Source organism: Paenibacillus jamilae, assembly GCF_050482105.1.
Classification (GTDB): Bacteria; Bacillota; Bacilli; order Paenibacillales; family Paenibacillaceae; genus Paenibacillus; species Paenibacillus jamilae_B.
The window spans coordinates 1-230686 of the sequence record NZ_JBCNHI010000011.1; the positions used below are offsets into that span (position 1 = coordinate 1).

Annotated in this window: 201 protein-coding genes, 1 pseudogene and 2 riboswitches (1 of these 204 cut by a window edge); of the genes and pseudogenes, 160 read left to right on the forward strand and 42 right to left on the reverse strand. The window is 46.4% G+C overall.

The features are described from left to right. Positions 1–231 precede the first annotated feature (231 nt). From ABEW32_RS07455 to ABEW32_RS07465, 3 genes are all read left to right on the forward strand, one after another. Positions 232–1224 (forward strand): ketoacyl-ACP synthase III, encoded by a 993-nt coding sequence (locus ABEW32_RS07455; RefSeq protein WP_430186196.1) that lies wholly within the window; start codon positions 232–234, stop codon positions 1222–1224. A 125-nt stretch (positions 1225–1349) separates the two neighbouring features. After that, positions 1350–3485 (forward strand): DNA topoisomerase III, encoded by a 2136-nt coding sequence (locus ABEW32_RS07460; RefSeq protein ID WP_430186198.1) that lies wholly within the window; start codon positions 1350–1352, stop codon positions 3483–3485. Between the two features lie 100 nt (positions 3486–3585). Further along, a complete protein-coding gene (locus ABEW32_RS07465) occupies positions 3586–3723 on the forward strand; it encodes a hypothetical protein (protein WP_016819760.1) in 138 nt (45 codons plus the stop codon). 183 nt (positions 3724–3906) lie between these two features. On the opposite strand, the gene ABEW32_RS07470 is transcribed toward ABEW32_RS07465, so the two are convergent. Further along, positions 3907–5055 carry a type II asparaginase gene (locus tag ABEW32_RS07470; protein WP_430186200.1) on the reverse strand — a complete coding sequence of 383 codons (1149 nt, stop codon included), beginning with the start codon at positions 5053–5055 and terminating at the stop codon, positions 3907–3909. A gap of 354 nt (positions 5056–5409) precedes the next feature. Continuing rightward, positions 5410–5538: a DUF4023 family protein gene (locus tag ABEW32_RS07475; protein ID WP_013308788.1), complete on the reverse strand. Its 129-nt coding sequence runs from the start codon at positions 5536–5538 to the stop codon at positions 5410–5412. Positions 5539–5732: 194 nt separating this feature from the next. Between ABEW32_RS07475 and ABEW32_RS07480 the strand changes: the two genes are divergently transcribed. The 21 genes from ABEW32_RS07480 to ABEW32_RS07580 all read left to right on the forward strand — a co-directional run bounded on the left by ABEW32_RS07480 (position 5733) and on the right by ABEW32_RS07580 (position 25437). Beyond that, positions 5733–5996, forward strand: coding sequence for a DUF1294 domain-containing protein (locus ABEW32_RS07480; protein WP_430186203.1), 264 nt, complete (start codon positions 5733–5735; stop codon positions 5994–5996). A gap of 155 nt (positions 5997–6151) precedes the next feature. Further along, positions 6152–6586, forward strand: coding sequence for a universal stress protein (locus tag ABEW32_RS07485; protein ID WP_013369465.1), 435 nt, complete (start codon positions 6152–6154; stop codon positions 6584–6586). A 349-nt stretch (positions 6587–6935) separates the two neighbouring features. Further along, positions 6936–7037: riboswitch (purine riboswitch) on the forward strand. A 148-nt stretch (positions 7038–7185) separates the two neighbouring features. Next, complete coding sequence (gene purE, locus ABEW32_RS07490; RefSeq protein WP_013369467.1) at positions 7186–7671, forward strand: 5-(carboxyamino)imidazole ribonucleotide mutase; 486 nt, start codon at positions 7186–7188, stop codon at positions 7669–7671. Continuing rightward, complete coding sequence (gene purK / locus ABEW32_RS07495; protein WP_430186206.1) at positions 7668–8843, forward strand: 5-(carboxyamino)imidazole ribonucleotide synthase; 1176 nt, start codon at positions 7668–7670, stop codon at positions 8841–8843. Before purE ends, purK begins: the two co-directional genes overlap by 4 nt. A 2-nt stretch (positions 8844–8845) precedes the next feature. Further along, positions 8846–10144 (forward strand): adenylosuccinate lyase, encoded by a 1299-nt coding sequence (gene purB, locus ABEW32_RS07500; protein WP_430186208.1) that lies wholly within the window; start codon positions 8846–8848, stop codon positions 10142–10144. 34 nt (positions 10145–10178) lie between these two features. Next, a complete protein-coding gene (locus tag ABEW32_RS07505; RefSeq protein ID WP_430186209.1) occupies positions 10179–10523 on the forward strand; it encodes a hypothetical protein in 345 nt (114 codons plus the stop codon). A gap of 220 nt (positions 10524–10743) precedes the next feature. Further along, on the forward strand, positions 10744–11625 hold the full coding sequence (locus tag ABEW32_RS07510) for a phosphoribosylaminoimidazolesuccinocarboxamide synthase (RefSeq protein WP_430186211.1): 882 nt from the start codon (positions 10744–10746) through the stop codon (positions 11623–11625). Positions 11626–11683: 58 nt separating this feature from the next. Further along, entirely contained in the window at positions 11684–11929 is a 246-nt protein-coding gene (gene purS / locus ABEW32_RS07515) for a phosphoribosylformylglycinamidine synthase subunit PurS (protein WP_013308797.1), read from the forward strand. 4 nt (positions 11930–11933) lie between these two features. Then, entirely contained in the window at positions 11934–12623 is a 690-nt protein-coding gene (gene purQ, locus ABEW32_RS07520; protein WP_430186213.1) for a phosphoribosylformylglycinamidine synthase subunit PurQ, read from the forward strand. After that, positions 12601–14844 (forward strand): phosphoribosylformylglycinamidine synthase subunit PurL, encoded by a 2244-nt coding sequence (purL, locus tag ABEW32_RS07525; RefSeq protein ID WP_430186215.1) that lies wholly within the window; start codon positions 12601–12603, stop codon positions 14842–14844. The genes purQ and purL overlap by 23 nt, the downstream gene beginning before the upstream one ends. Then, the gene (gene purF, locus ABEW32_RS07530; RefSeq protein WP_017426172.1) at positions 14829–16310 is read left to right on the forward strand and encodes an amidophosphoribosyltransferase; all 1482 of its coding nucleotides are present in this window, start codon (positions 14829–14831) and stop codon (positions 16308–16310) included. Before purL ends, purF begins: the two co-directional genes overlap by 16 nt. Positions 16311–16665: 355 nt before the next feature. Continuing rightward, positions 16666–16791, forward strand: a complete 126-nt coding sequence (locus ABEW32_RS07535) for a hypothetical protein (protein ID WP_430186217.1) — start codon at positions 16666–16668, stop codon at positions 16789–16791. Positions 16792–17045: 254 nt separating this feature from the next. Then, complete coding sequence (purM, locus tag ABEW32_RS07540; protein ID WP_090888531.1) at positions 17046–18086, forward strand: phosphoribosylformylglycinamidine cyclo-ligase; 1041 nt, start codon at positions 17046–17048, stop codon at positions 18084–18086. Then, a complete protein-coding gene (purN, locus tag ABEW32_RS07545; RefSeq protein WP_430186219.1) occupies positions 18086–18706 on the forward strand; it encodes a phosphoribosylglycinamide formyltransferase in 621 nt (206 codons plus the stop codon). The genes purM and purN overlap by 1 nt, the downstream gene beginning before the upstream one ends. Before the next feature lie 124 nt (positions 18707–18830). Then, positions 18831–20375, forward strand: a complete 1545-nt coding sequence (gene purH, locus ABEW32_RS07550) for a bifunctional phosphoribosylaminoimidazolecarboxamide formyltransferase/IMP cyclohydrolase (RefSeq protein WP_430186221.1) — start codon at positions 18831–18833, stop codon at positions 20373–20375. A gap of 64 nt (positions 20376–20439) precedes the next feature. After that, the gene (purD, locus tag ABEW32_RS07555) at positions 20440–21705 is read left to right on the forward strand and encodes a phosphoribosylamine--glycine ligase (protein ID WP_430186223.1); all 1266 of its coding nucleotides are present in this window, start codon (positions 20440–20442) and stop codon (positions 21703–21705) included. A gap of 125 nt (positions 21706–21830) precedes the next feature. Then, on the forward strand, positions 21831–22508 hold the full coding sequence (locus ABEW32_RS07560; RefSeq protein WP_430186225.1) for a TetR/AcrR family transcriptional regulator: 678 nt from the start codon (positions 21831–21833) through the stop codon (positions 22506–22508). A 99-nt stretch (positions 22509–22607) separates the two neighbouring features. After that, entirely contained in the window at positions 22608–23465 is an 858-nt protein-coding gene (locus ABEW32_RS07565) for a transporter substrate-binding domain-containing protein (RefSeq protein WP_430186227.1), read from the forward strand. Between the two features lie 85 nt (positions 23466–23550). Then, positions 23551–24198, forward strand: a complete 648-nt coding sequence (locus tag ABEW32_RS07570) for an amino acid ABC transporter permease (protein WP_430099292.1) — start codon at positions 23551–23553, stop codon at positions 24196–24198. Positions 24199–24212: 14 nt separating this feature from the next. Then, on the forward strand, positions 24213–24962 hold the full coding sequence (locus ABEW32_RS07575; RefSeq protein ID WP_430186229.1) for an amino acid ABC transporter ATP-binding protein: 750 nt from the start codon (positions 24213–24215) through the stop codon (positions 24960–24962). Between the two features lie 49 nt (positions 24963–25011). Beyond that, complete coding sequence (locus tag ABEW32_RS07580) at positions 25012–25437, forward strand: OsmC family protein (protein ID WP_013369486.1); 426 nt, start codon at positions 25012–25014, stop codon at positions 25435–25437. A gap of 233 nt (positions 25438–25670) precedes the next feature. Here the strand turns inward: ABEW32_RS07580 and ABEW32_RS07585 are convergent, their stop codons facing one another. From ABEW32_RS07585 to ABEW32_RS07605, 5 genes are all read right to left on the reverse strand, one after another. Continuing rightward, the gene (locus ABEW32_RS07585) at positions 25671–26648 is read right to left on the reverse strand and encodes a FecCD family ABC transporter permease (RefSeq protein WP_430186232.1); all 978 of its coding nucleotides are present in this window, start codon (positions 26646–26648) and stop codon (positions 25671–25673) included. Further along, positions 26645–27649 (reverse strand): FecCD family ABC transporter permease, encoded by a 1005-nt coding sequence (locus tag ABEW32_RS07590; protein WP_430186234.1) that lies wholly within the window; start codon positions 27647–27649, stop codon positions 26645–26647. The genes ABEW32_RS07585 and ABEW32_RS07590 overlap by 4 nt, the downstream gene beginning before the upstream one ends. Beyond that, on the reverse strand, positions 27646–28626 hold the full coding sequence (locus ABEW32_RS07595) for an ABC transporter substrate-binding protein (protein ID WP_430186236.1): 981 nt from the start codon (positions 28624–28626) through the stop codon (positions 27646–27648). Before ABEW32_RS07595 ends, ABEW32_RS07590 begins: the two co-directional genes overlap by 4 nt. A gap of 203 nt (positions 28627–28829) precedes the next feature. Then, positions 28830–29558, reverse strand: a complete 729-nt coding sequence (locus ABEW32_RS07600; protein ID WP_430186238.1) for a response regulator — start codon at positions 29556–29558, stop codon at positions 28830–28832. After that, positions 29551–31203, reverse strand: a complete 1653-nt coding sequence (locus ABEW32_RS07605; protein ID WP_430186240.1) for an ATP-binding protein — start codon at positions 31201–31203, stop codon at positions 29551–29553. Before ABEW32_RS07605 ends, ABEW32_RS07600 begins: the two co-directional genes overlap by 8 nt. 181 nt (positions 31204–31384) lie before the next feature. On the opposite strand from ABEW32_RS07605, the gene ABEW32_RS07610 reads away from it, so the two are divergent. Beyond that, a complete protein-coding gene (locus ABEW32_RS07610; RefSeq protein WP_058710748.1) occupies positions 31385–31678 on the forward strand; it encodes a putative quinol monooxygenase in 294 nt (97 codons plus the stop codon). A gap of 45 nt (positions 31679–31723) precedes the next feature. Next, complete coding sequence (locus ABEW32_RS07615) at positions 31724–32548, forward strand: aldo/keto reductase (protein WP_430186242.1); 825 nt, start codon at positions 31724–31726, stop codon at positions 32546–32548. A gap of 71 nt (positions 32549–32619) precedes the next feature. Here the strand turns inward: ABEW32_RS07615 and ABEW32_RS07620 are convergent, their stop codons facing one another. Then, on the reverse strand, positions 32620–33276 hold the full coding sequence (locus ABEW32_RS07620; RefSeq protein ID WP_430186244.1) for an SdpI family protein: 657 nt from the start codon (positions 33274–33276) through the stop codon (positions 32620–32622). Then, positions 33273–33584: an autorepressor SdpR family transcription factor gene (locus tag ABEW32_RS07625; protein WP_430186246.1), complete on the reverse strand. Its 312-nt coding sequence runs from the start codon at positions 33582–33584 to the stop codon at positions 33273–33275. The genes ABEW32_RS07620 and ABEW32_RS07625 overlap by 4 nt, the downstream gene beginning before the upstream one ends. 217 nt (positions 33585–33801) lie before the next feature. Here ABEW32_RS07625 and ABEW32_RS07630 point away from each other — a divergent pair, with 217 nt between their 5' ends. The 7 genes from ABEW32_RS07630 (at position 33802) to ABEW32_RS07660 (ending at position 41125) form a co-directional block, all read left to right on the forward strand. Beyond that, entirely contained in the window at positions 33802–34413 is a 612-nt protein-coding gene (locus ABEW32_RS07630) for an alpha/beta hydrolase (protein ID WP_430186248.1), read from the forward strand. A gap of 73 nt (positions 34414–34486) precedes the next feature. Then, positions 34487–34711 (forward strand): small acid-soluble spore protein Tlp, encoded by a 225-nt coding sequence (tlp, locus tag ABEW32_RS07635; protein WP_430186250.1) that lies wholly within the window; start codon positions 34487–34489, stop codon positions 34709–34711. A gap of 236 nt (positions 34712–34947) precedes the next feature. After that, entirely contained in the window at positions 34948–36240 is a 1293-nt protein-coding gene (locus ABEW32_RS07640; RefSeq protein WP_430186252.1) for an ABC transporter substrate-binding protein, read from the forward strand. 27 nt (positions 36241–36267) lie between these two features. Beyond that, positions 36268–37230, forward strand: a complete 963-nt coding sequence (locus ABEW32_RS07645; protein WP_430186254.1) for a carbohydrate ABC transporter permease — start codon at positions 36268–36270, stop codon at positions 37228–37230. 3 nt (positions 37231–37233) lie between these two features. Beyond that, entirely contained in the window at positions 37234–38073 is an 840-nt protein-coding gene (locus tag ABEW32_RS07650; protein ID WP_013369500.1) for a carbohydrate ABC transporter permease, read from the forward strand. Between the two features lie 209 nt (positions 38074–38282). Then, entirely contained in the window at positions 38283–39569 is a 1287-nt protein-coding gene (gene ilvA, locus ABEW32_RS07655; protein WP_430186256.1) for a threonine ammonia-lyase IlvA, read from the forward strand. A gap of 356 nt (positions 39570–39925) precedes the next feature. Further along, positions 39926–41125, forward strand: coding sequence for an MFS transporter (locus ABEW32_RS07660; protein WP_430186258.1), 1200 nt, complete (start codon positions 39926–39928; stop codon positions 41123–41125). An 85-nt stretch (positions 41126–41210) separates the two neighbouring features. On the opposite strand, the gene ABEW32_RS07665 is transcribed toward ABEW32_RS07660, so the two are convergent. After that, positions 41211–41654 (reverse strand): Lrp/AsnC family transcriptional regulator, encoded by a 444-nt coding sequence (locus ABEW32_RS07665; RefSeq protein WP_017426192.1) that lies wholly within the window; start codon positions 41652–41654, stop codon positions 41211–41213. A gap of 171 nt (positions 41655–41825) precedes the next feature. Here ABEW32_RS07665 and ABEW32_RS07670 point away from each other — a divergent pair, with 171 nt between their 5' ends. The 5 genes from ABEW32_RS07670 (at position 41826) to ABEW32_RS07690 (ending at position 47585) form a co-directional block, all read left to right on the forward strand. Next, positions 41826–42992 (forward strand): serine hydrolase domain-containing protein, encoded by a 1167-nt coding sequence (locus ABEW32_RS07670; protein ID WP_430186260.1) that lies wholly within the window; start codon positions 41826–41828, stop codon positions 42990–42992. A 233-nt stretch (positions 42993–43225) separates the two neighbouring features. Beyond that, the gene (gene abnA, locus ABEW32_RS07675; RefSeq protein WP_430186262.1) at positions 43226–44200 is read left to right on the forward strand and encodes an arabinan endo-1,5-alpha-L-arabinosidase AbnA; all 975 of its coding nucleotides are present in this window, start codon (positions 43226–43228) and stop codon (positions 44198–44200) included. A gap of 200 nt (positions 44201–44400) precedes the next feature. Then, positions 44401–45486 carry a FecCD family ABC transporter permease gene (locus ABEW32_RS07680; protein WP_430186264.1) on the forward strand — a complete coding sequence of 362 codons (1086 nt, stop codon included), beginning with the start codon at positions 44401–44403 and terminating at the stop codon, positions 45484–45486. Next, positions 45486–46511: a FecCD family ABC transporter permease gene (locus ABEW32_RS07685; protein WP_430186266.1), complete on the forward strand. Its 1026-nt coding sequence runs from the start codon at positions 45486–45488 to the stop codon at positions 46509–46511. Before ABEW32_RS07680 ends, ABEW32_RS07685 begins: the two co-directional genes overlap by 1 nt. A gap of 126 nt (positions 46512–46637) precedes the next feature. Then, positions 46638–47585: an ABC transporter substrate-binding protein gene (locus ABEW32_RS07690; protein WP_430186268.1), complete on the forward strand. Its 948-nt coding sequence runs from the start codon at positions 46638–46640 to the stop codon at positions 47583–47585. 169 nt (positions 47586–47754) lie between these two features. Here the strand turns inward: ABEW32_RS07690 and ABEW32_RS07695 are convergent, their stop codons facing one another. After that, the gene (locus ABEW32_RS07695; RefSeq protein WP_430186270.1) at positions 47755–48186 is read right to left on the reverse strand and encodes a hypothetical protein; all 432 of its coding nucleotides are present in this window, start codon (positions 48184–48186) and stop codon (positions 47755–47757) included. 196 nt (positions 48187–48382) lie between these two features. On the opposite strand from ABEW32_RS07695, the gene ABEW32_RS07700 reads away from it, so the two are divergent. From ABEW32_RS07700 to ABEW32_RS07710, 3 genes are all read left to right on the forward strand, one after another. Continuing rightward, positions 48383–48682: a hypothetical protein gene (locus ABEW32_RS07700; protein ID WP_430186272.1), complete on the forward strand. Its 300-nt coding sequence runs from the start codon at positions 48383–48385 to the stop codon at positions 48680–48682. A 275-nt stretch (positions 48683–48957) separates the two neighbouring features. Next, complete coding sequence (locus ABEW32_RS07705) at positions 48958–49782, forward strand: alpha/beta hydrolase (protein ID WP_430186274.1); 825 nt, start codon at positions 48958–48960, stop codon at positions 49780–49782. Positions 49783–49874: 92 nt separating this feature from the next. Continuing rightward, positions 49875–50666: a dioxygenase family protein gene (locus tag ABEW32_RS07710; protein ID WP_430186276.1), complete on the forward strand. Its 792-nt coding sequence runs from the start codon at positions 49875–49877 to the stop codon at positions 50664–50666. A gap of 72 nt (positions 50667–50738) precedes the next feature. On the opposite strand, the gene ABEW32_RS07715 is transcribed toward ABEW32_RS07710, so the two are convergent. Together ABEW32_RS07715 and ABEW32_RS07720 are read right to left on the reverse strand one after the other, a co-directional pair. Further along, positions 50739–51662, reverse strand: a complete 924-nt coding sequence (locus tag ABEW32_RS07715) for a hypothetical protein (RefSeq protein ID WP_430186278.1) — start codon at positions 51660–51662, stop codon at positions 50739–50741. Positions 51663–51953: 291 nt separating this feature from the next. Next, a complete protein-coding gene (locus ABEW32_RS07720; RefSeq protein ID WP_013369513.1) occupies positions 51954–52472 on the reverse strand; it encodes a DoxX family membrane protein in 519 nt (172 codons plus the stop codon). 250 nt (positions 52473–52722) lie between these two features. Here ABEW32_RS07720 and ABEW32_RS07725 point away from each other — a divergent pair, with 250 nt between their 5' ends. From ABEW32_RS07725 to corA, 6 genes are all read left to right on the forward strand, one after another. Then, a complete protein-coding gene (locus tag ABEW32_RS07725) occupies positions 52723–53817 on the forward strand; it encodes a DUF3048 domain-containing protein (RefSeq protein WP_430186280.1) in 1095 nt (364 codons plus the stop codon). Positions 53818–54005: 188 nt separating this feature from the next. After that, positions 54006–54620 (forward strand): DUF47 domain-containing protein, encoded by a 615-nt coding sequence (locus ABEW32_RS07730; protein WP_013369515.1) that lies wholly within the window; start codon positions 54006–54008, stop codon positions 54618–54620. Positions 54621–54634: 14 nt separating this feature from the next. Further along, positions 54635–55624 (forward strand): inorganic phosphate transporter, encoded by a 990-nt coding sequence (locus ABEW32_RS07735; protein ID WP_430186282.1) that lies wholly within the window; start codon positions 54635–54637, stop codon positions 55622–55624. Between the two features lie 271 nt (positions 55625–55895). Next, positions 55896–57314 carry an amino acid ABC transporter substrate-binding protein/permease gene (locus tag ABEW32_RS07740; RefSeq protein WP_430186994.1) on the forward strand — a complete coding sequence of 473 codons (1419 nt, stop codon included), beginning with the start codon at positions 55896–55898 and terminating at the stop codon, positions 57312–57314. Continuing rightward, positions 57307–58035 (forward strand): amino acid ABC transporter ATP-binding protein, encoded by a 729-nt coding sequence (locus tag ABEW32_RS07745; protein ID WP_430186284.1) that lies wholly within the window; start codon positions 57307–57309, stop codon positions 58033–58035. Before ABEW32_RS07740 ends, ABEW32_RS07745 begins: the two co-directional genes overlap by 8 nt. A gap of 535 nt (positions 58036–58570) precedes the next feature. Continuing rightward, on the forward strand, positions 58571–59530 hold the full coding sequence (corA, locus tag ABEW32_RS07750) for a magnesium/cobalt transporter CorA (RefSeq protein ID WP_430186286.1): 960 nt from the start codon (positions 58571–58573) through the stop codon (positions 59528–59530). A gap of 6 nt (positions 59531–59536) precedes the next feature. On the opposite strand, the gene ABEW32_RS07755 is transcribed toward corA, so the two are convergent. Beyond that, positions 59537–60052 carry a tyrosine protein kinase gene (locus ABEW32_RS07755; protein ID WP_430186288.1) on the reverse strand — a complete coding sequence of 172 codons (516 nt, stop codon included), beginning with the start codon at positions 60050–60052 and terminating at the stop codon, positions 59537–59539. 229 nt (positions 60053–60281) lie between these two features. Between ABEW32_RS07755 and ABEW32_RS07760 the strand changes: the two genes are divergently transcribed. The 9 genes and pseudogenes from ABEW32_RS07760 to ABEW32_RS07800 all read left to right on the forward strand — a co-directional run bounded on the left by ABEW32_RS07760 (position 60282) and on the right by ABEW32_RS07800 (position 68936). After that, positions 60282–60572, forward strand: coding sequence for a YerC/YecD family TrpR-related protein (locus tag ABEW32_RS07760; RefSeq protein ID WP_007428885.1), 291 nt, complete (start codon positions 60282–60284; stop codon positions 60570–60572). Then, positions 60572–61360, forward strand: a complete 789-nt coding sequence (locus ABEW32_RS07765; protein WP_430186290.1) for a sirohydrochlorin chelatase — start codon at positions 60572–60574, stop codon at positions 61358–61360. The genes ABEW32_RS07760 and ABEW32_RS07765 overlap by 1 nt, the downstream gene beginning before the upstream one ends. Before the next feature lie 177 nt (positions 61361–61537). Next, on the forward strand, positions 61538–62419 hold the full coding sequence (locus ABEW32_RS07770) for a diacylglycerol kinase (RefSeq protein WP_025677329.1): 882 nt from the start codon (positions 61538–61540) through the stop codon (positions 62417–62419). Positions 62420–62644: 225 nt separating this feature from the next. Next, on the forward strand, positions 62645–64402 hold the full coding sequence (rlmD, locus tag ABEW32_RS07775; protein WP_430186293.1) for a 23S rRNA (uracil(1939)-C(5))-methyltransferase RlmD: 1758 nt from the start codon (positions 62645–62647) through the stop codon (positions 64400–64402). Between the two features lie 19 nt (positions 64403–64421). Next, positions 64422–64535 (forward strand): annotated as a pseudogene (locus ABEW32_RS07780) (N-6 DNA methylase); the annotation flags it as partial. Between the two features lie 382 nt (positions 64536–64917). Next, positions 64918–65907 (forward strand): tRNA dihydrouridine synthase, encoded by a 990-nt coding sequence (locus tag ABEW32_RS07785; RefSeq protein WP_430186295.1) that lies wholly within the window; start codon positions 64918–64920, stop codon positions 65905–65907. Positions 65908–65960: 53 nt separating this feature from the next. Further along, on the forward strand, positions 65961–66530 hold the full coding sequence (locus ABEW32_RS07790) for an SF0329 family protein (RefSeq protein WP_430186297.1): 570 nt from the start codon (positions 65961–65963) through the stop codon (positions 66528–66530). Positions 66531–66849: 319 nt separating this feature from the next. Continuing rightward, positions 66850–67473, forward strand: coding sequence for a TetR/AcrR family transcriptional regulator (locus tag ABEW32_RS07795; protein ID WP_430186298.1), 624 nt, complete (start codon positions 66850–66852; stop codon positions 67471–67473). 134 nt (positions 67474–67607) lie between these two features. Further along, positions 67608–68936 (forward strand): metal-dependent hydrolase family protein, encoded by a 1329-nt coding sequence (locus ABEW32_RS07800; protein WP_430186300.1) that lies wholly within the window; start codon positions 67608–67610, stop codon positions 68934–68936. On the opposite strand, the gene ABEW32_RS07805 is transcribed toward ABEW32_RS07800, so the two are convergent. Continuing rightward, positions 68933–69874 carry a helix-turn-helix domain-containing protein gene (locus ABEW32_RS07805; protein ID WP_430186302.1) on the reverse strand — a complete coding sequence of 314 codons (942 nt, stop codon included), beginning with the start codon at positions 69872–69874 and terminating at the stop codon, positions 68933–68935. The genes ABEW32_RS07800 and ABEW32_RS07805 overlap by 4 nt on opposite strands. Positions 69875–70103: 229 nt before the next feature. On the opposite strand from ABEW32_RS07805, the gene ABEW32_RS07810 reads away from it, so the two are divergent. From ABEW32_RS07810 to ABEW32_RS07820, 3 genes are all read left to right on the forward strand, one after another. After that, complete coding sequence (locus ABEW32_RS07810; protein WP_430186304.1) at positions 70104–71123, forward strand: glycoside hydrolase family 88/105 protein; 1020 nt, start codon at positions 70104–70106, stop codon at positions 71121–71123. Between the two features lie 12 nt (positions 71124–71135). Then, entirely contained in the window at positions 71136–73310 is a 2175-nt protein-coding gene (gnpA, locus tag ABEW32_RS07815) for a 1,3-beta-galactosyl-N-acetylhexosamine phosphorylase (protein WP_430186306.1), read from the forward strand. 245 nt (positions 73311–73555) lie between these two features. Then, on the forward strand, positions 73556–73837 hold the full coding sequence (locus ABEW32_RS07820; protein ID WP_430186307.1) for a hypothetical protein: 282 nt from the start codon (positions 73556–73558) through the stop codon (positions 73835–73837). Between the two features lie 91 nt (positions 73838–73928). Here ABEW32_RS07820 and ABEW32_RS07825 read toward each other — a convergent pair whose 3' ends face one another. Beyond that, positions 73929–74867 carry a helix-turn-helix transcriptional regulator gene (locus ABEW32_RS07825; RefSeq protein ID WP_430186309.1) on the reverse strand — a complete coding sequence of 313 codons (939 nt, stop codon included), beginning with the start codon at positions 74865–74867 and terminating at the stop codon, positions 73929–73931. Positions 74868–74991: 124 nt separating this feature from the next. Between ABEW32_RS07825 and ABEW32_RS07830 the strand changes: the two genes are divergently transcribed. Further along, complete coding sequence (locus tag ABEW32_RS07830) at positions 74992–75441, forward strand: VOC family protein (protein ID WP_430186311.1); 450 nt, start codon at positions 74992–74994, stop codon at positions 75439–75441. A gap of 111 nt (positions 75442–75552) precedes the next feature. After that, entirely contained in the window at positions 75553–77031 is a 1479-nt protein-coding gene (locus tag ABEW32_RS07835; RefSeq protein ID WP_430186313.1) for a protein adenylyltransferase SelO, read from the forward strand. A gap of 109 nt (positions 77032–77140) precedes the next feature. Here ABEW32_RS07835 and ABEW32_RS07840 read toward each other — a convergent pair whose 3' ends face one another. Beyond that, positions 77141–77905: an SDR family oxidoreductase gene (locus ABEW32_RS07840; protein ID WP_430186315.1), complete on the reverse strand. Its 765-nt coding sequence runs from the start codon at positions 77903–77905 to the stop codon at positions 77141–77143. A gap of 487 nt (positions 77906–78392) precedes the next feature. Between ABEW32_RS07840 and ABEW32_RS07845 the strand changes: the two genes are divergently transcribed. Then, entirely contained in the window at positions 78393–79775 is a 1383-nt protein-coding gene (locus tag ABEW32_RS07845) for an amino acid permease (protein WP_430186317.1), read from the forward strand. Positions 79776–80343: 568 nt separating this feature from the next. Here the strand turns inward: ABEW32_RS07845 and ABEW32_RS07850 are convergent. Next, positions 80344–81384, reverse strand: coding sequence for an NAD(P)-dependent alcohol dehydrogenase (locus ABEW32_RS07850; RefSeq protein WP_430186319.1), 1041 nt, complete (start codon positions 81382–81384; stop codon positions 80344–80346). Positions 81385–81643: 259 nt separating this feature from the next. On the opposite strand from ABEW32_RS07850, the gene ABEW32_RS07855 reads away from it, so the two are divergent. From ABEW32_RS07855 to ABEW32_RS07865, 3 genes are all read left to right on the forward strand, one after another. After that, the gene (locus tag ABEW32_RS07855) at positions 81644–82060 is read left to right on the forward strand and encodes a MerR family transcriptional regulator (RefSeq protein ID WP_430186997.1); all 417 of its coding nucleotides are present in this window, start codon (positions 81644–81646) and stop codon (positions 82058–82060) included. A 116-nt stretch (positions 82061–82176) separates the two neighbouring features. After that, complete coding sequence (locus ABEW32_RS07860) at positions 82177–82884, forward strand: hypothetical protein (RefSeq protein WP_430186321.1); 708 nt, start codon at positions 82177–82179, stop codon at positions 82882–82884. Between the two features lie 419 nt (positions 82885–83303). Beyond that, positions 83304–86171, forward strand: a complete 2868-nt coding sequence (locus ABEW32_RS07865; RefSeq protein WP_430186323.1) for a DUF3863 domain-containing protein — start codon at positions 83304–83306, stop codon at positions 86169–86171. A gap of 112 nt (positions 86172–86283) precedes the next feature. On the opposite strand, the gene ABEW32_RS07870 is transcribed toward ABEW32_RS07865, so the two are convergent. Next, positions 86284–86958 (reverse strand): NAD(P)H-dependent oxidoreductase, encoded by a 675-nt coding sequence (locus tag ABEW32_RS07870; protein WP_102998743.1) that lies wholly within the window; start codon positions 86956–86958, stop codon positions 86284–86286. Between the two features lie 142 nt (positions 86959–87100). Between ABEW32_RS07870 and ABEW32_RS07875 the strand changes: the two genes are divergently transcribed. Further along, entirely contained in the window at positions 87101–87493 is a 393-nt protein-coding gene (locus tag ABEW32_RS07875; RefSeq protein ID WP_174820592.1) for a winged helix-turn-helix transcriptional regulator, read from the forward strand. 192 nt (positions 87494–87685) lie between these two features. Continuing rightward, the gene (locus ABEW32_RS07880; protein WP_430186325.1) at positions 87686–88678 is read left to right on the forward strand and encodes an ABC transporter substrate-binding protein; all 993 of its coding nucleotides are present in this window, start codon (positions 87686–87688) and stop codon (positions 88676–88678) included. A gap of 119 nt (positions 88679–88797) precedes the next feature. On the opposite strand, the gene ABEW32_RS07885 is transcribed toward ABEW32_RS07880, so the two are convergent. From ABEW32_RS07885 to ABEW32_RS07895, 3 genes are all read right to left on the reverse strand, one after another. Further along, on the reverse strand, positions 88798–90300 hold the full coding sequence (locus tag ABEW32_RS07885; RefSeq protein ID WP_430186327.1) for a stalk domain-containing protein: 1503 nt from the start codon (positions 90298–90300) through the stop codon (positions 88798–88800). 218 nt (positions 90301–90518) lie between these two features. Continuing rightward, complete coding sequence (locus tag ABEW32_RS07890) at positions 90519–91157, reverse strand: cyclodeaminase/cyclohydrolase family protein (protein ID WP_430186329.1); 639 nt, start codon at positions 91155–91157, stop codon at positions 90519–90521. Further along, positions 91154–92020: a bifunctional 5,10-methylenetetrahydrofolate dehydrogenase/5,10-methenyltetrahydrofolate cyclohydrolase gene (locus ABEW32_RS07895; RefSeq protein WP_430186330.1), complete on the reverse strand. Its 867-nt coding sequence runs from the start codon at positions 92018–92020 to the stop codon at positions 91154–91156. Before ABEW32_RS07895 ends, ABEW32_RS07890 begins: the two co-directional genes overlap by 4 nt. Positions 92021–92132: 112 nt before the next feature. Continuing rightward, positions 92133–92216, reverse strand: a riboswitch (ZMP/ZTP riboswitch). 211 nt (positions 92217–92427) lie between these two features. Here ABEW32_RS07895 and desA point away from each other — a divergent pair. The 8 genes from desA (at position 92428) to ABEW32_RS07935 (ending at position 101096) form a co-directional block, all read left to right on the forward strand. After that, positions 92428–93489, forward strand: coding sequence for a Delta(5) desaturase DesA (gene desA / locus ABEW32_RS07900; protein ID WP_430186332.1), 1062 nt, complete (start codon positions 92428–92430; stop codon positions 93487–93489). A gap of 60 nt (positions 93490–93549) precedes the next feature. Then, entirely contained in the window at positions 93550–94683 is a 1134-nt protein-coding gene (locus ABEW32_RS07905; RefSeq protein ID WP_430186334.1) for a sensor histidine kinase, read from the forward strand. After that, positions 94680–95279 (forward strand): response regulator transcription factor, encoded by a 600-nt coding sequence (locus ABEW32_RS07910; RefSeq protein ID WP_064795848.1) that lies wholly within the window; start codon positions 94680–94682, stop codon positions 95277–95279. The genes ABEW32_RS07905 and ABEW32_RS07910 overlap by 4 nt, the downstream gene beginning before the upstream one ends. Positions 95280–95448: 169 nt before the next feature. Further along, entirely contained in the window at positions 95449–96069 is a 621-nt protein-coding gene (locus ABEW32_RS07915) for a deoxynucleoside kinase (protein WP_430186336.1), read from the forward strand. After that, the gene (locus tag ABEW32_RS07920; RefSeq protein WP_430186338.1) at positions 96069–96710 is read left to right on the forward strand and encodes a deoxynucleoside kinase; all 642 of its coding nucleotides are present in this window, start codon (positions 96069–96071) and stop codon (positions 96708–96710) included. Before ABEW32_RS07915 ends, ABEW32_RS07920 begins: the two co-directional genes overlap by 1 nt. A 190-nt stretch (positions 96711–96900) precedes the next feature. Then, positions 96901–97902, forward strand: coding sequence for a Gfo/Idh/MocA family protein (locus ABEW32_RS07925; protein ID WP_430187000.1), 1002 nt, complete (start codon positions 96901–96903; stop codon positions 97900–97902). Between the two features lie 275 nt (positions 97903–98177). Further along, positions 98178–99614 carry a purple acid phosphatase family protein gene (locus ABEW32_RS07930; protein ID WP_430186340.1) on the forward strand — a complete coding sequence of 479 codons (1437 nt, stop codon included), beginning with the start codon at positions 98178–98180 and terminating at the stop codon, positions 99612–99614. Positions 99615–99869: 255 nt separating this feature from the next. Beyond that, positions 99870–101096 carry an RtcB family protein gene (locus ABEW32_RS07935; protein ID WP_430186342.1) on the forward strand — a complete coding sequence of 409 codons (1227 nt, stop codon included), beginning with the start codon at positions 99870–99872 and terminating at the stop codon, positions 101094–101096. A gap of 149 nt (positions 101097–101245) precedes the next feature. On the opposite strand, the gene ABEW32_RS07940 is transcribed toward ABEW32_RS07935, so the two are convergent. Beyond that, the gene (locus ABEW32_RS07940) at positions 101246–102136 is read right to left on the reverse strand and encodes a shikimate dehydrogenase (RefSeq protein WP_430186344.1); all 891 of its coding nucleotides are present in this window, start codon (positions 102134–102136) and stop codon (positions 101246–101248) included. 27 nt (positions 102137–102163) lie between these two features. Next, a complete protein-coding gene (locus ABEW32_RS07945; RefSeq protein WP_430186346.1) occupies positions 102164–103354 on the reverse strand; it encodes an MFS transporter in 1191 nt (396 codons plus the stop codon). Positions 103355–103569: 215 nt separating this feature from the next. Between ABEW32_RS07945 and ABEW32_RS07950 the strand changes: the two genes are divergently transcribed. The 3 genes from ABEW32_RS07950 (at position 103570) to aroD (ending at position 106740) form a co-directional block, all read left to right on the forward strand. Then, positions 103570–104481, forward strand: coding sequence for a LysR family transcriptional regulator (locus ABEW32_RS07950; protein ID WP_430187003.1), 912 nt, complete (start codon positions 103570–103572; stop codon positions 104479–104481). Between the two features lie 129 nt (positions 104482–104610). Further along, positions 104611–105873 carry an MFS transporter gene (locus ABEW32_RS07955; protein WP_430186348.1) on the forward strand — a complete coding sequence of 421 codons (1263 nt, stop codon included), beginning with the start codon at positions 104611–104613 and terminating at the stop codon, positions 105871–105873. A gap of 102 nt (positions 105874–105975) precedes the next feature. Beyond that, positions 105976–106740 carry a type I 3-dehydroquinate dehydratase gene (gene aroD / locus ABEW32_RS07960; RefSeq protein WP_430186350.1) on the forward strand — a complete coding sequence of 255 codons (765 nt, stop codon included), beginning with the start codon at positions 105976–105978 and terminating at the stop codon, positions 106738–106740. Positions 106741–106839: 99 nt separating this feature from the next. On the opposite strand, the gene ABEW32_RS07965 is transcribed toward aroD, so the two are convergent. Beyond that, positions 106840–107412, reverse strand: coding sequence for a shikimate kinase (locus tag ABEW32_RS07965; protein ID WP_430187006.1), 573 nt, complete (start codon positions 107410–107412; stop codon positions 106840–106842). 572 nt (positions 107413–107984) lie between these two features. Here ABEW32_RS07965 and ABEW32_RS07970 point away from each other — a divergent pair. The 3 genes from ABEW32_RS07970 (at position 107985) to ABEW32_RS07980 (ending at position 110908) form a co-directional block, all read left to right on the forward strand. Next, positions 107985–108677, forward strand: coding sequence for a pectate lyase (locus ABEW32_RS07970; RefSeq protein WP_430186352.1), 693 nt, complete (start codon positions 107985–107987; stop codon positions 108675–108677). 139 nt (positions 108678–108816) lie between these two features. Beyond that, on the forward strand, positions 108817–109854 hold the full coding sequence (locus tag ABEW32_RS07975; protein WP_430186353.1) for a phosphotransferase family protein: 1038 nt from the start codon (positions 108817–108819) through the stop codon (positions 109852–109854). Between the two features lie 55 nt (positions 109855–109909). Further along, positions 109910–110908 (forward strand): glycosyltransferase, encoded by a 999-nt coding sequence (locus ABEW32_RS07980; RefSeq protein WP_430186355.1) that lies wholly within the window; start codon positions 109910–109912, stop codon positions 110906–110908. A gap of 72 nt (positions 110909–110980) precedes the next feature. Here the strand turns inward: ABEW32_RS07980 and ABEW32_RS07985 are convergent, their stop codons facing one another. Beyond that, positions 110981–112189 carry an MFS transporter gene (locus ABEW32_RS07985; RefSeq protein ID WP_430186357.1) on the reverse strand — a complete coding sequence of 403 codons (1209 nt, stop codon included), beginning with the start codon at positions 112187–112189 and terminating at the stop codon, positions 110981–110983. Positions 112190–112405: 216 nt separating this feature from the next. On the opposite strand from ABEW32_RS07985, the gene cysK reads away from it, so the two are divergent. Together cysK and ABEW32_RS07995 are read left to right on the forward strand one after the other, a co-directional pair. Next, a complete protein-coding gene (gene cysK, locus ABEW32_RS07990; protein WP_430186359.1) occupies positions 112406–113329 on the forward strand; it encodes a cysteine synthase A in 924 nt (307 codons plus the stop codon). A 132-nt stretch (positions 113330–113461) separates the two neighbouring features. After that, the gene (locus ABEW32_RS07995; RefSeq protein ID WP_430186361.1) at positions 113462–114439 is read left to right on the forward strand and encodes an aldo/keto reductase; all 978 of its coding nucleotides are present in this window, start codon (positions 113462–113464) and stop codon (positions 114437–114439) included. Positions 114440–114600: 161 nt separating this feature from the next. Here the strand turns inward: ABEW32_RS07995 and ABEW32_RS08000 are convergent, their stop codons facing one another. Continuing rightward, positions 114601–115401 (reverse strand): WYL domain-containing protein, encoded by an 801-nt coding sequence (locus ABEW32_RS08000; RefSeq protein WP_430186363.1) that lies wholly within the window; start codon positions 115399–115401, stop codon positions 114601–114603. After that, on the reverse strand, positions 115376–116701 hold the full coding sequence (locus ABEW32_RS08005; protein ID WP_430186365.1) for a helix-turn-helix transcriptional regulator: 1326 nt from the start codon (positions 116699–116701) through the stop codon (positions 115376–115378). Before ABEW32_RS08005 ends, ABEW32_RS08000 begins: the two co-directional genes overlap by 26 nt. 222 nt (positions 116702–116923) lie before the next feature. On the opposite strand from ABEW32_RS08005, the gene ABEW32_RS08010 reads away from it, so the two are divergent. From ABEW32_RS08010 to ABEW32_RS08100, 19 genes are all read left to right on the forward strand, one after another. Further along, positions 116924–118474, forward strand: a complete 1551-nt coding sequence (locus tag ABEW32_RS08010) for a limonene hydroxylase (RefSeq protein WP_430186367.1) — start codon at positions 116924–116926, stop codon at positions 118472–118474. Positions 118475–118493: 19 nt separating this feature from the next. Further along, positions 118494–119312 (forward strand): nucleotidyltransferase domain-containing protein, encoded by an 819-nt coding sequence (locus ABEW32_RS08015; protein WP_430186369.1) that lies wholly within the window; start codon positions 118494–118496, stop codon positions 119310–119312. A 21-nt stretch (positions 119313–119333) separates the two neighbouring features. Continuing rightward, a complete protein-coding gene (locus ABEW32_RS08020) occupies positions 119334–120773 on the forward strand; it encodes a 3' terminal RNA ribose 2'-O-methyltransferase Hen1 (protein ID WP_430186371.1) in 1440 nt (479 codons plus the stop codon). After that, on the forward strand, positions 120770–123379 hold the full coding sequence (locus tag ABEW32_RS08025; RefSeq protein ID WP_430186373.1) for a polynucleotide kinase-phosphatase: 2610 nt from the start codon (positions 120770–120772) through the stop codon (positions 123377–123379). Before ABEW32_RS08020 ends, ABEW32_RS08025 begins: the two co-directional genes overlap by 4 nt. A gap of 20 nt (positions 123380–123399) precedes the next feature. Next, positions 123400–124197, forward strand: a complete 798-nt coding sequence (locus tag ABEW32_RS08030) for a TatD family hydrolase (protein ID WP_430186375.1) — start codon at positions 123400–123402, stop codon at positions 124195–124197. Positions 124198–124654: 457 nt separating this feature from the next. Then, positions 124655–125251: an ECF transporter S component gene (locus ABEW32_RS08035; protein WP_430186377.1), complete on the forward strand. Its 597-nt coding sequence runs from the start codon at positions 124655–124657 to the stop codon at positions 125249–125251. Next, positions 125251–126735: an ABC transporter ATP-binding protein gene (locus ABEW32_RS08040; RefSeq protein ID WP_430186379.1), complete on the forward strand. Its 1485-nt coding sequence runs from the start codon at positions 125251–125253 to the stop codon at positions 126733–126735. Before ABEW32_RS08035 ends, ABEW32_RS08040 begins: the two co-directional genes overlap by 1 nt. After that, entirely contained in the window at positions 126710–127501 is a 792-nt protein-coding gene (locus tag ABEW32_RS08045; RefSeq protein WP_430186381.1) for an energy-coupling factor transporter transmembrane component T family protein, read from the forward strand. Before ABEW32_RS08040 ends, ABEW32_RS08045 begins: the two co-directional genes overlap by 26 nt. Positions 127502–127639: 138 nt before the next feature. Beyond that, the gene (locus ABEW32_RS08050; protein WP_430186383.1) at positions 127640–128365 is read left to right on the forward strand and encodes a methionine ABC transporter ATP-binding protein; all 726 of its coding nucleotides are present in this window, start codon (positions 127640–127642) and stop codon (positions 128363–128365) included. Further along, positions 128358–129029 carry a methionine ABC transporter permease gene (locus tag ABEW32_RS08055; RefSeq protein ID WP_430186385.1) on the forward strand — a complete coding sequence of 224 codons (672 nt, stop codon included), beginning with the start codon at positions 128358–128360 and terminating at the stop codon, positions 129027–129029. Before ABEW32_RS08050 ends, ABEW32_RS08055 begins: the two co-directional genes overlap by 8 nt. Before the next feature lie 276 nt (positions 129030–129305). Beyond that, positions 129306–130163 (forward strand): MetQ/NlpA family ABC transporter substrate-binding protein, encoded by an 858-nt coding sequence (locus ABEW32_RS08060; protein WP_430186387.1) that lies wholly within the window; start codon positions 129306–129308, stop codon positions 130161–130163. A gap of 349 nt (positions 130164–130512) precedes the next feature. After that, positions 130513–130932: a hypothetical protein gene (locus tag ABEW32_RS08065; protein ID WP_430186389.1), complete on the forward strand. Its 420-nt coding sequence runs from the start codon at positions 130513–130515 to the stop codon at positions 130930–130932. Positions 130933–130947: 15 nt separating this feature from the next. Continuing rightward, positions 130948–135915, forward strand: a complete 4968-nt coding sequence (locus ABEW32_RS08070) for a DUF4132 domain-containing protein (RefSeq protein ID WP_430186391.1) — start codon at positions 130948–130950, stop codon at positions 135913–135915. Positions 135916–136145: 230 nt separating this feature from the next. Continuing rightward, the gene (locus tag ABEW32_RS08075; RefSeq protein WP_430186393.1) at positions 136146–136640 is read left to right on the forward strand and encodes a GNAT family N-acetyltransferase; all 495 of its coding nucleotides are present in this window, start codon (positions 136146–136148) and stop codon (positions 136638–136640) included. Positions 136641–136835: 195 nt separating this feature from the next. Then, on the forward strand, positions 136836–137819 hold the full coding sequence (locus ABEW32_RS08080) for a Gfo/Idh/MocA family protein (protein ID WP_430186395.1): 984 nt from the start codon (positions 136836–136838) through the stop codon (positions 137817–137819). Positions 137820–138315: 496 nt separating this feature from the next. Next, positions 138316–141045 carry a beta-glucosidase gene (locus ABEW32_RS08085; RefSeq protein WP_430186397.1) on the forward strand — a complete coding sequence of 910 codons (2730 nt, stop codon included), beginning with the start codon at positions 138316–138318 and terminating at the stop codon, positions 141043–141045. A 187-nt stretch (positions 141046–141232) separates the two neighbouring features. Then, positions 141233–142750, forward strand: coding sequence for a glycoside hydrolase family 30 protein (locus ABEW32_RS08090; RefSeq protein WP_430186399.1), 1518 nt, complete (start codon positions 141233–141235; stop codon positions 142748–142750). A 272-nt stretch (positions 142751–143022) separates the two neighbouring features. Next, a complete protein-coding gene (locus ABEW32_RS08095) occupies positions 143023–143814 on the forward strand; it encodes an S-layer homology domain-containing protein (RefSeq protein ID WP_430186401.1) in 792 nt (263 codons plus the stop codon). A 109-nt stretch (positions 143815–143923) separates the two neighbouring features. Next, positions 143924–144412, forward strand: coding sequence for an RTX toxin (locus ABEW32_RS08100; protein WP_430186403.1), 489 nt, complete (start codon positions 143924–143926; stop codon positions 144410–144412). Positions 144413–144820: 408 nt separating this feature from the next. Here the strand turns inward: ABEW32_RS08100 and thyA are convergent, their stop codons facing one another. After that, a complete protein-coding gene (gene thyA, locus ABEW32_RS08105; RefSeq protein WP_430186405.1) occupies positions 144821–145696 on the reverse strand; it encodes a thymidylate synthase in 876 nt (291 codons plus the stop codon). 479 nt (positions 145697–146175) lie between these two features. Between thyA and ABEW32_RS08110 the strand changes: the two genes are divergently transcribed. From ABEW32_RS08110 to ABEW32_RS08135, 6 genes are all read left to right on the forward strand, one after another. Next, positions 146176–146517: an iron-sulfur cluster biosynthesis family protein gene (locus ABEW32_RS08110; RefSeq protein ID WP_430186407.1), complete on the forward strand. Its 342-nt coding sequence runs from the start codon at positions 146176–146178 to the stop codon at positions 146515–146517. A gap of 144 nt (positions 146518–146661) precedes the next feature. Next, positions 146662–147219 (forward strand): SLOG family protein, encoded by a 558-nt coding sequence (locus ABEW32_RS08115; protein WP_430187009.1) that lies wholly within the window; start codon positions 146662–146664, stop codon positions 147217–147219. Positions 147220–147375: 156 nt separating this feature from the next. Continuing rightward, positions 147376–149241, forward strand: a complete 1866-nt coding sequence (locus tag ABEW32_RS08120; RefSeq protein ID WP_430186409.1) for a rhamnogalacturonan lyase — start codon at positions 147376–147378, stop codon at positions 149239–149241. Positions 149242–149415: 174 nt separating this feature from the next. Continuing rightward, positions 149416–149658 (forward strand): hypothetical protein, encoded by a 243-nt coding sequence (locus tag ABEW32_RS08125; protein ID WP_430186412.1) that lies wholly within the window; start codon positions 149416–149418, stop codon positions 149656–149658. A gap of 111 nt (positions 149659–149769) precedes the next feature. Then, positions 149770–150636: a DL-endopeptidase inhibitor IseA family protein gene (locus tag ABEW32_RS08130; RefSeq protein WP_430187012.1), complete on the forward strand. Its 867-nt coding sequence runs from the start codon at positions 149770–149772 to the stop codon at positions 150634–150636. 91 nt (positions 150637–150727) lie between these two features. After that, a complete protein-coding gene (locus ABEW32_RS08135; RefSeq protein WP_250272929.1) occupies positions 150728–150973 on the forward strand; it encodes an HPr family phosphocarrier protein in 246 nt (81 codons plus the stop codon). Positions 150974–151063: 90 nt separating this feature from the next. Here the strand turns inward: ABEW32_RS08135 and ABEW32_RS08140 are convergent, their stop codons facing one another. Together ABEW32_RS08140 and ABEW32_RS08145 are read right to left on the reverse strand one after the other, a co-directional pair. Continuing rightward, positions 151064–151852 (reverse strand): formate/nitrite transporter family protein, encoded by a 789-nt coding sequence (locus ABEW32_RS08140; RefSeq protein WP_430187015.1) that lies wholly within the window; start codon positions 151850–151852, stop codon positions 151064–151066. A gap of 89 nt (positions 151853–151941) precedes the next feature. Further along, the gene (locus ABEW32_RS08145) at positions 151942–152724 is read right to left on the reverse strand and encodes a Cof-type HAD-IIB family hydrolase (RefSeq protein ID WP_039276815.1); all 783 of its coding nucleotides are present in this window, start codon (positions 152722–152724) and stop codon (positions 151942–151944) included. A 198-nt stretch (positions 152725–152922) separates the two neighbouring features. Between ABEW32_RS08145 and ABEW32_RS08150 the strand changes: the two genes are divergently transcribed. The 16 genes from ABEW32_RS08150 (at position 152923) to ABEW32_RS08225 (ending at position 167895) form a co-directional block, all read left to right on the forward strand. Next, on the forward strand, positions 152923–153942 hold the full coding sequence (locus ABEW32_RS08150) for a WXG100 family type VII secretion target (protein ID WP_430186414.1): 1020 nt from the start codon (positions 152923–152925) through the stop codon (positions 153940–153942). 563 nt (positions 153943–154505) lie between these two features. Further along, a complete protein-coding gene (locus tag ABEW32_RS08155) occupies positions 154506–154952 on the forward strand; it encodes a tellurite resistance TerB family protein (protein WP_430186416.1) in 447 nt (148 codons plus the stop codon). 28 nt (positions 154953–154980) lie between these two features. Further along, a complete protein-coding gene (locus ABEW32_RS08160) occupies positions 154981–155574 on the forward strand; it encodes a TerD family protein (RefSeq protein ID WP_430186418.1) in 594 nt (197 codons plus the stop codon). A gap of 45 nt (positions 155575–155619) precedes the next feature. After that, entirely contained in the window at positions 155620–156195 is a 576-nt protein-coding gene (locus ABEW32_RS08165) for a TerD family protein (RefSeq protein WP_430186420.1), read from the forward strand. A gap of 31 nt (positions 156196–156226) precedes the next feature. Next, positions 156227–156808 (forward strand): TerD family protein, encoded by a 582-nt coding sequence (locus tag ABEW32_RS08170; protein WP_025717139.1) that lies wholly within the window; start codon positions 156227–156229, stop codon positions 156806–156808. 101 nt (positions 156809–156909) lie between these two features. Continuing rightward, a complete protein-coding gene (locus tag ABEW32_RS08175; RefSeq protein ID WP_430187018.1) occupies positions 156910–158175 on the forward strand; it encodes a TerD family protein in 1266 nt (421 codons plus the stop codon). A 26-nt stretch (positions 158176–158201) separates the two neighbouring features. Beyond that, positions 158202–158936, forward strand: coding sequence for a TerC family protein (locus ABEW32_RS08180; protein WP_430186422.1), 735 nt, complete (start codon positions 158202–158204; stop codon positions 158934–158936). Positions 158937–159103: 167 nt separating this feature from the next. Beyond that, the gene (locus tag ABEW32_RS08185) at positions 159104–160291 is read left to right on the forward strand and encodes an HpcH/HpaI aldolase/citrate lyase family protein (protein WP_430186424.1); all 1188 of its coding nucleotides are present in this window, start codon (positions 159104–159106) and stop codon (positions 160289–160291) included. A 52-nt stretch (positions 160292–160343) separates the two neighbouring features. Then, entirely contained in the window at positions 160344–161690 is a 1347-nt protein-coding gene (locus ABEW32_RS08190; RefSeq protein WP_430187021.1) for a phosphoribosyltransferase family protein, read from the forward strand. Continuing rightward, the gene (locus tag ABEW32_RS08195; RefSeq protein ID WP_430186426.1) at positions 161687–162838 is read left to right on the forward strand and encodes a cysteine protease StiP family protein; all 1152 of its coding nucleotides are present in this window, start codon (positions 161687–161689) and stop codon (positions 162836–162838) included. Before ABEW32_RS08190 ends, ABEW32_RS08195 begins: the two co-directional genes overlap by 4 nt. Next, complete coding sequence (locus ABEW32_RS08200; RefSeq protein WP_430186428.1) at positions 162835–163662, forward strand: HAD family hydrolase; 828 nt, start codon at positions 162835–162837, stop codon at positions 163660–163662. The genes ABEW32_RS08195 and ABEW32_RS08200 overlap by 4 nt, the downstream gene beginning before the upstream one ends. A gap of 25 nt (positions 163663–163687) precedes the next feature. Beyond that, entirely contained in the window at positions 163688–164719 is a 1032-nt protein-coding gene (locus ABEW32_RS08205) for an ATP-grasp domain-containing protein (RefSeq protein WP_430186430.1), read from the forward strand. A 58-nt stretch (positions 164720–164777) separates the two neighbouring features. After that, positions 164778–165458 (forward strand): hypothetical protein, encoded by a 681-nt coding sequence (locus ABEW32_RS08210; RefSeq protein ID WP_430186432.1) that lies wholly within the window; start codon positions 164778–164780, stop codon positions 165456–165458. 95 nt (positions 165459–165553) lie between these two features. Then, positions 165554–166654: a toxic anion resistance protein gene (locus ABEW32_RS08215; RefSeq protein WP_430186434.1), complete on the forward strand. Its 1101-nt coding sequence runs from the start codon at positions 165554–165556 to the stop codon at positions 166652–166654. Positions 166655–166989: 335 nt separating this feature from the next. Further along, positions 166990–167538, forward strand: a complete 549-nt coding sequence (locus tag ABEW32_RS08220; RefSeq protein WP_430186436.1) for a hypothetical protein — start codon at positions 166990–166992, stop codon at positions 167536–167538. A gap of 18 nt (positions 167539–167556) precedes the next feature. Beyond that, positions 167557–167895: a hypothetical protein gene (locus ABEW32_RS08225; protein WP_430186438.1), complete on the forward strand. Its 339-nt coding sequence runs from the start codon at positions 167557–167559 to the stop codon at positions 167893–167895. Positions 167896–167911: 16 nt separating this feature from the next. Here ABEW32_RS08225 and ABEW32_RS08230 read toward each other — a convergent pair whose 3' ends face one another. The 4 genes from ABEW32_RS08230 to ABEW32_RS08245 form a co-directional block, all read right to left on the reverse strand. After that, positions 167912–168292, reverse strand: a complete 381-nt coding sequence (locus ABEW32_RS08230; RefSeq protein WP_430186440.1) for a DUF3899 domain-containing protein — start codon at positions 168290–168292, stop codon at positions 167912–167914. Beyond that, positions 168292–169935, reverse strand: coding sequence for a peptide ABC transporter substrate-binding protein (locus ABEW32_RS08235; RefSeq protein ID WP_430187024.1), 1644 nt, complete (start codon positions 169933–169935; stop codon positions 168292–168294). Before ABEW32_RS08235 ends, ABEW32_RS08230 begins: the two co-directional genes overlap by 1 nt. 242 nt (positions 169936–170177) lie before the next feature. Beyond that, entirely contained in the window at positions 170178–171128 is a 951-nt protein-coding gene (locus tag ABEW32_RS08240) for an ABC transporter permease (RefSeq protein ID WP_430186443.1), read from the reverse strand. Between the two features lies 1 nt (position 171129). Further along, entirely contained in the window at positions 171130–172056 is a 927-nt protein-coding gene (locus ABEW32_RS08245; protein WP_113050959.1) for an ABC transporter permease, read from the reverse strand. Positions 172057–172375: 319 nt separating this feature from the next. Between ABEW32_RS08245 and ABEW32_RS08250 the strand changes: the two genes are divergently transcribed. The 3 genes from ABEW32_RS08250 to ABEW32_RS08260 are packed head-to-tail and all read left to right on the forward strand — an operon-like array spanning position 172376 to position 174610. Next, positions 172376–173143 (forward strand): amino acid ABC transporter substrate-binding protein, encoded by a 768-nt coding sequence (locus ABEW32_RS08250; RefSeq protein WP_430186445.1) that lies wholly within the window; start codon positions 172376–172378, stop codon positions 173141–173143. A 40-nt stretch (positions 173144–173183) separates the two neighbouring features. After that, a complete protein-coding gene (locus ABEW32_RS08255) occupies positions 173184–173843 on the forward strand; it encodes an amino acid ABC transporter permease (protein WP_430186447.1) in 660 nt (219 codons plus the stop codon). 14 nt (positions 173844–173857) lie between these two features. Further along, positions 173858–174610 carry an amino acid ABC transporter ATP-binding protein gene (locus ABEW32_RS08260; protein WP_430186449.1) on the forward strand — a complete coding sequence of 251 codons (753 nt, stop codon included), beginning with the start codon at positions 173858–173860 and terminating at the stop codon, positions 174608–174610. A gap of 286 nt (positions 174611–174896) precedes the next feature. Here ABEW32_RS08260 and ABEW32_RS08265 read toward each other — a convergent pair whose 3' ends face one another. Then, positions 174897–175790, reverse strand: a complete 894-nt coding sequence (locus ABEW32_RS08265) for an AraC family transcriptional regulator (RefSeq protein WP_430186451.1) — start codon at positions 175788–175790, stop codon at positions 174897–174899. A gap of 103 nt (positions 175791–175893) precedes the next feature. Then, a complete protein-coding gene (locus tag ABEW32_RS08270; RefSeq protein WP_430186453.1) occupies positions 175894–176097 on the reverse strand; it encodes a hypothetical protein in 204 nt (67 codons plus the stop codon). On the opposite strand from ABEW32_RS08270, the gene ABEW32_RS08275 reads away from it, so the two are divergent. The 3 genes from ABEW32_RS08275 (at position 176009) to ABEW32_RS08285 (ending at position 177821) form a co-directional block, all read left to right on the forward strand. Further along, positions 176009–176851, forward strand: coding sequence for a DMT family transporter (locus tag ABEW32_RS08275; RefSeq protein WP_430186455.1), 843 nt, complete (start codon positions 176009–176011; stop codon positions 176849–176851). The genes ABEW32_RS08270 and ABEW32_RS08275 overlap by 89 nt on opposite strands. Positions 176852–176904: 53 nt before the next feature. Then, positions 176905–177237 (forward strand): chaperone CsaA, encoded by a 333-nt coding sequence (gene csaA, locus ABEW32_RS08280; protein WP_044786365.1) that lies wholly within the window; start codon positions 176905–176907, stop codon positions 177235–177237. Positions 177238–177341: 104 nt separating this feature from the next. Beyond that, complete coding sequence (locus tag ABEW32_RS08285) at positions 177342–177821, forward strand: DinB family protein (protein WP_102998685.1); 480 nt, start codon at positions 177342–177344, stop codon at positions 177819–177821. Positions 177822–177956: 135 nt separating this feature from the next. Here ABEW32_RS08285 and ABEW32_RS08290 read toward each other — a convergent pair whose 3' ends face one another. Further along, complete coding sequence (locus ABEW32_RS08290; protein WP_290408827.1) at positions 177957–178895, reverse strand: EamA family transporter; 939 nt, start codon at positions 178893–178895, stop codon at positions 177957–177959. Between the two features lie 109 nt (positions 178896–179004). Here ABEW32_RS08290 and ABEW32_RS08295 point away from each other — a divergent pair, with 109 nt between their 5' ends. Beyond that, positions 179005–179892, forward strand: coding sequence for an AraC family transcriptional regulator (locus ABEW32_RS08295; RefSeq protein WP_430186458.1), 888 nt, complete (start codon positions 179005–179007; stop codon positions 179890–179892). A 102-nt stretch (positions 179893–179994) separates the two neighbouring features. Here the strand turns inward: ABEW32_RS08295 and ABEW32_RS08300 are convergent, their stop codons facing one another. After that, positions 179995–181347, reverse strand: a complete 1353-nt coding sequence (locus ABEW32_RS08300) for an MATE family efflux transporter (RefSeq protein WP_430186460.1) — start codon at positions 181345–181347, stop codon at positions 179995–179997. Between the two features lie 135 nt (positions 181348–181482). Here ABEW32_RS08300 and ABEW32_RS08305 point away from each other — a divergent pair, with 135 nt between their 5' ends. The 20 genes from ABEW32_RS08305 to ABEW32_RS08400 all read left to right on the forward strand — a co-directional run bounded on the left by ABEW32_RS08305 (position 181483) and on the right by ABEW32_RS08400 (position 211145). Further along, a complete protein-coding gene (locus tag ABEW32_RS08305; RefSeq protein ID WP_430186462.1) occupies positions 181483–182175 on the forward strand; it encodes a TetR/AcrR family transcriptional regulator in 693 nt (230 codons plus the stop codon). Between the two features lie 372 nt (positions 182176–182547). Beyond that, positions 182548–186573 (forward strand): DUF5695 domain-containing protein, encoded by a 4026-nt coding sequence (locus tag ABEW32_RS08310; RefSeq protein WP_430186464.1) that lies wholly within the window; start codon positions 182548–182550, stop codon positions 186571–186573. Positions 186574–186708: 135 nt separating this feature from the next. Further along, positions 186709–188007, forward strand: a complete 1299-nt coding sequence (melA, locus tag ABEW32_RS08315) for an alpha-glucosidase/alpha-galactosidase (RefSeq protein ID WP_430186466.1) — start codon at positions 186709–186711, stop codon at positions 188005–188007. Between the two features lie 13 nt (positions 188008–188020). After that, positions 188021–189847, forward strand: a complete 1827-nt coding sequence (locus tag ABEW32_RS08320) for a sensor histidine kinase (protein ID WP_430186468.1) — start codon at positions 188021–188023, stop codon at positions 189845–189847. Positions 189848–189862: 15 nt separating this feature from the next. Further along, positions 189863–191455: a helix-turn-helix domain-containing protein gene (locus ABEW32_RS08325; protein WP_430186470.1), complete on the forward strand. Its 1593-nt coding sequence runs from the start codon at positions 189863–189865 to the stop codon at positions 191453–191455. Positions 191456–191578: 123 nt separating this feature from the next. Further along, positions 191579–192934, forward strand: a complete 1356-nt coding sequence (locus ABEW32_RS08330) for an ABC transporter substrate-binding protein (protein ID WP_430186472.1) — start codon at positions 191579–191581, stop codon at positions 192932–192934. Between the two features lie 33 nt (positions 192935–192967). Then, positions 192968–193873, forward strand: coding sequence for a carbohydrate ABC transporter permease (locus tag ABEW32_RS08335; RefSeq protein WP_430186474.1), 906 nt, complete (start codon positions 192968–192970; stop codon positions 193871–193873). Next, positions 193870–194796: a carbohydrate ABC transporter permease gene (locus tag ABEW32_RS08340; RefSeq protein WP_430186476.1), complete on the forward strand. Its 927-nt coding sequence runs from the start codon at positions 193870–193872 to the stop codon at positions 194794–194796. The genes ABEW32_RS08335 and ABEW32_RS08340 overlap by 4 nt, the downstream gene beginning before the upstream one ends. An 18-nt stretch (positions 194797–194814) precedes the next feature. Further along, positions 194815–195921: a M24 family metallopeptidase gene (locus ABEW32_RS08345; protein ID WP_430186478.1), complete on the forward strand. Its 1107-nt coding sequence runs from the start codon at positions 194815–194817 to the stop codon at positions 195919–195921. A gap of 70 nt (positions 195922–195991) precedes the next feature. Continuing rightward, a complete protein-coding gene (locus ABEW32_RS08350) occupies positions 195992–197515 on the forward strand; it encodes an Ig domain-containing protein (protein ID WP_430186480.1) in 1524 nt (507 codons plus the stop codon). 151 nt (positions 197516–197666) lie between these two features. Further along, on the forward strand, positions 197667–198875 hold the full coding sequence (locus ABEW32_RS08355; protein ID WP_430186482.1) for an NAD(P)/FAD-dependent oxidoreductase: 1209 nt from the start codon (positions 197667–197669) through the stop codon (positions 198873–198875). Next, positions 198872–199873 (forward strand): proline racemase family protein, encoded by a 1002-nt coding sequence (locus ABEW32_RS08360; RefSeq protein ID WP_430186484.1) that lies wholly within the window; start codon positions 198872–198874, stop codon positions 199871–199873. The genes ABEW32_RS08355 and ABEW32_RS08360 overlap by 4 nt, the downstream gene beginning before the upstream one ends. 54 nt (positions 199874–199927) lie before the next feature. Then, positions 199928–200815, forward strand: a complete 888-nt coding sequence (locus tag ABEW32_RS08365; protein WP_430186486.1) for a dihydrodipicolinate synthase family protein — start codon at positions 199928–199930, stop codon at positions 200813–200815. Positions 200816–200830: 15 nt separating this feature from the next. Then, positions 200831–202267: an aldehyde dehydrogenase family protein gene (locus ABEW32_RS08370; protein WP_430186487.1), complete on the forward strand. Its 1437-nt coding sequence runs from the start codon at positions 200831–200833 to the stop codon at positions 202265–202267. Then, complete coding sequence (locus ABEW32_RS08375; RefSeq protein WP_430186489.1) at positions 202248–202652, forward strand: (2Fe-2S)-binding protein; 405 nt, start codon at positions 202248–202250, stop codon at positions 202650–202652. The genes ABEW32_RS08370 and ABEW32_RS08375 overlap by 20 nt, the downstream gene beginning before the upstream one ends. Continuing rightward, positions 202649–202984 carry a (2Fe-2S)-binding protein gene (locus tag ABEW32_RS08380; protein ID WP_430186491.1) on the forward strand — a complete coding sequence of 112 codons (336 nt, stop codon included), beginning with the start codon at positions 202649–202651 and terminating at the stop codon, positions 202982–202984. The genes ABEW32_RS08375 and ABEW32_RS08380 overlap by 4 nt, the downstream gene beginning before the upstream one ends. Further along, positions 202981–204207: an NAD(P)/FAD-dependent oxidoreductase gene (locus tag ABEW32_RS08385; protein ID WP_430186493.1), complete on the forward strand. Its 1227-nt coding sequence runs from the start codon at positions 202981–202983 to the stop codon at positions 204205–204207. The genes ABEW32_RS08380 and ABEW32_RS08385 overlap by 4 nt, the downstream gene beginning before the upstream one ends. Before the next feature lie 61 nt (positions 204208–204268). Beyond that, positions 204269–206593: a glycoside hydrolase family 127 protein gene (locus ABEW32_RS08390; protein WP_430186495.1), complete on the forward strand. Its 2325-nt coding sequence runs from the start codon at positions 204269–204271 to the stop codon at positions 206591–206593. 342 nt (positions 206594–206935) lie between these two features. Then, complete coding sequence (locus ABEW32_RS08395; protein ID WP_430186497.1) at positions 206936–207877, forward strand: copper amine oxidase N-terminal domain-containing protein; 942 nt, start codon at positions 206936–206938, stop codon at positions 207875–207877. A gap of 4 nt (positions 207878–207881) precedes the next feature. Further along, positions 207882–211145 (forward strand): DUF5704 domain-containing protein, encoded by a 3264-nt coding sequence (locus ABEW32_RS08400; protein ID WP_430186499.1) that lies wholly within the window; start codon positions 207882–207884, stop codon positions 211143–211145. A gap of 157 nt (positions 211146–211302) precedes the next feature. Here ABEW32_RS08400 and ABEW32_RS08405 read toward each other — a convergent pair whose 3' ends face one another. Further along, positions 211303–212505, reverse strand: coding sequence for a DUF4179 domain-containing protein (locus ABEW32_RS08405; RefSeq protein WP_430186501.1), 1203 nt, complete (start codon positions 212503–212505; stop codon positions 211303–211305). Next, positions 212477–213061 (reverse strand): RNA polymerase sigma factor, encoded by a 585-nt coding sequence (locus tag ABEW32_RS08410; RefSeq protein ID WP_430186503.1) that lies wholly within the window; start codon positions 213059–213061, stop codon positions 212477–212479. The genes ABEW32_RS08405 and ABEW32_RS08410 overlap by 29 nt, the downstream gene beginning before the upstream one ends. Positions 213062–213426: 365 nt before the next feature. Between ABEW32_RS08410 and ABEW32_RS08415 the strand changes: the two genes are divergently transcribed. Continuing rightward, positions 213427–215973, forward strand: coding sequence for a rhamnogalacturonan lyase (locus ABEW32_RS08415; RefSeq protein ID WP_430186505.1), 2547 nt, complete (start codon positions 213427–213429; stop codon positions 215971–215973). A gap of 257 nt (positions 215974–216230) precedes the next feature. Here the strand turns inward: ABEW32_RS08415 and ABEW32_RS08420 are convergent, their stop codons facing one another. Then, on the reverse strand, positions 216231–217271 hold the full coding sequence (locus ABEW32_RS08420) for a substrate-binding domain-containing protein (protein ID WP_430186507.1): 1041 nt from the start codon (positions 217269–217271) through the stop codon (positions 216231–216233). A gap of 525 nt (positions 217272–217796) precedes the next feature. Between ABEW32_RS08420 and ABEW32_RS08425 the strand changes: the two genes are divergently transcribed. The 8 genes from ABEW32_RS08425 to ABEW32_RS08460 all read left to right on the forward strand — a co-directional run. After that, a complete protein-coding gene (locus ABEW32_RS08425; RefSeq protein ID WP_016821412.1) occupies positions 217797–218759 on the forward strand; it encodes an ABC transporter permease in 963 nt (320 codons plus the stop codon). A gap of 15 nt (positions 218760–218774) precedes the next feature. Continuing rightward, the gene (locus tag ABEW32_RS08430) at positions 218775–219656 is read left to right on the forward strand and encodes a carbohydrate ABC transporter permease (protein WP_330720306.1); all 882 of its coding nucleotides are present in this window, start codon (positions 218775–218777) and stop codon (positions 219654–219656) included. A gap of 63 nt (positions 219657–219719) precedes the next feature. Continuing rightward, positions 219720–221309, forward strand: coding sequence for an ABC transporter substrate-binding protein (locus tag ABEW32_RS08435; RefSeq protein WP_430186510.1), 1590 nt, complete (start codon positions 219720–219722; stop codon positions 221307–221309). Between the two features lie 25 nt (positions 221310–221334). After that, positions 221335–222792: a glycoside hydrolase family 32 protein gene (locus ABEW32_RS08440; protein WP_430186511.1), complete on the forward strand. Its 1458-nt coding sequence runs from the start codon at positions 221335–221337 to the stop codon at positions 222790–222792. Between the two features lie 41 nt (positions 222793–222833). Then, positions 222834–226088 (forward strand): glycoside hydrolase family 32 protein, encoded by a 3255-nt coding sequence (locus tag ABEW32_RS08445; RefSeq protein ID WP_430186513.1) that lies wholly within the window; start codon positions 222834–222836, stop codon positions 226086–226088. A gap of 198 nt (positions 226089–226286) precedes the next feature. Continuing rightward, positions 226287–228023 carry an ABC transporter ATP-binding protein gene (locus ABEW32_RS08450; protein WP_430186515.1) on the forward strand — a complete coding sequence of 579 codons (1737 nt, stop codon included), beginning with the start codon at positions 226287–226289 and terminating at the stop codon, positions 228021–228023. After that, positions 228004–229842, forward strand: a complete 1839-nt coding sequence (locus ABEW32_RS08455; protein ID WP_430186517.1) for an ABC transporter ATP-binding protein — start codon at positions 228004–228006, stop codon at positions 229840–229842. The genes ABEW32_RS08450 and ABEW32_RS08455 overlap by 20 nt, the downstream gene beginning before the upstream one ends. 222 nt (positions 229843–230064) lie before the next feature. Further along, positions 230065–230686 carry the 5' portion of an MFS transporter gene (locus ABEW32_RS08460; protein WP_430186519.1) on the forward strand. Its footprint extends 578 nt past the window's final position, so the window shows 622 of its 1200 coding nt (coding positions 1–622); it begins with the start codon at positions 230065–230067; its stop codon lies off the right edge, out of view.

Here is a 230686-nt window from a genome sequence, read left to right on the forward strand (position 1 = left end):
GTAGGACGTTGCCAAGCAACAAGTAAAAAAGACCGTGATCTTATTAAGATTGCGGTCTTTTTTGTGTTAAATAAAAGTAGAATGTTTAATTAGAGTAAGTTGGTTATAAGTTCGACTGAATCTGTGGATATTAGCTAGTAAATAGATAGACATATTTTAAATAAAATTAGTACCAGGTATTAGTATCTGGTGTTATAATATGAATTAGGATGATAAAGGAGAGTGATCAGAATGTTGAATTCAAAAGCAAAGTTAACGGCCCTTGGCACCTATGTACCTGAACGGATTTTAACGAACGCTGACTTGGAGAAGCTTGTGGACACTAGTGACGAGTGGATTGTACAACGGACGGGTATGCGGGAACGACGTATCGCGGCTGACGATCAATATGTATCTGATTTATGTATACAAGCTATTAAACGTATGGTTAGCCTTTATAACGTAAATGTAAATGATGTTGACATGATCATTGTAGCGACGAGCACACCTGATTACTATTTTCCAAGTACGGCTTCCCGTATCCAGGCTTATTTTAATATTCCGAATACGGGGTCGATGGATGTTAGTGCTGCATGCGCAGGCTTTGCTTATGGACTTCATTTGGCAAATGGTCTTATTACGGGTGGTCTACATCGTAAGGTTCTAGTGATCGGTGCCGAAACATTATCCAAAATTACAGATTATACGGACCGGACGACATGTGTTCTTTTTGGAGATGGGGCAGGAGTCGCACTTGTTGAATATGACGAGGATGAAGGATCGTTTTTAACCTCAGATATAGGAACCTTTGGGCAAGGAGGAGCGCATCTTTACCGTGCAGGATTATCTAACTATTTGGATGGAGAGAAGCTGCAAGACAATGGGTTTATCGCTCAAAATGGACGTGAGGTTTATAAGTGGGCTGTACGCTCAGTTCCAGCGGGAATCGAACGATTAATGGATAAGGCAAATATGGAGAAGGAGGATCTTGACTGGTTTGTACCTCATAGTGCTAATCTGAGAATGATTGAGTCCATATGTGAAAGAAGTGCAGTACCTTTAGATAAGACGCTGACAAGTGTAGAGTTGTATGGAAATACCTCGGCGGCGTCGATTCCGTTGGCTTTACAGTGTGGATTGGATGATGGGCGTTTAAGATATGGACAACATGTGGTGTTATATGGATTTGGAGGAGGCCTCACGTATGCAGGTCTGCTATTAAAATGGAGTGTGCCTGATTTGTAAGCTGACCTAGTGAATGCACCAATGTAAAAGTAAGGAAAGATCATGCTAGTAAGAGCTGTAGGCAGTAGATTTATCGTAAGATGGCGGGATGGTATAATTAACATTATGAGAGAAAGGAGCGTAACATGAAGGTACTGGTATTGGCAGAAAAACCATCCGTGGCCAGAGAGATTGCACGAGTGATGGGCAGCCGAGAGAAGCATAAAAGTTATATAGAAGGTCCAAAGTATGTGGTGACATGGGCATTGGGGCATTTGGTCGGCTTGGCAGAGCCAGAGGATTACGATTCTAAGTATGCGAATTGGAACCTGGAGGACTTGCCCATTCTTCCGAGAAACTCCAAGTTAAAGGTATTACGAGAAAGCAATCATCAGTTCAAAGCTGTACAACAGCTCATGAAACGACAGGACATTGGGGAACTTATCGTGGCAACAGATGCTGCTCGTGAAGGAGAACTGTTGGCGCGTTGGATTATACAAATGGCAAACTGGAAAAAGCCTTTCCGACGTTTGTGGATTTCCTCGCAGACGGATAAGGCAATCAAGGCAGGTTTTGCGAAATTGTTGCCTGGACAGCAGTTTGATCGTCTATATGAATCGGCTCGCTGTAGGGCTGAAGCAGACTGGATGATTGGTCTCAATGTAACCCGTGCGTTAACGGTTCGTTATAATGCCCAGCTTTCGGCTGGGAGAGTACAGACACCCACACTGGGAATGATTATGGAACGTGAGAAAGAGATCACCCAGTTTCGTTCTCAGGAATATGATACTTTGACGGCGGATTTTGGTCATTTCCAGGCAACTTGGCGGGCAGAAAACGGCGATTCACGCCTGTTTGATCGTACTCAGGCTGAAACTTTGCGCCGTAGGCTCGAAGGGTCCAAAGGTACAGTTGTGAGTGTTAAAAAGAGTGAAAAAAACGAGCCTCATCCGCTGGCTTATGATTTAACTGAGCTGCAAAGAGATGCTAACCAGCGCTACGGATTCTCGGCCAAACAGACGTCCAATGTTCTTCAGCGTCTGTATGAGCAGCATAAGCTGGTGACCTATCCACGTACAGACAGCCGGTATCTTACATCCGATATGGTGGATTCCTTTAAAGAAAGGCTCAGTAGCGTAGCAGTAGGTCCGTATGCTGCTTTAGCACGTCCGCTATTGCGTAACCAATTGCCGATCACAAAACGGGTAGTGGATGATAGTAAAGTCACAGATCACCATGCGATTATTCCTACTGAGCAAACATTATTGCTTAATCAGTTAAGCCCAGAGGAACGTAAGCTGTATGATCTGATTGCACGCCGTTTTATCAGTCTGTTCTACCCACCTGCACGTTATGATGCTGTAGCTGTACCGGTCATGGTGGGGCAGGAAACATTTCATGTAAAAGGTACAACTATAAAAGATAGCGGTTGGCGTGCTGTATATGACGAAAGTCATTATGAATTGGACGAGGAAGAGACAGATGATCGTGAAAGTAATGGACGGGACGTTATTTTGCCTGAGCTGAAAAAAGGAGACTCCGTCCAATTGCAGCGTTGTATTGTACGAGCTGGAAGAACGATGCCGCCGAAGCGGTATACAGAAGCAGCTCTGCTGGCTCAAATGGAAAAGCACGGCCTGGGCACTCCAGCTACCCGTGCAGATCTGATTGAGAAACTCGTTAGCTCGGATACGATAGAACGCCAGGGAAACGTGATGCATCCAACTGGCAAAGGCAAGCAACTGATCGAGCTGGCGGCTCCACAGCTGAGAACGCCCGAGCTGACGGCACGGTGGGAAGCGGAGTTGGAAAGAATAGCCCGTGGTCAGGGACAGCCTGAGCCATTTTTGAATTCTATCCGTGCTATGGCAAAAGAATTAGTTTCTACGGTGAAAAATAGCAGCGCGGAGTACAAGCCCCATAACGTGACGAATAGCCATTGTCCGGATTGTGGTACAAAGTTGTTGGAGAAGAAGGGTAAGAAAGGCAAGTTCCTTGTATGCCCAAGTGCGGATTGTGGCTACCGTCGTTCCGGGGAAAAACGTTTGTCCAATCGACGTTGTCCGCAATGTCATAAGAAAATGGAAATGAAAGAGGGTAAGGCAGGTTTATATGTAAGATGCTTACCCTGCGGCATTACGGAGACGCTGGATAAAGACAAGCAACGGGTAAACAAGCGGGAGCAGCAAAAGCTGGTCAAACAATTCGAAAAGAAGGAGTCCTTTGGCTCCAGTCTGGGCGATTTGCTAAAAGCAGCAATGGAGCAAAAGCAGGGCGAATAAAAAAATAGCCCCGAGTACTTTAAGCTACACAATTAACGGGCATATGATGGGTATAAAAAGGCTTTCTCCTTGGCATGGTAAACCGAGGAGGTGAGTACTTATGCCCAAACATAAGCCGCTTAAAATCAATAATCAGCAAAATAAATCAAGTATACTGGAGGAAGAAATTGCTGCTCATCCAGAGAAGCAAGCTAAATATCCTCCAAGCTTGAATGGGATTCCCAAACAGCAGTCTTGATGCCTGCATATAAGGGAAACAATTGGCCGTATACGACCAAGACGTTTGGATACCAGATGTAATCGTTATGGGTGCTCAGACATTGTCTTGCATAAAAGAAGCAGCAGTACGGCGATCAACCGTATCTGCTGCTTCTTTTTCATAATAAGGATGTTGTATTTGTATGATTTGGGATGACTGCGCTTAGTATTCATTAAAGAAAGATTGAATTTGGTTCACATCGTGCGTCTGGGTCAAAGCGAGCATGAGCAAAATCCGTGCTTTTTGCGGATTGAGCGAATCGGTGGACACAAAGTTCGTTGCTGCGTCTTTTGTCGATGGGGACACAACTCCACTTCCTACGCGGGTGGAGCGGGCAATAATAACTCCTTTTTTACCTGCAGCCTCTGCGCCTTCGGTGGAGGTCTTGGACAAGGAACCATTACCGGAGCCAGCGACCACAATTCCTTTGGCACCAGCTGCTACGGCTGCATCATACAGGTAGCGACCGTTGTTTTGATACTCGTATAAAATATCTACTTGTGGCAGCTGGGTGAGATTAGAGATATCGAATACAGAAGAGGTCGTATGCTTATGAGTGGATTTGTTATAGTAGTAAACCTGATCGCCTACAACGGCTCCAAGGTATCCCTGCTCCACAGACTTGAACGTATCGACTGCTGTTGTGTTCGTTTTTGTGATGTATCGTGCTGCACCGATGCGATCGTTCAGCAATACGAGTACACCTTGGCCTTTGGAGGCTGAAGCACCAGCAACTTTTACAGCATTATAAAGGTTAAATGGACCATCTGCACTGATGGCAGTAGCTGGGCGCATAGACCCAACAACAACTACAGGCTTATCGCTCTTAACGACAAGGTTAAGGAAGTATGCCGTTTCTTCCAATGTATCTGTTCCATGGGTGATGACAATACCGTCTACATCGTCTCTAGCAAGCAGCTCGTTGGTGCGTTTGGCAAGTTTTAAGAGGATTTCATTATTAACATCGGGGCTACCGACGTTAACCACTTGCTCGCCACTGACATTTGCAATACTTTTCATCTCAGGAACGGCATTGATTAAGGTTTCAACACCTAATGCACCTGCTTTGTAGCCAGTTGTATCCGTGTTGACAGAGGATGACCCTGCAATGGTTCCTCCTGTGGCCAATATTTTAATATTGGGTAAATGATTGGTTTGTTTGTCCGAGGTCGTAGCGGCAGAAGTAGCTACCGTTGTGCTGGTTGTAGCTGCTGCCGCAGCGTTAGCAGTAAATCCACCACTCCATAAGGTACTTCCGAGAATAAAGCTGGCCAACAGGGGAATCATTGTCATTTTTTTCATGTTAGTCATATAAAGCTCCTCTCCAATCTTAAACCTTGAAATATTAATGATAGATTAACTGACAAATATTTTGTCGAATTACGTTAATATCACGAATTATAGGGTGTAAAATTGTTTTTAGTCAATATATATGTTAGGTAATATGACTTTAAAACTTATTTTTCTATATGTAATCGCTTTAACTACAACTGAGCAGAAAATATTTGAAATAAAACAACAAGCAGAAATCTCATAAGGAGTCTGCTTGTTGTTTTTGATAAAGGTGAACAACAGAGTGTACCTTTAATTTGTAATGAGAGTGACAAGATGAAGTTGATGTTTTACATATTTACATGGTTCTACCGTTGAATACAGATCCCATGATCAGGGGTTTTTGCTATGCTGTTTTGTTGGCAAGCTGGCGCTGGGAGTTCCTTTTCCTCGTTTACGGTTACGTTCAGCCTTTTTTGCGTTTTCTCGTAGTTTTTCAACGTATTCATGGGTGCTTTCCATCGCACTTCCTCCTTTAAGACAAAATAGATGCACTCGGGAATTACCCTCATACACCGTTACTATTTCCGCAAAAACGTTTTCCCACTCAGAGAAGGCGTTGTTTCTATAAAAGGGGTGGGGTTATAATGAAGGAGAGAGCCCTATATCCGTCCTAATACCTGAAACTGGTACGGTGTGCAAAAGGAGGAGAGACATTGCAGACAGGCTTGTTGATATGGCTGCTGTTCATCAATGCAGTAGGCTATCTGGTAATGTCGGAAGATAAAAAGAGAGCACGTAAACACCGTGATCGTGTACCTGAACGGACACTGTTTTTGTTGGCCCTGATTGGGGGCGCATTGGGTGTACTCATTGCGATGTACCGCAAACGCCATAAAACACGGCATATGAGCTTCAGATTAGGTATTCCTGCGTTGCTATTCATTAACGCATTGCTCTATGGGTATTTTTTACGGTAAGGCTGGAAGTTTAGGTTCTCATAGGGAAGTTTAATGATGATTGAGAAGACTATTCTATTCTCGGTCGTCACATGATGTAATGAAGTGAACAACCACAGGAATACATAATTTCAGGCTTTTGCTGTAACAAATCGAATTCGGAAGAGGTGCGTATTATGCTATTTTCAAAAGTATTGCTTGCTTATGACGGTTCGGATGCATCCAACAAAGCTTTGTTAAAGGCGGCTGAATTGGTGAAGGCATCGCCTTCCTCGAAGCTTGAGGTAGTAACGGCATTCGATTTCCCGCGGATTTTCATGGGCGAAGGTTTAGCTCCAATTCCAGCTTCGGTGAATAAAGAATATTATGATTTGGCTGAGCAAACTACGGATGAAGTTAAAAAGCGGCTTGCCGAACAAGGCGTAGATGCCAAGGTGGAGCTGATTCAAGGTTCGCCGGCCGAAGTCATTTTGGATTATGCCAATGAGAACGGCTTTGATGTGATTGTGATCGGTAGCCGCGGCTTGGGTGGTATTCGTGAATTTGTATTGGGTAGCGTAAGTCACAATGTGGTGCAACATGCGCGCATCCCTGTGCTGGTTGTAAAATAACAGAAAAAATAAGTGAAAAGCCGGATCACTACCTATACAGGAGGTGCCGGCTTTTTATTTTTGTGGGTAAGGTGTTTTGCAGGTCGTTATCAGTATAGGCAGAGAGAGAGCTAAATGTAATACAATAGTCCCGAGGTGTGCATATAAGGGGCTTGGTTTTTGTTAAACACGAACATTAAATTGTATCATTATGACAATGTTCGTTTTCAAGTTGACACAGGGTGTAGGGAATTGTTAAACTATGAAGTGTATTGTCGATAAAAAATGAACTTTAGGTAAAATTTAATTAGGTACACATTTGGAGCCGAAATCCATCACGATCATGCTGGGAAAGTATTTCGTTGGGTATGGAGTAAGCACAATCCTGACTCGTATAATGCCGGGGATATGGCCCGGAAGTTTCTACCTGGAAACCTTAAATTTCCGGACTACGGGAGACATACGGCTGAAGCCGCATTGGATGCGGTGAAACAGGCTTGCTTTTGGCATGCCTTTAAGAGGCTCTGTCGTTTGTTTTTTCGTAGTCCGGTGTCTTGAAAATAACGTTATTTTCGAGTGCCGGATTTTTGGCGCTTATTGATAAACAGGGAGTGAAGGACATGTCAGTGCAGGTCGCTGTCATTATGGGCAGCACATCAGACTGGGACACCATGCAACATGCATGTGCTGTGCTGGACGAGCTTGAAATCGGATATGAGAAAAAAGTAGTATCAGCCCATCGTACACCGGATTTAATGTTTCGTTTTGCAGAAGAGGCCGCCGGGCGCGGGCTAAAGGTCATTATTGCTGGAGCTGGTGGAGCTGCGCATCTGCCGGGGATGGTGGCTGCGAAGACCTCCTTGCCAGTGATTGGTGTGCCTGTCCAGTCGAAGGCTCTGAATGGTCTGGACTCCCTGCTCTCCATTGTGCAGATGCCAGGTGGTATTCCAGTTGCCACTGTGGCAATCGGTAAGGCAGGCTCTACTAATGCAGGGCTGTTGGCTGCACAAATCTTAGGTGCTTTTGACGAAAAGATAAGTCAGCGGGTTGTGGCAAGACGCGACCGTATCCGTGACGAGGTACTGGAAGGCAGTGACTCGCTATGAATGAAGCATGTAAATCCGCAGGTCGAATCCGTCCTCCTGGCACAGTGATTGGAATTTTGGGAGGCGGACAACTGGGAAGAATGCTTGTACTGGCTGGAACAAACCTAGGCTATCGCTTTGTGACGCTGGACCCTGCACCGGACAGTCCGTGTGGACAGGTATCCGAACAAATCCTTGCTGCCTATGATGATGAGCGTGCGGCCAGAGAATTGGCGGAGCGGTGTGATGTGATCACGTATGAGTTTGAAAATGTGGATGCGGGTGTAGCTGCGCTTTTGGAACAGGAATCCAGTGTACCGCAGGGCAGCAGTCTTTTGTACACGACACAGCATCGTCTGCGAGAAAAACGTTCTATAGAAGCAGCTGGTGTGCCTGTCGCTCCATATCGTGAAATTAGCAGTCCTGCCGATATGGTTCAAGCGGTATCCGAACTGGGTGTACCGAGTGTGCTCAAAACAGCAGTCGGTGGTTATGATGGCAAAGGTCAAGTGGTCATTCGCCAATCGGAGGAAGCCACGAATGCCTACGAGCAACTGGCTGGAAGCGGTGCGGAACTGGTGTTGGAACAGTTCATCCGTTTTCGCTGCGAAATCTCGGTGATTGTAGCTCGCAGCACAAACGGTGAAGCCAAAGCCTTTCCGCCTGCGGAAAACATTCACGTGAACAACATTTTGCACACGTCGATTGTACCCGCGCGCGTACCTGAACCTGTCCAGGAAGAAGCACGCAAATTGGCGCTGGCTGTGGCAGAGTCATTGGGTGCGGTGGGGCTGCTCGCTGTGGAGATGTTTGTCACCGAAGACGGACAATTATACGTTAATGAGTTGGCACCACGACCTCATAATTCCGGCCACTACACGATGGAGGGATGCGCCACATCGCAATTTGAGCAGCATATACGTGCGATTTGTGGTCTGCCACTGGGCAACACGAAGTTGCTGACTCCGGTTGTGATGGTCAATGTACTAGGTGAGCATTTGGAGGACGTGATTCAGCGGTTTGGACAATCAGATGCTGAAGCTGAAGGATTGGGTGTTGTTCCGAAGCTGCATTTGTATGGAAAAAGTGAAGCCAAGCCAGGCCGAAAGATGGGACATATTAATGTATTGTGCCAGGATACGGAACAAGCGCTGGAATGGATTGATCAAACCAATATTTGGGGGAATAAATAATCATGATCGAACGCTATAGCAGACCGGAAATGAGAGCGATTTGGACGGAAGAAAACAAATTTAAAGCTTGGCTGGAAGTAGAACTGTGCGCTTGTGAAGCATGGGCTGAGTTAGGGGTTATCCCAAAAGAAGATACCGTGGCTCTGCGCAAGAATGCAAGTTTCGACATTGATCGAATCTATGAAATTGAGCAGGAGACAAGACATGATGTCATTGCTTTTACCCGCACAGTATCCGAAAGTCTTGGCGACGAGCGCAAATGGGTACATTACGGTCTAACCTCCACAGACGTGGTCGATACAGCCTTGGGCTATCTGTTAAAGCAGGCGAATGAAATTCTGGAACGGGATATTCTGAATTTTATTGAAATTTTGAAGGAAAAAGCATTGGCTTACAAGCACACACCGATGATGGGACGTACACATGGAGTGCATGCTGAGCCAACCACATTCGGACTGAAAATGGCCCTGTGGTACGAGGAAATGAAGCGCAATCTGGAACGTTTCCGCTATGCTGCTGACCAGGTACAATACGGTAAAATGTCCGGTGCAGTCGGAACATACGCCAACATCGACCCGGCTGTGGAAGAATTCGTATGCCGCAAACTAGGCACCAAGCCTGCTCCGATTTCTACACAAACGCTCCAACGTGATCGTCATGCTGAATATATGGCCACGTTGGCGTTGATCGCCACATCGTTGGACAAGTTTGCTACAGAAGTCCGTGCATTGCAAAAGAGTGAATTCCGTGAGGTGGAAGAGGCTTTTGCCAAGGGCCAAAAGGGTTCTTCTGCGATGCCGCATAAGCGCAATCCGATCGGAAGTGAAAACATCTCCGGTCTGGCGCGTGTGATTCGGGGGCATATGATATCGGCGTATGAGAACGTAACGCTGTGGCATGAGCGCGACATTTCGCATTCTTCTGTAGAACGTATCATTCTGCCGGATGCAACGATGCTGTTGAACTACATGCTGAACCGTTTTGGCAATATCGTGAAAAATCTGACGGTCTTCCCTGAAAATATGAAGCGCAATATGGCGCGTACGTATGGTGTACCATTCTCTGGCCGCATTATGACGAAGCTGATCGACAAGGGCTTTAGCCGTGAAAAAGCTTACGATACCGTGCAGCCACGTGCTATGCAAGCATGGGAAGAGCAACGCCAGTTCCGCGAAATTGTCGAGGCGACTCCGGAAATTACTGCCGTGCTCAGTCCAGATGAAATCGAGGATGCGTTCAACCCGGCTTGGCATTTGAAGAACGTAGATACGATCTTTAAAAAGCTGGGATTAGGGGAGTAAGAGGGAAGGCTGGGGCTTGGAGCGGATCAGGAGCATGAAGAGGCCGCTGCGCGAACGGATCATTCTTCCGATTGCTGTTGCCCCTGGATTCCTGGACTTAAAAACATGCAAAGGTTGGAATCTAGGGGCAAAGGCAAACGCTAGCGCTTCTCCAGAACGATTCCGTCCGCTCCGCTGCATCCAGCACCAACCTTCGTGTGGGAGCAGAACTAGGGAAGGTACGGCACATAAGATGCCGCACCTTCCTAGAGCGATGGAAAAGCGTGTTCCACTGCTTTTCCATCGCAAGACAACGTTCCTGAAAGGACTGCCAAATTTGCGCAGCAAACAGCCCGCAGTCCTTTCAGGAACGCGCAAGGCTCAAGGAGCGAAGCCTTGAGCCAGCCGTTCGCGCCGACGTAAAAGCGTTGCTGGATGAAGCTTGTGCTAACAAGCCTCATCCAGCAAAACGCGCTCATCCCGCCATAGCTACAAAATAGACGCCCTTACCCTGCTCATTAGCCAACCCTTGCGGGAGTCCCGAGGGCAGCAGCCCTGGGGGTCCTCCCTGAGGGGAGGATTTAGGAGGGACCATACTCTTTTGAAAGAGGTGTAATGAAATGTCATTGTCTACCGCCGAGGGTCTGATTCACGCGCCGCTCTTGTACAAAGGCAAGGTACGTGAGTTGTATGATCTCGGAGAACATTTTCTGATTGTCGTAACGGATCGGATTTCGGCCTTTGATTATGTGCTGGAGCCGCCCGTGCCGGAAAAAGGAAATGTATTGAACAAGCTCAGTGCTTTCTGGTTTGAGCAGACGAAAGATCTGCTGGAAAACCATGTCGTGCATACCGATATAGACAAGCTCGGACATGTCATCGACGAACAGAATAAAGAGCTGCTAAAGGATCGGATCATGGTCACGCTGAAGGCTGAACGCATCGACATCGAGTGTGTGGTGCGCGGATATATTACTGGAGGCGGCTGGCGTCAGTATGAGCAGACCGGTGAGGTAAACGGTATTCCATTGCCCGAGGGGCTACGTAAGAATGAACGTTTTCCCAAGCCTTTATTTACACCGGCTGCGAAAAATGACGTCGGTCACGACGAGGACATTTCCCTTCACCAAATGAAAGAGCTGGTCGGGGCCCAGCTAACAGGTGAGCTTGAGGAAAAAAGCTTGGCATTGTATGAATTTGCGCGTGCTTTCTGCGAAAAGCGAGGAATCATTTTGGCGGATTGCAAGTTTGAGTTTGGTCTTGTTAACGGCAAGGTTATTTTAATTGACGAAATTTTCACTCCGGATTCATCCCGTTTCTGGGCTCAGGAGAAGTATGAGCTGGATGTGGAAATTGACAGCATGGACAAGGAGCCGGTGCGAAGCTATTTGGCAGCCTCCGGTTGGGACAAGAACAGCAAGCCCGATCCGTTGCCTGCTGAGGTCGTAGAAGAAACAACTGCAAGATATACGGATATTTGGCAGCGTCTGACGGCACAGTAAATAGTAATCATAATTCAATCAATAGGATTCACTCATTCGGAGGAGGAACTGAAGGAACATGATGAAAGCAACAGTCTATGTCACGATTAAGCAAAGCGTTTTGGACCCGCAGGGGGTTGCGGTGCAAGGTGCACTGCATTCTATGGGCTTCGGAGAAGTGGACAGCGTCAGAATTGGTAAGTATATGGAACTGAATCTGGATACAACAGACCGCGAGAGTGCAGAAAAACGCATCATCGAGATGTGTGAAAAGCTGTTGGCCAACACGGTCATTGAAGACTACCGCTACGAACTGGAGGGTTGATTCCATGAAATTTGCAGTTCTGGTTTTTCCGGGCTCCAACTGTGATATTGACTGCTATAAGGCGATAGAGGACACGGTCGGCGAACCTGTCGATTATGTTTGGCATACGGCAACGGATCTGTCACCTTACGATTGTATTCTTGTTCCGGGAGGCTTCTCCTACGGGGATTATCTGCGGTGTGGTGCGATTTCCCGGTTTGCTCCGGTGATGAAGGAAGTAGCCAAAGCGGCTGCCGAAGGCAAATATATTTTGGGGATTTGCAACGGTTTTCAAATTTTGACCGAAGCCGGGCTATTGCCAGGAGCTTTGCGCCGTAACCTGTCGATGAAATTCCTTTGCCATGATACGGTATTGCAGGTTGCGAATAACCAAACGCCTTTTACAAGAGATTATGCTGCTGGTGAAGAAATCATAATTCCAATCGCACATGGTGAAGGCAACTATTACTGTGATGATGAGACGCTGGCTCGTTTGCAGGCGAACAATCAGATCGTTTTTACGTATAAGGATAATCCTAACGGTTCCGTGACCGATATTGCGGGGATTTGTAATGAGCAAGGCAACGTGCTGGGCATGATGCCCCACCCGGAACGCGCGGTGGACGCATTGCTTGGCACGGATGATGGCAAACGTATGTTTACATCTATTTTGAATGCTTGGAGGGATCGTCATGGCGCAGCAAGTGTCCGCTAAGGAACCGACGGCAGAGCAGGTTGCCGAACATAAACTGTATCAGCAGATGGGCGTGTCGGACAGTGAATATGCGCTGATCTGTGAATTCATGGGACGTCAGCCGAATTATACGGAGATTGGCGTGTTCAGTGTTATGTGGTCAGAGCATTGTGCTTACAAAAACTCCAAGCCATTGCTGAGACGTTTTCCGACGAGTGGCCCACGAGTGCTGATGGGACCCGGTGAAGGAGCAGGGATTGTAGATATTGGAGACAACCAAGCGGTTGTATTTAAAATCGAAAGTCATAACCATCCATCCGCTGTAGAGCCTTTCCAGGGAGCAGCGACTGGGGTAGGTGGCATCATCCGTGATATTTTTTCCATGGGCGCAAGACCTATTGCGGTGTTGAACTCTTTGCGTTTTGGCAAGCTGGAGAGCGACCGTGTGAAATACTTGTTCGAGCATGTAGTATCTGGTATTGCAGGATACGGGAACTGTATCGGTATTCCGACCGTAGGTGGCGAGGTTGTATTTGATGAAAGCTACGAAGGCAATCCGCTCGTAAATGCCATGTGTGTCGGACTGATTGACCATGATAAAATTCAGCGCGGTGTGGCAAAAGGGGTCGGTAATCCTGTGTTTTATGTAGGACCGCCGACAGGTCGTGACGGGATTCACGGAGCAACCTTCGCATCTGTTGAGCTGACAGAGGAATCCGAAGCGAATCGGACTGCGGTTCAAGTAGGCGATCCATTCATGGAGAAGCTAGTTATGGAATCATGTCTGGAACTGATCGACAGCGGTATTGTACTGGGTATTCAGGATATGGGTGCGGCGGGACTTACCTGCTCCAGTGCCGAAATGGCCAGCAAGGCGGGCAACGGTCTTGAGCTGTATCTGGATCAGGTACCACAGCGTGAAGAAGGCATGACCCCTTATGAAATGATGCTGTCTGAATCTCAGGAACGTATGCTGTTCGTTGTTGAGCCAAAGGACGAAGCACAGGCGCTTGAAATTTTTGAGCGTTGGGGCGTCATTTGTGCCAAGGTCGGCAAGGTGACGGATGACGGTCGTTTGCGTTTGTTCCATCACGGTGAAGTGGTGGGTGATATGCCAGTGACTGCGCTGGTTGACGAGTGTCCGATCTATGACAAGCCTTCCGAAGTTCCTGCTTATTATGAGCAAAATGCTGCTGTTGACACGTTGCGTTACCCAGAAGTGACTGATTTGAATGGTGCGTTGAAAAAGGTGCTGTCTTCACCAAGTGTAGCCAGCAAGAAATGGGTATACGAGCAGTATGATTACATGGTTCGCACCAGCACGGCTGTTCGCCCGGGCTCGGATGCGGCTGTAGTGACCGTACGCGGCACCCGCAAGGGACTTGCGATGACTACGGATTGTAACGGACGTTATGTATATCTGGATCCAGAGGTAGGCGGACGAATTGCAGTCAGCGAAGCAGCTCGTAACATTGTATGCTCGGGCGGCGAGCCTTTGGCGATTACGGATAATCTGAACTTTGGCAACCCTGAAAAACCGGATATTTTCTGGCAAATGGAAAAAGCCGTTGATGGTATGGCAGAGGCTTGCCGTGTGCTGGATACTCCTGTCATCGGAGGAAATGTCAGCTTGTACAACGAAAATGCCAAAGGTGCAATTTATCCAACACCTGTAGTCGGTATGGTCGGTCTGGTACATGATACCGATCATATTACGACACAAGGCTTCAAAGCCGAAGGCGATGTCATTTTCCTAGTGGGAGAGACGAAAGCTGAGCTAGGAGGCAGTGAGTTCCAGGCTATCGTGCACGGTGTATCCGAAGGACGTCCGCCTGAGCTCGATTTGAATGTAGAGAAAAAACTGCTGACTGCGGTACTAGGAGCGATTCAGGCTGGATTGGTACAATCCGCACATGATCTGTCAGAGGGCGGTTTGGCTGTAGCGCTTGCCGAATCTGGCATTAGCGGCGGATTGGGAGCACAGGTTAACGTAGAAACGTCTTTGCGCCCTGACCATGCTTTATTCAGCGAAAGTCAATCCCGCATTTTGTTATCTGCATCACCGGATAAAGCGTCTGCGCTAGAAGCACATCTGCGTGGACTGGAAGTACCAGTTACCGTATTGGGAAAAGTTGAAGGATCACAATTGACAGTTGAGGTAAACGGACAACCCGCTTTGAACGAGGCAGTCGCCAGTTTGAAGCAAATCTGGGAGGATGTCATTCCATGTCTGATGAAATAACAGCACGGACGTTGTGGACTGGAGATTATTATAATGAAGGCTCGGGTAAAGAGGGGCTGTTTGATAAATTAAAAGAGGAATGCGGCGTATTCGGGGTGTACAGACACTCTGATGCCGCTTCCCTAGCCTATTACGGCTTGCACGCGCTTCAGCATCGTGGTGAAGAAAGTGCAGGGATCTGTGTGAGCAGTGGCGACGAATTCCATTATCATCGTGGAATGGGACTTGTCAAAGAAGTATTTAATAAAGACTTAATGGCTTCGTTGACGGGCGATATTGCCATAGGACATGTGCGCTATTCGACAAGTGGAGACAGTAAGCTGACGAATGCACAGCCTTTGGTGTTCAAGTATCGTGATGGTGATTTGGCGGTAGCGACGAACGGAAATATCGTAAATGCTTTGCAAATTCGGCATGAACTGGAGCAGGGTGGGTCTATTTTTCAAACAACCAGCGATACCGAAGTAGTAGCACATTTGATCGCTCGGTCGTCCAAGGATTTAGTGGAGGCTGCCAAGGATGCATTAAAGCGTATTGTCGGTGGGTTTGCTTTCCTTATTATGACCAATGACAAGCTGCTTGTGGCTTCTGATCCCAACGGCTTGCGTCCATTGACGATGGGCAGATTGGGCGATGCTTATTTGTTTGCATCCGAGTCTTGTGCCTTGGAAACCATTGGTGCAGAATTGTTGCGCGATATCGAGCCAGGTGAACTGCTAGTTCTGGATAAAAACGGACTGCACGAAGACCGTTATACGGAAGATAAGCAGCGTAAAGCGCTGTGTGCGATGGAGTATATTTATTTTGCTCGTCCTGACAGTGACTTGAATGGTTCTAATCTTCATGCAGCACGCAAACGAATGGGCAGCCAGATGGCGCTAGAGGCTTTTGTCGATGCAGATTTGGTTACCGGTGTACCGGATTCCAGCATATCGGCTGCAATTGGTTATGCAGAGCAAACAGGTATTCCCTATGAGCTGGGCATGATTAAAAATAAATACACTGGACGTACCTTTATTCAACCGAGTCAGGAGCTGCGCGAGCAGGGTGTGAAAATGAAGCTGAGCGCTGTACGCCGTGTTGTTGAAGGTAAACGGGTCATTATGATCGACGACTCTATCGTTCGGGGCACCACATCTCGTCGAATCGTAAATATGCTGCGGGATGCGGGCGCTTTGGAAGTACATGTACGAATTACCTCACCGCCTTTCAAAAACCCGTGCTTCTACGGGATCGACACACCGGACCGTCGGGAACTGATCGCTTCGTCCAAAACCGTTGAGGAAATTCGCCAAGAGATTAACGCTGACTCGCTCTACTTTATGAGTGCCGAGGGGTTGATTGCAGCGGTAGGCGGGCATAACGAACAGGATTACAAGGGCGGCTTGTGCCTGGCTTGTTTCGATAATGATTATCCGACTCAGGTAGATTTCAAAGGTGAAGAAAAGTTCGGGTGTAGTTGTTGAGAATAGGGAACAAAAGAGGTACAGAGGTGCATGGAGGCATGGGAATGGTGGTTCTGAGGAGGCCACTCCGCGGGTGGAAGGTTCTTACGATCGCTGTTGCCGCTGGATTCTTGGATTGGAATAACCCCTTACAGGGTTAGAATCCAGCAGCAAAGGCGAACGCTTTCGCTTCTCCAGAATCCTTTCACCCGCTGCGTTCCTCAGGTGTGCAGCATTTTGCAGCAGTGCCTGTACCTCTTCTGTTCCCACGGGGAAGAGGAGAGGTAAGGCAGTTAAAAACTCATGGCATAACTATTTCATGCCATGAGTTTTTAACGGAGCGGTGACTCGTAAAAAGTCATCCGCTGTTGTAAGGTTGAGCCAGCGAAGCGAAGCTCAAGCAGCAGGCAGGGCGAAGCTGCCTGCCTCAAGGGGCCAAGAAGTAAGCCGCCCGTTGGCGCCGCTCACTTCTTTGGCCGGGCACGTCCCCGCCTTTGCGTAGCAAACAGTCCAGGACGTGCCCCCGCCGCCGTCACTGCCAATGGCGGCCACGCATCAAAGCGTGTCCTTGTGAGTTGCGGGAAGACCCGCAACTCACAAAGGAAAACACGCGACTCACAACACGAACCACCACCAAGCAGCACCCAATCCTACGCATCTGACCGACTCTTGAGGGGTCCAGGGGGAGCAGCCCCATGGAATCCTCCCTGCTAGGGAGGACTTAGGAGGGTCAATCATTTGAAGGAGTGTTCATGAATGTCCGAAGCATACAAAAACGCAGGGGTAGATATCGCTGCTGGTAATGAAGCAGTAGAACGGATGAAAAAGCACGTAAAACGTACCTTCCGTCCGGAAGTGCTCACGGACTTGGGCGGATTCGGTGCGTTGTTCGGCCTGAATAAAGATAAGTACGAGGAGCCTGTACTCGTTTCCGGTACTGACGGTGTCGGCACGAAGCTGAAGCTTGCTTTTGCAATGGATCGTCATGACACCATTGGCATTGATGCAGTTGCGATGTGCGTAAACGATATCGTCGTCGGGGGCGCAGAGCCACTCTTTTTCCTAGATTACCTTGCTTGTGACAAGGTTGTGCCTGAGAAGATTGAAGCTATAGTTGCTGGAATCGCAGAGGGCTGTCACCAGTCAGGATGTGCATTGGTCGGCGGCGAAACCGCAGAAATGCCGGGGATGTACAGTGAGGGCGAATATGATATTGCTGGCTTCACCGTAGGGATTGTAGATAAAAGCAAAATCATTAACGGCAGTTCCATTGTTCCTGGAGATACCGTAATCGGACTGGCTTCCAGCGGTGTCCATAGTAACGGCTTTTCACTGGTTCGCAAGCTGTTATTGGAACAGCAAGGTTATGATTTGCATGATGAAATCGAAGGCTTGAACGGCAAACTGGGTGATGTATTGCTGGAGCCAACGAAAATTTATGTGAAATCTGTGTTGGCATTGCTGGACAAGGTAAAAGTAAAAGGCATGGCGCATATCACTGGTGGCGGGTTTATTGAAAATATCCCTAGAGTATTACCGGATCACGTCAATGTAGATATACAGTATGGCACATGGCCAATTCTGCCGATCTTCCAGCTCATGCAGGAAAAGGGCGAAATCTCTAACAAAGACATGTTCACGACCTTCAATATGGGGATTGGAATGGTGATCGTTGTTGATGCAGAGCACGCACAGACCGCATTGGAAGTTCTGAAGGAACAGGGTGAAGCTGCGTATGTGATCGGAAAAGTAACGGAAGGCAGCTCGATCGTGACCTTTACGGGAGCCGAGGTGTAATGAACAAGTACCGGATTGCTGTTTTTGCATCAGGTGAAGGGACGAACTTTCAGTCTTTGGTGGATGCGGCCGCGCGGGATGAACTGGGCGGTGCCTCGGTAGAACTGCTCATCTGTGACAAGCCCGCGGCTCCTGCTGTAGCTAGAGCACAGAAGGCCGGAATTGCCTGCCATACTTTTCGCCCTAAGGATTATCCAGCCCGAGAAGACTATGAGCGTGAATTGGTGGCTTTGCTGGAGCAGAAATCGATTGATCTCATCGTGTTGGCAGGCTATATGCGTTTACTATCCAGTGTCATGGTTGATGCGTACGCTGGGAAAATCATCAATATTCATCCGTCGCTGCTGCCGGCATTTCCAGGGAAGGATGCTGTTGGACAGGCATTGGCCTATGGGGTCAAGGTAAGCGGGGTCACCGTCCATTTTGTAGACGGGGGGATGGATACTGGTGCAATTATTGCCCAACGTGTCGTGGAGGTTCACGATCATGATACAGCGGAATCCTTATCCGCAGCTATTCAATCCGTGGAACGTCAGCTATATCCAGAGGTAGTTGGCAGACTGGCCCAAGGCAAAATCCAATTGAATGGCCGCAAGGTGAGCTCACTTCTCAAAAGATAATTGTAATTTGTCATATCATTGTCATAACAAGGATACTGTACAGGCATTTTCCGATATTTCTCGGGAAATAAATTGATAGAAGAGAAATTTGCAAAATTCTGAAAGAGCTAAAGGAGGAGACGGGATGAGTATTAAAAGAGCGCTTGTCAGCGTATCAGATAAACGGGGAATCGTGGATTTTTGCCGCGAGTTGTCCAAATTGGGTGTGGAGATCGTTTCGACAGGGGGAACGAGCAGCTTGTTGTCGAAGGAGGGTATTCCTGTCATCGGCATTTCAGAGGTAACGGGATTTCCGGAAATTATGGATGGACGTGTTAAAACACTCCACCCTGCGGTACACAGCGGTTTACTGGCTGTTCGGGATAATGAAGAGCATCAGCGCCAGATGAAGGAGCTTGGATTGGATTATATTGATCTGGTCGTTGTAAACCTGTATCCTTTTGCGGAAACGATCGCCAAACCCGGTGTAACCTATGAGGACGCGATTGAAAATATCGATATCGGCGGTCCAACAATGCTTCGTTCTGCGGCAAAAAACCATGCTTTTGTCAGTGTAGTGGTTGATGCGGATGACTATAGCACTGTACTGGAGGAAATACGTAAGGATGGCGACACGGAGCTGAATACCCGTAAGCGTTTGGCTGCAAAAGTGTTCCGTCATACAGCGTCATACGACGCTTTGATTTCCGATTATTTGTCGAATGTGACAGGCGATCCGCTGCCTGAGCGTTACACTGTAACCTATGAAAAAATTCAGGATTTGCGTTATGGTGAAAATCCTCATCAACAGGCAGCCTTTTACCGTGAGCCATTGGCGGCCAAGGGTACACTGACAACTGCGAAGCAACTTCACGGCAAAGAGCTGTCTTACAATAATATCAATGACGCTAATGCAGCCCTGCAAATCGTCAAAGAATTCAGCGAGCCGACAGTAGTAGCAGTTAAGCATATGAATCCTTGCGGTGTGGGAATTGGCAGCAGCATTTATGAAGCGTACAGCAAAGCTTACGCAGCAGATCCTACCTCGATTTTTGGCGGTATCGTCGCGGCTAACCGGATTATTGACGGCGATACAGCGAACAAGCTGAGTGAAATCTTTTTGGAAATTATACTGGCACCAGGCTTCACGAAAGAAGCATTGGAGATTTTAACGAAAAAGAAAAATATCCGTTTGCTTGATCTGGGTGAGCTTTCACCATCTGAGGCGAAGAGCCGTTTCGTCGTGACTTCCATTGAAGGTGGCATGGTTGTTCAGCAAAATGACGTTCACGCAGTAGAACCGGATGCACTTACGGTTGTAACAGAGCGTGCGCCATCCGAGGAGGAACTGAAGCAACTTTTGTTTAGCTGGAAAGTGGTTAAGCATGTGAAATCCAATGCCATCGTACTGGCAGCAGATAATATGACTATTGGCGTAGGCGCAGGACAAATGAACCGTGTCGGAGCGGCCAAGATTGCGATTGAGCAGGCCGGTGACAAAGCAAAAGGTGCCGTACTGGCATCGGATGCATTTTTCCCAATGGGCGATACGCTGGAGTTGGCAGCTAAAGCAGGCATTACAGCAGTCATTCAGCCGGGCGGTTCCATTAAAGATGAAGAATCCATCAAGGTTGCTAACGAATATGGCATTGCTATGGTCTTTACAGGCGTACGTCATTTCAAGCATTAAGTTGCGTGAGTTGTGGATGCAGCACACCTGAACGATCATAATGGGAGCGGGAGGAATCACCTGAATGGATATTTTGGTTATCGGAGGGGGCGGCCGCGAACATGCAATTGTGTGGGCGCTGAAGAAAAGCCCCAAGGCCGGACAAATCTATTGTGCGCCAGGTAATGCGGGTATCGGGCAATTAGCGGAGTGTGTGCCGATTCCGGTGGGTGACTTTGACGCACTGACAGAACTGGCGGAATCCAAAAAAGTCGGACTTGTCGTAGTGGGCCCCGATGATCCGCTGGCAGACGGCATTGTGGATGCCTTTGAAGCGAAGGGCATTCCAGTATTCGGTCCGCGTAAAAATGCGGCGGAAATTGAAGGTAGTAAAATCTTCATGAAGGATTTGCTGCACAAATATCAAATTCCGACAGCAACTTATCGCAAGTTTTATACCTATGAGGAAGCACATGCCTACTTGAAGGAACAGCCTATTCCAGTGGTCATTAAGGCCGATGGACTGGCAGCAGGCAAAGGAGTGACAGTCGCTTACTCCATGGAGGAAGCGGAGAAGGCGCTGTCCGATATTATGGTAGCGAAGGTTTTTGGGGAAGCGGGAGCACAGGTCGTGATCGAGGAGTTTCTCGCTGGTCAGGAAATGTCGATTCTCTCCTTTGTGGATGGTGAAACGGTTCGTCCAATGGCAGCAGCCCAAGATCATAAGCCGGTATTTGATGGTGACAAAGGACCGAACACAGGTGGCATGGGCACGTATTCCCCGTTGCCTCACGTAGCCAATTCTATTATTGAGGAAGCCATTGAGACGATTATTAAGCCGACGGCCAAGGCTATGGTTGCTGAAGGACGCCCGTTCCGTGGTGTTTTATTTGCTGGTCTGATGATTTCGCCGGACGGCAAGCCGAAGACCATTGAGTTTAATGCACGTTTTGGTGATCCAGAAACACAAGTCGTATTGCCTCGCCTAAAATCCGACTTGCTCGATATTTTTCTCGCTGCCGTGAACGGTACACTGGATCAGGTGGAGATCGAGTGGAAGGATGAGGCTGCGGTGTGTGTCGTGCTGGCATCTGGAGGTTATCCTGCAGCTTACGCCAAAGGGATACCTATTCACGGATTGGACCAGGCTGACGAAGCCATCGTGTTCCATGCCGGAACAGGCATCAACGAACAAGGGGAGTGGGTCACGAATGGCGGTCGCGTGTTAGGTGTGGTTGGCTTGGGACGTGACATTGCCGAGGCACGGGACAAAGCTTACGAACAGGCGGCTCGTATTACCTTTGAAGGCAAACAGAACCGTACAGATATTGCGGCAAAAGCGTTGCTATAACAGCAATATATAGGATCAAGAGGACCTCTGCGGAGGTTCTCTTTTTTCGTTTGACAAAAGTATACTTATCCTATAGGATTAAAAATACAAAACTGACTGACTGATCAATCGGGAGGAGGAAACCCATGCAGCCACGCAAGGCGAAGCAGCCCAAAACCCTTTCGAATGAGTCACCTGTTGAGCACGGGGGAGAAGAAACAGACCGCAGAACACAGCTTCTTCATATTGCGTTAAAGCGGTTCGCCGAGCAGGGTTACCACCAAACGAAGATTTCAGATATCGTGGTGGAGGCAGGAGTAGCTCAAGGCACATTTTATTGGCATTTTAAAAGTAAAGAAGCTCTGGCGCTGGAGATTATCGCTACAGGCCGTGGACAGCTTTTGTCAGCGATCGGGCAGGGGTATCGCCGTGATGCGGGAACGCTGGCTGATATGGTTAAGGCATCAGAAGCGCTGTTTGCTCGGCTATTCCATTTTGCATTGGAGAACCGTCATCTGATGGGTTTGCTGCTGATCGGCAGTGGTGTCGATGAACCCGTACGGCAAAGTATTCGTGAGACCAGAACTGCGATGGAGCTTGCATTCCGGCGCAATATCGAGAGAGCGATCGAGCTGAACATGCTGCCTGCCGAATTAGATGTCGAACTAAGGGCAGCCCTGCTCATGAGCATGATCGAAGGGATCATTATACGCTGGCTATTCGGTTCAGAGGGAACACATGACCACATCAAGCAGGTATCCGTTACAAGATTGGCAGAAGAGGCTGCTAATTTTGAATTTTACGGACTATTAGGTCAATGCTAGATGTTCAACATCGCATGAATGAGTAGTGGGCAACAAATAATATAACCCAATTACACATACAAACTTAAACATTTACATCTAGACAGGAGAGAACGATACATGAAAACACGTAAAAAAGGTTTCTTGGTGACCACACTCATGGCGCTGGCATTGTTCAGCCTTGTGCTGAGCGCTTGTGGTGCCAAACAGGAAGCTTCCAATACCAGCACTGGAACGGGCAACAGCAATGAGGCAGCTGCCAATCAGCTCGAAGCCATCAAGAATGCCGGTGTAATGAAGGTAGGGATGATGGGCACTTATCCGCCGTACAATTTCTTGAACGACAACAAGGAGTTGGACGGGTTTGACGTGGATATTGCCAAAGAATTGGCGAAACGGATTGGAGTAAAAGCGGAATTCACGGCCCAAGAATTTTCGGGATTGATTCCAAGTTTGCAAAAGAAAAAATTCGATGCAGTGGTTAGTCAGGTGGCGATTACAGAGGATCGTAAGAAAGCCATTGACTTCACAGATCCCTATATCACCAATAATGTGAATATTATCGTGAACAGCAAAACAAATGACATTACGAAGCTGGAAGATTTTAAAGGTAAAACGATTGGTGTCGGCTTGGGAACAAATGATGAGTCTTATCTGCGCAACGAAGTGCTGCCAAAGGTAGGCGATTTTGAGATCAAAACCTATGATGATGTCATTACTTCATTGAAGGATCTAAACTCGGGCCGTATTGATGCAACCATTAACAATCTGTATGCTCTCAAGCCCATTATTGACAAAAACGGGTTCCAAATTAAAGCCGTAGGTGAACCGATTAAATCGGATCAGGCGGCTGTAGCCATTAACCAGAAGACTCCTGAGCTCAAGGCCGCCTTGAACAAGGCTCTGAAGGAAATGAAGGAAGACGGCACTTACAAAACAATTTTCAAAAAATGGTTTGGCGAGGAGCCAAAAGAATAACGTAAGCCTGTTACAGGCGGCTGGCTCCAGTCATGGCTTTTATGCTGACATGGGGCCACTCGTCTGAAAGAAGGGAATATAATCGATGCTAGAATTAATGTGGGAGAACGTCCCTTTTTTATTGAAGGGTGCTTACTATACGCTGTATATAACGATTGTTTCTATGCTGTTTGGTCTAATTATTGGTTTGATTGTTGCAGTAGCGCGCTTGAAGGGGAATCGACCTATTCGTTGGTTGGCTCGCATGTATGTATCGATCATCCGGGGAACGCCGGTTTTGGTGCAGATTGCGGTCATTTATTATGGTTTGGATGATTACGGAATATCCTTCGGATCGCTCACGGCTGCTTGTCTTGCACTCAGTATTAATACAGGGGCGTACTTATCGGAGACGTTCCGTGGAGCTATTTTAGCCGTACCACAGGGACAGACTGAGGCCGCTTATGCGACGGGAATGTCGCCTGGTCAAACGATGTGGCGTATCATTCTTCCGCAGGCGTTGCGTATTGCAATTGCACCGATGGGGAACACGTTTGTGGGTATGCTTAAAGAAACGTCGCTTGTATCGGTTATCGGGGTTAGTGAATTGATGCGACAGGCGCAGCTTTTACAGGCGCAGTATTTGCGCTACATGCCGTTTCTGCTCGAAATTGCCCTGATGTACTGGATTATGAGCATTGGATTCTCCGCTATACTGGAGCGGGTGGAAAAGCGTCTGGCTCGAGCTTATTAAGGTGGAGATGATGGATGATGATAACAACAAACGGATTAGGGAAACGATTCGGACAGGTAGAGGTTCTGAAAAGCATAGATTTTCAGGTTGCCGCTCGTGAAATTGTCGTATTGCTCGGTCCCAGCGGCTCAGGTAAAAGTACTCTGTTGCGTTGCCTCAACGGTCTGGAAGAGCTGTCTTCTGGCAAGTTTGAGGTGAACGGGATCGAGGTTGATGCTACGGCTCCCCTGCGTGCCCGCCAAGCGGCTATTCGTGATATTCGCAAGCAGACGGGGATGGTGTTCCAGCAATTCAATCTGTATCCGCACAAAACAGCTATCGGCAATGTCATTGAAGGACTGCTGACAGTAAAGAAAATGCCGCGCGACAAGGCAATGTCTATCGGACAACAGCTACTGAAGCGGGTGGGCTTACTGGATAAGCAGGATGTGCATCCAACTCGTCTGTCTGGTGGACAGCAGCAACGGGTAGCTATTGCACGTGCACTGGCGATGGACCCGGCGATTATGCTGTTCGATGAGCCGACATCGGCGCTTGATCCCGAACTGGTGGGTGAAGTGCTGGGGGTTATGCGGGAGTTGGCCCAAGACGGAATGACGATGGTCGTCGTGACTCATGAGATGAAATTTGCCCGTGAGGTGGCCGACAAGGTTGTATTTATGGCGGACGGAATCATTGTGGAGGAAGCTGCGCCACAGGCATTTTTTGATGCTCCCCAGCAGGAGAGGACACAAAAGTTTTTGCGTCAAATTAGTGAATTTTAAGTTCGAAAATAAATCATAGATTACTAAAATGGAAAGAAGGCAAATGAACATGAAAGTATCTACAACTTGGCATGGCAAACGCGCGTTTACTTCGGAAGGACCGTCCGGTTATTCCGTAGGGATGGATGCTACGGCGGCTTATGGCGGTGATGGTAAAGGGATGACACCGATGGAACTGCTGCTTGCGGGGCTAGCGGGGTGTATCGGTATTGATATTACGATGATTTTGGATCGTTTTTTGTCAGACATTCAGCGAATTGATATTGATGCAGAAGGTACGCGCAAGGAGCAAATGCCAACAGGATTTACAGCGATTGATCTGACATTCCACGTAGATGGAGATATTCCAGATTACCGCGTATGGAAAGCGATTCAGATGGGTAAGGAAAAATATTGTGCGGTATCTGATTCCCTAAAAGCGGAAATTCGGATGCACCTCATTTTGAATGGAACAGAAGTACCCTATCCAGCGTAAGTGTTGAGGGGTGAGGAGAGTCAGCCTGTGTTATATACAGGAGGGCTCTCTTTTTTTATGTCTGACAATATGACGCATAATGAAATCTTGTGTGTGGAATGCATATCGAAGTTACTGTACGATGAATCGTTTAGAAAAGAAACCAATCAGCGGATCGGTGTACAGGTGGGGAGGTAATGCAGCTAAACGCTACGTTATCGTGCAGCGTTTAGCTGTAATGGAGAACTTGTCCTTTATCCGCTGCTTTTTTGTTTGCGTTCCCGTAGCAAGAGATTCAGGAAATAGGGCGCGCCAATTACGGCTGTCACGATGCCGGCGGGAATTTCGAGCGGCGGCTTCAGCCCCCGTCCGAGCGCATCGGCAAGGACGAGGATCAGGGCACCGATCATGGCTGCGCCAGGTAGTAAATAGCGGTGGCGATTGCCAAACAACCGCCGTGCCAGATGTGGTGCCAGCAGCCCGATAAAACCAATGGAGCCGATGGCAGCGACACAGGCAGCAGCTAAAGCCACGGATACGGCCAGCAGTCCTGTGCGCATACGCTTCACGCTAAGTCCCAAGCCAGCCGAGCTTTCCTCGTCCAGACTCATAATATCCAGTTTGCGTTGTAGCGTATAGGCGAGCGGCAGCAATACAATTAACCATGGCAAAAGTCCGTATACTTCATCCCAGCCTTTGCCCCACAGACTTCCAGCTAGCCAAGTCAGCGTATCGCTGGCTTCGAGTGGATATTTGACCAGTATATAATCGGTTGCAGCCTGAAAAATGGCACCTACCGCCAGCCCGGTTAAGGCTAGCATGTTAGGACGCATACCTCCCCTCATCGAAAGCTGTACGAGCAGTAGTGCAGCTAATCCGGCACCGACAAAGGCAGCTACAGGCAACAGCGCCACGGGGGATGAGGGGAGGAGCACGATAACGAGAACCGCCGCAAAGCCGGCTCCCTTGGACACACCCACTACATCCGGTGAAGCCAGTGGGTTGCGGATCATGCCTTGCAGCAGCACGCCAGCTACTGCGAGGCCAGCACCAGCCATGATGGCCAACAGGCCACGAGGCAGTCGATAATGGTGAACGATGAACCAGGAAGAGGCATTTGGGTCAGTCAGTGCCATGATCAGCTCAGCGGGTGTAATGTAGGTGCTGCCCACGCCAATAGCAATAAAAGAAATACCTAGCATGAGCACGAGTAAAATCCACAGCTTTTTCATCGTGAAGCCCTCCCGTTCTTGTGCGCCAGGTATAAAAAGAAGGGCGCGCCGACCAGCGCGGTTACGATACCAACGGGCGATTCATAAGGAAAGGCAATAAATCGTCCAAGCACGTCTGCATATGTCAGCAGCAGAGCTCCGCAGATTGCAGACAGGGGGATGACCCGTTTGTAATTGTCGCCTGTAAACACCTTGATGATATTCGGCACCATTAGGCCCACAAAACCGATGGACCCGGCTACCGCTACAGCAGAGCCTGCCAGCATAATAACTGAGACCGAGGCCAGTAAGCGGACAAGCCGTACGTTTTGTCCCAGTCCCTGTGCGACCTCTGTACCAAGGCTAAGCACAGATAGCGAGGGGGCCAGCGCCAGTGCAAGGATCATACCGACGGCGAACCATGGCAGCACCAGACGCGTGTCGGCCCAAGTAGACCCGTCGATGGCGCCAGCGAGCCAATACAGTACATCGGATATTTGCTCGTTGAACACGAGCAGTCCCTGAGTGACTGAGGCCAGCAGCAGATGTACAGCCATCCCGGCAAGGGCCAGCTTGACTGGCGTCATGCCCGCTGTCCCGGCCAACGCATATACGAAGGAACCGCCTGCGATCGCTCCGGCAAAAGCAAAATAAATGCTGCCGGATGACCCGATATTCGGCAGCAGCACGACCGACAGAACGACAGCCAGCGATGCGCCAGAGCTGACTCCAAAAACCTGCGGTGAAGCCAGCGGGTTGCGCGTGATGGCCTGCATCAGCGCTCCGGCTACGGCAAGCCCGGCGCCGACGATCAGGCCAATGACGGCACGTGGTAGGCGTATCGTCAAGATAATGAGCTGATCCTTGGACGGATGCTCGGTGAACAGCGCGGTCAGCATGGTGGGGATGTCCATCCTGACGGGGCCAATCGCCACGCTCAGTAGCAGTCCAGCCAGCAACGCGAATAGAAGTGCAAAGAAGACCGGCTTATTTAGCCGGTCGCGTAAGGCTTGTCCGATCAACGGGAGCCGTCTCCTTTATTTTGCGCGGGATACAGAAGCGAAATCGCTTGCTTCAGTATTTGCTCGGCAGAGCCGAGTCCACGGTACCGGGTCCACAGCGCCCGATCTACTTCGTAAATTTCCCCTTTTTTCACGGCCGTAATGTTTTGCCATAACGGATTTTGCTTCCATTCCGCAAGCAGCTTCTCATCGGCTTCAACCAAGAAGATCACATCTGGATCAGCTTGTGCAATCTGCTCCAGTGTCAGCTTGACTGTGGGCTCGCTTGTATTTTGAAGGGCATTGTGGATACCTGCCTGCTCCAGCAGTTGTCCATCAAAAGATGATGCACCGTGAGCTGACAGTGAATCCGAACGGAATACCCCAAGCAATACGCTGCGTGGCTCACCAGCTTGAATGCCTTCTTTCAGCTTTGCCATGGTAGCCTTATGTGCAGCAAGAATTTGCTCGCCTTTTTCCTTCTCACCCAACGCATCAGCGATCACGCTGAAGGATGCTAGGTTTTGCTCATAAGAGGAATTGCGGCTCTTTAGAACAATGGTTGGAGCAATTTCGCTTAGTTCTTTGTATATGCTCTTATGACGGTTCAGATCAGCAATAATCAAATCAGGCTTCAAAGAGCTGATCGTTTCCAGGTTTGGCTGTTTGCGTGTACCAACAGGTGTGAAGTCGATTTTTTTGCCAAGCAGTCCATCGATATCATCATCATTCTCCTGAGCTATGCCGACAGGCGTTATGCCCAGTTGAGTAGTAGCATCGACAAAGGAGAACTCCAGCGTTACGATTCTTTTGGGTTTACCTGTAACCTTGGTTTCTCCCATCTCATGTTTGATCGTTCGAGTGTCGCCTGTCGCTTGAGGTGCTGCTGCGTTATTATTTTGTGACTGGCCTCCACATCCCGCCATCATGACGGTTAGTAGTACCAGAATCGCAGCAAATAGCATGCCTGTGCGTAGTGGCTGTTTTGGTGTTGCCATATGTTGTCCCCCGTTCCAAATATGCTTACCAGAGAAACTGATAATCATTATCAATTAACTAACTGTTGACCATTCTAGCAACCGGGAAGAGGGACGTAAATAATGTGATCATTTAAACCATTTTGTCCTAATAAGTGAATTAAGTTCATAAAATCACAGGCAAGGAGAGAGGAAGGGACAGACTTGACGGTAGAATTGGAGGATCATGCATTTTCCTGCCGTCTGCGGTAGATACGTTCCGGTCTGCCGACCGTTCCGTACACCTGATCGTGGTGAGCATCGCCACTTTCCACTAAATACTCCAGATACCTTCTGGCTGTAGATCGGCTCATGCCTAGCTCAATGCCCACTGTCCCTGTAGTTACCTCCCCTCGTCGATGCAGAAGATCAAGCACTTTTTCGCAGGTTACTTTATCAATCCCTTTGGACCATAGTTCACCGACTCCGTTACCCGCCATCCGACCTGTGCCTGCGCTTTGAAGCAGACTATCAATTTCCGCTTGCTCCACCGTAGATTGTTCCTCTTGCCATGTTGTGACTTGGCGCCGAAAACGGGCATATTCCTCTAAAGTCGCACGCAGTCTCTCGAATACGAGCGGCTTCACAATAAAATCAAAAACGCCTGCACGAACCGCTTGTACCACAGTTTCAGCTTCCTTGGCGGCAGTCAGCATAATGACATCTGTATCCGGATAGTGTTGCTTGATGAACGATAGCAGGGTTAGGCCATTCGTATCGGGAAAGTAAACATCCAGCACCACTAAAGGCGGACGCAGAACATCGAGTTGAAGCTTTGCCTCAAATTCGTTCGTTGCTATTGCACATACAGAGAACCCGTCCACCTTTTCAATAAATCGTCGGTTAATCTCCGCAATTCGCGGATCATCTTCAATAATAAGAACCTCAATGTCCGATAAAACCCGCTCATTCATGGACGTAACCTCCTTTTGTATCTTGATTCGTGTCTGTCCTATTTAAAGGAATGTATACTTCAAAAATGCTACCTCCACCAGGTCGTTCATGTACTCCGATGGAGCCGCTCATTCGTTCTGTGTATTCCTTTACGAGAGCCAGGCCATATCCGTGTCCTGCCTCTGCTTTGGTTGATGCCCCCTTAATGAACAGTTTTTCCTGGATATCCTCCGAAATACCTGATCCATTATCCGCAACTTCGACAATGATGGCTCCCGTTATTTCTTCAAGCCGGAACCATACCTGTCCGTCAGAAATGGAGTCTATTGCAACGGCTTCCATGGCATTATCCAGCAGGTTTCCAGCAATGGCAGCAAGAAGCGGCCACTCCAACGTAGGGGACGGAGTTGCAAATACTCCTTTAATAAATGAATGGAGTACAATTCCTTGCTTCAACGCCTGTTTTTTCTTGCTGATCAGCAGGCTGGCGATGATTGAATCGGGTGAAAGAGAAGAGGAAACGGAACGATGTACACGATACTCCTCCGATTCCTGAGTAATAAAGTCCACTGCTTCGTCATAACACTCCAACTGAATCAGACCGGATATGAGATATAGCCGATTGGTATATTCATGTGTTTGTGATCGCAGCACATCCGCATAATCCTTGACCTCTGTCAACTGCCGCGTCATGCGAAGCAGCTCCGTTTTGTCGCGCAGACTGGCAACTGTACCCAGTATTCGCCCAAATCGATCCTTGATCGGCACACGGCTGACGACTACGACTCGTTGTTGGATCTCAATTTCCTCATTGAGTACGCTCTGTTCCTGATCAGGCTGCTTGCCTGGATTTTTCTCGATAAAATCTGTAGCAAGTACATCTGCCAGCTGATTTGCGGTCTCTGCCAAGTGACGCAGCTCGTATCCGTAGAGGCTAGTTTCCGGGGGCAGGCCCAGCAAACGGACGGCTTGTGGATTGGCAAGTGTGACTTGTCCACTGCTATTAACCGCGATAATCCCTTCGCCTATGGACTCGAGAATGGCTTGCTTTTCCTGATACAAACGGCCAATCTCCACGGGTTCCAGCCCATGCAGTTCGTGCCGTACCCGTCGTGCTATAACCAGACCTCCTAATATGCCGATCATCAACGCGCCTACCATGAACCACAGCCATGTGTATGTATATGTGCGAATATTTTGCGTGACATCTGTCATCAGGAAACCTACAGAAACGAGTCCGATGGCACGGCCATGTTCATCATAGACTGCGGTTTTAGCCCGTAGTGACGGCCCGAGAGAGCCGGTAGATTGCGTAATAGACGGCTGCCCTTGCAGCACCTTATGATTCAGCGGGTCCATCATAGGCTGTCCGATGCGTTCCGGGTTAACATGCCATTGACGAATGAGATGACGATCTGCAATCGTAATAAAATCAGCGCCGCTGCTAGCTTGGACGGGCTTTACTGCTTCGTTGATCCGCGCACGTAATAACGTTGTGTCGGTCTGTTCTAGAGCATCCCTGATCTGTGCATCTACCGCAAGCGTATTAGCCACGGTCAGTGCCCTTTTCCCAATCTCTTCGTACAAGGCGGAGGTAATCATGTAACGCAGGGATAATCCCAACAGCCCCGTAACGATCAGCACTAAAAGGGAGATGAATACCATTAATTTTGTCTGAAAACGCACATGCCTTCACCGCCATTAAACAAAATATAGGAGCATTTGATCAACGTCCAACTCCCCAATATAATTCATTTTACTGTATTACAGAAACGGTCGCACTTTTAATCTATCGAAAGAATGGTCTATAATAGAAATAGTTACATAATGTGAGGAGGAAAATATTATGATTATTATTCATGCCGATATGAAAGTTTTACCAGAAAAAAGAGAAACATTTCTGCAACAAACCCAAGGGTTGATCAGCGCTTCCCAAGCTGAAGAAGGCAATGTACGCTATACGTTAATGCAGGATCTGAATGATCCTAACGCATTTACGATGGTAGAAGAGTGGAAGGATGCTGCTGCCGTAGATTTCCATAACAATTCTGCCCATTTCCAGGCATTTGTTGCTGCAGCTAAAGAATTGTTGGCTGCTCCGCTTGAAGTGAATGCTTTTCAGGATGCGACTAAACTGTAATTATCCCGTTGGATAATTTATTACTAGGAATAGGAGGAGATAGACATGGGGAACATTGCGGATACAGCTTTACTAAATAACGGAGTTCAGATGCCTGGGCTTGGTTTTGGTACGTATAAGGCGGAAGGTAATGAGGTCTACGAAGCAGTCAAAACAGCTATTGAGGTCGGTTACCGCCACATTGATACCGCGGCGATCTACGGCAATGAGGAACTGGTCGGACAAGCCATTCGTGACAGTGGGGCGGCCAGAGAAAATCTGTTTGTGACCACCAAGCTATGGAATCAGGATCAGGGCTATGATTCAACACTGCGTGCCTTCGAGGAAAGCCGCAAACGGTTGGGTCTGGACATAATTGATCTGTATCTCATTCATTGGCCTGGCAAGGATAAGTACAAGGAAACTTGGAAGGCGTTCGAGCGGCTGTATGAAGAAGGAAGCGTACGTGCAATTGGAGTAAGTAATTTCCAAATCCACCATCTCGAAGACCTCCTGAAAGATAGCAACATTGTGCCTGTCATCAATCAGGTAGAGCTTCACCCGCGTCTGACACAGCAAGAGCTGCATCAATACTGCCGGGAGCATCAGATTCAGCTTGAATCGTGGAGTCCTCTGATGAAGGGGAAACTGACGGAGCAGGCTGATATCGTAGAGATTGCTGCCAAATACGGCAAAACAACTTCTCAGGTTATTTTGCGTTGGCATCTGGATCGGGGGATTGTGACGATTCCCAAATCGGTCACCGCTCATCGTATCCGCGAAAATGCCGATTTGTTTGATTTTGAACTAACGACTGAGGATATTGACCGAATTAATGGTCTTCATCTGGATGAACGTGTGGGTACTCATCCTGATAAGCTGTTGTTTTAAATGAATATGTAGATGTACAAAGAACTTCCCATTCTGCGTTTATCGCAGTTTGGGAGGTTCTTTGTTTATTCCTACTGATGGTTTATTTTGCGATGCAGAAGGAAGGAGTAAAGTACAGGGATGACAACGGATATACCCAGCCCAGTGAGAAAAATGACCGTCCCTGCCAATCCATTCACCCATGCCGCTACCAAGGCCGAAGCTCCACCGAGCATCATCATAGGTCCGCCCAAACGGTGCGTTTTGCGCCATACCTCCGGGTTGGACAGAGTCCACGGCGTGCGGATACCGAAGGTATAGTTTGGCTGTACCTGAGTCATATAATTACCCAGCACCAGCAGCATCAGGCCCAGCACTCCATAAAGGATTGTAAGCATCTGCAGCCGATAATTCAGGTTATACAGCAGCATTCCCCAACCGGCTATAGCGAGAATGAGCGAAGTGCCTACGCGCGTAACCTCATAGGCTTTGGTAAATTTCTTGAAATTCGCTTTGTTGGGGTCCATGTAGCGAGATAACCGAAGGAGCAAAGGTACCAGCCCCAACAGCACCAGCATGATAATTGCGCCACTTTTGCTCATGTACCCGTCTGCGGTATTATCAAAGCTAAAATGAGAGGCCAGCACATCGGGAAGCCGGTTATACAGTAGTAAAGCGCCTATAGCAGGTGATAAGGCAATCAAAGTTGTCAATACATCCGTCAAACTCCAATGTGGTCGCAATTTCATTCAGACCCCTCCGTATCCTTGATATCATTCGAATTTTGTTTTACAGGGGCATCGGATTGGACGATGCTGAACATCCAGCCGATGACATCAGCCATAACTGTTGTATGCAAGGTGTAAATAATGCTTTGTCCCTGTCGCTCATCGAGCACAAGCCCCGCCTGCTTTAGCAAATTCAGATGGTGGGATATGCTGGGCTTGCTGATTTGAAAATGCTCGGCCACGTCGCCTGCGCTCATGCTTTTGTCTTTCAAAAGCTGCAATATTTTGCGCCGGGTCGGATCAGCCAAGGCTTTGAAGGCATCATTCAAAGTTTGCTCACTCCTTTAGATATTTAGATAATTCCCTAAATATCTAATTCAATGCTAAAATAAATGCAGGTACGTGTCAACAAGCAAACACACGGATAAAACAATATTTGGTCTGGGAAGACATTTTTGTTTGTCAACGGAGGAAAAGCACGCTATAATCAATTTATACAAAAAATAAGATTCTTAATTTAAAAGTAAATAAAGGAGGAAATAGAGTATGAAACACGTATTCCGTAAAGGAAATCAGCCTCAAGCTCCGGTTATTTTGCTATTGCATGGTACTGGCGGAAATGAACGAGATTTGCTGCCGTTGGCTGATTTGGTTGCACCAGGCGCGTCTGTGTTAGGCGTGAGAGGTAATGTGCTGGAAAATGGGATGCCACGCTTCTTTCGCCGTTTGGCAGAGGGGGTGTTCGACATTGAGGATCTCGTATTTCGTACCAAAGAACTAAGCGAATTTGTAGATTCAGCTGCAGAGCAATATGATTTTGACCGTAATAACGTGGTGGCTTTAGGCTATTCCAATGGAGCCAACATAGCAGCCAGTATGCTCTTTCATGATGCAAAAGCGCTACGTGGGGCCATTCTCCATCATGCCATGGTGCCATTGCGAGGGCTGCAACTGCCGGACTTGAACGGTGTCCCTGTATTTCTGTCTTCTGGTGAAAATGACCCGATTGTTCCTGCTGCGGAATCTCAGGAGCTGCAAGCCCTGCTGGAAGGAGCCGGAGCACAGGTGGAAGCCCACTGGGAACGCAATGGTCACCAATTGACCCGTACTGAAGCCGAAGCGGCAAGTCAGTGGTTTGGGAAACATTTTAATGCATAAAATAACTCGATAACGATCAAGCTACGGTTTAGCGCTCTAGTGAGCGATTCTATGATTAGGAGGCGTCAAACCGATGGCAAAACCGGATAATCGAGCAGATAATGTGGAGCATTTGCAACAGAGTATTCAAAACACACAACAGAACCTGCATGAAGCTGAAGGATATCTGAACGAATTTTCCTCTGAGATCAGTAATGAGGAGCGTAAGCAGATCGAAGAAAAAAATAATCGCCGTAAACAAAGTATTAGATCATTTCGAGAAGAAGTGAAAGACGAAGCAGCACATTCGCAAGAGTAGTTAAAATTGCGCGACCCCACTCTAAGTTTCAATTGGAGTGGGGTCGTTTTTTTATGCAGAAATGATCATAATCGCATTCAATTCATTTTCCCCCTATAATGCAATAGGATCAGATTTACACAAAAACGGAGTTTTTTTAAATAATGTTGTTGTAAACTAATTTGTGTTGATGTTAAATATAAAAGAAAGCGCAATCATTTACGAATTAGGAATTCATCATGCGAAGGGGGAAGGATATGCTGCTGCGAAGAAAAAGCATGGCTTTAATGCTTATGGTGGTGGTTTTGATGGCTGGACTGCTGCAAGGCTGCTCTTTCAAGAGCGATGAAAAGGACGGGCCAGGAACAGAACTTGTATTGTGGACATTCAACGAACTGCATGAGAAGTTTTTTCTGCAAATGGCTGACCAATGGAACCAACAGCACCCTGATGAACTGATTAATTTGAAAGCGAATACATTCCCTTACGACAACCATCACAGCAAGCTGTCGATTGCGTTGCAGTCAGGAGTCGGAGCACCGGATATTGCGGATATTGAGGTGAACAAGATTGGTAATTTCCTCAAAGGAATACCGCAACTGGTCCCGCTCAATCCGGTGATAGATCCTGAGATCAAAAACATCGTGCCCTCCAGAGTACAGATTTACGGTAAAGACGGTAAGTATTACGGCATTGACTTTCACGTTGGGGCCGAAGTGATGTATTACAATAAAGAGATTATGGATCAGGCGGGGGTGAACCCGGATTCCATTGTTACCTGGGCAGATTATGCTGCTGCTGGCAAGCAAGTGCTGGCAAAAACGGGCAAACCAATGGCGACCTTGGAGACGAATGACCTATGGAGCTACTGGCCGATGATCTCCCAGCAAAATTCAGATTTTTTGAATGACAAGGGCGAATTGACGCTGGATAACGAAACCAATATTAAAACACTTGAGTTTCTCCAACAAATGATAAAAGACAAGATCGCTATTCCCGCACCGGGCGGCGGACATCATATGGAGGAATACTACGGGTTTATGAACAAAGGCGGAGCCGCTTCGGTGTGGATGCCGATGTGGTACATGGGACGGTTTACAGATTACATGCCTGACCTGAAAGGAAAAATCATCATTAAACCGATGCCAGCGTGGGAAAAAGGCGGTTATCGCTCAGCAGGTATGGGCGGAACGGGAACAGTAGTCACGAACCAATCCAAACACCAGGATTTGGCCATGCGTTTTCTAGCCTTTGCCAAGCTGTCCAAGCAAGGGAATGTGGAAATCTGGAAGCAGCTAGGGTTTGATCCGATCCGCAGTGAAGTGTGGACTATGCCAGAAGCCAAAGCCAAAAATAAATTTACGGATTATTTCGGAACGAATATTTTTGACACGCTGATCGAAGTAAAAGATGAGATCAATGCAGTGCATATCGGACCGAAAACGCCTGACATCGCCAGTGCTGTACGTAATAAAATCCTTTATCGGACACTACAGAGTGGCGAAGACCCAGCCACGGTGCTGCATGAGCTAGCAGATGAACTGAGATAGACCCCAACAGGAAAGGGAGTGAGATTCATGGCAACGCCCGTTCATACGAACGCTAATGTACCGGCAGGTCAGCCGCCACAACCACAGCGTCCGACCAGAAGCCAATGGAGCCGATTTATTCATTCCAGTCGTACGGCACCGTATGTATTTGTCCTTCCATTTTTACTGTCCTTTGCGCTGTTTTTTGCGTATCCGGTCATCTCGACGGTCATTATGAGCTTTCAGGAAGTCCTGCCAGGGATAACAACTTATGTTGGCCTGGAAAATTATAAGGATTTAATGAATCCTACGTTTGGAAAAGCAATATTGAATAGCGTCCTCTACACGCTGCTTACACTGGTCGTGCTGATTCCTCTGCCACTGGTGCTGGCGGTATTGCTGAATTCGCCTAAAATGCCGGGCAGAGGGCTGTTTCGCTCTGTGATGTTTATACCGGCACTAACCTCAGTGGTGGTAGCAGGAACAATCTTCCGACTCATGTTCGGGGAATTGGACGGCTCGCTGATGAATTCCCTGTTGGGGATATTCGGTCTTGAGCCTTACAAATGGCTGATGAATGCGAACACCGGATTTTTAGCGTTGATCGTGCTGGCCTTGTGGAGATGGCTGGGTGTGAATATGCTGTATTACATGTCAGGGCTACAGAATATTCCTCCCGAGTTGTATGAAGCGGCTCAGATTGATGGGGCCAGCCGCTTCCAGTCATTTTGGCGGATTACGATTCCTATGCTAAAACCCGTGACGATCTACGTATTTACGATCAGTATTTATGCCGGATTGTCTATGTTCACCGAGAGCTATATGCTGTGGAACGGAAATAACTCCCCGAATGATATTGGATTGACGATCGTTGGCTATCTCTATCGCCAAGGTCTGGAACAGAACAGTATGGGCTTTGGAGCAGCGGTGGGTATTGTATTGCTCGTATTCACATTAGTACTGAACCTGATCCAGCTCAAATTTTTTGGCATGTTTCGGAAGGAGGATTAAGCGATGGCTCAGAAACAAAAAGGCCCGTTATCTGCATTTCTCGTTGTCCTGTTCATTCTGTTTGCCGGGTTCGCCCTGTTTCCGCTATTTGCCGTGACGCTTGCCTCATTCAAGCCATCGACGGAACTGTTGCGCTACGGCTTGAATCTCAAGCTGGAGTGGGCCATCATGTCCTTGAAAAACTATGCGTTCATCTTTCAGGGGACGACGGATTATTTTCAATGGTACTGGAATAGTCTTGTCATTACCGTCTTGTTTACGGTGTTATGTCTGATACTATCCGCAATGGTGGGGTATGGTCTGGAGATGTATCGTTTCAGACTGAAAAATGTGATTTTTACACTGGTGCTGGTCGTGATGATGATCCCGGTAGAAATTATCATGCTGCCACTCTACAAACTCATGATCGGCATGAAGCTGATCAATACGGTATGGGGTGTGATTTTGCCGTTTGTTGTCGCACCGATTCCCATCTTTTTCTTCCGTCAATATTTGAGCGGGGTGCCCAAGGACTTTATGGATGCTGCACGGGTTGATGGTTGTTCAGAGTATGGCATTTTTGTGCGAATTATGATGCCTCTGATGGCACCGGCATTTGCGGCGATGGCTATTTTACAGGCTATGAACAGCTGGAATAACTTCCTGTGGCCGATGATCGTATTGCGTACCAATGACATGCTGACATTGCCAATCGGTCTGTCCAGTTTGCTGACACCGTACGGCAACAATTATGATGTGCTGATTGCCGGTTCAGTCTTGGCAATTTTACCGATTCTCGTCGTGTTTTTGTTCTTCCAGCGTTACTTTATTGAGGGGATGACAGCAGGCGGGGTAAAAGGATAACCATTACGGTGCTGAATGAGTCGATTGGATACAAGAAATGTATAGCGTTAGAAAAGGCGGGTCGGGCATTGTCCCGGCCTGTTTTTTATAGATTTAATGATTTTCATTCTCATTTTCATGACTATCAACTGCACAAGCTATAGGTAAACGTGGTATGATGTTTGAAAGATTTCAAATACAGAAATATTCAGGCGGAGCGTGGAGAACCTATGGAACCAACAGAAACCCAGAAAACTGAACCGGCCACAGCGTCAACCGTTGGCATGGAGGATATTGTACGGGCGCATCATATGCTGCGTGAGGTTATTGTCCGTACACCTTTACAAAGGGATGCCGTCCTATCGGCCAAATATAACTGTAATGTGTATCTGAAGCGAGAGGATCTTCAGGTTGTGCGGTCCTTTAAAATCCGTGGAGCGTACAATATGATCCGCAGCTTGACTCCTGAGCAGATGGAAAAAGGGATCGTGTGTGCGAGTGCGGGCAATCATGCTCAAGGCGTGGCTTTTTCATGTAACGCGCTTGGCATTCACGGTAAAATATTTATGCCGAGCACAACGCCTAATCAGAAGGTGAAGCAGGTCCGTCGCTTTGGCGGAGACAGTGTAGAGGTCATTTTGACCGGAGATACATTTGACGATGCTTATGATGAGGCTATGAAGGTGTGCAGCGAGCAGGAAATGACCTTCATCCATCCGTTTGACCAGCCGAAAATTATCGCGGGTAATGGTACGATTGCGATGGAAGTGATGGAGAGTCTGGATACACCTGCGGACTATATGTTCGTGACGATTGGTGGCGGCGGTTTGGCGGCAGGCATAGGTACATATGTTAAAACGGTGAGTCCGACCACCAAAGTAATCGGCGTAGAACCTCTGGGCGCAGCGTCGATGACGGAAGCGATGCGTTTGAACAAGGTCGTTACACTGGAGCAAATAGACAAGTTCGTTGACGGAGCTGCAGTAAAGCGTGTGGGTCAGCTAACGTATGACATTTGTAAACATACCTTGGATGATATTGTGAAGGTACCGGAAGGCAAGGCATGTACCGCGATTCTGGCGTTGTATAATGAAAACGCGATTGTTGTGGAGCCTGCGGGCTCGCTGCCTGTAGCAGCGCTTGATCTGTATCGTGAGCAGATTCAAGGCAAAACAGTAGTCTGTATCGTCAGTGGTGGCAATAACGACATTGATCGTATGCAGGAGATCAAGGAGCGCTCCCTGATTTATGAAGGACTAAAGCATTATTTCATGGTGAATTTCCCGCAAAGAGCAGGGGCGTTGCGTGAGTTTCTTCAGGAAGTGCTTGGACCAGACGACGACATCACAAGGTTTGAGTATACGAAAAAGAATGATAAGGAAAATGGTCCGGCCCTGGTCGGCATTGAGTTGTTCCACAAGGAAGACTATCTTCCTTTAATTGAACGAATGAATCGCAAGGGGATTCAATATACGGAATTGAACAAAAATGAGAATCTGTTTAATATGCTAATCTAACAAGGAGCCTACGGGCTCTTTTTTTGTATGTGCAATGTTATTGTAAAAAGAAAATAAACCATTAGACTGGGAACGAAATTAAGCTACCGGGCAGGATAGCTGGTTCGCGAAAAATAATAATGACTACTGTTAGGCGCAATAAGGTAGCGCCTATTTTTAATCTAAGGTAAGAAAACTACTGTATTACATTTTTGCTTTTAAAATCATGGAATTTTTATGAAAATAAAAGTATTTTCCTCTTAATTCACTTCATCCCCCTTTAATCATCCATGTAAAAAAGTGTTTTATTTATATAAGCTTATACGGAAGCGAAAGCTTTTTTAAGCGGCAAAAAATAAATAAAGGAGATTATTTTCGTGAACTCAAACACTGTTCTTATAAGAAAAGGCGATGCAAATGTGTCGTCTTCCAAACGTCTCCCGTGGGTCGGGTTGCTGGCTTTAGCCATGGCGGGATTCATCTGTATTCTTACGGAAAGCCTGCCTGCTGGATTATTGCCGCAAATTGCACAGGATCTAGGGGTCACAGAAGCTCTTGCCGGGCAATTGGTCACTCTCTATGCGGTTGGATCTCTTCTGGCCGCCATTCCTTTGACAACGGCTACCCGTGGGTGGAGGCGCCGACCGCTTCTGCTGGTGTGCATCATCGGCTTTCTTGTATTTAACACCATCACCGCGTTATCTTCCGTCTATGTGCTGACTCTTGTCGCGCGTTTCTTCGCAGGTGTCTCAGCAGGTGTTCTGTGGGGGATGACGGCCGGTTATGCGCGGCGCATGGTGCCTGATTCGCTGAAAGGAAGAGCGATGGCCGTAGCCATGGTCGGCACCCCGCTGGCATTGGCGCTGGGCGTTCCGCTTGGTACTTTTTTCGGAACATATACTGGGTGGCGTCTCATTTTCGGAGCTGTATCATTACTGGCTGCAGCCCTTATTGGCTGGGTGCTCTGGAAGGTGCCGGATTATGCAGGTGAGCCTGCCGGTGATCAACTCCCTTTTCACAAGGTTTTCCTGATTCCCGGTGTACGGACGATTCTGTTTGTCGTTTTGGCATGGGTACTAGCTCATAATATTTTGTACACTTATATTGCACCGTATCTTGCGGAAACCGTGTTTGCTCAGCGAGTGGATTTGGTTCTTCTTATTTTCGGAATTACCTCGGTAGTTGGCATTTGGGTGATAGGCATGCTGATTGACCGTTTTCTAAGAATGCTGGTTTTAATCAGCATCACAGGATTTGCTTTGGCTTCTGCGGCCTTGGGAATAGGAATAAATCAACCTGCAATCATCATTCTTGGTGTTACGGCGTGGGGGCTTACGTTTGGCGGGGCAGCCACTTTACTACAAACAGCAATAGCACAAGCTGGGGGAAAAAGCGCAGATATAGCCCAATCGATGCTGGTTACTGCATGGAATGTGGCCATCGGCGGAGGAGGCATTATCGGCGGGCTTCTTCTCGAACTGCTTGGAGCCGGATTTCTTCCGGGCTCATTAATCATCCTGCTGCTTCCCTCTTTGCTTGCAGTTTGGCTAGCTAAAAAGCATGGCTTTCCTTCCTAAAGGAATCCATGAATATGTGTAACATAAGCAAAAAATGAATCCGCTGCATGGCGGATTCATTTTTTTGGGATTAGAGAATTACATCTTATGCAAGCAAATTCGTTTCTCCAATGAAATTTTTATAAGCGATCGGTGAAGACATTACGATCAGAGTCGTATAGGTTCCGTATTGATCGCACCGGTTTTCAAACTCTTCCAGCTCCTGGGTTGTTTCCGTCAGGACCTTCAATAAATAATTATGCTCTCCGCTTATCCGGTAACATTCCGTTACTTCAGGTGATGAACGACAAAAATCAAGGAAAGGATAGCAATTCCGGGTCCGAACAAGCATATAGGCTGTGCATTGCTTACCCACTTTTTGTGAAGAAATGACGGTTCGGTACTCCTCGATAACCCCCTTTTCTTCCATGCGTTTTACACGTTCCGTTACGGCTGGCTGAGACAGTCCCACCAGCTTTCCTAAATCTGTCATTGATAATCTCGCCTGGTTCTGCAAATGGAGCAGGATGTTTTTATCGATTTCGTCCAAAAAAAATCGACCCCTTTGTTTTAAAAGTTATTTCTTTCAAATACCTTTAGAATCATCGAAAATTTCTTTATTTAACTTGTTTGTTTTATGCAAAACGGAAGAAATTATTTATATAATAAACACACTTGCTATAAATAATCAAGTGAATTACAGCAGGAGAGGATGAGAAGCATGAGAAATATAGATCTGGAATTGCTGCATAAAAGTGTCAATGAGGTAATTGACCACACACTTGAGGAAAAAAGGATTGTGGGTACCGTTGTCCAAATTGCATTAGGCGGAAACCTTGTTTACAACAGACCTGCTGGTTGGGCCGACTGTGAGCAGAAACGACCGATGCAGGAGAATGCTTTGTTTAGATATGCTTCGGTAACCAAGCCGATCGTGTCAACGGCAGCCTTAGTATTAATTTCGCAAGGGAGATTGCAGTTAAACGATCTGGTGGAAAAATGGTTGCCCGCCTTTCGTCCCAAACTGCCAAACGGAAAATATGCCTCCATGACCGTTCACCATCTGATGACCCATACCGCCGGCTTAACCTACCGTTTCTTCCAGGAGGAAAAGGGAACTTATGAGCTTGCCGGGATATCGGACGGCATGGATCTGGCAGGAATTACACTTGAAGAGAATCTGCAAAGACTCGCTTCTGTCCCGCTTCTATATGAGCCGGGGAAAATGTGGAGATATTCCATAGCAACAGACGTGCTCGGAGCGGTCATCGAAAAGGTTACAGGAATGCCGCTAAGTGAAGCTGTACGGTTGCTTGTAACTCATCCGCTTTCCATGAAGGACACGGATTTCAAGGCCGTGGACACGGACAGATTGACCGTGGCTTACGCAGACAGCGCAGGAGAGCCTCGGCGGTTGCAGGATTTTGATACCGTTCCTTTCGTGGAGGGGACGGCAGGATTCCTTCTTTCACCTAACAGATTTACCGATAAGACAGCTTATCCTTCCGGAGGAGCCGGCATGATTGGCAGCGCAGGAGACTTTCTTAAACTGCTGGAAGCTTTGCGGCAGGGAGGAAATCCGATTCTGCCTCAGGCTCTTGTCGCAGAAATGACAACCAATCAAATTGGTAACCTTGTGATGCCCTATTGGCCGGGGAGAGGTTTTGGACTTGGTTTCACGCTGCTTAAAGACCCAGCGGATGCCAATACACCGGAATCGCCGGGAACGTGGCGGATGGGCGGAACCTATGGCCACTCCTGGTTTGTTGATCCGAGAGAGGAGCTTAGTGTCGTAGCGTTCACCAATACGGCGCTTGAAGGAATGTCAGGCAGATTTACAACGGAGTTGTGCGAATCTGTCTACAAGGGTATTCGAGGAGTTAAGTAAAGAGTAAAAACGTTATCTTGAACAAATATTCGGAATCAACAATTCCAGTCTAGAACTATATTTTCTTCATACAGTTATGCGTAGTTTATGAATTTCTTTTTATTTGAAATAAAGCGTTTACAAAACTGGAGTTGATAGATTAATATATGGGTAACTTCATAAGTATAAACACTAACGTAATAGATGTATCAACCGATTTTCATTATAAGATACTAATTCGGAGGTGCGAAAGAATGTTGAAAGCATGGAAAAAATCAGTACAGGGCAAATTCGCCCGAACGGCATTTGCTGCCATAACTTCGGCTGCTTTGTTGCTGTCCGTGGTGCCGTCCACATCGGCCGAGCATTGGGCGTTAACAGGTGATGTGGCAGTACATGATCCGTCCATCACGAAGGAAGGCAATGCATGGTATATTTTCTCGACAGGGCAGGGGATACAGGTTCAAAGATCAGATGACGGCCGTAATTTTTACAGATTGCCGCAAATTTTCCTGTCGCCACTACCATGGTGGAAATCGTATGTTCCTAAACAAACCCCAAATGATGTATGGGCACCGGATGCTCAAAAGTACAATGGACGTGTGTGGGTGTACTATTCCATTTCTACTTTTGGGTCGCGTACTTCGGCCATTGGCTTGACTTCAGCAACGAGCATTGGCGCAGGAAGCTGGAGAGATGATGGACTGGTGCTGCGGACAACAGACTCTGACGATTATAATGCGATTGACCCGAATCTGGTCATTGACGCTTCCGGTAACCCGTGGCTTTCCTTCGGTTCATGGAATACGGGACTGAAAGTGACTCGACTGGATAAAAATACGATGAAGCCTACGGGCCAGATTTATTCTATTGCTAGACGTACGGCTGGCGGTTTGGAAGCACCGCATGTTACATACCGCAACGGCTATTATTATTTGTTTGCTTCCATTGATAACTGCTGCAAAGGCGTAAATAGTAATTACAAAATCGTTTATGGTCGCTCCACCAATATCACTGGGCCATATGTGGACAAGAGCGGAAAAAGCATGATGGACGGCGGTGGAACGATATTGGATGCGGGGAATGATCGCTGGAAGGGACCGGGTGGACAATCTGTCTATAACAACAGTGTGATTGCGCGTCATGCCTATGATGCCACCGATGGCGGAAATCCAAAGCTGCTGATTAGTGATCTGAAATGGGATTCGGCAGGCTGGCCTACCTACTAATAGAAGATTACTTGAAATCATCCGTGTAGTAATCTGACATAGATATACCTGAAAACTGTTCCTCCCAAGGGGGAACAGTTTTTGGCTTGCAATGTCATAGAAACGTGCTATTATGAATCAAGTTGATAATCATTATCATTGGCGTTTATTGTAATGAGAGTCATAATGGCTTTCAGGTATGGAGGGAGTGACCTCACGGAATGCAGTCTAAAGACAGCATGGACAAACATACTGCTTCATCAGAGAGGACCGCTCCTGAAGTAGCTTTTATAGCTCGCCCGGTGCTCCGGGCGGGGAGGATTCGGCAGGCATTGTTGTTCACAGCTTCTGCTGTATTGTTGGCCTTGGCCATGTTCGCCGCTATTTCACTTGGAGCCAAGGATCTGACCGTAAGCACTGTGTGGTCGGCAGTATTTCATTATGATCGTTCACTGACGACCCATCAGATCATTCATGAGCTGCGATTGCCACGTGTGCTCGGTGCAGCTATCATTGGGGCTGCGCTGGCGGTTGCGGGTTCTCTGATTCAAGGCATTACGCGCAACCCGCTGGGGGATACAGGTGTGCTGGGCATTAACGCAGGAGCGATGTTTGTAGTTGCAGTGAGTTTTGCTTTTTTCCCTGATCTACCTTATGGGATGTTAATTGTTTTGTCGTTCTTCGGGGCACTGATGAGTACCTTACTGGTATTCGGACTGGGGGCTTCCGCGCCAGGAGGACTGACACCCATGAGACTAACGGTGTCTGGAGCTGTGACAGCAGCCTTGTTAGGTTCCATGACTTCGGGAATTGCGATTTATTTTGATCTAAGTCAGGATCTAGCCTTCTGGTATGCCGGTGGTGTTGCCGGAATCAAATGGTCGCAGCTTAAGATTCTTGCGCCGATTTTGCTTACTGTGATCGCTTGGTCTATGGGGCTCGCACGCTCCATTTCATTGATTTCAATGGGCGATGAGGTCGCATTGAACCTGGGACTAAATCTCAGGCGTATCCGGCTGTTGGGGCTGCTAACTGTGGCGGTCCTGGCTGGGCTATCCGTATCGGCTGCCGGGGCCATCGGCTTTGTAGGCTTGGTCGTCCCACATATTGCTCGCAAGCTGATCGGTGTGGATTATCGCCAGATCGTACCATTGTCTGCATTATTGGGAGCCGTGCTGCTGGTGCTGGCTGATTTGGGAGCGAGAATGGCGAATCCGCCAGAGGAGCTAGCTATTGGAATTATGGTGTCTTTTATCGGAGTACCCTTTTTCCTCTTTCTCGCCCGTAAGGAAAGGAGGGAGTTATAGTGAGTCGCTCTCTAGGGACAGGGGATACAAGAACGACAAAGGCTTGGCTCGTTTGTTTAGTATTAGCTGGAATCAGCTTTGCTGTGCTTGTGCTGGGTTTGAATACCGGAACGATTCGTATTCCACCACTACGCGTGCTGGATACGTTGTTTGGCGGGGGGAGCGGACGTGATCACATGGTCCTGTTTGAATACCGTCTGCCGCGGATTGTTGTGACAGTGCTGGCTGGAGCGGGACTCGGGGCAGCCGGGGCGGTCATGCAGGGCTTATCACGAAACGCACTCGCAGATCCGGGGGTACTCGGACTTCATGCAGGGGCTGCGTTGGGACTGGTAATGTATGTCAGCTTTTTTCGCGATCTGGAAGGATCAGCAGCCTTGTTCATTCCTATGTTCACCTTTGCAGGAGGTGTCGTTGCGGCGGTGCTGATAGTTGTGCTGTCCTATAGTGGCAGCAGAGGGATCGTGCCTGTACGGCTGATCCTGTCCGGTATTGGTGTAGCCTCAGGACTCAGCGCCATAACGCTGTATTGGTCGTTGCAGCTGGATGAGGATACATACGCATTTACCGCACGTTGGCTGGCTGGCAGCGTATGGGGACGGGACTGGATACATGCAGTGGCGTTGCTGCCGTGGATTGTCATTATGCTGCCCTACGTTCTATCTCAGACACGCAGCCTGAATAATCTGTCGCTAGGTGATGAGACCGCAGCTGGAATTGGTACAAGTGTAAAGCGTCAGCGCTTAATACTGCTGGGCGCAGCAGTGGCTCTATCAAGTGCCAGCGTATCCATGGCTGGAGGTATCGGTTTTATTGGGCTGATTGCACCTCATCTGGCTCGCCGTCTGGTTGGACCGATGTATCAGCATTTGCTGCCAGTAGCCGCTTTGGTCGGGGTCGTTATTCTGGTCATTGCAGATACGATTGGTCGTTCGGTATTTCAGCCAAATGCGATCCCAGCAGGTGTAGTGGTTGCTGTGGTAGGAGCCCCGTATTTTTTATTCTTGTTGTCCCGAACCAAATGACAATCGGAATAGGTTACATATACAGTCCAATGCTGCACATGATGCGGTGTGCGGAACAACAACCAATTAGAAGCGCTGAAATTGAACATTAAAAATAAAGCTTCTATAGTATAGGAGAGAATATTCATGAGAAAAAATAGATTTGAGGGTTCAAGGTTTAAACGTTCATGGGTAGCCCTGTCGCTTGTTGCATGCATGATCATGCTGTCCGCTTGTGGACAAGCAGCAGACAAACAGGCTAGCGATACGAAAGCGGACGATAGTGCCCAAACCACCATTAGTGCAGATTCACGTATTGCTTCGATGTCTATTCATTTGACGAACAACCTGTTGGCACTAGGTATTACTCCGGCAGGCTCGGTGATTGGTGGAGATGTGAAGGATTTTCTACCCCATGTAAAAGATCGTCTTCAAAATACTCGTAAGCTGGGGGTTGTTACAGATCCTGATATGGAAGCGGTATTGGAGCTTCAACCGGATCATATTTTCCTCGACAAAAAATATTCGGGAACCGATGTGGCCAAGTTCGAAAAAATTGCACCAACCGAGGTTTTTGATCTAGATGAGGGTACATGGAAGGATCAATTGAAAAAAATAGCTGTTATGGTCAAACATGAAGCACAGGCAGATGCCTTTCTAAAAGATTATGATACCCAGAAGGAACGGGTCAAAAAGCTCATTCATTCCAAAATTGGAGACGGCACCGTCATGGCTGTACGTGTCACAGCGAAGGAAGTTCGTGTCATGGGCATGAAGCGTCCAGTGGGACCCCTGCTGTATCAGGATTTGGGCTTGAAGCCAGCCAAAGGTGTGGAAAAGATCAACAAGGCCTATCAGGTTGTATCCCAAGAGGTTTTGCCGGATTATGATGCCGATGCCATTCTGGTAATCATCAGTAAGGGTGCGGATGCGCAAAAGGTATACAAGCAGCTAGAGGGGAATACAGTATGGCAAGGACTTAAGGCTGTGAAGCAAGGTCATGTCTACATGCTGGACGGACAGCCTTGGCTGGACTACTCCGCAATGGGGCACAAAATTGCCCTGGATAATGCAGAGCAATTATTTTCCAAATAAGTGCTAAAGTAAATGAAGCCGTATTCCTCCATGCATTTTCTTGCAGGTAAGGGATACGGCTTTTCTAACGATATCCGAGCTTTAAGTCAGATGCTGATTGCAAATAAAAAGGAGCTGCTACGATTCCGTTCCGTAATGAGGCAGCTCCAGCACGGTGAGGATTATGAGATTATGAACGTTTTTTACGCAGAAAAATCGGTTTGAGTCCAATAAAGCCGATGGCTGCGAGCACTAAATTCATCCAAGGGGAGATTTTGAATACTGGCAACACACTGCGCAGCGCAAGTCCGGCGACAAGAATGACAACAACCAGTACTACATACATCAAGATGGATTTGAAATTCATTTGAGGCTTCACGGGAGCATGGTCTGGCTGTTGTGACTCCTCGCCTTCTTCTGGTCGATCCATGAAATTCATCAGTGCTTCAACTAGCAAAATGGCACCTGCGGCAATGATGATGAGGGTGGAAAGGCTAATTTTTTCAAAAGGTTGGATATCCCCGCCTGTAAAGGTGATAAACCAACCGATAATCGCCTGTGTCAAGAAAAACATGGACAAGGCAACCCATGCAATAAGCGTATAATTTTTTGCTTTATTCATTGCTTCCTCCTGCTTTATGATCGTATTCCAAGCTGATGGAACCGCCATTTTGTAACAAAGACAGTATACGTGAGGAAACGACGGATGGCAAAAGCCTTTCTCCATTATGTATATTACCGCTGCATTCTCCTCAAACTGGATACAGGGTGAGCACATAGAGCAGCCTGAATATAAAACGTTGAGAGGATGTAGCATCATGGAACTGGAGAACCAGGCAGATTATTCAGTCCAAAAACGACTGGCAGGTGCTCCGAACGGGAACAGCGGAAAAGCCTTGCTTGCAAACGTAAGTCACCGGAGCGTTCGAGGGACATCTCCAACGTACCGTATATTGGACGATGCTGAAATGGCTGAGGATACAGAATTTGCGGGTGAACTAGGTGAACAGAGCTTCCGTAGCCTGTGGCATGAGGATCAAAATAACGGCGCCTCTTGTAAACTGGAGTGGGAGGGACGAATCGAAACCCACCAAATGTTCAGGCACAGCTACGAGTAGCAATTCGTCTATTTTAATGTAGCAGATGCACTCTAATAAGCGGGTATATGGCGTTCTCCGGCATGACATCGGAGAGCGCCATTTGTTTACTTCTATATCGGTATGAACTGACAGGTTGACAAGGAAGCAGGGCGATGATAGACTGACTTTACTATAAAACTTATTAAACTTATCGGAATTAAAGTAAATGAATATCCTGGATGGATATTCGACGTTAACTATATGAGTTTAGTTGATTAAATGCTGTAGTAAAGCTTGAAACAGGGGGAATCAGGATGGAACGGCAAATTGGAATTCGTTTTAAAGATGAGGAACTGGCCGCTACAATTCATTATCCGAACCGTACGAATGAGGGAGAGCGTCAGAGACGTGTTCCACTCGTTGTCATTTGCCATGGTTTTGTGGGCAATCGTATCGGAGTAGATCGATTATTTGTCAAGACTGCGCGTGAGCTGGCAGAAGGGGGGTATTTTGTACTGCGCTTTGATTTTGCCGGTTGTGGAGAAAGCACTGGTGAATATGGTAAACAGGGGCTCGAATCCATGATCAATCAGACACGCACTGTGTTGGATTACGCCGTGAATTGCGCGGACATTGACCCGACCAAGGTGACGCTGATCGGTCACAGTTTGGGGGGCGCCGTTGCCCTGCTCACAGCCGTTCGGGACAAAAGAGTACAAAACCTGGTCCTTTGGTCAGCTGTCGGCTATCCGTTCAACGATATCGTTAAAATTACGGAGCGAAGCGTGTATGACGAGTCTGTTAAAGCCGGTCATGCAGACTATTTGGGATATAAGTTCACACCTGCTTATTTTGAGTCATTAGCTCAATTCCAACCGTTCCAAGAGGCCGTTAAATTTAACGGAGACGTGCTCGTTATTCATGGTACCTCGGATGATATCATTCCTGTGGATTATGCATTTCTGTTTCAAAAGGTATTTTGGATGCGTCCAGAGGGACGCTGTGATAAGGAGATTATTTTCCAGGGAGATCATACTTTCTCGTCAGGTAAAGAGCGGCAGCAGCTGATTGACCGCACACTGGAATGGCTGGATGAACAGGAAAATATTCAACGGGATTGGCAGCACTGGATGATCTGATTTCAGAGTGTAACGGATTGTATTGGAAATTGCGCCTCCGCCGGAGTAAAATAAAAGAGTAACACTATACTGGCGTGTGGAGGTTGGCAGCGATGACATTACCCTCAATTTTTGTTGCGCATGGTTCACCGACACTGGCTGTAGAAAATAACGCATATACCAGCTTTCTTGCAAAGCTGGGCGCGAGCCTGCCCCGACCCAAAGGAATTGTTATTTTTTCCGCGCATTGGGATAGCCCCGATCAATGTATCGGCGCGGATGATCAGCATGCAGCGTTGCACGATTTCTACGGCTTTCCCGAAGAAATGTACACACTTGATTACCCTGCACCAGGCGATCCAAAGCTGTATGAGGAGATAGGGCATCTGTTCAGTCAGCATAACCTGTTCCACCAGCCGGTTCGGAACCGGGGACTGGATCATGGAGCATGGGTGGTTTTGCGGCATATATATCCTGATGCGGACATTCCGGTCGTCCCCTTATCCATTGATTCACGGCGCGATCCTCAGGAGCAATACGAGATTGGACGAATGCTGGCGCCACTGCGTGAACAAGGGATTTTGATCCTCGGAAGTGGGGGATTGGTCCACAACTTGCGGACACTCAAGCAGACGAGTGAGCCAGCCGATTGGGCCGTTCAATATGATGACTGGATCGCACAGCAGCTTCAAGACTGGAATTTGCGCCATCTATTCCAATATGACAAGAAGGCTCCATATGCCAAGCAGGCGGTTCCTTCGTATGGAATAGAGCATTTTTCACCTCTGTTTTACGTGATGGGGGCTGCGGATCGTGATCGCTCCGCGCGTAAGCTATTTCAGTCGTATGTCCTTGGCTCATTAAGCCTCAATTGTTGGGCTTTTGGTCAAGGAATTAATCTGTAAATGTAAGAAAAAGAACTTCCGAAACCACATGGTGTGTGGGGTTGGAAGTTCTTTTGGTGTATGCTACTTTGATTAATTAGCAGGCACGTTCTTTTTTAGCCAGGTGGATACTTGCGTCGTACGCTTATCTTCGTTTTGATCCAATAGTGTCATAAATGCCTTCAGCTTTTGAATGTATACACTTTTCGAATCCCCATTGCGCTGAACGACGAGCTGGTATCCTTTTTTGGCATTAGGGCGAATCTTTCCATTGTCATCATCAAATAGCGGCGTATTGTTCGTACCATAAAAAGTATAAAAGAAATAGAGATCATGTAATGACTTCACTGCCTGTGTACGATTGGAATGTGGGTATTGGTTTATAAAGGACTCCAGCGCCAGCACTCGTCCTGCTAGCTGTTGATAACCGATGTGTAGTGCTGCATCCTTAGTAGCCGCCTGTCCGGATTCCAGTGCCATGATGTCAATATATCTGCGGATATCTGCGGTTATACCGTTTCCGAATACTTTATATTTCTCATAGTTGATGACTGGGTAAAACATGCCCTCTGCGGTTTCGAGCTTGTAGCCGGCATCTCTTGTTTGGGTGAGTAATTTTTTCAGTTTTGGATCACTTGTCCGGCTGATTACATTGGTGAACGAATCACCGGGTTTATAGACTTGACTTATTTTAGTTTGAACAGAGGTCGGATATAGGGTCTGTGCATATGAATCCAATTGCTGTTTCTGTGCATTTTCCAAGTGTAGCACTAGGATGGTAGCTTGAGAGGCAGGGATGGATTGGATATGCTTTTGTAAATAAGTGAATGCCTGAGGTAGCTTGCCTGGTTGGCGTAGTAGCTGCTCGAAGGTTTTGGAAATATGCTCTACACCTTCTGCTTGGGATATTGTAGTAGAAGTCGCTGCTTTGGCTGATGTCGTAGATCCCAATCCGATCGTCTGGACTGTGAAAGTTACTGCTGCGAGCATGAGGTAGGCTTTGGTGACTTTTTTCATGATATAACCCTCCATTGCGTTCTTTGTTGTAATTGTAGTGTATAGGGGAAATGTATCGTGAACATTCCGTGTTGTATCCAACTTGTAAACGTTTGGAGAGAAGCTGAATCCGAAAAAGGAGTCCCCAAGTCAGGATAAACTTGAGGACTCCTTTGTTCATTTAAATAGAGGAGGGTCAGCATGGCCACACATAAGAGAAGCAGCATAGCTCACAAAAACACCAAAGAGAAGCAGCAGAGCTGCACAAAAAAACAACCATTAGCCAGAGGATAACGGTTGTTTTTTGCGTAATTAAGCTATTTTTCGATTGGGGTCCGTTTGATAAGTATCTTTATTTTTACCAAACAGTCCACGCAGGAAGGGCAGTACCCAACGGTCAAAGCCGATTCTTCCGGCATTTGCACCAGCAACGATAAGGAAGATTTCAACCAGCAGGTAGATTGCATTGGTGCTTACTGTACCCGAGAACAGGAACGAGAAGTTCATAACCATAGCCATCAAAGTAGCCAGTGTAGTTAATGTACCAAGCAGCAGGCCAACCCCGACCAAGAACTCACCCAATGGGATCAGGACGTTGAACAAACCAACATTCGGCAGGGCAAAGGCTTCAAGGAACGATCCCCACCAGCCTTGTACAGCGGGGTGATCTCCACCTGTTTTGGCAATAGCCCCCGAGATAAATCCACCTGCATCAAATCCACCTGTCAGCTTCTCAAGTCCGTGGGTCATCCATTCATATCCTAGATATACCCGTACTACAGTCAGCAACCACATTGCTACTTTGTTCTCACGTAACCAGTTGTTAAACATTCAAACCACTCCTCTTTCGTAATCTATAATGATGGATTGTATTTCATTTTGTTGGGGATGATCATCTTTGCTACACCTTTATTGTATTAGGTTCAGTTACAGTTATTTGTGATAAAAATCACAAAGTCCAAATATTTTTTAAATTTTAATGTCTTCAGATAAGTATTCTATAGAGAGGGAATGCCTCAATCAAGACAAAAACAGGAAAAAGAGCTTATAATGAGAAAAATAACTATGTGGAGGGATGAACTTGTTCGGGCCTATTTCCCAACGAAATTATTGGTTGCGTGTAATGGCCTCAGCTCTGTTATGCATGACAATGATGTCTTGTTCTGCTATGTCCAACACGGGTGAATCTGAATCCGTTCCCCAACCGACCAAGCAAGAAACAGAGAACGAGGCGCTTGAACCGCCTAAGGAGCCATCTGTTCCAGCATTTACAGCTCCGCTTACCGGGCTTCCGGTGGAGCAGCCTGTTGTGGAGCGGCCGCTGGCTGTTATGATTAACAATGCCCCGGCTGCGCGTCCACAGGCAGGGCTTAGCCAAGCAGACATGATATATGAGGTACTTGCAGAAGGCGGCATTACCCGTTTGGTAGCTTTTTTCCAAAGTCATGGCGGAGATGTGAAGATTGGTCCGGTCCGCAGCATTCGGCCGTATTTAATTGAACTGGGCGAAACCTATGGCGCGTTGCCGATACATGCAGGGGGAAGTACAGATGCTTATGCGATTTTGCAGCAACAACGTAAAGAACATCTGGACGAGATTTCAAATGGAGGGGCTTACTTCTGGCGAAGCAAAGATCGTCGTCCTCCACATAATTTATACACCGATGTAAATAGGCTGCGTAAAGGAAGCGATAGCAAAGGGTATGCGAAGCAGACGGAGGTTCCAGTATATCGTTATCTTAAAACCGGCGAAACTCCAGTTATGGTGGACGAGAGTGCTACATCCGTGCACATCCGATTTTTGCTGAAAAGCTATCGCGTATCCTATACCTACGATCCAGCCGATCAACGATATAAGCGTTTTGTGAACGAAAAGTCACATCTGGATCAAAATAATAATCAACAGCTCTCAGCGGCCAATGTTATTGTGATGAGTACGAGGCATCGAACACTGGATGATGTAGGCAGATTAAGTGTTGAGCTGGACGGTAGCGGAGAGGCCATGGTGTTTCAACAAGGAAAGTTAATACGTGCTGAGTGGCAGCATACATCTGGAGATGCGATCCGGTTTATGAAAAATGGGGTTGAAATCCCGTTAACACCGGGTACATCCTATATACATGTGGTACCTGCAGATACTTCACTAGCGGAACGTGTAACAATAGAAGCAAATTAGAAAGCGTAATACACCTTTTTAGGAAAAAAATGTCGGATAATGACCTTCCATGTCGGGCATTGTATACGTATATCTAGAAATTTGCTTTTACAAACATTACAAAAACATTGATGAGTGTGATAAGATAGCAAAGGTTGTCTATTGCAGTCGAAACAGGTTGCGGATATTTTCGTAAAGGGGTAATCGTTATGAGATTGAAGAAAAAGGATATATTCTTCGAGACGTTGGAAAATATGGCAGATACGATCGTGCAAGCAGCCGATTATTTTGCCCAACATACTTCAAATTTCCAAGATGTGACTTTGTTTACCAATGAGATGAAGAAGTATGAAAATAAGTGTGATGATTACACACACACGATTATTACTGAGTTGAACAAGACCTTCATTACGCCGCTCGAACGCGACGACATCATGGAACTGACAACGACCATGGATGATGTGCTGGACGGTCTTGAAGCGACAGCCTCTCGTTTTTATATGTACAACATTACAGAGCCAGACGAGTATATTGTGCAGTTCGCTGATATTTTGCGTCAATCAGCTTACGAAATTCAGAAGGCGGTACATTTGCTTTCACAGAAAAAATTGCTGGCTATTCGTGAATACACCATTCGCCTGAATGATCTGGAAAATCAGGGGGATGAATTGCTGCGTATTTGCATCAAAAACCTGTTTGCAACTGTAACTGATCCTATTGAACTGATTAAACGTAAAGAATTGTACGAACGCCTTGAAACGACAACGGATTCATGCGAGGATGTTGCAAATATGCTGGAATCCATCATTATGCGTAACTCGTAAGGGAGTCCTTTTACATGGATACAAGTTTACTGGTGTTAGGTATTGTTATTTTTCTTGCTCTGGCATTTGATTTTATCAATGGGTTTCATGATACGGCGAACGCAATTGCTACTTCGGTCTCGACCCGAGCATTGACGCCGCGACGTGCGATTATTATGGCTGCGATAATGAACTTTCTCGGAGCAATCTTGTTTACCGGGGTTGCCAAGACCATCGGTGGTAGTGTCGCTGATCCAACCAAACTTACGAACGGAACGGATATCGTCATTGCAACGTTGATTGCCGCCATTATCTGGAATCTATTGACTTGGTGGTTTGGTATTCCTTCATCCTCTTCTCATGCATTGATTGGTGCATTGGCTGGAGCGGTGTATGTCGGTGCAGGGCAGGATAAATTAAATTGGAGCGGCTTCATTGGGATTGTTGAGGGGCTTATTTTCTCCCCGTTGATTGCTTTTGTTGTCGGTTACATCGTAATGATGATTTTGAAATACATCTTTGCTTATCGCAGTCCGCATACGGTGAACAAAGGGTTCCGCACCATGCAGGTAATTACGGCCGCTATTCAGTCGTTTACACATGGTACGAATGATGCTCAGAAGGCGATGGGAATTATCACTTTCGCACTCGTCTCCGCAGGGTATCAAGACCATTTGGAAGTACCCATGTGGGTGAAAATTTCAGCTGCAACAGCTATGGCACTGGGTACGTCCATTGGTGGCTGGAAGATCATCAAAACGATGGGAACCAAGATTTTTAAAATTGATCCCATCAATGGATTCGCAGCCGACGTTTCGGGAGCTTCTGTTATTTTTACAGCTACCATGCTGCATTTACCAGTAAGCACCACTCACGCTATTACTTCGGCAATTTTGGGTGTAGGATCTGCGAAACGTTTTAGCGCGGTTCGCTGGTCATTAGCTGGTCGTATTGTAATAACCTGGGTAATTACAATTCCTATTTCTGCGGTGTTGTCAGGTTTGATATTCAAAATTCTTTTCTAGTTTTCATCATGAATCCCTGAAAAAGAACATACAATATAGGATATACAATAAGCTTCCGTCCGCTTTTTGCGGCAGGGGCTTATTGGCATTCTGGGGCAAAAATACATCTCCAAAGTTCACATATCCAGATAGTTCCATGAGATGTTTTTTAAAAAATACCTGACATCAAAGTAGTCAATTTTTAATAACTCCTGTAGAATAAACAGAAAACTTTGAACCGTTCAACTGACTGGAGGATCTTATGCAAAGACCAAGAAAACTAATAGCACTCATGATTTGTTTGTTTTCTGTGGTTGCCCTGGCCGGTAATTTCGGTGTAGTGGCCCACGCAGAAAATAAAACAAAATATGATATCGGCACGGATACAACGTTCGCGCCTTTTGAGTTTGAAGATGTAAATGGTAAATTTGTCGGAATCGACATGGACTTGCTGGCGGCTATTGCCAAGGATCAGAATTTTGAGTATACCATCAAGCCACTTGGCTTTAACGCGGCAGTGCAGGCCCTTGAAACGAATCAAGTGGATGGGGTTATTGCCGGAATGAGTATTACCGATGAGCGCAAGCAGAAATTTGATTTTTCCGAGCCCTATTTTGACTCAGGTGTAGTCATGGCGGTCCGCAAGGATAATGATACGATTAAGCGCTATGAGGACTTGAAAGGACAGCGTGTCGCTGTCAAAACAGGAACACAAGGCTACACGTTCGCGGAATCCATTAAGGGTAAATATGGTTTTACTCTGGTTCCATTCGACGATTCTTCTCAAATGTATGATGAAGTTAAGACGGGGAATTCGGTTGCCTGCTTTGATGACTACCCGGTATTGGCCTACGGTGTGACTCAGAACAATGGTCTTAAGCTCGTGACCGATAAGGAAAAAGGCGGTTCTTACGGTTTCGCTGTCAACCAAGGCAAAAATGCGGAGCTGCTGGAGAAATTCAATGCAGGGCTTGTGAATCTTCGCAACAGCGGGGAATATGACAAAATTATGTCCAAATACCTTGGTGAGTCTGGTAAAGGCGTGGCCCCTGTGGAACGCAGCCGCTGGGAGCTTATTTCTGCTTCACTGCCTGCGTTGATTAAAGGGATGGGAAATACGCTGTTGTACACCCTGGTATCCTTGCTCATAGCCTTTTTACTGGGACTGGTATTTGGTTTTATGAAAGTAAGTCATAACAAGGTGTTTCGTGGTATTGCAACGGTTTTCGTTGATGTCTTCCGTGGTATTCCACTGATCGTGCTTGCATTCTTTATTTACTTCGGTATTCCGCAGGCACTTGACTTTAAAATGCCGCTTTTTGTCGCGGCGGTGTTGACGCTATCCCTAAACGCTGGTGCTTATGTGACTGAAATTATTCGTGGGGGTATTCAATCCATCGATCCGGGACAAATGGAAGCTGCTCGTTCGCTTGGTTTGCCATACCGGACAGCCATGCTGAAGATCATTTTGCCACAAGCTGTGAAAATCATGATCCCGTCGTTTATCAATCAGTTGGTTATTACGTTGAAGGATACGTCCATTCTGTCGGTTATCGGTCTGGTTGAATTGACTCAATCGGGTAAGATCATTATCGCACGGACGTTCCAATCCTTTGATATTTGGCTGGTCGTTGCGGTGATGTATCTTATCGTCATTACAGTCCTGACCAAAATTTCCAACCGTCTTGAAGGGAGAGTTCGCCGTGGGTAAAATTATCGTTAAAAACCTGAAAAAAAGCTATGGCAGTAACCAGGTGCTAAAAGGCATTGACATGCAAGTACGGGAAGGCGAAGTTGTATGCGTCATTGGCCCTTCTGGTTCGGGAAAAAGCACCTTTTTGCGTTGTATGAACATGCTGGAGGAAATTACTGCTGGTGAGGTCATCGTTGATGACTACAAATTGGGTGACAAAAACGTGGACATTAACAAGGTCCGTGAAAATATAGGTATGGTGTTTCAGCATTTCAATCTGTTCCCACATATGACGGTGCTCAAGAACATTATGTTCGCACCGACTGAACTGGGCAAACAGACGAAGACACAGGCCCGGGAGACGGCTATGAAGCTGCTGGACCGTGTAGGTTTGGCTGATAAGGCAGACGTGTTGCCAGGGAAGCTTTCCGGCGGTCAGAAGCAGCGTGTGGCGATTGCACGTGCGCTGGCAATGAATCCGGACATTATGCTGTTCGACGAGCCAACCTCGGCGCTTGACCCTGAAATGGTAGGCGAAGTGCTCGGCGTGATGAAGGATCTGGCTCGCGAAGGTATGACGATGATGATCGTAACGCACGAGATGGGCTTTGCACGGGAAGTAAGCGACCGTGTCGTGTTTATGGATGGTGGCTATATCGTGGAAGAAGGAACGCCACAAGAGGTATTTGGTAATCCGAAAAACGAGCGGACTATAAGCTTCTTGGAGAAAGTATTGTAAGTGGGCAGGGTTTACTTTGAGCGTAGATAGAGATGTGTGTGACGCTCCGCGTTCCATTTGATCTTCCGATCGCTGTTGCCCCTGAATTTTTTTGGATTGTATGACACATGAAAAGGCTAGAATTCAGGAGCAAAGGCGAGCGCTTCGCTTCTCCAGATTCAAATGGACCACTACGCTACTGCCCGCTGAATCTGCTCCTTTGTCGCAAAAGCCTGCGCCACTTTTAAATAGGTGGGGATAGGCAGAGGGAATTGGCGCAGCGCTTTGCTTGCTGCGCCAAGGGGATATAGCGAGTAAGCATCATTCGATTTGAATGGTGGAACCCGGGCATCCCACAGCTGTATAAGAAATGAAAAAAGATTTAAGTGATAACGAATGAATTATTTTAAGGATATGTTAGGGGGGATTGAACCTGACATATCCTTTTCTTGTGTTGTATATAGGAATATAGAACTTGAGATTTGTATAATGTGGAATGGCTTATATAAAATATAAATAACGTATAAGACCGCAGTATAAGCGAGGGGGACGTACGGTGATACGTACATTGACTATAGGTCGCGATCATCAAGTGACGGTGGGACAACCGTTAGAGCAGATTGTCATGGAAGATTACATATGGATTTGGGCCGACTTTAACGAGCCTACAGATCGCGAGTCGGAGATGCTGACGAGTTATTTTCATTTTCACCCGCTGGCTGTGGAGGATTGTATGCATGTTCTGCAACGTCCCAAACTGGATTATTACGAGGATGTACAGTTTCTGGTGGTACATGCGCTTGATGCAGATACATTAGAGGCAGAAGAAGTAGATATGTTTATTAACAGCCGTTTTTTGGTTACATATCACCATCATGAACTAGAGGAGCTGGATCAAGCCTGGGAGCGGATTGTCGAGCATGCGAATGAACGAAAAATATGGTCTCGCGGCCCGCTGGCTGCAGCTTATACGGTGATGGACAAGCTGGTAGACAACTATTTTCCAAGCCTCTTCATCATTGAGGATGAATTAGCCGAGCTGGAAGGAGTAGGCGGACACGAATCGGTAGAGGAATTAATGAAGCAGGTGTTTGACCTGCGTGGCAGGTTGCTCAAGCTGCGCCGTACGATTGTACCGATGCGTGATCTAATGTACCGAGTTTTAAACTCGCAGCATGTACAGGGCCAAGGGGATCATATGGCTTATTTTACGGATATCTATGATCATTTATTGAAGCTGACGGACATGCTGGAGGCCGACCGCGAGATGACAGCCGACCTGAGAGATAGTTACATATCGCTTAATTCCAATCGCATGAATTCAATTATGAAGACGCTGACCGTAATTACGACCATATTTATGCCTTTGACACTGATTGCAGGAATCTATGGTATGAATTTTTCGAATATGCCCGAGTTGGGCTGGAGATATGGATATTTTGGCGTACTGTTCTTTATGTTCTTATTGAGTGTAGCGATGGTGGTGTGGTTTATTCGCCGAGGCTGGTTTAAATAATATAGTCTACTTTCTTGTGCGCTTGCGCGGACGTCTGCGCGGTGTAGTGGTGCTTTTGCGCTGCGTTTTTTTTCGGCGTCGGCGTGGTGGCGTATATTCATCCAGTTCCTGAGCAACTTCTGTTGGAGAATTTTTGCTTGCGTTTTTGTTGAATGCTGGGAGCGAGCCCATAATCAGTTTAGCCATTGGAGCAAATTGCTGCACGCTAGACATGATCTTTTGTACCTTGCCAACGGTAGCAACAATCCCGTCAATACCGCCCATACGATCGATAAAGCCTTTAATATCGTTGAGATTACCAAGATTACCAAGGCCTCCAAGCAGTCCTCCTTTGGCTGGGGCGGGATCTGGCGTGACCACGGCAGAATCGGTTACATTCGCTGGTGCCTCATAAGGTACCACGGCTGAGGAATCGACTTGTGGAACCTCGCTGTAGGGATCGAGTCCAGGATAAGGAGTTGAACTATACGGATCGGAAATGGAGCGCGTTTGCGCCCTCCGATGATAGTAATGTCCAGGCATGAGATCACATTCCTTTGCAGATTGATACTCTACTGTATGTTACAAACGCACAGTGGGTTTAGGCACGTGTCCTTAAATTAGGTATAAAAGCGGATTTGGGCATTCGTACGGTATGCTTCTGTAGTCGTATAATGTTGTTCTGTAATGCGTGAAACCGTTAATGCTTGAAAAACTGACTATTTCTCAGGTACAATGGTGAGAGATTGTAACCTTTGGGAGATGATAATCTATGCAGCTTAAAAAGCTTAATGATAAAAGTATCGATCAATTGTTCGAAGCTATTTTAACTCTTAAAAATTTGGAAGAGTGCTATGTATTCTTTGATGATCTGTGCACGATTAATGAAATCCAATCCCTCTCCCAGCGTCTGGAGGTTGCCCGTATGCTTGGCAAAGGCAGCACATATAATCAGATTGAAGCTGAGACAGGGGCCAGTACAGCCACCATTTCACGTGTTAAACGTTGTCTGAACTATGGGAATGACGGATATAAAATGACTCTGGAACGTTTGGGTCGCTAATGCGGAGCCCTGGTATACTGGTTATCAGCCATGGCTCTAAAGAGCCATACTGGGTGGAACAGGTGGATCAGGCAGTTGCAAAGCTTCAATTGCCGGAACCAATGCCAGTAGAGGTTTCATTTTTGGAAACGGTTAAAGGAAGATTGATCCAAAATGGCATTGATCGTCTGGAAGCCTTGGGAGTAACAGATTTACTGGTTATTCCTTTATTTGTGTCCTCAGGCAGTACGCATGTAGATGAGATTAGCTATGCGCTGGGAGTCAAAGCTGCGCCTGACAAAGAAACAGATTTGGAGCCGTTTCGATTGAAGGCACGTGTGTATTTTGGCAACCCATTGGATGAGGGCGAGGATGTTGCCCGCATGGTGTGGGACAAGGTTCGCACGTTGTCGGTCGATCCTGCGAGAGAGGTTATTTTACTCGTAGGACACGGGAGCGCGCACCATGGCTTTCTTCAGCGCTGGGAGCGGGGGATTTTCTCGTTGGCCCGTACGGTGCAGAACGTGAGTGGCATCATCACGGATTACGCTTTGCTAAATCCCGAGCATGTGTATGACAAGGCAGCGTATTGGAATCAGGAGCGGGGTCATGATGTTATTGTGGCACCGCTGTTTTTGAGTTCGGGGTATTTCACAAGTCATATGATTCCCAAACGCTTACAGGGACTGGATTACCGTTATTCAGGAGATCCTTTGTTGCCGCACCCTTTGCTTACAAGCTGGATGGATAGACAAATTCGTGAACTGTTCCAGAATATGCAGGAGCAAGCAAGGACCGATAATAAATAAGATGATCTGAATTCGGCGACAGTATTTGTAACCTGAAATTTCCTTATTTGGATAGTGAATGGCTTCTTTTATTGTAAAAGAGGTCTTTTTCCAGTATGATGATATTTTGTACAGACTGAATGTGATGAACTGTGATGTGAACATAAATATCATTAAATATACGGGTGGCGTAACGGAATGAAAAGAGCTAGATTAATCTATAATCCGACCTCTGGGCGTGAGGAAATGAAGCGTCGCCTTGCGGATGTCTTGCAGCGCCTCGATGAAGGTGGTATTGAGGCCTCTTGCCATGCAACTACAGGGGAAGGGGACGCAACGCGTGCCGCAACAGAGGCCGTTGAGCGTGGCTATGATATGATTATTGCCGCTGGTGGCGATGGTACATTGTATGAGGTCATTAACGGGATGGCTGAAAGGGAAAATCGCCCACCGCTGGGTGTGTTTCCTCTGGGAACGACAAATGATTTTGCCAGAGCACTGGGCATTCCCAGGCATTGGGAGGATTATTGTGACCTCGTTATTCGTCAAAATCCGAAGCCGCTGGATATCGGAAAAGCCAATGACCGCTACTTTATCAACATCGCAGGCGGCGGAACTTTAACCGAGCTTACGTACGAAGTTCCAAGCAAGCTCAAAACGATGATTGGCCAATTGGCCTACTATTTCAAAGGTATGGAGAAGATGGTCAGCCTTGCACCACAGGAGCTAATCATCAAGGCATCGGGTCAGGAAGTAATCCACGACGAATTTATGCTTTTCCTGATCGCAAATACGAATTCAGTCGGCGGGTTTGAAAAGCTTGCTCCCGGGGCGACAATAGATGATGGACTGCTCGATGTCATCGCTGTGCGCAAATGCAATCTGGCAGAAATGATTCGCTTGGTTACACTGGCGCTACGCGGGGAGCACTTGCAGGACAAAAAAATCGTTTATTTCAGAACCGATTACATGGAAGTGACCTCACCTGGCTATGTCCAGCTTAATCTGGATGGCGAATTAGGAGGCACTCTGCCAGCGACCTTCCGAAATCTTCCGCATCATTTGAATGTGTTTCGATAAGGAAGAGGATCGGAAATGATTTTATTTCCGGTTGGTTGAGTAGCTCGATATACAGAACGCAGAGTAGGTAGTTGTTTTTTGTAGGGAACATATCGGTCCTTGCCGTTCTCCGTGGGGAGTAACGGCATTTTCGAGTTGATGTTTAAACATCGTCTAGATGACGATTTGAATGATACGGCTAAATGAAGATAAGCATGTAAAGAAGAACAGAAAGAAGTGACAACCATGACGAATAACCGTAGCGGACGTGGAAAAAGCCGCCGGAATACAGCAACAGCAACTCCAGTTCAAGGAAAGCAGCACCACAAGACCATACAGGCGAAAAAAGAGAGAGAACTGGAACAGTCACGAGTTGGAGCAGGGAATAGAATGCTTCGGACTGGAAACGAAAATAAAAATGGAAATATTGATAATTCGGATCGAAAAAAGCGGGGGGATGAACGGAAATCTCGTCATTTTTCCAAAGGTGAACGGAGTAACGATAGACGGAATCAGGAAGCTTCCAATCGTAAACGGTCTAGTGCAGAGCGTAGCGATCTGCCTGTGCAAAAGAACGATGAGGTCGTAATAGACATCATCGGCATGAACCACGATGGCGAGGGTGTGGGGCGTGTCGAGGGGTTTACGCTGTTCGTTCCAGGTGCGTTACCGGGTGAAAAGGTACAGGTCAAGGTGCTAAAAACGAAAAAACAGTATGGCTATGCCAAATTGCTGGATATTACGCACGCTAGCCCGGACCGGATTGCAGCTCCGTGCGCCATCTACGATCAATGTGGCGGTTGTCAGATCCAGCATATGAGCTATGAAGCGCAGCTCAGCTGGAAGCGACAGCATGTAGTGGATGTGCTGGAACGTATCGGAAAGCTGAGTGTGGCTACGGAGTCCAGTGAGCATACTGCAGAGGTTTTGGCTGACTCTGCGGATGGAAGTGCAGATCACGTGTCGCGTGTACAAGGTGTAGTCGTGCATCCTACGCTGGGTATGAGTGAGCCTTGGCGGTACCGAAACAAAGCCCAGGTGCCGATTGGTGTCACCGAAGGCGGGCTTGTCGGCGGCTTTTACGCACGTGGCAGCCATCGCATCGTGGATATGAATACCTGTCTCATTCAGGACGAGCGTAATGACGAAGTTGTCGCACGTGTCAAAGAGATTGGCCGAATGCTGGGCATCAGTGCATATAATGAAGAAACCGGACGTGGGCTATTGCGCCATGTCGTTGTAAAGACCGCTTTCCGCACAGGTGAAATGATGTTGGTGCTCGTCACGAATGGGCGAGATATTCCACACGCGGATGCGTGGATTGGTAGTATTCGTGAGCACATCCCACACGTGGCAAGTATATGTCAGAACGTGAACACGAAGCGAACGAACGTTATTTTTGGCGACGAGACTCGTGTACTGTGGGGACGTGACGTGATCTACGACTACATTGGAAACGTACAGTTTGCGATTTCCGCGCGATCCTTTTATCAGGTGAATCCCGTACAAACGGAAGTGCTGTATGGCAAAACCGTCGAATATGCTGGACTCACAGGCAAAGAAACGGTAATTGATGCCTATTGTGGCATTGGCACGATTTCTTTGTTCCTCGCTCAGCATGCGGACCAGGTGTATGGGGTGGAGATCGTCAAAGAAGCCATCGACGATGCACGAAGTAATGCGCTATTGAACGAAATGCGCAATGTGAAGTTCGAGGTAGGCGCCTCCGAGGATGTCATTCCTGCGTGGAAAGAGCAAGGCATCACCGCCGACGTTATCGTCGTCGATCCTCCTCGCAAGGGCTGCGATCCACGCCTGCTCGACACCATTCTGGAGATGAAGCCAGCGCGCGTGGTGTATGTATCCTGTAATCCAAGCACACTGGCGCGGGATTTAAGGATACTGGAGGATGGCGGGTATAGTACAGTGGAAGTACAGCCTGTAGATATGTTTCCGCATACGGTGCATGTGGAGAGTGTTGCGCTGTTGGTCAGAAAAGACTAATTGTTGAGGTGCATTGGCGTTTGAAAAAGGTGAAAATCAAAACAAACTTACTGATAAAAACATCAATAAGATTATCGAAACGTACCAAAATCGTGTAGATGTTGATACATATGCTCATGTGGCATCAGCTGAAAATTTTGGGTATTCATGTGTAGAAATTGACGAAAAGGGTCAAGGATGTTATTCCTCGGCTCTTTTTTTAAGCCATTCGCTTGGGAACAGCATAGGCTGGGGGAGGTTATGCCGTGCAGTATTTCTATGAACTGCGGCGCAGTACGTTATAGAAGATGGCAAGGAGGGGCGGCGCTCTTCCTTTTTTTGTGAGTCTTTTGGGGAGTATGCTCCTCTATTGAGTATGATATACTCATTTAGATGTCTATGCTTAACATATACTGCCGTTTGAACTACGTTGCTTAAACATGTGATATGTGAAGAAGAAGCAAGGATATGAGCAGGTGAGCTTTACCATTTTAGGACCAAAGATTTGTCCTGGTATTTATAGAGGAGTTTTTGATATGACGAATAATTTTTGGCGTGATTTGCCACGACCTTTTTTTATACTGGCACCGATGGAAGATGTGACGGATGTTGTGTTTCGCCATGTCGTAAGTGAAGCAGCCAGACCGGATGTGTTTTTTACGGAGTTTGCGAATACAGAGAGTTATTGTCACCCGGAGGGGAATAAAAGTGTACGCGGGCGTTTGACTTTTACAGAGGATGAACAGCCCATAGTGGCCCATATCTGGGGAGATAAGCCGGAATATTTCCGTGAAATGAGCATCGGTATGGCGAAAGAAGGCTTCAAAGGCATCGATATTAATATGGGTTGTCCTGTAGCGAATGTAGCCGAGAATGGGAAGGGAAGCGGTCTGATCTGCCGTCCCGAAATCGCAGCGGATATTATCCAAGCCGCCAAAGCCGGAGGATTGCCCGTGAGTGTAAAAACAAGGCTCGGTTTCACTGCCGTAGACGAATGGCGCGACTGGTTAACCCATATTTTGAAACAAGACATTGTGAATTTGTCCATTCATCTGCGGACAAGAGAGGAAATGAGCAAAGTAGAGGCCCACTGGGAACTGATTCCGGAGATTAAGAAACTTCGTGATGAGGTGGCACCAGATACACTGCTGACCATTAACGGGGATATCCCTGACCGTCAGACCGGCCTGAAGCTCGCTGAGCAATATGGAGTGGATGGCATTATGATTGGGCGTGGTATTTTCCAGAATCCATTTGCGTTTGAGAAGGAGCCGAAGGATCACAGCAGTGAGGAATTGCTTGAACTGCTGCGGCTTCATCTAGATCTCCATGATCATTATTCAGCGCAGGAGCCACGTTCGTTCAGTCCTCTCGCCCGCTTCTTCAAAATATATGTCCGTGGATTCCGGGGGGCAAGTGAACTCAGAAACAGCTTGATGAACGCCAAATCAACAAGTGAAGTGCGTACATTGCTTGATGAGTTTGGAAGCAAGGATCATGATGAGGTAGAGGAACGTAGAAATTAAATTGCCAAGTTGGGGATGGACTGTTAATAGGCATTGAAAACATAGGAGGATATATGTCCTGGAGTAAATTGAAGCAACAACTGGAGAGCTTCCGCTGTCCTGCGTTAGACGGAAGGGTCGAATACCGAGCTACCAGTTACCGTTATTTACCTGATAAATCTGGAATTTGTTATATTGCCGTAGACAAAAAGAACATACTCAATATGAGTGATGTAACTAACCCAATCAGATGGTATCAGACGGAGCAGGAAATCAAGAATGATCCCAATATCCAAGTTCCTATCAGCAATGAAGAAATTGAAACGGTCAGAAAAGACACTCATGGGAACGTTCCGGAGGATCGTCTACAAGTAATTGCAAGAGGTAGAAAAATATCAGAGCATGCAAAGGAGCTTTTGGCAGCACAGGCTTCATTAAGCAAGTCTAATTTTAATGTTGTAGCTAATAACTTTTTAACTACTTCTATAGAGGATAGCTTAGAGAGTAATGATATCTTATTGAATATTCTAGCTTTAGTGGACAGACGAGTTGGGAAAAAGCGAATTTTAAACATGTCTGAGAAGATGAAGTTAAAGCATCCGATTGTGCAGTATTTTTATGAGTTACGGCGTAGTACGTTATGAAAATAAATAACTTTTATTGATGGAGGCCCATCGTGTCAGGGTTGTTCTCACTGAAGATATGAATATAGGATTTGAAAGAAATCGGGGAAAAGTGGAGTGGAGAACGGGGCAAACCGGCTTCTATCATGTCTTTTCCCTGTTTTTATATTGCTATATTCTAGAAATCCCTGCTTGGTAGCATAAGTCTATCTATATAGGTGTAGCCATGCAATTGGAATTATTGTCTATCGTAACTATCAAAGTTTTTATTGTCTTGCTCGGGTTTGACAAACCCAAACCACTGAACTACACTAAAAATGAATGATTTATTCATTATTGAATGAAGGTGCTCATCATACAGGCCAAAAAAGATGAAGTAAAAAAAGAAATTGAGTCAGCCGCTTTAAAGGTGTTTTTTCGTAAAGGCTTTATAGATGCCAAAATGAGCGATATTGCGGATGAGATCCAAATTTCTGTCGGAAATATTTATACTTATTTTAAGAATAAAAAAGAGTTATTTTATACGGTTGTTCCGCCGTCTTTAGTGGATTATTTGAAGAATGTGTTAGTGGAAAGCATTCATATCGATAACCAGACCTTTTTTGGAGAAATCCATAACGAAAAAAAATCGGCCATTGTTCACGAACAAATCAACCTATTAACTCAATATAGCATGCAGATTGTCATTATTTTTGAAGAAAGCAAAGGGACGATCTACAGTAATGCCAAAAAAGAACTAATCGATCTGATGATTGAAACCAAGAAGCCCTATTTGAAAAATACTTATAAAAGATATGAAATCGAAACTGACGAAAATATGATTTTGCTCAGTATCATTGCCAATAGTGTTATTAATATGATTTTGGATTTATTGAAGAGGGATATGAGCGCTGATCGCCGGAAACGGATTTTTGAGACGCTTAACCTGTACAGGCTGCATGGACTAAAAGGCTTGAATGAATAATGTCGACACATAGGGAAATATTTGCGGGACGGTCTATCATTTTTTTAGCATTAAGACAGTCCCTATTTCTTTATTTCAAAAATGAATAGGTAATTCATTATTGAACACCATGAGCGCAACAGGAGGGAGACACGATGGGAACAGGTTATGCACTTAAGAACTGCAATGTGATTTATGGGGACGCGAAAAAAGACGTTGAAAAAATGATGACGATTTTAATTCACGAAGATGGGCTGATTCAGGAGATCGGGAAATCAAGTGATTTGGCTATCCCTAGCCATTATCAAACGATCGATTTATCAGGGAAATATGTGATGCCTGGTCTCATCAACGCGCACGTCCATCTCTTTGCAGATGGAAAGCCATTTACGCTGTCTGTAAGCGAAGGGCTGCTAAATTTTGCATTCCATCATATTTTGGATACGAGACTGGGCCGAAGTGTGTTAAAAAAACGGGTGAGGAAAAATGCTCTAACGGCACTACATTCCGGTGTAACCACGATGCGCAGCGTCGGTGAATTTTTTTACACTGATGCACAGCTTCGAAATGAAATCAATGCAAACCAGTTTGTGGGTCCCAACCTTTTGGTGTCCGGGTATTTCCTAAGCGTAACGGGCGGTCATGGGGCACCTTATTTGGCCTTGACTGGCGATTCGCCATGGGAAGCGAGAAAAAATGTAAGAATTAATGTGAAAAACGGAGTAGACCTAATCAAAATATGCGTGACCGGTGGGGTTACCGATGCGACCATGATCGGCGAAGCGGGCCGCTTGCAAATGACGGAGGAAGAGATTGCTGCCGTCTGCGAGGAAGCCCATAAGATAGGTATGCGCGTAGCAGCCCATGTGGAAAGTACCGAAGGCGTAAGAATCGCGCTAAAGGGCGGGGTGGATACCATCGAACATGGTGCGGAGATGGATGAGGAGATTATAAGTCTGTACAAAAACAATCCTCGGGCATTAAAGGGCTATACCGCCTTGATTCCTACTTTGCAGGCTGGGTATCCCGTTGCGAAACTGGACACAAGCCTGACGAAGGTGAATGAAATGGTTAAGGAAAATTCGCGGCTTGTGTACGACTCCATGCTGAAGGGGCTGCGTCAGGCTGTAGAACACGAGATCAAAATTGGGATTGGAACGGATGCCGCAATGTCTTACGTCACTCACTATGATATTTGGCGGGAACTGGACCACTATATGAGACAAACGAAACTGAATGCAGGTCAGGTCATCGAACGGGTCACCCAATCTAATGCGGAAATTTTAGGCATCGATCATCTTACGGGGAGCATTGATATCGGAAAGCAGGCAGATTTAATTGTGCTGGAGCACAACCCTTTGGATGATATAAAAGCTTTGTCGAATGTAGCTATGGTTATGGTGAGAGGTAATCTTATACCAACACCATCAGTGACCCGAATTCAGGAAGTGGACGAGCTGCTGGATTCAGTTTGGCAAAATTAAACCCATCCCGTAAACTCCAGTATTGACGCTTTGGCCGATTGTGCTTCGGATTGAGCCCCTTTACGCCATTCTTTGGGGGGCTCTCCCATAAGCCTGGAGAAGCATCGGTTGAAGCTGGAAATGGAACGATAGCCGACTTGCTCGGAGATCGAAAGAATGGAGTCTTCTGTGCTTTTTAACTGCTTGCAGGCCTCTTCGATTCGGGTGCTGTTTAGAAAATCAAGGGGCGACGTCCCCATAATTTCATGAAATTTTCTGCGGAAATGAGTTGTACTTAAATGACACAGGTCAGCCAAAAAATCAATGGTAACGGGTGTCATATAATTTTTCGTGATGTACTCCAAAGCCGGAGAAATGGCAAAATTGTTTTTCCGGCTATGCACTGTGTCTGCATCTGCCAATGATTCATTTCTGGAATGAATTCTGAGAAATTCTATATAAAGGGAGAGCAATAAGCCGTAGGCGCTTTCCTGACAGTAAGGATTCTGTTGTTGTAATTCCTCTACGATCGAAGTCGCAAGTGTATACACCTTGGGATGCTGCTCCTTGTTTAAGATACAGTTCGTTCCCTTCATCACCCACAAGTTTGGCTCGAAATTTATGTAAGCGCTTTTAAGAGAATGCTGAAAAAGATCCTCTGGCGAAAAAAAGATATAAGACCAAAGGCTGGCTGTATTTGGCGAACTGTACGTGGTGTGAGGAAGATACCTGGGAATGAAAGTTACATCCCCGGCTTTGAAGGGGACAGTTTCTCCTTTGATCTCCATGAAGCCGCCATCCGAATAGCAAATACCAATCTCCAAATGGTTATGAAAATGGAGGTGCTCACTTTTAATATCAGAAATCTTCCAGCGTTCACCGCTTAATAGCAAGACAGGAAAGTTGATGGGCAAACTGTAGTGTCGGTATTCTATAACAGGCTTCTTTTTTCTGGGCATATTCGATACTCCCACAACTTGGATTTAAGTGGATTATAGATCAACCTTACATCAGGTTTAGCCAGCAGATATACATATAAACGGTTGGAATTGCGCAGTTTTGTTGCGATTGTGCTTAGATTGAGACTATTTTACTGCGTACAATGGAATAAGTAAAGCGTTTCCAAAACAGTGACGAACCGCTCTCAAGCGCTTTTGGGGGCGTGTGCACTAGGAGAGGGGAATAATAATGCTTCAATTAACTTATGACAAGGAAGAGATATTAAGAGTTATCGATAAAGTCGTCAGAAAAACCATGGCGATGGATTTAACATGGGATTGGCCCTGCGGTGTGGCTTATTATGGTGTTTCCAGAGCCTATACGAAAACAGGGAATAAAGATTATTTGAATATGCTTGTCCAGTGGGCAGATGAATACATCGAGCTGGGTTTGCCGCACTGGACGGTTAACACATGTGCCATGGGCCATATGCTGATCACATTGTATGAAGAGACAGGGGACCCAAAATATTGGGATATTGTGATGAGTAAGGTGGATTACATCCAAAATAATGCTCTCCGGTTCGGAGACCGTGTTCTGCAGCATACGGTATCCACTGCTAATGATTTTCCAGAACAAGCATGGGCAGATACGTTGTTTATGGCGGCATTTTTCCTGCTGCGTGTAGGAACCAAATTAAAGGATGAGCAAATGATTCAGGATGCCTTAAATCAATATTATTGGCATATCAAATACCTGCAAGACCCTAGTAGCGGTCTCTGGTACCATGGCTACAACAATGTCAAACAGGATCATATGTCCGGATTTTTCTGGGGAAGAGCGAATGCTTGGGGAGCATATACCATGTCGCAAGTCAAAATTCATTTGAAAGACTGGTATTTGTATCCGCCGTGTATGGACGTGGAGTGTTCCCTTCGGGATCAACTGGCGGCACTTAAGGGTGTTCAAACAGAGAACGGCTTGTGGCGAACGGTGCTGGATGACGAGGAATCGTACGAAGAAGTATCTGCATCTTGCGGTATCGCAGCAGCCATGATTAATAACGGCAATCCGCTGCATACCAAATACGTGCAAAAGGCATTGGAGGGCATCTTAAACCATATTAGCGAAGACGGACGGGTACTGGGTGTATCGGGCGGCACAGCGGTTATGAAAGATCGGGAAGGGTATCGCAATATTCCAAAAGACTGGATTCAGGGCTGGGGACAAGGCTTGGCGTTGGCTTTTCTATCCGATATGTTGAATTAGGAGGGATTGAAGTTGTCTAAACAAGCAACGGGAGCCTTTACACTACCGGGGGAATCTGGTTATGAGGCGTTAACCCTGAAATTAGCTGAACGGTGGGGTGCTGATGTCATCCGTGACAGTGACGGCACGCAGTTGTCCGATGAGATCATAAACGCTGGGTACGGCATTTATTCAACAATCTGTATCATCAGAGAGCATAACGAGTGGGCTTCTCGCAATCTGGATAAGCTGCAGCAATGTTTTTTAATGACGAATCCGAAGGTAGCTGTACAAGACTATGTATCCATCTATCTGATGGAGGATTTTTTTGCAGAACAATTCAAAGTGAATGATTCCAAAGAGGCACTTAACTACTGGCAGGTTTTTGACAGAACGACCGGGGAAGAGGTTCCACGAGAACAGTGGAATTATGAAAGAGAATCCGGAAATGTGGTCATTACAGGAATTGCCCCTTGGCATAAATACACGGTAAGCTTCATGGTCTATCGAATCTGGGAAGAGATTTCCATGTACAATCACACCACGAATCATTGGGACAAAGAGCATTTAATGCAGATTGATCCCATGTACACAGAAACGCAAAAGTATCTGCTGGATTGGATGGAGGATTGGTGTCTCCAGCATAAGGAAACCACGGTTGTTCGGTTCACCTCCTTATTTTATAATTTCGCCTGGATCTGGGGCAGTAATGAGCGCAATCGCCATCTGTTCTCTGATTGGGGGTCATACGATTTTACGGTAAGCTCAAGAGCACTGGATTTGTTTGCGAAGAGATATGGGTATTCGATGACTGCCGAGGATTTTGTGAATGGCGGGAAATATCGTGTCACACATATCCCGGCTGAGCAGCGCAAGCTGGACTGGATGGCATTTATCAATGATTTTGTAATTGAATTTGGCAAGCAATTAATTGATATTGTGCATAAGCACGGCAAGCGGGCCTATGTGTTTTATGATGATAGTTGGGTTGGCATGGAGCCTTATAATGACCGTTTTCAAGAGTATGGGTTTGACGGGTTGATCAAATGTGTGTTCTCAGGTTATGAGGCGAGGCTGTGCTCAGGTGTAAAAGTGAATACGCATGAGATTCGGCTGCATCCATACTTATTTCCGGTTGGCTTAGGCGGGCTTCCTACCTTTATGGAGGGGGGCGACCCCACGCTGGATGCCAAAAAGTATTGGATTAATATCCGGCGCGCCCTGTTAAGAGAGCCTATTGACCGAATTGGACTGGGCGGGTATTTGCATCTTGTAGAGCCTTACCCGGATTTTTGCGATTACATCGAAAAGATTGCCAATGAGTTCAGAGAAATCAAAGAACTGCACCATGAAGGCAAACCCTATCATATGAAGACGAAGGTAGCTATTCTGCATAGCTGGGGAAAATTGAGATCGTGGACCTTGTCTGGTCATTTCCACGAAACGTATATGCATGATCTGATTCATATCAATGAGGCTTTATCCGGATTGCCGATTGAAGTGCAGTTCATTGATTTTGAAGATATCCGTCAGGGAATACTACAGAATTGTGACGTAGTGATTAATGCCGGCTCTGCCGGATCAGCATGGAGTGGCGGACAGTATTGGAATGACAACAAGTGTGTGGACTTACTGACCCAATGGGTTTATGAAGGTGGTGCTTTTATTGGCATTAACCAGCCTTCGGCGGTTGAAGGTCATGACAGCTTTTTCAGAATGGCACACGTTCTCGGTCTGGATGAGGATACAGGCTCCAGAGTAGCTCATGGAAGATGGACATATGAGGTTGGGGATGAGCATAGTTTGGTGCCAGAAGGGGCAAGTATAACGCCAAAGAATAATATTTATCTTACTGATGGGTCCGCAACGGTAGTAAGCGAAACGAGTGGTATGATAACACTATCCACTCATGCCTTCGGTAAAGGCAAGGGGATTTACCTTCCTTCTTTCGAATTCAGCTGGGAAAACACCAGATTACTGCTGAATATAATCCGCTTTGCGGGTGATGAGCTCAATGAAACAAAGTACATTACGGATAACTTATATACAGAATGTGCTTATTATCCAGAAAGTAAAATGTTGGTTGTTATTAACAATAGCGATCAACTACAAAGAACGACGATTGAAACGGACTATGGCAAACAAACCATGGAGTTAGAGCCGTACGACACCATGATCACCCATATCGGCTTAACCAAATCGGTATAGAAATAATGGTAAGTAGTGTTATCAAGCCCTCCTTTATTTTAAGGAAGGGCTTTTTTTATTTCAGCATCTTCAGAAAATTCAGCCAATTGACCAAGGATTTTGCCCATTCAAAAGTATCTAATCCTTCATTAACTATAAGTAAAACAATGAAGGAGATGATTTCTTTGCGAAAGGCAACTTTAGTGAAAATTAGAAAAGCGGAAGCAAAATTGGGGAAAAAACTGAAAAAAAGAAGCCATGTGGTTATGAATATTAGAAAAGCCATTCGTGTAACTCAACTTGGAGACGGGTTTGCACGCTTCACTTTCGCTCCGGTCACTATTCCTCCAAATAGCTTTAGAAGCACTACGATTAACGGTAACGACTACAATCTGATTAGCGGTTCATGGATTTTCTCTGGAAATGACCAAGGATTTCTGCTCGATAACTATTCAGCAGCTGAAGACAGATGGTTCTTTACTGCATGGAATCCAACTGGAACTACAAGAACGGTATCCTACGCTGTTATTGCCAAACGGAAGCCATAATTCCAGTGTCATCGTTAGCAAGGAAAAGGAGCTTGAGGCTTCTTTTCTATGCTAAAATGTAGAGAACATTTTGAACAAACTTCCAATGACCTCATAATTTTTGATAGTGGTCTAAGAGGTGTTCTACTTTATCTTTAATAATGTGCTTTAAAGATTCTGGCTTCACTGATCGTACATAATGACCATATCTCATAAAATATTGAGCAATAAACTCCTCTTCTCCAGGATTATAGAATCCTTTGATGACTGTTTTTTGGTCCTGCTCTATTTTCATAGAGGGATAATGTTCTTTATAAAAAATATCCTTGGCGTGTTCTGCAATTTCTACTTCAAAATCAATGCGCTTCTCAGTTTGATACATTTCTAATGAACGGCTAAGGAGTTCATCTATAGAAAAGTGAGAATCGATTTCCTCCTCTTCTACCAAGGTGATCCGATCACATCTAAAAACTCTATATTTGTTCGTATTGAACTCTATTCCCGTAGCATACCATTGGCCGAACTTAGCGGAAATTCTGAAAAATTGAACATGATAACTTTTGTTATGGTTATTTTTTGAATATTGAATCTTACAGTACCTCTCATTAAGAATACTGGTTAAAATTTTGTCTAAATAGCGACTAATATGATGATGTTGATAGATTTCAAATTGGAGAACCTTTTTCATTTTATGAATCTGGTTTATTTGTATTTCAGAAAGGCAGTGCTCAAACTTCTCATTGAGTTTATTCACACTCAAATGAAAGGGTGTGGATTGATAAGCTTCTAAGGTCAACATGGCAAAGTACAGAGCGTACACTTCATCCAGCGTAAAAATAATAGGCGATAGCAACCTTTTTTTTAAGATACCATATCGCCCATGGCGGCCATGCTCCGAATAAATAGGCATACCTAATTGTTCTAATGAACTAATATCACGTAAGGCTGTACTTTTTGAAATCTGGTATTTATCCATGAGATCATTTAAATTAAAGTACTCTCGACTGTTTAAGTATCTGATCATGTCATTTAATCTTTCGGATTTCTTCATGCCTAATCTCCTCATAAAAGGTGTCATATTTTGATACCTTTACATATGATAATAGGTTCAAGGGGATATATCAAATCTATAGGATATCTACCTCAAAGCATGATTAAAAAAGGAGATTGAACCCATGAGTACAACACTGGAAGTAGCTATTTTCTTGTCCATGAACGGAAAAGCAAAGGATGCTATAGCTTTTTACAAAAAACATTTTAACGCAGAGGAACGATTTGTCGTTACTTATCAAGACATGGCCAAGCGTGACAGCTCAATACAGCTTACTGCTGAAAATAAAGATTATATTTCTCATTCTGTTTTATCGATTGGAAGCACAAAGGTCATGATAGCAGAAGAACCCATGAATCCCAGTGAAGAATATACCGTAGGGAATAACACTTCATTATGTATTCAAAGTGCTGACATAGAAGAAATTGAGCATTTTTATCATAGTTTAATAACAGATGACCGAGTGAAAATTATTGTTCCTTTATCCAGTAATGTGTTTAGCCAAGCCTATGGTATTATTGAAGATCCATTCGGTATCCAAATACAATTGATGTTTGATCATCGGCTACAATAGAAAAAGTAGGCTAAAAAAGTGCAACAGCATGGTGAAAAGTGGATAATAAATGGATAGAAGTAAAAACTAAAATGGGCAAATCCAAGATACCACCGCAGAAAGGGAGACACGATGACGGAGAAAAAAGAAATAGCAGATAATATAGGGTGGAATTTCGACAACAGTTATTCTCGTCTGCCAGAATCCATGTTTACGAAGCTCAATCCAAATCCTGTCCGTTCACCAAAGCTGATTATTTTCAATCATCCGTTGGCAGTCTCACTGGGGTTGAACGAAACGGCGCTGCACAAAGAGGATGGTGTAGCGATGTTGGCTGGCAATCAGGTTCCCGAAGGTGCAACGCCTCTTGCTCAAGCTTATGCAGGACATCAATTCGGGCACTTTAATATGCTAGGAGACGGTCGCGCCCTACTGCTCGGTGAGCAGATCACCCCCTTGGGGAAACGGGTTGACATTCAGCTCAAGGGCTCGGGCAGAACGCCGTACTCTCGTCGTGGTGATGGCCGAGCAGCACTTGGGCCGATGCTCCGTGAATACATCATCAGCGAAGCGATGCATGCGCTAGGTATCGCTACCACCCGCAGCTTGGCGGTGGTAACCACAGGTGAAGAGATCATCCGGGAAACCGAGCAGCCCGGCGCCATTCTGACTCGTGTGGCTGCCAGTCATCTTCGCGTCGGCACCTTTCAATATGTCTCAGCATGGGGCACGTCCCAATATCTGCGGACTCTGGCTGATTACACATTGGAACGACACTATCCAGAAGTTAAAGCTGAGGAAAACCGCTATCTTCGCCTGCTTCAGGAAGTGATTAAGCGTCAGGCGAAGCTAATCGCCCAATGGCAGCTGGTGGGTTTTATTCACGGGGTGATGAACACCGACAATATGGCCCTTAGCGGAGAAACCATTGATTATGGTCCTTGCGCCTTTATGGATACCTATGATCCCCAGACGGTGTTCAGTTCCATCGACATACAGGGCCGCTATGCTTATGTCAATCAGCCGCATATCGCTGCGTGGAATCTCGCGAGATTTGCGGAGACTCTTTTGCCGCTGCTGCATGACGACAGAGAGCAGGCTGTCAAACTGGCTGAGGATGAAATTTCAGTTTTTGCAAACATGTTTCACCATCATTGGCTTGCGGGAATGCGGGCGAAATTGGGGATGTTTAATGAAGAGCCACAGGATGAATCCCTTATTGAGGATCTTCTTAACATCATGCAGCAGCATCGCGCGGACTACACCAATACCTTCCGTGCTCTAACTTTGAACAAGCTGGAGGGTGCGGCATTGTTCAGCACTGCGGAATTTGCCCAGTGGCACGAGCAGTGGCAAGCGAGGCTGGAGAGGCAGCAGGAATCCGAAGCCTCCTCGCATCAACTGATGCGCAGCAGCAATCCTGCAATCATCCCCCGCAACCATCGGGTAGAAGAGGCACTGGAAGCAGCGGTGGAACGAGAGGATTACCGTGTGATGGAGCAGCTTCTTGAAGTTCTTTCAAACCCATATGCTTATTCTATGGAACAGGAAATCTATTCTAATTTTCCTGAGAAATCCAACTGTCCTTACCGAACCTTTTGCGGTACCTGAACCGTAGTAGTCATGTTGAACAACTGGCTGACATCCTATTTCATGCGTTGGTGGAGAAGATCGCCTTTCTCGCACCAACGCGTTTTGTTTTTATTATGAACCTGTTCGTTTACAGATGGGACCCGCCACTTGCATCAATCAATTGACCCGTTATCCAGCGGCTATCCGATGAGGCAAGAAAGGCAGCTATATCTGCAACATCCTCAGGCTCACCCCAGCGTTTAAAGGTCGAAAGGCCAGCGGCAAACTTCTGCCCGTTAGGATCTTGTAAGGTCCCGCTATTCATCTCAGTGTTGATAATGCCAGGTTGGATGGCGTTGACTGTAATATGACGGCTCCCAAGTTGATGAGCCAAAACGTGCGTAAGTGTGTCGACGGCCCCCTTTGACATGCTATATGCAAAAACACTAGGGGAGGCCACGCGTGTAACAAACGATGAGAGATTGATAATGCGGCCACCATCGTTTAGACGCGGCAAAGCTTGTTGGGTAACAAAAAGAGGTGCTCGGACATTTATGTTCATGACTTCGTCAAAAGATTCTTCTGTTGTCTCTTCTAGGGGGACAATTTGCCCCATTCCAGCGTTATTGACGAGAATATCAAACCGATTATCACCTGTACGTTCCCGAAGCGCTTCATCCAATTTCGCATATAAATCATGGATGCCATTCAGGCCACTTAAGTTAGCACCGATCGTAAATGCAGCCCCTCCAATTTGCTCAATTTTATGAACGACCTCAGTTGCTTCGTTGTGTCTTTTTCCGTAGTGTACTGCGACAATGGCACCTTCCTTAGCCAGACGTAATGCAATGCCGCGACCGATTCCTCGACTTGCACCCGTTACTAAAGCGATTTTACCTTTTAACCTGCTCATATCTTCATCTCCTTGTTTGGAATTCATGTCTAGTTATAGCACAAGGGGATGTTTGAAATGTTGCTCTTTCATTCGGAGCTCATGTTTTACACTGTATGGATATAGACTTTAAATAGGCTTACTATCGTGATATTTATCATTGAAAAATCATATATCTTCATCGCTCTAATGCATTACATTAAATTGACCAATGTTCAGTAAAATGAATCTCCTTCCTTTCCATTTCATGTCTAAAAATGTCTGCTAATTAGCAGTTGTATTTAGACGTTTTTTGTCATACAATGCATCTAATGCTACGGACTCGGTCTTAGAAACAGTAAGGTTTGGACGGCAAATAGGACGTGGTTGACTTTGTATATTTATGAATCGTGGAGCTACTGTGTAGTCGTTCGATCAACCACGTCAGTCTGAAAATTAATAATGTTTGGGGGCAGTTTTCCGGATCATTAGCATTTGATGACGAACATATACGAAGGGGAGCGTTCTTTTGGAATCGAAACAATTAACGAGAGGGCTGAAGCCACGGCACGTTGAGTTGATTGCGCTTGGAGGCACGATTGGCGTCGGCTTGTTTATGGGATCGGCAAGTACGATAAAATGGGCAGGTCCTTCGGTACTGTTGGCTTATCTCTTGGCTGGAATTATTATGTTTTTTGTCATGCGGATCATGGGGGAAATGCTGATTCTTGAACCGGTGACAGGCTCATTTGCTACCTTTGCTCATAAATACATCAGCCCATTGGCCGGTTTCTTGACTGCTTGGAGCTATTGGTTCTTATGGGTTACTGTAGGAATGGCGGAGGTCACTGCGATTGGGGTATATGTGGGCTACTGGTTCCCAGATATCCCGCAATGGTTGCCAGCTTTGGCAGGTGTAATTATTATTGCGCTGGCCAATTTGGCGGCTGTGAAATTTTATGGAGAATTTGAGTTCTGGTTTGCAATGATTAAGATTATTGCTATTATCTTCATGCTAGTGGTGGGTACGGGGATGATCTTCTTTGGTCTTGGCAACGGCGGACAACCGATAGGTCTATCCAATCTAGTCAGCCATGGTGGTTTTTTTGCAGGGGGGCTAAAAGGATTTTTATTTGCACTATGCATTGTAACAGCGGCTTACCAGGGAATTGAGATGGTGGGTATTACAGCAGGTGAAGCAGAAAATCCAAAAATGACCTTGCGAAAAGCCATTAAAAACATCATCTGGCGTATTCTGATTTTTTACGTAGGGGCAATCTTTGTCATTGTTACGCTTTATCCTTGGAATCAAATTGGCGAGATCGGCAGCCCGTTTGTTCTGACTTTTGCCAAGGTAGGCATTGTTGCTGCTGCGGGTATCATTAACTTTGTTGTACTTACAGCTGCGATGTCAGGTTGCAATAGTGGTATTTATAGTGCGGGCAGAATGTTATATACATTGGCCAAGAACGGACAAGCTCCTAAGTTCTTCGGCAAAGTTTCTGCAAGCGGCGTCCCTAGAAATAGTATAATAACGACCATTTCCTTGCTGCTGGTAGGGGTGTTATTTAACTACTTGATGCCTGATTCCAAACTGTTCCTGTACATTTACAGCGCCAGCGTCCTCCCAGGTATGGTACCGTGGTTTGCATTAGCCATCAGCCAATTTAAATTCCGGAAAAAGTGGAAGAACGAAATGAAAGGCCATAACTTTAAGTCTCGTTTTTTCCCGATCAGTAATTACGTCACTATTATCTTTCTGTTGCTGGTGATCGTTGGAATGTGGTTTAACCCGGACACACGCTTGTCGTTGATTGTCGGGGCAACCTTCATGGCGATCGTCGTTGTTGGATACTTTGTCTTTGGCATAGGAAAGCGGCAGAGAATTGAAGAATTAGAGAAACACGAATAGGCTGCTCAAGATGCAGTGTTTGCCGAGCGTAATTCAGATGTCCTGAGTTGCGCTCGGCTTTCCTTTTATATGAAGAGGAATAGAGTCAGGAAGAGGCTGTGAGTGAGCTACAGAAGGGTGTGATTAACCTGTTCGCACTACAAGTGAAAATATAAATACAAAAAAAGTAAGAAGGGAAACGGAAAAGTTCATTATTGCCGTATTCTTACGATGAGCCTTAAATTCTGAGATGCCGGACAATAAAAATACAAGTCCTAGAAAAAATTGTGCGATGGTGTAAGCGTGCTTGTAAGTATCGGGATATGCGAGGGATAAAAGGGACAAGACCATAACAACTACAGCAAATATTAGAGTGAGGATTCGATAGATATCCATTTTCCTGAACATAGATAAGCACTTCCTTCCTTTATATACCTATTATTCTAAGTGGTGAATCTTTAGATTTCAAATAAAAGGAAATGGACGTTGACAGCTTTTTGTTTTGCAAAATAAAGCGAAGGTATCCCCAAGCTATACTTGGAGACACCTTCAAATTAAAATTGCTTTTGCAACTTATTGATTTACCTAGTTACATTGTGCTTGTATCGATCACGAATCTATACTTCACATCAGATGCTAATACTCGTTTGTAGGCTTCGTCAATCTGGTCAGCTGATACCACTTCAATTTTAGGAACAATATTATGTTTCGCACAGAAATCCAGCATTTCCTGTGTCTCGCGGATGCCTCCTATCATTGATCCTGCAAATGAACGGCGATGTCCGATTAGGGACATCACATTGAGTGACATCGGCTCCCCGGGGGCACCGACATTCACCAAAGTTCCGTCAAGAGTGAGTAGTGCAAAATAAGCGTTCAGATCGATGTTGGCACTTACCGTATTAATAATCAAATCAAAGCGTCCAGCCAGTTTTTCAAATGTTTCTGGTTCGCTTGTGGCATAATAGTGATCCGCGCCAAATTGCAAGCCATCTTCTTTTTTCTTTAATGTTTGTGATAGAACGGTTACCTCAGCACCCATAGCATGTGCGATCTTGATCGCCATATGACCAAGGCCTCCCATGCCCACAACTGCCACTTTCTTATCTGGACCAGCTCCCCAGTGGTTTAACGGCGAATAAGTCGTAATACCTGCGCAAAGTAATGGAGCAGCCACGTCAAGCTCAATATTGTCTGGAATTTTTACTACAAAATCCTCAGTTACGACAATGTGGGTAGAATACCCGCCTTGTGTAGGCTCGCCGTATTTGTCAACACCAGCGTAGGTAGGGACATTTCCTTTAAGGCAGTATTGTTCCTCTCCTTTACGACAGTTCTCACATTCGCCACAGGAATCAACCATACAGCCAACCCCTACCCGGTCACCAACTGTGTACTTTGTAACTTCAGCTCCTACATCCGTAACAATCCCCGCAATTTCATGTCCAGGTACAAGAGGGTAGTTCACGGGTCCCCATTCGCCGTGAGCAGTGTGGATGTCAGAATGGCATATGCCAGCATATTTAATTTCAATCAATACATCATGTGAATCAAGATCCCGTCGTTTAATTTCAGCCGCTCGAAACGGTTTGTCTGGGCCGTCGACAGCTCGTGCTTTAGCAGTTATCATAAATAGCCTCCTATTATTTATATTTTTCAAGAGAAAGTAATTGTATTGAATACAAAGTGAAAACCAGCTGAAGTCAGTTGAAGTTTTCTCTTGCAGATCAATGTTAATCCTTATAGTTAACTCTAAGTCAAGCGACTAGCCTATATTCCTTTTAAAAATTTATGCTGGGGGACTTTGACACTCAACCAATAGCTTGATAGAATCCCTTTATATCTAGAGTTAACTCGAAGTCTATATCATTAAGGATAGGAGATACATGATGAAGACATATTCGATCAGCGAAGTTGCTAAAGAATTGAATCTTACAGCATATGCCTTGCGTTACTATGACAAGGAGGGACTTATGCCTTTTGTTGAACGGACATCTAGCGGAACAAGATTATTTAAAGAATCTGATATTGACGCTTTAAAAATAATTGAATGTCTAAAATCCACCGGAATGCCGATCAAAGAAATTAAAAATTTCATTGATTGGTGTTCTGGCGGAGATTCCACACTACAACAAAGATATGACATGTTTATGGAACGAAAAGCGACTGTAGAAGCACAAATGGAGGAACTAAAAAAAACAATGGAGGTTATTGAACATAAATGCTTATATTACAAAACGGCATTGGATGCCGGCACGGAAAATATTCATAAAGACAATAATATAGGGAGTCACATGACTAACTAACAGAAAAGACATAATTTATCCACACTTCCTTCTAATATTTAACTGTTAGTAGAATTATTGAAAAGCTATAATTCTAATGATGATTTAAGTGTACTTGGAGAAAAGAGGTTGTGGGTATGATGTTGAAAAAATGGCCAGTAGTCTTCATGCTAGGGATTGTCATGCTGGTATCTGTAGGCTGGAACAGTGGAATATCTTATGCAAAGTATTATTACGAATACACTTGGGATCAGTACAAAGGGACTGAAATCAAGACCTACAGACTGACACCAGTAGCTGGAAGAGATGGATCTATGGATCAGGAAAAGGCCTTTGCTGCTATTGGCAAAACTCCGAATGTGTATGGAAAGTTCAGTGGCTATCAAACAGATAAAATAACTGAATTTGCAACCAAGAGTGTAACGGATGAGGTTTATCATTATGCGATTGTTGATTTTAATACCGACAAGGAGCCAGCAACTGTAGAATACGTTAATCCCAAAGACGGAATTCCTCATACATGGAACGGCACCGATGAGATTCGAATTTTTATGAGAGGATCTGAGGCTGCTTCTTTGGCTGAACAGTTTTATGAGGGAACTCCAATTGAAGGACGCTATCGGTTTAATGCTAACGATGTCTACTTAGTTACATTCTGGCCCAACGCAGCACAATCAATTACAAGAATGTCTGCTGAAGCACTAGTTGAGGAAGGACCCTCTACGCTTATAAATCAAAAGTGGGTAGGTCAAATAAAAGACAAAGATCCTGCTGCTTATCCGCAAAACGGAACTCTAAAGGGCTACTTTTATATGTATAAGGGTTCTGAGCTTAAAAAGGATTAAAAGAGAAGACAAAATATAGAAGGCGCATTTTACACAAAAAATGGGGATAACATGTTGTATTCAGGTGATTGCGAATACGGATGTCATCTCTTTTTTTGTCTGTGTACATAAGTAAAATGATAACCCCAAAAGTGATAAGTATTTAATTGCCAATGAAAACCATTGTTTGGTGATAGGGAATTACGGCTTAAAAAAGCATGAGGAATGAGCAGGACGGGAGATTGCTAAACTCACTTTTTTTGCTGGCTTTATTCAATCCCAGGGAGATTATTCCGATAATTCAAGTATATACAGTTTGGTGTTAACAGTAATGAAAAAACGTTTGAAAACGAAAGAAATAATTTTTCAAAGTTGATATGAAGGTACGGGTGAAAGTGGTCCAGTGCCATCTCGCAAAGGAGGTGTAATGATCTCAAATAATGAATTATGAAAAAAGGTTAAAACAAATTAGGCTTTACATGGCTGGCTTACTGGCTGTCTGGTTGTTCTGTATACATAGTGCGCCTGTTTTTGCGAACAGAGCCTTTAACGATATCGAACATTCCTATGCAGCTGATGCGATTGAGGCCATGGCTGCTCAAGGTTATGTTACCGGTTATCAGGATGGGAGCTTTAGACCTTTATATTTTATCTCGCGACAGGAATGGGCAAGTATCTTTGCTAAAACCTTAAAGCGAACATCAAATAACAGAGGCGTAACCTCTTTTCGTGATGTGTCACCATGGGCTTTATCTTATGTACAGACCTTGCAGGAAGATGGCATTACGAAAGGGATTAGTGACCAATTGTTCGGTGCCAAGCACAATATGACTCGCCAGGATATGGCTGTTTGGTATGCCCGGTATTTTGGTGTCACTGAAGATATCCGATCTGCCGGAATATCCAGCTTTGTGGATCAGTCTGATGTATCCGACTATGCACAAACGAGCGTATGGCTAATGGAACGGTTGGAACTGATCCAGGGGGATACGAATCATTATTTCCATCCTAAGGAGTCTGTGAGTCGGCAGGACGCCACGCTGGTTGCTTATCGGATATGGTTAGGCGGTGACGGTCTGAAAGAGCGTGCCAAGCGCTTGCTGGAGTCATTAGGAACTGGAGCTGCAACCATGCCTCAGACAATTAGCCAACAAGAATCGGAAAAGATTGCGGTCGATTTGGCACCGGAGATTAAGCAACCACCTGTGAATTCAGTAATTGAGGAGCCTAAAAGGCATCGTCCAAGGCCTGATTCACCAGTATCTCCGGTGACACCACCAGAACCGAAGCCGGAGCCAGAACCGCCAGTTACACCACCGGGACCTAACCCCAAACCACCAATAATTCCGGTTGACCCATCGGTGATTCCACCGGATCATTCTTCGGATTTTCTGGTCGATGAAGTCGTAATCAAGGCGCAGGAGCTGGTAAATCAGCCGGAAACGTACCCTTCGTATCAGCTATCCTTTCAGCTCTACAATGAAGGGCGGCCAGTCAGCATTCCTGCTGCCAGCGTCACAAGTGTTACGTATACCTTTAGTGATGGGTTAGGTGTGTTTGACATACAAGGGAGAATCGCACATCCCGAAAATATTCCGAGTGCGGATAGCTTCATTCCTGTAGAGATGAAGGTCACCATTGCCAAACCTTATCGGGTCCTTACAGCTCAGACCAAGCTGATCGTGAAAGGGAAGACTCCGTCAGCAGAACCACCGAACGTAATCAGATCCGTATACTTGGCTACGTATACTATTTCAGAGGCGGCTGCTTTAGATCCTGCTGCTTGGAAAATGTCCTACGTATTTCATAATGCCACAGGAGCGGTTATAGCTCCTGAAATGCTGCCATCAGACTTGATACTTCGGGTAGAGGATTCTAGAGGAATATTTGACGAGGATGGAAAGATTGCCAACCTGCATTTGATTCCGGTTGTAAACTCGGTTATTCCATTAAAGATCACAGTTGAGTCACCATCCCAAGGGATTGTCTTCACATCTGATGCGGAATTAACGGTAGAACCCGGGGAACACAAAAAGCAATACTTTGCTGTCTCCATCATGTTGCAGGGAAGCGTGACTACGGTAGATCAAATCAAGCAATCTCGTCAATTGCTAATGGATCGCTTTGGTCCCAACATCAAAGTGACATGGGCTATGAATAACGGATTTGTTTTTGTAGAAGCGAATCGACCTCAGCTTAAACAGGTTCTGGATTACGTCGATCAGTATGGAGATGAAGTCGGGATATTGGTCGGGTATCCGAACCAGGAGAAGTTTCCTGTTTGGGAAGTAAAGATGGATGAGTGGCTGTATATGTACCGTTACAATGCATTCAATGAGCTACACCAATCTGGTTCGATGGGATCACCATCCGTATTTGAAAGCATGGATACAGACCAATATCGGAAGTACCTCCCGAAATCATTGACCAGCTTTACGGTGAATCCTGAACAGACTCAATGGCTTAAAGATCACTATCGAATTACATCCGCGATGGGATGGTCGGCTACACAATATAATGTTAACGGCATGTATGGTGAGGGCTCACCTTTGATGCCTTACTGGTCTAATAAAGACAATCCGATTGTTCCCGCACAAGGAATTGCTGATAATAGCGGTACCGTATTCATGAACTCGGTTACGATTGATCCGATTGGATCACGCTATACGAAAGATTCCTCCCGCTGGACTCTTCATCCGGGTGACCCCTATGTGACGGAGACGGATGCAGCACCACAACTGTATATAGTACAGCAATATTTGGATAACCCTTATCAACGTATAAATACGGTAAACTACTTGTCCATTATTTTGGACATCAACGCACTTGCCAACACCCATAATATGGGTCCAATATGGGAGAACTTTGTGAATCATTTCCCGCTTGATCGCAAGGTCGAGATTGTGGGTGTGGATGGGCTGAAACAGGTTTATGAATCGGTAGCAGGGTCCAATAATGGTCATACGGAGTTTACGCTCATGTTTAGAGGCTCAGGGATTAAGACGGCTATGGATTCCAATAATTCACCAGCGAACCTGCGCTATTTGTGGACCGAAAATGCCTCACAACGGATTATTTTATCCAAAGAGGACGGAGATGCGGCATGGTCCATTATTGACTTTACCGATTATACCCGAATACCGGTTCAAAGGCTGGCCTACAACTTGGATGGTCATACGGACGTAAGCTATGTTACCGGAAGGAACTTCAAGCTATGTCCAACGGCTCCTTTAACAGCAGATGAAATTCAGCGTGTGAAAGACCGTTTGCAGGACATCTATTTCGTGGAAAAAGTGAACTATCAGTAGGCGTTATGAAGTGACAACACGTTTAGGAACTATAGTTTTATGTAAAGAGGGCGCCCCTAGCCATGGAAATGGCTTGGAGCGCCCTTTGCTTTTAAGATAGATATTCCGCGCTTTACACCCACTCCACAATCTGATCTACAGGTCGCCGAGTTTTGTCGCGCGGCTCGTTCAGACGGTATCCAAAAGCCACCATACAGGAAATACCAAAATGCTCGGCATCCATAATGCCTTCTTCGGAAAGGATGCGTTCAATATCTTGTTTACTAAAACCTTCGATCGGGCAGGAATCAATGCCGATTTGAGCTGCGGCAGTCATCATATTGCCCAGTGCGATATAGGTTTGTCGGCATGCCCACTCGAACATAGCTCTTTCATTTTCCTCAAGTGCAAAATCTGATTTCAGGAAGGCGTCATATACCTTCTCTTTGCCTTGCATCACTTCAGCAGGTAATTGCTGCACGTTCTCCATCATACTCTTGATATAATCGGATGAAGCTACCATATCTTTAGGCAATCTGGAGAGAATAAGCACGAAATGGCTTGCTGTTGGTAGCTGTTTGGTGGCCCCCCAAGAGTAGGGCAGCAGCTTCTCACGCATATCTTTACTTTGAACGACAACAAATTTCCAAGGTTCAAAGCCGAACGAGCTAGGGGATAAGCGACCCGTCTCAAGAATAAATTCAAAATCGGAATCGCTGATTTTCTTATGACTATCAAATTCTTTTGTAGCATGTCTGAACTTGTATGCAGCCAAGATTTGATCTTTAGTGGTTGTTAAGGTTTCCATCGTAATTCCACTCCTTATGGATGTGATTGAAATTGACGCTTACTAAGTGCATGACTAATATTAGAATATATATGATCTTATTTGAAGTACGCACATTAATGTGCTGTAGTATATAAAATGATACTAAGGAGGAGAAAGACCAATGCGCAATCGGAAAGGCGGCTTTGGCGAATGTCTCGCTGGGAATGATCAGGCGTGTCCTGTGGAGTACACGTTGGACGTAATTGGGGGCAAGTGGAAAGGAATTATTTTATACCATCTCATGTATGGGACTAAGCGATTCAGTGATTTTCGGCGGATCTGTCCGGGAATTACCCAGCGTATGCTGACACTTCAATTGCGTGAGCTGGAAGAGGATGGTGTCGTTCACCGTGAAGTCTACCAGCAGGTTCCGCCTAAGGTCGAATACTCTCTCACCGAATTTGGAGAAACACTGACCCCAATTATTAACTTGATGAAGGATTGGGGAGAAGCATATAAAACAAAACAGCGATCACCAGAAAGCAGCCTCCAGCAACCTAGTCCCAATGTGTAGGTTTTGAAAGACGGCTTCATGAAAAAGACCTGACCATCATTTTGGCAGGTCTTTTCATTTTATAAGTGAAATAATGAAAAGTTCGCTTTTCAGTTGACAGCAAGGATGGTGCTTGATATATTTCTTACGATATTGATAATCATTATCATATTAATATAAGGTTATTTCTATAATACATAGGGGGCTATTAGGTTGAGGAAAAAATCGATATTTATGCTGGCTACTTTGATGCTTGTATTGTCTGTATTTGTCAGCGCATGCGGCGGAAATAACACTGGAGGTAATACCGCTTCAACTTCAGGAGATAAGCAAGAATTGGCTTCTACTGGAGAGAAGAGAAGCTTTAAAACGGTAAAAGGGGACATTGAGATTCCCGCTAAGCCACAGCGTATTGTAACGGATTTTTACGGCGGTGAACTGCTGTCTGTAGGTGCTAACGTGGTGGGTGTGGAGCCGACTGCGTTTCAAAATCCTTTTCTGACTGATTTACTGAAGGAAAAAGGAACCAAGGAGGTAGGTGATCCAACCAATTTGGAGAAGACGCTGGAACTCAAACCTGATCTGATCGTGGTTATGAAGGATACGAATTATGAAGCTTTGTCTAAAATTGCACCTACCCTGTACATTCCGTACGGCACCACGACTAATATCTATGATACGGTCAAGCTGTTCGGCGATATCACTGGGGAAAAGGAGAAGGCGGAGCAATTTATTGCCGCCTTTGACAAAAAGGCTGCTGAAGGCCGCGCTCGTCTGAAAGGTGTGATTGACGAAAAGGCAACTTTCGGATTGTATGAGCTGACGGACAAAAACGCACTTTGGATCTTTGGCGACAATGCGGGTCGAGGTGGACAAGCTGTATACAATGCGCTCAAATTGAACATGCCGAAAAAGACAGCCCATTCCAAGGAACAAACGGTACAGCTTTCAATGGAGGTACTGCCACAGTACGACGCAGATTACATGTTCCTGACAACCTATGATCCAGACAAAAAGGGAACCGCGTTAAAGCAACTGAAATCGTCCGCTGTGTGGGGCAATCTTCCTGCGGTGAAGAATAATAGAGTGTTCTTCAATGATTTTGATACGTACTATCGCTACGATCCGATCGCTATTACCGGACAGATTGATATGATTGTGGATATGCTGGTTGAAAGAGAGAAAGAGAATAAAGCTAAAAAATAGGTGGATTCTGTGCTGTAACGAAATATCGAAGACATAGTAGGACATTGCATACTATACGCGGTATAAAGCATAAAAGACCAGTTCAACATGAATTCATGTTTAGACTGGTCTTTTATATATTATTTCGTTGTAATTACGATAGTATCTTCTTTTTGTATCCAATCTACCTTGGCTCCCAGTGTCTCGCTGACGAGCCTCAATGGAAGATAACCAATACCGTTCACCATGAAGGGCGGATTGGTGAGTTCTACAGATTTACCGTTCACTTTTGTTTGGCTGGTTTTAAAATTAATTTCTAGAGAGACAGGATGGTCTCCTGCCTTGGACTGATTCATTTTCGCTATTTTGCTGATGTAATCATATGTGACCTCGGCCCCTAGTTTGTCAAATACGGAGCGGAGGGGAATAAATGCCTGCCCATTGCGGGTAATCACGCCGTTGCTTAAAGGGACAGGTGTACTGTTGAGACGGACGAGAATCGGCTTTTGTACAGGAACTGGTGTACTATAAAGAAATTCATAATCGCCTATGCCGAGTTGCGCGTGTTTGTTAACACCCCAGCCCCACAAAGCGCCGTTTGCCTTTTGCATGATGACGTGCCGTGGTCCTGCCTTGATGCTTTGAATATTTTGAGTAAGTAATGTAAAAGGGACATGGGAGGATAACTTTTCGCCATCTAGAGATGCCACATATACATTACCAGCAGTGGTTAGAGCAAGAAGGGAGCGCTCAACGAAAAAGGCGTCTTTAACGTCCTTTACTCCTATTAGCAGTACAGGGGTATTAGTGTTGTGATAGGTCGTATTGTCTAAGGCACCTGTAACTGTAGCCCCCCAGAACAATAGCCGACCTTGCTGATCAATGGCGAGATTGGAATACCTATTGGCCTTGATTGTCTTGATGCCCGATAAGGCTTGAATTTGCGATACGGATAGCTTTTCGGACGGGGCTACATTTTTATTAAATTCTTTGGGCCACGTCCACACGGTACCATCTTTTTTTAAGGCTATGTTTTTAGCAATTGCCGTAATGTCTTTTAATGGTGAAATAGGTTCGAAACCCTGTAAGGCTGTTGTGTTTTTCCATACACTGCCGTCTTTCTTAAGAAATATCCAGCGTTCCTCATATTTTGGTCTTTCTTCATAGTAACTATCTATATGGACAACCTCGTCGATGCCAGACAGGGTATGAAAAGGACTAAAGGTATTTCTATCATCGAGTCGATCAGCTGAAAATACATTCCCTTCGTCGTTTAGAGCGAGCACGTGATCACTCAAACTACTTACAGCTGTGAGATTCTGTAGTCCTTCCAGGGGAACAAATTTTACGGATTCAGCAATATTGTTTCTAGGCACATACCAAGCAGAGTGATCTTGCAAGGTAAATACCAGATCGCCTTCGTTGATGATATTAGAAAATATTTTAACAACATTCGGCTTACCCTCTACACGAGTAGGTACAGATTGATTATAGCCCCACAGCCACAAGCTTCCATCGGGTTGGATCAGACTTCCAGAATCATAGGAGCGAATATGCGATGTAGAATCATTTTCGGCCGCCCACACCCTGGGACTGATCAGTAATAACGTAATTATACTGAGTAATAGAGCACGTCTTTTCATACGATTTTCCTCATTTCTTGATCAATGTGTATAAGAGAAAAAGTAATCTTAAAGAATATCCCTTATCCATAGACGAAAGAAGTATAGAAAAGTTTTCCAAATATAATGATTTGAAATAAAAAACCTCCAAACCCAGCGAATAGAGATGGATTTGGAGGTTATTTCTGTTAGCAAGTAGGTAGAATATATGGGTTAGCACAGCTAGAGCGCAGTATGAGCTAACTACTCGCGATTCGACTGCGCACAGTCCATAAGGTTTGCTCTTTTATTTGTCCGATTTCACGGAGGAGTGCGGCTGTTTTGGCTTCGTAAGATTGTTTGACATCCAAGTCTTTTAGCGAGGCAAGGTTAATATCAACGGTAAGCAGGGCGGATTGAGCGGCTGCTTCAAACAAAATCGCACCGATGCCCAGATCAGAGATCACATTTTTATTGGATATTTCCACAATGTTGCAGGCTTGTGATAGCCCGTCCCGGCATACTTCCAGCAGGCGCATAGGTACCTCAATGGCAGCAATCACCGCTGTTTGTAAGGAATGGGTACGATAGCGCTTTTCTTCGTCTGTTTCTTTGGGCAAACGCAGTGCAGTCATGTACTGTTCAAAGGATTGGATGTCTGCAGCCATCAGTTCCTCACAATGCGTGGACAATCTTTCCATGTTGCTAATGACTTGCGCGATTTGGTCACGGAAGTGTGCGTATTTTTCTCCTTGTGAAAGGTTGGCGGTCATGGAAGTCATTGCTGCGCCTAGTGCCGCAGCCAGCGCGGATACACTTCCTCCACCAGGGGTAGGCGCTGCACTTGCAGCTTCTTTCAGAAAATGTCCGATGGACTGGTTCCACGACAGTTCACTCATGAATAAACCACCTCTCTGGAGTAATGTTGCAGACGTATCGCTTTGAGCAGATTTTTGTACAAAATTGCAGTCGTTAGGGTGCCCACACCGCCGGGAACGGGAGAAATGGCATGTACCTTTTCTACGACGTCCTGAGCAGCGTCCCCCACAATTTTACCCTCCAGCGTCTCATTAATTCCCGCATCCACGAGAATTAGACCAGGATGCACCATATCCTGCGTAATCACATCAGGGCATCCGACCGCGACGAAGGCAATGTCTGCATGGCTCAGATGCTCTGCAATATCACGCGTACCTGCATGACAGGCGGTGACGGTGGCATTTTCTCTTTGCAGCATGTGGAAAAGGGGAAGTCCCACCGTCTGCCCGATGCCGACGAGTGTGACATTTTTGCCTGCCAAGGAGTGACCGTAATGCTTGAGCAGTTCAATACAGGCTTGAGGTGTAGCGGGGTATAGCCCTGCGTCACCCGTAACGGTAGCCAGTTTGTTATCAGGCGTAATTCCATCAATATCCTTGTAGGGGGCGATGGATTGTTTAATAACGGAGGCAGAAAGATGTTGCGGAAGCGGGAGTTCCAGCATTATGCCATGTACATGGGATGCATCATTTAGGGTGCCGATCAGATGCAGAAGCTCGGTTTCGCTGACATGACGATTAAAAGTATGGAGATGAAAGGAGATGCCCAGCTTCTCTGCTATTTTTTGCTTGGTCCGTGCATAGTATGCAGATGCTGGATCACCCTCTACCAACAGGGTTGCCAGATGGGGGCGGTGTCCTTGCTGTTTCATTTGCTCTACTTGGGAACGGATCGTTGCATACACTTGCTCAGCTGCTTCTTTGGATTTCATGATAATAGCCATAGTCCGAGCCTCCTCTAAATTTATCGCATAATGGAATCAACAGGGTGTCATGGTCTTAAAAACGAAAAAAAGTATTTGCACAAGGTCGTCAAGACAGACGAATCCTCTGCAAATACTTCTCCCAGGCGAACGGTACGCTTGATTGTATGCTCCCTCGTGGTTCATTCCACTGACTTCGCCAGTCACATACAGCGTTATATATCTTATATTTTAACAAAAAAACCGCAGAAAAGAAACCCGCGAACATTTGGCAAATAGGGTTGGTTATTTGCCTATATGACAAATGTCATATGCCCGAACTGACGTTTATGACTACAGCGAATACAGCGGTCTCCTTATACTGAGCTAAGATCAACATGTATGCCTGACAGATCAAGGTATGGGCTGCATTTTAAAGGAGGATCATAATGGGTATGACACAACTCCCGTTAGCTCAATTGAAAAAAAATATGGCTCCCTATGAAAAAATAAATACGAAATCCAGCGTTCTGCAACTTATCAATACCTTGGGACCACTGATTCTATTGTGGTATGCTGCTTATCTTAGCCTATCGATTTCTTACTGGCTGACGCTTCCTATTACCATTATTGCGGCCGGGTTTGTGGTACGGACGTTTATTATTTTTCACGATTGTGGTCATCAATCTTTTTTCAAAAGTCGCAAGCTGAACGATATGGTGGGAACGATTACAGGTATTATTACGCTCTGCCCTTATCATCAATGGAAAAATAGTCACGCGATCCACCATGCAACCAGCAGCAATCTGGATAAAAGAGGTACAGGTGATATGTGGGTGCTCACGGTAGAAGAGTACACAGCAGCTTCCACATGGACACGGCTGGCCTATCGTATATATCGAAATCCTTGGGTTATGTTCGGACTAGGTCCGATCTATACTTTTTTGATTTCCTATCGGTTTAATGTCAAGACAGCCAAACGTAAGGAGAAGATAAACACCTATGTGACGAATATATCCATTGTAGCATTGTACGCACTGTTATGCTGGGCTATTGGCTGGCAGGCGTTCCTTCTGGTACAGGTGCCTATCTTTTTTGTTTCCGGTATGTTGGGAATCTGGCTGTTTTATGTGCAACACCAGTTTGAGGATTCGTATTTTGAGCATGATGAAGAGTGGAGTTATATTAATGCGGCCGTCGAAGGCAGTTCTTACTACAAGCTTCCTAAAGTATTGCAATGGATTACAGGCAATATTGGTTTTCATCATGTTCACCACCTGAGCCCGAAAGTGCCAAATTATAATCTGGAAAAAGCACATGAAGCGACACCGTTGCTTCAAAAGGCGACTACGATCACGGTGAGCAGCAGTCTGCAATCTTTGAAGTTTCGACTATGGGATGAAAGTACAAAAACCTTTCTTACCTTTAAACAAGTGAAGCCGCTGCTTAGCAAACGGGTTGGCGCTTCAAGCCCCATCCCTACAGCTGCTGTAGGTACGGAAAGAAAATAACGTTGCACGGAAATTGGTATGATAAGATAAGGGATATCTGAAGTAGAAAAGGGTGGCAGGATGCAAAAGTGGTATCAGATTTTCCAAAGAAATACGGGACTTAGCCCTTATGTGTGGGTCGTCTTTTATATCCTGCCTTTTTACTATTTTAGCTCTTCGTCTACAAGTCATATTATTTTGGGTACCGCGATTATATTGGTGTTTTTTGCTTGTTATGTACTGGCTTTTGTCTCTCAAGGCTGGCTCATATACTTTTGGACCAGTGTGCAGATCGCCATATCGATTACGATGACACTGCTATTTAGCTATATGTATTTTTCTATATTTATCGCTTATCTGATCGGTAATATTAAAAGTAAGGCCGCATTTACGACACTGTATATTATTTTAATGGTGATTACGATTGGATTAATCAATTACGGCTTTGTTTCTCAGAATCCCGTTTTTATTAAGCAGATTCCTTTTATCCTGCTCAATCTGATCGGTGTAATTCTCCTGCCGATTACGAATTTTAATCGTAACAAAAGTGATCGGCTTCAGGTCCAATTAGAGGATGCCAATAAAAAAATATCGGAATTGATCAAGCTGGAGGAACGGCAAAGAATTGCGCGTGACCTGCATGATACCTTGGGGCAGAAGCTGTCACTCATTGGGCTGAAGAGCGATTTGGCGGGCAAGCTGCTGGACCAGTACCCGGAACGGGCTCATGTCGAAATTAACGATGTTCGTCTTACGGCGAGAAGTGCGTTAAAAGAAGTACGAGAAATGGTTACTCAAATGCGCGGCATGAGACTAGAGGATGAGCTGCTGCGTATTCGGCAAATTTTAAAGGCTGCTCACATTGAACTGACCTTGGCGGGCGACCCGAAGCTGGAGCATACTTCATTAATGAATGAAAATGTGCTGAGTATGTGCATGAAGGAAGCTGTAACCAATGTGGTGAAACATAGTGGAGCTACCGCTTGCTCCATTGTCATTGAGCCGTCTCGTAAGGAATTGACCCTGCGGATTCAGGATAATGGAGTTGGCATTACTGGAGAATATGGAGCTTTTCGGGGAAATGGTCTGCAAGGCATGAAGGAAAGGCTCGAATTCGTGAACGGATGTATGGAACTGCGTTCAGATCAGGGAACGACCCTGGTCATTAAAGTGCCCAACATTACTGAAAAGCCGAATGAGGAGGTGGAGTCATGATTCGAATCGTCATTGCAGAAGACCAGCGTATGCTGCTGGGTGCTCTAGCCTCCCTGCTGGATTTGGAAGAAGACATGAAGGTAGTTGGAAAAGCAAGCAACGGGGAAGAAGCTATAGAACTAGTGAAGCAGCATCAGCCAGACATATGCATTATGGACATCGAAATGCCGATCAAGAGCGGATTGGATGCGGCAGAGGAACTCAAAGGCTTAAATTGCAAGGTGCTTATTTTAACAACGTTTGCTCGCCCCGGATATTTTGAACGAGCGATCAAGGCAGGCACACACGGTTATTTACTCAAGGACAGTCCCAGCGAAGAACTGGCTTCCTCCATTCGCAGCATTATGGCAGGTCGTCGTATTTACGCTCCAGAACTGGTCGATGATGCTTATGCTGAAGTCAACCCGTTAACGGAGCGTGAAAAGACCGTGTTGGCCCTTATTGCTGATGGAAAGAACACCAAAGAAATTGCTGGCGAACTGTATTTAACAACAGGGACGGTGCGGAATTATATTTCAGTCATTCTCGATAAGCTGGGTGTCAGCAACCGGATTGAGGCGATTACACGTTTTAATGAAAAAGGCTGGTTTAAATGAGAGACAAGCAACCATATTAAAGCAGAACAGGGACGCTATGAAACCAAGCGTAGCTGCTCTGTTTTTTTGTTTTATCCATAGATTTGCTATGCCTCTAGCGTACTTCCTTGTGATACAATAGGGTAGTTGTCCACAGGATGGACTGAAGTACAAGGAGGAGCAGAACCGCATGAAACAAGCCCCATTTATAGCCGTTGAAGGGCCGATTGGAGCAGGCAAGACGACCTTGGCTTCGATGCTTTCAACCGAGCTACATTTGCCGATGATCAAAGAGATTGTCGAGGAAAACCCGTTTCTCGATAAATTCTATCAAAATATAGACGAGTGGAGCTTTCAGCTGGAAATGTTCTTTCTCTGCAATCGGTATAAGCAGCTAGAGGATACTGGCCTGCAATATATCGAGAAAGCTCAGCCTGTGATTTCAGATTACCATATCTATAAAAATCTGATTTTTGCTGAACGTACGCTTAAGGGTGTGAAGCTCGAAAAATATCGCCAAATTTATCATTTGCTGACCGATGATATGCCTAAGCCGGACATTATCATTTATATTAGAGCAGATTTGGATACTTTAATGGACAGAATCCGTAGGCGTGGACGCTCCTTTGAACAGGAGATGGACCCTGCCTATCTGGAGCAATTGATTGCGGATTATGATAAAGGCATTCAGTTTCTCGCCGAACAGTCACCTGCCCCTCGTATATTGACCGTGAACGGGAATGAAATTGATTTTGTAGAAAACCAGGCACAATTTGAACAAATTGTTTCCGATGTAAAGGAGCTTATATAGTGAATAATTACAACATTCCTGCAAATGCCCTGATTACGGTAGCGGGTACGGTGGGTGTAGGTAAGTCCACATTAACGGGCGCTTTGGCCAGTCGTCTCGGTTTTAAAACCTCGTTAGAGCAAGTTGATCATAACCCATATTTGGAGAAGTTTTATCACGACTTCGAACGATGGAGCTTTCATTTGCAAATCTATTTTCTCGCGGAACGCTTCAAGGAGCAAAAGAACATTTTCTTGTCTGGTGGAGGCTTTGTGCAGGATCGTTCCATTTATGAAGATACGGGTATTTTTGCGAAAATGCATGCTGACCAGGGAACGATGAGCTCTACCGATTATGAAACATATACGAGCTTATTTGAGGCGATGGTCATGACCCCGTTCTTTCCGCATCCCGATGTGCTGATCTATCTGGAAGGTAGCTTGCCCTCCATACTGAGTCGGATTGAAGAACGCGGCCGCGAAATGGAAATCCAGACCGACCGATCCTATTGGGAGCAAATGCATCGCAGATATTCCAATTGGATCAACGAATTTGATGCCTGTCCTGTACTGCGTCTAAACATTGATGAGTACGATGTACACGACCCTGCCTCCATGGATGCCATTTTGGCAGAAGTGGGCAAGGTAATCTCCACAAAGTAGAGATATAACCTCCAAAAGCATACAAGGACTGTGGTACAATCAGTATAAATTAAGCTGATAGGCCGCAGTCTTTTTTAATATGTGGAAGCATGAGGGATGACAGGCGGTAGAGTGGACAAGTCTTGGCTGGAATGCGAGAATAGGACATATATTAATTGTAATGACTCACGGGAAAGGATGGGATACTGTGATGCGTTTTGGTATCGTTGGAACGAACTGGATAACAGAAAGATTTATTCAAGCTGCGATAGAGACAGACGAATTTTCCCTGACCGCGGTGTACTCACGCACAGAAGAGAAAGGCCAAGCCTTTGCTGCCAAATATAACAGCCAGCCGGAGGTTTTTACAGATCTGGCCCAAATGGCTGCAAGTGACCAAGTGGACGCCGTATATATTGCCAGTCCCAATTCCTTACACGCGGAGCAAGCGATCTTATGCATGAATCATGGAAAGCATGTGCTGTGTGAGAAGCCTTTTGCTTCTAATGCAGCAGAGGTGCAGAGCATGATCGAAGCCGCGCACAACAACGATGTTCTGTTGATGGAGGCTGTTAAATCCACGCTTATGCCCAACTTTAAAATCATAAAGGATCATATGTATAAAATTGGCCGGGTTCGGCGTTATTTTGCAAGCTACTGTCAATACTCTTCACGCTTTGATGCTTTTAAGCAGGGTAAGGTGCTGAATGCCTTTAATCCGGCTTTTTCAAATGGTTCCTTGATGGATCTGGGAGTGTATTGTTTGTATCCAATGGTGGCATTGTTCGGCAAACCGGATGAGATCCGAGCGGTGGGCGTGCTGTTATCCTCTGGTGTCGACGGCGAGGGCAGCATCGTAATGAAGTATCCGGATATGGATGCGATCGTCATGCATTCCAAAATTACAGATTCCTATTTGCCTGCCGAAATTCAGGGTGAGTATGGAACGATGGTGATCGACAAAATCAGCCAGCCCTATGAGGTGAAAATTCATTATCGGGACGGCACGATTGAGGATTTGACCAAGGCTCAGACGCGTGAGCCCATGTATTATGAAATTCGGGAATTTATGGATTTGATCAAGAGTGGGGAACGCAACAGTTCTATTAACTCTTTGGAGTGTTCACTGGCAGTCGCTGAAGTGATGGAGGAGGCAAGACAACAATTTGGCCTTCGTTATGAAGCGGATTTGAAAAATACTTCTGCACATTAGTTGGCTAGTGATTTAACAAAACCCTTAATAGCTTTCCAAGACTCCGCGACTGCTTCTTATATGGGGGCAGTCTAGTTTTATGTGTCAAGAGTACCTAGAACATGAATAAGGCCTACCGGTATCGCAAATTTTGCAAACATCCGGGGCCTTTTTTGGTTTATATACCTAATCTCATTTTTACAAAGCACTGCATCTCAGTAAATAACGTATTAACAATTGATTGTTATGATCGTAATTATAACTTTTACATATTAACTGCACAGAGGAGTGTACACATGTTTAAGAAGTTTCAAAAGTGGTCAGCAACATCTATGTCTGTTGCTCTTGCACTAGGTTTGATTACGGGTATGTCAGCCTTGCCTGTCCATGCTGAGTCACCAGGGAATACAGACCAAGGTATTAGCAAAGTTACAGCTACATTTTATGGAGACACCAAGGGCTCCAAAGGATTTACCTGGTATACTTCAAAACTTATCACGAAAAGCACTGTTCAAGTAACCAAGAAAACAGGTTCTGAGGCTGATTTTACGAGTGCTCTTACATTTGAAGGCACTTCCTCTCTATCGACCAATTCTCCAGAAGAGCTTGTCCATAAAGCCGTAGCTACAGGTCTTCAAGCGGACACAGCTTATTATTATCGTGTGGGTGATGCAGCACGCGGGATATGGAGCGAAACAGGTACGTTCCAAACAGCTCCTAAGAGCGGTGAATTTACCTTCATTGATCTAGCTGATACACAAGCAAAAAGCGAAGATGAAGCTATATTGTCTTCACAGACGCTCGAAAAAGCTCTTCAAACCGTAGGTAATGCTCAGTTTGTAGTTCACAACGGGGATATCGTAGACACTGGTACCAAAGAAGAGCAGTGGAACTGGTTGTTGGGGCATTCACAAAAAAGTCTGTTGAATACAACCATTGTTCCTTCAGCAGGTAATCATGAGGATGAGAACTATGCTTTTTATGACCACTTTAATATTAATGAACCAGCTGGTTCTGCTACTAAAACAGGAGCGTACTATTCCTTTGATTACAGCAATGCTCACTTTATCGTACTAAATTCCAATGAGGACTCAAAAAAATATGCCGATTTCTCTGAAGAGCAAGTTGAATGGTTAAAGAAGGATGCTGCGGCAGCCAAAAAGGCAGGTGCAAAGTGGATCATTGTGAATATTCATAAAGGTCCTTACACTACCTCTAACCATGCAACAGATGCTGACATCATGGATAACAATGGAGTTCGTAACCAAATCGCTCCACTCATGGACAAGCTTGATATCGACTTTGTCGTGCAGGGGCACGATCATATTTATGCTCGGACGAAACCAATCAACCAAGAGGGTAAAGCAACAACGCCAACCAAATTAAAAGATAGATTAAATGAAAAGACGATTGAATATAGTGTGAATCCGGATGGAAGTATCTATGTCATCCCGGCAACTGCTGGCCCTAAAGTTTACTACAAAAACCCAAGTGAAAAACTTGGAGATAAGTACTATAATCTTTTTGAACTGGCTGAAGAGAATCATGCGGCAGTCTATGGCCCAGATCCGAGTGACAATCGCAGACCTGTACGAGGACAGGTACAAAATTTTGTGGGCATCACCGTAGACGAAAATAAGCTTACAGCCGTAACGTATGAAATTGATCAAAACAAAAATGATGCCAAGCCGTTTATTGTGGATCAATTCGGAATCATCAAAAAATATTATTAATATATTTTGATTTGCTGGTTTCTAAACCATCATAAAAAGGATATCCCACAGTCAGTTTGGCTGCAGGGATATCCTTTTCATTTTCTTATAGTGACTTTTTTTATAGAAACGTCTGATGTGTGCTTGTAATACTTACGCCCTGTTCGAAAGCGGGTACATCGTACATAATGCTATTAACAGACCCCAAGTTTAAAAGCAGAGAACTCAATTTTACATATATAAATTTTTTTGCAAAAAATAAGGGAGGATACAACGATGGCTTATCAAGAAATGAATGGAGTACGCGTATGGGGAGCACCTGATCCGGGGGCACTATCTCAAGCCCGTACATGTGCCGAAAATGGCAATGTGATTCAGGCGCTGCTGATGGCAGATCATCATAAAGGCTACAGTCAGCCGATTGGTGGTGTGGTGGTATATGACGGACAAATTTCACCTTCAGGTGTGGGGTATGATATCGGCTGTGGAAATAAGGCGGTAAGAACCAAGCTGTCTGCGGCAGACATTATGCCGCGTATTTCAGCCGTGATGGATGAGATTGCACGTCAGATTTCGTTTGGCGTAGGGCGTGTGAATGAGATTCAGGTAGACCATGAGCTGTTTGATGACCCGGATTGGGCGGTATATGCAGCGATTGGAAAACAAGAGCATAACAAACTGAAGACCTTGGCGAGAGAACAGCTGGGTACAGTAGGAAGTGGCAATCATTTTGTTGATGTATTTGTGGAGGAAGCGACAGGACAGGTCTGGATTGCCAATCATTTCGGTAGCCGGGGCTTTGGACACAAAACAGCAAGTGGGTTTCTAAATTTGGCCGCAGGACGGGAGTTTCTCGGAAAGGCACCGGGAGAACATATGGATCAGCCGCCTGTGCTGCTGGATATGAACAGTGAGCTGGGGGACATGTACTACCGTGCGATGCGCCTTGCCGGACGTTATGCTTATGCCGGACGTGACTATGTGATAGAACAAGTGCTTGGTATTATGGGGACTGAAGCGGACTTTACGGTGCATAACCACCATAATTACGCGTGGAAAGAACAGCATGATGGACGCGACACCATTGTGGTTCGCAAAGGCGCAACCCCCTCGGCCCCTGGCCAAATGGGCTTTATTGGAGGAAGCATGGGCGATATCTCGGTGATTGTACGTGGAAAGGATTCGGTAGAAAATCGGGATTCCTACTATAGTACAGTCCATGGCGCAGGGCGTATTATGAGTCGTACCCAGGCAGCCGGTAAAATGAATTGGAAAACCCGTACGCGTAGCGGTGGGCAGATTACGGACCTACAGATGAAGGAGGCCGTTCGAAACTACGGTGTCGAGCTGCGCGGAGCGGGTACTGATGAAAGCCCGTTCGTCTACCGTAAACTGCGTGAGGTGCTGGACGCTCATTCCGAGACCGTGGAAGTTATGCATGTGCTAAAGCCAATTGGGGTATGCATGGCTGGGGCCAATGAGTTTGACCCTTATAAGGATTAATGAAAAGAGAAGGAAGAATGGGGCTGTACCCATAAAAAAGACGATGTCCGGCAGAAGTGTTCATTCGCCGAGCATCGTTTTAAATTACATATATACGTATATAATAGAAGGAAGTCATGGCTTGATTTGCTTGTTAGTGCCTCTCAATCTTACAGTTGATCAGCAAAAAGTTGTTCTTTAATATAAGCGACAGGCATTTCTTGTCCTGTCCATAATTCGAAGGCAAGTGCGCCCTGCCACAGCATCATGCCCAGACCGTTAATAGCGGTTGCACCTACGGACTCAGCTTGTTCCATCAGCTTGGATTTAGCTGGGCTGTACACGACATCGGTCACAATTAGGTCGGAACGAAGCATGGACACATCCTCTATGACACTTTTACCTTCCAGCGGTTTCATACCCACACCTGTTCCGTTAGCGAAAATATGACTTGTAAGAATCTCTTCACGCAGCTTCTCTTGATTCTCTAATGCATAGATATTCGCCTTGACTTGGGCATGTTTCATCTCTTCATTAATAATACGAACATTCTCTTCCGCCCGGGCAAAGAATTGGTCATTACGAGCAAAAATCGAAATTTCAGCAAGACCAGCTCGAGCGGCTTCAATAGCAATTGGCGTTGCAGCACCACCTGAGCCGACGAGTGTCATTTTCTTACCTTTCAGATCAATGCCGTGCTCCTGCAAGTTACGAACATAACCAGATCCATCTGTACTGTAGCCCTTCAGCTTACCATCCGTATTCACGACGGTATTGACAGCACCTGTAAATTTAGCGCTGTCGTCCAGCTCGTCAAGGTACGGTAAGATCGCTGTTTTGTTAGGCATGGACACGTTGTAGCCGCGTATGTTTAGAGCGCGCATCCCACGTACTACTTCTTCGAGTTGTTCATTGCCTACTTCAAAGGCCATATAGGCGTTGTTCAGCCCCAGTTTTTCAAACGCAAGATTATGCATAGCCGGGGACAAAGAGTGTCCGATCGGTGTAGCAAGCAGTCCGATTAATTGTGTTCTTCCGTCAATACGTCCAGCGTTTTTCATAATAAGCCTCCAAGTGATCTGTGTAGTTTAATGAAACACTTTTTTATATCGATAAGCAACAAACACGGCCAGCAAAATACTGACTACGGCAATTGCGATATCCAGAATAAATACCGAGGTAATTCCCAGACTTTTGGACATGCCTCCGGTAGCCAAAGGCATCAGGATGAACGATAGACTGGCTGCTATGTTCACGAGAGAAGTCGTAGTTCCTTTGTTTTTGCGGAAAAATTCCGTCATAACCGTGAGGGCAATTTGGAATATACCTGCGGTGGACAAGCCGATTAAAAATGAACTGATCAAAGTAGCGACAGGATTGTGCCATACAATTAAAGCCAGCAAAGAAAGCAGGGCAATAAGCGGATACACAATCATGACGGTAATGGGCTTAATGAATCTACCAAGTACCACAGCCAACAAAATAACAGAAACCAATGAACCTATACTATAGTAGCTAAGCAGCTTAATGGCGCTGGCTTTGTCCATGCCCAGAGCCTCTTGTCCAAAGGTAGGAAGCCACAGCTGCACGATCATGAACAATACAGTTGAAGTAAAGCCGATAATAATGAGAGACAAACCTTCTTGCCAGAACTTAGGCTCGCTGTGGAACGAATCCGTTGATTGACCAGCGTCGGTAGGTGCCTTTTGTTCCTCTGCTTTGTGGTTGGGGAAAACGGTCATCGACAAGAAAATCCCGTTCAGCAGATAAATTCCTGCTGGAATAAAGAAGGAATATCCATAGAACATATCGTGATTAATAAAAAATGCAATCATGAACGGAATAACAATGGCACCGATCGAGATGGATGCTTTGACCAGCACCGTTGCTGATCCTGCTTTTTTTCCAAACCCTTCAATCAGCGCGGGATAAGTCCCCGCATCCATCATAGAGTTGCAGAGCCCTGCGATAATCGCAAACACAAATGCCAACGTGTAGTTAGGTGCAAGTGGAATGCCAATTAGGAAGATTAGATAAGCAAATGAGGCAATAACAATGAGTGGTTTCCTTCCGTATTTGTCTGACATTTTTCCGGCTACTCCGAGAGCGAGCAGCTTACCGATCCCAATTGCGGACACCAAATAGCCGATGGCTGCTTTATCTGTGTTCAATTGCACAGTCAGAAAGCTCATATTCGACGAGAGAATAACATTAATCATACCCAGAAGAAAATAGTTGATATAAAGCCCTGTTGCCATTCTGATATAAGGATTTTTCATAAGTGTAACTCCCAACTTAAATTTTAGATCAATGGCCTAGGTAGGCATCGTCCAGGTGTATAAAAGTACGCCCACAAACAAGTGAAAATATTCACATAATGTCTATGTTTTAATTATATAAGGGGTGTTATTATAAATCCAATGCATATTTTTATCGTTTTTTATAGTTTGAATCTATAATTTAAAATATGAACTAAAGAAGGGCGGACATCATGATGAACCTGAAGCACTTACAATATTTTCGTGTGCTTGCAGAGATGGAGCATTTTACCCAGGCAGCTATGCGGCTATGTATTACTCAACCCAGTTTAAGTCATGCGATTTCAGAGTTAGAAAAGGATTTGGGCGTTCATCTGTTTGAGAAGCAGGGGAGAAATATCCGGCTAAACAAATACGGACGTTTTTTTCTGAAGTATGTGGAGCATGCGATGGATGAATTGGAAAAGGGGGAGCATAACTTACGGGAATTAGTAAGCCCAAGTCATGGGAATATAGATTTGGCGTTCATTTACACACTAGGTTCACACTTCATTCCAGCAATAATCCAGGCCTTTTCAGCTCAAGATGCCCGTAAAGACATTTCCTTTTCGTTTCACCAAGGGAATACGAACGATATTGTTCAAGGCCTGAAGCAGGAACACTATGACGTGGCGTTCTGCTCTCACGTGGAAAATGAACCAGATGTGGAGTTTATTCCGCTGGCTCAGCAGGAATTGGTGGTCATTGTTTCTCCTGATCATCCGCTGGCTTCTCTCGACCAAATTGATCTCAAGGATACAGCGGATTACCCGGTGATCTTCTTTAACAAAAAGAGTGGGGTTCGGCCCATTATTGAAAATTTGTTTGCCAAGGCAGGCGTTACGCCACAGATTATTTGCGAGATCGAAGAAGATACGGCGATGGCTGGGCTGGTGTCTATTAATTACGGGATCGGAGTTATGCCCCGCATTTCATCGTTAGATTATTTTAACGTCAAAACATTGCCTATTGTAAATCCAGAATACGAGCGGTTTATCTACCTAGCCAGCATTAAAAATAGATATTTATCCCCGGCAGTTGTGGAGTTTCGGAACTTTGCCCTAAGTTATGGCAAGGAGTTTTATCTGAAAACGCATCAGCGTGTCTAAGCTGGAGTCTCGCAATATTTAAACTTGATAAATTTTAAATTGTGTTCTATACTTCATCATCGACACAAGCAATGTGAAATGATTCACGTTTTGACACTACAAGACTTACTTACAAAAGCAGGTGAATTTATGATGAAACGTTCTTCTACTCCAGTGGCGACAGGTCTGTATGTGAACTATCTTTTGTTCGGCATGTTTAATATTATGCTGGCGTCGCACATGTCCTTTTTAACAGAGCATCTGCATACAGATCAGGCGGGCATTAGCCTTTTGGTTTCCGCGATGGGATTTGGCAGACTGTTTACGCTGTACATATCCGGCGTGCTCTCCGACCGTTATGGTCGCAAACCGTTCATTGTGGCCGCAGGGCTGCTGATGGCCGTATTTTTGGTCGGTATACCGCTGAGTCCCACCTTTGAGATGGCGATGGTACTGGCTGTGCTGGCAGGTGTAGCGAATTCTTTTCTTGATTCAGGTACTTATCCGGCTCTGATCGAGGCTTTTCCCCAATCCTCTGGTTCGGCTACAGTGTTGGTGAGAGGTTTTATATCCATTGGGGCGGCATTTTTACCGTTAATGATCATCTTTTTTATGAATCACGATATTTTTTACGGGTTCTCTTTCTTTATACCAGCACTGATATTTGCATTGAATGCGATCTACTTGTTCAGAATGAAGTTCCCAGACATGCGCGTACAACCCACCAAGGAGCAAAGTGGCGGTACTACTGTATCTAGCACCGAGCAGACGGGGAATATAAAAGCAAATGATGCGAGTAAACCGCGGTTTTGGCAGGAAGGTGTATGTCTTATTTTGCTTGGATTTACGGGACCTACTTTGCTGTATATTGTGCAGTTATGGCTGCCTACGTTTGGACAACAGTTTATCGGCATGACGGAATCAGAGTCTCTCAGACTCTTAGTTTATTACAATATGGGCTCGCTGATTTCCGTGTTTGTATTGGTCATTGTGTTGAGAAAATGGGTTAAACCTGTTCATATCATCCTTATTTATCCTTGTATTTCCTTGTTGGCTTTTGGAGCGCTTCTTCTTTTCAAATCAGGGGCTGCCGCCATTATCTGTGCGAGTGTCATCGGGTTTTCCATATCGGGTGTACTTCAGCTGACGCTAACCGTAATGAGTGAATTTTTTAGTCAACGAAAAGGACAGATTACCGGATTTATTTATACCGCAACTTCGCTGTCCTATACGCTTATTCCCGTGTTTACAGGTTTTCTGTTGAAGCATTCTCAAATTTCCAGTGTGTTTATGCTGGCCATTATCGTAAATGTGCTCGGGATTGCACTGGCGGTGTTTGTTAACTTTCGCTACAGTGTCGTTTTTCCTACCAAACGAGAATTGTCTCCTCAAATTGTATTGGATACGAAATAACTAGGACTGAACCTAATCATCTGCATGCTTATTCAGAATGCGTTATACTATGAATTATTGTGAATGTTCGACTTGAAACTGTAATTGGGGAGTGAGATAGATATGGCAAAAATCGTAAAGGTAAAGGATGTACGGATCGGCGAAGGAGCGCCTAAAATATGTGTTCCTATGGTGGGAGAAACGTTGGAGCAGTTGAAAGAAGAGGCTGCCCATTTACGTACACTCGATCTGGATATCGTAGAGTGGAGAGTCGATTTTTTCGAGTATGTGGAGGATTTGGCCAAGGTAAAGGCTGCCTTACATGAAATTCGGTCTATTTTAGCCAATATACCACTCGTATTTACGTTCCGCAGCGCCCGAGAAGGTGGAGAAAAGGAAATCAGTACGGCAAGCTATGTGGAATTGAATCGTACAATAGCCGAAACGGGACAAGCAGATATGATTGATGTAGAGCTTTTTAATGAGGAAGCTGATGTGAAGATGCTGATAGAAGCGGCACATAAGCATAACGTGTATGTGATTATTTCTAACCACGATTTTCAAAAGACGCCGCCGAAGGAGGAAATTGTGTCCCGGTTGTGTAAGGCACAGGAATTGGGCGCCGATTTGCCTAAAATAGCGGTGATGCCAACCAATACAGCCGACGTATTGACCTTGTTGGACGCCACACGCACCATGGCAGAAGAGTATGCGGATCGGCCGATTATCACGATGTCCATGGCGGGAAAAGGTGTCGTGAGCCGTCTGACCGGAGAGCTATTTGGCTCAGCGTTGACTTTTGGCGCTGCCAAGAAGGCTTCTGCGCCGGGACAGATTCCTGTCACTGAACTGAGAGAAATATTGCAGGTGCTGCACAGCCACTCTTAAAAGATACAATTACTACCCACTAGCGAGCAAGGAATTCATAGTGAACACAAAAGGAGGACCCCATGCGATAAGCATGCTGGGTCCTCCTTTTTGTAATGCTTAATTCAATCCCCGAGTAGGTTCATACAATTCCCAACCCAGATTCAGCGTTTGAATAATATAGTCTGCGACTTCTTCTGCATCCAACTGATCGGTATCGATCTTGGAGTGATTCACCGCGTAAATGTCCTGTCTGGAACGGAAAAGATCTTCAATTTCCCCTAACGTCTTGTTTTGCAAATTAGGGCGTGTGTCAATCAGCATCTTGAGCCGATCTTTCCAGGAATCCCAATTTAAATCCAAGAAGAACACAATGGAGGAAGCCAAACAAGCCTGCTTCACCTCTTCCTGTAAAAACGCACCACCGCCAACAGAAATGATTTTAAGGCGCCTATTGCTGCACAACTTCAAAATATGCTCTTTTTCAATCTCACGGAAACGCTTCTCTCCGTAAGTTTTGAAAATTTCTGTTGTAGGCATGTTGTACTCTCGTTCAATCTCCTGATCAATATCCACGAAATCGCGATACAGCTTACGCGCAAGATGGGAGCCGATCGTTGTTTTGCCTACGCCCATAAAGCCAATGAGAACAATATTTTGTTCTTTTAATGGAATCTCACTATTGTTTTGCACGATAACCACTCTTTTCTCACCAGTAATGTTGAGATGTAACGCTTCAAAGCACTAAATACATTATACGTTCATCAAACGTGTCATTCAATAGTATAGAGCACATCAACGATAAGGTATACCGATAAAAAGGACTCTGATTACCATTTGAGTGATTAACAGCAGGCAAACGAGATGAGAGATTCTAGTGTGATTTAATGTGTAAATCGAAAAAAAACGAAGTTGTATAAGTATAAAAGAGGAAATATTGTGTACTTAATTGAAAAAAAGGACATATTTTGCCGAAAAACGTATTGAAATTATTGGAAGTAGGAATATAATATAGTTATGCAAATTGTAAATGTAATCGCTATATTTACAATTTGTGTTTAGTTTAATTTATAATAAGAGCTACTTTGAACCAAAAACCAAGTGTACATATACAAATAGTTAAATATCACCTTACAGACATGTATCGGTCAATGGGTTCATTGTACGAAGGTGGTGATACGGTCTACGATTTACGCGGTTGCGCTCTAGTCAACGAAGAATTGGAGACAAGAATAAAAAAATATCTGCGAGAGGGATGAATTGAAATGAAAACAAACACAGCTATAGTATTGAAAAAGGGAATGAGTATTGCTTTATCTGGTATGCTGATCGCATTATTTGTTGGTAATTACTCTGCCCATGCAGCTCCAGAAGTCGTTCACAAGACCATACTCGTTAAAGCCGGAGAAGTATACGATGGTAAAGGAAAGACCGTAGTGGCTGACCCTGATACTTTGGGCGATGGAAGCCAAAAAGAGGCACAAAAGCCTATCTTTAAGCTCGAAAATAATGCAACGCTGAAAAATGTGATCATCGCCGCACCTGCTGCGGACGGGGTGCATGTGTATGGCAATGGCACCATTTCCAACGTAACGTGGGAGGATGTTGGCGAAGATGCATTGACACTTAAAGAACCAGGCACGGTGAATATTACAGGCGGTGGAGCTTACCATGCATACGATAAAGTGTTCCAAATCAATGCCGAAGGCACGATTAACATCAAAAACTTTAGAGCCGATGATATCGGAAAGCTGGTTCGCCAACTTGGGGACTCTACGTTTAGAGTAAACATGACTTTGGATAACTCGGATATTTCCAACGTCAAGGATTCGATCCTGAGATCGGACGGCCCTAACAGCAAGGCAAAAATTACGAATACTCGTTATCATAATGTAAAACAATTATTCAAAGGTTTTAAATCTGGCAATACGAGCGAGTCTGGCAATACTAAATACTAATCGTTAGCGTAGGATAGGAGTACGGATAGGAAAAGGGGCTGTCCAACAGGTCATATGATCTGACAGGACAAGCCCCTTTTTTGGTACGTTGAGTTCCCCCCAAGATGACCTAGGCTTCGTTCGGAACGAGGACTATGTTATGATCGTGCTATTATATTTAATACAAAAAAGTTGGGTGGCTATGAATCTATTTCATCAATATGTGAATGTAGATGGTACTTTGAATGATACAATGGTGCACAATCGTGAAATTTTATATACGGGTACGAATGGCCGGCATGTGGAACGTTTTTACGTGTCATCCTCTGAAAGTTATATATTTAAACCACTAACCAATAATGATCAGCAGGGACGGGAGAGATGGGTGTATGAGCATGTTCTTCCAGCATTATCATCAATCTATCCTCAATTGCTAGCTTGGTCTGATGCAAACGTGGATGGCGGAGGAGAATGGATGATGTTTGAGGACCTTGGTCCGTTACATCATCAACACGCAGATGAAACCCTATTGCAAGCTATTGGTCTTGTCGCAAGGTGGCATGCTTTGCCGCCGGATCGTTTTGCCGGGATACCACTGCGGGGACCCAAACCACTGATTGAGGAGATGGTTTCCGAGTTGAACACACGCAAGTCAGATATGTTGGAGCTTGGCAGCTCACTTGGTTTCTCCAAGCAACAGATGCAGCATATTTATGCACAGCTGGAGCATCATTCTTTTTCTCACCAGCTTGTACTGTCTCATGGTGATCTTCATCCGGGAAACTATGCGCTGAGTGGGGAGCGGCTAAAGGTACTGGACTGGGAGCATGCTCATTTAAACACACCACTGTGGGATGTATATCACCTGATCGACATGTCCCATCCGGTATTCCCCCGGCGCATGACGTCTGAATTGCGTATTCGTATGCTGGACACCTATCTGGAGCATTTGGAGCTGTTGGGGATAAAGGGTGATCGAACGGCATTTATACAGGAATATGGTAAGTTTGCTGTGGTATTTTCGCTTTGGATGCTATTGCTAATCACAAGTGATTTGCAAAGGATCGGTACAGAGCTGCATAGAAATAGTGACAAATGGTCAAAAGAGCAATTAGAATCCCAATTGGATGAAACGTTAGCTTGTTTAAACCAATGTACAGCGATGCTGGACTGGGAACAGGTCCAACCATGCAAGTAGTGGTCTAAGGCATAGATTCTATATAGTTAGCCAAAGAAGGTAGGGAAATAAATCCATGAAAAAAGTCGGTTTGGTTATGAGAAAAATACAATTTGCTGAAGCACAGGGTCCTCGTATTTTTGCAGAACGTCTGAAGCAGATCGGTTTGGAACTGGGAGTAGATATCGTATTTGTATCACCGGAGCGCCATGTAAGCAGCCATGACTGGCTTCCAGGCTATGAGCACGAAAAGGGTGACCTGGTCAATTATGACATTGTACTGGACCAACTGCATGAGCAGCAGATTGAGCATGTTATTTATACGGTATCCGGCTTTACTTATTTGAACATGTTTTTTAAGAACAGCGTACTCTTTCCACATAGTTTTCCAGATCCGGCACTGACAGGCTATGAGATGATGAAGCCTTTTTATCAGATTGTGGACAAGGCTATCGTACAGACTGCCTTTCTCAAGCAGGAGATGGCCTCAAAGTTTGGCGTCACCGATGTGACAGTGATCCCGATCGGATTTAATGAGCGGCTGGTGGAAAAGCATTTTGATCCCTCACAAGTGGTGGAGAACCGGGTGATGTGGATTGGTAGAGATGAGGAGAATCGGCGTCCGGATCTGGTACTGGAGTACGCACGGCATAATCCCGACAAGGATGTCTATATGGTGTTTGGCGGTGAACGCTATAAGGAAAGCATGAAGAAGTATGACATCCCGGACAATGTAAAACTTCAATTTGCATTGACGCAAGACGAGGTGTTCGCACTGATGAACACGGCGAAGGTGTATTGGAGTTGCTCCAAATTCGATACGTTCGCGATGCCGCTGACCGAAGCGCTCGCGATGGGGAAAATCGTCGTGAAGCCCGAGCATCCTTGCTATGGGCACATCAGCTCTACGCATTCCTTTTCAGGGAATGAGAAAAATTGGTTTGAGCTAGTCAATATGGCTGCCGCCTCACCTCGCCGTGTTTCTATGGAGAATCAGGTATACGCCATGGAACAGTTTTCGAGTCAGGTAATGAAGCGGGGATACCGAGACTTTTTTGATCACTGGTTAAAGTGAGCGGGTGAGGCAGGATGTGTGGATTAGAACATAAAAAGGGACTCTCGCTCAAATGAACGAAAGTCCCTTTTCTTATGATTGTATCTCCGGTACTGCTTCAGTATGAGTCGCCTTGCGATCCATTATATAGCTGACCAGCATCAGTAGCACACCGCCGACAGTAATCAGCGATGCGACCCATGGAATGGCGGACAATCCCATTTGATTAATCACGACTCCCCCAACAAAAGCGCCGCCTGCGTTGCCCAGATTCAATGCGGAATGACTGGAGGTTGAGGCCAGCAAAGGAGCCTCATAGGCCAGATTCATGATGCGAACCTGAATCCCCGGCATGATGCCGAATGCGGCAATTCCCCAAATGAAGACAGTGATAACGGCCAGTACCTTGTTTTGAAGCGTAAACGTCAGTATGGCTAAAATAATGGCCAAAACAGCATAGTTTGCGATCAAGGAGGGCAGCAGCTTCCAATCTGCGAGCTTGCCGCCAACGATGTTGCCGATTGTGACGCCTAGGCCGAACAGGACCAGAATCCAGGTAATGCTGTGTTCGGCAAAGCCGGTAATATCCGTAAGCAAAGGCGTAATGTACGTAAAGACAGTGAACAAGCTACCACAGCCAACTGCACCTGTGAGCAGCATCAGCAGCACTTTTGGATTAAACAGGCTTTTGACTTCTTGTTTGAGACTGGACGGCTTGTCCTGATGAATCACCGGAATATATCGAATGATACCGAAGAGAGAAATCAAGCCGATCACAACGATGGCTCCAAAGGAAGCACGCCAGCCGAGCTGCTGTCCGATAAAGGTGCCAAAGGGCACGCCAATAATGTTCGCCACGGTCAATCCGGTCAGCACCATAGAGATGGCTCCTGCCCGCTTATCAGGACGAACCAGCCGGGCCGCAATCAGAGAACCGGCTCCCAGGAAGGTTCCGTGCGATAACGCAGTAGCCATACGGGCGGCAATTAGCAGCTCGTAGTTAGGAGCAATGACGGAAAAAAGATTCCCTAAAATGAATATGGACATCAGCAGACATAGCAGCTTTTTTTGCGGAACCTTATGGGTTAATACGGTAAGCACTGGGGCACCAATGGCCACCCCAAGCGCGTAACTGGTGATTAACTGCCCGGCTTGCGGAATCGTAACATGAAGATCATGGGCTACATTGGGCAATAGTCCCATAATAACGAATTCGGTCATGCCGATGGCAAAGGCGCCAAGGGTCAACCATAGCAAGGAGGGGGGAAAGCGATCAGCTGTCATATTTTCTTGAGTACTCATAAGTTTCTTGTATCCTCCTGAAAAAATAGTAATGCGAGTATATCATTCCAGACGAAATCTGGCGACCCATTTTGCAAGAATTTTACATACTAAGCTGATAAGGTTTGTATAATTTACAATAGAGGCAGGCTGAGGGGAGCCAAGTATGTTATTTTGGTAGTATGATAGGAAGACAGGATATGACGTTGTAAGGAATGATCCAGGGAGGATATAACGATGACACTTAAAGTGGTACATAGTATTACGGATTTAATCGGAGATACGCCTTGTGTGCGGCTGCAACGGCTCACAGGACCTCAGGATGCGGAAGTGTATGTGAAGCTGGAGTATTTTAATCCAAGCGGCAGTGTCAAAGATCGGGCGGCTGGCAATCTGATTGCCGAGGCGGAAAAGGCGGGGCATCTAAAGCCGGGAGGCACCATTATTGAACCGACCAGTGGCAACACGGGGATTGGGCTTGCGATGAATGCGGCTGCTCGAGGTTACCGTGCAATTTTGGTGATGCCTTCGAATATGACGAAGGAACGGATCAATATTTTAAAAGCCTACGGGGCTGAGGTCGTACTGACACCAGCGGAAGAACGGATGCCAGGAGCGATTCGCAAAGCTCTTGAACTGGGGACAGAAATTGAAGGGAGTTTTATCCCACATCAGTTTGAAAATGAGGCCAACCCCGATATCCACCGTACAACCACAGCACTTGAAATTTTAGAGCAGACGGAGGGCAAGCTGGATGTGTTCGTCGCTTCTTCGGGAACGGGTGGGACCATTACGGGGACAGGTGAAGTGCTGCGCCAGCATTTGCCGGATTTGCGAATTGTTGTAGTCGAGCCTAAGGGTTCGCCCGTCCTGTCCGGAGGAAAACCCGGTCCGCATAAGCTGGTGGGAACGAGTCCGGGCTTTGTTCCCGCTGTGCTGAATACGGAGGTGTATGACGAAATCATACAGGTTTCCGATGAGGATGCGATTGCTGTGACACGGGCGATTGCTGCTCAGGAAGGGATTCTCGTGGGGCCCTCCAGCGGAGCTACAATATGGACGGCCATTCAGGAAGCTCGGCGTTTGGGAGCAGGCAAACGGGTACTCTGTATTGCCCCGGATACCGGAGAGCGTTATCTGAGTATGGGGATATTCGGATAAAAAGACGCAGAATGAGGCCAAAGTGATACACGAACGTAAGTAAGTAGTAAACTAGATGTGTGATAACGGTTTCATGGACTATTCAGATGTTGATGAAACAAGGAATATGATGAGAATTTAAGGAGGAGCAGCATGAAGATTATGCCTTTACAGAAACGTGAAATCTCCGATAGCCGGCTGGTGCTCGGTTGCATGCCTTTTGGTGGAGAATGGAGCCATGCACCGTTTACGCAGGAGCATGTCGTTGAAGCAGAGAGAGCTGTAGAAGCTGCACAATCCATCGGAATTACGATGTTCGATCATGCGGATATCTATCGTATGGGAAAAGCAGAAGAAATTTTTGGTAGGATTTTAAAGGGACAGCCAGGCTTGCGCGAACAGATCGTCATTCAATCCAAATGCGGCATTTTTCTGCCGGATGGTACGCTCCCGGGTCGTTTCGATTTCTCATATGATCATATTATGGAGTCCGTAGACGGTATCCTGAAGCGTCTGGGTACTGAATATTTGGACATTCTGCTGCTGCACCGCCCTGATCCGCTGGTAGAGCCGGAAGAAGTAGCGAAGGCGTTCGACGAGCTTAAGACATCCGGCAAAGTACGGCATTTTGGCGTTTCCAATATGAATGTAAGCCAAATTCGCTTTTTGGAGCGTAGCCCGACGGAGCCACTGATTGTTAACCAACTGGAGATGAGTCTGGCACATCTGCATTTTATAGATCAGACCGTACACGTGAACCAGCAGGCGGGGACGAATGTACATTTTGGCGAAGGTTTGCTGGAATATTGCCAAACCGAGGATATTCAGCTCCAGGCTTGGGGACCGCTGGCGCAGGGGCGTTTTAGCGGAGGTTCTCTGGAAGGAAAACCTGAGCATATCCGTAAGACGGCAGAACTGGTGCAGAAGCTGGCCTCTGAAAAGGGGACGACACGCGAAGCGATCGTCCTGGGCTGGCTTATGAAGCATCCGGCACGGATTCAGCCTGTCATTGGCAGCGCCAATCCTGAACGAATCCAAGCATGTCAGGATGCAGAACGCCAGAGCGAGCTGATGACCCGTGAGGAATGGTATCAATTGTATGTCAGTGCACGTGGACAAGCCTTGCCGTAACTAGCATTACGGACCAGCTTGTTACAGCAGACGTATGCGGATGTGAGTGCATGACCTCGTTTCGTTTAAATGTACTGTAGTTTAATACGGCCCTCCTTTCGTCTCATTAACAGACGGAGGGAGGGCCTTTGCGTGAATACGTCCTTTATTTTCTTTAGCAGTTATTCCTCTTCGTACCGTGCGAGGGCCTTGGCTGTTGTTTCCTTCATTCGCGAAATTAAGCGAGAGCCTTGAACGACCTTGACGCGTTTGCCGAGGAAGCGGATTTTGGATAGCACATATTCACACTCGTCTGCCTGGAAAGTGAGTGTAATACGATAGGTATCTGCTTCCTGATCATATTCGACCTCCTTTTCAAAACAGGAAAAGGCATATAATATACGAGACATTTCGCCGTTGTATACAGGAATAATTTCAATGATGCCCTGTTCTTTGCGTGACTCCAGTATACCGAGTATACGTTGGGTAAACTTCTCGGCTTCTTCAGGTAGAATCTCATTCTCCGTAACGGTTACGATGTTGGATAGTTTAGTAGACATGAATGCGCGATGGCGGCGATTATACCATAGCAGACTCCATTCTTTTTTGACCATGGAAAACTCCAGCTTATAGGGAAAGCCGGACATTCGCTCATGCAGGCGACCGTTGCGCAGTTTGTAGGTTATACAGATGCCGGAGCGGGATCGCAGAATGGAACGCAATTCACGCAGGAGTGGGTGATAAATCGAGGCAGCAGGAACTCCTGCCTTTTCGCGCAGGCTGCCATCGGCCTCCAATGGCTCGTCGTCAGCAAGTAATTGCCGAAGCTTATCAAGTGTAGATGGGGTAAAAGCCTCTGTCGCTGCCGAGTCTGCAAGCATGGACTTAAGCCAGACTCTTTCCTGCGATGTAGTAGCAAAAGCGCCCGATTCATCCAACCGTGAGACGATCTGATAGTTAAATATTTTCTCGAACAGGCTCATAATAGGCTTGCAGCTCCTTCCATTCCTGTCTGAATTCCCTACGCAGCCGCTGGGGTTCCAACACCTCACAGCTTGATCCAAAGCTGCGAATCCACGGTTTAATCTCAGTGATTCCATTCACTGTGATTTCATAGATAAAGGATTCACTTTCTTCCTCCGTAATCGTACCCCACTGTCCCTGTGACAGCACACGTTCCCGAATAAAGTTGCGCTTCGCACCCTCGGGATTAAAAAATCGTACCCTTATCTTCACGGGACGCCCTGTATCAACAAGCCAGCTGTACCGCATTTTTTCTTCCAATACGGCTAACAGGTCGGCATAAAGCTGCTCTGGGACAGGCTTGCCCTCCACCAATTGAGTCATGCCCTCCATACGAAACTTCATAATTCCTTTGCCGCCCACATGACCTAGCACATACCAACGTCCGTATTGATGATCATAGATGACTTGCAGGGGCAGAATGGTATGTTCACGGCCTTCGGTCTCTTTTTCATACAATGGATTTGTGTTTTGTGACCCGTACATGCTTCGTTTGGATGTCGAAAAATATAAAAAGGTTACGCAGCGACGTTGCCGAATGGCATGTAAAAGCGGGTGAATATGGGCTTCGTCCAGAATGCGTGAATAATAATGGTATTTATATAAAAAAGGCTCTGCCATCTCCCGATCTCCGAACTGACGGCGCATGGCTTTTTTTAGATGATCACGCAACAGATATCCCTGCACAGAGGGGAGCTGGGTGTTGGCCATAATATCCACAAAATCATATAAGTCCAGTAATTCCTCGTCCGTCAGTTCTGTCACCAAATCGTTACGGACAGCATAGCGATAGGGTCTGCCGCCAGGCTCCTTACGAACTACGCCGACTTCGACCAGATATTTCAGATCAGAACGGATTGTTTTTTCATCTGGCAGTGCACTGTCGGAAGGCAACCCATTGCAGCAAGCGTCCAACAGTTCCATGGTGGTCATAGGTTGTGACTGTAGCGCTGTCAGCAGAAGGGATAAACGGACACTTTCCGATTCCTTGAGCGATTTGGCCCGAAACAGGAATAACAATAATGGATCAGCGGATTCGTAATAATTAAAACGCAGCATCTCATTAAAATCATGTCCCTGTTCCGCAGGCAGCTGCTGTTGTACGGATTGGACAATTTCCTTGAGGCGCCGAATCGTCTTATCAAAGGTATGTACCGAAATGCCAAGTCTGTCTGCAAATTGCTGCCGATTATAAGCGCCACTGGTTAGTGTGAGCATACGCAGGAACTGAATTTCTTTATCAAAACTCTCTTTCGCCATGATGCATTCCCCGTTTCTGTAGCCGTTCTCCGAAAATAAGTATCCCTTTATTCTAACAGGGAAGAGATGCAGGAAAAAGGTAATTTATTCATCCTTGTAATACTTTCACCATGTTCATGACTTCCAAAATAAAGGATTATAGGGATATAAGGTAGCACGATAAGTAAAAAGCAATACATAACAGAAGGGTGAGGCACCATGTTTGGACGATTTAAAAATGAAGTGTTATATCCATGGGTAGGTAAGCTTTCGATTTATGAAACGATTAAGCAGGGATTGGACTCTCAGGGCAGGCTTACGGATGATCATTTGCCGGATGATGAGGAATATTGGGCAGGTCATACGATGCGTTGGGTGGCAGGAGGGCTGGATGGAGCGTTTGGACATCACGGCGCTGGCGGAGATGAAGAGACTGATAAGATTAAGGACCTGGCGCAGTTGTTGTCCAGACAATGCCGCAAGCCAGGGATGAAGACAAGGCGTGAGACGTATATACGCTTGATGGAGGAAAATGCGCTCAGCCTGATTGATCCGCTGCTTGATGCGGTGCGTGAGCATCAAGCAATTCAGCCGGATCGATTGTATGGGGAAGCACGTTGGCTGGCTGAACACGGAGCACATCGCAATGTGGTAAAGTTCGGTATTGCATTGCTGGGATTGCTGGAGACGGATCAACACCACGAGCTTATTTTAATGCTAGCAAAACATGATGAATTCACGCTATATGCGGCTGTAGCTATCCGTAATATTTCGGAGCAGGCCAATGAGCAGTTATATAAATTAGCCTCACAGGTACACGGTTGGGGGCGGATTCACGTCGTGGAACGGCTGGAGCCTGCGCGGCAGGAAATACGTGATTGGTTATTACGGGAAGGATTTCGCAACAATGTCATGTATGAGTATCTTGCTTATGAGTGCGCTCATAAAGGCGAGCTGCATACAGCCATCGCTGTACCGCATATTGATCGGGAGTTGTTTGACGGAGCAGGCGATATACTGTCGGCTTTGCTGGCGGCAGGCGGACCTGCGGAAAGTATAGACGATTATGAGCATGCCGCTATGGTCATAGGCAACTACCTTCGTCATGCTAAGACTATGTGTACGACTGTGAAGCATCTTACGATCATCATGGATATTGCGGACTTCCTCGATGAAGAAGACGATTCATGGGAGGCACGTTATGTGCATGAATGGACGCCGGAATTACGTAAACGTTATGCGTCGATATGCCAGCAGATGATGGACGATCCGCAGTGGGTGAAGCTGGTAGAGCAGGAACTACATCAAGCAGATTCACCGCATCTTCACTGTGCCATTCGCGCAGCTCGAATGCTAGCACTAGATGTATGGCCCGTGCTATTTGATCAATTAAGCAAACACCCAGTCAAGCCTAATCTGTACTTTGAACTTAGCAAGACAGAGGATGAACAACGGGCATGTAAGCTGGTGGCATTTGCAGAAAAGCACCTGCCTCTGGGAGAGATTGCTTCCGGTCCTGCTGATGTACCGGGCTTTGGACCAGAGTATGAAGCGCATCAATGTCTAGGTATGCTGCTGCAACTATTGTCTTCTTTCAAAGGAATGGGACAAGAGCTCGTTGCTGCCGGACTTTGGAGTCCGGTGACCTCCAATCGCCGTGCAGCGCTTCATGTACTCAAGGAATGGCCCTCTGAGCTGTGGGGAGAGGCAACGACAGAGCGCCTTCACTGCTTATCGACAGCGACAGCTGAAACGGAGGAATCGATTAGAGAACAGATTCGGGAAATACTTTAAGGATAAGGGAGGGAACAACATGGCAGATGTGAAGCAAGAGCAGGGTTTCATTCAACCGGAAATGCGCGAAACGATTTTGCGTGAGTTACGCGCGTTGGAGCAGGAGGAGCAGGTGCGCATTGTATATGCCTGTGAATCAGGCAGTCGGGCATGGGGGTTTCCTTCACAGGACAGTGACTATGATGTACGATTTATTTATGTAAGACCCATAGAATGGTATTTATCAATTTTTGATAAGCGGGATGTGATTGAGCGACCAATCAGCGATTTGCTGGATATAAACGGTTGGGATTTGAAAAAAGCTCTCCATTTGTTTCGCAAATCCAATCCGCCTTTGCTGGAATGGCTGCAATCTCCGATTCCCTATCTGGAGCAATATTCAGTGGCCGATCAGATCCGGGCAATCTCGCCGTTAACCTTCTCTCCGAAGTCCTGTATGTATCACTATCTGAATATGGCACGGGGAAATTATCGGGACTATTTGCAAGGTGAACAGGTAAAAATCAAAAAATATTTTTACGTGCTGCGTCCGCTGCTGGCCTGTGGCTGGATTGAACGTTACAACAGTATGCCTCCTATCGAATTCGTAGACTTGCTAACGGAATTCATTCCAGTAGATACCGAACTTTATCAGGTGATCGAGCTTTTGCTGGAGCGTAAAAAAGCGGGTGAGGAGCTGGATATGGAGCCGCAGCTTTCGGTGGTGAATGACTTTATTGAACAGCAAATTGCTTATTTTGAACAGAAGGCGCCTTTGCTTCAGCATATGGAGGGCGGACGGGATCAGCAATTGGACGAGATGTTCCGCGCTGCGGTGAATGAAGTATGGAAAACATAAGCAGGGAAGGAGAAGTGGAGTATGCACATCACGCTAAAAGCAACCGGAAACAATGCCGGGATGATTTCGCATTTGCTCGCCAAGAACCCTTACAATACGTATGATCGCACGGAAAAGGGTGCACGTGTACGCATGGTGTACACCACTTTTACAGAGGAAGAGGCAGAAATCGTCATTCAGGCTTCACCAGATTCAATAGATTTGGTCAAAAACAGTCCGGATAGCTATGACATTACACAATATATTAATGACCGGGAGTTTGTAACCAGCAGCTTGTTCTGTACCTATATTCGTGGTGCGCTTGGCACGGCCCTGAACGGCAAACCCAAGGAAGACTATGCAGCATGGGTGACGCATCCTTTTGCGCTGGAGTTATCGTTTGGGCCTGTTGCGTCGGATTTGCCGGATGCTGTGGTGGAGGGACTATTTGCGCCGCTGGGCTATCAAGTGACCATCGAACGAGGTGAAGCAGATTATTCTTTTCAGCTGAAAAATCGAAGCACCGTCAGATATGTCACGCTAAGTGGCCATCAGACGGTGCAATATGCGCTGCGTCAATTATTGCTGTTAATTCCAGTGTTGGATAATTATAAGCACTATTATATTAGTGAAGAAGAGTTTGACAAGCTGAGACGTTACGGCGAAGGCTGGCTGCAAGAGCATCCGATGCACGAGCTCATCATTCGACGCACGCTTCATTTTACCAATCTGATTGAGCAATTCGAGCAAACTGATTCTGCTGCTACACGGACCGAGAAACATGCGATCCAAGAACGAAAGCAAAATCACGAACAGGATCAGCAGCAAGAGCAGTCACTGGAGGAAGGGAAGCAACAGCCTGTAGTGCGGCTAAATGAGCTGCGGTACCAAGCCATTATGGATGTGATTCGCAAGCTGCCTCGAAGACAGAAAATCGTAGATTTTGGTTCAGGGGAAGGAAAGCTTTCGGCTCGGATGGCTCGAATGAAGGGCATTGAAGAAATTTGGGCGGTGGAGCCGTCTGCATACGCACAGGTGAGGGCTGTGGAGCGTTTTGCCAAGCTGGAAAGGCATGCCGACGCAATTCGCCCTACACCTATGATGGGCTCTCTCTTTTATTATGATGAACAATTGCGGGGAAAAGATGTGATGATCCTGTGTGAGGTCATTGAGCATGTGGATGAGCACCGTCTTAACCGGGTGATGAATACGATTGTGACAGAATATCAGCCGGGTGTGCTGATCGTGACGACTCCCAATCGCGAATATAATGAAGTGTATCGTATGGATCAGCAAGAGCTGAGGCATGGCGATCACCGTTTTGAATGGAGCAGAAGCGAGTTTCGTGAACGATGCGAGCAATGGATTGAGGAAGCTCCCTATTCATTAGCGCTGGAAGGGATCGGAGAAGAGGTCGAAGGCTTTGGACAACCGACCCAAATGGCTGTATTTACGCGCAGAAAGGAGCCGCAGAATTCATGAGCATTTCATCTGAACGAACGATTAATCTACCGCACACTGGACTGGTTGTGTTGGTAGGGGCCTCGAATAGTGGCAAAACCACTTTGCTGGACAGGCTGGTGAGCGAAGGGATTCTATTGAAAACGGAAGTGGTATCCTCGGATCATTTTCGCCAGCTGGTGGGAGATACAGAATTTATCGATTGGCGCGGACTTCCTAGGCTGGAATCGGATGTGTTGTTCTATGAGTATCAGCAGATGTCAGCCAAAGCGTTTGAGGCAATGGATACCATTCTGGCTATGCGCTGTCGTCTGAATAAGCTGACGGTCGTGGATGCCACCCATTTGTATGCTGAAGACCGCCAGAAATATGTACAGCTGGCAGCCAAAGCGCATGTTCCTGTGATGGCTTTGGTGCTGGATGTGCCCGAACCTGTGCTGCTGGAACGTGATTCAGGCAGGGAGCATCCGCGTGGCCGCCAACGAGTTAAGCAGCAGGCACAGCTGTTAAAGCGGAACCTGCGCGGCATCCGGGAGGAAGGCTTTAATGCTTGCCATATCCTCAAGGATGTAGAAAAAATAAACTTTGTCCGCCGTGCTCAGCCGTTGTTTTATGATATAGGTGCAGGCATTGATATCGTTGGTGACATTCACGGGTGCTACCGGGAGATGCTGGAAGTGATAGAGCAACTGGGATATATAGAGGATACGGAAGGGCTATACCATCATCCAGATGGCAGAAGACTGGTATCCGTCGGGGATGTGATGAGCCGTGGTCCAGCATCGTTATTAGCGGTGCAGTTCTGGAAAAAGCATGTGGATGCCGGACTGGCCTACATGATTGACAGCAATCATGGCTGGAAAATCGGTCGTTACCTTGATGGGAGAAAGGTGACTCTTAATCATGGAGATGAACGATTCGCAGAGGAACTGGCCCAATATGAGCTCCAAGCGGGCAAGGTAGCAGCGGAACAGCTTAGAAGCGAGCTGAGAGATTTTCTGCTACATGCACCCTCTCATCTTATTTTCGGCAGAAATGGGTTGCGACACCTGGTTGTGACTCATGCCGGGATTAAGGATCATTTTATTGGTAAGCAGTCGGCACGTATTTCTGATTATTGTCGTTATGGAGATACGGAAGGACAGGATGCAGACGGAAAACCAATCCGCAAAGATTGGTTCGTAGACCATGAATCGGGAGAAATAGTAGTATGGGGACATGATCCGAGACCGCAGCCTACGATTGTGAACCAGACGGTGAATATTGATCAAGGTGTGGTATTTGGCGGTATGCTGACCGCTTATCGTTATCCGGAAAAGGAATTTGTCAGCGTTCCGGCTCATGAGAATTATGCGAATGACCCCGATAGCCCGCTTGTCCGGTGGCAGAGGAAACGGTTTTCCCCGCCGAATTTACGTAAACTCATCGCTGGTTACAGTGTGCTGACGGATTCGTATGGTGAAGTGCGTGTACAAAGAGATTGGGTCAAATCCGCTATAGATACCGTGTCACATGTGACAGTACCGATGGAGGAACTGGTGTACATTCCGCCGACGATGAGCCCTGCTCCCGTGGTTTCCGCAAAGGAAGGTTATCTGGAGCATCCGCGTGAGGCGCTGGCTTATTATCGCGGTCAAGGCGTACAAACAATGGTAGCGGAGAAAAAGCATATGGGTAGCCGGGCGATTTTGCTATTATTCAAAAATGAGCAGGCAGCCGTCGAGTATGTAGGCTACCCGACATTAGGCACGATCTATAGCCGAAGCGGACGACCTTTCTTTGAATCAGTTCTTGGAAAGCAGGTGCTGGAAAAGCTGAATGCGGATCTACGGACTAACGGATATTTTGAGCGGAACCAGACAGATTTTGTATTGCTGGATGCGGAAATTGTACCGTGGAATCTCAAGGCTCGGGAACTGATTGCTGCACAATATGCGCATGTGGGTGAAGCAGCTCTACTGGATCGCAGCAAGCTGGTAGACAAGCTAAAGCAAGCGAAGGTCGCAGGCCGGGAGGTTGGAGACTGGCTGGAGGAAATGGAACGGAAATATGCGAATGCTGTAACGTTCCAAGAGGCTTTTCAAAAATATTGCTGGGATGTAGACGGTCTGGATGAGATTCGTATTGCACCATTTCATACGTTGGCACATAGCGGCCGGACTTTTTTTGACCAATCTCATATTTGGCATATGGAGCAAAACCGTGAGCTGGCAGGGCTTTCCTCGCTGTTTATAGAAACAGAGTATCGTGTCATCACGGACGAAGCAAGCGAGGAAGAAGTTATCCGCTGGTGGAACGAGATGACGGAGGATGGTCATGAGGGCATTGTAATCAAGCCGGAACGCTTTTTGATGAAAAATCGGGACAAGATGATTCAGCCTGCAATCAAGGTGAGAGGCCGGAAGTATTTGCACATCATTTACGGTATGGATTATCTTGCCCCTGAGAATTTGAAGCGTCTGAAGCAGCGTCGAACGAACAAAAAGGAGCGTCATGCCCTGATGGAAGGAGCGCTTGGTATGGAGGGCGTAGAACGTTTTGTCCGCAAGGATACGGTGGATCATATTCATGAATGCGTCCTGGCCGCGCTATCTCTGGAATCAGAGCCGATTGATCCGAGATTGTAGTTTGCGAAGGAGGGATTGAGATGGATAGGGGTACACCGTTGATTGATATTGGTGTGAACTTGATGCACCGTTCGTTTCATGCAGATCGGGAACAGGTGGTAGAGAGAGCAGCGGCTGCAGGAATTACACCGTTGATTATTACCGGAACCAGTGTTCGCAGCAGTCGGGAGGCTGCTCAGTATGCGGCTCGTTATCCGGGTAAACTGTACACGACGGCTGGCGTGCATCCCCATGATGCCAAAAGTTGCAGCACAGATACGATTCAGCAGCTCCGCCAACTTGCGGCTCAGCCGCAGGTCGTATCCATAGGGGAATGCGGGTTGGATTATAACCGTGATTTTTCTCCACGTGATGTACAGCGCCGATGGTTTGGAGAGCAGATTCAACTGGCGGGGGAGCTGCATATGCCGTTATTCCTGCATGAACGAGATGCGCATGAGGACTTTGTCGCTATGTTGCGAGAGCATCAGGGGCTTGTTGATAAAGCGGTGGTGCATTGTTTTACCGGCACTGCACAGGAATTGCATACGTATGTGGAGCTGGGACTGTACATCGGTATTACGGGCTGGATCTGTGATGAACGGCGCGGTAAGCATTTGCGGGAGCTGGTCAGGGATATTCCATTGGACCGGTTGATGATTGAAACGGACGCTCCATTTTTGACCCCGCGTAATTTGCCCGTAAAGCCCAAAGAAGGGCGTAATGAGCCAGTGTATCTCGCTCACATCGCCGCTACGATTGCCGAGTGCACAGGCCGCAGCATGATGGAGATTGAAATTGCGACGACGGAAACGGCTAAACGTTTCTTCGGATTATAGGATTGTCAAAGCCATGGATGTGGTATATATTATAGTGAATTAAAAAGCATTGTCGGGAGCTTGAGATAGTCAGGCTGAGAGGGTGGCCCTTGCCGCCGACCGTGAAATCTGATCTGGGTAATGCCAGCGTAGAGAAACCTAGAACACTATACAAGAAACAGGAATACCGCCTAATATTGGCGGCTAGTCGATGGATGCGTTTCATATCCTAATATCAAGTTAATGAGCTACAGTTTGTAAAAAGTTGCAGACGGACAAGCGTGTCTTGTTCTGTACCTGACTTTGGCTTGGTTTCAGTGCAGTAGACTGCTGTACTATATGGGATAGATCGACAACTGATAAAGTATGGTGATCATTTTATGACTGCGCATAAAGCTTGCCTGGAGATTCAGCTCCGGACAGGCTTTTTTTTATGGGCTTAAGGCCTATTTTAAAGAAAAAGGGGAGCGTATCAACAATGAACATGAATGTAAGAGCGTCCAAAGGGTTGAAGCTGACAGATGTTTTGGTCACGATTGTAATCTCCGTGGTGTTCGGGCTGGTCTACAAAATATGGGGGCCTGTCTATGATTTGATGAAACCATTCGGTCTACACGCTGAGCAATTGATGTATGGCATGTGGTTTATGGCTGGCACGTTCGCTTATCTCATCCTGCGCAAGCCGGGAGTCGCGATTTTGGCAGAAGTAGCCGCTGCAACAGTCAGTGCTTTTTTGGGAAGCGAATGGGGCATGTCCACCTTGTACTATGGTCTGCTGCAAGGATTGGGAGCGGAACTCTTCTTTGCGATTTATCTGTATCGGAATGCAAACCTGTGGGTAGCCTCACTAGCTGCGGCTGGGGCAGCTATCACTTCTTTGATTTTAGACTTCAGCTACGGGTATATTGATCAGCTATCGACCTGGAACTATGTTTTGTATATTGGATTTCGGATGATTGGCAGTATTGTGATTGCTGGCATATTCGCCTTTTATCTGGCTAAGGCATTGGAAGTAACCGGAGTTACGCGAAGCTTGAGACCGGCAACGGAACAAGATTATAGGGGGCTGGATTGATGAGCCCGGCCAACGAAGATGTGGCGGCTTCAATCACCCGTCTTCGGTTGAAATTTCCTGGCGAGCAAGAGTTGCTTTTCCACAATATGTCCTTATCTGTCCGCAAAGGGGAAAAGCTGCTGCTGCTGGGGCCAAGCGGATGTGGCAAATCAACGTTGCTTCAGGTGCTAAGCGGTCTGATTCCACGCACGATAGAGGTGCCTATGAAATGCGATGCTGCCGTGATCCCGAGTCTCTCTGGTATTGTATTTCAAGATCCTGACACGCAGTTTTGTATGTCATATGCAGATGAGGAACTGGCTTTTGTATTGGAAAATAAACAGATTCCAAGGGAGCAGATGCCATCCCGTATCCGCAAGCTGCTAATGCAGGTTGGTCTATCCACGGATGATATACATATGCCCATTGGCAGCATGTCACAGGGAATGAAACAGCGGCTGGCGATTGCATCTGTGCTGGCTATGGAGCCGGAAGTGCTTTTTCTGGATGAGCCGACAGCCTTGTTGGACGAGGAGGGCACTACACAGGTATGGGATACCATTCGCAACATCTCGGCAGATCAGACACTGGTGATCGTAGAGCATAAAATCAATGAAATTGTGCAGGATGTGGATCGGATTGTGGTGCTCTCTGCCCAAGGAGAAATCATTGCGGACGGAAGGGCGGAAGAAGTATTTCATGTGCATCGGCAGGCATTATCCGAGTATGGCGTATGGTATCCGGGGATATGGGATGAATCGTCTTCACCACGTTGGAATGAACCTATGACACAGCAGAATGGTGCGTTGCTTGCGGATAGCCCGTCGACCTTGGCACGTACAACGGATGTTATAAAGCTGGAACATTTTAGCGGACTTCGGGGTTTGAACTCAGTCATTAATGTGGAGCAAGCACAGGTGAAGCCTGGCGACTGGATTGGCGTGGTCGGTGAAAACGGGGCAGGCAAAAGCTCGCTTCTGCTCTCTATGATGCGTTTACTTCACACGCAGGGGTATTATCACGTGTGCGGAGCTGAGGCAGGCAACACGGAGCAACTGGCTGAGCAAATCGGGTTCGCGTTTCAAAATCCAGAGCTGCAATTTGTAGCGAACACCGTGCGAAGTGAACTGGAATATTCGTTACCCAAGAGTCTGTTTACAGCTGAACAGTGTAGAGAACGAGTGGATCGAATGCTTATGCAGTTCGGATTGAAGCGGCTGGATGAACGCCATCCGTATCAGCTCTCGCTGGGTCAAAAAAGGCGGTTGAGTATTGCTACGGCTATGATCCGGGAGCCGAAAGTGCTGCTGCTGGACGAACCGACCTTTGGGCAGGATGCGCGTAATACCTTTGTCATGCTGGATATGTTGGAGCAGCTGAGAGCGGCAGGTACAGTCATTGTGATGGTTACGCATGACCCGGAAATTGTCCGTCGATATTGTACCGATATATGGCGGATTCAGAAAGGGGAACTACAGTATGAGTCTGTCCTTTCCTCATCATGAAACATGGCTGCATCGTGTGAATCCGGGTCTAAAGCTCGTGATGTTTTCCCTGCTGTTTGTGATCGTTATAGTCATCCATGATCCGAACGTTATGTTTAATGTTGCATGTGCTATGCTGCTACTGCTTGTCTGGTCAGGCCATCCTTGGAAGCGGCTGTTGCTGTACGGATCGCCCTTTATATTGGTGTTTATTTCAACCTCAACAGGTATGATGATGTTCGGCAAGGGAGTGACGACCTGGTGGACATGGGGGCTGATCCATATTACGCAGGAAAGCTTTTACCGAGGCATGCATCTGGGCTTTCGTGCACTGAGTATGGCCGCAGTAGGATTGCTGTTTGGCCTAACGACTCGTCCAGTGAGCCTTTTTTATTCACTGATGCAGCAATGGAGGCTTCCTCCAAAGTATGCATACAGCTTTTTGGCAGCCATGCGCTTGATGCCAATGATGGTGGAGGAATTCCAGGCTTTGAGACATGCCCATCGTATTCGAGGTTTGCATCAGCATGTGTCCAAATGGAATATGTATGCCACGCTCCGCAGGTACGCCATTCCGCTACTTGCTCAAAGTATCCGGCGTGCTCAGCGCATTGCTATTGCTATGGAAGCCAAGGGTTTTGCTAACGAAACCAAGCGCACGTATTATTATGCGATTGGCTATTCGGCTGTAGATATTATATTTATTTTTTATTTTGTGGGGATGCTGCTGCTGGCTTGGGGACTTGGGAACTGCTTTCCTTATATAGGGGTATCGGATGTACGTTAATTGTTGCCAAAAGGCTTTGCCCGATTTCTGCTCTGTGGTATATTAATGCAATGGGAATTGACGGCTCGACAGACCCGCCTGGGCTGGCGGGCTTATTACATTTTCCCGCAGTAATGGATCATCAGGAGGCCAAGTTTCATGATTACGCTGCATCAGGTAAACAAGCATTATACCACCTCAAGCGGCCCATTTCATGCGGTTCAATCCGTGTCCCTTCAAGTGGAGGAGGGGGAAATTCACGGTATCATAGGTGCCAGCGGTGCCGGCAAGTCTACGTTGCTCCGGTTGATGAATGTATTGGAAAGGCCGGATGAGGGAAACGTGGTTGTAAATGGGGAAGATCTGACTGACATGTCGGAAAAACGTCTCCGTGAGGCACGACGATCCATAGGGATGATTTTTCAGCATTATCATCTTGTTCACAATCGGACGGTAAGTGGAAATGTAGCAATGCCGTTGGAGCTGGCAGGTGTCGTGAAAAAAGAGAGAGCGGAACGCGTGCGCGAATGCCTGCAATTCGTCGGTTTAGCGGATAAGGCGGAACAGTATCCGGCACAGCTGAGCGGAGGCCAAAAGCAACGTGTGGCGATTGCCAGAGCACTGGCGAATCGTCCTGCGGTGCTGCTTTGTGATGAGCCGACCTCGGCGCTTGATCCCCAGACGACCGCCGATATTCTGGGCGTGTTAAGGGAGATTAACCGTGAACTAGGAGTTACCATTGTAATCGTCACGCACGATATGGACGTGGTTCGCAATATTTGTACCCGTGTATCCGAAATGCGGGACGGGCGTTTACTTTCAACGAAACATGTAGCTGACCCTATGGTAGGTTCAACAGCGGAAGCAGGTGAAGCTGATGAATGAGACGTTGAGCATCATTGCGCAGTATCAGTCAGAGATATGGAAGGCCATTGGAGAGACGTTTATCATGGTGGGGATTTCTATCGCAGCAGCTGTGCTGTTAGGGCTTCCGGCAGGTACGATTTTATATTTGTGCGGTAAAGGGCAAAAATATGAAAATCGGCTGCTCTTCACCATACTGAACAGTCTAGTCAATGTTATCCGCTCGTTTCCGTTTTTGCTGCTCGTGGTGTTTATGATTCCATTTACACGGCTGGTGGTAGGTACGGCGCTGGGGACGATGGCTGCTACGGTTCCCTTGTCAGTGGTAGCCATCGCCTATTATTCCAGGCTGGTGGAGCAATCGTTGCTTGAGGTGCCTAAGGGTGTGATTGAAGCCGCTACATCTATGGGAGCATCCACTCTCCAGCTTATTTTTAAATTTCTATACGTGGAAGCCCGTTCCGGACTTGTACTGGGTTTGACCACATCCACCATTAGCTTCATCTCCTACTCCACGGTGATGGGTATTGTGGGCGGCGGCGGGGTAGGCGATTTTGCCATCCGCTATGGTTACCAGCGGTTTGAAACAGGCTTGATGGCGTTCACCATCGTCGTCATGATTGTTTTCGTACAAACGATCCAGTTCACCGGAAGCACCATATCCCGCCGGATCGACAAGCGGTAAACGGCAGGTTGTATGGCAATTCACTTGCAACACCCACTATGGGAAATAAAAATGACCTTACAGTGCCTCAAAAGCGGAGCGGGCAGAATTGTTCTGGAGAAGCGTCAGCGTTCGCCTTTGAAATGGGATTCTAACCTATAAACTGTGTTATAAATCAGAGAGAATCCCATTTCAACAGCGATCGGAAGAACAATCTGCACGCGAAGCGGCTCAATCTCCCACTGTAACTCATATTTTATCTTTCCAATCACAACTAATTTGGAGGTTCATCATCGAATGAGTCGGAAAAACAACATGAAAACGAACTTGAAATTACTTACACTATTTGCAGTGGTTATGCTGCTGGTTGCCGGATGTGGTGGTCAAAAGCAGGCTACACAAGAAACAACAACTAAAGAAGCAGCAGCCCAAAAAGAAGTGACCTTGAAAGTAGCCACGCTAATCCCGCCGATGACAGATGTGCTGGATATCGTGAAGCCACTGCTCAAGCAAGACGGAGTGAATTTGGAAATCGTCGTGCTGTCAGACAATATCCAACCGAACAACGCATTGGCAAGCCATGAAGTGGACGCGAACTTCTTCCAGCATGCTCCGTTTATGCAACAATATAATGAAAGCAACAAGTCTGATTTGGTAGCGGTAAAACCGATTTACAACGCCATTTATGGCGCGTACTCCAAAAAATACAAGAACATTAAAGACCTGCCCGAAGGTGCCACGATTGCTATCGCCAATGACCCGGCCAATACCGGACGCTCTTTGGTAATGATGGAGCAAAACGGTTTGATCAAGCTTAAAGAAGGCGTAGGCTATAATGCTACACAGGCTGATATTATTGAAAATAAGAAAAAGTTTGTATTTAAAGAAGTAGATTTGTTGATGCTGGCGCGGTCACTGGATGATGTGGACATGGCTGCCATGTATCCTGCATATGCCAAGCCACTCGGTCTGACACCGAAGAAGGACGCGCTGATTACCGAAAAAGATGATACGCACTTCGCCATTAATTTGGTAGCGCGCAAGGATAATGCAGATTCCGATGCCATTCAAAAGCTGGCAAAACGAATGACCGGACCGGAAGTACGCAAATTTTTTGAGGATAATTACAAGGATAGCGTGGTTCCAGCATTTTAAAATAAATAAGTATTGAAACATTATTTTATGATGATATTTGGCCTGTACAATGGAGTGAAGTCTGTGAAGAGCAGATGGCTTTCCTTGTGCAGGTCTTTTTCTTTTTCATCCTTAATATGGATAAATTTCATCGAAATCAGGGTACAAAGTCTTATTTTTTAAGATTTTAGTGTATTACAGCACTGTGAATTTTGGTCATAAAGGGTGATGGAGTAATGATAAGGAACATATTAAAATAAATATACGAACAAACATTCGTTTTATGTTTTATAAGCGATGTTTGTAGGAGGATCGAGAAATTCAGCTGACAACGGGTCAAAAGCGTCAATAAAAAAGGAAGGGAAACGATATGAAGCTGTTTGTAACTGTAAAAAGTTTGGGAAAGCGCAAGCCCGCACTCGCACAACAGGAAATAGAGCTGAATCCTACTCCAGAAACATTGCGAGATTTGATTACTACAACCGTTATCCTGAATGTTCAAAAGCTACGGGAAAAGCAGGAGAGTGTCGCGTTGATTCCGTTCCTTACGGGAGAGGAAGTTCAGGCACAAGGTGAGACAGGCAAAGTTGGATTCGGTTCCATATATAATGATGGTGTTCCTAATATTGAGGCTGCCGTGAACACGGCGATGCAGGCCTTTGAGGATGGTTTATATAGGGTTTTTGTATGTGATGAGGAAGCGATTGAACTGGACGCTCCTTTGTCACTTCATGCAGGGGATGAGATTGTATTTATACGTTTCACAATGTTGGCTGGAGGCCTATGGTAGAGGAGGAGACGAAATATGCATCAGGAGAACAATGAGCAAGAATATTTCGCCACACTGAAAGAGCGCGCTGCGCAACTGGGTGGACAACAACAGGAGTTGGCTCAGTACGTTGTAGAACTGGGTAAGCTTCATTACATACAAGAGGTCGAGGAGCCTTTTATCAAATGTCAGCAAATACTGAAAGAACGGGCGGCAGAAAGCGGAGAACCGCTGTTCAAGCCACTGACAGAGGTACTGCGTGCTCTCATTGGACAAACAGCCAGCGATGTGTTCGCACATCTAACAGAGCATGTGACTGAATACCCATACAGTACCGGGTATGAGCGCAGACCGTTTCGCACTTCGGATATTACCGCTCATACCTCCCGGGTGTATAAAAAAATGGTGCAGTTGATCCGAATGGGCTGTATCGGATTCTCTATAATGGATTATTTAACGAAAAAGGATTATGAACTAGGCAGGGATTACCGGGTTCAGGAAACGATTGGGGATTGGATTGCTTACGAGCTAGACAACGGCAATTCACAGGTGCTTGAGGCGCTAAAAGCCATTATTTATGGGGATAATCAGGCAGCGCTACTGACGCGCAATATGATTAAAGGTATGCTGCTGAGCCATCAAGAAGAGAATTATCACATGATTGGCGAGCTGCTGACAGCGGCCAAGCTTCAAGAGGGATTACGCCAAAGCATTGTGGAGCAAATGGATGAAGGAACTCCTAAGGCTCTTATTTATCTGTTAAAGGTGATCATCGACCAAGGCTTCATTCGATACAGTTCGGTAGTACGGGCGCTTGCAGTGTGGACGGGCATGGGCTTGGAATCTGCCAATCAGCGGGTCGTTCGCCAGCTGATCGAGCAGGCATATGAAGCATTAACTCGCACTGAACTGCGCCAGGAATGGCTGACGAGCTCAAATGCTAACGAACTGTATATGAGCTTGTGGGCTACAGCAGTGCATGAGGAACGTGACTTGTATGGACAGGTTCGCCAACTTATGGAGCACGGGGCAGCTTACCAGAAGATTGTAGCTCAGTATGTACTGTCTAATACTAAAAACAAGGATTTGCGCCTCGGAGTTGCAAGAGAATATCTGGATGAGACGGACCCCGAGCTTTGCTATTGGATACTCACGAACTATACAACCGATTATTTTTATGAATGGGTAGAAGGAGGGACGGTCGCGGATCGAATCGTTAAAGTGGCGCGCACTCCTTTGCTGGAGAGCGAAGAAGAGCGTCGTAAGGATTTTGAACGACTTCATAACTTGTTTGTACATATGAAAAAGGGTGAGTCTACCGAGCCCTCCAAGGTGCTGGATTATGTAAATCTGTATCACCGCTCGGATGCACCTATTCAAAAAATGCTCTATCTCACTGGTTATGATATGGACGCTTCCTGGATTGGGGAAATTATAGCCTTAAAGGATCAGATTAGCCCTAATCTGCGCGGCGAGATATTGAATCATTTTGTGCAGAACCCTGAGAATACGGTACAGCGTGATTTTATCTTTTCCAGCTTGTCAGACAAAAGCATGAGTATCCGTGAGTTCGCTGTGGCCAAGGCACGTAAGCTGAAGCTGTCGGAACCAGAAATGCAGCAAATGGAAGCCTTATTAAAGCTCAAGACAGGCTCGTTGCGACAAAGTGTCATCGGTGTGTTGCTTTCACAAGCGGAAGAGCCGCTTGCTGGCTCTTTGGAACGCTTGCTTCGTGCGAAGGCGGAACTGCAACGATTGGGTGGACTGGAAATATTGACGAAGATATATGCAGACCCGGATCGTGCCGAGCAGTATGAAAGCCTGCGGGCTTTAGCGGATATCATTCAGCAACCCACCGCCAAAGAGGAGCAACTGCTGTCCAAGCTGGGACAGGAGGATGCTTATACAGGGACAAACGGCTTTGGCCTGTACGATCCGAATGTCAAGGAAGCTTGGTTGGAAGAGAAGGTTGATCTGGGTGATTTCCAAATGGCCGATGTTTTTGCTAGTCCATTGGAGAAGCTCAAGCAGTTCTTGAGTGGACTGGATGAGCTTGTTCATCATCATCGTGATGTGGAATATACTGCGGAGTATTATTCAGGCTACAAAGATACATTGCTAGTTGGGACAAATCTTCGCCCTCTGCGGCTGGCTCAGGTCGATGAAGAAGTAGATTCCAGGCTGTCTTTATATCCTCTTTACGAGGAGTGGGACCGTTATTTGCAGGAAAGCGGCATAGAAGCGCGTGAACTGCTGGAGCTTGTTTTTTATGATCGATTGGAACCAATGGACCGAACGTTGGATCGCTACTATCGATATTTCTCATTTAACTTTGGCTATTCAGAACGAGGCAAGCACAAGCTGCTGGAAGGGTGGCGTAAAGACTTCGCCGAACAAATGTATCCTTTAGAGCGGATTAACGAGGTTCAAAAGTGGATGGCAGAGCTGACCTATTCCGATCAGGTAAGCACATTAATTAATGCTTATTTTATGGACACAGCCGGAGCCGAAACATTTGACGCAATCGACCTTGCCTTCAATTCACTAATGCAGAGCATGCCTAAGGATAGACCTGTAGAGGATATGGGAATGTTTCATTTATTGTCCGGCCCGTGGGTGGCATTGGAGAAAGGGCGAGTCCATGATAATGAGTCCTTTAAGCGCTTTTTCCATACCTTCGTGAACTACGCAGAATGGCCAGGCATGGACAATCGTTTTTATTCTCCGCTGGATCTGGAGGATCACTTCAAAGCCTATGAAAAAGGGCTGATTGGTGTAGGTGAAGTGTATCGGGAACTGCTGGCCGGTAGTGAAAGCAGAAGCCATATGAGCACCTTAACCAATGCCCGCAATACATGGATTTCCAGCAAGCCAGAATTTTTGGAGATACGTCGTACGGTTATTGATCGACTGCTGGAGGTTGAACTGGTTCGAGGCGATTTGCCTACCGAAGCCACGCCAAAGGTAATGGGTCTGAGCCGGATTGAAGGCATGGATTATTTTATCCGTATTCTGGAGGGTCTCGACAAGGAAACGTTCGTACGTGGTTATGTGTATGGCTACGGTGATCGTATTACCAAAAAAGAATCGTTCAGCCACTTGCTCAAGGCATGTTATCCAAGTGAGGGCGAGGATGCTGCATTACTCAAGGAGAAGCTGAAGAACACTAAAATTACAGATAAACGTCTGCTAGAGGCGGCAATGTATGCCCCGCAGTGGATTGAAATTGTAGCAGGCTATCTCGGATGGGAAGGACTTCGCAGTGCAGCATGGTACTTCCATGCGCATATCAATGAAGGCTTTTCGGCTGAGAAGGAAACGATTGTAGCTCATTATTCACCGATAGCTCCGCAGGATTTTAATGATGGTGCCTTTGATATTCACTGGTTTCATGAGGCCTATGAGACGCTGGGCGAGGAACGATTTGATCTGCTGTACGATTGTGCCAAGTATATTTCGGCTGGTGCCAACCATCGTCGCTCCCAGTTGTTTGCGGATGCAACGCTGGGTAAGCTGAAACGAAGTGAAATGGAAAAGTCAGTGGAAGACAAGCGAAACAAAGACCATTTGTTGACCTACAGTCTGATTCCACTGGCAAATCCGCCTGAACCAGATGTCCGTGAACGTTATGATTTTATCCAGAAGTTTCTGGAACAAAGCAAAAAATTCGGAGCACAGCGGAAGGCTAGTGAGGCACTGGTTTCGCGGATTGCGCTCGGGAATTTGGCACGTAACGCAGGTTATGATGACGTAACCCGTCTCGTCTGGGATATGGAAGCTCGTAAGCTGGATGACCTCCGGTCTTATTTTGAGCCCCATGCCTTGGATGAGACTACAACGATACAACTCGTCATTGATGATGAAGGAACGGCAGATATTGAGATTGTCAGCAAAGGGAAGACGCTGAAATCCATTCCGGCTCGTTTCAAGAAGGATGAGTATGTCACGGCGTTGAAGGACCTTAAAGGAGATCTGGTAGACCAATATCGCAGAGCCCGCAAAGAATTGGAACGCTCTATGGAGTCTGGTACAACCTTTATGGTGAAGGAATTAAGAGGATTACTAGGCAATCCTGTGCTTGCTCCACTGGTGCGGACACTGGTTTTCAAAGCTGGTGATCACCTCGGATATTTTGACGGGGATACGTTGGTGTTGACTGCTCCTTCTGCTGAACAGCATACTATTGGAGAAGAGGATAAGCTGATTATCGCACATCCACTTCATTTATACGAAAGTGGTCGTTGGAGCGAGTTCCAGAAGGACCTATTCGACCGTCAGATTCGCCAGCCATTTAAGCAAGTGTTCCGTGAGCTGTACCTGCTAAATGCTGATGAACGTGCCAACGCAACAGTTTCCCGTCGGTATGCGGGACATCAGGTACAGCCGAATAAAACGGTATCTTTACTAAAAAGTCGCCAATGGACAGTCAGCTATGAAGACGGACTCCAGAAGGTGTACTATGCCGAGAATTTGATTGCGAACCTGTATGCTATGGCCGACTGGTTCTCACCAGCGGATACTGAGGCTCCTACACTGGAGACCGTGCAGTTCTTTGATCGGACAACATATAAGAGCGTGCCTTTGGAGGAAGTTCCACCTGTTCTGTTCTCTGAAGTTATGCGGGACGTCGATCTGGTCGTCAGTGTTGCTCATGTAGGCGGCGTTGATCCGGAAGCTAGTCTGACAACCGTTGAAATGCGCAAGGTCATTGTGCAGGAATCACTTCGTCTGCTGAAAATTAGCAATGTACGCTTAGATGGGAATTATGCACGTATAGATGGGAATCTTGGCGAGTATGCGGTACATCTTGGAAGCGGGGGTGTCTACAAGCAAGCAAAGGGGGCACTGCATATTATTCCAGTGCATTCGCAGCATCGTGGGCGCATCTTCCTGCCGTTTCTGGATGAAGATCCAAGAACAGCCGAGATTCTATCCAAAATAGCATTGTTGGCTGAGGATCAGAAGATCAAGGACCCACAAATTCTTGAACAGCTCCAAGCATAAAATAGAAATTTTGATATAGTGAAATCTATAATTAACTCAACGTTCGCACCTAGACAAGGTTCCAAATCATCGCCTGTATAGATTGGAAGCTCAGTTTAGTTGCGGAGGTTGAGTTATTTAATACCATGTACGTACGGTGCACGAATAAGGAGATATGCGTAGAAAGTTATCTCTGTGTTTTGATAAGAAGCTTATGGCATCAAAATTGACGATAATAGGAGAATACAGCGATGATAAATAGCATCCTTTTACAAGAGTACACAACTGGGTATCAATCGCAAGTTGTCGATTTAATTTTACATATTCAACAAAACGAATATAATATCGCCATCACTCAAGCAGACCAGCCTGATCTGCTTGATATTGAAAACTTCTATCAGCATGATAACGGCAACTTCTGGGTGGCTCTTAGTGAAGGACTCGTAGTAGGGACGGTTGCGTTGCTAGATATCGGAAACTATAAGACAGCACTCAGAAAGATGTTTGTAAAACAAAACTATAGAGGCAAAGCCTTGAACGTTTCGAATCAATTACTGCAGCATGCCATAGAATGGGCGAAGGAACGGTCTGTTGAAGGAATCTATCTTGGAACAACACCGCAATTCGTAGCCGCTCATCGATTTTATGAGAAGAATGGATTTGTGAGCATTGTCCCTGATGAATTGCCAATGGGCTTTCCAGTTATGAAAGTGGATAAAAAGTTTTACAAATACACCATTCAATAGATGACCTTAATCAAGACCGGTCCTGAAGGAATTCCTGTTCAACATTGACTTCATGTTGCGCCTCGCTGCCTTCCTGCCGAGCCGCAACATACACTGTCCCCGAACAGGAATTCCTTTTGTTTAGGGCAGGTGTTTGCTAGAATGAAGAAGATCGTGTAAGTCTACGTTAACTATACAACTGGGAGGGATACAAGTATGAGCAAAAAGATTAAATGGGGAATTGTCGGTACGGGATGGATCTCGGATCAGTTTGTGGCGGATTTGCGACATGTTACGAATGGAGAAGGATATGCCGTTGGATCACGCAACATTGAAAGCGCTACCGAATTTGCGGCCAAGCATCAAATGGCACAGGCTTACGGCAGCTATGAGGAATTAGTGCAAGATTCCGAGGTCGATGCTATTTACGTAGGGACTCCTCATCCTTTTCATAAAGAAAATGTTCTAACGGCTCTTCGAGCGGGCAAAGCCGTCTTGTGTGAGAAACCCTTCACCGTCAACAGCAAAGAGCTGGAGGAAGTAATCAGCTACGCGCGTGACCATAAGCTATTTTTAATGGAAGCCATGTGGACACGTTTCTTGCCCCCGATTCGCCAAGTGCGGGAGTGGATACATGAGGGACGTATTGGTGAAGTGAAGCTGGTGAAGGCGGAATTTGGTTTTCGCATAGATTGGAACCCAGAGGGAAGATTATTGAATCCCGAACTGGGCGGAGGGGCGTTATTAGATGCAGGAATTTACCCTGTTTCTTTTGCTTCGATGGTGTTTGGCCCTGAACCAGAGCATGTATGGAGTACGGCTCATATCGGGGAAACGGGCGTTGATGAGACATTTTCGATCATGCTGGATTATGGAAAAGGACGTACGGCTATGCTTAATGGCGCAGTTCGTCTCGGACTGACGAATGAAGCTTATATCCATGGAACCAAGGGCTATATCCACATTCCGTCATTCCTAAATGGTACATCGGCTACTTTAGTTATGGACGGTAAAGAGGCACAAAACTTTCAGGATGATCGCTCCTCTACAGGCTATGCCTTTGAAGCAGAAGAAGTTGGGCGCTGCTTGAACGAAGGTTTGCTTGAAAGCTCTACTATTTCTTTGGATGAATCATTAGGAATTATGAAATTGATGGATCAGATTCGCTCACAGTGGGGACTTCGGTATCCGTTTGAATAATCACATTAAAGCAATATCGCTTCCAGGGACCTTTCAGGTTCCTGGATTTTTTTATGATCCGTCCTTTTTATACATAAGTATTTCCAATTTCCTGAAATAGAGGCTTTGGTCGCACACTAAAAAATTCCATAAACGTATGTCAAAGCGTGGGACATATGAATCATTTTTTAGAAAATAAAATAGTTGAGAAATTGTCATTAAAAAGTTACAAAAGTGTAATCTCATGATCGGTTAACTGAATTGTTAGCGCTCTCTTCATATGAGAAAGAATGAAGGTCCTAGTGCGTTTATTCCAAAAAATCTCAATGAAATTTTCGAAAATGTGCGGTAGGGTGGTAAACGTGTCACTTGAGCCAGTACGGCTTTTGCTGATTTGCTTGCTTGTCCTGTAGCTCTGGATTTTTGTCGGAGCTCGCAGGATCGAGAGCCCTTGCAAGCCTGTGAGCGTTGAATAGGCATTCACCTCATGACCAAACATCAAGGAGGAATTACAAACGTGAAAGTAAAATCAACATGGTTGTTCCGTATGGTGATGATGACAGTCATTGCGGCTGTTGTGATCGGACCTATGCATATTGCAGGAGCTGCAGGAAGCTGGACAGATCGGCCTTGGATGAACACGTCCCTGTCAGCTGAGAAACGAACTGCATTACTGTTGCAAGAAATGACGCTGGAGGAAAAAATAGATTTGGTGACTGGTAAGGTCAACAATTATTATGGATTTTATAATAATTCGATGGAACGCTTGGGCATTCCGGCGCTGAAGATGGCAGATGGACCTGCGGGTGTGCGGATCGCCAATCCGGATGTGCAGGACAAGCAATCGACGGCGCTGCCTGCCCCTATTGCACTGGCCGCAACCTGGGATACCCAAGCTGCCAAACAATATGGAGATTTGCTTGGAGACGAGGCTTTTAATACAACTCATAATGTGGTACTGGGACCGGGGATGGATATTGCCCGCATTCCATGGGGATCGAGGAACTTTGAATCTATGGGCGAGGACCCGCTACTCCAATCGCAAATGGTGACCGCTTATGTCAAAGGTGTACAAAGCCATCCTGTTTTGGCGACTGCGAAGCATTACCTTATGAATAATCAGGAGACGGAGCGTTTCACGACAAATGTCAAAGTCAGTGACCGTGCGCTGCATGAAATTTACATACGCCCGTTTCAGGAGGCAATTGCCAAGGCAGACTTGGGAGGAGCTATGTGCTCCTTTAACAAGGTCAATGGTGAATCGGCATGTGAGAACAAGACCATCCTGACAGATCTTTTGAAAAAGGAAATGCAGTTCAAGGGCTTTGTGATGAGTGATTATGGCGCGAACCTGAGCACAGTCGAATCGGCAAATAGTGGCTTGGACCTGGAAACACCGGGAACCCCTTATGGTAAATGGGGAGATCAGCTGCTGGATGCGGTCAAGACTGGGAAGGTCAGTGAACAAACGATTGATGATAAGGCTAAGCGTATTCTGGTGCAGATGTTCAGTAAAGGTTTGTTTGATCACCCGGCTCAAAATAATCAAATAGATGCCCGTGATCATGGTAAAACAGCCCGCCAATTGGCTGAGGAAAGTATGGTACTGCTTCAAAATAAAAACGACGTATTGCCGTTGTCTCAAGATAAACTTAAATCCATTGCAGTGATTGGTCCAGATGCAGATAACGGCACCGTAGCAGGCGGAGGCAGTTCGTTGGTGAACCCGACTTACACCGTGAGTCCGCTGGAGGGCATCCGTAATCGTGTAGGCAAAGGAGTTACTGTCCAGTACGCACCGGGCACGGACCCTATTTCTGCGGGAGACATTATGCCAGGCCCATCAGCGGTTCCGTCCTCATTGCTGACCACATCCGATCAGAATAAGAATACCAATGTTGGATATGCGACGTATGGAGATGCTGAACAGGGGCTGCGAGGCGAATACTGGACGAACAACAAGATGGAAGGCAATCCGGTTCTGGTGCGTAATGATGATCAAGTCAACATGAACCTTGGCTTTTATAATTATCAGGGCTTCAATGCGAAGTCCCCTAAAGTGCCTAATACACCAACGACACTGAATGGTTTGATATCTGCACGCTGGACAGGGGCTATTGCAGCTCCCAAGGATGGTGACTATGCATTGTCATTAACCAGTTTGGGATCAAGCAAGCTGTATATCGATGACAAGCTATTTGTAGACAACCAAGGTACGAAGCTGGGAACAACGAAGAAAAGCATCTCGCTCAAAGCAGGGGAAAAGCACAAGATACGAATTGAATATCGTGCCGATTATCCAACAAATGGCCGCGATTCTGGCGGTATGGTTCGTCTGGGCTGGGAGCCTCCGGCAGATACGACAGACAAGCTGATTGACAATGCTGTAAAGCTGGCCAAAAAATCGGATGTTGCGATTGTGGTCACGCGTACGTATGAGAGTGAAGGCTATGTAGAGCGTTCCGATATGGAGCTGCCGAACAATCAGGATCGGCTGATCCGTGCGGTTGCCGCTGCCAACCCGAAAACCATTGTGGTACAAATGAGCGGCAGAGCTGTGCAAATGGACACTTGGCAGGGCAAAGTTCCTGCGATTGTACAAGCATGGTTTGCGGGTCAAGAGCAAGGGAATGCCATAGCGCGCGTCTTGTTTGGGGATGTAAATCCTTCTGGCAAGCTGCCGGTAACCTTCCCGGTTAACGAGCAGTCTACACCTGTATCCTCACCGGAGAAATTCCCGGGTGTCAATGGAGTGGGTGACTATTCAGATGGTATTTTTGTAGGCTACCGTGGATATGAAAAATCGGGTATCCAACCTGCGTTCTCCTTTGGCCACGGTTTATCCTATACGACCTTCGGATACAGTGATCTGAAGGTAAAACAGCATGCGAGTGGCAAGAAATCCGATCGTACAAGTTATGTCGAAGTATCGCTTAAATTGAAAAACACTGGGAAAAAGGCTGGAGCTGAGGTTGTACAGGTATACAGTGGTAAGCTTCCGACCAATGTAGAGACCCCATCCCGTCAACTGGCAGGTTGGACCAAGGTAGAATTAAAGCCGGGCCAAGAGAAGAAGGTTCGCATTGAGCTTGACCCGAAAGCTCTCTCTTATTGGGATGAAAAATCCCAGGCATGGGTTATGCCATCTGGTGAAGTTCCGATTTATGTAGGCAGCTCCTCTCAGGATACTAGATTGACAGGAAGTGTTACGATTCCGGCAACCTTTACAGAAAAGGCAAAAAAGTAACCCCGTTATATTCCTTTTAAAATGGTTAAATTTCAAGAGAGCACGGGCACTAGCACCGGCTCTCTTTTTGCTATCAGTAGGTAACCATTCTAATAGGATCTAATAGGTATGCAAAGGGAAAACCTAGTGAAAGCTGTAATAGTAGGAACGATGGAGACAGGATGAATATAGAGAGAGGAGGATATAGATGAAGAAACTCCAAAAACAACGACGTTCTGACTTCTTGCTGCTTATAGTTGCGGCTATCATCTTGATTGGTGCTATTCTGGTCAGTCTGGCTATGCAGAATGGTGTGAACACGGCAGGCGAAAAGAATGTCAGTATGTGGCTAACCACACCGGACCCGGCGAATCGTCTAACACAGCAAGCCCCAATTCCATGGAAAATAGACAGTAATAACGAAGTTGCAGCGGGTTCGGATACACTGACGGTTGAGATTAGACCAAATATTCGTTACCAGACGATGGAAGGTTTTGGCGCAGCAGTGTCCGGTTCGTCCGCATATCTGATGAATCATGGCATGTCTGCCAATCAGCGTGACCAGTTGATCAATGACTTGTTTACAGCCAGTGGCATACAATTGAGCTATATTCGCCATACCATTGGCGCATCAGATTATTCAGTAGATGAACAGGGACGTCCTAGCAGCTACACCTATGATGATGTGACAACAGGCAAGGACTATGAGCTTAATCATTTCTCTATTGCCAAGGATCGGGATGTGATCGATGTTCTGCAGCAAATTCTGAGGAGAAACCATGATCTACGGATTATGGGGACTCCATGGACGGCCCCTCCCTGGATGAAATATGGTGAGCAGATATATAACGGCTGGTACCTGAACTATACTGATCCGCGTGTCTATCAGGCGTATGCGGACTATTTTGTTCGTTATATACAGGCCTATGCGAACGAGGGGATTCCAATTCAGGCGATTTCTATTCAAAATGAACCAGAATTCACTACATCCAAGTATCCCAGCATGAGTATGGGAGCAGCGGAGCAGGCGAAATTTATTAAGCAATATTTAGGTCCGGCCTTAAGTCGAAACGATCTGTCTACCTACATTATTGCCTTTGACCATAACTGGGATACAGGGAGTGAATATGCCAAGACCGTACTGGGAGATGAGCAGGCTCGAAGCTATACACACGGGACAGCCTTTCATTGCTACCAAGGAGAACCAACAGCGATGACAGACGTGCACAATGCTTTTCCGGATAAGCCTGTTTATATGACAGAATGCAGCGGAGGAGCGTGGAGCACGAGCTTTGGAGATGATCTGAGCTGGGATATGTCCAAGCTAATCATTGGCGCCCCCCGAAACTGGTCGCAAAATGTCCTCTTTTGGAATATTGCACTTGATCCGTCCGGTGGTCCGACCAATGGTGGATGTACCAACTGCAGAGGTGTAGTGACCATCGACCCGTTAAGCGGTGCCGTTACGAAAAATGTAGAATACTATGCGATTGGACATGCCAGCAAATTTGTCCGTCCAGGTGCGGTACGTATTGATTCTACCCATTATAGTGGAAGTATCGAAACGGTCGCTTATCGTAACCCCGACGGTACGCTGGTCTTGATTGCCGCCAATACAGGAGAGAACACCAAGACATTTAAGGTTCGGCAAGGAAATCGCGTTTTCAAATCAACCCTTCCGTCCAAGTCAGCAGCTACCTTTCAATGGGAGCCTACAACTTCCTGATGGCCTGTACATCAATCTTTATCAAAATGTTAGAGCACTTAGCCATATCTGGCTAAGTGCTCTTTTTTCTTTATCAAGTTCTAATTGTGAACGAATAACATTTTTAGATTGTTCAGAATTGGTTCAGAACCGGATGATAAGATCTTTTCACTAACAAAAGAATGAACCGTGTACGGGGAGAAACTGGTGATTAAGAACAAATAAAGAAGGGCAGAAGGCGCTAATCGTGACGTTGCTGGCAGGTATGGCATGGGAACCACAGCTTTGTTCATGTGGAAAAGAAAGGGGACACGTCAGCAATTGTGACTACAGCGAATACAGCGAATACAGTATCTTTTACCGATCAATCCAATATGTCGTCCCAGGCGTTACAGGTAGTACAGGAGGCTGTGAAGCAAGGGCTAATCACCAGTTATCCGGATGGTTCATTTCGCCCTGATCAACCAGTGACGCGTAAGGAAATGGCCGCTTTACTGGGTAATGCACTTAAGCTTGACGTAACGGCGAAAGCAGTGAATTTCAACGACACACAGGAAAGTTGGGCACTTCCTTATATAGAGGCGGTGTGTGCGGCAGGTCTAATGACTGTGGACCCAACGGGAGCTTTCCACCCGGGTGCTCCGGTGAGTCATGAGGAATGGGCATCCATTTTGGTGAGAGTCATTGGAGAAACTCATGTTCAAGGCAGTGATATTCAGAATATCACCGATGGCGGCGGTGGCAGTTCTACAACGAATCCAACACCAACGTCCACAACTAAGCATGTTCCTGTCAGAGCCACAGTTCCTCCCGATCAATACGGCATTGTAGGTTCAGGGGATACACTCATGGATTTAAAAATTGTTTTTTTTGATGCCGATCAGGATGAGTTATCATATCATGCGGTCACTTCAGATGTATACGTAGCAGAAGCAGAAATAGCAAATCAACAGCTTACGCTAAAGCCCAAATCAGCAGGAAGCACACAGGTGTTTGTGACGGCAGAAGACGGAAAAGGTGGCAGAGCGAGCGTGTTTTTCACCTATACAGTCACTGACTCTATTTATAGCTCAACTTTGAAGTAATTTGAAGTAAATGATGTTACAAAGCTCGACGTTCACGTTGTATTTAGGGGTACCGCCTGGCAGAGCGATTATATTTCAGGTTCATTAGGAACCACAGGAGGCATTTCTTTTGTTCTTTTCACAATATGTCGATGGTGGAGACGGTCGCATCGTGCTGCAATTGTTTTACAACCGAGAAAGTGACTTCTCTCATAAAATAGAAGGATACGAGCTGGAGGTTCACCAATTCATGAAAAATACGAACCATATGAACATATCCAGCATGGCACTATATCCGATTAATCCAGTAATACCGTATTTGATCATAAACAGTATGTTTTACGATTTTATGGATGTAACCAATGTTGCCTATTTTAATCAAGAGGGACATTTCTATAGCCCAAGCGAATTCAATACGGTCGCATATGTACTAAAAAATCATGGCACTGTGGTAGATGTGCTCGGCGAGCCTCATTCGCAGGATCAATTGTTTCCTCAAGGCGGGACTTTTGTTCGTAAGCAGGGGATAACGTGCGGATCGCCGGTTTTTGATCAGCAAAATGAGTGGATTGCATATCCAAAAGGTACTTATCAATATGTGGGCAGACACACACCTTAATTGTGTAAATTGGTCTGAGACCCCTGCTCCTAAAGACAGGTCATTAATTTTTATATAGGTGTAACTTAAATAGATTTATGATGCCTGTCCAACATTAAGAAATAAGGCTTTCAGTTTGCCGCCTTTTTTGTTGTCACCCTCCTTTCGGCCGATTTATCTCTACAACAATGTGCAAAGATTCAAGATCATAGGGTCAAAGAGCATTTTTCTTGAACTAAATTGTTTACAGCTAAATATTGAAAGTTATGGACAACTTTTTGCAACACTTAATAACCAACGTATGAGTCAATGTTATAGTGGGCGGATTGTTTATTATTCTAAATTTAAAAAAGGCGCCACAGGGTCACTTAACCCTGTGGCGCCTTTTTATAAAAGTACCATGGAAGCTGAAACAACGTCATGGATGAGTTACTCAGCTATTTGATACTTGAAAATACCGTTATGCTCATAGTCAATCAGCTTGACTTCAGACAATCTGCGATCAAAGAAAGAGCGTTTTTTTCCATTTTTATCGAATTCTTCTGGAAGAATCAATGTGGGAGTACATTCAGGAATAGGTTGAGATAGTTGTTCTTTTAAAATATCAATGTGTCTGTCGTATACATGGGCATCGTCGATACACCAGTGCAGTGTGCCTAAATTATAGCCGCATTGATTAGCGACTAATCTGTGCAATACTGCATACTGGTAGACATTAAACGGATGACCTAAAGCCATGTCGGCAGATCTTTGCTTAACATGTAAATCAAGCACACCATTGTTTACCTTCCAACTTGTAGCCCAGACACAAGGCTCCAAGGTCATTTCGTCCAGCTCATCAACGTCCCAGAGACTGGTCATAATCCTACGTGAGCCAGGGTTTTTTTCAAGCTGATAAAGTACATATTCCACTTGATTTAGCTTTTCTTCTTGCCAAGAAACTTTACGACATTTTTTAGCAAGTTGATAGCCATAAGCTTTGCCAATCGTATTTTCTGCGTTGACCCATTCGTTCCAGACCTTGCATTTGCGGTCTTGAAGCCAGGTTACGTCATTTGATAGCTCCTGCCAAATCCACTCAAGTTCGACCAAAGGTGTTTTTTGAAAGACTCGCTTTGAGCGCAAAATTGGTATCCCGTCTTCAGGTTTAACTTTAAAGTTGACTCCTTGGATAAACTTAGTTGGTGCAGGACTGCCGTCTGCGTATTTTGCACGAACCAAAGCAGGGTCTTGATCCGTACCGTTCTCAATAATATCCATTACTACATCACGATAAGTCTTATCGAATCCTGTATAGTTAATCATCCAATCACCCTTTTTATTTCGATAGATCGATCCCCATTATAACACAGGAGGCAAAAGCTCTAAAAAATCATCCGTTTGTCATTGTGTAACGAGTGATGCTATAAATGACTATCTAATCAAAACATTAATTCATAAGGAGTTGTGTCACTCCGAATTATCAGAAGCTCTCGAAGAAGTTAGAAAAGGAAGAGAGATTGACAAAAGTTACTGTGGTGAAAACGGAAAACTTGAAGGCGTTGCTGCTTTACAAGACCCTTATCATAAACAGTTCGTTGCTCTTTGCAGTTGTCTAACCTGATCCAAAATTCAAATCAACATTAGCAGTGTGTATCCTTTTGTAAATATCATAATTAACTCTCTCCTTGTACTTAAAGTTTTTTGATGACTATAATAAAAATATAGCTTATATTTAGACTTTTTGGAGTTTGCGAGCCCAGATATGTCTAAACATCTCATTTATAAAGGAGAGAATTCATCTCATGAGTATACATTTAAAGTTGGATTCCTTGTCGGCTGAAAGGCTAGCAACGGTCCTTTCAGGACGGCCAGGCATGTTCAAATTGTTTTATGATACAGAGGATTGTGGATGCAACGGCGTACTTGTCATCTTGGTGGTCGATGCGCCGAATGAAACCGATATAGAAGTTCAGTCCGATTCGTATTCTTTTTGGGTAGATCGGCAGCAGGAGCAGCAGTTCGATAGCCAAATGCGGCTTGAGGCAGATCCCAGTTACCCGTCGTTCAAAGTAAGTAGCGATGCTGGTATATTGAGCAGCAATGTTAGAATTCAAGATCGGCGTGTAAACTCGTCCAAGGCGTGATATGCGGACGTAATAAAAATATTAAGCACCAAACAGCAATGCTAAATTAACACCAGCTTCCCAAAAACGAACCTTGTTAAGCCCACTGGCAGAGGTTCGATTTTACAATAATCTTTATGATAATTTCAGAAGGACGATGAGATGATGAAGAACTTGCTCGTTTCGGGCTATCGTGCCCATGAGCTGAATATTTTCAATCAAAAGCATGAAGGCATTCCATACATTAAAAAGGCGATTGCAGGTAGGCTGATTCCCCTGATCGAAGATGGGCTGGAATGGGTGATTACCCCCGGCCAATATGGGGTGGACTTGTGGGCTTGCGAGGTTGCCATTGCATTAAAGCAGCAATATCCCCACCTTAAATGTTCTATTATAATGGCTTATCAAAATATGGAGGAAAAATGGAAAGAGGATAAAAAGGAATACTTTCAGCAGGTTTGTGCCAAAGTTGACTATGTGGGAGTGGTTAGCCGCCAGCCATACCAGGGAATATGGCAACTCAAGGCACGGGATGAACTCCTTTTCCGCAAAACAGACGGTTTATTGCTTGTGTACGATGAAGATGCGGGAGAGGGCAGCCCACGTTTTATGAAGGAACTAGCATTAAAAAAACAACAGAAAGAAGGCTATCAGTATATCAGTATTAGCTCGGAGGATATCCAAAGCATAGCTGACGAAGAACGATTATTCATGGACCTCTGATTTTTAAAGCATTAGCCCGGATTTTTGAACAAAAAGGACGGAATCGTCCCTTTACATATATGTAAGCGCTATCATAAGATTTAAACAACAATAACTTATCAGTCAGATAAAATAAATTTATTGAAAATACAAACCTTGAAAGGAGCTATTACTCAGATGAACAAAAGATTTCGGCATACTGTGTTGCTCTGTCTCGGTGTCATGCTGTGTGGAGTGGTCACTCCGATCGATAGCCAAATTTCAGCCGCCTCGACGAGGCAAATGGAGAAGCTGAGCAGGGGAACTGTCGCAGTGAAAGTACCAGAGGGTGTACTGGTGAGCTGGCGCTTACTGGGTACGGAAGCGGATTCGGTTGGCTTCAATTTGTACAGAGGAGCAAGCAAGGTGAACGATACGCCGATTACATCGAGAACCAACTTTCTGGACAAGGCAGGTACGACATCATCTTCGTATACCGTTCGTGCCGTGGTCAATGGAGCAGAGCAGGCCGCTTCACCAGCGGTAAAGGTATGGAACAACAACTATTTGGACGTTCCCATCCAGCAGCCTGCAGGAGGAACAACCCCGGATAACGTGAACTACACGTACAATGCCAATGATGCCAGTGTAGGGGATCTTGATGGGGACGGCGAGTATGAGATTGTGCTGAAATGGGACCCTTCCAATTCTAAGGACAATTCGCAATCCGGTTACACAGGAAATGTATTTTTGGATGGATATGAGCTGGATGGAACTCGCAAATGGCGAATCGACCTGGGACGGAACATTCGGGCTGGAGCTCATTATACGCAGTTTCTCGTCTATGATTTTGATGGAGATGGTAAAGCAGAGGTGGTATGTAAGACGGCAGACGGGACGGTAGATGGTACAGGTGTAAAAATTGGCGACGCTTCGGCTGATCATCGCAATACGAGCGGGTATATTTTAAATGGACCCGAGTTTCTGACCGTATTTTCAGGTGATACAGGCAAGGCTCTCAGTACAATTGACTATGTGCCACCGCGTGGAACAGTATCCAGTTGGGGAGATAACTATGGTAACCGTGTAGATCGTTTTTTGGCCGGGGTTGCTTATCTGGATGGCGTGAGACCTAGTATAGTAATGGCACGTGGTTACTACACCCGCACCGTTCTGGTCGCATATGACTGGCGGAACGGCAATTTGAGCCGCCGCTGGACTTTTGACAGCAACAGCTCCACCAATGCCGGAACAGCCGGACAGGGGAACCATAGTTTGAGCGTGGCAGATGTGGATGGAGATAATAAGGATGAAATCGTGTATGGCTCACTGGTTGTAGACGATAACGGAGCGAAGCTGGCTAACACGGGGATGGGACATGGAGATGCGCTTCATGTTGGGGATTTGGACCCGGACCGTTCAGGATATGAAGTGTTCAAGGTGAACGAAGACAAAAATGCCACCTACGGAGCTGCCATGTATGATCCGCGCAATGGCAACATTTTATGGGGCGTAAAAACAGGCAAGGATACCGGACGAGGCATGTCGGCAGACATTGATCCCCGTACCAAAGGAAACGAACAGTGGGCACCGGGCATCGGGTTACGTTCAGCCAAGGGAGAGCTCATTACCAACACGATGCCGTCTTCCATTAATTTTGGAATCTGGTGGGATGGAGATCTCCTCCGTGAACTGCTGGATCATACCTCAACAAGCGCTGGTAAAATCGACAAGTGGAACTATACAAACTCGACGACTTCCAACTTGCTTACGGCCACAGGGACGAGTTCCAATAATGGAACCAAAGGAACGCCGTCATTGCAGGCTGATCTGTTCGGTGACTGGCGGGAGGAAGTCATTTGGCGCAAAAGTGATAATTCGGCGCTGCGTATCTACACAACACCTTACGAGTCAGAACACCGATTCTACACGCTTATGCATGATCCGGTGTATCGCCTGAGTGTGGCCTGGCAGAACGTAGCCTATAATCAGCCACCGCACACTGGCTTTTATTTGGGAGAAGGGATGTCCAAGCCGCAGCAGCCAAACATATATAGCCCTTGATGTGCAGCGCGATAGTGAGGGAAATGCAAGTTAGATGAACATGATTAGAAAGGGCTCCAGGCTAATCGGGGTCCTTTTTGTTATGGATACAAAGGGGAACGTATGTTTTTTCTTATATATGGGAACATTAGTTCCTATCAAGGTAATATATGTATTAAAAAGGAGGCGGAATCTGTGAGTTCTTTAACGACTGAAGGCATGATTGAGCTCGTAACTAATGTCGGATTCCCTGCAGCATTAAGTCTGATTCTGTTAAAATATATCCTCGTCACCCTTAATCGTAGATTGGAGCAGCTGGACCGTTCTATGAAACAAATATCACGATCCTTGGAAGAGATCGAGGTAAAGCAGGGAAAGCAGGGAAAGCGATCAGAATCTACGCTCCCGGCAGATCCAGACAAACTTCGTGCAGAATGAACAAAAAAAGGCAAATAGAAACAATTTAGCAACCCAATCGAGCAACGAAATTCTTATAATAGAAACGTGTGCAGTTTATGCAGACATATGATTATGGAGGTGTATATGAGTATGAAATTAAATACGAAACTATCCGCACTATGTGTTGCGGCCACACTTTTGAGCGCGGCACAAGTTGCCGCCGCTGCGCCCGCCGTGTCCGCTCCAGCGAACGCGGCGCAACCGAGCGTTGCTAGTCCGTCAGCAACTGTAACAGCCCAGGTACCAGCGCTGGCAGCCTCTGCGTCTGTTACGACGCCAGCTCCTGCGCAAGCGCCGACAGTTCCAGCAACAACAGCCCCAGCCGCAGGCTCAGTCCAAACGGCTACACCAGCAGCTCCGTCTGCACCAGCACCGCGCCCATCTGCGTCGGTAGCGCCAGTGGCTGTCCCGTCCGTACCATCGACTGCCAAGCCGTCCAAGCCGCAGCAGCCGTCCACTTCGGCGTCAGCCGCGGCTACGGCTACCAGCGTGAATCCAACCCAGCTGGACAAGCTGAACCACGAGAGTGCGATTCCGCTTGTGCTAGAGGCTCAGTCTCGTTATCAGTATGCCGTCAGCGGTGGCAATCCGGTGGGTGAAACGTTCCAGTTGAACGGTAAAAGCTACCGTTATCTGTCCGAGGACATCGGTACGAAGACCAAATTGACCAACTATTTGGCACAGGCTTATACCAAACAGGCCAGTGAGCAATTTGTCGGTAAATTTTTTGTTGAAGTTAACGGCAGACTCGCTCAGTTGAACGCAGATGGCGGGAATTTGCTAGAGTTCAGCCGGGCAACGGCCAAAATGGTAACTATGACTCCGGTGAAGCGCAGCTACCAGCTGACCGTGCCTTATCCGGCAGAAACCAAGAAGGCGAACGAGAAAATCACTGTGAATTTTGAAAAGGTCGGCAACTACTGGAAGATCAGCTCTGCGCCGCATGTCATTTTCTAAATTAAGTTTGTGCAACGTTGTTTATAAAAGGGTATAGTGATACTAAGGCTTGTTCTGTAAGCCCCAATTCAACGCAGGGGAGTGCTGTGTGATGATGACACCCATCAAGGTAAAAAACGTTAAGGATATTGAGAAGATTAATCAAATCGTATCCAATTATACGTATGACATCTGGATTCATGGCAAAAGCGGCATGGCAGACGCCAAATCCATCTTAGGCATGTATGTGCTCAAGCTGGATGAGCCGTTAACTCTGGTTGTACCTGACAACGTCAATCCCAAAAAGCTGTTCAAGGAGTTGGAGGAATTTATTCATTTTCCTGCTCAAGAAGAATAAACAGCGAAGAAGCACCTGCAGACACTGCATACGCTATTTGTCGCAGTTCACACAAAGAAGCCATGGAACTTAGGTTCCACGGCTTCTTTTTTAGTGTTCCTCCTCATCCAAAAACGGGAGATTGACCGAATAGTACATAACCCCCATAAGCAGCACGCCGCCCACCAGATTCCCAAGCGTTACCGGAACGAGATTATGGATGACGCCAGCGACTGAGACCGTACCCGGATGATCGAGCACGAGCGCAATGGCGAAAGTACACATGTTAGCTACACTATGCTCATATCCCGAAATAAAAAAGCAGAATACAAACAGCATCATGGCGAACATCTTTGCCCCATTTTCCTTCATAAACATCGGCACAAAAAAGGCGAGGCAGACCAGCCAATTACACAAAATAGCGCGAAAAAACAGCTGCATTGCAGGCGCTTCCATTTTGTGCTCAACCACGCTCAGCAGAAAGCTGTTCACGCTGGAGGAGTCAAACAGCCCTGTCAGGTATATAAGGAGTGCGAATACCCCCGCACCTAACAAGTTTCCCCCATAACTGGCAGTCCACAGTCGCAGCACCTGGCCCCAGCGCAGCTTTTTACGGAGCGCCGCATAGGTATAATAGAAGGTGTTACCAGTAAACAAATCCCCGCCGCCGTACGCGATCAGAATGATGGCTGCCCCGAACGTGAGCGCCGCCATGGGATAAGTGAATGGAGAATGCTCCATGTAAAAGAAGTTGCCTGTCTTGAAGGCGACAATAACGCCGAACCCGATAAACATACTCGCCAGCATGGAACGCGCCAAATACCGGAGTAGGCTTTGCTTGTAAATTTTGTACTTCTTCAGGGCTAGCTGTTCGACATTGCGTAAGCCTTCCGTTTCCATAGCCAACGACAACCTCCTATTTTTTCATATCTAAGTCATTAAACCGACTTGATTTTTCCTGAAACATGCCCAGTCCGTCAGCCATTTTGTTAGCTTAACAAACCAAGCTTTTGCAGTCCGTATAAAATACCGTCTTCATCTGCGCGTTTTGTGACCATTTTAGCAGCAGCTTTGGCTTCATCACAACCGTTCCCCATTGCGACACTGTTATGTATAGTTGTCAGCATCTCCACATCGTTTAATCCATCGCCAAAAGCGTATTGATTCTCATCGGCAATGCCCAGTCTGGACGTAATTTCGCGGATTCCCTTTGCTTTAGAGCCAGCGTGAGGAACAACGTCCACTGAACTTGGATGCCAGCGTACAAAGTCAAATGCTTTGAATACCGCTTCATAGTAAGGCTCTTCTTCTGCTGTACACATCAACAGCGTCTGATAAATATCTCTCCCTTGGAAATAGAGCGGATCGTACCCAACCGAAATTTTGGCCTTAAGCGTTTGGACCGATTTCTCCACCAGCTCATCGTTAGGAATATTGGCCTTCATGTCCATATGATCCATATATACGAGAGCATGATTATGTGTGAGTGCCAGATCAGTCATCGCTTGCAAGGCTTCACGATTCAGCGGATTGGTAGCGACGACTTCCCCGCGAAGCACGACATATTGCCCGTTAAAGCTAACATAGGAATCAATTTCTAGCTGCTCACGGATATCCTTGAACATAAAAGGCGCACGTCCTGTGGCGATGGCTACCTCATGTCCTTGTTCTTTCAAAGCGAAGACAGCTTTTTCGGCGGTTAACGGCATTTTCTTTTCATCGTCCAGTAATGTACCGTCGATATCGAAAAAAATAATTTTTTTGTCTGACATGTCCTTACACCTGACTTTCAATAATGTATTGTCGAAATAAACTCATATGGATTCATTATATCAAAGGAACTGCTTCTGAATACACAAATACGTATAAATCCTCATGAATGTCCGACCTCTATAGCTTACAATATGAAATAAGGATTACTGTAAAATATAATGTCTATCTCCTATTTTCATAGATGGGATGTGATCAACATGACAAAAATCCAAGTCACACCGGAGCAGCTGGATAACGTGGCCTCCCAATTTGCCAATGCCCACGGCATACTGTATAACCAGCTAAACGGTCTGGATAGCACAATGAACCGCCTTCACAGCCAGTGGGATGGTATGGAGAGAAATCGTTTTTATAATGACTATCGTACAGCTAAATATACGCTTTCTTCTATATTAAATAAGGTTCAATCCATTGAAATTGAGCTGAAAAGCATTGCTATGAAGTTTAGAAATGCGGACGGTGGGAGCACACGCGGCTTCTGGTCCGCGTTGGCAGCAGCGATGAACGCCAGTGCAGCGCTGGCGGGCAGTGGAGAGGCTGGAAATCATGCTGAAGATATCGTGAATTCACCAAAAAATATAGACGAGTGGGAGCAGGCAGACGCGGATAAATATCATCAGTATGAGGAGCTATTGAAAAATGCGGAGACGATTGGCGACAAGCAGGTCATGCAGAAAATCCACGACCAGATGAATGTCCTGCGGCTGCAATACGAGGACTCGGTTACTCGCACAGATTACAATACAGGAGAGACCTCCAAGATCACATCCGATTCCCTTGTTGCCGTCACTGAATTGACAGGTAAAGACGGAAGCAAAACAGATATATCTATAGATAAAAAAGGGAATGTTGTGAGTTATGAGCAAAATACGGACAAATACGATTACTGGGTCCAAGAGCATACTCAATCGGCCGGAGAGCACGCTCTGGGTAAAACGGCCCAGACCGTTACCGGATATGGAATGGGTCTTATTTTGTCGCGCGGGACTGGCGTCAGTGGAGCAGGTTCGGGCGCAGCCTCCGGCTGGGGGGAACACGTCGTCGGCATTGGAGGCGGCATGATCAGTGACAAAGTGCTATTCTCTGTCCCCGACGAGGGAGAAACCCGTACTATGATCTATCGTACAGATAAAGAAACCGGGCATGTGGAGAACATGATCATCGTTACCAAAGGCGAGAATGAAATGAAGTATCGTTATTGGGAGGATTACAACTAAGTCTTGAGCTAGGAACGACAACAACGTGAATAGGAGTATCTACTAAATCTACAGTCTTTTTTTCTAGAGCAGGAGGAGCAGTGGAAACTGTAAACTCGCTAGCTGGAGAAGTCTGTGGATTTTTTGTTTACCCATTTTTTGATGTTACGTACCAAATCATATTGAAATTAATATGAATGATAATAAGGATCAGTCGAAGCCCACGTCAAAAGGAATCGGTAAAATTCAGTTATCCAGTTAAGGAAAATGCGATTGAAGAATGATAGGTGGTATTGACGTATAACCGAGGCACTGTCTTCTATTGAATTGGAAGGCGGTGCCTTTTCATTTTGCATAAGTCTATCATTCTATAGACTTGCAATTGTGCTATTACATGGGGGATAATGGAAGGGATACTTTCGACAGAAAATAGGGCTAAAGATAGAGAGGATACCTATAAAAGGTAGATCGGATTTACCGCATTTTTGTATATTATTGTAGAATAAGATCGTAATTCAGGTTATAGTAAAGGAAGAAATTAACTAGGATAGAATATACCCAAATACGTAATTGTGGAGGGAAATATGAGTACATTTAAAAATTGGTTGAATACAACTAAAAAAGGGCTTGGTGACCAGGTTAAGAAATTTAAGAATAAAGATTTTATGGAAGCTGTTGTTGCAGGCTGTGCATTAGTGGCATTTGCGGACGGCACTATTAGTCCAGAAGAAAAAACAAAAATGGCCGGATACATAAATATCAGTGAGGAATTGAAAGTGTTTGATATGGGAGAGGTGATTAACCGTTTCAATCACTATGTAGCGAACTTTGAATTTTCGCCCGAAATCGGCAAACAGGAAGCTTTGAAGGCGATTGGTAAACTGAAAGGTAAGCCTGAAGTAGGCCGACTCGTCGTTGGCGTATGCAGTGCGATTGGTGCAGCTGACGGTGATTTTGATGCCGACGAGAAGCGAATTGTTGCTGAGATCTGTGGCGTGCTTGGTTTGAATCCATCTGAATTCAGTCTGTAAATTTTACGGAAGGGAGGTGTGTTAATCAGTGGCTGTAATTAATCTGGTCAAGGGCCAGAAAATTGATTTGACCAAGGGGAACACAGGACTAACCAAGGTTATAGCCGGATTGGGTTGGGACCCCGTGCAGTCCAAAGGATTTTTTGGCTTCAAGAAGCAACCCAATATTGATTGTGATGCTTCTGCTATTTTGCTAGATGCCAACGGGAAACTAACTCATTCGGACAATGTAGTATGCTTCCATAATAAAAAAAGTCCATGCGGCTCAGTCGTGCATTCCGGTGATAATCTGACCGGAGAAGGTGACGGCGATGATGAACAAATTATGATTGACCTGGCACGGATTCCGGCCAATGTCGATAAAGTGCTTGTTGTTGTGAATATATATGATTGCGTCAACCGGAAACAGGACTTCGGCATGATCGAGAAAGCGTATATCCGCATTCTGGACGGTGCGAATTCCAAGGAACTGGTGACGTTTAATTTATCTGATAGTTTTGAAGGAATGACTGCACTGATCTGCGGGGAGCTCTATCGCCATAATGGCGAATGGAAATTTGCTGCAATCGGGGCAGGTACCCATGCCGTACATATTGATGTGCTGGCTCAGCGTTACATGTAATGTTAGGTTGCTCATACCAAATTAATGAGAAACGGGGTCTTACTCATGGCAATTAACTTATCCAAAGGTCAAAAAATTGATTTGACGAAAACAAATCCAGGCTTGTCTAAAATCACGGTTGGTCTCGGCTGGGACACCAATAAGTACGATGGCGGTAAAGATTTTGACTTGGATGTATCCGTATTTTTGGCGAATGCAGACGGCAAAGTGGAAACGGAAAAAAACTTTGTCTTCTTTAATAATCCACAAAACGAGAACGGTTCTGTCGTTCATACTGGTGATAACCGCACAGGCGAAGGCGACGGAGATGACGAGCAAATTAAAGTTGATCTGAGCAGCGTACCTGCTAACGTAGAAAAGATCGCTTTTACGATTACAATCTATGAAGCTCAAGAACGCAGCCAGAACTTTGGACAAGTGTCCCGTGCTTATGCTCGTATCGTAAATGAAGCAAACAACGAAGAATTGGTTCGCTTTGATCTGGGCGAAGATTTCTCTATTGAAACAGGTGTCGTGGTAGGCGAATTGTATCGCCATAGCGGTGAATGGAAGTTCAATGCCATTGGAAGCGGCTATCAGGATGGTCTTGCAGGGTTGACACGCGATTACGGCTTGGCTTAAAAAATCTACACAAAGAAGGTAGGTATGCAGTATGACCATTAGTCTTTCCAAAGGACAACGTATTGATCTGACCAAAACCAATCCAGGCTTGACTCGTGTTGTCGTAGGTCTTGGCTGGGATACCAATAAATACAGTGGTGGCGCGGAATTCGACTTGGATGCTTCAGCGTTTCTGCTGTATGAAGACGGTAAAGCGAAGGCAGCTGACGATTTCGTATTCTACAATAACCCAACAGGTGGAGCGGGTGCTGTTACTCATACAGGCGATAACCGCACGGGTGAGGGCGACGGGGATGACGAGCAAATTATTATTGATTTTGCAAAAGTTCCTGCAAATATCCATCGTATCGGAATTACAGTTACAATTTACGACTATGAGGCACGTGCACAAAACTTCGGACAAGTGTCCAATGCTTTTGTACGTGTGGTAGATGCGGCGACTGATCGTGAAGTGCTGCGTTATGATTTGGGAGAGGATTTCTCCACCGAAACAGCTGTGGTATTCTGTGAATTTTACCGTCAGAATGCAGACTGGAAATTCCAGGCTATCGGTAGCGGCTTTGCTGGTGGGTTGGGTGCGCTTGCTAAAAACTATGGCTTGGACGCTCAATAATATCCACTTGGGGTGGTGTCCAAAGGGCACTACCCTTTCTTTTTAAGCCATTGAACTGGCATACGCTGAACACGACAAACGGACAGAAAGGTGACACACTCATGGCTGTTATCGTAGTAAAGGGGCAGAAGGCGGATTTGACAAAAACGAATCCGGGTCTGAGCCATGTCAATATAGGGATCGGCTGGGAGTCCTCAGCGACTCTGGAACTCGATACTTCTGCATTTTTGCTGGGCCCTGGAGGGAAAGTGTCGGGCGATGAGGATCTGATCTTTTACAATAATCCGACCACACCCTTTATCACCTATTCAGACGGGCAACAGTTAGGTGACAAGAAACAATTTTCCCTGGATTTAACCAGAATACCTTCCCATATCGAGAAGATTGCGTTTACGCTGACCATTTATGATGCGGATCAGAAACGGCAAAATTTTGGACAGGTTCATGGCGGATTTATACGTTTTGTTCATCCGGTTAATGGAGAGGTTTTGCGATTTAATTTGGACAGTGGCTTTACAGTCGAGACGGCCATTGTGATTGGTGAGCTGTACCGCCATAACGGTGAATGGAAATTTAATGCGATAGGCGCAGGCTTTTCCGGCGGATTGGATGCATTGTGTGGAAATTTTGGAATCGAGGTTGAAAATAATCCAGCACCTCCGGCGCCAGAGCCTACACCACCTCCAGCAGCTCGTCCAGCACCCACACCGCCGCCAGCACCTCCTGTTCCAAAGCCAGAGCCATCTGCAACTCCGGTGAATCTGAATCTGCGGAAAATTGAGCTGAAGAAAAAGGGCGACACCATTAACCTGAAAAAAGGCTCAGGCGGATTAGGCGAAATCCTAATCAATCTGAACTGGAATCAGGTGCAGCAGAGCAAGGGCTTTTTCAATCGTGGCTCCAAGGGTATCGATCTGGATCTAGGCTGCTTGTATGAGATGAAGAACGGAGATAAAGGCGTCGTTCAGGCGCTTGGGGAAGTATTCGGTTCTCTCAATCGCTTCCCGTACATTGCTCTGGATGGTGACGACCGTACGGGCTCTGTGAAAACAGGCGAAAATCTTCGGATTAACGGTGCCAAAATTTCTGAAATTAAGCGAATTTTGGTGTTTACCTTCATTTATGAAGGAGTCACGAACTGGTCACAAGCAGACGGGGTGGTCACGCTGTACCAGAAGGACGGGCCAGACATAGTCGTCCATATGAACGAACATGACAATCGTAAAGGGATGTGTGCGATTGCGATGATCCAAAATGTGAACGATGAAACGTTCAGTATTGAGAGACTCGTACAGTTTTATGGCGGCCATCGTGAACTGGATCGGGCATATAACTGGGGAATGCGCTGGACGCAAGGCAGTAAATAAATTGAATTATCGGAGGCACTCTTTTCATGTTGAATGATTTATTTAAAAATATCAGCGAGAACTACGGCCATTTCTTTTCATGGAGTGATGTGGTAGGTACGCTTACTGACCCGGTGAGTTGGGGGATTATTGGGACTCTCATTTTGCTTGAAGGTCTTTTGTCGGCGGATAACGCCTTGGTTCTTGCAGTTATGGTTAAGCATTTACCGAAGGAGCAGCAGAAGAGAGCTTTATTTTACGGGATTTTAGGTGCGTATATTTTCAGATTCCTGGCCATTGGCTTGGGTACCTTCCTGATTAAGTTCACGCTGATTAAGGTATTGGGTGCCGCTTATCTGCTTTATATCGCTTATAAGGGCTTGTTCAAGTCCGAGGGTGATGGAGAAGTGAAGAACAAACCTACTTCTTTCTGGAAAACCGTATTAATGGTCGAATTGATGGATATTGCCTTCAGTATTGACAGCGTCATTGCCGCTTTTGGTGTGAGCGAAAAAGTATGGGTTCTGTTCATGGGTGGTATACTCGGCGTTTTAATGATGCGTGGTGTTGCACAATTGTTCCTCAAGCTCATTGACAAATTTCCAGAACTGGAACAGACAGCCTTTATTATGATCGCCATTATCGGGGGTAAAATGCTGGCTGCTGCTTTTGGCTTTCATATGTCGCAAGTATTATTCTTCGGCATTTTGATTGCCGTCTTTGTAGGCACAATGATTCTTAGCTCGGCGAAAAGAAAGAAAAAGGCCGATAAAGAGGCTTAATGTACAAAGTATAGCGAAATCCCTCCTGAAACTAAGGGGGGATTTCTTTTATACCCGAGGCACAGGGCTTCAGTCAGGCGAGATAGAGCAAGAGGAGGGGAAGGGCCCTGAAATATTTTAATGATTTAACCTCTGAGGAAGTAGAAGCAATCTTTTGTATTCCACCATTGGAGTTTCATAACCGTTCACCTAAAAGCATATTGGCTTATGCGATAGGAGCAGCTTTGTACATGCCGGCGACCCGCTCGGAAGTAGCGGAAGAGATCAAAAATGCAAAGCATGAAGGACTAACCACGGTTATTTTGGATTTGGAAGACGCTATAGGCGATCAGCAGGTCGGACAGGCTGAAGAATCGCTGGCACAGCAGCTGCTTCAATTATTGTCCTATGTGCGCACGGGGGTGATGAGTGAACAGCAATTACCTTTGCTGTTTGTACGTGTGCGCTCTGTGGAACAGCTGGAACGACTGCTGAACAGCTTGGGAGAAACCCTGACGCTGCTTACAGGCTTTGTCTTTCCGAAGTTTTCTTCTGATAATGGACGGGCGTATTTTGCCCTCATTGCTGAATATAACCGAAATATGCGTACAGGAACAGGAGACACAGACCACATGCCTGTGTTGTATGGATTGCCAATTCTTGAAAGCTCTAAAATAATTCATCGGGAAACCCGCTGGGAAGAGCTGCTGTCGATTAAAAACATTTTGGACGAGGTTCAGGAATACGTCCTGAATGTACGAATTGGCGCAACTGATTTCTCCAGCTTGTATGGGCTGAGACGCAGCCCGGATATTACGATTTATGAAATTGCCGTCATTCGCGATTGTATCGCAGATATTATTAACTTGTTCGGACGCGTGGACTCGGATTATGTTGTTTCCGGTCCTGTATGGGAGTATTTCTCTCACCGAGAACGTATCTTTAAACCTCAATTAAGAGTATCGCCCTTCGAAGACGCATTTGGGAAGCCGGGACGCTACTTGCGAATGGACTTCATCTCAGATGCAGTGGACGGACTGATTCGCGAAGTCATGATGGACAAAGAGAATGGAATTATCGGCAAAACGATCATTCATCCGTCCCACATTAAGCCGGTACAGGCCATGTATGCGGTGACCCATGAAGAATATATGGATGCGCTTGAGATTGTTGAGCGTAACGATGGCAGTCTGGGTGTATTCAAAAGTACCTATGCCAACAAAATGAATGAAATTAAGCCCCATTTGAATTGGGCTCATCGTATGATAAATAGATCTAAAGTATACGGGGTGTTACATGAACAACAACATTTTGTCAGTCTCTTACCCAACCACGAAAACACATCTGCTACCCATTCTGGGGCGGTTCGGCGTTGAAATTACGGAGACTCATAATCCATTCCGTCTTCCTGTGGACAAGCTGTTTGCGATGGCGGCACGAATCAACAAAAAGCGTTCGTTTTTGTTTGTCAGCAAGGTGCTGGGCAAGCATATTCCGGTAAATCCTTACACCTCTCTGTTAAGTGGGGCGGCACTGGCGATCCTGCTATATAAAGAGCTTGTCCCACAGTCAGGACAACAGATGGATAAACTGATTGGCGAGGCCGTGAGAGGGCTGCTTGACCCGAACTATGCAAAAGAGGCCTACCAAAAGCTGATGGATGAGCGTTTGGTTTTTGCTTTTCCAGAACCGATCAAGTTTGTTGGTTTTGCCGAGACGGCTACAGCACTGGGACACAGCATGTATCGGTTGTTTGATGATGGTGCCACATATATTCATACGACACGCGAGGATATTCCGGGGCTTCGGCCTATTATTCGGTTTGAAGAAGAGCATTCGCACGCTGTTGATCATCGTTGCTATGCATTACATGAGGAAGCCTTTGCCGGAGATGGGCCGATTGTGCTAGTAGATGATGAGATTACGACCGGAAAAACAACGCTTAATATTATACGGGATATTCAGAAGCATTTTCCGCGCAAACAGTATGTGATAGCTTCGTTATTGGACTGGCGGACAGACAGTGACGAGCGAGCTTTTGCTGATCTGGAAGCAGAGCTAGATATTAGGATTACCCCTCTAAGTTTGCTCAAAGGAAAGATAGAAATACAGGGAACACCGATACTGGATCACGCAGAATATGCCGGACAGACCGGGAACGAAGAGCATGCAGCCACTAGCACCGAAGAGGTTAATAAAGATTTTTTTGGAATAATTGACCACCGTTTTGAAAAGGATGCTTCCGCTTTTGAGCGGATATCACACAGCTCCATATCTACCGATGGGTACGCCAATACAGCTCCTTATCTTAAATATACTGGACGTTTTGGTCTCCAGTCCGCTGACAATCCAGCGCTTGATGCAGAAATCGTGCGCACAGCTGAACAACTGTACCAGCTTCGCTCAGGACAACGCACACTGGTAATGGGTACGGGGGAATTCATGTACATTCCTATGCGCATTGCTGCGGAGCTAGGTCCGGATGTTTATTACCAATCGACGACACGCAGCCCGGTGTATCCCCACAAGGAAGAAGGATATGGCGTCGCTTGTGGTGTGACTTACCCCTCGCCTGAGGACAGTATGATACACAATTTTATATATAATGTAGAGCCCGGTCAGTATGACGAGATATTCGTTTTGCTGGAAAGAGAGTCGGACCCAGAAAGAATGAAGCCCATGCTGGATGCACTGACCCGGCTGGGCTGTGATAAAGTGCATGTCGTTTATTTTAACAGTTTGACTAAGCAGGAGAGTAAAGGAGCGCGGATATGAAGCAAGCACTTATGGAGCAAATACAGCAGAAGAACATTCATCCGCCCGTACCGCTAGGCAGTTATCCTGTCTCGGATGTCACCTTTTTGTTGAAGGATTTGAGCCGGGTTGCGTTGGAAAAAGGAACGGAAGATCGGGAAGAGGCAATACAATCTGGAGTCCATTATTCAGAAATGCTGCCGGTGGAATACCAGCCCAAAGCAGAGTATATTGGATTGTTTCACGAAACGCTTGCCCATTCTGCCGAAAAGGTTGCATTAGCAGCAGCCTCTGTGGCTGAGATGATTGTCAGAAAAAGAGGCCTAAATACGGCGATTGTTTCTCTTGCCAGAGCGGGAACGCCCATTGGCATCTTGATCAAGCGTTATATTGACTGGAAGTATGACGTATCCTTGCCGCATTACAGTATTTCTATTATTCGTGGCAAAGGCATTGACCGGAATGCTATTTTGTACATTTTACAACAGCATGGGCTGGGGATTGAGCTTCAGTTTGTCGATGGCTGGACAGGGAAAGGCGCCATTCGTCAGGTGCTGATCGAGGCTTGCCGTGAAATGAATGCAGATTACGGGCTGCGCCTAAATGATGATTTGGCAGTACTGGCCGATCCGGGCAGTTGCTCGGAGACTTTTGGTACACGGGAAGATTATTTGATCCCGAGCGCTTGCCTCAATTCAACCGTGTCGGGTCTGATGAGCCGGACGGTATTACGCGACGATCTGATAGGTCCGGGCGATTTTCACGGAGCCAAATTTTATGAATCCTGGCGGTCAGTGGATCAGTCCAATACGTTTGTAGATACGGTATCCGGGTACTTTCAAGCCGTAGCTGAAACAGCGGCTTCCTATGCGGAACAGATGACATTGAATCCGCCTGTCGTGACGTGGCAGGGCTTACGGGATATTGAGGCGATTCAGCAGGCATTTGGGATTCGGGATATTAATCTGGTCAAGCCGGGAGTGGGGGAGACGACTCGCGTACTGCTCCGCAGGGTGCCATGGAAAATTCTGATTGACCGTGAAGATAATCCGAATCTTCAGCATATTATGCTGCTGGCCAAGGATCGTGGAGTGCCTGTAGAGGTGTTTGAAGGATTGACCTATTCCTGTTGCGGGATCATCAAGCCGCTCAAGGGGGGACAAGAATGATCTACGCCAGTGACCTGGATCAGACGCTGATTTACTCCAAACGCTCGCTTGGCGTGCCGCTGGAGTCCCCTGGTCTGTTGCCTGCGGAACAGATTGATGGGGCGACGTCGGCCTTTATTTCTGCACAAGCTTTGCAATGGCTCAAGACCCTACCGGCAGATGTCATGTTTATGCCTGTGACGACCCGGACTATGGAACAGTATAGACGAATCACCGTGTTTCAGACGGAGCTGGTTCCCGCCTATGCCGTAACGAGTAATGGCGGAAACATCATCGTCGGAGGCGAGGTGGACCGCGAGTGGAATCAGCGTATTCACGAACAAGTACGCCGCGATGGTGCTCATGCGGAAGAAGCACGCCAGATGTTCGGACAGGTGCTGCATGAAGACTGGGTCGTAAGCGAGCGTTTTTGCGATGAACTATTTTATGCTTTCGTGATTGAACGGGATCGTATGCCGCTGGAACAGGTGCTGGAGAAGGCGCGGATGATGCATGAAATGGGCTGGGAGGTATCCATTCAAGGACGCAAAGTATATCTGGTGCCTGCGGCCGTGAATAAACAGGCAGCCGTGGAGCATATCCGTAACCTCACCAATGGGGGAGCTGTGGTTGCATCTGGTGACTCTTTACTGGACCGTTGTCTGCTGGATTATGCCGACTATGCGATTGCGCCGCGTCATGGTGAGCTGTATCGGGAACAGCTGCGAGATAAGTTAGAGGTCAATTACCGATTTACGGAAGTGTCGGGGGTTTATGCAGCGGATGAAATTATGGAATATGTCTATGAAGTGCACGGGAGCGTGTCAGCGGCTCGTACTTCATGATTAAACTAATAGGGGACGTGGCGCTGTGAAGAAGGTCAAAGTGTATTTTAACCGCTGGTTTTCGGTGGTGTATCATTATATGAACGCTATTCGTAACAATGAGGACGGTATTCCGTTCGAGATCTATGCCACACACTCTGATCCGCAGCACATGGCACTACAGGCCAGTGATGTAGCTGAAGTGGAGCCGCGCACAAGCGGTGTGGAGTACGCACAATTTTGTGCTGATTTTTGCAGACGCCATGAAATTGATATCTTTATTCCACGGTGGAATATGCTCGATATTAGCAAGCATCTCTATTTGTTCGATGATATTGGGACAGAAGTAATAGTGTGCCGGGATACCGAGCTGCTGGAGCAATTGATGGAAAAGGATCTTTTTTATGAATCCATCCGTCAAAAAAATATTGTTGCGATTCCCGATTATGCCATTGCCAGTAATGCCGAGCAGTTTAGACAGGCTTACGAGTCATTAATAGCACTTGGGCACAAGGTATGCTTCAAGCCATGTAATGCGGAAGGGGGGATGGGCTTTCGTATCATTGATAATGAACGTAATCCGCTGGAGGAACTGTTCGGCCATGCGCTGAATCATATTTCGTTCGCAGAAGCATATCGCGTATTGTCTTCCACAGAGACGTTTCCCAATTTAATGGTGATGGAACTGCTGGAAGGATACGAATACAGTATTGACTGTTTGGCTGACCAAAACGGAAAATTGTTAGCAGCTGTTCCGCGTCGGAAGGCAGGAGGACGATTACGATTGCTGGAGCAGCATCCTGAGCTGTTGAAGGTGGCACAGAAGGTCGCTGAAGCGTATCACATTCCGTACAATTATAACATTCAAGTGAAATATAACAGCGAGCAGGCCAAGTTGCTAGAGATCAATCCGCGGATGTCTGGAGGACTTCATGTATCATGCTTGTCTGGTATCAATTTTCCTTATCTGGCAGTGAAATCGTCTTTGGGTTATGAAATCGGTCCACTACACCCGCAATACGATATTTTAGCCAGTCATGTCGAGCAGCCGATCACGATACGCCAATCCTTACATTGACATAGGCAAATATTGTTTTCTACAATATGGTAAGGGTTTACGTCAGGAGGTACAAGCTATGACTTCTAAAATGTGGGGTGCTACGATTGCTGTGGTCAGCTACCTGATTGCGCTTTTACTAAGTAATTGGTTGCCGTTGTTTGTGTGTCTAGCAATCCCGATCATTTGTATCGGAGGATACAGTGCTGTCATGGCTGTTCGCCATCCTCGTCCTAATCTGACCGGTTCCGTGATTCCGGTGATGCAGGAGCAGGCTGATCAGGCACAGCAACATGAAAAGGAAGCTACCGCTCTGCGAGAGTCTATCACAGGACAAGCACGTTTGCCGGACCAGATGACCAGTGAATTTGTTCAGGTCATGGAGTATTTGGATGTACTGGAGGATATGGTGATCTCCGAGGGACAGAAAGATGCGCTTGATAACGAAATTGTCGAAAAGGCGCTGGCTCTATTTGCACGTTTACAGCGGGTCATCCCGCTTTTGCATGAATTGAACAACAGCGAAGTAAATCACACGGTTCGGCGATTGATTTTGAAGGACTTGAATGGACTGATTAACCCGTTTCTTCGTCTCAGTGGCGACGCGAAACGGACCAACCGCAGGACACTACTAAACGGATTGCGAGATGTAGATAGCAAAATATCTGTAATTGTATCCACGGTGGAGCATAAGGACCTGATGGAATTACAGAGCAAAGCAGAGCTTATTCACCAGCGATACAGCAGTTCCGAATTGTAGGTTATTTTATAGAATAAAAAATCAGCAGCATAGCTGCTCTGAAAAACACTATTAGCCTTGGGCAACAGTTGTTTTCAGAATAGGAGGTTAGCATCATGGCAACCCCATGGGCTGAATTGAAAAAAGAAGATGAACACAAGGTGACTGAGGAGGCTTCACAGCTGATTCAAAAGGTATCGCAAAGCGATGTTATGAGTCTGGATACCTTAATGGATGACATTGGTAAGCTGGGCGTTAAAACGCAGGAACGGGCGGGACAGACCCTTAAAATGTTGGATCGTCCGGTAAACGATCTCATGTCTGGTGACCGGGCTGAGGTATCGAATATGATCTTAAAACTTCGGGATGAATGCGAAGCGCTTCAGCAGAGTAAAGATGTAGGCTTTTTTGGCAAGCTCCTGCGTAAAAGCCCGTTGAAAAACTACATTTATAAGTATCAGTCGGTGAAGACGAACATTGAGAAAATCATTACTGCTTTGAGAGATGGCAAGGATAATCTCGAAGAGAACATCGTCAGCATGAGGCAGTTGAAGAAAGCTTCCATTGAAGAGATCTACAATTTGCAGACAAAGATTGCCTTTGGTAATCGCTTGAAAGAGCTGTTCGAAAGCGAGATTGCCAAGCCGGAAAATGAAAATCGTAAGCCTCATCTGGAGCGGGGATTGCGCAAGGTGGTTACTCGCACACAATCGATGACTGAAATGATCTTGTTATACAATCAGGCGATTGCAGCAACGGATATTATTAATGATAACAATGATAAACTGATTGATTCTGTTAATAATGCGATTGATAAAACATCGAATCTGATCACCGTATCGGCTATGATCGCGATGGCACTGGCGGATCAAGATAAAATTATTTCAGCCGTGGATGCGACTAACCGCACGATTGAGGATCAATTCAAGGAAAATGCGAAGCTCCTCAAAACGACGACCGAGAGAACAACCGATCTGCTTAGCAAGCCATCCATGTCATTGGAGGCTGTGAATCAGGCGATTGGCGATTTGGTATCTGCTTTGGATCTGTCTGAACAATCGAACCGTCGAATTATTGAAAGCTGCCATGATTATACGAATAAAATGACAGCAATCAATGCCAACCTTAGCCAGCGTTTGGGGATTGAAGGGAAAGAACAAACCAAACCGTTGAAGGATAACCATTCTGCTGAGGGGCTAAGTTCGTTTTTGAACTGATCGCTAATTTATGAAAATACAATAATCTATGAAAAGACGCCAGGTAGAGTCCAAAGGGCGTCTTTTTTGGTTTGGCAGCGGATCATAAAGGACATGATGAACATATGTAGCATTCTCATGCATAAACTCTTAAAAAGTCCAATGACAAAGGAGAGAAGAGCGTATGATGTCCTTTATTTTAGGGTGTGTAATTGTTTTTTTACTCGTGGCTGCCAGTAGCGAAAAAGCGGACTCTATTGTGGAGCTAAATGATACTGTGAAATAAATTTTATTATTGAAAATCATACATTTTCTGATAGGATAGAGTTAAATATTGGAATCCCAAAGGAGAATGCATGCTGGAATTTTCATTTGAAATTATCGACGAATCGAAAATCAACATTGTATATCAGTATGGAAGCAGCAGCTTCAATTTTAATTTATTTTTTAACTACGGTGTGTGGACGCTGCATCCTTTTGACGGGATTCTGCTGCAGAATAAGGAAATGTGCCGTCTGATCGTGACGGATCTGTTTAAGAACAAAGATTTTCATGTCATGCTGGCACGCGAAAATATTTTGTTGTCGACCCTGCGTACCTCTATTGATCTCAATCCCGAAACTCGGGGAGAGCGATATCAGGAACAGGAATTTGATGAGCTGTCTGAATTTGCTGAGACACATAGCTTTGGAGATGTGTTGCAAATTGAGCAGGATTCTATCCAGGAGCGTATAGATTTTTTCCAAAACATTACTCAAAGGATGTATATGGAAGGATTCGGTCCAGAAGATAATGATTTTAACAAGGTGCAAGCGATCCTCCGCATTTATAAGGATGCATATGACCAGCTCGGAGATTTAAGCGACTTTCCCCTAAGTAGCGACGAGCGACGACGCAGATGGTAGGTTAGACGAGTTCCCGTCATGGCTGCAAGAAGCAAAGGAAAAAGCATATTTATTAAGGCCAATAAGTTTTGTACTATGAGCATTTTTTCAAAGCTTAATATAAAAATGCAAAAAGAGAGAGCTCCACTAGCAAACGCTTTGCGGAACTCTCTCTTTTCATTTTACAAATCTCTAAAACATGTAGAAGCTTTATTGGCGGTTGCTAGCGGAGCGGGCAGAATTGTTCTAGAGAAGCGAAGCGTTCGCTTTTGTCCCCGGATTTTAACCTTTACAGGTTCTAGTTTAATAGAAATCTGGGGGCGGTGGCGATCGGAAGAACAATCTGCACGCGCAGCACCCACCAACCGCCAACCATAAGAGAGCTTCTCATCCCCTAACTTATCCCCATTAACACCATCGAGCAAAGTATAAGTCCTGTTCCGCACCCCGAGGTGTATACCTTGAGGTGACGGAACATGGATGTTTTCCAAGCTGACAGAGATTCATCGGAACGCAAACGTTCATTTTCCTCCTGCAATGCCTTGGATTGACGAATGAACAACTGCCCGATGTCGGCAAATCCCCGCAGGAAGAGGGTGAGAAAACCACTTTGCAGAACATGGAAGATCGCACCGATTACCAAGCCTAGCAATCCTAACAGAAATAGTAGATTTGCAGTAGCCAGGTTTTCACGCCCGTGCACGAGATGGGGTGCGGCGTATAAAAATCCTAAGGTACCGACCATCAGGGCAGTGATCCCAAAACGTAAAATCATTATTTTTCGACCCGTTTTGCAAAACGGAGATCCGGGTTCGAACGAGCATCGAATACGATGCCTTGGATTTTAGGACTGATTAAGGCGGTGTCCGCAGAGAACTGGATCGGAATAATCGGCAAATCTTCCATCAATACATCTTCCGCCTGATGAAGCTGTTCAAAGCGTTTTGCTGGATCAAGCTCAAAGGTTGAGGATTCGATCAGCTTGTCATACTCCGGGCTGCTCCAGTTGGTAAAGTTGTTCGAATTTTTGGAAGTATAGTGTCCCAATACGCCAAGCGGATCAAGGAAGTTTCCTTCCCAGCCCATACGGGCGATCTGGAAGTTCTTTTGTTTAAAAGTATCAATGTATGTTTTCCATTCCTGATTCTCCAGCGTCACTTCAACGCCCAGGTTCGTTTTCAGCATTTCCTGAATGGCTTCAGCTACTTTTTTATGCTTGTCCGATGTGTTGTATTTGAAAGTGATCGGAGGCAGCTTGGTCAAACCTTCTTCTTTCAGACCTTCGGCCAGCAATTGTTTTGCTTTTGCTGCATCAAACTCATAGTATTTTTTCGGCGCTTCATCACGGAAGTCCTTGCCGGACGGTGTTGTTGTTCCGTATGGAACATAACCGTATGCCGGAGTTTCGCCACCTTTGGTTACGTTGGTAGCCAGTGCTTCACGGTCAATGGCGTAGGCAATGGCCTGTCTGATTTTTTTATTGTCAAACGGCTTTTGTTTTACGTTGAAAGAATACGTGTACACACTGAAAGATGGGTGCGATAAGAATTCCTTGCTGCTCCTTTCCTGATCCAGTGTATCTACAGGAAGGCTCAAAATCAGATCCAGATCGCCTGTTTTGTACATTTGATAATAGGTTGTAGAGTCTTGAACCATTTTAAAGTTAATCGTTGCCATTGTAATAGCATCTTTGTTCCAGTATTGATCGTTTTTCGTCAGCGTAATTTGCTCATTATGCTTCCATTCCTTGGCTACATAAGCGCCATTGCCAACAATCGTGTTAGCTTCTGCTGCCCATTTGTCGCTTTTCTCCACAACAGCTTGGTTCACAGGTAAATAGGCGTGACCGACAGCAATCGTAGGGAAGAAGCTCAGTGGTGATTTTAGCTCAACGACAAGCGTTTTATCATCTTTAGCTGTAACACCTACATCTTCTATTTTACCTTTGCCTGTGTTGTACGCCTCGGCACCTTTGATGTAGTAGAGGGCAGAAGGATCATAAGCAGCCGTTTTGGGATTCAGTACCCGTTTCCAGGAGTACTCAAAATCCTTAGCTGTCAGCGGGTCACCATTCGACCATTTTGCGCCGTCACGAATGGTAAAGGTGTATGTTTTGCCGTCAGGAGACACATCTACTTTGCTGGCAGCGCCTTCTACGATTTTACCAGCTTTGTCGTATGTATACAGTCCTTCGTACAAGTTATCAATGACAAAATAGGACGTTGTATCTGATGCGAAAGCAGGGTCAAGTGTGTAAGGCTCGCCGCCTGCCAGATTGGCTGTAATTTCTTGCGGAACATCTGCTTGAGACGCAGCGGACGAGTCGTTGCTTGCTGTCTTGTCCGCATTGCCAGAGCATCCTGCCAAAGCCGTTACGGCCAAAAGTAAGATGATTGTCATCCAATGCATTTTTTTCATCATGGTTTTCCTCCATTATTATGGTTAGTTATTTGAACGTTGTGTATAAATCCCAAAACGAGTTCAAATCAGCAATATTATAGAGAGCGAAACGATCAGACGGGATTTATTCATCCTCCTTTCCGACATGGTATGCCGCGTGTGCGCATTTCCATAAAGGAACTGCCGTTTTTTCTACAGTTAGGCAAGAAGCTGCGGATCATGATGACACCCCTCCTTGTCCAATTTAAATATTTGCGTTGTTAATGCTGTGAACGCGGATCGAGTGCATCCTGCAGCCCGTCTCCAAGTGTGTTGAACGCCAGCATGGTGAGCGATATCATCAGGCCGGGGAAGAATAGGCGCCACCATTGACCGCTTAAAATAACGCCGAGCGAATCGTTAGCCATCGTTCCCCAGCTGGCCGAAGGAGACTGAATTCCCAGACCGAGAAAGCTCAGGAACGATTCGGCAAAGATAGCTGACGGAATAGTGAACGTCAGGTTCACGATAATGATAGCCGCTGCATTCGGCAGCAGATGCCTGAAAATGATGCGTGAATGAGATGTCCCCAAGCTGCGGGCGGCCAGTACGTATTCCTGCTGCTTGAGCTGTAGGATTTGCCCACGTACTACCCGCGCCATGCCGACCCATCCCGTAATAGATAAAGCAATAATCATCGTGAGTAGGCCGGGCTTCATAATGACGAGCAGCAGAATGATGACCAGCAGATAAGGAATGCTGTACAAAATTTCAATAATCCGCATCAGGACATTGTCGATTCGGTCGCCCATTTTACCATGGCCTGCACAATAACCAGCTACACAGCCGACGAGAATGCCAAGCACCAAATCAATGGCAGCAGCAGCAAAACCAATCATAAGTGAGATTCTGGCTCCGGCCCATGTCCGTGCCCATACGTCTCTGCCCAGATCATCCGTGCCAAACCAGTGCTCTCCCGAAGGAGAAAGATTTGTCTTCAAAAGGGACTGGTCGCTGGGAGCATAAGGAACCATGGAAGGTCCGACAATCGCCAGCACAATAATAATGATAAGTAGGGAAAGCCCCAACAGGGCAAGCTTGTTGTTAAAAAGTCTGCGAAGCCGATCCCGCCAGGGTGACTCTTGGGGTCTGGTCAACGTGGGGGTGGGCATCTGACTGCGGTCTACAAGACTAAAAAGGCTGTCTTTTTCGACAGTAGGTGCTACTTTCATGTTAATCTCCTTTGCTGACTAATTGGATTCGCGGATCGACAAGGCGATAGGAAATATCAATTAAAAATAAGGTGACAACCAGAATGGCACTGTAGAAAATGGTCGTCCCCATAATGACTGGATAATCCCGGTTAAAGATACTGTCTACGAAATATTTACCGATGCCGGGAATGGCGAATATTTTTTCGACAACAAAGGTACCTGTAATCACGGAAGCGAATAGCGGTCCGATAAAGGACAGCACCGGAATCAATGCATTGCGTAGTCCGTGACGAATGACTATTGCCCAGGAGGACAATCCTTTCGCTTTGGCGGTGCGTATGTATTCCTCATGCATGACTTCTAGCATACTTGTCCGCATAAAACGGGCGATAACAGCAAGAGGTGAAACAGCGAGAGCTAACGACGGAAGCACTGTATGCTGCCAGGTTCCCCATGAGGCGACCGGAAGCAGATGCCATTTGACAGCAACATACTTGATTAACAGTGGTGCCAATATGAAGCTGGGAACGGAAATACCCACAATGGCGATAAACATCGAAATATAGTCCAGTGGTCGATTATGGTGTAAAGCAGCCAATGTTCCGAGTGAAATACCAGCTATAATCGCTACCACGATGGATTGAATGCCTAGCAGTGCAGATGGTGGAAAGCCTCTGGCGATAAGCATATTTACGTCAGTTGTTTTCGATTGAATAGACGGCCCCATATCCAGCACGAGCAGATTTTTGAGATACAATACATACTGCACAGCGAGCGGCTTGTCCAGATTGTACCGAGCACGCATGTTTTGCAATACGGCCTCCGGAATCGTCTTGGAATCGTTCGAGAACGGATCTCCCGGAATGATGTGCATGATAATAAACGTTAAAGTAACGATAATCCATAACGTAATGAGCATCGTGAAAAGACGTTTTAAAATGTACATGGGACTTTATTTCTCCTGTCTATCAAGCTGATTTACATTCTATTGCTGCTGAATCTTCTGAAATAAATAAAAGTATATAAGAATACTAGGAAATGATAAAACGGATAAGGTAACATGTCAAGGTAAGGTTTTACATTATAGAACACAGGTCAAATTTTCGTCACAAGTTTTCCATGTTTATAAGGCTAAGATTCCGCTGATTCCTCTCGACGAGTATCCTGCGGTATGGTATGATGATACTCTGATAACGTGTTAACGAACTAAAGCGTTTGCCACCTGTTACTGAATACGGGGGTCACCATTGTTGGAGGGGAATAAGATGAGAAAAGCAGCCATGTTTACGATGATGATTGGGTTGATTATGATCGTGTTGGCCGGATGTTCCGGCGCTAAGGATAGCAGCAAGTTGATTATTGGAATTGATGATAAATTCGCGCCGATGGGCTTTAGAGATGAAAATAATGAGCTGACCGGTTTTGATATTGATTATGCGAAGGCGGCAGGGGAACAAATGGGCAAGCAAGTGGAATTCCAGCCGATTGACTGGTCTGCCAAAGAATCCGAGCTGAACAGTGGACGTATTGATCTCATTTGGAATGGATACACCATTACAGATGAGCGTAAGGAAAAGGTGCTGTTCACAAAGCCGTATCTGAAAAATAGTCAGGTGATTGTCGTTCCGGCTACCTCCAGTCTTTCCAAGCTTGCTGATCTGGCGGGCAAAACGGTGGGACTCCAAACGTTGTCCTCAGCAGCCGATGCATTGGATGCGAATCCGATTAAAAGTAAATTGAAGCCAGTGTCCGAGTACCCGGACAACGTTCTCGCTTTGACAGACTTGAAAACTGGTCGCCTGGATGCAGTTGTCATTGATGAGGTTGTGGCCAAGTATTATATGTCCAAGGAACCAGGGACGTATAAGCTGCTTGATGAATCACTGGCTCCTGAGGAATACGGCATTGGCGTGAAAAAAGGGAACGAAGAGCTGTTGACGCAACTGCAATCTGCTTTGGATGAGCTGCACAAGAACGGAAAAGCGGCTGAGATTTCAAAAAAATGGTTCGGTGAAGATAAAGTATTAAATTAATACGTAATGTATTGAACTAAGGGTTTAGGAGTCGAGGGTTATGAGTATGGAATATATTTTACGAATTATGAAGCCTATGCTTGAAGGGGCACAGATGACGGTCATTTTATTTTTTATTACGCTCATCTTGTCTATTCCGCTGGGATTTATCGTTACACTGCTGGCTAAAAGTCAGTTTAAGCCTATTGCCTGGCTGATGCACACGTACATTTATGTTATAAGAGGCACGCCTCTTTTGCTGCAATTATTGTTCTTTTGTTTTGGTCTGCCGATGTTGCCTGTCATTGGAGAGTATCTGGTACTGGACCGGACAACGGCTGCGGTACTGGCATTTGTACTGAATTATGCGGCTTATTTTGCAGAAATTTTTAGAGGCGGGATGTTATCGATTGATAAAGGGCAATACGAAGCTTCGCAAGTGCTGGGCTTGAGCAAGTCGCAAACGCTGATTAGAGTCATTGTGCCGCAAATGGTACGGAGTGCTTTGCCTGCGGTAACCAATGAAGCGACAACCCTGGTGAAAGATACGGCTCTGCTGTATGCAGTAGCGGTACCGGAACTGCTGCATTTTGCTAATACAGCTGTAAACCGCGATTTTACGATTGTGCCTTATGTTGTAGCGGCCGTTATTTATTTGTTGATGGCTTTGGTGCTTACCATATTCTTCAGAGCGCTGGAAAAACGTTTTAAATTTGAGTAAAAGGAATGTCGGATATGAACACAAACGCAATAGAAGTAACCGATTTAAAAAAATCGTTCGGCCAGCTCGACGTTCTGAAAAGAGTGAGCTTTAATGTTAAAGCGGGCGAGGTTGTAGCTGTTATCGGTCCTTCAGGTTCAGGAAAAAGTACCATGCTTCGCAGCTTGGTGCATCTGGAGGATGTGACGGGCGGAACAATTCGCATCCATGATAAAACACTGGTGGAAAATGGTCACTATGCTCCGGCAGGTGATATTAAGAGCATTACTACCGGAATGGGCATGGTGTTTCAACATTTTAATCTGTTCCCTCATTTGACGGTGCAGGATAATCTGGAACTGGCTCCAAAGCTGGTGAAAAAGCTGAGCAAGGCTGAGCTGCGACGCCAGAGCGCCGAGTTGCTGGCTAAAGTCGGCTTGGCGGATAAAGCGGATGCGTATCCGTCCCGATTATCGGGGGGACAGAAGCAACGTGTAGCGATTGCCCGGGCAATGATGATGAACCCTGATATTTTGCTGTTTGACGAGCCAACCTCGGCCCTTGATCCCGAGCTGACAGGCGAGGTGCTGCGAGTGATCAAAAAGCTGGCTGAGGAGCACATGACGATGGTCATCGTGACGCACGAAATGAATTTCGCGAGGGATGTGGCAGATCGCGTCATTTTTATGGACAACGGAGAAATTGCGGAATCTGGTACACCAGAGCAGATTTTTGGCAATCCGCAGCTGGAACGGACGAAGGTGTTTTTGAATCGGGTGGAGGCTTAAAAACATAGTTCTTTCCAGGGGAGGCGCTGCGCGTGCAGATTGTTCTTCCGATCGCTGTTGCAACGGGATTTTTTCATTAATATGACACCTGGTAAGGTTAAAATCCCGTTGCAAAGGCGAACGCTCCGCTTCTTCAGAACAATTCTGCCCGCTCCGCTCACCGACCACCTGGTATGTAATATGTTTTTAAGCAGGAAGTGTGAGTAGGAATAAGAGAAAGGGAGATGGCAAAGCGCCATCTCCCTTTTTTGCAGTTCAAAAAATCTAATATCGGCTACTTCATTTCTTAATTCATGAATTCATTTCTAAATTTGCGGAATTCTTTAGGTGTTTTATTATAATGTTTTTTAAAAGACTGGATGAAGTGATTTACGTGATTGAAGCCCACTCTGTGGGCTATTTCAGTGACGGTATATTGGGTTGAGGCTAGTAGTTCACTGCTTTTCTTGATGCGGTATTTAATCAGGTAATCGTAAGGTGTCATATGAATAGTTCGCTTAAAACTACGAGTGCACTCTGAGACACTTAGATGTGCTACAGCAGCAATTTCTTGCAGGGTTATGTTGTTGGAGTAGTTTTGATGAATAAAGCTAAGCATCAGTTGAAGTCTTTCCTGTTGCAGCTTCATGTATTTAGGTGCTTCCTCAGAAGAAAGCGAAATATTAGATATTAAGATGAACCATAATTGTGCTGTTTTGATGGCTACTTCATATTCCCACCCCCAACTTTTTTTCATATCAAACTTCTGTTTCATATCCCACAGCATTTGTAGTATTTGAATTTGCCATTCAGCATCTCCTTTAATTACAAGTGACAGTAAGGAAGAGTTTGTATAAGGCAGTACATAATTTTTTTCCATCGCACTATCTGCATAAAAGGCAAGCAGCTTCTCCGGAAAATTAAAGCTGACATATTGACCGTGATGTGAAAGCTGGGTAGTCACGTGAAGAACACCCTTATTAATTAAAATAGCTTGACCTGTGTCTAATTCATGATCAATCCCGTTCACTTGTATCACTAGCTTTCCCCTTGTAACCAAAGTGATCTGTAGTTCTTCATGCCAATGTAGATCGTTAAATCCTCTACCTTTAGGAATACTTTCATGAACCGTATGGGTGTACATGATGTATGGAAATGAAACATCGGGATAGAGAATGGTCTCGTGCAGTTGTTTTTCCATTGAAGAAAGATTCCTTTCTTATGACGATATTCCTATATAAATAAAAGATATAATTACACAAAATTAATAAAAGCGGTGATATTATTATACTCAGTTCAGTTTATTATTCAATTGTTCTGTGCACAGACAACGGGTCAAAAACATCTGAGAGGGCCATTATGAAAATAAATAAAACAACGCTATCTTTGAATCCGTATTTTTTACTGTTCATCAGTATTTTGTCGGTTTCCGTCTCTTCCATCATGATAAAATCTTCACATACTCCCACCTCCGTGGCTGGAATGTATAGATTGTATATGTCAGTCATATTAATGCTTCCTTTTGTACCCTGGAAAATGCTCCACTCCTTAAAAATGACCAAAAAAGATTGGGGTACCGTTTTCTTGGCCGGTCTTTTTCTCGGGTTACATTTCTTATTCTGGATGGAATCTTTGACGCATACCTCAGTTGCGAGCTCCATGGTCATCTTATCCTTGCAGCCTTTATTTGTAATGATTGGTTCATACTTTGTGTTCAGAGAACGAGTAAACCTATTCACTATTTTTTGCTTGATCGCTGCTCTTGTCGGTTCAATCATTATAGCTTGGGGAGATATTGGGACTTCGAAAGAGGCACTAATCGGAGATGGATTATCTTTATTAGGAACAATCTTGGTTTCAGCTTATATGCTGGCAGGACAGAAGGTAAGCCACAAAATAAGTGCAAACTTTTATAGTGTGATTGTCTTTTTTCTGGGTGGTAGTGTCCTGCTAATTTACAATTTGGTGAATCATTATTCCTTGATCGAATATGACTCTTCGGATTGGATGTATTTCGTATTACTTGCAGTAATCCCAACTATTTTCGGGCAATATATTTTTAATCTGCTGTTGAAATCAATGGGAGCAACTACGGTGTCAGTGGGCATTATTGGAGAGCCTGTTCTCGCCATCCTTCTTGCCTATGTATTTTTGGGAGAAATCATGTCTGCATTTCAATTCATAGGTGGAATCATGACTTTGTTCGGTATGGGGATGTATTTTTGGGCAAAATCGCTAAAGTTTGCGGTTGCAAAATATTAAAATTGTTTACGGTTTATCGTGAAATTTAAGAAAATAATGAGGAGAATACTTACATGGCAACGATTGATGATTTTTTGAAACTTGATATTCGGGTTGGAACCATAATTAACGCTGAGTTTTTTGCAGAAGCCAAAGTACCTGCTATTAAACTTGAAATCGATTTTGGACAAGAGATTGGAATAAAAAAATCGAGTGCACAAATTACAAAAAGATATGTGGCGGAAGAGATTATAGGAGAACAAATCATAGCTGTAGTCAACTTTCCTCCTCGACGGATAGCAGGCTTTAATTCAGAGGTATTAGTCCTTGGAGGTATCCCCGAGAAGGGGGACGTGGTTTTATTGAAACCAGATATTAAACTACCTGATGGAACGCCCATTGGATAATAAATTGTTCCTGTTTCATCTGTGACCTTTTCATGAAGAAGGGAATTGGTTGCGAATATAGAATTAATACCTTAGAAAACTACTAAATTTTGGAGGTTGGTAACATGTCTGTAGTAGCTCAATATCTTCAGGAATGGCTAAGGCACAGATCGGTGTTGCAAGAATTGGTTGAAGTCATTCCTGATGAGCATATTGACTTTAAGCCTTGGGACAATGCGATGCCCATGGGTTCCCTAATCGTTCACATAGCCAGTTCTATGAAAATGTTCGTGGATACCGTAAAAAATGGTACCTTCACTCCACCGACAAAAATAGACGAATATCACACAATAGCCGATGTACGCAACATAGTCGATCAATTGACGGAGGAAACAATCCGAGAATTGAAGGAATTAAATGCTCAACAGCTAGAAAAGGAGATTGAATTTAGGAACTTTCTCGGCACTGGGAGCTTCTGGCTATCCACGGCGAAAGACCATGAGATTCACCATAAAGGTCAATTATTTACGTATGTACGAATGGTTGGAGTAGAAAATGTGCCGTTTATGATTAAGCAACCACCTCAAAGTAAAACTAACGTTTGATGTATTATCTAGCGAGCCCCAACACCTCAAACAGTAGCTTCATAAATATAATGAAACGGCAGCCATAAAAACGGCTGCCGTTTTCTCCATTAACGAGCAGTTGTATCCTACCTAATGCCTCCCCATAAGCTTAGCTTACTCTGAGAGCGGGATATCTTCTTTTGATTGGGTATTTGAAGAAGGCTTTTTATCGAATGCCAATAACAAGATCAGCCCGATGATACATATTACACCTACCCATTGGAAAAAACCAAAAGGTTCTTTTAACCAAAACACAGTTGTTAGAACAGCAGCTAGAGGTTCCAGACTACTTAGAAAGCTTGTTTCTTTTGGGGAAAGACTCTGTAAGCTTTCTATATAGAACCAAAATGCGATCATTGTGCCGAATATGATAACGAAGGCTAGATATAAATAGGTGTCTAGTGTCAAGGCTTTAAAATCGACCTGCCAAGGTGGATGAATCAAGCTTAATCCAAAACCGCCGATAACCATAGCCCAACCCACAATAACTAGGGAATCGTATTGCTTTAGAAGAGGTATTGCGTATAGGGTATAAAAAGCTAGGGCTATTGCTGATAAGATCCCCCAAACGATTGCGACCGTCGGAACGGATAGCTGAGAAATGGAGCCGTTTGTTAACAAGAAAAAACAACCCACTAAAGCCAGCAAAATCGCTGACAGATCCTTTCGTGTGAAGACAGTGTACTTTCGCAGAATTAAATAGACGATAATCATTATAGGTGCTAAATACTGTAATAATGTCGCAACAGCAGCATTACCACTTTGAATGGATGCCATATACGTATATTGAACCGATAGCATACCAACCAAACCGTAGACAATGAGTTGAAAAGCTGTCCTTTTATTTTTCCATACAGCCCATATTTGAGAACGTTCCTTTACCAAAAATTGCACAGCCAACAGTAGAACACCAGCCATGAGCAAACGTATCGTTACAAGCCAATTGACGTCAATTTGTTGAAAGAGCTTTTTTGCAACGGTTCCACTGATCCCCCAAAATATAGCTCCTGTAATAACGAGAAATAATCCTGTTTTTCTAGCTGGTTTATCCATGAATATTCTCCACCTTGAAATATAATAATAGTGTTATAATAGGTGAAAAAAATTTTAAATTATACCCGGATTTGATAATAAAATATAAATATATTGAGGTCGTGGTAATTTGCAAATAAAAGATTTCATAATTGACCAAAACCTAAGGGAGCTAACCGAGCATCGAACGGTCGTACTACCGGTTGCATGCTATGAAACAACGATTAGCCAAAATATACATGGATATATCCCCCTGCATTGGCATGATGAAATTCAATTTGTTCTGGTTGTAAAAGGGGAAGCGATCTTTCAAATAAATGAAGACAAACGAATCGTACAACAAGGTGATGGGTTATTTATAAATAGTGGCTGCCTACACATGGCGGAAGATCAGAATGAATCGGATTGTGTCTATATCTGTTTGAATGTTTCTCCTCATTTCGTTTTATCCCAAGAGCTTTACACGCCCTATGTAGCCCCTTATATTCAAGCGACTAATTTACCTTATGTACATATAAATTCGGACGAGCTTTGGGGGAAAAACATCGTAGATGCCATTTTGAAGATTAATCAATGTATTCAACAAAAATCTCCATACTATGAAATCGATATTACGATGTATTTAACATTAATTTGGAAAAACCTAGTCATGAATGGCTTTCCATTAGAATACGACCAGGTGGAAATGGTAAAGAGTCAGCGGATCAAACAAATGCTAAATTGGATCTATATACATTATGCTGAAAAAGTCACATTAGATGATATTGCAAGGGCTGGTCAATTAAGCCGTTCTGAATGCTGCCGATATTTCAAACGAGTGTTAAAGATAACTCCGTTAAATTATGTAATGGATTATCGAATTCAAAAAAGCTTAGTTTTACTGCGACAAGCAGAATCTAACGTTACAGAAGTTGCCTATAAGGTTGGATTTAACAGTACCAGCTATTTTATAGAAAGATTCAGAAAAGCAATGAACATGACACCATTAGCCTACAAAAAATTAAAAATGGATGATTGATATTCAGGGCTTTTTTTATCTACCACGCTAGGTAGCGGCGGAAACTAAAAAGACAGGATCGGGTAGTGTCCTTATCCTGCCTTCTTGTATGTTATATGTTTTCTACTGTACTAAATGATCCAGCTCTGGCTGCAATCTGTTCCGCAGAACATACAGCATAATAGCTCCAACAAGGAACGCGACGGCATCCGCAATGACGAGCGACCAGACCACCCCGTGGAAGCCACTCATTCGATTGGCAATGTATAGCACGGGGATCAGAGTAATTCCCTGTATGACGGACATAACAAACGCAGCGGTTCCTTGCGCCGTTGCTTGGAAAATCCCCGTAAACAACGTGGTCATCCCCGTAATGAACAAGGATAAGAAGGTCACATGCAGAATGTAGCTGCCCATTACAATTAATTGCGGGTCATTGGTAAATAAACCAATTAGATGGTCGGAAATCAGATAGACGATGATGCCAAACACGACTGCCAAGGCCAAAATCGCTTTGATTGTAAATCCAATGGTTTGTTTCATTCGTAATTTATTCGCTGTAAAACTAAAGGCAATCAATGGTACAACACCCTCGCATAAGCCCATCAAAATAAACTCAGGAAATTGTAATAAACGGGAGGAAATTCCATAAGCCGCTATGGCCTGATCCCCATACTCGACAAGAAAATGGTTAAAGACGAGTGACATTGCACCCATAAAGAGACTCATAATAAATACGGGAACTCCGATTTTGAATACATTGCTCAGAATATCTTTGGTAGCCTTGAACCATTTTATAGAGATGGTTAAAAATTGACTCTTATATCCCATATGGAAGGCGTAGAATATACTCGCAACCAGATTAGAAATAACCGTAGCTGACGCAACGCCAATCACGCCCCAATGGAAAACGAAGATGACCAGCGCATCGAGAATAATATTCACGACAACACTGAGTATCATACCGATCATCGACGTAATTGCAGCACCCTCCGAGCGCACGATATTCTCCAGTGTGAAGAATAATACGACGAATGGCGAACCTATAAGCATAATCGTGACATAGTCCTTCGTGAAGCCGAAGGAGTCAGGTGTCGCCCCCAGGCCCTGAACGAGTGAATCGATCAACGGGAGACCAAAGGCCATCAAGATAAGACCGAGAACTAAACTGCTGTAAAAGGCAAATGAAGACACATTCTTTACATCAGCATACTTTTTCTCTCCTAGCAATCGGGAGATAAACGCACCGCTGCCGATACCAACCAGGTTTCCTACCGCCATAATGGCCGCGAATAACGGCAAGGTTAGTGCGAGTGCGGTTAACATGGCGGTATTGTGGAGAGTGCCAAGGAAATAGGCATTTAAGATGGAATAGATGACACTCATTGACGTACCTAGCATCATCGGTACAGCGAAGTGAGCTACGGCTTTAGCGATCGGTGCTTTTTCAAAGTAATGGAGGTTTTCTGCATCCATGCGGGTCACTGCTTTCTTTATTTATTTGGTTAATCTAACACCGTTAGATTGAACCTTACAGTGTTAGATGTTATCATGAATTAATAAATCTGTAAAGAATAAACTTACACTGTTAGATTAAAGGGCGGATAATTGATGAAAAAGCAGCAACCTCAGATTTCGGAAGATAAGATCTTAGAAGCCTCGTGGGAGCTTCTAGGGGAGGATGGTATCGAGAAATTCAGCTTGAGACGATTGGCCGATCGGCTGGGGATTCAGGCTCCTTCTCTATATTGGTACTTCAAAAGCAAACAGAATCTCTATCAGCGTCTGGCCAACCAGGTATCGAAAACGATTCTGGAGGAGTTTCATTCCGAGGGGGACTGGAAGGAGCAACTGAGGGAGCTGGCGGTAACGATGCGGAGTGTACTGTATCGGTACCCCTGCTCCACGCAGCTCATGATGATGACGCTGCCCCACGAACCGGACATCATCCGGTTCACCAACCGTATGCTGCTCTGCGTGGAGTCGGCGCCGCTTGAGCAAGAGCAGAAAATGCAAGTGGTTACAACGCTTGTGAACTATGTCTCCTACTTCGTCCTGGACGATTATCAGCATGAACGTAATGTCTCCGCGATCCTTAAGGATAAGGGCAAGGGAGCACTTCCGGGTGAAGAGATGGTTCACCTTCTGGATTCCATGAGTGAGACAGAAGTAGGTCTATTCCGGCGGATGTTCAAAAATGGGCTGTTTGAGCTGATGGGAACCGATAGAGCATTTGAGTTCGGATTGAAGCTGATTTTGTTGGGGATTGAGCAGGTGATCAAGGAGCAGGAAAGTAGTATGTAAAAAAACCGCCCATCCATTATTGGATGGGCGGTTTTAATTAGGTTTGCGTTTACCCTAAATTGTTATTGAATATATAATTTTATTCCCCACTATAGCAGCTCAATATAAATTTCTTGAAAAAATCTCGTCGCAACAGTGAGCGGAAGCACAATCTGCACGCGCGCTCACTTCCTTCGTCGTAACTCATCCCACGACACGATTAGGTTGAAATCCTATATAAATCGGTTGAAAATGTTGATTTTACCAATGGACAAGGATTTGTACAATAGAGTTGTAGCGCTTACATTTCCAAGGAGGTTGCGGCGAAATGAAGAGACTTCAGGTGATTGGCAAGCAAATCAGGACCCCGAGATCAAAAAGGAGGCCGTGTTGATGAAATTTAAGGGAATATTGGCGGCGTTTTTGTTTTTAACCACAGCGTCTGTGTTGTTTGGGGCACATACGGCAGAGGCTCATGAGCTATCTAATGACAAGCTGACGATCCAGACAGGAGAGCATGGGGAAATTTCATCTATTCGTATCAAAGGAGATGCTTTTCCGACGGAATATGTCATGAACGCATCGGTGACACCTGAGCAGAACACGGCAGATCATCAGTGGCTAGGGGAGCTGATGTTCACGTACCGACTGGATGAAGGTAGCTGGACGAAGGCATGGACCAATAAGTCGGCAGACGCACGTAAGATTACGACCAGCGGCGACCGTGTTACGGTCACGTACGAGAACTCAAATAATGCAGAAGGCATACGCAATTTTAAAGTCATTGAAACCTATTCAGCGGAGTCGAATGGTTCAGTACTGTGGAATATACAGGTACAGAATACGAGTGGCAAAAAATTAGAGATTGGCGATTTTGGATTGCCTTTACCTTTTAATGAGCAGTGGACCAATGGTGATGCGATTTATGAAACGAGAGTTGTGACGCATTCCTTTGTCGGCAATAACAGCTCCTATATTACAGCTGGGCGCCCCAGCGGCATTGGTTCTTCCCTACTTTTGATCCCTGATTCCACCACAGGTGCTGGTTTTGAGTATCAGGATCACTGGCGGGATGAAGAGCATCCGGGCAGCAAATGGGCCTGGAACCCGGCCAACGAAGGCAAATGGCTGGAGGGATTGAATGTATTTTATATTCATTCCAATGTGATCAAGTCCACCAACCGTGGATATTTACCCAACACAAGCCTGATCCTGAATCCCGGACAAAGCAAAAACTATGGCTTCAAGTTTCTGGCGGTGAAGGACGAGCATGATGTAAAAGATACATTGTATCAAGAAAACTTGGTGGATACAACAGTCGTACCGGGTATGATCGTGCCTACGAACCAAAAGGCGAAGGTGGATCTGCGTACCAAGCAAACGATCAACAAGGTGACCTATCCAGACGGAACCGTTATTCCGCAGACGGATAGCAAAGCCGGAGGACACCACATTTATGAATTGAAATTTACTAAGCTGGGCCCGAACTTCATAACGGTGGAATACGGCAATGGCAGCAAAACGGTTTTGCAATTCTATGCCATCGAGCCGATTGACCAGGCGCTGCAACGGCACGCTACATTTATGGTGGACAAAACCCAGTGGAATGTGCCCGGTGATCTGCGTGATAAGGTATTCGACGATTGGATGATGCATACCAAATCCAAACGCAACATTTTTAACGGCTATTGGGGCTGGGGGGACGATTGGGGTCTGACCCACGGACAGTTCCTGGCTGAGAAAAACACACTTTCTCCAGTCGCCAAAGAGGTGCGGGCTGTAGACGATTATTTGGAAACGGCAATCTGGACGAATCTGATGAATGGACATCATGAGGACTATTTAATTCATGATTTCCTGATGCCAGAGCCAAATGATACACCGACTTACCGGGGATATGCTTACCCGCATGTATACAACACGTATTTCAGCATGTATAAGATTGCCAAGGAATACCCGGATCTCGTCACTTACAAGCATCCGAAGGAAACCTATTTGCTGCGGGCCTATAACATTTTCAAAGCATTATATGAAGGACCTGTTGCATACAACTGGGAAACAGGTTTGATGGGCGAGCTGACCACGCCGGATATTATTCAGGCCCTTCATGATGAAGGCTACGATGATGAAGCGAATGATCTCAAGGAAAAAATGGATCGCAAATATAACAATTTTAAAAATACAAAGTATCCTTATGGTTCTGAATATAGCTACGACAATACAGGCGAAGAGGCTGTATATACGTTAGCCAAGCAGAATATAGATACAGAGGGTGAGCAAAGTAAAGCCCTGGAAATGATGGGTAAAATCAATGCCAAAACTCGTGCATCACGCGGTCATATGCCTGTATGGTACTACTATACCGATCCGGTGACGATTACCGGGGAGAACTGGTTTAACTTCCAGTACACGACTTCACTTGCGGGATATGCGATGGATGACTGGATTCGTCATCATGAGGACAATCATCGCGAGGAGCAACAACGGCTGTCCTATGCTGCCAAAATTGCCAATGTCGGAGCGATTAATTCCGGGCAAATCAGCTCAGACCCTGAGAACATCGGGGCGGTTGCATGGACGTATCAAGCGGAAAAAGGCAATAACGGAACAAACGGTACCGGTGGCGGTAAAAATGTCCCGCTCTTTAACGGCTGGCGCGGCATGAGCGGTGAGGCTGACCTCGGATTGTTCGGTGCACTTAAAACCTTAAGCGCGGATATCGCGGTTGATCCGATTTTTGGATTGACGGGCTACGGTGCAGAGGTGAGTAAAAGCGGTAACGTGTATACAATCAAGCCGCTGGACGGTTTGTTCAAACGGGTCAATTTGATTACGGAAAAGCTGTACATCGAGCTGGAAAAGGATCAGTATACAGAAGCCAAGCTGGCAACATCCAAGGATAATGTATGGCTTCAATTGAAAAATCAAACGCCGGGTCAAGCTCATTCTACGTACGTTACATTTGATGGTTTAAAGAAAGGAACGTACCTGGTTAAAGTGGGGGGACAATCGCAAGGCAAATTTAATGCGTATGCACCAACCAATAAGCTTAAGTTGGAAATTGGTACAGCATCCTCCTATACGGTAGAGCTGACACCAACCACACCAGATCCCAACAAAGCACCTGTCGTTAATGCAGGCAAAGACTCCAAGGTGAAGCTGCCTGATCAGATTATTCTGAAAGGTACGGCTACAGATGACGGGCTTCCACAAGGAAAAGTGACAAGTGAGTGGAGTCTGGTTGAAGGACCACAGAACGCGAAAGTCACATTCAGCAGCAAAACATCCCTACGCACGAAGGTGGATGTTTCCGAACCAGGAACGTATATCTTCAAGCTGATAGCCAGCGATTCCCAGTTATCAGGAGAGGCTAAAGTAACTGTGATCGCTGAACCGGCGGCACCGTTACCTGAGCGGCTTGCGGTTTACAAGTTTGACGAAACAAGCGGTGCTCTTGCTGTGGATTCATCGGATAGCGACAATGATGCCACCGTTAAGGGGACCGTGGCATGGGCTGTGGGTAAAACAGGCAATGCTGTCAATCTGAACGGCAAGGACAGCTATGTGCAGCTTCCGGCGGGGATTGTCAGTCGGGCACAGCAATTGACCGTATCCGGTTGGGTCAAAGCGAACAGCCTGAGCGATTATGTGCGGATTTTTGACTTCGGCTCCGGGACCAATGAATATATGTTCCTGACCCCTAAAGCCGGGAACCGGATGTTATTTGCGATTACGAATCAGGGTAACGGGCAAGGACAGGAACAGACGATTGATGCCCCTGTATTGCCGACAGGCGTATGGAAGCATGTTGCGGTCACGCTTTCGGGCTCCACAGGTATTTTGTACGTGGATGGGAAAGAAGTGGGACGCAATACCAACCTGACCTTGAATCCAACCAGTCTGGGACAGACGAAAAATAATTTTATCGGTAAGTCCCAGTACCCTGATCCATATTTCAATGGTCTGGTGGATGACTTCCAGATCTACAGCCGTGCTTTGAATGCAAACGAGGTAGCAGGCCTGGCCTCTGGTACAGCACAGAGTCTGGTGGCAACTGAGAACATTACTGCATTAAAAGAGGTGAATGTAACCACTCATGTGGGTGAAAAACCTGAACTGCCAAGCGTAGTGGAAGCTACGTATGGAGAAGGCTCCACGAAATGGGTAGCTGTGGAATGGGAGGATATAGACCCTGCACAATATGCTGCGCCAGGTTCGTTTGAATTGAAGGGCAAAGTGGAAGGGACAGAGTTGAAGGCAATAGCCAAGGTAACCGTAATGGAGGCAGGGGCCGTGGCTTCACCGGCAACATCAGTTAGCCCGGAGACTTCAACAACTCCGCCAACTACGACATCCCCGGTAACATCTGCCTGGCCGCCTCGGCTTATCAGCCCAGCTAAATCAGTGGGAGTATCCTGAGTGGGAGGCAACAACGCATAGTCATGGCTAATCTTTCCCATCGTCACTTTCTTCCTGCAAAGGGGAGAGTGGCGATGGGTATCCTTGCATTTAAGGTGTAAAGCTGTGAACAAAAAGGTGAATGGGGGACAAAGTATGAGCAAGATTACATTTCTGGGTGCAGGCAGTACGGTATTTGCTAAAAATGTGCTTGGCGATTGTATGTTGACGCCTGCTTTGCAGGGCTTTGAACTGGCGTTGTTCGATATTGATCCCGTTAGGCTGAAGGATTCGGAAAATATTTTATCCAATTTGAAAAAAACGACGGGAAGTACCTGTGTGATTCGCTCCTACACGGACCGCAAGGAAGCACTGCGTGGAGCAGCCTATGTAGTAAATGCCATCCAGGTGGGTGGCTATGATCCGTGTACGATTACGGATTTCGAGATTCCCAAAAAATACGGTCTGCGCCAAACGATTGCCGATACGGTCGGCATTGGCGGCATTTTCCGCAATTTAAGAACGATTCCGGTGATGCTCGATTTTGCAGCAGACATGCGCGAAGTATGCCCGGATGCACTGTTTCTCAACTATACGAATCCGATGGCTGTGTTGACGAATGTGATGAACGTACATGGCGGTGTCCGGACAGTAGGGCTGTGTCATAGTGTACAGGCCTGTATACCTGAGTTGTTCAAAAGCCTCGGACTAGAGCAGGCAGGGATAAAGGCGAAGATTGCAGGCATCAATCATATGGCATGGCTGCTCGAAGTAAGCAAGGACGGGGTGGATTTGTATCCTGAGATTAAAAAGCGGGCTGCCGCCAAGCAGCAGGAAAAGCATCATGATATGGTGCGCTTTGAAATGATGCAGAAATTCGGCTATTACATTACAGAATCGTCCGAGCATAACGCAGAGTATCATCCGTATTTTATCAAACGGACATATCCAGAGCTGATTGAACGGTTCAATATTCCTTTGGATGAATACCCGCGCCGCTGCGTAAGCCAGATTGAACGTTGGGAGACGATGCGTGAGGAACTTTTGGGCAATCAGGATCTGCGCCATGAACGGTCGAACGAATATGCTTCTTATATATTTGAGGCAATTGAAACCAATCAGCCTTTTGCCATTGGCGGGAACGTGATGAATACTGGTTTGATTACCAATTTGCCGAAGGAAGCCTGTGTGGAGGTGCCTTGCCTGGTGAATCGTAATGGGGTTACGCCGACCTTTGTTGGGGATTTGCCGCCCCAATGTGCTGCACTGAACCGAACAAATATTAACACCCAACTGTTAACGATTGAAGCTGCGATTACGGGGAAAAAAGAACATATTTATCACGCCGCTATGCTGGACCCGCACACCTCAGCTGAACTATCGATGGATGATATCGTTGCTCTGTGCGACGACCTGATTGCAGCGCACGGGACATGGCTTCCCGCTTATGTGTAAGGGAGGCCGATGAATGAGGGGCCGGGGTCGTCAAAAGTTCGCCGGAATTCCTACGATCCGTGGGAAATTTATCGTATTGACGCTGGTACTGACCGTCATTCCGATGGTGGTGCTGACCTTTACCTTTTACCGGATCGCGGCCCATTCTCTTGGTGAGAAGTCGGAAGCACTGGCAATGCAGTCCCGGCAAATGAGTGAAAATTACGTTAATGCGACACTCTCCGATTTGAATGATCTAACCAACTCCATTCTCAGCAATCCTGATGTGCAGTCCACACTGGAGACCAAGCCGGAAGATGATTATGAATACTTGCGGAACGACGAAACACTCAGCATGGTCGTTCGTACGCAAACCCAGACCAAGCCGTATATCACATCCTCGCTCATCTATGCCGCCAATGGCGGGCTCAAGCATTCTCTCTATCAAGGGAATGTGTCGGTCCGTTTTGGCGGCCTTCCTACATTAGAGGAAGCACGTGTGTACTACCGCCGTCTGCTCGCTGAACGCCCTATGATGTGGATGGCTCATCCGCCGTTTGAATCAGGGCGCGGGATGGCGGAGGATCGTATTTACGTCGGAAAGCTGCTACGAAAAACGACTGGAGATTATGAGCCGCTTGGATTTTTGCTGTTGGAAATCGACAAGGCCAGTCTGTTTCGTGGGCTTGCTTTTCATGAAACAGACAGCAATACCCAGATGTGGGTGCTCGATCAGGAGGGCGATCCTGTATACCGATTGCCAGAGCAGAGCGTTGCGGACTCAGGGCTATTACAACAAATCGCCAAATCTGCTGTGGATAGACCCGTGCTTACAAAGGACTGGAGAACATGGAACGGCCGCCAGACGATGATTTCCTACGGACCGTTAAATGAGGGACAATGGACGCTCCTGCAAAAAGTCGATCAGTCCGTGTTATTCGAGGACGCGCGGCAAATTGGGGCCTGGACCATCTGGACCTTTTTGATTGCACTGGTGTTGGGCTGGATGCTGTCTTATCGGCTGAGTGACACGATTCGTCGCCCCCTCCTTCAATTGAGCCGATTAATGGCGGTGGATGGGAGTGTGACCCCCACAACCTCAGCCCAAGTTTTTGAAGCTCCTGCTTCCGTTGTATTTAACCCTAAGGATGAGGTAGGTCAGATCGGGGAGCGTTTTCTTCATATGATGCAAAAAAATCATGAGCTGTACGGACAAGTATACGAAGCGTTGCTGTCGCGCAAGCAGGCCGAGTTTCGCGCGCTTCAGGCACAGATTAATCCACATTTTCTGTACAATACGCTGGAGTCGCTCAAAGGAATGGCGCTGGCGAATGGGCAGCGGGATATGGCAGAGGTAATTGGTGCCTTCGGTAAATGCTTTCGCATTTCGTTAAGTTATGGGCGAGAGCAAATCAGTTTGGGACAGGAAGTCGAGCATGTAAGTGCCTATGTAAAGGTACAGCAGTTCAGGTTTCGGAATTCGTTCGAGTGGATTTGCGAAGTCGAGGAGGATATTTGTGGGTTTTACGTACCCAAGCTGATTCTCCAACCGCTCGTTGAAAATGCTATTTACCACGGTTTAAAAGGGCGTACCGACCGCGGCTATATTATGTTATCCGGTGCTAGGGAAGGCGATGCTTTGCGTTTAACAGTTAGCGATGATGGGGGCGGTATTGGAGCCGAGCGTCTGGACGATATTCGGAAATCGCTAGATGCCGAGCGGGGGAGTGCGATTGGCTTTGGACTCCGCAATGTACATGAACGTCTTCAGCATTATGGTCCCCAATATGGTTTGTCTGTGACAACTGAGTTGGGTCAGTACACCTCGGTTACCTTACTGGCACCCATTCGAACCGAATAAGAAAGGGGAGATGGCATGTACCGGCTGCTGATTGTGGACGACGAATATCATATTCGGGAAGGACTGAGGCTGATGGTGGCGGAAAGTGGCCTGTCAGTGGAAGTCAGTGATATGGCGGAGGACGGCGTAACGGCATTACGGTTGTATACGGAGCGGCGACCGGACATCATTTTACTGGATATTAATTTACCGGATTTGAGTGGGCTGGACATAGCAAAAACCATTCGGGAAAAGGATCAGCAGACCCCGCTGTTGTTCCTGACAGGGTACGAATCCATGACGTATATTCGTCAGGCGGTTTCGCTTCAAGCGGTTGATTATTTACTCAAGCCAGTGACAAGCGAAGACTTTGAAGCGGCTCTGAGACGGGCTGAGGATCGCATTGCGCAATGGCGTAGAAGCGAGGAGGAAGCTATTCACCGTCACCGTTCATTGGAGCCATTGTACAGGGAGCACTTGCTTCTGGATCTGCTCCAGCAGCGGCGCCCCGCAGCCGCGGTCGTTCAGGAGATGGACGGGCTAGGATTTTTTGGCGAGACGAGCAGGCCGCCTTATACTGTGCTGTGCTGTGAGCTGGAGGAGGCCCCGCAGCAGGTAGTAAACAGTCCTAGCGAGCAGCAGAGCTCTACCAATAAAAGCACGCATGTATTCGCCGAGTTGGCTTGGGAGGCTGCGGCAGTAGCCGGGGCGAAGGCGTATGGGGCAGCGGTTTCCCGCGATCGGCGTGTTGTACTGCTGGCGGCGGCATCCTCCAGGGCAGCGGAACAGACGGCTCGGCAAATTCGGCAGGCAGTGCAGGAACGATTGAGCCAGGGGATGTCCATCGGGATTAGCCGTCCCGTACGACGGATGGAGCAGCTTCCTGAAGCGTATGAGGAAGCGGTGCAGGCGGCGGAGCATCGGGGATGGGTGGGCTATAGCCAGATCATCCCCTTTGAGAGCATTCAGGCGGCTGAACTGAACAGGAGTCATTTGCTGGAGAAGGAACTGCTCATGATTACGGAAATTCGTGCTGGCAATGATGCAGCTGTACATGCGATTTTGGAGGAATGGTCTGGACAATTGGCAGGCTTGCCTGTCAAGCAGGTAAAAATGATTGTGACTCAGCTCGTCCTGTTCGTTATGCGCATTGTTCAGAGCGATGCATTCGAAGGACACACCTCCATACAACAGCATGACCCATTATTGGAACTGTCCCGATTGCGGCACGGTCCTGAGATGATTGATTATGTATCACGTTATTTTGTCCGGGTGGGTCGCCAAGTCCGGGAGTCGCGCGAAAAAGGGATTCCGCGCAAATTCCAACGGGCCAAGGAGTGGATTCGTGAGCACCTTCAGGAGGATGGCGGACTGAACCGTCTTGCAGCGTACATGAATATGAGTCCCAAATATTTGAGTGCCCGTTTTAAGCAGGTTACAGGTGAAAGCTTCGCTGACTATCAGACACGTGTGCGCTTTGAGCGAGCCCGGGAACTGCTGTTGGACCCGAATCGCAAGGTGGCAGAGGTGGCGGAGGCTGTGGGCTTCGCAGATACGAACTATTTTAGTATTGCCTTTAAAAAGCATACCGGATTGACGCCAACGGAATTCCGCAAAACATTTTTGTAAACGCGCTGTTAAAAAAATCATACCAAAACAAAGAGAGTCTGGAGTCGTTAGGTGGTCGGCTCTGGGCTCTCGGCGCATAATAGGCTTGTAAGGAGAAACCAGTTCAGGAAGGGGCCGGTTGATTTGCGGAAACGAAGGTTACGGACATGGATGGCTCTGGTGATGACGGCGATGCTGACAGGGCTGACGGCTTGCAGTGGTAACGCTGGCGAACCGGCTAATCCCAATGCGGTCGAACTCAAGTTTATGTACTGGGGGAGCAATGACGAAAAGCAAGCGATGGAAAAGATGATTCAAAGCTTTAATGCATCCCATCCGAACATTCGGGTGAAGGGCGAGCATGTCCCTGGTGACTACACCACGAAAATTAACACGTTAATGGCTGCCAATCAGCTTCCTGATATCGCCTACCTAGGCGATTCGCTCACGATGAAATGGGCAAGTGAAGGTAGACTCCTAGATTTATCCTCCTATTATGACGAATATCCCGAATTAAAAAACAAGCTCAAATCCTCCTATCTTTACAGCGAACCTGGCAAGTCTATCGGCAATTACACTGCGTTGGAAGTGATGCAGCTATTTTATAACAAGGAATTGTTTACAGAAGCAGGGGTACCCGTTCCTCCGGCTGATCCTGAAAAAGCGTGGACATGGGATGAATTCCTGGAGATTGCCAAAAAGCTGACCAAGGATCAGAACGGCAAGCATCCGGGAGACAGCGGATTTGATCCCAAAAATATTGTGCAATACGGCTTTGCTTTCGGCAACGACCGCAGCTCCTGGGGACCGCTTTTAGCGAGCAACGGCGGAGGTTTGACCGACAAAACAGGCAAGAAGTACACTCTGAACCGTCCCGAGTCGGTGGAGGTATTTCAGAAGCTGCAGGATCTGGTGTTCAAGGAGCATGTTTCTCCTGATTTGATCCAGCAGCAGGACATGCCATCCAATACGATTCGGCTCCAGACCAAAAAGGTCGCTATGGTCGTAGACGGAACATGGTCCCTGCTCGATTTTTCAAACAATAAGCAGCTGCAATGGAGCATTGGGGTTTTGCCGAAGCTAAAAGAGCCCAAAACGATGATCGTTGCGGGGGCCACAGTCATTTTCCAGAGTACCAAGCACCCGAAAGAAGCGCTCGAATTTTATTTGTACCATAACAATCCCGAAAAGGTGGATCTGTTCAAGTCTGGTCTGTGGATGCCTATCGAAGAAAAATATTATACCGACGAGCAGGCTATCCAGTCGTGGACGAATAATGCCGCACATCCACCGGAATTTCAGCAGGCTGGCATCGAGTATGCCAGGGATTATGCGATCAAGCCGTCAACTTCTACTCTCCGCAACTGGCCTGATATCGGTTCCAAGCTGACCCCAGGGCTGGATCTGATCTGGACGAACAAGAAGACAGCGCAGCAGGCGCTGGATGAGCTGGAGCCCATCATTCAGCCACTGCTTCAAGGAGTATACCCGGATGAATAATGCGGCAGGACAGCTGCGAAAGGAGAACGGCCCATGAAGCGATCAAAATCAGGAATGATGCGCATGGAGCGAAACTGGGGTCTGCTATTCGCGCTGCCTGCCATCCTTGGATTAATGATATTTACGATTGGACCGATCGTGGCCTCGTTCGTATTCAGCCTAACCGATTGGACGATTGGTGGGCAGCTTACCTTTGTTGGATTGGATAATTACCGAACTATTTTGACCCAGGATACTACCTTTTCCCAATCCATGTTCGTGACCACGTATTATGCACTGGGCAGCGTACCTCTCGGCTTGGCGGCGGCTTTTATCATTGCACTGCTATTAAATCAAAAGGTAAAAGGTTTGTCGGTGTTCCGCACGATTTACTACTTACCTACTATTGTGCCGAGTATTGCCAACACGATGCTGTGGCTGTGGATGTTCAATCCGGATTTTGGTCTGTTGAATTCACTGCTGGAGAGTGTTGGACTGCCGGGGAGCAAATGGATTTATGACGAGAACACTGCGATCCCCTCGCTGATTATGATGAGCACCTGGGGGATCGGGAACACAGTTATTATCTTTTTGGCAGGACTTCAGTCGGTGCCCACCCATCTGTATGAAGCGGCTGAGGTAGACGGCGGCAATAGGCTGCATAAATTTTTTCATATTACGATTCCTTCGATGACACCGACCATTTTCTTCAATCTGGTTATGTCTTTAATCAGCACCTTTCAGGCATTCAATCAGGCGTATGTCATGACAAATGGGGGCCCTAACAATTCAACCCTGTTCTATGTGTTCTACCTGTGGCGTACAGCCTTTACGGAGACCAAAATCGGCTACGCCTCAGCGCTGGCCTGGATCTTATTTTTCGTCATCATGGTTCTAACTGTTCTGATTTTCTCCACATCCAAAAAGTGGGTTCACTATGAAGGGGGGGAACGTTCATGAATCAGGTCACTTCTTCTGTCAAACCTTCAGACACACCACAACATCCGCTTCCACAGCCTGAACGCTCCCGAAGTCCTGCTACCGTTACTCGTTCCAAACCATTCCAAATCAGTCGTATCGTACTGTATATCGTTTTAATTTTGGGCAGTGTTTTAATGCTGTTGCCATTTGTATGGCTCATTCGCAGCTCTCTGATGGGAACATCGCAAATTTTCGTCTTTCCGCCAGAGTGGATACCCTCACCGTTTCAATGGAGCAACTACCCGGAAGCACTGACCTCGGTACCGTTTGGCAGGTATTTTCTGAATACGTTCATCATTGAGGTGTGTGTGCTGGCAGGAGTAATGATGACCTCGATTGTGTCAGCGTTTACCTTTGCCCGTCTGCGCTGGCCTGGACGTAATCTGATTTTTTCTCTGCTGATCGGGTCGATGATGCTGCCTTATGCGGTGACACTTATACCTACTTTCGTCATGTGGCGTGAGCTGGGCGGGCTGAATACATTTTTGCCGCTGATTGTTCCTGCATGGTTTGGTGGAGGGGCGTTCAACATCTTCCTGATGCGACAATTTATGCTGACGATTCCGCGCGATCTGGACGAAGCCGCCTATATGGATGGAGGTACACCGCTAACTGTATTATGGCGCGTCATTATTCCTTTATCTTCGCCTGCATTGATCGTGATCGGGATATTTACCTTTATTGATGTATGGAACGATTTTTTGGGCCCGATTATTTATTTGAGTGATGAAAAGCATTTTACACTCGCGCTGGGATTGGCGACCTTTCGGGGATTGAACAATACCAATTGGCCTTACCTGATGGCGGCATCCAGCACGATTTTGGCTCCGATCGTCCTGATATTTTTTATTGGACAACGCTATTTTATTGAAGGCATCACACTGACAGGAATCAAAGGCTAAAAGGAGGCTGATGTAGCTTTGGATAAACCCAACGGTTCAGCAAAACGGTTACAGGGTGTTCCGGGCAGACTAGCTCGGTTACGCTCGGAATTCCCGGCTCTAGGGATAGATGCGCTGCTTATTACACATGGACCCAATCGACGATATATGACCGGATTTACAGGCTCAGCCGGAATCGCGCTCGTTACGCAGGAAGAGGCTTTTCTGGTGACGGATTTTCGCTATATGGTGCAGGCAACAGATCAGGCAACAGAATATTCGGTTATTCGGCATGAGGCACAAATCTTCCAGACCATCGCTGACCTCACAAGTAAATTGGGGGTTCGTAGACTGGGTCTAGAGAGCCGGCATGTCTCACTTCAACAGTCGGGACAGCTTCAAGCTACACTGGGTTCGTTGGAGTACGTGCCAACGGAAAATGTAATTGAACGGCTACGCGATGTAAAGGATGAAGAAGAAATTTGCACCATCCTTGAAGCTGCGCGTATTACCGATGCCGCCTTTACGGAAGTGCTGAATTATATTCAGCCTGGAGTTACAGAGCGGCGGATTGCGGCGGAACTGGAATATCAGCTTCGGCTTGCAGGCGCGGAATCAGGCGGTTTTGCGTTCATTGTCGCTTCAGGTGAACGCTCGGCACTGCCCCACGGACTGGCCAGCGACAAGGAAATTGGTCAGAACGAGTTTGTCACGATGGATTTTGGCGCAAATGTGCGTGGTTATCTGTCTGATATTACGCGTACCGTATTCGTTGGAAATCCATCAGAACGGCACGAGGAACTCTATGCCATTGTGCTGGAAGCAAATATGAAGACAATTGCAGGACTTCGCCCTGGCATGAGCGGTCGGGAGGGGGACCGTCTGGGGCGGGATGTGATCGCCTCCTATGGCTATGGAGAGCAGTTTGGTCACGGATTGGGCCACGGCTTTGGCTTGGAGATTCATGAGCAGGTGCGGCTGTCCCGTGAGAGCCAATCTGTGCTTGTACCGGGACATGTCATTACCGTGGAACCGGGGATTTATATTCCGGGCTTCGGCGGAGTTCGGATTGAGGACGATGTACTGATCACAGATGACGGTGCCAAGGTGCTGACTGCCTCGCCCAAGGAGCTGCTTTTGTTATAAAACGCAGTGGCATTATAGGTAACGATCCATAGTTTTAAAATCATCCCAAAAAACGAGATGGAGGGATCAAATGAACACGCGTAAAAGGAAAACCAAAGTATGGCTGATCACACTGGCAACTTCTCTCATTGTGGCTTTGACACCAGCTCTTCCGGCTCAACAGGCTTATGCCGAGGCAGAATCGGATGTAAAAGTCATCGACATCTTTAGCCGGACGGTGAACGACTATGGTATAGATCTGGTCGATTGGCAAGGGTATCTGGCGAACCCATATGTGAAGCTAAAAGTGAAGCCGCCTGCCAATGCCGCTTTTCCGTTAACCGTTACGTTAAAAGCGCAAGGCACGTCCCGACTGATGATGGATTTGCCAAGTACGCTGTCGGCGCAAGGAGCAAGCAAAACGCTGACCTTTGCCAATGCGCAGGAGGAAAAGGATTTCCGGCTGGCTATTCATCCTGACCGGATTGGAGGAAACGGTGAAATAGAGACCTATACATTGTCTATGTCCGTTGCCGAAAATAATGGTCACACAACCACTCAGTCTATTCCGATTCGTGTGCTGGATCAGGACGACAATGAAGAACCCACAATCCCCCTCCATTTTGACTACAGATTCGATACGATCAAGCCTTATTTCAATGACGCGGCTACCAAAAAAGCCGCAGAGCTGGCAGTGAAGGACTGGTTCTATTTCTTTGATCTGAAGCCGTTCGATGAGGTTCCTGCCAATGCGGAAGTAAACCATCTGCCAGGAGATGACTGGCAAAATGAAATACAAGTGACGAATGATAAACCCTACAAAGGCATGTGGGTATTTATGAGAGGGCTAAACGGGCCGTATTCTACGGGCTTTCCGGCAGCCAACGGCAATTACCATACACGTAACGGTGTGACCGTTCCGGGGAACTTAAACCGTTCCTATAGTCTGATCCTGGATTTCTATGATGATGCCATTCCATTTACATCGGTGGACGATGAAGAATGGTATCAATCCGATCTATCCAAGGTGACAGATGTGCATGGGCTGATCATGCACGAATTCGGTCATGCAATTGTATTCAGCGACACGTTCCCAGGCGTCAAGGCGCTGAAGGAAGCGGCTGGCAATGACCCGGATATTATGGCCTATCAGCACAGACCGGCTGCATTGGACGACAGCTATCATCTCTCAGGAGAGCTTGCAGAGGTAGATAGATTGAGCGGACAAAATGGAGGCTGGCGCCATCTATTCCCAACCCGGCGCTGGATGAACACGAAGCTTTCGCTGCTTGTAGCAGAAAAGGCAGGCTGGCCGCTGCGCAAGGACCTGACTCCTTTCCTCTCGCCAGAAATCATGACAAAGCAACTGCCAGCACCCGTCAAAGGAAAGACATACACGGCCAAACTGGAAGCCAAGGGAGGCGTACCATTTTACGATTGGACGGTGACCGGCGGTCAACTGCCCGCAGGCTTTACACTAGACCGCTTTACAGGAACGATTAGCGGAAAAGCAGACAGCGGAGCAGCCAATAAGACGTATACATTCACCGTGCAGCTGCGGGATTATGACGAGCTAAGCAAGCCTGTCACGCAAAGCTTTATGCTCAAGCTGTAATGAATGTCCCCAAGAGGCGGCTGTCCCGAATGTCCTGACTGAACTTGGATGGGGCTGAATGACCATAAACTAACTCGCCAAATAGAGCTTTGGGGCAAGCCGCCGGATTGTTTTCCATTCATATGGAGACGGTTGAAGGGAGGGGAAACGAATGAAACACGATGCGGCAGATCTGGTCATTGTAGGCGGTGGAATCATCGGTACAGCTATCGCTTATTATGCAGCTAAATCTGGTATGAAGGTCGTGCTGGCTGAGCGAGGTGAAATTGCTGGAGGTACTTCTTCCCGATGTGATGGAAATATATTGGCAATCGATAAAGAGCCTGGCTTTGACAGTCGGATGTCACTGTTATCACAGAAGCTGGTGGCAGAACTGGCTATGGAGCTGGAAGATGAATTTGAGTATCGTGCGCCCGGAAGTATTCTGGTCTGTGAAAATGACCAGGAGATGCAGGCCGCAGAGCTATGGGTTACCCGCCAGCAGCAGGAAGGGCTTCCGTTTCGCATGCTGGACCAGCAGGATTTACGAGAGGAATGGCCGTATCTAGCCAAAGATTTGCCGGGCGGACTGGAGTGTAAGACGGATTCTACTGTAAATCCGGTACAGATGACGTATGCACTGGCCAGGGCCGCGCGTCGGATGGGAGCCAGATTATTACCGCGCATGCCGATACAGTCGATTCTCAAGGACGAAAGGGGAAACGCCTGCGGAGTGGAGACGCCAAACGGCGTGATCCATGCTGATGCAGTAGTGTTGGCCGCAGGTGTATGGACACGCAGCATCGGTCATTCGCTAGGTTTGGATCTTCCGATTATACCGCGCAAAGGACATATACTGGTGTCTGCCCGAATGCCTTCGATCGGAAACCGCAAGGTGATGGAGTTCGGTTATCTGATGAGCAAGTTCGGAGGTCAGCGGAGTGTAGATGAGGTTTATGAAAAATACGGTGTAGCGCTGGTATTCGAGCCCACCGCATCCCAGAACATTTTGATTGGCAGCAGCCGTCAGTTTGTCGGTATGGATACAGGAGTTGACCAACAGGTGATTCGCTTAATCGCCCGCAGAGCCATTCGCTTCTTTCCTGCCTTGGCCAATGTGTCGCTGATGAGGGCGTATACGGGTTTGCGTCCATGGACCCCTGATCATTTGCCGATCATATCCGCAGTGGATGAAGTGCCGGGGCTATTTATCGCTTCAGGCCATGAAGGAGATGGTATTAGCCTGGCGGCGGTTACGGGTAAGCTGGTGACCGAAATGGTACGCGGCGAACCCACTTGTATTCCGATAGAGCCGCTGCGTTATGACCGATTCGGAGAGGCTTTTACCAGCCACGATATTCACGGGGAGGTAACTGGATGAGTGCAGCGGACAGAATTACTACGATTGATACCCATACGGGAGGCAATCCGACGCGGACAGTCATCCACGGCGCGCCTAAACTGGTAGGGCATACCATGCTGGAAAAGATGACTTATATGGCAGCGCATCATGATGATTTTCGCCGCCTGCTGATGTTTGAGCCGCGTGGTCATGAGGTGATGTCAGGCTGCATTTTAACAGAGCCTTGTCATCCAGCTGCAGATATAGGTGTGGTCTTTATAGAAACAGGCGGCTATTTGCCGATGTGTGGTCACGATACGATTGGCGTCTGCACGGCACTGGTGGAAGGCGGATTGATTGCTGCGGATAAAAAATCTATATTGCTGGACACTCCGGCAGGCCCGGTTCAAGTCCGGCTGGATGTAGATGAGGGCAAGGTGAGACAAGTAACGTTCACCAATATCCCTTCCTTTGTGTACCGCCGTGAGGTGGAGGTTCAGGTAGAGGGCACCGGTCCAGTTACTCTTGATATTGCCTATGGAGGCAACTTTTACGGCATTATAGAGGCGGCCTCCATCGGTCTTGTCCTGGATCAGAGCAATGGGGCAAAAATTGTACGAACAGCGGTGCAGATTCGGGAGGCAGTGAATGCTGCTGTTGAGGTAGCACATCCTGAAAATCCGGTTATTCAAGGATTGACGCATATTGAATTTTACGGAGAACCTGTGGCTTCACAGGCCGATTGTCGCAATGTTGTCGTCATTCCGCCAGGCGGTATCGATCGCTCCCCTTGTGGCACAGGGACCTCGGCCAAGGTAGCGGTGCTGCACGCCAAGGGAAAGCTGGGCTTGCACGAGGTGTTTGTACATGAAAGCATCACAGGCTCCATGTTTCGAGCTGAAATTGTGGGCGAGACGCGGGTAGGTTCTTATCCGGCCGTGATTCCACAAATTACAGGCTCGGCATGGGTAACGGGACATCATCAATTTGTGCTGGACCCTGACGACCCGCTGAGAGAAGGATTTTTGCTGATGTGAGCATTTTGCATCATTTAAATAAGAAAATAAAAATAGGAAAGGGTAGGTGAGCATATGGCACGTTTTGAAGGTGTATATGTGGCCTTGGTTACACCGTTCACGGCAGAGCTGGAGGTTGACCATAAGCGTCTGACCGAGCTGTGTGAGCATCTGATTGCAAGCGGTATTAACGGACTGGTACCTACGGGATCGCTGGGAGAGTATGCTGCTTTGTCTCCAGAGGAACGATCGCAGGTGGTGCATACAGTCATTGACGCTGTGGCGGGACGTGTTCCTGTTGTAGTCGGCTCGGCCGCTCCATCCACTAAACAGGCGGTACATTGGGTGCAGCATGCCAAGGATGCCGGAGCAGCGGGTGTCATGGCGTTGCCGCCCATTAATTATAATCCGCTGCCCCATGAGGTAACGGCCCATTATGAAGCATTGTCGAAGGTGGGGCTGCCGATCATTGCGTATAACAACCCCCATGATTACAAGGTTGACCTGACCCCGGATATTCTTGCGGACTTGTCACACATTGAGAGTATTGTAGCAGTCAAGGAGTTTTCCGGTGATGTACGGCGTATTCGCGCTATTTTGGACCAGACAGAGCTGGAGGTCATGGTCGGAGTAGATAATCTGGCGATGGAGGGAGGATTGTGCGGCGCGACAGGCTGGATTTCGGGGGTACCTAATGCATTACCAAAAGAAGGAGTAGAGTTATTCCGGCTTGCGCAGGCGGGGAATGTGGCGGAAGCGTCCGCGTTGTATCGCAGACTATTGCCGCTGTTCCACTATGATGCCAGTCCGCAATTGGTGCAGTCCATCAAATATATGATGGAGCTGGCTGGATTCCCGGTCGGTCCGACACGTCCGCCCAGACTTGCATTGCCGCAGGCGGATTATGACCGGATTCGTGAAGCTTTTGAGGTGGCAGTTCGTCCGAGCGGGGTTTCATCTTGAATGGGGGTGAAGACGATGGAGAGCCGAAACTGGATTGGCGGTGAGTGGCTAAGTCCCACTGGTGAAGTCATGGTGGTTCGTAATCCTTCGGCCTTGAAGGAGGAGGTGGGAGTTGTCCACTTTTCCAGTAAGGAGGATATTACACAGGCCGGGGAAGCAGCACGACTGGCACAGGCGGGATGGGCAGCATTAAGCCCGGCAGCACGGGGAGCTTATTTGTTCAAAGCAGCCGGATTACTGGAGATAGCCGCACCTGAATTGGCTGAGCTGGCCAGCCGGGAAATGGGCAAGCCGATTACCGAGATGCGCGGAGAGGTGATGCGAGGTGTCCACCTGCTCCGATACTATGCGGCAGAGGGTGTACGTTCCATCGGTATAGTCATTCCTTCGAATGAGCCGGGAGTGCTCCAATACACAAAGCGCATCCCGCTGGGGGTAACGGCTGTCATAACCCCGTGGAATTTCCCAGTAGCGATTCCGCTGTGGAAAATCGCCCCAGCACTCTTGTGCGGCAATACGGTCATCTGGAAGCCAGCTGAACATGCTTCATTAACCGCAGTACGGATCGCTGAGCTATTCGAGGCGGTGCAGCTTCCTCCTGGCGTACTGAATCTCGTCATTGGGCAGGGGAGTCGTATAGGCGATGCCCTACTGGAGCATCCAGCATTGGAGGCGGTCAGCTTCACGGGTTCTACCGCTACAGGTTTGGGCATTGCTGAACGGTGCGCACGTCGGAACATCAAATACCAGACCGAGATGGGCGGTAAAAATGCCGCTGTGGTGCTGAAGGACGCGGATGTGTCGCAGGCGGTGGCGATGATTGCCAGCGGTGCCTTTCGATCAGCCGGACAAAAATGCACGGCCACCAGCCGGGTGATTGTGGAAAAGTCTGTCTATGAGGCATTCATGGAAGACTTACGCCAAGCGGTGGAAAAAATCCAAGTCGCCCCAGCGCTCGACCCCGGTGCGTATCTCGGACCTGTGGCATCGAAAGGCCAGTACGAGAAGGTCATGTCCTATGTAGCGCTGGCCCGCCGGGAAGCCGACATTTTAGCGGAGGGTGGAGCCGCTGTCGGGACAGATCATGGTTATTATATCCGTCCGCTGCTGGTGGCTGGGCTGGATTCGTCCCATCCCTTAATTCAAGAGGAGATTTTTGGCCCAGTCATCGGTGTCATGCAGGCGGACGACTTCGAGGATGCGATTCGGCTGTGCAATGACTCTATTTATGGGCTAAGCGCTTCTTTGTTTACCCGCGATTTGCGGCTTGCTCATCGGTTTCTGGATGAAGCAGATGCAGGAATGGTACGGGTCAATCAGGAGACAGCTGGTGTTGAATATCAGGCTCCGTTCGGTGGTCTAAAGCAGTCAAGCTCACATACCCGGGAACAGGGCCAGGCGGCGCTGGATTTTTATTCAGCGATTAAAACCTGTGCAATTAGCTATGCGTAAACGGACGGCGAGGCGGATTGATACGGATGGGACGGAAGTGCAGGGGGAAAAGACCCAGTATGCAGAAAACCAGTATGCTGAATCTCCGGGTGTGCAATCAAAAACGTTTGGCGCGTCAGGCCATGTGCTTGTGTGTCGATGTGAAGAAGTGAGTATTGCACAGATGGAGCAGGCTTGCCGCATGGGTGTGGATACTGTTCGCCAGCTTAAAATGGCTACGCGGGTGACCATGGGGGCATGCCAGGGCAGGGTATGTCGACAATTAGTGGAATCATGGTTTTACAATCAGGTTCCTGCTGCCCGCCGGGAGGCGGAGTTGTTATCACAGAGGCCCCCGGTGCGTCCCGTAACGTTCGGTCAGCTGGCAGAAGGAAGTTCCCTATGAGCCGTGCGCGTATTGTGAATCATCCGATTTTGGGACCCAAGCCAGAGCGGCGGCAGGTATCTTTCATGTTTGACGGTCGTCCCATGCAGGGATTGGCTGGAGAGCCATTGGCGGCAGCGCTGCTCGCCAGCGGTATCCGTTTGCTGAGAAGGCATGAGGAATCCGGTACGGCCAGGGGCGTATACTGCGCCATTGGGCACTGTAACGAATGCCGTCTCACGGTTCATCCGTTCGGTACGGTTCGTTCCTGCCTGACCAAGCTGGAAGAAGGTATGGTGGTAGAAACCGGACGGCAGCTTTCGAATGAAATCACAGGGAGAATTGTAACATGAATAAAATGGCACATCTCATCGTCATTGGCGCAGGTCCGGCTGGACTGTCCGCGGCAGCATCGGCTGCTGAACAAGGATTGCCAGTCACGGTATTGGATGAGTTTACTGAGCCGGGTGGACGTATGCCCGGGCAATATCATGAGGAAGGCAGTCAAGGCTGGTGGATCGGAAAACACGTTTCGGATGAGCTGATTATCCGTTGCGAGAAGCTTGGGGTAGACATTCGCTGTGGCGTTTCCGTACATGGCATGGAATATACGACAACGTGGGAAATTTCCACTTCCTGTGGATTGTTCACGGCTGAGTACGTATTGCTGGCAACTGGAGCGGCTGAGATTCCCGTTCCGCTGGACGGCTGGACGCTGCCAGGGGTAATGTCCATCGGGGCAGCGCAGGTGCTGACTAATGTTCATTACGTCAAGCCGGGAGAGCGCGGCATTATTGTAGGCATGAACGTATTGTCGATGGCGATTGCCCGCGAGCTGTCCGTCGCCGGGGTAAAGGTGGCGGCGATTACACTGCCGTGCGCGGGTCCGCTGGCTGGTGCAGCGGCAGATCCGACAGCCTCCGCGAAGCTGCTGCTTCAGCTGTCGGGGTTGGCGCCTGCCGCCTGGATGCGCGCCGGCGGCAAGCTGGCAGCGACGATGCGGATGGAGAAGCTCATCGCGCGCTGCTATCCCCACAGAGGCTTCCGGCTGTGGGATATCCCGATCCGTTTGCGGACAGCAGTGCAGTCCGTCAACGGGCAGGACCGGGTCGAATCCGTGACCCTGGTCCACGTTAAGCCGGACGGCTCGCCGATTGCTGGCAGCGAGCGCGTCGAACCCGCCGACTTCGTGGCGCTGAGCGGCGGCTTGTATCCGCTTGCCGAACTGGCGGCGGTAGCCGGGTGCAAATTCGTGTACAGCCCTGAGCTGGGCGGGCATGTTCCACTGCATGGTGAGCGAATGGAAACCTCGCTCAAAGGGCTGTACGTTGCCGGCAATATTACCGGCATCGAAAGCGGGCTGGTCGCCATGGCTCAAGGGCGATTAGCAGCCGCTTCTATGATTCAGGCTACTGGACTTGGCGGAGCAGATGGGGAACAACGGGTGCAGGAGGCAATCCGTGAGGTTCGTTTTACACGGAAACATGCGCTGATTCAATTTCATCCCGGCATTACAGAAGCGAGAACACAGCTGTATCAGCAGTGGGAGCATATCTCTTCTGGCAGCGGTGCGTAACGGCACGTTAGGTTGGCTAAGCTTTTTTTACACCAAATTTGCCTTAAAGGAGGAATGGAAGATGACTCTTAAAGCAAAGGCCCATATGAAAGCGAGGCCGTTCGCACTAAACGAGGTAGTATTGACTGAAGGTCCCTTCAAGCAGGCGATGGAGCTGAACCGATCTTATCTGTTGGAGCTTCAGCCTGATCGTCTGCTGGCTCGGTTTCGGGAATATGCCGGGCTTGCGCCCAAAGCGCCTCAATATGAAGGCTGGGAAGCGATGACTATTTCCGGTCATACGCTGGGACATTATTTGTCCGCTTGCTCTATGATGTTTGCTTCAACGGGCGATGAGCGTTTTAAGGAGATCGCACATTACATTACGGATGAACTGGAGGTTTGCCAGTCGGCGCATGGGGACGGATATGTATCTGGTATTCCTGGGGGGAAGGAACTGTTTGAAGAGGTATCTGCCGGAAATATTCGTTCGAAGGGATTTGACCTGAATGGTGCTTGGGCCCCCTTGTATACATTACACAAGTTATTCGCTGGCCTGCGTGATGCGTATCATTTGACAGGCTGTGACAAGGCATTAGGTGTAGAGCGCAAACTGGCGGACTGGCTCGAAAGAATTTTGAAGCCAATGAGCGATGAGCAACTGCAGCAGATGATGTTTTGCGAATATGGAGGCATGAATGAGGTATTGGCGGATTTGTATGCGGATACCGGGGAAGAGCGTTACTTGCGGCTGGCTGAGTGCTTCTGGCACAAGCTGGTGCTGGACCCGCTTAGCTCACAGGAGGATTGCTTACAGGGCATTCATGCCAATACACAGATTCCGAAGCTAATCGGGCTTGCCAAGGAATATGAGCTCACGAATGACACGAAGCGTCGGAAGACGGTAGAATTTTTTTGGGAGCGGGTGGTGGATCATCATTCGTATGTCATTGGCGGCAATAGCTTTGGAGAATATTTTGGAGCGCCGGATGGCTTGAATGATCGCATCGGACCGCATACGACGGAGACATGCAACACCTATAACATGCTCAAGCTGACTAATCACCTGTTTCAGTGGAATGTTTCTGCCAAGGAAGCGGACTTTTATGAGCGAGGTTTATTCAATCATATTTTGGCTTCTCAGGACCCGGTTCACGGGGGTGTTACGTATTTTCTGTCACTGGCCATGGGCGGGCACAAGCATTTTGAAAGTAAATTTGATGATTTTACATGCTGTGTGGGCACAGGGATGGAAAACCATGCGAGCTACGGCAGTGGTATATATTTTCACGATCATGATAAGTTGTATGTCAATCAGTTCATTGCTTCCACGCTGGAATGGAAGGATACAGGTGTTACGCTAAAACAAACTACGTCCTATCCAGACACCGATCATACCACGCTGGAAATTCAATGCGATCAACCTGCTTCATTTATGCTGCTCATCCGCTATCCTTATTGGTCTGAAAAAGGGATCACTATCTGTGTAAAAGGCAAGAAACAGCCGGTTGAATCAGAACCGGGCAGCTTTGTCTCTATCGCTAGAACTTGGCTTGACGGAGATGTTGTTGAGGTGACAATTCCGATGTCGCTCAGACTGGAGCAAATGCCGGATAACCCGGATCGGGCGGCTGTCATGTATGGACCGCTGGTGCTGGCAGGAGATCTGGGTCCCTTAGAAGATCCCAAAGCCAAAGAGTTCCTGTACACCCCAGTATTCATTCCTCCAGTAGAAGAACTGAATCATTGGATACAGCCTGTGGAGAGCAAAACGAATACCTTCCGTACCTTGAATACAGGGCATCCCCGAGATGTGGAACTGTCTCCGCTGTATAAAATGCATGACCGTACGTATTCTGTGTATTGGGACATTTTTACGAAGGAAGCATGGCAGGAAGCGGAAAAGGAATACACAGCAGCACGCGAAAAGCTGGCGATTCTGGAGCAGTGCACGATTGATTTTGCCCAACCTGGAGAAATGCAGCCGGAACGGGATCATAACTTTCAGGGAGATGCTTCGACTCGCACCGGATATGTGAATAACCGACCTTACCGGAACGCAGGAATCGACGGCTGGTTCTCGTTCGATTTGAAGACAGACCCGGTTGCTCCAATGCTGCTGGTTATCACCTACACGGCTACGCTGGAAATGCCAAACTGTGATTTTGATATTTTGCTTAACGGTCATCTGCTTGAGCATTTTAGTGAAGGCTTTGATGAGGCTGACAAGTTTTACAACGTGAATGCCGCTATTCCGGCTGCATATCTGGAGGGTAAGGATATAGCCACAGTGACCTTCAAAGCCAAGCCTGGACAGCGTATCCGCAGATTGTTTGGGCTGAGGATGGTCAACAAGGACGTGTATGAGCAGCTATATCAAGCTGGGAGTTCAGATGTACATGGATGAGCCTTTGAGCTGTTTTATGAGAGAAAAGTAACGTTTGATTTTTAATCCGTAATGATTTATGATGTAAGAAATATTGGATGATGCTGGAACAATTTATAGGATATGAACTGATATTCATAGTTTTTGCGCGTGAAGCACACGGGCTGTTTCTTCCTTCAGAGGGAAGAGGCAGCCCTTTTTTGTTGCTATATTAGTCACTTTTCTTATAGATTTTGTAATTGGGAAACCCTATAATATATAAGTTGTATCCAGTATTTTCCGAAAGTGGGGACGCGATGAGTTTATGAGATTAGAGTTGATATACATAGTTTATAAGTTTAAGCAGACAAAGGGGATCGAGAGATGAGTATGAGAAAATGGATATTGAGCTTGACCGCAGTCACATTACTATGGGGCAGTACAACGATTCCAACGACAGAGGCGGCGAGCAGTTCCAAAGCGATTGAAGTCTTATTAAATGCGAAAAAAATACAGTTCCCAGATGCCAAACCTTTTCAGGATGATAATGATTATGTCATGGTTCCAATCCGGTTTGTATCCGAGGCATTGGGAGCTAAGGTGGGCTGGGAGAAAACAGGTGGCCAATTAGCCGTGTCGATTAAAAATGATGCACATGCCGTTAACATGACAGTGGGACAAAACACCGCTACCGTGGATGGGCAGACCAAAACGTATGAAACGAAGATTATTTTGAAGCAAAATCGTACTTTTGTGCCGCTGCGGTTAGTGAGTGAGGGTTTGGGACAGACGGTGGAGTGGGACAAGGTCAGCCGCTGGGTCTGGATCGGGAAGAAGGAAATCGCCGCGCTAGAGGATACGGGACATCAGGCGGTGAGTATTGAGCCGTATAAAAAGGCGTTTACGTCTAACTCATATCTTTTAAAAGATGCACAAGGAAAGGCATATGACAAAGTGATGATTTTCAAAGTTTCTGACCTGCCTCTAAAGCTAGTACGTGAAATTTACAGTATTGAACCTTATACCAATGCAAAAGGTACGCCTTACCTGAGAGTTAGAGCTAAAACTAAATCTACCGCAGGGAATCTTTTCTATATCACAAAGAACAATGACACGCGCTATCGTTATCCTGTTGAAGGACTGACTACGGACAACGGTGATGGTACAAGAATGTTATATTACCCTATATATTCATCGGGAGATGAGCTTTTTAACGGTGTTAAGAACTATAAATCATTTAAGTTGCGAGATATTGAATATATAGGATTTCGCTTGGCAGCAGATGACTTTATTCCATTGATGGTCAATCCGTGGAAAGGTAATTAGGCTGATGAAGAAAGCCAACCGTCTTATGGTTGTATTGCTGGCGGGGGTTCTGTTGCTATTACATCTCCCGCCTTTTTATTTTCCCATTGACAAGGTAGCGGCAGATACGGAAGTTACGCCTCTTTCCTATTTTGCTGATAAGAATGATCGCTACTTTGTTGGTATGATGTACTTTGACATGTGGAAAAATAGCAATAATGTTTGGGTTACCGACCGTAAACAACCCAACAGAGATATGGATGGGGAGGCCACTTTCACCTACAAGTTTCAATTTCCAGGAAGGAAGATTAAAAACATCGAGGCTCGGCTGTATAGAGCATCAGATCCATCCAGATACTTTAGTGATTCGCGACAAGATAGCTACGCAGAATACAGTGATTCTATAAGTCTCGGAACAACCGATGGAAATATACGTCCCTTTCAAACGAAAGGTATCGGCACGGATGCTACAATTATTCCGATAACTGTAAGCATTAAATTGAATGCTTTAAGACCAAAAAATATCAAGGATGAATCCTGTCCTACTTGTGCTAAGGAAGTAGAAGCATACCGCATCTACCAGCCCATCCTATTCAAAATCGAACTAGAGAGCGCACTCATCGTCAAGCATTTTACAACTGATGGAAAATCACTTAACAACGTATTTACACCAGTCGAAAACGAACTAAAACCTGACCAATCATATGATTTTACCCCGCCAGCCAACCCAAAATATGAGTATGTGGGTTACAAGAAAAGCACGACAGGTAAACCGCCGAGTGGAGATATTTTGCCGGGAATTGTACCTGGGTTTACCTATGACGGTTCTTTTGAGCAGTTTACCGCTTATTTGTATTACAAAGAAGCTCAGGGCTGTCCGAAGCCTGGAGAAAGCCAAGAAGGAGCACCCTCAGATTGCCAAGATCATGAACAGCCAACGAATGGTGTTGTCTGCTCCCGTCCAGTCCCTGGTTTACGTTTGGAAACTGCCGAACTTGACCCATCTGTATCTGCCGTGATCAAAGCGGACCAGCGCGGTCGGGAACGATTTGACGTATCCAAAGGTATTCCTACCTCTGAAAGTCTGTATGGTCATGTGCAAGCCAAGAGATACCTTTTTCAACATAAGTTTGTGAACATGACGGGTCAGTGTACATATACAGTAAACGTAAAACGGGAGTACCGCTTGAGTTGGCGGCCTAAGAAAAAATCTCGGCGGAATGAGACGGTGAAGCGAACGTATACTTACCAAATTGTCCGTCCGTACTCCTATTGGAAAATAGACAACTTGGAGGTATATGGCATCAAGGAGGCTACGTTGCGAAACTATGCGTTACCCAATGAAGCGGTCACCTTGCGTCCGCAATCCTATACGCCCCCGTCCTATATTGCAGCGACCCAGGGCAACTTTTATCCGCCTCCTGCTCCAGGTACAGTAGATGGCGGCAGCCGTAGCAAAAACGGCGGCAGCAGCAAGCCGAGTGTACCCGATGACCGCAGTGAGCTGAAATCCAAGGCAGAGGAGGCAGTTAAGGAAATCGAAGTGGAGAATGATACTCTGACCTTTGAAAACAAAATCATTATGAATCCAGAGCGCGTCAAGGTTAACGGTCCTAAGCCAGGTGTGATTCCCTTTTCTGGAATGATTGGGCCGGATGTGTTGTACAGCCCAGATCATGTGATTGATAAGCATAAGAGTAATAAATCGAATACGCTTAGCAGCGGTGACATCATTTACGCTATTCTCAAAGGAAATATTAATGGAGGTGCGGATAAAAAGTTCCCGATACAGGGAATTAATACGGTGACTGTCCACACTCCCGTAGTGAATCTGTCTAAAGTGTCGGATGATGCTGCTCATAACCAGAAAACCCGACCTGCAAAGGGGCGATCCGCACTTATATTGGAGCGTCCTTTCCGGGTGACGATTTCGACAGCAGGTCCGCATTTGAATATTCCCGGCTATGGTGATCGGGAGTATGCCAAATATGTACGAACCAAGCAGGTGCGTTTTCCGTTCGATGTGTACGACAAAGGGAAGACACATTTTTATCCGCGAGGTACCTGGATCGACATTCCGGTGCTGCAATTGGACACAGACTTTTATTTACCCGTATGGGTCGATGAGGGGAATTATACAGTTGAGTTCCGCACCATTGCCGAAAATGCACCGGATGGATTTACCGAACAGCGCCATGCCAACACGGATATCGCCCATCATGTTGCCAATGATGTGGTGAATATTGAAGTCATCGGACGGATGTATGATTTTCATATCACGGATATTGCTGATTACCATTGGGAGCGAGTATTTCGGCAGCAAAAAGGAAGCCCTGTACATAGCGGCCTGTCCTATTGGACAGGGCTTGGCAATATTGACGGGGAGCCCAGAGGGAACACGGAGCCTTTCACATTGCCTGTTCGCCCAGGTAATCACCCACATGAAGGTTACGCAAATGTGGCGGTCAAGACAGGCTACCATTTCAAGTTTGACCTCAAAACCAAAGGCAATATGTTCGGCGCCCAGGATGGAATTCGTATTATTCCTTCATTTTATTGGGTGAGCAAAGATGGACGACAGCGCGAAGAGGTGGATCTGTATACACATGCCAGCAACCGAAAATTGATCCGTATAGGCTCGGCGGAGGACCGAGAGAAGCGATATGTTGTTTTGAATGAACGATTACGCAATGTGCCCATGGAGGAAATGCAGGATACAGCAGCCTATCAATATCAACATGAACTGAGTGAAGTACAGCGAAACCAGTTAACGCTGGAACGTTATGTTGCGCTGTATGCTCAGCGTATTACACGTAGCAAGACCTGGATTGGACGCTACGACTGGCTGGTGCTGCCTGCGTCTGTCCGTACCTTGATCGGTCCAAAGACAAACCTGCCGGATGGGGTTGATACTGATCGCGCAAATGCGGCGATTCAGCGCTGGTATGGCGAGTATAGCCTGCCTGCCGATGTGTACGCCGTCACCAAAGGGACGGATTTACGTTCTGAGAGCCATAAACGGGAGCTAAACGAGCATACAGACCTTTTCAAGAAGACAGGCTTTATCGTAGTTCGCTTTAATTTGGAATCGCTCCGTCAGGGGAATGCCGAGCATCCACATTTGCAATACATCCATGGCCCGCTACTGAACCAATGGCAACTGGAGGGGTACCGCAGAGAGATCAAGGACTCGTACGGACACGCCTTTCATTTACAGGACGGAGATGTCGTGTTTTATCATGCGGACCAGTCCAGTCGAGACGATTTCCGTTCATTTGTCCCTCACTAATTAGGAGATACAAATTAAAGATAACCTAAACTTATCTTCTGCTTGTATAACCAGTAAAAAACAGTTGAGTAAGCAGGGGAAGGGATGGGTTAATGTAAAGCGAGCCAAACAAGCAAGCCTGGATTCTCATCCAGGCTTGCTCACTCTTGCATTGATGTTATTGGGCTGGCACGGGAATTTTCATTTCCAGCTCTTTGATATACGTTTTGTCGCCTTTCTTCACTTCGTTGCCAACCTTGTCATTCACTTGTCCCACAATGCTCCAGTCGGCAGGCTTGACGGTCAAAGTGAACGGCTTAATCGTCACGTATTTCGTGCCCGGTTTAAGAGCATCGTACAGCTCATCCACATGATATTTTGTCTTAGGCTTGCTGTGGAAATAACCGAATTTGCGCTGCTTAAGAATGTTGCCTTGGTCATCCACAATATCGTAATACATCATCGTTGGCGCATACTCTCCCGTCTGCTCCTCGGAAGCAGGCACTTCACCTGTACTGTCCAGCACTAGGCGAGTCGTTGTTGAGGTGGATTTCAGTTCCTTCACGGTATAGCTGAAGCTGCCGCTGGTCTTTGTCTCATTCGGCTGGACAGCAATCATGGTGTTGTCGATTTTCACCGGAACTTTGAATTCATAGGGCACATCAACACCTGTCATCGAGGTTTTAACCGTCAACTCAAACTCGTCCGGCAGAGAGCCTAGCTGCATGAATTCCCCAACGACAGAATTTTTTTTGTGCGGATCATCACCGTATACAAATTGTTGGGAGTCAACTTTTTTTCCGTTAATCTGTACTTCAGGATGTTTAAAGTAGCCCTTAAGCTGATCCTTCTCGGGCACTTGATGCGCTTTTAACCATTCATCATTACCACTACTTTCAGCATCCATAGGTACATAAGGACTCATAGAGCCTTCCGGCATATTCTTACCTTGACGCTCAATGGAAAAGGACAAGCGCGTACCATCATACAGAACATCGCTTAATGTCAGCGTAATGCCGTCATGCGTCACACTGTCATTAGGATGACTGAGAATGCCCTTATCTACAGCAGTCTGAATTTCATCTGAGCTCAATCCATAAAAGATACTGCCAATTCCCGGAATCTGCTTCAATGTGGCCGCCATCGTGGGTGATACAAACCCCGCGCCTACCACTCCTGTCCCTAATATGCCAACTACGGATGCCGCCAGAACAGCCCGTTTTGCAAATTTTGATTTCGCCGTCTTTCTTTGCATGGCTCTTTTTTCAATCTGCTTCATAATTTGATCACTCATACTGCTTCTGGGCATGACGGATTTATGGATCCAATCCTCCAACTGATCCATTTCGCGCTCATAAGGTGGTGTTGGATGTTTGTCCATTAACAAGTCCTCCTTTGCTTCTGTGGTCCAGCAGCTTGCGCCGAAGCCGCTCGTATTTTTTGCGAATGGTTGCTGACTTCAAGCCCATGATGCTGCTAATCTCTTCAAAGCTGTATTGCTCAACAGCCTTCAGTAGCAGAATATGACGTTCTTCCGGTGTAAGATAAGTCAGCAGTTCTTCAATCACACTTTTATGAGGTGATACCTGAGCGATGGACTCTTGTTCCTTGGCCTGCTGAACCAGTTTGAGCCAGCGGCTGTGTTTCCTTTTGATGTTCATTAAGTGATGATAGGCCATCTTGTATAGCCATGCCGAGAAGCTGGTCTGTAAGCTGTATTGATGAAGATGTTCATAAGCTCTGATGAAAATGTCCTGAACCGCGTCCTCTGTGGCCTCATGATTCTTCAAAATATAAAAGCAGTAGGTGTACATCTGCCGCTCGAATTGCCGAATAATGATTTCATAAGCCTGCTGTTCACCAGCCTTGACGCGCTCTACGGCCAGCTCAATCTGGCTGTATTTATCCTTTGTGTCCCCGGGGATGGTTGCCTGCAAGAGCTCACCTCCTTGTATTTATGTCTATATAACAAACGCAACGGGTCGTTTTGTGACATCATTTTTGTGGGACCTTGATAGGTATGTATGTTTGATCACAGCTCGTCCATTTTATCATTTTATAATATTCGGATATGCCCACTTCGACTAACATGGTCGGTTCACAAAATGGGCCGTTAGAAGCAGCTAATGAGGACATTTAATTGAAACGGATAACAACACGGATTTGTGTAGAGAAATGCACGGATATTTAAACGCGTTTGGGGGAACGGCAAAACTATAATAATAAGGAATTTAAATTATGTAAGCGCAACCATTTTGGGTATTTGCTTGTCATCACAATACAATTGAGGAGGACGAATTGGATGGCTCAAAGGAAAGGCGCATGGCGAAAGGGAACCTTAACCGCTGCGTTGGCAACGATGCTGGCGATGACGGGCACGACTGGAGGAGTGGCTGCGGAAGACTTGTCCGAACCTACGCTGCAGGCAGAATCATCAATCGCAGTAGAACAGAACCGTAGCGGCAGCATTCAGCTGGAAAAGCTGGATCGCGGACTGGTAGCTGCTGCAACGCAAGAGGGTGTATTTTTAAGCTGGCGGTTTTTGGCTCAAGAAGTGAACGGGTACGGTTCAACTGGGCTGACAGGAGCGGACTTTAACGTATACCGTGATGGCAAGAAGATCGCGACGGTGACGGATAGCACCAACTATCTGGATAAGGATGGAAACAGAAATGCGGTGTACAGGGTCGCTTCAGTCGTTAAAGGGAAAGAAAAGGATCGCAGTGCTAAAGTGAAGCCATGGCAGCAGGGTTATTATGAGCTTCCTCTGCAAAAGCCTGCGGATGGCGTAACACCCGCAGGTGAATCCTATACTTATTCGGCCAACGATATGAGTGTGGGGGATGTGGACGGAGACGGGCAATATGAGTTTTTTGTAAAATGGGACCCATCCAACTCCAAAGATGTATCTCAGAAGGGTTATACCGGAAATACGTATGTTGATGCGTATACGTTCGAGGGCAAGCTGTTATATCGGATTGACCTCGGTGTGAATATTCGCTCAGGTGCGCATTATACACAAATGATGGTGTATGACTTTGACGGCGATGGCAAAGCCGAGCTGATGTTCAAGACGGCTCCGGGGACAAAAACGATTACTTTTGACAAGAAGGGCAAGCCTAAAAAAGAAAAATATATTACCCTGCCCCGTGAGGATCGCAAAGCTGGAATTACACATAAGGACGATTATCGTTTGAGTCGTACGGATTATTATGAGCATGTAGTGAATATGTTCATGAACTGGACGAAGCATGAAGAAGTGGTGAAGGGGCAGTGGCCTGCTACGCTGGAGGAATGCTTTGGTATTGCTCCAAAGTATAGCTATCCGTTATCCCGCAAGGATGCGGAAAGCCTAACCGATTACTTTATGGATGTGTATGCTCCTGCGCGGAGTGACAAAAACAAGCTGAGAGAATATGAAGGCTTCATTGTGGATGGACCAGAGTATTTGACTATTTTCAAAGGAAAAACGGGTACTGAGCTGGAGACGATTCGCTATGAGCCAGAACGCCACGACGATGGACTTATGTGGGGAGACTACGCAATGGCCCGAATTGAACCCGCTAACCGTGTGGATCGTTTTCTGGCGGGAGTAGCATATCTGGACGGACGTAAACCATACGCCGTATTTGCACGCGGCTATTATACGCGCTCCACCTTGGCCACTTACACTTGGGATGGTCGTCATCTCCAAAAACATTGGATGGTGGATAGTGGTTGGGCACCGATGACCAATCCGTTTAATGATAGCCCGCACGGACGGGATGGAACGGACCCGAAATTCGGCACCTTGACTACACAAGGAGCGCATTCGCTGAGTGTCGCTGACGTGGATGGAGACGGCAAAGACGAAATTGTATATGGCTCCGCCACGATCGACCATGACGGCAGCCTGCTGTACAGTTCATTTGATGTTATGCCTCCTGAAAGCGCAATTCCGGGCCAAACCGCCAGATTGGGACATGGTGACGCGCTGCATGTGACCGACATTGACCCTGATCGGCCGGGAAAAGAAATCTTTATGGTGCATGAAGGCGGCACCTATGCCCCTTATGGTTATTCGCTGCGGGATGCCAAAACGGGCAAAGTCATCTACGGTGGATATTCCGGTAAGGATACAGGCCGGGGGATGGTCGGTGACATAGACCCGAATCAGCGAGGACTGGAGACTTGGGCCATAGGCTTGTGGACCGCTGCGGGTAAGCAACTGGATACAAAGATGCCGGGTACCAATATGAGTATCAAATGGGCGGCTGATATGACCACACAAATCGTGAACGGGGCGATCGACGTAACCCCAACCATTGAAGATTGGAAACGAGGCACGTTACTCACCGCATCAGGCACCAAAACGAACAATTATACCAAAGGAACGCCATCGTTGGTCGCTGACATTTTCGGAGATTGGCGTGAGGAAATGCTTGTCCGTACAGCGGATAGCTCGGGGATCCGTATCTATTTGAGCACCGAGCCTACAACGCATAAATTGTACACGTTGATGCATGACCCGCAGTATCGTACAGATGTGGCGCGTCAAAATACCGGCTATAACCAGCCGTCCTACACAAGCTTTTACTTTGCATCCGATATGAATTGGGCGAACGTGCCCATTCCCAAGCTCTACACACCAAGAGCTTTGATGGAGGAAGAGAGCAGTGACGAAATGGATGAGATAGAGGCAGCGAAGGTAGATGAAAAAGAAGCAGATGAAATAAAAGTTGACGAAAAGAACATTGATGAAATGAAAGTCGATGAAACAAAAGTCGATGAAACCGAAAAAGGAGCGAAGGAAATAGAGGGAGAGTCAGCAGCTCCAGTAGTTCCTGTAGTTCCAGCAGAGGATCTATAAACCATTAGCCGGAGACTAAAACTGTAGCACCCCATCCATTAGTTAATAGACTTAGTAAAATGGCAAGCCTCTTAATCATCAGAGGCTTGCCATTTTGTATGCTTAAAGTTTAAGAGTATAGACGATTCTATCCATGGTCGGTGTTTCTGGTTTTAGAACATCTCTAAAATAGCGAATTTGCTGAAAGAAGCGGAGTGAATGGAACGATTGCGAAAAAGCGTCAGCGGCCGCCAGAGCACCTCTTTTACACTCACCATTTATGACAATACCGGAGTCGATTCTCTAAATATCGGCTCTGTTCTGATATGCGTAATCTGATAAGGCCTGGAAGGATCTTTGACCCGCGCCAATAGCATCTCAGCCGCCATAATCCCCATTTCGTTGTTGTAGATATGCACGGTGGATAAATGAGGCTCTACAATCCGGGATTCAGGAGCGTTATCAAACCCAAACACAGCAATATCTTCAGGAATTTTCAAGTTTTTATTTTTGAGCGCTTTCATGACACTGACGGCGATAAAATCATTGGCGCATACGAACGCAGATGGAAGCACGCTCATGCCCTCCAATTGTTTATCCATCCAATCTGATTCGGAGAAAAAATTTCGGTCCTGATCAACGATGCAGCAAGATAAATCCACACTTTGGCCTGCTTCGATTAAAGCACGGTTATATCCAACCCACCGCTCGTTGAAGCTTTTGCAATGTTTATAATCCCCAACAAAACCGATTCGCGTAAATCCACGATCAATCAGGCTTTTGGTAACAGAATAAACGCTATGTTCGTTTTCCATCAACAATAAATCCGCTTTCAAATCAGGACAAAAAATGTCCACCGAGCAATCAATAAAGATTGTAGGCAGTCCCAAACTCGTAACGAGCTCACTATACTGTGGATCGAACATTTCAATACAAATGATTCCGTCAACCTTAGAGGCTTCAAAATTATTAGGCAGTGTTCCCGCTTGGGTTTCGTTTTCCCGCACAATATGAATCGACAAATTATACCCTTCTGCGCTTATTCTTTTTTCCAGCCCACTGATTAGAAAGGAGCCAAAATGCGAGCTGTTCGGCAGATTGCATGTGAACAGAGCAATGTTACCTTGGTTCTTAGGGATGATGCTGTCTGTTTCCACATAGGCAAATTGCTTATATTTGAGCTCGATCGCTTTTTTAATGACCTTGTTCCGAGTATCAATCGGGATGCTCTCACTACCGTTAATCGCTTTGGATGCAGTGTTTCGGGAGATTCCCAAAGCGTCAGCAATGTCTTGAATGGTGACTTTTTCTTTCTTCATAGACAGGTTCCACCTTCACTTAATAAATGGATTGCCTGAGAGGTACAGTTGCCTCTGCCAGCTTTCCGTTCAAACCTAAAATGTATCCTAAATGTATAATAGTTCGCATAAAATAGCAATGTTGAGATTACAAATGACCAAATTATTTTTACTTTTGTAAAGTTCATTTGATAGCCTGCATTTATCTTTATTGGATCGAAAAATGAACTGAAATTCAAAACTGTATAAGCTGGATAAAAAATGATCATTGAAAGAGAGAGGGTATATTAGGGCCGCATAAGTGATGCGGTCATTGTTAAGGGGGAACTTTCAGATTTGGATCATAGGGGATGATTATTTTTGTTTTTTGTTACAAAAGCTCAGAATGACAATAATATTTTGGTCAAATGTAAATAAAATATTTTACAAAAGTTATTGACGAATGATAAATTGATTTGGTAAATTGGAGATGAAAAATGTAAGCCTTTTCAGTTGTCTTGTACAGACGGTTATTACAGATGGCTATTACAGATGGGGGGAACGCAAATGGCAAACTTGGCTAAGGCAGCTCAGAGGCATGCCGCACTGGGGGAGCAAAGGTCCATTCGCAGCAAGCTAGACTATATTCGCAAAAACTATTTTCTTTACGTACTGCTGGCGCCTGCACTGATTCTTACGATTCTTTTCAAGTATGTTCCGATGTATGGGGCCATTATTGCATTCAAGGATTTTAGCCCGCTTAAAGGGATATGGGGAAGTGACTGGGTTGGACTAAAATACTTCACTAAATTTTTAGAATCGCCCAATTTTACGGATATTTTCTTCAATACGCTGAAACTGAGCTTCTATGGACTTGTACTCGGGTTTCCTGTACCAATCCTGTTAGCAGTCATGCTGAATCAAATCCGCAAGGCGGGATTGAAAAAGAATATCCAGCTTGTTTTGTACGCCCCTAATTTTATCTCGGTCGTTGTTATTGTGGGTATGTTGTTTATTTTCTTGTCTCCGACAGGGCCCCTGAATCAAATCATTGCATCGGTGACTGGCAACCCTGTGATCTTTATGACAGAACCTGAATATTTTCGCTGGATTTATATTCTGTCTGGAATTTGGCAGGGGGCGGGGTGGTCTTCAATCATTTATGTAGCTGCGCTCGCTAATGTTGATCCCGAGCTGCATAATGCAGCAAGTCTGGACGGAGCCAACCTGCTTCAGCGCATATGGCACATTGATTTGCCGACGATTAAACCCATTATGGCGATTGTTTTTATCCTGGCAGCAGGAGGAATTATGTCGATTGGGTTTGAGAAAGCGTATCTTATGCAGACATCCATGAATTTGCCTACTTCTGAAATTATTCCTACCTATGTGTATAAAGTCGGCTTGCAATCCGGCAATTATGCTTATTCTGCGGCGGTCGGGCTGTTCAATTCGGTGATTAATGTGGTTTTACTGCTGACCGTTAACTTTATCGTCAAGAAGCTCAATGAGGGAGAAGGGCTTTATTAGGAAAGGAGCCTCTTTATGCATGTCAAACATTCCAATCTGGACCGCTTCATCCTAGGTGTGAATTACATTGTGCTCTCTTTAGCTGTTTTGATCATTGTAGTTCCCTTGGGTTATATCGTGATTGCTTCGTTTATGGACCCGACCGTTTTGTTAAATAAAGGGCTATCCTTCCGTATTTCGGATTGGAGTGTGGAGGGATATCGGAAAATTTTGTCCAACCCAGCCATGCTCCGTGGATTTGCCAATTCGGTCTTTTATTCTTCGTGTTTCGCCTTGATTTCTGTGACCGTTTCGATTTGTGCTGGCTATGCTTTATCGGTGAACAGCCTGGTGGGACGAAATTTCTTTATGACATTGTTTATTATCACCATGTTTTTTAGTGGAGGTCTGATTCCGACTTACCTGCTGGTCAAAAATTTAGGAATGCTGGATACCGTGTGGGCTATTCTTCTTCCCGGTGCGATCAATGTGTGGGACCTGATCTTGGCGCGAACGTTCTTTAAAGGTGTACCTAATGAATTAAAAGAAGCCGCCAACGTGGACGGAGCCTCAGACTGGACGATATTTTTTAGAATTGTCCTGCCGCTGTCCAAACCCATTATCTTTGTCATTGCGCTATATGCCTTTGTCGGTCAGTGGAATTCTTATTTTGATGCCATGATTTATCTGGATAATGCACAGCTGCATCCGCTTCAATTGGTGCTGAGATCGATCCTGATCCAAAACCAGACGATGCCTGGCATGATCAGTGATCAATTGGCGATGGCAGAACTAAAACGTCTTTCGGAAATGATCAAATATTCATCGATTGTCATCTCCAGTCTTCCACTACTTGTGATGTATCCCTTTTTCCAAAAGTATTTTGAAAAGGGTGTTATGGTCGGCTCCTTAAAATAAAAGATGCCGCACACTTCATTTGCTACACGTGCATTTTACCTTTATCCGATGGAGGTCATCCAGATGAAAACAGTCAAAACTGCCTCATTTGCCGCACTGGCGGCGATTTTAGTTCTTTCCGGCTGCGGCAGCAGCAATTCTTCTAATGAGAGCGATGCAACAGATGTGAATGGAAAAGTGACGCTCAACTTTATAACCCAAAGCTCTCCACTCGCTCCGGCAGACCCGAATGACAAGCTCATCAACAAACGGCTGGAAGAAAAAACGGGCATTCATATTCGTTGGAAGAACTTTACCAGTGACCAGTTTGTGGAAAAAAGGAATCTGGCCATTGCCAGCGGTGATTTGCCGGATGCGGTGTTCGACGCGGGCTACTCGGATTACGATTTGCTCAAACTGGCCAAAGACGGTGTCATTATTCCGGTGGAGGATTTGATTGAACAGCATATGCCGAATTTTAAAAAGGTATTGGAGCAATCCCCAGAATATAAAGCGATGTTGACTGCGCCGGATGGACATATTTATTCCTTTCCGTGGATTGAAGAATTGGGAACAGGAAAAGAAGCGATCCAGTCTGTGGATGATTTGCCATGGATTAATGTGGAGTGGCTGAACAAGCTGGGCTTGTCCATGCCAACAACGACCGAAGAGCTGAAGCAGGTCCTAATTGCCTTTAAAACGAAGGACCCCAACGGCAACGGGCAGGCAGATGAGATTCCATTATCGTTTATCGATAAGCCTGGCGGCGAGGATTTGGCCTTTTTATATGGGGCGTTTGGGCTGGGAGAGAACTGGGATCATACAGTAGTGACGAACGATGGGAAAGTCGTTTTTACAGCAGCGGATAACGGATATAAGGAAGCCGTCAAATATATTCATGATTTATACAAGGAAGGGCTGGTAGACATAGAGTCTTCCCAGCAGGATTGGAACACTTATCTTGCCAAAGGGAAGGATCACCGCTATGGTCTGTACTTTACATGGGATAAGGCTAATATTACAGGCCCGAATAAAAAATACGATCTCATGCCGCCGCTGGCTGGACCGGATGGACATGTGAATGTTACACGGACGAATGGCATCGGCTTCGATCGCGGGCGCATGGTGATCACCAGTGCGAATAAGAAGCTGGAGGCGACTGCCAAGTGGATTGACCAGCTGTATGATCCGATCCAATCCATACAGAACAATTGGGGAACTTACGGGGATACCAAGCAGAAGAATATTTTTGAGTATGATGCGGCAAAGGGAATGTTGAAGCATCTGCCGCTGGAAGGCTCGGCTCCGGTGGAAATCAGACAAAAGACGAACATCGGCGGTCCGTTAGCTGTATTGGATGAATACTACGGAAAATACACAACCCAGCCGGAAGATGCCACATGGCGATTGGGTTTGCTCAAAAAGGTGATGGTTCCCCATATGCAAGCGGATCATAATTATCCTAAAGTATTTTTCTCTATCGATGAGCTGGACCGCTTATCGACCATTGAAACCGATCTATTCGCCTATGTTCTCCGCAAACGTACGGAATGGTACCAAAATGGCAAGGTCGAAGAGGAGTGGCCAGAATATTTGCAGGAACTGAACAGTCTAGGGCTGCAGGAATGGCTGCAAATCAAACAGGCGGGCTATGACAGAAACGCAAGTAAATGATTCTTTTTCGAGGGAGATGGAATATATGAACGTGATTAGGCAAGAGAAATACCGCCCATCCTATCACTTTTCACCGAAAAACGGATGGATGAATGATCCGAACGGAATGGTTTATTTTGAAGGACGTTACCATTTGTTTTATCAGCATCATCCATTCGGCACAACGTGGGGTCCTATGCATTGGGGGCATGCGGTCAGTACTGACTTGGTGAACTGGGAAGAGCAGCCGATTGCTTTGGAGCCGGATGGTCTAGGAACGATTTTTTCCGGGAGCGCCGTGGTGGATGAGCAGGATACGTCCGGATTTTTTGAAGGCAAGCCGGGTTTGGTAGCCATTTTCACGCATCATACTTCGCTTCCGGGTACGGAACAGGTGCGACAGTGCCAAAGCCTTGCCTATAGCACAGATTCGGGGAAAACCTGGATTAAATACACAGGCAACCCGGTGCTGGAGGATAAGGAATGTATTGATTTTCGGGACCCGAAAGTGTTCTGGCACAAGCCTACAGAGCAGTGGGTGATGGTGCTGGCCTGCGGTAAGACGATTCGAATCTATCATTCACCGAATCTGAAGGGATGGGTGTTTGCCAGTGAATTTGGACACGGCATCGGTAGCCATGACGGGGTGTGGGAATGCCCGGATTTATTTCCGTTATATGTTGATGAGAAGCGCGAACAGGTGAAGTGGGTCATGCTCGTAAGCATTGGCGATAACCCTGGGATTCGTGAAGGTTCCAGAACACAGTATTTTACGGGTGAATTTGATGGGACGACATTTGTGACGGATGCCGAAAGTGAAAAAGTCCGCTGGCTCGATTATGGCAGAGATAACTACGCAGGTGTATGCTGGTCGGATATCCCGGCAGAGGACGGACGACGCCTGTTTATGGGCTGGATGAGCAACTGGAGATATGCCAATCAGACACCGACGGAACGCTGGAGAGGTGCCATGTCCATTCCGCGTGAACTCGCACTGGAAACGAGAAGAGGCACAGTTGCACTTGTTCAGCGCCCTGTTCGGGAACTGGACAGATTAAGAACTCCTGTCCTGTCACTGACAGAGCCATCTTGGGAGGAAGTGCAGAACGCATTGTCTGCCCTGCAACTGGATTGCTACGAACTTGTGGCTGAATTTGCAACCACCGGAGACTTTGGCTTTAAGGTGCGGGTATCGGATGAACAAGAGACGCTCGTCGGTTATACTTCCGCCACGCAGGAAGTATATGTGGACCGGACACGGTCAGGCTGTTCGGATTTTCATGAGGACTTTGCAGACAGACATGGGGCCTCACTAGGAATCTTACCAGATCGAATGGACATCCATCTCTATGTGGATCGCTCGTCTATTGAAGTGTTTTTCGATCGCGGCCAGGTAGTCATTACCGATTTAATATTTCCTGATGGAGAAGCTAAGGGTCTTGAAATATGTTCAGCGGAAGAGCAGGTCACTTTGTTTTCACTGGAGCTTTATGCGCTGAAATGAGATTTTCTTCATAATCCGTACTGGAAGGTAGGAAATTGGCGATGAGGATAGAGCTCACAAACACGCGAACGAACCTGACGGATTGGCAGATTAAAGGGAAGGGACGCATAGAAGATAACGTTCAGGGACTTTTGCTAAGATCGGAGCCACAGGAAAACGTGATGGCTATGTCTGGAACCACATCACAGGATTTTACTTTTGAAGCGGATGTGATGGTCACAGACATACAGACAGATGTTACCCTAGTATTCCGTTCTAGTGAGGACGGATGGTCTTCCTATATGCTTCAAATCGTGCCAGCTGCTGGATTATTACGGTTGCGCGATGCTGCTGGAGATATCAAAAGAATCAAAGAGGAACGGCAGGTAAAATTACAAAAAGGAGATATTTATCATCTCAAGGTAAAGGTAGAAGGCTCGCAGCTTAAGGTGTATTGGGATGAAAGATATCGTCCGATTATAGATGTGGTCGATACGACGTATGCATCAGGATATTTGGGACTGAATGTCTGGAATGGGGCGGCATTATTTCAGAACATTCAAGTCAGTGATATGGATACGAATATAGGTGAACCGCTCTTGATCCGTGGAAAATGGCAACCTGACCTCAAAGGGCAGAGGGCCGAGGAAACAAGTATGGAAGGTGCGCTCAAAATATACGATACCGCAGCTGCTGACCTGGTGCTGGAAGGCAGTGTGACGCTGAACCCTTCCCAACCGGGAATGGAAGCAGGACTATTTTTCAGAGGGAATCAGGTGGGAACAGAGGGCTATATTGCTTCTGTGCAAGGAGAGAATCATCAGATCCGGGTACATCTGAGAAAAGCGAACGGAACGTTGATTACAAGCTCGGTGATGACGTATCTGGATACGTCGGGCAATAAACACAGTTTGGAAATCATTGCACACGGAGAGCGGATTCGCGTGTTTGTAGATGGCTACACTCCTGCGGCGATTGACATCGTGGATAGCAGTTATTCCGGTGGTTTTACAGGCATAAAGGCAACTGGTGGGACGGCTTATTTTCAGGATTTCTACCTTACCTCTATCTCGAATTACTATACCGAAAAATATCGCCCACAGTATCATTATTCCCCTGCCAGAGGTTCAGCCAGCGATCCGAACGGATTGGTATATTTCGAGGGAGAATATCACCTGTTTCATCAGGATGGTGGACAATGGGCACATGCAGTCAGCGTGGATTTGCTGAATTGGAGTAGGCTTCCTTTGGCATTAAAGTGGAATGATTTGGGTCATATCTGGTCCGGCTCGGCTGTAGCTGATCTCAGCAATACTTCCGGATTGTTCACGGGCTATGGCGGGAAAGGGCTGATTGCTTATTACACCTCCTATAATCCCGATCAGCCCAGGGGAAACCAGAGAATTGGCCTTGCTTACAGCACAGACCGGGGACGGACATGGCAATACTCAGAAGACCGTCCGATTGTAATAGAGAATCCGGGTCAAAGTGAAAACGATCCCGGCAACTGGGATTTTCGTGATCCGAAAGTAGTACGGGACGAAACCCATCAGCGCTGGATTATGGTGGTGTCCGGAGGCGACCATATTCGTTTTTTTACTTCCACCAACCTGATAGATTGGAGCTGGACGGATAACTTTGGCTATGGTGATTATATACGGGGTGGGGTATGGGAGTGTCCGGACCTATTTCCGCTTTCGGTAGATGAGGGCAACACCTCTAAATGGGTGCTGATGATTAGCACTGGAGCCAGCACGAACACTCAAGGCTCGGATGCGGAATATTTTATCGGTGAACTGACGTCTGATGGCAAATTTCAAAATGATCTTCCGCCAGGTAAGGTGCTGAAAACCGATTGGGGCAAGGAATTCTATGCCTCGATGTCTTTCTTCAATGTACCCGGCGGGCGGCGTATCGTGCTAGCATGGATGACGAATTGGGACTACCCGTTCAGCTTTCCAACTTCGACCTGGAAGGGACAGTTCAGCATCCCACGAGAGTTATCGTTAAAAACAACCCGTGAAGGTATCCGCTTAATACAGCGTCCGATAACTGAGCTGACTTCGCTACGTTCTCATTTATTTTCGCTAGAACATGCGAGTATCACGGAATCTTCTCCGAATATACTGGAAGGTTTAAAGGCGGGCGCCTATGAGATTGAGGCGGAGTTCGAATTCCCTTCCGTTGGGAGGGCATCGACTTTTGGGTTTTATGTACGGGAAGGCGGTGAGCAAAGAACGGTAGTCGGCTATAAAACAGACGTACAACATATGTTTGTAAACCGTGCTGATTCAGGGCTTACCGATTTCTCTCCCCTATTTTCAACGCTTCATGAAGCATCGCTGGCACCGGTCGGGAATCGAATTCAAATGCGTATATTTGTGGACGAATCCTCAGTCGAGGTGTTTGGTAACCATGGGGAAGTCGTATTTTCCAATATCATTCTTCCAGATTCGGCACGTAGAGGGATGAGCTTCTATACCCAAGGGGGTGAGGTGAAAGTGGTTTCTCTTCATGTGTATGCGCTACGCAATCGCTGGAGGGTTACAGAGGCTTCACCCATCAGACTGATGATGGATTACACCCAACTGGAGCTTGCGGAAGGACAGTCGAAACGTCTGTATTCGAGTGTGGAGAATGCTGTGCAAAAAGAACATTTGCTGAATTGGGAATCCAGTAACTCCGCAGTTGTTAAGGTGAGCGCTTCAAATGAAGGCTACGCGACCGTGAAGGCACTTTCCCCTGGAGAAGCTGTGGTTACAGCCTCCATCTCGGGAAATACGGTGAGAGCAAGCACCTCTGTTACTGTGTGCGGCGGGATGTTTTATACCAACCTTTCAGGTTGGAAGCCGGATGTCCCTGCATCCCGCTGGATGGTGACGGCAGATGGTATACGCGGAAGCTATATCAGCGATGCAAATTATATGGCTTCTGAGCAGGCGAAAGATTTTACGTATAAGGCTGAGATGAAGCTGGATGGAAATGGGAGTGCCGGCTCCATGATTTTCCGTGCCAATGCTGACGGGTCGAGTGGCTATTATTTGAATTTGGACCCGAACATGAAATCGATTCGTCTTTTTTATAAAAAAGAGGGTCGATTTGAGCAGCAGCAGGTGCTCGCCAAAGTCCCAAGATTTGTATTGCCGGGAGTAACCTATCATATCAAAATCCAAGCAGAAGGATTACGCTTTCGTATAGAGATAGATGATGAACAGGTGATTGACTTGGAAGATGATACGTTTGCCAAAGGGCATTTTGGTATCAATGTATTTGGAGGGCAAGCTCTTTACCAAAATGTGAGGGTCAAGGAAAGTTAATTTGAATTTCTTAGTTCAGTAGGAGAGCTGTATTTTACGAGCTCTCTTTTTTGCGTCTTTTTTAGCCGGAGCCTGCAATTTGCTGGTTAAACGAAAACCTTTAGGAGGGTATAATAAAATATAGTGGTTTCGATTCGTATACACTTAGAGGCTGATCTGGAAGGACGGCTATCGGCAACTGGAGGAATGCTTGTGGGGATGATGTTTACTTTTCTAAAAAAATATCGGGTTCCAGCTATCGCGGCGCTCGTGATGATGTTGCTGGAGCTGACGGTAGAGTTATCGCAGCCGTATTTGATCTCCAAAATCATAGATGAGGGCATTCGGCAGCAGGATTTGCCTGTCGTCTGGTTATGGGGCGGTGTACTGGTGGGCAGTGCCGTTATCGCTTTTATGGCGGGAATATCCAGCTCCTTTTTTGCTTCGCATGCAAGTCAGGGTTTCGGCTATGATGTGCGGGAAAAGCTGTATCGAAAGGTGCAATCCTTTTCTTATCCGGTGTTCAAACGCTTTGCTACTTCGTCGCTGATTACGCGCCTGACGGGAGATGTCACGCAAGTACAAGATACAGTATTTATGAGCTTGCGATTTATGACACGGGTTCCACTGGTGGTCATCGGCAGTATTATAATGGCCCTGGTTGTACATTTTAGGCTTGGGCTGCTGCTGGCGGTTATGGCTCCGGTGTTGTTCGTATTTGTGCTGGTAATGATGCGGAGGACTGTCACTTTGTTTAAAGGTGTACAGCGGCGCTTGGATGACGTTAATGGAGTAATCCAGGAGAATCTGACAGGTATTCGGCTTATTCGGGTTTTTGTGCGAATGCGGCATGAAATTGAACGCTTTGCCCATTACGGAAGCGAGTTGATGAGAGGGACGGTGTCCGCTCTACGCTGGACAGAAACGACGATGCCGTTCATTTTGTTTACGATGAATGCAGGGATTATTGCAGTACTTTGGTTTGGGCGTAATCAAATTTCCACTGGAGATGCCAGTGTAGGACAGGTGGTCGCAGTCGTTAATTATTCCCTGCGGACGATTGGAGCTTTATCTGCCTTATCCGGTATTGTTGTTGTATTTTCCCGGGCAACTGCATCTACAGGACGGATTCGAGAGGTTCTGGAAACACCTAATGAAGAAGGGCACGGGTTGGAGGCTGTTCCAACATCCAACACACGGATTGAGGGACAGGTGGAGATGGATGGGGTGAGCTTTCATTACCCAGGCAGTGATTTGGCTGTATTAAAGGATATATCCTTTAAGGCACGACCGGGTGAACGGATAGCAATTATGGGGGCTACTGGTTCAGGCAAATCCTCACTTGTGCAGTTGATCACACGTCTGTATGAAGAAGACAAAGGTCATGTGCGTTTTGACGGAAAGGACGCTCGTGAACTGGATGGGTCCATACTACGTGAGGCAATTGGTTATGTCCCTCAAGAGGTACTGTTATTCACAGGCTCGATTAGGGACAACATTGCCTGGGGGCTGGAAAGTGCCAGTCTGGAGCAGATCCAGGAAGCTGCACGCATGGCACAAATCCATCCTATGATTGAACGCCTGCCGCAGGGCTATGACACCATGCTCGGACAGCGTGGCGTTAATCTGTCCGGCGGACAGAAGCAGCGGCTGTCGATTGCCCGCGCATTGGTGCGCCAGCCGGCAGTGCTGATTCTGGACGACAGCACAAGTGCGCTGGATGTGGGGACGGAAACCGCATTGCTGAATGCACTCGATGGCTTGTCCTGCACGACATTTCTCATCACGCAAAAGATCAGCTCGACTGCATCGGCAGATCAGATTTTACTGCTGGATGAGGGACGCCTGATCGCAAGTGGAGACCATGAGTATCTCATGAATAGCTCAGAACTGTATCGACGTATCTATGAATCACAATATGGAAAGGAGGAGTCGAATGTTCAAGGAACTCATTGAACCGTTCCGTCAGCCTACGCCGGAATCTGGTGTGCTGCGAAACCCGGCAGGTGCCGAAGGACGCCGCAAGGCCAAAGCAAAGAACTGGTCTGGCACGGTAGGACGCATATGGACTTATCTGGCCCGCCGTAAGGCCAAGCTAATGCTGGTCCTGTTCATGGTATTACTCAGCTCCGGGTTGTCGCTACTGGGGCCATATTTGGTCGGTGTAGCGGTGGATGATTTTCTCGAAGGTCCAGGTGGACGTACATGGATTTATTTTCTCATCGGATTAGGGGCTGTATATCTGCTTAACTCGCTGACCTCCTGGCTGCAAAATATCTGGATGATTGAGATTGCCCAGGAGACGGTGTACCGCATGCGTTTCGATTTGTTTTCACATTTGCATCGACTCCCCATTCCTTTCTACGGCAAACGTCAGCAGGGAGAGATCATGAGTCGTCTGACCAATGATATCGAAAATGTCAGTTCTACGCTGAACAGCTCGGCCATTCAGATTTTTTCGAGCATACTGACGCTAATCGGTACACTCACGGTGATGCTGTGGTTAAGCCCGCTAATGACTCTGCTAACCTTTATCGTAGTGCCGTTAATGGCAGCCGGGATGCGCTGGATTACACGCCGCACTGGGCCTTTATATAAGGAGCGGCAGAAGAATTTGGGCGAGCTGAACGGATACATTGAAGAAACGCTGTCTGGGCAGCAAATTATTAAAGCTTTTTCACAGGAAAAGAGAGTCATCCGTGGTTTTGGCGAGCGTAATGATCGCATTCGGCTGTCGGGCTTCTGGGCACAAACGATTTCTGGCTTTATCCCCAAGCTGATGAACGGGCTGAATAATCTCAGCTTTGCTATTGTAGCAGGGATCGGCGGGATTTTAGCCATTCGCGGCTCGATTACGATAGGGACGATTATCGTATTTGTAGAATATGCTCGCCAGTTCACCAGACCGCTGAACGATTTGGCAAACCAGTGGAATACACTGTTGTCCGCTATTGCCGGAGCTGAGCGCGTATTTGAAATTTTGGACGAAGATGAAGAGTCCAAGGATGAACGGGGCGCAGTAGAGCTAAAGCATGTAGAGGGAGCTGTGCGGTTTACGGATGTTTCCTTCGGTTATGATGAGGGAAGTGCTACGCTGGACGCTATCTCTTTTGAAGCTAAACCAGGTGAAATGATCGCGCTGGTCGGTCCGACTGGGGCAGGCAAGACGACACTAATCCAGCTTCTTTCCAGATTCTATAGCCCAGACAAGGGAACGATTACGCTGGATGGACGGGACATTACGACCATAGCACGTGAAAGCCTGCGCTCCCATATGGCATTTGTGCTACAGGACACCTTCCTGTTTCAGGGAACCATTCGTGATAATATCCGCTTCGGCAGGCTGGAAGCCACCGATGAAGAGGTTGAACAAGCATCGAAACTGGCCAATGCCCACTCCTTTATCGTGCGAATGAAGGACGGGTACGACAAGGTGCTGGAAGCGAACGGCAGCGGTATCAGTCAAGGCCAAAAACAGCTGCTGGCAATTGCCCGTGCTATTTTGGCGAATCCTTCTATCCTGGTACTCGACGAGGCGACCAGCAGTATCGACACCATCACCGAGATGAAAATCCAGGAAGGATTGGAACGGCTCATGCAGGGTCGAACAAGTTTCGTTATTGCACATCGGTTGAATACCATTCGTCAGGCTGACCGGATTTTGGTCTTAAAGGACGGCCGTCTGGAGGAGCAAGGTTCTCATGAGGAGTTGCTGGCTCACAAAGGCTTTTACAGTAGTTTATATTATGGTCAGTTGAGAAAACAAAGCTTATAAGCGGGCTTGATCAAATATACAGGCATATTTAGAAAGGAATTCCCTAGATTCCTTTTCTAAGTATGCCTTTTGTATGGGTACACAGTATTGAAATATACCCATATCCTTTAGCTTGGCTCATTTAGGTTTGTATTTTTATTTACAATGGCCCCTATTTGAACTAATATGGTTTACACATAGTAAAGGATTACGTGGTGTAAACAGTTGGAGGAGGTTACAAGCATGAAAGGTTTACCAAGGTCTGCTACATTTCCACTTTTCATTTTGATGTTGAATCTGTTTATTGCTCTATTGGGTCAAGGCATGGTGATTCCCATTTTGCCTGAATATTTGAAACAATTTAATGCAGCAGGAGCTGCTGCCGGGTATCTTATTGCCGCTTTTGGAGCAGCACAATTTATTTTTTCACCTCTGGGTGGACAGCTATCGGATAGATACGGGCGAAAATCAATGATTATTATCGGTCTGTTTTTAACCGTCATCTCGGATCTCATGTTTGCTGTATCTACGACATTGCCCCTTCTATATATTGCTAGGTTTATTGGAGGGATAGGTATTGGATTAATGGTTCCTTCCAATATGGCTTATGTCGCTGATATCACCACTCCTGAAACCCGAGCTAAAGGAATGGGGTACTTGGGTGCTTCCATGAATTTGGGGATGGTGCTTGGTCCGGGGTTAGGAGGTATGATTGCTGAGTTGGGCATTAGAGTACCCTATTTTTTTGCTGGTGGACTTGGACTTGTAGCCACGCTGCTTAGCTTGTATATGCCAGAGACACTACCCAAGGAACAACGAAAACCCGCTGACCAATGGGTCCGTCGTGAGCCTATTCGAAAGCAAA

Coding starts and splice junctions, on each gene's coding strand:
- purQ (WP_430186213.1), top strand. CDS start 11,934: ATGAAATTTGCAGTTCTGGTTTTTCCGGGCTCCAACTGTGATATTGAC.
- ABEW32_RS07465 (WP_016819760.1), top strand. CDS start 3,586: ATGCCCAAACATAAGCCGCTTAAAATCAATAATCAGCAAAATAAATCA.
- ABEW32_RS08180 (WP_430186422.1), top strand. CDS start 158,202: ATGTTGAATGATTTATTTAAAAATATCAGCGAGAACTACGGCCATTTC.
- ABEW32_RS07615 (WP_430186242.1), top strand. CDS start 31,724: ATGGGGAACATTGCGGATACAGCTTTACTAAATAACGGAGTTCAGATG.
- purB (WP_430186208.1), top strand. CDS start 8,846: ATGATCGAACGCTATAGCAGACCGGAAATGAGAGCGATTTGGACGGAA.
- ABEW32_RS07870 (WP_102998743.1), bottom strand. CDS start 86,958: ATGGAAACCTTAACAACCACTAAAGATCAAATCTTGGCTGCATACAAG.
- ABEW32_RS07650 (WP_013369500.1), top strand. CDS start 37,234: ATGGCTCAGAAACAAAAAGGCCCGTTATCTGCATTTCTCGTTGTCCTG.
- ABEW32_RS07950 (WP_430187003.1), top strand. CDS start 103,570: ATGAACCTGAAGCACTTACAATATTTTCGTGTGCTTGCAGAGATGGAG.
- purH (WP_430186221.1), top strand. CDS start 18,831: ATGAGTATTAAAAGAGCGCTTGTCAGCGTATCAGATAAACGGGGAATC.
- ABEW32_RS08300 (WP_430186460.1), bottom strand. CDS start 181,347: ATGGATGCAGAAAACCTCCATTACTTTGAAAAAGCACCGATCGCTAAA.
- ABEW32_RS08115 (WP_430187009.1), top strand. CDS start 146,662: ATGAAGAACTTGCTCGTTTCGGGCTATCGTGCCCATGAGCTGAATATT.
- ABEW32_RS07785 (WP_430186295.1), top strand. CDS start 64,918: ATGACGAATAATTTTTGGCGTGATTTGCCACGACCTTTTTTTATACTG.
- ABEW32_RS07890 (WP_430186329.1), bottom strand. CDS start 91,157: ATGAGTGAACTGTCGTGGAACCAGTCCATCGGACATTTTCTGAAAGAA.
- ABEW32_RS07975 (WP_430186353.1), top strand. CDS start 108,817: ATGATCGTGCTATTATATTTAATACAAAAAAGTTGGGTGGCTATGAAT.
- ABEW32_RS07835 (WP_430186313.1), top strand. CDS start 75,553: ATGACGGAGAAAAAAGAAATAGCAGATAATATAGGGTGGAATTTCGAC.
- ABEW32_RS07770 (WP_025677329.1), top strand. CDS start 61,538: ATGAAAAGAGCTAGATTAATCTATAATCCGACCTCTGGGCGTGAGGAA.
- ABEW32_RS07865 (WP_430186323.1), top strand. CDS start 83,304: ATGAATTATGAAAAAAGGTTAAAACAAATTAGGCTTTACATGGCTGGC.
- ABEW32_RS08025 (WP_430186373.1), top strand. CDS start 120,770: ATGAGCATTTCATCTGAACGAACGATTAATCTACCGCACACTGGACTG.
- ABEW32_RS08335 (WP_430186474.1), top strand. CDS start 192,968: ATGAAGCGATCAAAATCAGGAATGATGCGCATGGAGCGAAACTGGGGT.
- ABEW32_RS07825 (WP_430186309.1), bottom strand. CDS start 74,867: ATGAAGAAATCCGAAAGATTAAATGACATGATCAGATACTTAAACAGT.
- ABEW32_RS08030 (WP_430186375.1), top strand. CDS start 123,400: ATGGATAGGGGTACACCGTTGATTGATATTGGTGTGAACTTGATGCAC.
- ABEW32_RS07470 (WP_430186200.1), bottom strand. CDS start 5,055: ATGACTAACATGAAAAAAATGACAATGATTCCCCTGTTGGCCAGCTTT.
- ABEW32_RS07980 (WP_430186355.1), top strand. CDS start 109,910: ATGAAAAAAGTCGGTTTGGTTATGAGAAAAATACAATTTGCTGAAGCA.
- ABEW32_RS08000 (WP_430186363.1), bottom strand. CDS start 115,401: ATGAGCCTGTTCGAGAAAATATTTAACTATCAGATCGTCTCACGGTTG.
- ABEW32_RS07765 (WP_430186290.1), top strand. CDS start 60,572: ATGCGGAGCCCTGGTATACTGGTTATCAGCCATGGCTCTAAAGAGCCA.
- ABEW32_RS08175 (WP_430187018.1), top strand. CDS start 156,910: ATGGCTGTTATCGTAGTAAAGGGGCAGAAGGCGGATTTGACAAAAACG.
- ABEW32_RS07640 (WP_430186252.1), top strand. CDS start 34,948: ATGCTGCTGCGAAGAAAAAGCATGGCTTTAATGCTTATGGTGGTGGTT.
- ABEW32_RS07645 (WP_430186254.1), top strand. CDS start 36,268: ATGGCAACGCCCGTTCATACGAACGCTAATGTACCGGCAGGTCAGCCG.
- ABEW32_RS08445 (WP_430186513.1), top strand. CDS start 222,834: ATGAGGATAGAGCTCACAAACACGCGAACGAACCTGACGGATTGGCAG.
- ABEW32_RS08245 (WP_113050959.1), bottom strand. CDS start 172,056: ATGTACATTTTAAAACGTCTTTTCACGATGCTCATTACGTTATGGATT.
- ABEW32_RS07680 (WP_430186264.1), top strand. CDS start 44,401: ATGCAGTCTAAAGACAGCATGGACAAACATACTGCTTCATCAGAGAGG.
- ABEW32_RS07580 (WP_013369486.1), top strand. CDS start 25,012: ATGAAAGTATCTACAACTTGGCATGGCAAACGCGCGTTTACTTCGGAA.
- ABEW32_RS08390 (WP_430186495.1), top strand. CDS start 204,269: ATGACTCTTAAAGCAAAGGCCCATATGAAAGCGAGGCCGTTCGCACTA.
- ABEW32_RS08340 (WP_430186476.1), top strand. CDS start 193,870: ATGAATCAGGTCACTTCTTCTGTCAAACCTTCAGACACACCACAACAT.
- ABEW32_RS07475 (WP_013308788.1), bottom strand. CDS start 5,538: ATGGAAAGCACCCATGAATACGTTGAAAAACTACGAGAAAACGCAAAA.
- ABEW32_RS07820 (WP_430186307.1), top strand. CDS start 73,556: ATGAATATTAGAAAAGCCATTCGTGTAACTCAACTTGGAGACGGGTTT.
- ABEW32_RS07860 (WP_430186321.1), top strand. CDS start 82,177: ATGATGTTGAAAAAATGGCCAGTAGTCTTCATGCTAGGGATTGTCATG.
- ABEW32_RS08210 (WP_430186432.1), top strand. CDS start 164,778: ATGACTTCTAAAATGTGGGGTGCTACGATTGCTGTGGTCAGCTACCTG.
- ABEW32_RS08050 (WP_430186383.1), top strand. CDS start 127,640: ATGATTACGCTGCATCAGGTAAACAAGCATTATACCACCTCAAGCGGC.
- ABEW32_RS07565 (WP_430186227.1), top strand. CDS start 22,608: ATGAAAACACGTAAAAAAGGTTTCTTGGTGACCACACTCATGGCGCTG.
- ABEW32_RS07460 (WP_430186198.1), top strand. CDS start 1,350: ATGAAGGTACTGGTATTGGCAGAAAAACCATCCGTGGCCAGAGAGATT.
- ABEW32_RS08350 (WP_430186480.1), top strand. CDS start 195,992: ATGAACACGCGTAAAAGGAAAACCAAAGTATGGCTGATCACACTGGCA.
- ABEW32_RS08040 (WP_430186379.1), top strand. CDS start 125,251: ATGAGCCCGGCCAACGAAGATGTGGCGGCTTCAATCACCCGTCTTCGG.
- ABEW32_RS08260 (WP_430186449.1), top strand. CDS start 173,858: ATGAACACAAACGCAATAGAAGTAACCGATTTAAAAAAATCGTTCGGC.
- ABEW32_RS08255 (WP_430186447.1), top strand. CDS start 173,184: ATGAGTATGGAATATATTTTACGAATTATGAAGCCTATGCTTGAAGGG.
- ABEW32_RS08120 (WP_430186409.1), top strand. CDS start 147,376: ATGAACAAAAGATTTCGGCATACTGTGTTGCTCTGTCTCGGTGTCATG.
- ABEW32_RS08325 (WP_430186470.1), top strand. CDS start 189,863: ATGTACCGGCTGCTGATTGTGGACGACGAATATCATATTCGGGAAGGA.
- ABEW32_RS08290 (WP_290408827.1), bottom strand. CDS start 178,895: ATGGATAAACCAGCTAGAAAAACAGGATTATTTCTCGTTATTACAGGA.
- ABEW32_RS08065 (WP_430186389.1), top strand. CDS start 130,513: ATGAAGCTGTTTGTAACTGTAAAAAGTTTGGGAAAGCGCAAGCCCGCA.
- ABEW32_RS08270 (WP_430186453.1), bottom strand. CDS start 176,097: ATGACTGACATATACAATCTATACATTCCAGCCACGGAGGTGGGAGTA.
- ABEW32_RS07570 (WP_430099292.1), top strand. CDS start 23,551: ATGCTAGAATTAATGTGGGAGAACGTCCCTTTTTTATTGAAGGGTGCT.
- ABEW32_RS07755 (WP_430186288.1), bottom strand. CDS start 60,052: ATGCCTGGACATTACTATCATCGGAGGGCGCAAACGCGCTCCATTTCC.
- ABEW32_RS08045 (WP_430186381.1), top strand. CDS start 126,710: ATGAGTCTGTCCTTTCCTCATCATGAAACATGGCTGCATCGTGTGAAT.
- ABEW32_RS07905 (WP_430186334.1), top strand. CDS start 93,550: ATGCAAAAGTGGTATCAGATTTTCCAAAGAAATACGGGACTTAGCCCT.
- ABEW32_RS08405 (WP_430186501.1), bottom strand. CDS start 212,505: ATGGACAAACATCCAACACCACCTTATGAGCGCGAAATGGATCAGTTG.
- ABEW32_RS07705 (WP_430186274.1), top strand. CDS start 48,958: ATGGAACGGCAAATTGGAATTCGTTTTAAAGATGAGGAACTGGCCGCT.
- ABEW32_RS08310 (WP_430186464.1), top strand. CDS start 182,548: ATGAAATTTAAGGGAATATTGGCGGCGTTTTTGTTTTTAACCACAGCG.
- ABEW32_RS07790 (WP_430186297.1), top strand. CDS start 65,961: ATGTCCTGGAGTAAATTGAAGCAACAACTGGAGAGCTTCCGCTGTCCT.
- ABEW32_RS07935 (WP_430186342.1), top strand. CDS start 99,870: ATGGCTTATCAAGAAATGAATGGAGTACGCGTATGGGGAGCACCTGAT.
- ABEW32_RS08355 (WP_430186482.1), top strand. CDS start 197,667: ATGAAACACGATGCGGCAGATCTGGTCATTGTAGGCGGTGGAATCATC.
- ABEW32_RS07690 (WP_430186268.1), top strand. CDS start 46,638: ATGAGAAAAAATAGATTTGAGGGTTCAAGGTTTAAACGTTCATGGGTA.
- ABEW32_RS07695 (WP_430186270.1), bottom strand. CDS start 48,186: ATGAATAAAGCAAAAAATTATACGCTTATTGCATGGGTTGCCTTGTCC.
- ABEW32_RS07850 (WP_430186319.1), bottom strand. CDS start 81,384: ATGATAACTGCTAAAGCACGAGCTGTCGACGGCCCAGACAAACCGTTT.
- ABEW32_RS07885 (WP_430186327.1), bottom strand. CDS start 90,300: ATGAAAAGACGTGCTCTATTACTCAGTATAATTACGTTATTACTGATC.
- ABEW32_RS08060 (WP_430186387.1), top strand. CDS start 129,306: ATGAGTCGGAAAAACAACATGAAAACGAACTTGAAATTACTTACACTA.
- ABEW32_RS08075 (WP_430186393.1), top strand. CDS start 136,146: ATGATAAATAGCATCCTTTTACAAGAGTACACAACTGGGTATCAATCG.
- cysK (WP_430186359.1), top strand. CDS start 112,406: ATGACACTTAAAGTGGTACATAGTATTACGGATTTAATCGGAGATACG.
- ABEW32_RS08190 (WP_430187021.1), top strand. CDS start 160,344: ATGGCGGCACGAATCAACAAAAAGCGTTCGTTTTTGTTTGTCAGCAAG.
- ABEW32_RS08055 (WP_430186385.1), top strand. CDS start 128,358: ATGAATGAGACGTTGAGCATCATTGCGCAGTATCAGTCAGAGATATGG.
- ABEW32_RS08400 (WP_430186499.1), top strand. CDS start 207,882: ATGAAGAAAGCCAACCGTCTTATGGTTGTATTGCTGGCGGGGGTTCTG.
- ABEW32_RS08090 (WP_430186399.1), top strand. CDS start 141,233: ATGAAGAAACTCCAAAAACAACGACGTTCTGACTTCTTGCTGCTTATA.
- ABEW32_RS08250 (WP_430186445.1), top strand. CDS start 172,376: ATGAGAAAAGCAGCCATGTTTACGATGATGATTGGGTTGATTATGATC.
- ABEW32_RS07830 (WP_430186311.1), top strand. CDS start 74,992: ATGAGTACAACACTGGAAGTAGCTATTTTCTTGTCCATGAACGGAAAA.
- purS (WP_013308797.1), top strand. CDS start 11,684: ATGATGAAAGCAACAGTCTATGTCACGATTAAGCAAAGCGTTTTGGAC.
- tlp (WP_430186250.1), top strand. CDS start 34,487: ATGGCAAAACCGGATAATCGAGCAGATAATGTGGAGCATTTGCAACAG.
- ABEW32_RS08415 (WP_430186505.1), top strand. CDS start 213,427: ATGGCTCAAAGGAAAGGCGCATGGCGAAAGGGAACCTTAACCGCTGCG.
- ABEW32_RS07985 (WP_430186357.1), bottom strand. CDS start 112,189: ATGAGTACTCAAGAAAATATGACAGCTGATCGCTTTCCCCCCTCCTTG.
- ABEW32_RS07730 (WP_013369515.1), top strand. CDS start 54,006: ATGAGATTGAAGAAAAAGGATATATTCTTCGAGACGTTGGAAAATATG.
- ABEW32_RS08395 (WP_430186497.1), top strand. CDS start 206,936: ATGAGTATGAGAAAATGGATATTGAGCTTGACCGCAGTCACATTACTA.
- ABEW32_RS08240 (WP_430186443.1), bottom strand. CDS start 171,128: ATGAAAGTAGCACCTACTGTCGAAAAAGACAGCCTTTTTAGTCTTGTA.
- ABEW32_RS07945 (WP_430186346.1), bottom strand. CDS start 103,354: ATGAAAAATCCTTATATCAGAATGGCAACAGGGCTTTATATCAACTAT.
- ABEW32_RS07760 (WP_007428885.1), top strand. CDS start 60,282: ATGCAGCTTAAAAAGCTTAATGATAAAAGTATCGATCAATTGTTCGAA.
- csaA (WP_044786365.1), top strand. CDS start 176,905: ATGGCAACGATTGATGATTTTTTGAAACTTGATATTCGGGTTGGAACC.
- ABEW32_RS07955 (WP_430186348.1), top strand. CDS start 104,611: ATGATGAAACGTTCTTCTACTCCAGTGGCGACAGGTCTGTATGTGAAC.
- ABEW32_RS08080 (WP_430186395.1), top strand. CDS start 136,836: ATGAGCAAAAAGATTAAATGGGGAATTGTCGGTACGGGATGGATCTCG.
- purD (WP_430186223.1), top strand. CDS start 20,440: ATGGATATTTTGGTTATCGGAGGGGGCGGCCGCGAACATGCAATTGTG.
- ABEW32_RS08005 (WP_430186365.1), bottom strand. CDS start 116,701: ATGGCGAAAGAGAGTTTTGATAAAGAAATTCAGTTCCTGCGTATGCTC.
- ABEW32_RS07485 (WP_013369465.1), top strand. CDS start 6,152: ATGCTATTTTCAAAAGTATTGCTTGCTTATGACGGTTCGGATGCATCC.
- ABEW32_RS07585 (WP_430186232.1), bottom strand. CDS start 26,648: ATGAAAAAGCTGTGGATTTTACTCGTGCTCATGCTAGGTATTTCTTTT.
- ABEW32_RS08200 (WP_430186428.1), top strand. CDS start 162,835: ATGATCTACGCCAGTGACCTGGATCAGACGCTGATTTACTCCAAACGC.
- ABEW32_RS08155 (WP_430186416.1), top strand. CDS start 154,506: ATGAGTACATTTAAAAATTGGTTGAATACAACTAAAAAAGGGCTTGGT.
- ABEW32_RS08110 (WP_430186407.1), top strand. CDS start 146,176: ATGAGTATACATTTAAAGTTGGATTCCTTGTCGGCTGAAAGGCTAGCA.
- ABEW32_RS07715 (WP_430186278.1), bottom strand. CDS start 51,662: ATGAAAAAAGTCACCAAAGCCTACCTCATGCTCGCAGCAGTAACTTTC.
- ABEW32_RS07800 (WP_430186300.1), top strand. CDS start 67,608: ATGGGAACAGGTTATGCACTTAAGAACTGCAATGTGATTTATGGGGAC.
- ABEW32_RS07930 (WP_430186340.1), top strand. CDS start 98,178: ATGTTTAAGAAGTTTCAAAAGTGGTCAGCAACATCTATGTCTGTTGCT.
- ABEW32_RS08360 (WP_430186484.1), top strand. CDS start 198,872: ATGAGTGCAGCGGACAGAATTACTACGATTGATACCCATACGGGAGGC.
- ABEW32_RS07605 (WP_430186240.1), bottom strand. CDS start 31,203: ATGGTATTCATCTCCCTTTTAGTGCTGATCGTTACGGGGCTGTTGGGA.
- ABEW32_RS08365 (WP_430186486.1), top strand. CDS start 199,928: ATGGCACGTTTTGAAGGTGTATATGTGGCCTTGGTTACACCGTTCACG.
- melA (WP_430186466.1), top strand. CDS start 186,709: ATGAGCAAGATTACATTTCTGGGTGCAGGCAGTACGGTATTTGCTAAA.
- ABEW32_RS08145 (WP_039276815.1), bottom strand. CDS start 152,724: ATGTCAGACAAAAAAATTATTTTTTTCGATATCGACGGTACATTACTG.
- ABEW32_RS08140 (WP_430187015.1), bottom strand. CDS start 151,852: ATGGAAACGGAAGGCTTACGCAATGTCGAACAGCTAGCCCTGAAGAAG.
- ABEW32_RS08035 (WP_430186377.1), top strand. CDS start 124,655: ATGAACATGAATGTAAGAGCGTCCAAAGGGTTGAAGCTGACAGATGTT.
- ABEW32_RS08150 (WP_430186414.1), top strand. CDS start 152,923: ATGACAAAAATCCAAGTCACACCGGAGCAGCTGGATAACGTGGCCTCC.
- ABEW32_RS07740 (WP_430186994.1), top strand. CDS start 55,896: ATGATTTGTTTGTTTTCTGTGGTTGCCCTGGCCGGTAATTTCGGTGTA.
- ABEW32_RS08235 (WP_430187024.1), bottom strand. CDS start 169,935: ATGAAAAAAATGCATTGGATGACAATCATCTTACTTTTGGCCGTAACG.
- ilvA (WP_430186256.1), top strand. CDS start 38,283: ATGGAACCAACAGAAACCCAGAAAACTGAACCGGCCACAGCGTCAACC.
- ABEW32_RS07970 (WP_430186352.1), top strand. CDS start 107,985: ATGAAAACAAACACAGCTATAGTATTGAAAAAGGGAATGAGTATTGCT.
- ABEW32_RS07700 (WP_430186272.1), top strand. CDS start 48,383: ATGGAACTGGAGAACCAGGCAGATTATTCAGTCCAAAAACGACTGGCA.
- ABEW32_RS08380 (WP_430186491.1), top strand. CDS start 202,649: ATGAGCCGTGCGCGTATTGTGAATCATCCGATTTTGGGACCCAAGCCA.
- ABEW32_RS07805 (WP_430186302.1), bottom strand. CDS start 69,874: ATGCCCAGAAAAAAGAAGCCTGTTATAGAATACCGACACTACAGTTTG.
- thyA (WP_430186405.1), bottom strand. CDS start 145,696: ATGATTAACTATACAGGATTCGATAAGACTTATCGTGATGTAGTAATG.
- ABEW32_RS08265 (WP_430186451.1), bottom strand. CDS start 175,790: ATGGAAAAACAACTGCACGAGACCATTCTCTATCCCGATGTTTCATTT.
- ABEW32_RS08015 (WP_430186369.1), top strand. CDS start 118,494: ATGGCAGATGTGAAGCAAGAGCAGGGTTTCATTCAACCGGAAATGCGC.
- ABEW32_RS08170 (WP_025717139.1), top strand. CDS start 156,227: ATGACCATTAGTCTTTCCAAAGGACAACGTATTGATCTGACCAAAACC.
- ABEW32_RS08385 (WP_430186493.1), top strand. CDS start 202,981: ATGAATAAAATGGCACATCTCATCGTCATTGGCGCAGGTCCGGCTGGA.
- ABEW32_RS07710 (WP_430186276.1), top strand. CDS start 49,875: ATGACATTACCCTCAATTTTTGTTGCGCATGGTTCACCGACACTGGCT.
- aroD (WP_430186350.1), top strand. CDS start 105,976: ATGGCAAAAATCGTAAAGGTAAAGGATGTACGGATCGGCGAAGGAGCG.
- ABEW32_RS07995 (WP_430186361.1), top strand. CDS start 113,462: ATGAAGATTATGCCTTTACAGAAACGTGAAATCTCCGATAGCCGGCTG.
- ABEW32_RS07940 (WP_430186344.1), bottom strand. CDS start 102,136: ATGAAAAACGCTGGACGTATTGACGGAAGAACACAATTAATCGGACTG.
- ABEW32_RS07670 (WP_430186260.1), top strand. CDS start 41,826: ATGAGAAATATAGATCTGGAATTGCTGCATAAAAGTGTCAATGAGGTA.
- abnA (WP_430186262.1), top strand. CDS start 43,226: ATGTTGAAAGCATGGAAAAAATCAGTACAGGGCAAATTCGCCCGAACG.
- ABEW32_RS07720 (WP_013369513.1), bottom strand. CDS start 52,472: ATGTTTAACAACTGGTTACGTGAGAACAAAGTAGCAATGTGGTTGCTG.
- ABEW32_RS08020 (WP_430186371.1), top strand. CDS start 119,334: ATGCACATCACGCTAAAAGCAACCGGAAACAATGCCGGGATGATTTCG.
- ABEW32_RS07895 (WP_430186330.1), bottom strand. CDS start 92,020: ATGGCTATTATCATGAAATCCAAAGAAGCAGCTGAGCAAGTGTATGCA.
- ABEW32_RS07855 (WP_430186997.1), top strand. CDS start 81,644: ATGAAGACATATTCGATCAGCGAAGTTGCTAAAGAATTGAATCTTACA.
- ABEW32_RS07510 (WP_430186211.1), top strand. CDS start 10,744: ATGTCATTGTCTACCGCCGAGGGTCTGATTCACGCGCCGCTCTTGTAC.
- ABEW32_RS07455 (WP_430186196.1), top strand. CDS start 232: ATGTTGAATTCAAAAGCAAAGTTAACGGCCCTTGGCACCTATGTACCT.
- ABEW32_RS07910 (WP_064795848.1), top strand. CDS start 94,680: ATGATTCGAATCGTCATTGCAGAAGACCAGCGTATGCTGCTGGGTGCT.
- ABEW32_RS08070 (WP_430186391.1), top strand. CDS start 130,948: ATGCATCAGGAGAACAATGAGCAAGAATATTTCGCCACACTGAAAGAG.
- ABEW32_RS08435 (WP_430186510.1), top strand. CDS start 219,720: ATGAAAACAGTCAAAACTGCCTCATTTGCCGCACTGGCGGCGATTTTA.
- ABEW32_RS08165 (WP_430186420.1), top strand. CDS start 155,620: ATGGCAATTAACTTATCCAAAGGTCAAAAAATTGATTTGACGAAAACA.
- ABEW32_RS07620 (WP_430186244.1), bottom strand. CDS start 33,276: ATGAAATTGCGACCACATTGGAGTTTGACGGATGTATTGACAACTTTG.
- desA (WP_430186332.1), top strand. CDS start 92,428: ATGGGTATGACACAACTCCCGTTAGCTCAATTGAAAAAAAATATGGCT.
- ABEW32_RS07505 (WP_430186209.1), top strand. CDS start 10,179: ATGAAGAGGCCGCTGCGCGAACGGATCATTCTTCCGATTGCTGTTGCC.
- purN (WP_430186219.1), top strand. CDS start 18,086: ATGAACAAGTACCGGATTGCTGTTTTTGCATCAGGTGAAGGGACGAAC.
- ABEW32_RS08230 (WP_430186440.1), bottom strand. CDS start 168,292: ATGATTTTACGTTTTGGGATCACTGCCCTGATGGTCGGTACCTTAGGA.
- ABEW32_RS07875 (WP_174820592.1), top strand. CDS start 87,101: ATGCGCAATCGGAAAGGCGGCTTTGGCGAATGTCTCGCTGGGAATGAT.
- ABEW32_RS08450 (WP_430186515.1), top strand. CDS start 226,287: ATGATGTTTACTTTTCTAAAAAAATATCGGGTTCCAGCTATCGCGGCG.
- ABEW32_RS08320 (WP_430186468.1), top strand. CDS start 188,021: ATGAGGGGCCGGGGTCGTCAAAAGTTCGCCGGAATTCCTACGATCCGT.
- ABEW32_RS08225 (WP_430186438.1), top strand. CDS start 167,557: ATGGCTGCAAGAAGCAAAGGAAAAAGCATATTTATTAAGGCCAATAAG.
- ABEW32_RS07810 (WP_430186304.1), top strand. CDS start 70,104: ATGCTTCAATTAACTTATGACAAGGAAGAGATATTAAGAGTTATCGAT.
- ABEW32_RS08305 (WP_430186462.1), top strand. CDS start 181,483: ATGAAAAAGCAGCAACCTCAGATTTCGGAAGATAAGATCTTAGAAGCC.
- purE (WP_013369467.1), top strand. CDS start 7,186: ATGTCAGTGCAGGTCGCTGTCATTATGGGCAGCACATCAGACTGGGAC.
- ABEW32_RS08430 (WP_330720306.1), top strand. CDS start 218,775: ATGCATGTCAAACATTCCAATCTGGACCGCTTCATCCTAGGTGTGAAT.
- purL (WP_430186215.1), top strand. CDS start 12,601: ATGGCGCAGCAAGTGTCCGCTAAGGAACCGACGGCAGAGCAGGTTGCC.
- ABEW32_RS08195 (WP_430186426.1), top strand. CDS start 161,687: ATGAAGCAAGCACTTATGGAGCAAATACAGCAGAAGAACATTCATCCG.
- ABEW32_RS07915 (WP_430186336.1), top strand. CDS start 95,449: ATGAAACAAGCCCCATTTATAGCCGTTGAAGGGCCGATTGGAGCAGGC.
- ABEW32_RS08370 (WP_430186487.1), top strand. CDS start 200,831: ATGGAGAGCCGAAACTGGATTGGCGGTGAGTGGCTAAGTCCCACTGGT.
- ABEW32_RS08455 (WP_430186517.1), top strand. CDS start 228,004: ATGTTCAAGGAACTCATTGAACCGTTCCGTCAGCCTACGCCGGAATCT.
- ABEW32_RS07575 (WP_430186229.1), top strand. CDS start 24,213: ATGATGATAACAACAAACGGATTAGGGAAACGATTCGGACAGGTAGAG.
- rlmD (WP_430186293.1), top strand. CDS start 62,645: ATGACGAATAACCGTAGCGGACGTGGAAAAAGCCGCCGGAATACAGCA.
- ABEW32_RS07840 (WP_430186315.1), bottom strand. CDS start 77,905: ATGAGCAGGTTAAAAGGTAAAATCGCTTTAGTAACGGGTGCAAGTCGA.
- ABEW32_RS08130 (WP_430187012.1), top strand. CDS start 149,770: ATGAAATTAAATACGAAACTATCCGCACTATGTGTTGCGGCCACACTT.
- ABEW32_RS07600 (WP_430186238.1), bottom strand. CDS start 29,558: ATGAATGAGCGGGTTTTATCGGACATTGAGGTTCTTATTATTGAAGAT.
- ABEW32_RS07925 (WP_430187000.1), top strand. CDS start 96,901: ATGCGTTTTGGTATCGTTGGAACGAACTGGATAACAGAAAGATTTATT.
- ABEW32_RS07595 (WP_430186236.1), bottom strand. CDS start 28,626: ATGGCAACACCAAAACAGCCACTACGCACAGGCATGCTATTTGCTGCG.
- ABEW32_RS07610 (WP_058710748.1), top strand. CDS start 31,385: ATGATTATTATTCATGCCGATATGAAAGTTTTACCAGAAAAAAGAGAA.
- ABEW32_RS08285 (WP_102998685.1), top strand. CDS start 177,342: ATGTCTGTAGTAGCTCAATATCTTCAGGAATGGCTAAGGCACAGATCG.
- ABEW32_RS07735 (WP_430186282.1), top strand. CDS start 54,635: ATGGATACAAGTTTACTGGTGTTAGGTATTGTTATTTTTCTTGCTCTG.
- ABEW32_RS08135 (WP_250272929.1), top strand. CDS start 150,728: ATGATGACACCCATCAAGGTAAAAAACGTTAAGGATATTGAGAAGATT.
- purK (WP_430186206.1), top strand. CDS start 7,668: ATGAATGAAGCATGTAAATCCGCAGGTCGAATCCGTCCTCCTGGCACA.
- ABEW32_RS08420 (WP_430186507.1), bottom strand. CDS start 217,271: ATGAAGAAAGAAAAAGTCACCATTCAAGACATTGCTGACGCTTTGGGA.
- purM (WP_090888531.1), top strand. CDS start 17,046: ATGTCCGAAGCATACAAAAACGCAGGGGTAGATATCGCTGCTGGTAAT.
- ABEW32_RS07795 (WP_430186298.1), top strand. CDS start 66,850: ATGAAGGTGCTCATCATACAGGCCAAAAAAGATGAAGTAAAAAAAGAA.
- ABEW32_RS08440 (WP_430186511.1), top strand. CDS start 221,335: ATGAACGTGATTAGGCAAGAGAAATACCGCCCATCCTATCACTTTTCA.
- purF (WP_017426172.1), top strand. CDS start 14,829: ATGTCTGATGAAATAACAGCACGGACGTTGTGGACTGGAGATTATTAT.
- ABEW32_RS08220 (WP_430186436.1), top strand. CDS start 166,990: ATGCTGGAATTTTCATTTGAAATTATCGACGAATCGAAAATCAACATT.
- ABEW32_RS07630 (WP_430186248.1), top strand. CDS start 33,802: ATGAAACACGTATTCCGTAAAGGAAATCAGCCTCAAGCTCCGGTTATT.
- ABEW32_RS07560 (WP_430186225.1), top strand. CDS start 21,831: ATGCAGCCACGCAAGGCGAAGCAGCCCAAAACCCTTTCGAATGAGTCA.
- ABEW32_RS08215 (WP_430186434.1), top strand. CDS start 165,554: ATGGCAACCCCATGGGCTGAATTGAAAAAAGAAGATGAACACAAGGTG.
- ABEW32_RS08425 (WP_016821412.1), top strand. CDS start 217,797: ATGGCAAACTTGGCTAAGGCAGCTCAGAGGCATGCCGCACTGGGGGAG.